This is a genomic window from Pseudonocardia sp. TRM90224 (assembly GCF_021245725.1).
GTDB lineage: Bacteria > Actinomycetota > Actinomycetes > Mycobacteriales > Pseudonocardiaceae > Pseudonocardia.
On the sequence record NZ_JAJGSX010000001.1, the window covers coordinates 571,368 to 799,192 of the forward strand.

Below are 227,825 nucleotides of genomic sequence, written 5' to 3' on the forward strand. Positions count from 1 at the left end.
GGCGGCCGGCCTCACGCTCACAATGGGCAGCATCGTCGGGCTGGTGCTGCGGCTGCTTCACGGCTGGCTCGCCGACCGCCGGACGGGCGGGCACGTCGCCGTCGTCGCCGCGAGCCTGGTGCTCGGGGCGGGCGGGCTGGCGCTGCTGGCGGTCCCGGGCACCCCGGCGCTGGTCGTGGGCACGATTCTCGCCTTCGGGCTGGGGTGGGCGTGGCCAGGCCTGCTGCAGTTCGCCGTCGTCCGCCTGAACCCCTCCGCCCCGGCGGCCGCGACCTCGATCGTCCAGGTCGGCGTGTACGCCGGCGGCTTCCTCGGCCCGGTCGGCTTCGGCTTCATCGCCGCGACGTGGTCGTTCCCGGCGGCCTGGCTCACCGGATCGGTGACGATGCTGGTCGCGGCGGCGTTGATGATCATCGGCCGCCAGATGCTCGTGGCACACCGGAACGCGGCGAGAACGGCGCTATCGCTGACCTGACCGCCCGGAACCAGCGACGACATCGTCCTCGACGCGTTCCATCAGCGCGATGGCGTCGTAGGGCGCGTGGACCTTCGCGTCGTTGTCGAAGTAGACGAAGACGTCGTGGTCCGCTCGCCAGCCGCGCACCCGCGCCGCCCACTCGTCGAGGGCCTCGGGCGTGTAGCCGCTGGTGTACAGCTCGCTGTCGCCGTGCAGCCGCGCGTAGCAGAAGTCGGTGGTCAGCTCGTCGAACCGCGGCCACGTCCCGGCCGAATCGGCGACGACGAGCGCGACGCCGTGCGCCCGCAGCAACTCGGCGAACGCCGGGTCGCGGAAGCTCTCGTGCCGCGGCTCCACGGCGTGGCGCAGCGGCCGGTCTGCGTCGGTCTCCAGGTGCGCCCGACCGTCGAGCCGCTCGTCGTGCCCGGCAGCGAGCTCGACCGCGGCGGCCGTCGTGCGGGGCAGCAGCGAGAGGAACTCCCCCACCCGTCCGGCGTCGAACCGCATCCGCGGCGGCAGCTGCCACAGCACCGGGCCGAGCTTCTGCCCGAGCGCCAGCACACCCGACGCGAAGAAGTTGGCCAGCGGCACCTGGACGTCCCGCAGCTGCTTGAGGTGCGTGATGAACCGGCCGCCCTTGACGGCGAAGACGAACCCGTCGGGCGTCTCCGCGGCCCACGACCGGTAGTTCTCCGGGCGCTGCAACGAGTAGAACGAGCCGTTGATCTCGATGCTGCTGACCCGGCGGGAGAGGTGCTCCAGCTCGCGGCGCTGCGCGAGACCCTTCGGGTAGAACGTGGCGCGCCACGGCGGGTAGCGCCACCCCGACGTACCCACGCGGACCTGTCCCACCCGGATGACGATCCCACGGAGCAGGCAGGATGGCCGCGTGGACGCAGTCATCGTTACCGGCGCCGCGGGCGCACTCGGGCACGCGGTCGTCGCGGAGTTCCTCGTCGCGGGCTGGCAGGTGGTGGCGCTCGACCGGCTCGGCGAGCGGCTCGACGCGCTCGGCAGCCAGGACGGCGTGCACCCCGTGCCCGCCGATCTCTCCACGCGCGCCTCGGTGCAGGAGGTGTTCGAGGCCATCGACGCGCTTCCCGTGCAGCCGGCGGCGCTGGTCGGGCTGGCCGGCGGGTTCGTCCCGGGCAAGCTCGCCGAGGTCGACGAAGCCCAGCTCGAGGCACTCTGGCAGTCGAATTTCGCCTCGACGCTGTGGGTGGCCCAGGCCGCCGCCCCGCGGCTCGCCGAGCGCGGAGGCGGCGCGATCGTGACCGTCGGGTCGAAGACGGCGGTCGAGGGCCCCGCCTCGGTGGCGCACGCGACGAGCAAGGCCGCGGTCGTGCGGCTCACGTCCGTGCTGGCCGACGAGCTGCGCGCGCAGCGGATCCGGGTCAACACCGTGCTGCCGTCGGTGATCGACACGCCCGCGAACCGCGAGTGGATGTCCGACGAGCTCGCGGCCCGCGCCGTCGCCCCGGAGGCCATCGCCAAGGTCATCCTGTTCCTCTGCAGTGCCGACGCCGCCCCGATCAGCGGCGCGGCCATCCCGGTGTACGGCGATGCCTGACCTCGCCGAAGCCGTCGCAACGGTCCGCGACTGGCCGGTCGGCAACGGCGCCGCAGCCGTCGTCACCGCCGACGGAACGGTCGCCGCGAGCGCGGGCGAGCTCGACCGCGTGTTCCGGCTGGCCTCGGTGACAAAGCCGCTCGCCGCCTACGCGCTGCTCGTCGCGGTGGAGGAGGGTGCGGTCGAGTGGGACCTCCCGGCCGGCCCCGCCGGCTCGACCGTCCGCCACCTCGCCGCGCACGTCTCGGGCCTCTCGTTCAGCGACGGTGTCGTGCAGGCGCGCCCCGGCTCGAAGCGCATCTACTCGAACGTGGGGTTCGACGTGATCGGCGAGACCGTCGCCACGGCGGCCGGCATGCCGTTCGCCGAGTACCTCCACCAGGCCGTGCTCGAACCGCTCGGCATGACCGCGACGAAGCTGGACGGCTCGCCCGCGGCCGATGCCGTCTCCACCGTGGCCGACATGGCCCGGTTCGCGGCGGAGCTGCAGGCCCCGACCCTCGTGCACCAGGACACGCTGGCGGAGGCGACGACGGTCGCGTTCCCCGGTGTCGAGGGCATCCTGCCGGGCTTCGGGCGCCAGAAACCGAACGACTGGGGCCTCGGGTTCGAGATCCGCGACGGCAAGTCGCCGCACTGGACGGGCGCCGACAGCTCGCCGCGCACGTTCGGGCACTTCGGCCAGTCGGGCACGTTCCTGTGGGTCGATCCGGAGGCACGCGCGGCCGCCGTTGCGCTCACCGACCGCAACTTCGACGACTGGGCGAAGGACGCCTGGCCGGCGTGGACCGACGGCGTGTTGGCGGCGCTGCAAAAGGCCTGAGGGGCCGGGAATCATTCCGAGGGGTCGTCCGTTGTTCAGGCTGTCCGAGCTGTGCGACCTGTGTCCCCGGGTCTCACATTTGAAAGGCCGCCGCGGAAGATCGTTCGGCTGAAGCCGCGGTGCGCCACTCGCCGCGAGGCGACCAGCGTGCAGTTCGGACACCTTGCCGGGCCGGGAATTCTTCCGGAACGGCAGGGGTTGTAAGAGACGTCCGAGTCGGGTGATCCGTGTCCCCGGGTCTCAACCTTCGCCGCCCTACGGGGTGTGCCACGCGCCGAGAGGCGACCGGCACCCGGCTCGGACGCTCAACCCTCCCCCGATCCCACAGAACTCACCGCGCCCTGCGATCCCACCGCAATGGGCGTGGTTGCGATGGGCGGCGTCGGCCCCCGACGACGCCGCCCCCTCAGCTTCTCCCTGGGAACAATCCGCAGGTCAGAGCCGTTATAGAGGGTACGAGCAGACTTCTACAGGACGGCGGCAGCCATGAAGGGCGACCGGGTGGAGATCGTGATCGACGCCGGCAGCGGCACCACACGCACCTACGAGATCATTGCGACCAGAGCGGGCCGGAAGGTCGCCATCACGCACTCCCGCGGTGTGGTCGAGGTCGCCGAGATCACCCGGGGCGGCAGTGCCGTCCGCACCGCCCGGTTCCTGGCCAACCGCGTGCTCGCGCTGGTGGAGCACCCGGCCGCCGATAATCCGCTCGCGGACGAGATCACACCCGCTCTACGCTCTGTCTGATCGATCGACAGGCAGACTGAATCCCACTATGTCCTCTTCCGCGGCGTCCTCTCCCGCGGCCCGCGTCACCGACTCGCGCCCTGCGCAGGTCGACCCGCCCGCCGGCCCCGCCCCGTCACGCGACGGTGCGGCCGAGCCGCGTGCGAGTGTCGCCCGCGGCGGTGGCAGCGATCGGGCGGGCCGCGGGAGTCCCGACCGCCCTGATCGGTCCGAACAGCCGCGGAAACCGCGCCGTCGCCGACCGCGCCGCCGGCCCACCGAGGGCACGACCGGGAACGAGAACGGTAGCGAGCCCGACGTACCGGCGCGCGGCTTCGCCGAGTCGGAGGTCGACGAGCTGGCCGCGCGACTGCCTGCGCTGTCGTTGCGCGACGAGCACCGGCTCGCCCGCCGCATCGAGACCGCGCGCCGCACCCGCGACAAGGCTGCCCGCGACCGCGCGCTCGCCGGGATCGCCGCGGCCGTCGCGACGGCCGAGCAGCGGATGGCCGCCCGCACCGCCGCTGTTCCCGCCGTCAGCTATCCCGCGACACTGCCGGTCAGCGCGCGCCGCGAGGACATCGCCGCCGCCATCCGCGACAACCAGGTCGTGATCGTCGCCGGTGAGACCGGCTCCGGGAAGACCACGCAGATCCCGAAGATCTGCCTCGAGCTCGGCCGCGGCGTGCGCGGCATGATCGGCCACACCCAGCCCCGCAGGCTCGCCGCACGCACCGTCGCGGCGCGCATCGCGGAGGAGCTGGGCGGCGAGCTGGGCGACGTCGTGGGCTGGAAGGTCCGCTTCACCGACCAGGTCGGCGAGAACACGCTGGTCAAGCTGATGACCGACGGCATCCTGCTCGCCGAGCTCACGGGCGACCGGATGCTGCGCCAGTACGACACGCTGATCATCGACGAGGCCCACGAGCGCAGCCTGAACATCGACTTCATCCTCGGCTACCTCGCGCAGCTGCTCCCCCGCCGCCCCGACCTCAAGGTCGTGATCACGTCGGCGACGATCGACGTCGAGCGGTTCGCGGGCCACTTCGCCGCGCCGGTCGTCGAGGTCTCGGGCCGCAGCTTCCCGGTCGAGGTCCGCTACCGCCCGATCGTCGATCCCGACGACCCGGAGGCCGACCCCGACCGCGACCAGCTGGAGGCGATCGGCGACGCCGTGGCCGAGCTGCAGCGCGAGGGCAGCGGCGACATCCTGGTGTTCCTGCCCGGTGAGCGCGAGATCCGCGAGACCGCCGAAGCGCTCGCCAAACGCAGCTTCCGGCAGACGGAGATCATCCCGCTCTACGCGCGGCTCTCGATCGCCGAGCAGCAACGGGTGTTCCAGCCGCACACCGGGCGCCGGGTCGTGCTCGCCACCAACGTCGCGGAGACATCGCTGACGGTGCCCGGCATCCACTACGTGATCGACCCCGGCACGGCGCGCATCTCGCGCTACTCGCGCCGACTCAAGGTGCAGCGGCTGCCGATCGAGAAGGTCTCGCAGGCCAGCGCCAACCAGCGGGCCGGGCGCTGCGGCCGCGTCGCCGACGGGATCTGCATCCGGCTCTACGCCGAGGACGACTTCGACGCCCGTCCCGAGTTCACCGACCCGGAGATCCTGCGCACCAACCTGGCGTCGGTGGTGCTGCAGATGATCTCGCTCGAGCTGGGTGACATCGCCGCGTTCCCGTTCGTCGACCCGCCCGACCCCCGGGCCGTCGGCGACGGCCTCGCGCTGCTGCACGAGCTGGGCGCGCTCGACGGCCGCAACGCGCTCACGCCCGTCGGGCGGGCGCTCTCGACGTTGCCGGTCGACCCGCGGCTGGGCCGCATGCTCGTCGAGGCCGACCGCAACGGCTGCCTGCGCGAGGTGCTGGTGATCGCTGCGGCACTCTCGGTGCAGGATCCGCGCGAGCGGCCCACCGAGCAGCGCCAGGCGGCCGACGAGAGGCACGCCCGGTTCACCGGCGCGTGGACGTCGAACGGCACCACCGTCGACGCCGGCGGCTCCGACTTCCTGGCGTTCGTGAACCTGTGGAACTACGTCGCCGAGCAGCGCACGTCGCTCTCGGGCAACAAGTTCCGCCGCACGCTGCGCGACGAGTTCCTGCACTACCTGCGCATCCGGGAGTGGCAGGACCTGCACAACCAGCTGCGGTCGGCCGCGCGCAACGCTGGCATGACGCTGAACGACCTCGACGCCGACCCCGACCGGATCCACATCTCGGTGCTCTCCGGGCTGCTCTCGCAGATCGGGCTCAAGGAGGCCGAGACCCGCGAGTACCTCGGCGCCCGCGGCGCCAAGTTCATGATCTTCCCGGGCTCGCCGCTGGCGCGGAAGCAGCCGCGGTGGGTGATGGCGGCCGAGCTGGTGGAGACGTCACGGCTGTTCGCGCGGACCGTCGCGCGCATCCAGCCGGAGTGGATCGAGCCGCTGGCCGGGCACCTGGTCAAGCGCAGCTACTCCGAGCCGCACTGGTCGCGCAAACGCGCCGCGGCCATCGCCGTCGAGCGGGTCACGCTGCACGGCGTGCCGGTCGTGGTCGACCGCAAGGTCGACTTCGGGCGGATCGACCCCGAGGTGTCGCGCGAGCTGTTCATCCGCCACGCGCTCGTCGAGGGCGATTGGGACACCCGCCACCGGTTCTTCCACGCCAACCGCGAGTTGCTGGAGGACGTCGAGGAGCTGGAGCACCGCGCGCGCCGACGCGACCTCGTGGTCGACGAAGAGACGCTCGTCGCGTTCTACGAGCAGCGCATCCCGGCCGACGTCGTCTCGGGGCGGCACTTCGACACGTGGTGGAAGAAGGCGTCGCGCCAGCAGCCGGAGCTGCTCGACTTCACCGAAGACATGCTGGTCACCGAGCAGGCCGAGCAGATCGACAGGGGTGCCTACCCCGACCACGTCGACGCCGGCGGGCTCACCCTCCCGCTCTCCTACGCGTTCGAGCCCGGCCACCACGACGACGGCGTCACCGTCGACGTCCCGGTGGCCGCGCTGCACCAGATCGACCCGACCCCGTTCACGTGGCAGGTGCCCGGGCTGCGGGAAGAGCTGGTCACGGCCCTGATCAAGACGCTGCCGAAGAACCTGCGGCGCCTGTTCGCCCCCGCGCCCGACCATGCGCGGGCCGTGCTCGCCAGGCTGCGAGCCGGCGACGAGCCGCTGCTCGACGGGCTCGAACGCGAGCTCGGCCGGATGCGCGACGTGGAGATCCCGCGCGAGGCGTGGGAGCTGGAACGGCTGCCGGAGCACCTGACCGTGACGTTCCGCGTGCTCGACGAGCGGGGCGAGGAGGTCGCCCGCGGCACCGATCTGGAGAAGCTGCGCCACGAGCTGGCACCGAAGGTCCGGCAGGAGATGGCGGCTGCGGGTGGCGAGCTGGAACGCACCGGGCTCACCACGTGGTCGATCGGCACGCTGCCGCGCGAACACGCGATCCGCCGGGGCACGCACGTCGTCACCGCGTACCCGGGGCTGATCGACCGCAGCGCCACCGTCGACGTCCGGATGTTCCCGACGGCCGCCGAGCGCGACCCTGCACACCACCGCGCGGTGCGGCGAATGCTGCTGATGGAGACGCCGTCCCCGGCGCGTCAGGTGCAGCGCGGGCTCGACAACGCCACCAAGCTGGCGCTCTCCCGCAACCCGCACGGCTCGGTGGCGGCGCTGGTGGACGACTGCATCACCGCCGCGGCCGACGCGTTGATCGATGCCGCCGGCGGGCCGGCCTGGGACGAGCGCGGCTACGCCCGGCTGCGTGCGCTGTTCCAGCAGCGGCTCGGCTCGACCACGTTGCAGGTGCTGCAGGCCGTGCGCGGCGTGCTGGTCGTGTGGCATCGGGTACAGGCCCAGCTCGGCGACCTGCGCGCGCCGCAGCTCAAGGCCGGCCTCGCCGACCTCACCGCGCAGCTCGACGCGCTGATCGGGCCGAACTTCGTCACCGCGGCCGGCGCCACACGGCTCGTCGACGTCGTCCGCTACCTGGAGGCCATGGAGCGGCGGATCGAGAAGCTGCGGGTCGACCCCGCCCGCGATGCTGAATGGACCGCCCAGGTCAGGGTCGTCGCCGACGAGTACGCGGCCGAGGTCGCCGCGCTGCCCTCGGGTGTGGAGCCGTCGACGGCGCTGCGCGAGGTCCGCTGGATGATCGAGGAGCTGCGGGTGAGCCTCTACGCGCACCCGATGCGCACGCGCTACCCGGTGTCGATCAAGCGCATCCAGAAGGCGATCGACGAACTACCCCGCACGTAACGACCCGAACTTCCCCACCGTTTTGGGCACATGCGCGCGTTTTTGGCGCGCATCCACCCAAAACGGTGGGGAAGTTGGGGCGCGGTCAGGCGAGGATGCCGGCTGCCAGGCGGGCCAGTGCCGTGGTGATCTCCGCCGGCGAGAGGCCGCGGACGTGCCGCTGGTGCTGGTAGACCTCGGGCGCGAGCGGGGCCAGCGCCACGTCCACCAGCGCGTCCGGCTCCTCGACGCCGCCGGCGACCAGCAGCGAGCGGACGTGCGCGCTCCAGAACTCGTAGGCGCCGACGCGCAACCGTCCGGCGCCGGCGTCGACGCCCAGCATGAGCGGCAGGTGCGTCTCCAGCAGCTCGACCATCGCCGCGTAGAAGGCGGCGAGCCGCTCCGCCGGTGGCGCGCCCGGGCCGAGCGGGGGCGCGCCACCCATCAGCCGCTCCTGGACGATCCGCTCGTGCTCGTCGAGCAGCGCCGCCGCGATCGACCCGACGTCGGGGTAGCGCCGGTAGAGCGTGGCCCGCCCGACCCCGGCCGACCGGGCGACGTCGTCCATGGTCACCGCGCGCGGGTCGCTGGTCCGGAAGAGTTCGTCGGCAGCCGCGAGCACACGCGCCCGGTTGCGTGCGGCGTCGGCCCGCTCCGACTGGGGTGCCATGTCTGGACCGTACCCAGGAGCGCCTGGCGGCGATCACGCCGCCGCGTGGGAGAGCACCACCCCGCCGACGATCAGCAGCACCGCCGCGAGTCGCGCCGGTGTGAGCGCGTCGCAATGCACGAGCAGCCCGAGCAGGACGGCGCCCGCCGCGCCGATGCCGGTGAACACGACGTAGGCGGTGCCGACGGGCACCGACTCGATGGCCTTCGCGAGCAGCCAGACGGCCGCGAGGCACAGCACGACGCACAGCACGCTCGGCCAGAACCGGGTGAACCCCTGCGTCGGCGGGATGCTCTGCGCCCACACGATCTCCACGGCGCCCGCGGCGAGCAGCCACGCCCAGCCCGTCATGCCGCACGCTCCCCCGTCGCGAGCCGCTCCACCTGCGCGAACGCTGCCGCGACCGACGCCTCGTGCGCATCGAGCTGGTCGGCGAGGTGCGGGTCGACAAGCGCGTTCGTCAGTTCCGCGGCGACGAGCTCGGGTTCGTCGATGCCGAAGTGCCCGCTCAGGAAGTCGCGGAGGTAGCGCTCCTGGTGGTCGAAGGGCGCTCTCGGCATGCCCGGCGCGTACGTGCCGCCCCGCGCGGAGACGACGACGAACCGCCGCGGCGCCAGCTTCATCCGCGGGAACGTCACCTGGTCGAGCCACGCCTTGAGCGCGGCCGGGACCGAGTAGTTGTACATCGGGGTGGCGATCAGGACGACGTCGGCGGCCAGCAGCTCGTCGAGCAGCGGCGCGAGCGTCGCCCAGGCCGCGGCCTGGTCCGGTGTCCGCACCACCTCGGCGTAGCGGGCCGGATCGGTGATGCCGCGCCGCAGCAGCTCGTCGCAGATCTCCGTCCAGGCCTCGTCGATGAACGGGACGGGCTCGGCGTGGAGATCACGGTGGACGTAGCCGCCGGGGTGCGTCGCACGCCATGCGGTGGCGAAGCGGTCGCCGAGACGGCGGGAGAACGACGCGCGACGCGCGCTGGCGTCGAGATGCAGCAGGTTGGGCACGACATACTCCTCAACACAAGTGGACAACACGTCCAGTTGTACCAGAAGTGGACACCGCGTCCATCTACGCACCCAACTTCCCCACCGTTTTGCCTACTTGCAGACCCCCCGGAGCGTGCAGGTTGGCAAAACGGTGGGGAACTTTCGGCTAGAACCGGTAGCGCAGGATCCAGCCGACGTCGCGGAAGCCGGGCAGGTGCGCCATCACCCACATCGCGGCCCGCCCCGACGGCCGCATCAGCGAGATCCCTGGCATGTCGACGCTGCGCAGCGCGTCGAGGCAGGTCAGGCCCGGATGCCAGGCCTCCAGCTCGCGCGGGTCGGCGACGCCCCAGTGCAGGGTGGAGCCGGAGTTGCGCACGGCCGGCACCAGCTTCTGCATGCGGATGCCCATCGGCCCGTATGCGTCGAAGAGCAGCCGGCCGCTCGGAAAGCGCTCGCAGATGCGTTGCACGAGCCGCTTACCGTCCTCTTGGCGCAGGTACATGGTCAGCCCCTCGAACACGGCGACGGTGGGCCGGTCGGCCGGCACCTCGTCGAGCCAGCCGTCCTCCAGGACCGACGCGCCGACCATGCGGTAGTCGCCACTCGGCGGGGTGAGCAGCCGCTCGCGCAGCTCGACGACCTCCGGATGGTCGACGTCGACCCACAGCACGGTCGGCGGCACGGCGAGCCGTTGCGCGCGGGTGTCGAGACCGCAGGCCAGGTGCAGCACCGTGGCCTCGGGGTTCGCCGTGACGAACTCAGCGGTCCAGCGGTCGAGCTGCCGCGCCCGCAGCGCGATGCCGGCCGCCGACATGGGAGTCATGCCGGTCTTGCGGAAGTCGTAGTCGATCAGCTCGAGCGCCTGCTCGGCAGCGCGGTCACGCAGGATGGGTTGCGCCGACCGGTTGTCGATCGCTCTGCCGTAGAGCGTGGCCAGCATGGTCTCCTGCGGCCCGCTGAGCGTGATCTTCTCCCGACCCATGGCGCTTGCCCTACCCCTCGATGCTCTTGATCGCTCCGGACGGGCAGACGTGCACCGCGTCGCGGACGGTCGAATCGTGTTCCGGCGACGGCTCGGCATCCAGGAGGACCACCCTGCCGTCGTCATCCGACTGGTCGAAGACCGCCGGGTCGGTCAGCGCGCACATCCCGGCACCGATGCAGCGGTCCCGATCGACGACGATCCTGGTCACGGGACGTCCCAGGTGACGGGCAGCCGGTGCACCCCGTAGATCGGCATCCCGTCGCGCATCGGGACGTCGTCGGGCGCGACGGCGAGCCGAAGCGTCGGGAAGCGCTTGACCAGCGCGGGGATGGCGACCTGCAGCTCGACCCTGGCCAGCTGCTGCCCGAGGCACTGGTGGATGCCGTGGCCGAACGCAACGTGTCCCGCGGTCTTGCGGCCGAGGTCGAGCTTGTCGGGATCGGGGTAGCGCAGCGGGTCGCGGTTGGCCGACTGGATCGAGAGAGCGACGGTGTCGCCCGCCTTGACCGTCTGTCCACCGAGCTCGACGTCCTCCAGCGCCATCCGGGCGCCCGTCGGTGTGATGGTCAGGTAGCGCAGCAGCTCCTCGACCGCGGGCTCGGCCAGCCCGGGCTCCGCGCGCAGCGCGGCGAGCTGCTCCGGGTGCTGGAGCAGCGCGAACGTGCCGAGGGCGATCATGTGCGCCGTCGTGTCCAGCCCCGCGCCCAGCAGCACGATGCCGACGTTGACGAGCTCCTCCTCGTCCAGGTCGGTCGTCGTGATCAGGTCGCTGATCAGGTCGTCGGCCGGGTTCGCCCGCTTGATCAGCACGAGGTCCGACATCACGGCACGCATGCCGAGGAACGCGACGCCCATCTCCTCGACCGTGGCGGCCGCACCGGTGAGCACGGCCGCGTGGTCCTGGAACTCGGCGCGCCGCTCGTAGGGGACGCCGAGCAGCTCGCAGATGAGCAGGCCCGGCACCGGGCGGGCGAACGCCTCGACGAGGTCGACGGCGGGACCCGTGCGCTCCATCTCGTCGAGCTGCTGCGCGGTGAACCGCTCGACCTGCTCGGTGAGCATCCGCATGCGTCGCACGGTGAAGTAGCCGGTGAGCGCGCGCCGGTAGCGCGTGTGGTGCGGCGGGTCCATGTCGGTAAGGACGCCGGGCGGCGCCGGCGGCGGGCGCTCGTCGTCCGGCCCGCCGAACGGATGGTGCATCAGGTCGGTCCTGGCGCTGAACCGCCGATCGGCGAGCACCGCCCTGACCATCTCGTGGCTGGTAGCCAGCCAGCCGATGTGGCCGTCAGGGAAGAGCATCCGGGTGAGCGGCCGCTCGGCGCGCAGGTCGGCCAGCTCCGGAGGCGGGTCGAAGGGGCATCCCGCGCGGCGGGCGTCGGGCAGCTGCACCGGCTCCGATGTCGTCGTCATGGCGACGACGCTAGGTTTGCTTTTTGCATCTCGTCAAATCTGAAGCGTCTCTCAGGATATGAAAGACCAGCTAGACTAGAGAAAATTGGTGCATCGACCTTGTCGCTTAATGCAACGATCTGCGCGAACTCGTTGCAACGAGCGTCGATCAATGCCACCCTGCGTCCATGCCCCGCACGAGGCTCGACCACGACGAGCGCAAGGTCATCTCCAGCGGGCTCGCCACCGGGCTCGGGTACGCCGAGATCGCGCGCCGGCTCTCCCGCCCCACCTCGACGATCAGCCGGGAGATCGCCAGGAACGGCGGCCCGCACGGCTACCGCGCCGACCACGCGCACCGGGCCACGGCACGTCGAGCGCACCGCTCCCGGACCGGACGGCCCGCGGCGCCCTCGGGCACCGACCGGGCGCCCGCCGTGGTCGGCGAGTTCGAGGACAGGTTCGCCGAACTGATCATCTTGAGGGGCCTCCCCCGGGTCGCCGCGAAGATCCTCGCCCACCTGTACGTGACGGACTCCGGCAGCCGGACGGCGGCGGAGCTGGCCGAGCACCTGCAGGTCAGTGCTGCGTCGATCTCCAAAGCTGTGCGCTACCTCGAATCGCAGGAGCTCGTCCAGCGCGACCGGGAGGACCGGCGGGACCGCTACACGGTCGGGGCCGAGGGGCTGATCCGCACCTGGAAAGAGGCCCTCCGCATGAACGCCATGTGGCGCGACGCCGCCCTCGACGGGGCGCGCCTGATGGGCGCCGACACCCCCGCGGGCGCCCGGCTCGACGAGCTCGGCAGGTTCTTCCGCTTCGTCGTCGACGTCATGGAGTCCGCCACGGACCGGTGGCCCGAGAGGCCGGGGACTAGACATCCCACGTGACCGGGAGCCGGTGCACGCCGTAGATCAGCATGTCGTCCTTGACCGTCACCTCCTCCGGGCGCACGGCCAGCCGGAGCGTCGGGAAGCGCGCGAACAGCGCGGGGAACGCCACCTGCATCTCCACCCGGGCCAGCTGCTGGCCGATGCACTGATGGACGCCGTGGCCGAACGCGAGGTGCCCACCTGTCGGGCGGTGCAGGTCGAGCTCGTCCGGGTGCGGGAAGCGTTCCGGGTCCCGGTTCGCGGCGGGGATGGAGACCATCACCGACTGCCCGGCCTCGATCACGACCCCGCCCAGCTCGACGTCCTCCAGCGCGGTGCGGATCGTCCCGGGGATGATGCTCAGGTAGCGCAGCAGCTCCTCGACGGCATGCTCGGTGCGCTCCGGTTCGCGCAGCATCGCCGCCAGCTGGTCGGGGTGTTGCAGCAGCGCGAACACACCGAGCCCGAGCATGTTCGCCGTCGTGTCGGTGCCGCCGCCGAGGAGCAGGAAGCCCATCGTCGTGAGCTCGTCGTCGTCGAGGTCGGTCGCGGTGAGCTCGCTGAGCATGTCGTCGCCGGGGTGGGTGCGCTTGGCGACCACCTGGTCGCGGACGGCGGTGTTGAGCGTGGTGAACGCGGCCAGCTTCTCCTCAGGTGTTGCGTCGAGCCGGCTCAGCGGCGCTGACGCGTGCAGGAGCTCGTCGTGCTGGTCGTGCGGGATCCCGAGCAGCTCGAAGATCACCTGGGCCGGGATGGGCTGCGCGAACATCTCGACAAGATCGACCGGCGGCCCGTGCCGCTCCATGAGGTCGAGGCGGCGCTTGGTCAGCTCGGTGATCCAGTCGGTCAGCAGCCGCATCCGCCGGACCGTGAACCGTCCGGTGACGAGGTGCCGATAGCGCGTGTGTTCCGGCGGGTCGTTGCGGATGAAGGCGCCGCGGGCTGCCGGACGGCCGTCGTTGCCGCCGACCCCGGGCAGCACCGGGTGCGCGAGCTCCGCGCGTGCGCTGAAGCGCTTGTCGGCGAGCACAGCCCTGACGAGCGCGTGGCTGGTGACCAGCCAGCCGACGTGGCCGTCGGCGAAGGTCATCGGGCTGAGCGGGTGTTCGGCGCGCAGCTTCGCCAGTTCGACGGGTGGGTCGAAGGGGCAGCCGGCCGCTCGTGTGGTGGGAAACGGCGATGCCATCTCGTGCGTCCTTTCGTTCACAACACCGCGAACGCTATTTTGCGTTTCCGACGTCGTCAAGGACGCAACCTGCTATTTCTTACGAGATTGCACTAGGCTGAACGCAAACGCATTTGCAATGAGCGGCGTCGAATGCACCGATAAGAGGTGGGCTGTGCCGGGCGGACGGCTGACCAGGCACGACCGCGAGGAGATCGCGGCGGGGCTGGCGCGCAACCTGACGTACACCGAGATCGCCGAGCGCATCGGGCGGCCGCCGTCGACCGTGAGCCGGGAGGTGCACCGCAACGGCGGCTACGCCAGGTACGAACCAGACCGGGCGCAGACGGCGACCGGTGAGCGTGCCCGCCGCCGTCGACCGACCCGGCCGCCTGCCGAACCGGCGGAGGCGCTGGCGTACGGCCGCGACACCACGGCCGTCATCGACTTCGAGGAGCAGCTCGCGGCGATGATGGCGCAGACCGGTCTGCCGCGGATGGCCGCGCGCGTACTGGTCGGCCTGCTCAGCAGCGACGCCGGCAGCCTCACGGCGGCCGAGCTCGTGGAGCGGCTGCGGATCAGTCCGGCGTCCATCTCGAAGGCCGTCGGTTACCTCGAGTCGCTCGAGCTGGTCAGGCGCGAGCGCGGGCCGGGACGGCGCGAGCGGTACGTCTTCGACGAGAGCATCTGGTACCACGCGAGCGAGACGCAGGCGCAGGTCTGTGCGCAGTGGTCGCAGGCCTCCCGCAGGGGTGCCGACGTGCTGGGCGTCGACACCCCGGCCGGTGCCCGGCTCGACCACATGAGCCGCTTCTTCGAGTTCGTCGGCCGCGACATCCTCGCGGCCGCCGAACGCTGGCGACGCGAGTTCCCCCAGTAGCCCGAACCTCCCCACCGTTTTGGGCACATGCGCGCCCGATTCAGCGCGCATCCACCCAAAACGATGGGGAGATCGTGGACACCGGACAGCAAGGTCCCCACCGTTTTGCCAACTTGCACAGGCAAAACGGCGTGCAGGTTGGCAAAACGGTGGGGAAGTTGCGTCAGGGGCGGACCTGGATCTTGCGGCCCACGCCCGAGCGGAACTGCTCCAGCGCGGCCGGGTACTCGTCGAGGGTCAGCCGGTGGCTGATCATCACGTCCGGGCGCAGCGCGCCGTCGGCGAACAGCTCGGCCGCCCGTTCGAAGCTGTGCAGAACGGCCATCGAGCCGACGATCCGGATCTCCTGGTTGTAGATCCGGAACGGTGAGAAGCGCGCGGTGGCGCCTTCGTTGGACACCCCGAACTGCTGGAACGTCCCGCCCTTCCCGACCCGCCCGAGCCCGTCCTCGATGGCGGCGACGACGCCGGTGCAGTCGATCACCACGTCCCAGCCGCGAGGCCGCTCCAGCTCGTCCGCGCTGGTCACCGTCGCGGAGCAGCCCAGCTCCTTCGCCGTCTCCAGCCGGGTCGGGTTGAGGTCGACCATGCTGACGCTCGCCGCCCCGGCCCGCTTGGCCAGCTCCATCATCATCAGGCCCATCGTGCCGGCGCCGTAGATGAGGTAGTGGTCGCCGAGCTGCGGCGCGAGCACGTCGAAGCCGCGCACCGCACAGGAGAGCGGCTCGATGAGCGCCGCGTCCGCGGAGGTGACGCTCTCGGGCAGCTTGACGCAGTTCGCCACCGGCGCGACGGCGAACTCGGCCGCGCCGCCCGCCGTCGTCACGCCGATCGCGGCCCAGCGCTCGCACAGGTTGCCGCGGCCGCGGCGGCAGTAGTAGCACTCGCCACAATGCAGCGACGGGTCGACGGCCACCTGGTCTCCGACGGCCAGCTCGGTGACGTCCTTGCCGAGCGCGACGACCTCACCTGCGAACTCGTGCCCCGGCACCACCGGGAGCGTCGGCGCGAACTCGCCCTCCGCGATGTGCAGGTCGGTGCCGCAAATGCCGCACCCGGCCACCTTGACCACAACCTGGCGGGGCCCTGGGGTGGGGTCCGGCACGGTCTCGACGGTGACCGAATCCGCCGCGATGACGGCTGCTTTCACTTGATGGCTCCCAACGAAAGTCCTTGAACGAGCTTGTCCTGCGCCGCGAACCCGGCGATGAGGACCGGGAGCGAGACGACGACCGCCGCCGCGCACACCTTGGCCAGGAACAGGCCCTGGCTGGTGACGAAGCTGGTGAGGAACACCGGAGCGGTCTGCGCCACCGTCGCGGTCAGCACCCGGGCGAACAGGAGCTCGTTCCAGCTGAAGATGAAGCAGATCAGCGAGGTGGCCGCGATGCCTGGCAGCACGATCGGCATGACGATCGTGCGCAGCGTCCGCGTCAGGTTGCAGCCGTCCATCGACGCGGCTTCCAGGATCTCCCCCGGCACCTCGGCGAGGAACGAGCGCATCATCCACACGGCGATCGGCAGGTTCATCGAGGTGTACAGCACGATGAGCAGCCAGATGTTGTCGAGCATCCCGATGCCCTGCGCGATCAGGTAGACCGGGAGCAGCCCGGCCACCACCGGCAGCATCTTCGTGGAGAGGAAGAAGAACAGGACGTCCGTCCACTTCTTCACCGGCTTGATCGAGAGCGCGTATGCCGCCGGCACGGCCAGCAGCAGCACCAGCGCGGTGGAGAGCACGCTCGCCGTGATCGAGTTGAGCAGCGGCGGCCACGGGCTCGCCCCCGTCGCGGCACCGAAGAAGTTCGCGTAGCCGTCGAGCGTGAGCGGCGCGAAGAACGACGGCGGGTTGGTCGCGGCGTCGTTCTCGCTGTGGAACGACGTCAGCAACATCCACACGACCGGCAGCACGAACAGGATGCCGACGATCCACGCAACGACGCCGAGCACGGCGCCCGAGCGCTTCCGCCGGGTCCGCGACGCGGTGTCCGCCGCTGCCGTCCGGGACGCCTCCGCTGTGGCGGTCATCGTGCCTCCTCCTTGAACAGCGACGACACCGTGCGCAGCGCGAACGTGGCGATCAGGATCGTCCCGATCACCACGACGACACCGGCCGCGGAGGCCCGGCCGTAGTCCTGCGCGTTGTAGAAGGTCTGGTAGATCGTGTACGGCAGGTTGGCGGTGCCGAGCCCGCCCGACGTGATGGTGAAGACGGCGTCGAAGTTCTGCACGATGTAGATCGACCCGAGCAGGCCGCCCAGCTCCAGGTACTGGCGCAGGTGCGGGAAGGTCATGTGCCGGAAGATCTGCCAGTTCGAGCAGCCGTCGATCTGCGCCGCCTCGATCACGTCGAGCGGCTTGCCCTGCAGGCCCGCCAGCAGGATCAGCATCATGAACGGTGTCCATTGCCAGACCAGCGCGATCACCACCGACGTCAGCGGCATGGTGGAGATCCAGTCGGGCTGGATCGCCCCGCCGCCGAAGATCCCGGTCAGCAGGCCGTTGAGCAGCCCGTACTCCGGGTTGTAGAGCGCGTGCTTCCAGACCAGCGCGGCCGCGACCGGGACCACCAGGAACGGCGTGATCATCAGCGTCCGGACGACCCCGCGGCCGAGGAAGGTCCGGTCCAGCAGGAGCGCGATGAGCATGCCGAGCAGCAGGCTGATCAGCACCACCGACGCCGTCAGCACGATCGTCGTGATGATCGAGTCGCGCGTGTTGACGTCTGTCAGCACGCGCACGAAGTTGTCGATGCCGGCGAACCCGCGCTCGTCGGGGTAGTAGGCGTTCCAGTTCATGAACGAGATCACCAGCGTGCCGACGAACGGCAGCTGCGTCACGATGATCATGAAGATGAGCGCGGGCAGCAGCGGCGCCCGCCGCGCCCAGTTGCCCGCTCTCCGCAGCGGGGTGCCGCCCGGGTCTGCCTCGATCGTGCTCGGCCGGGCCACCGTGGTCGTCATGATCCCTCCCGCGATCGGTACCGCTCGGCGACGTCGTCGGCCAGCTGCTGGCCGCGACTCAGCGCGTCCTGCACGCTCACCTGCCCCGCGATCGCGGAGCTGATCTGCTGCGACACCTGGGTGCCCAGGTCGGGGAACTCGGGGATCCCGACGAACTGGATCCCGAGCGCCGGCCGCGGCTGGACGCCGGGGTTGCGCGGGTCGGCGCTCTCGATCGCCGCCTTCGTCGGGCCGGCGAACGCCGACGACTCCGCGAGGTAGTCCTTGTTCTCGTAGGTGGAGGCGCGCTTCCCGGCGGGCACGTCCGACCAGCCGACCTGCTCGCCGACCAGCCGCTCGTAGTCCTTGCCCGATGCCCACGAGACGAACTTCCACGCGGCGTCCTTGCGCTCGCTCGCCGCCTGGATGCCCCACGACCAGGCGTACAGCCAGCCGGAGCTCGCCGTCTCGACGACGGGCGCCGGCGCGTAGCCGATCTTGCCGCGGACCTTGGAGTCGGCCGCTTCGAGCGATCCGGCCGCCGAGGTGGCGTCGTACCACATCGCGGCGTTGCCCTGGATCAGGTTGTTGAGGCACTCGGTGAACCCGGCCTGCGGAGCGCCCGTCTCGCCGTGCTCGCGCACGAGGTCGACGTAGAACTGCACGGCCTTGGTGAACTCGGGGCTGTCGACCCTCGCCTGCCAGTCCTCGGTGAACCACGTGCCGCCGAAGGTGTTGACCACCGTCGTCAGCGGCGCGAAGACCTGGCCCCACCCGGGCTGGCCGCGCAGGCAGATCCCGGCCATGCCGGGCTGGGCGCCGTCGACCTTCGCCGCGATGTCGGCGACCTCCTGCCACGTCGGCTTGGCCGGCATCGTGATGCCCGCGTCCTGCAGGACGTCCTTGCGGTACATCAGGAACGACGACTCGCCGTAGAACGGCTGGCCGTAGATCTTGCCGTCGTCGCCGGTGAGCGACGTCCGCATCGGGGCGAGGATGTCGGCCTGGTCGAAGCCGGGGTCGGCGGCGATGAAGTCGTCCATCGGCGCGATCCAGCGGCTGCGCGCGTAGATCGGGATCTCGAAGTTGGAGAGCGTCGCGACGTCGTACTGCCCGGCCTGGCTGGAGAACTCCTGGCTGATCTTGTCGCGGACGTCGTTCTCGGGGAGCACCGTGAAGTTGACGGTGATGCCCGTCTGCTTGGTGAAGTTGTCGGCCGTGAGCCGCTGCAGGTCCACCATCTGCGGGTTGTTGACCATGAGGACGTTGATCGAGTTCGGCCCGCCGCCGCCGACGCTTCCGCCCCACCCCGCACACGCGGTGCTCGCGAGCATCACAGCGAGGGCGAGCAACAGGGCTCGCACCCCCGTTCGCCTCATTGCGCCTCCCTGATCCGGGCCGCGCTCAGATGAGCGCACCACTGCACGGGTGAAAGCGTGTGGCATCAGTCACCGTGAGTCAATGACTCGTGCAAGAATGGGCACGATGGTGCTCATATGAGCGGGGGGTGTGCATGGCGACAACCAACACCGGCGCCGGCGGGCCGGCCCAACTGGTCCTGACGGCCTCGGTCGCGCGGCGCTACTACCTGGACGGACGTTCCAAGGTCGAGATCGCCGAGGAGTTCGCGCTGAGCCGGTTCAAGGTCGCCCGCCTGCTCGAGGACGCGCGCAGCAGCGGGCTCGTCCGGATCGAGATCGGACACCCCGGCACCGTCGACGTCGAGCTGTCGGCGCGGCTCATGGAGAAGCTCGGGCTCACCCACTGCGTCGTCACCGACACCCCGGACGACCATCCCGCCTCGCTGCGCGAACACCTCGGCGTCGCGGCCGCCGAGCTGCTCAGCGAGGTGATCACCCCGGACGACGTGCTCGGGCTCGCGTGGGCGCGATCGGTCAGCGCGATGGCGACGGCCTTGCAGCACATGGCGCCGGTGCCCGTCGTGCAGCTGACCGGCGCGCTCGCCCGTCCAGGCGCCGACGACAGCTCGATCGAGCTGGTGCGCGACGTCGCGCGGACGTCCGGCGGCCCGGCGTACTTCTTCTACGCGCCGATGGCGGTGCCGGACGCCGCCACGGCGCGTGCGCTGCGCCAGCAACCCGAGGTCGCGCGGGCGTTCTCGCTGATCGGCTCGGTCACGAAGGCGGTGGCCGGGGTGGGCGCGTGGGCGCCGGAGCAGTCGACGCTCTTCGACTCGACCAGCGAGGCCGAACGCGCCGAGCTGGCATCGCGCGGCGTATGCGCGGAGGTGTCCGGGGTGCTGATCGACATCGAGGGCAACACGGTGCCGGCCGGCCTCACCGAGCGCATGATCGGCATCACGGCCGCGCAGATGCGGGCCGTCCCCGAGGTGATCGGGATCGTCTACGGGACGGGCAAGACACTCGCCGTCCTCGCCGCGGTCCGCAGCGGGATGGTGAACAGCCTGGTCACACACTCGACGCTGGCGGAGGCGTTGATCGCGGAGGCCGAGCGGTGACCGTTGAGGTCCCCCTGCTCGGTGGCACCGCGAATCGCGGGCAGGTGCACCGCGTGGGCGAGACGGTGCGCCGCCCCATGCGCCCCACGAGCGCCGCCACCCACGCGCTCCTGCGCCACCTCGCCGACGTCGGGTTCAGCGGGGCGCCGCGGGTCCTCGGCGTGGACGACGCCGGCCGCGAGGTGCTCAGCTACGTGCACGGCGACGCCGTCACCGTCCCGCTGCCGGGGTGGGGGCTGGCCGATGCAGCGCTGGGCAGCATGGCCGAGCTGCTGCGGGCGTTCCACGACGCCACCACCGGTTTCGACCCCGCGCCCTACGACTGGTCGCACCCGGTGCCGCCGCCGTACGACGGCGGCGGGATCGCGCACAACGACCCGAACCTCGACAACGTCGTCTTCCGCGGCGGACGGGCCGTCGCCCTGATCGACTTCGACCTCGCCGCACCTGGCGCGCCCATCTGGGACGTCGCGGCCGCGGCCCGGCTCTGGGTGCCGCTGCGGTCCCCTGCCGACGTCGACGACGTCCGGCGCGGGCGCGCGACGGCTCGGGTGCGGTTGCTCGCCGACGCCTACGGGCTCGACGAGGAGGGGCGCGCCGGGCTCGTCGCGGCGGTGCGCGCGAGCCACGACTGGATGGTCGACATCGTGCGCAAGGGCGCGGCGGCGGGCGTACCCGGCTTCGCGGCGTACTGGGGGCCCGACGCCGCGGCCCGCGCCCGCCGCACCGACGCGTGGCTGGAGCGGAACGCGGAGTCGATCACCACCGCGCTCACGGGGTGACCGTCGACAACGACGAAATGGCTGTTGTGAGCGCTAACAAACAGCCAGAACGTCGTTGTCGACGGTTCACGCCGGGATGATGCGGCGCTTGCGCAGGTCGTCGATCAGGTCGAGCAGCATCCGTTCCGTCTCCACGTACCTGTGGAAGCCGAAGCGGCGCGACTTGGACGTGTCGGCGAACATGTCGTAGTCCCATGAGAAGACGAAGTCGCCGAACGCCCACGACGAGACGTCCCGGTACGGCGTCGCGACGAGCCCGTGCTTCGCGACCATGGCGTCCCAGACCTGTTCCTTGTCGGCCATCACGTCCTGCAGCGACATCGGTAGCGGTGGCGCTACCTCGAGGTCGAAGGCATTTGCGATCACCGGCCACATCCGGCTCCAGCGGAACAGGTCGCCGTTGGCGATGTTGAACGCCTCGTTGGCACAGCTCGGGTCGGTCGCCGCCCACACCGTGGCCTCGGCGAGCAGGCCGGCGTCGGTCAGCTCCAGCAGCGCGTCGAACGCGCCGGGCTTGCCGGGGAAGCGCAGCGGCACCCCGAGCTCCTTGCTGATCGACGCGTAGACGGCCAGCACGACGCCGAGGTTCATCGGGTTGCCCAGCCCGAAGCCGCTCACCACCGACGGGCGGATCGCCGACCACGCCCAGCCGTCGCGGGCGGCGCGCTCCTCGACGAGCTGCTGCTGATCGACGTTGAACTCCGGCGGCATGTGCGGCGGGTCGCTCTCGCGCGCGGGTGTCGCGAACGGGCCGAGGTGCGCACCGTAGACCTTGTAGCCCTGCATGAGGCTCACGTGCTGCAGCCCCGGCGCGGTCACGGCGAGCGCGTCGAGCACGTTGCGCAGCATGGTGACGTTCGGCTCGACCAGCTCCGACCAGCTCGGACGGTCCTGGTAGGCGGCATAGAAGAGGTGCGTGACGTCCGGGTGCGCGGCCAGTGCCGCCCGCAGGCCGGCCGGGTCGAACAGGTCGGCCGCAACGTGCGGCGACGGTCCCTCGCGGCGCGAGAGCCCGACAGCGTCCCAGTCCGGCAGTGTCGCGAGGTGCCCGGCGAGCGTGCCGCCGATGACGCCTGCCGCGCCGACGACGAGTGCCTTCTTCCGATCGGTCATGACGTGTCCTTTCAGACGGTGGCGAGAGCCGGCTTGCGGTCGAGTGCGACGGCGACGAGCGCGATGGCGAGCCCGCCTGCGGCCATGGCGGCGCCGACGAGGTTGGCCGACGCCAGCCCGAAGCCCGCGGCGATCACCACGCCGCCGAGCCACGCACCCACCGCGTTGCCGAGGTTGAAGGCGGCGATGTTGGCCGCCGACGCGAGCGTGCCGGCGCTGCCGGCCGCGTCCATCACCCTGCTCTGCAGGCCGGGCACGGTGGCGAAGCCGACGAACCCGACCGCGAAGAGCGTCACGACGGCGGCGACGGCGTTGCCGGCCGTCCACGTGAACACACCGAGCACCAGCGCGAGCAACGCGAGCAGCACCAGCAGCGTCGGCATCAGCGCGCGGTCGGCGGCTCGGGCTCCGACGACGTTGCCGACGACGAGCCCAGCACCGAAGACGAGCACCAGCCACGTGACCGCTCCCGCGGGGAAGCCGGCGACCTCCGTCATCATCGGAGCGATGTAGGTGAACGAGGCGAAAACGCCACCGAAACCCAAGGCGGTCATCCCCAGGGCCAACCACACCTGTGGACGGCGGAACGCGGCGAGCTCGGCGCGCAGGTTCGCGTCGGGGTCGGCTTGCTGTCTCGGGACGAGCGCGACGATGCCGGCCGCGCTCACGACGCCGAGCGCGGCGACGACCCAGAACGTCGTGCGCCATCCGAACGCCTGGCCGACGGCGGTGCCGAGCGGCACGCCGAGGACGTTGGCGAGCGTGAGGCCGGTGAACATCATCGCGATCGCGGCGGCCTTGCGCTGCGGCGCGACGAGTGAGGCGGCGACAACCGAGCCGACGCCGAAGAACGCGCCATGGCACAGCGCGGCGACGATGCGCCCCGACATCATCGACAGATAGTCGGGCGCGACGGCCGAGAGCACGTTGCCCGCGATGAACAGGCCCATCAGGCCGAGCAGCGTCGCCTTGCGCGGCAGCTTCGTCGCAACCGCTGCGAGGAACGGCGCGCCGACGACGACGCCGAGCGCGTAGCCGGTGACCAGCAGGCCGGCGGTCGGGATGTCCACGGCCAAATCCGTGGAGATGTCCGGGAGCAACCCCGTGACGATGAACTCGGTGGTGCCGATGGCGAAGGCGCTGATCGCCAACGCCAGCAGTGCGAGCGGCATGTCTGTGATTCCTCCAGAACGAGCGTGCGCCATTAAGCGGCGCACACAACAGTTGCACACGCGGCCTATCCGCGGCAACCGGGTAGGATCGCGGACACAGAGCCGGGAGGTGTCGGGTGGCCATCAGCGACGACGCGGTCGAGGTGCGCGCGCAGGGCTGGCGCACGCTCGCCGCGCTGCACGGCCGCATCGACGAAGCGCTGGAGAAGGCGCTGCAGTCGGGATTCGGCCTCTCGGTCGTCGAGTACACCGTCCTCGACACGCTCGACCGCCAGGACGGCTGGCACATGCGCATGCAGCAGCTCGCCCGCGCCGCCGCGCTCTCGCACAGCGCGACCACACGGCTCGTCACGCGCCTGGAGAACCGCGAGCTGCTGCGCCGCTACCTCTGCGACGACGACCGCCGCGGCATCTACAGCACCCTCACCGAGCAGGGCAAGGAGCTGCTCGAACGCGCCCGCCCCGTGCACGACGCGACGCTCAAGACCACCCTCGACGTCGCCGCGGAGACCCCGGAGCTGGCCCCGCTCGTCGAGGCCCTGCACACGCTGCCCCGCCTCACCTGACCCGAACTTCCCCACCGTTTTGTGCACTTGCGCGCTCTGCGAGCGCGCATCCACCCAAAACGGTGGGGATGTTGGACGGGTGGTCGGCGACCCGGGGCGAGCCGTGCCACGATCGCGCGATGGCTGAGTACGAGCACCTCGGCGAGGCGCTCGGCACCGACTTCTTCTCGGTGCGCGAGCAGTTCACCCCCGAGCAGTGGGCGCGGTTCGCGGAGGTGCGCTCGTTCGTCGACGACGAGGTGCTGCCCGACATCGGCGCGTACTGGGAGCGGGCGGAGCTGCCGTGGCCGCTGATCCGCCGGCTACCGGAGCTCAAGATCGTCGGCGAGACGATCGAAGGCTACGGCTGCGCGGGGATGAGCCCGATGGCATGCGGTCTCGTCCACATGGAGCTGCACCGCGGCGACGGCTCGCTGGGCACGTTCCTCGGTGTGCACGCCGGACTCGCCATGCAGTCGATCGCGATGTGCGGTTCCGAGGAGCAGAAGCAGCGCTGGCTGCCGTCGATGTCGACCATGGAGCGGATCGGCGCGTTCGCACTGACCGAGCCCGAGCACGGCTCCGACTCGATCGCGCTGGAGACGACGGCCCGCCGCGACGGCGACCACTGGATCGTCGACGGGACGAAGCGGTGGATCGGCAACGCCACCATCGCCGACCTCGTTGTCGTCTGGGCACGGGACACCGGCTCCGGCGAGGTGATCGGGCTGGTCGTCGAGACCCCCGCCGAGGGCTACTCGGCGACGGTGATCGCCGGCAAGGTGTCGCTGCGCTCGGTGTGGCAGGCCGACATCACGCTCGACGGCGTCCGCGTCCCCGACGCCAACCGGCTCGTCGAGGCGCGCACTTTCAAGGACACCGCCCGGGTGCTGGCCAACACCCGCGGGATCTGCGCGTGGATGGCGCTCGGCCATGCCACCGCCGGTTACGACGCCGCGCTGCGCTACGCGCTCGCCCGTCAGCAGTTCGGCAAGCCGCTCGCGTCGTTCCAGATCGTCCAGCAGCGGCTCGTGCACATGCTCGCCGACCTCACCGGCATGCAGCTCTACTGCATGCAGCTGGGCCGGCTCGCCGATGCAGGCCGGCTCTCCCCCACCGTCGCCGGGCTGGCCAAGATGAACAACACCCGCACGGCCCGCAAGATCCTCTCGGAGGCCCGCGACCTGCTCGGCGGCAACGGGATCCTGCTCGAGCACCACGTCGTGCGGCACTGGGCCGACATCGAGGCCATCCACACGTTCGAGGGCACCGAGACCATGCAGACGCTGATCGTCGGCCGCGACATCACCGGCATCAGCGCGTTCACCTGAGCGAACTTCCCCACCGTTTTGGGCACCTGCGCGCCAGCGGAGTGCGCATCCACCCAAAACGATGGGGAAGTTGGGCCACGTCGACCCCCGGCGGGGTACCGCAGAGCAGGCCCGGCCGTAGAAGTTCCCCACCGTTTTGCCAACTTGCACGCCCGCAACGCCGTGCAGGTTGGCAAAACGGTGGGGAAGTTGGGTACGCGGCCACGAACTTCCCCATCGTTTGGGCACTTGCGCGCTCGTGCGGCGCGCATCCACCCAAAACGGTTGGGAGGTTTCAGCCGAAGGTGCGCTTCCAGGCCTGGTAGCCGCCGTCGATGTCGGTGGCGTTGTGCAGCCCGATGTCCTGCAGCGACGCCGCGGCGAGGCTGGAGCTGTAGCCCTCCGAGCAGAAGAGGATCCAGCGGACGTCGTGGTCGACGGCCTGCGGGATCCGCGCGTCGGACGCCGGGTCGAGCCGCCACTCGATGTGGTTGCGCTCGATGATCAGCGCGCCCTCGATCTCACCCTCCTGGTCCCGCTGCCAGCCGGGTCGGGTGTCGACGAGGATCGCGCCCTGCTCGACCAGCTCGGCCGCCCGCTTCGGGTCGGGGCGGTCGAGCCGGGCGCGGGCCGTGGCAAGCAGGTCGTGCACAGTGCGGGGGGTCATCCCACTCCCTCCGAAGAACTGGATTCCACGAGCACCGTACGTGTCCGGCGCAGGCCGGCGGGCTCCGCGGCGTAGTACGACATCGCGGTGAGCGGCGGCGAGTAGGCGTGCACGCTGACGGCGGGCTCGACGGCCGGGTTGCCGACGTCGTGCACGTGCCCGAGCGGGAACCCCTCGCTCCGCCCGGCGCGCAGGGTGCGGCCCTCGAGGCCGCTGCCGGTCCAGCGGTGCTCGACGAGGTTCCCGGAGACGACAGTCAGCGCGCCGAGCGAGCCCGCGTGGTCGTGCAGCTCCGCGACCTGCTCGGTGGCCCAGCTGATCAGCCAGACGTCGACGTAGTGGTCGCTGCGCAGGAGCTGGTACCAGCGGCGTTCGGGGTCGATCTGCACGGTGTGCAGGCCGGTGAGCACCTCATCGGCCACCTGGCGGGTGAGCGAGGTCAGGTCGGCGAGGCTCAGCGGCGTAGGGGCGTGCAACAGCACGGACGGCTCCAGTGACTGACATGACGGACGAGCGGACGCGGGAGGTCAGCTCGGGCGACAGCACTGGTCGAAGTGGTCGGCACGACGGCAGCCCCAGATCTCTCCGAGGTATGCGGCCTGCGACATGCGTCCAGTTCAGCACAGCGTGGAGCCCGCGTGCCACCTCGTCCCACGGCACGGGAGATCGACGGCGGAGCGCCGGCAAATGTCCGACAGCGCTACCGGTGTGCGGCCAGCCACTCCCGCAGGTCCTTGAGCGGGACCTCGCGCTCCGGCTCGTTGTAGATCTCGTGCCAAAGCCCCTCGTACCAGCGCACGGTCTGGTCGGGGGAGCCGCTGGTGGCCTCGAGCGCGCGCATGCCGGCGGGGTCGACGATCGTGTCGTCGGTGCCGTGCTGCAGCAGTACCGGGATGTGCAGGTCGCGGGCGCGGCCCGGCAGCACGTCGAACTGGCCGACGAGCGCCGTCGAGAGGCCGAGCGTCGGGTTGCCGTCGAACACCAGCGGGTCGGCCTGGTACGCCGCGAACACCGCGGGGTCCTTGCTGATCTTCGAGGCGTCGATGCCCGCCGGCCGGAGGGTGGGCGCGATCTTCGCGAGCCCACGCAGCACCGGCAGCAAGGGCTTGGGCACGCTGTTGTTCGCGAGCGCGGGCGCGGAGAGCACGAGCCCGCGCAGGTCCTGCTGGTGCTCCAGCGCGTAGGCCAGCGCGATCTGCCCGCCCATGCTGTGGCCGAGCAGGATCACCGGCAGGCCGGGGTGCCGATCCACGACGGAACGGCGGAACGTGTCGTAGTCGTCGAGCCAGTCGGTGTAGCGGTCGAGGTGCGCGCGCCGGCCGCCGGAGCGGCCGTGGCCGCGGTGGTCGAGCCCGTACACCGCCCAACCGTCCGGAACCACGGCGTCGACGACGTTGCCGTACCGGCCGGAGTGCTCGCCGAGGCCGTGGCAGAGCAGCAGCACCCCGCTCGGGTCGCCCTCGGGCAACCAGCCCTGCCAGTACAGCTCGACGCCGCCGACTCCCGCGAGCTTGCCCTCGATGTGGTCCACTTCAGCGACGCCCGAGCATGACGTCGTCCGGGTCGCCGCCCGTGGGGACCGGCGGGACCCCGGCCGGTTCGAGATCGACGTTGTGCACGACGGCCGACTCGTCGGCGACCTCGACGGTCGCGGTGACGGTCTCGCAGTCGTGCGCCGCGACGCTCACCGAGTACTCGCCGGAGGCCAGGCCGGTGACCTGGTACGCGCCCTCCTGGTCGGTGTTGACGGCGTCGACGATCTCGCCGTCCTGCAGCAGCGTCACCCGCGCACCGACGATCTCGCCGTCCTCACCGAAAACGGTGCCCGAGAGCGACGCGGAGCGGGTCAGCAGGATCTCGGCCGACGTGTCCGGCTCCGCCACCGTGACCGCAACCGCGCCCGGCTCGTACCCGTCGGCCGTGGCCACGAGCACGTAGCTCCCCGGGTGCGGGGCGACGAGCTTCCCACCGCCGTCGGCCGCGGTCGACGACGTCGCCTTCTCCCGGCCGTGGTCGTCGAGCAGCGCGACGGCCGCGCCGGGAACGCCTGTGCGATCGCGACCGACCACGCGGAAGGCGAGCAGCAGCTTCTCCTCGCCGTCGCTGGCCTCGACGACCTGCGCGACCGCGGGCGGGTTCAGCGGGATGACGGGAGCGATCGCCTCTGCCGGCTCAACTGGTGCTGCTGTTTCTGCTGCCTCGGCGAAGCCGAACGTCCGCAGCAGCGACCGGTCGGCCGCCTCCTGCTCCGCTACGGCTTCCTCGTCGGTGAGGCGTGGGCGAACCATCGGGGACGTGCTCCGCTCGGTGCTGGGTTCGACGGTGCTGGGTTCGACTTCGGGAGACTCGACCGGCTGGGTTGGCTTGGTTGGCTGGGTTGGCTGGATGGCCTTGAGCACGGGTACTGCCGGCACCGGTTCCTCGGCCACCTGGAGGGCGGGCGAAGGCGTCTCGACGGCCGGTTCGGGGACGGCGGGCTCCTCCCACCTGTCCGTCCACCCGGCCATCTCGGTAGCCGACTCCTTGGACGACGGGTCGGCCCACAGCTGGCGGCCGCCCTCGGCGATCCGGGCCGCACGACCCCACGGGGTGTCGCTGTAGCCGGACTTCTCACCGCTGGCAGGTGGCGCCACGCTCGCGTGCGGAATGGCGGCGGCGGGGATCGCGGTGATCGGGAGCGGGGCGGCGGGGACGGCCGACGCGGGCAGGGACCGCGCGGCGACGGCCGGCTTGGGCGCGCTCTCCGCAACCGGCTGGGCCGGCTGGGACTGCTGGGCCGGCTGGGACTGCTGGGACTGCGGCGCCAGCGGACGAACGGCCTCCGGCGCAGCTTCGGCCACGGGCTCCGGCTGGTCCTGCGTCGATCGCATCTTGACCAGGTCGGCGACGGTGCGGGGCCGGCGCGCGGAGGCCGATCTGCGGCGCACGATCGTCACGACCTGCACAGCGGCCACGAGCAGGCCGAGCACGATGAGGACCACTCCGATCAGACCCAGCGTGCTCATGCGCTCTCCGCTCTGTCGCCCGTGCGCCTCGCCCCCTTGCGGCGTTGTTCCGACCGCGTACGGAGACCGCAGGGCGGATGGCCCACGGCAACGAACCTAGCACTCCCTCAGCCATCCCACCGTGACCTGGCCGCCGGTGTGTTCCCGCAGCTCACAGCTTGATCATCCGGTTGGGTGCACGTGAGCAGCCATTCGAAGGCATGCTGTCGCCCCATGGAGAAAGGACCGGGGTGGACAACGATCTGAGCGAGTTGGCGGCTGCGTACGGCGTGGCGACGACGTACCGCGACGGGCAACGCCGGCCGGTGACCGTGGACGAGGAGGTCGTCGTGCGGGTGCTCGGCCTGCTCGACGTCGACGCCTCGACACCCGTGGCCCGGCAGGCCGCGCTCGCTGCCCGCGCCGGGCACGTGCCAGGGACGATCGCGGCCCGTACCGATCGGCCGCGCCCGCTTCCCGCACCTGGGGTGCTGGTCGACGAGCAGGGCGGGCGCCGCGACGTCACGACGGAGCTGCCGGCCGGTCTGGAACCCGGCTGGTACACGTTGGAGACCGGCGAGCGGGTCGTGACCGTCGTCGTTGCGCCGCCCTCGCTGCCGGAGCCGCAGCGGACCTGGGGTTGGATGCTGCAGCTCTACGCCCTGCGCTCGGCGGGCTCGTGGGGCATCGGCGATCTGCGCGACCTGCGCGACCTCGTCGAGTGGACGGGACGGGAGCACCAGGCAGGTGCCGTGCTGCTCAACCCGCTGCACGCCATCACCCCGGTGCCACCGGTGCAGCCGTCCCCGTACACGCCGTCGAGCAGGCGGTTCACCACTCCGCTCGCGGTGCGCGTCACCGACCTCGCCGCGTACGCGCAGGTCGACGAGGCGACCCGGCGTGAGGTCGACGCCTTGCGGCCCGAGCTCGTCGGCGACCGGATCGAGCACGACAGGGTGTGGGCGGCCAAGCGTTCGGCGTTCGAGCTGCTCTGGCGGGCCTCCGGGAGCCCGGAACCCGCCGGCGCCGACCCCGCGCTATGGGAGTTCGCGACGTTCTGCGCGCTCGCGGAGCGGTACGGCGGCCGCTGGAGCCGCTGGCCGGCCGATCTCAGGCACCCGAAGGCCGCGGGCGTCGAGCGGGCGCGCGCCGAGCTGGCGCCGCGGGTGGCGTTCCACGCGTGGCTGCAGGCGGAGGCGGCGACGCAGCTCGCGGGCGTCCGCGAGACCGCCGACGGGCTCGGCGTGCGAGTGATCCACGACCTCGCCGTCGGCTGCGACCCCGAGGGTGCCGATGCGTGGGCCCTGCAGGACGTCCTCGCGCTCGACGCGCGGGTGGGCGCGCCGCCGGACGCGTTCAGCCAGCAGGGACAGGAGTGGGGCCTGCCGCCGTGGCGGCCCGACCGCCTCGACACCACCGGCTACCGCGCCTACGCCGACCTGCTCGCCGCGGTGCTCGGCAACGCCGACGGGCTGCGGATCGACCACGTCGCGGGGCTGTGGCGACTGTGGTGGGTGCCGCGCGGCGAGACCCCCGACCGCGGCACCTACGTGCACTACGACCCCGACGTGATGCTCGCCGTGCTGACGTTGCAGGCGCACCGGGCCGGCGCGATCGTCGTCGGGGAGGACCTCGGGACCGTCGAACCCGAGGTGACGGAAGGGCTCGCGGCACGCAAGATGCTCGGCTCGTCGGTGCTGTGGTTCACCCGCGACCTCGATGCGCCCGGCGAGCCGCTGCTGGAGCCGGCGCGCTGGTCGGAGGAGTCGGTCGCCACCGTCTCTACGCACGACCTCCCGACCGTCACGGGGTTCCTGCGCGGCGAGCACGTCCGGGCACGGGCGGAGCTCGGGCTGCTCGACGACGTCGACGCGGAGGAACGCAAGGCCCGCGCCGACCGCGCGGAGCTGGTCGAGCTCCTGCGGGCGGAAGGGCTGGTGGAGGGCGCCGAGCCGGACGAGCAGGAGCTGGTGCTGGCGATCCACACCCTGCTCGCCTCCACCCGGTCGCGGCTCGCGCTGATCTCGCCGTACGACGTGATCGGTGAGGTTCGGCAGCCGAACCTGCCCGGCACCGTCGACGAGTACCCGAACTGGCGGCTGCCGCTCCCGCTGCGGCTCGAGGAGCTGTTCACGGACGAGCGGGTGGCCGACGTGGTCCGCCGCATGCGCCGGTGACGTGAGGGAGGATGGGGAGATGATCGACGACGCCGCTGCCGCCGCTGCCGAATCCATCTGGACCGCATGGCGGACCGGCGAGCGGCTCGCCGAGCTGCCGTCGGAGATCCGACCGGCCGACAACATCGCGGGCATGGCCGCCCAGCTCGCGCTGCAGGACCACGCGGGCGCGTCGTACGGGTGGAAACTCGCCGCGACAACGCCGGCCGGTCAGGCGCACATCGGTGTCGACGGTCCGTTGCCGGGGCTTTTGTTCGAGCGGTTCCGGTACGAGCCGGGCGCCGTGCTGCCGTCCGACGACATGCACATGCGGGTCGCGGAGGCGGAGTTCGCGTTCCTGATGGGCGCCGACGTCGAGCCGGGGGCAACTGCGGAGGACGTGCTGGCGGCAGTCGAGACGATGCACCTGGCCGTCGAGGTGCCCGACTCGCGGTTCGACCGGTTCGAGCTGGTCGGGGCGGCGCAGCTGCTCGCCGACTGCGCCTGCGCAGGGCGGTTCGTGCTCGGGCCGGCGGTGCCGGGTTGGCGTGAGCTGGAGTTGTCCACATGGGCGACGGCCTTGTGGATGAACGGTGAGCAGGCGGCGACCGGCAGCGGTGGCGCCGTGCTGGGCGACCCGCGCACGGCGCTGACCTGGCTCGCCGCCGACCTCCCCCAGTACGGTCGCACGCTGCGGGCCGGTGAGCTCGTCACGACCGGGACGACCACGCCACCGCTCCCGATCGGCCCAGGCGACCGGATCAGGGCCGACTTCGGGGAGCTCGGGGAGGTCGCGTTGGAGATCGCGCGATGAGCTGTGCCGGTGTCATCATCGGGGAGTGGAGTCCGCACGGATCGATCGGTGGCTGTGGGCGGTACGGCTGGCCAAGACCCGCCCCGACGCTGCCGCCGCCTGCAGGGCCGGGCACGTCAAGATCAACGATCGGCCGGTGAAGCCGGCCGCGACAGTGGTGCCCGGCGATGAGATCAGGGCGCGCGTGAACGACCGCACGCGGATGGTCGAGGTGGTCAGGGTGATCCAGAAACGGGTCGGCGCCGCAGACGCGGCCACCTGCTTCATCGACAACACCCCGGCCCCGCCCCCGCTCGCCGCGATCCCCGTCGCACGCCGGGAGCGGGGCGCCGGGCGGCCGACGAAGCGCGAGCGTCGGGTGCTCGACCAGTTCCGCGCCGGGCAGTTCTGACGCCGAACGCGCGACTCGCCCACCGAAACGCGGGACTCGCGCGCCGAAACGCGGGACTCGCCCACCCGAACGCGGGACTCGCGCGCCGAAACGTGGGACTCGCGCGCTGGGGCGTGGGACTCGTGGTCAGGCGTGGACGACCGGGCGTTCCGAGCGTTCCCGCAGGCCCAGTGCCGTCACCGAGACCACGACCACGAGCAGGCCGAGCCACTGGGTGATGGTCAACGACGTGCCGAGCAGGCCCACGCCGATCAGGGCCGCGGTGGCGGGGAAGGCGAGCTCGGCCAGCGTCGCGCGCGACGCGGCGGTCGAGCGCAGCCCGATGTAGTAGAGGGTGAGACCGAGCAGCCCGGGGATCAGCGCGAGCAACGCGAGCGGTCCGAGCTGGGCGGGCGTCACCGCGACCGGGGCACCTTGCGCCGCGAGCACGATCGCACTGGCCGGCAGCCCGATCGCGAACCGCAGCACCGTCACGTCCCTGCTGGCCATGCCGGGTCCGCCGGCACGCCCCTCAGCGCCATGGTCGGCGCTCACCATCCGACCCAAGACCGTGCCCACCGCCCACAACACGGCCGCGGCGACGGCGAGCAGCGCGGCCGTAACGGCCCGAGGCGCGACGGAGAGCGGGTCGGCGAAGGCCATCAACCACGCCCCGACGAGCGCCGGAACCGCGAAGAACAGGTAGCCCGGCCGGACCCGCTCGCGGAGCAGCAGCGCGGCAGCCGCCACCGCGACAACGGGTTGCAGCTTCTGCAGCACGAGCGGCGTCACCGGGTCGCCGAGCCGGAAAGCCGCGGTGAACAGCGCCGTCGCGATCGCAGAGGCGCCGGCGCCGATCACCACCAGCGCGACCCGGTCGCGCACCGATGCAGCCTGGAAGGCGCGGAAGGCCGAGGGCAGGAACGGGATCAGCACCACCACGATCAGCAGGTGCTCCCAGAACACCACCGTCGCGGCGGGGAGCTGGCCGGCGAGCGGCTGCCTGAGCAGGCCGTCGGTGCCCCACATCGCCGCGGCGACGGCGATGAGCCAGGTCCGGTCGGGTGCGTGCGCGGGTCGGTCCACCTGGACCCCAACCCTCCGACCGCGACGATCCATTCCACGAGACGGATTGAGGGGCCGAGAGACGGGGTAAATCGCTGGTATCGACGCGATCAGGACGGCCGGGCTACTGGCGATGCGCCTCAGCGGAGCATCGCTGGCAGAAGAGCTCGCGAACGTCCGGCACCGGATCGCCGAGTGGGTCGCCGGCATGACGGCGAGTCCGGACGTGGTCGAGGACGTCGTGCTGGCTGCGAACGAAGCGCTGGCCAACGTGGCCGACCACGCCTACCCCGACGGCACGGGCGACGCGTGGGTGGAGCTGGAGCGTCGTTCGACCGATGAGCTGGTGGTCGTCGTGGCCGATCGTGGCCGATGGCGACCGCCACCTGCCGACCCCGGCTTCCGCGGCCACGGACTCACCCTGATCAAGGGGCTCGCCGACCGCGTCGCGATCCGCCACAGTCCGGCAGGGACGACCGTCGAGATGGCCTGGAGCCTGCGGCCCCTCAGCTCCTGAAACACCGGAACGGGGCGGGAGCTGCTGCTCCCGCCCCGTTCTGAGGGGTACTGCCGTGATCAGATGATGATCAGTGCGTGACCGGAACGGTCGCGCCGAGGACGGCCGTCGGCGCCGGGGCCACGGAGGCACCCTTCACCTGCGGGTCACGGCCCTCGCCGCCGCGGTCCTTGTTGCCGTCGTTGCCGTTGCCGTCGCCGTCACCGTCGTCGTCACCGTTGCCGTTGCCGTTGTCGCCGCCGTTGTTGCCGTTGCCGTCGTTGTCCTCGTCGGTGTTGCCGTCAGCGGCACCGTCGAAGCAGGTGGCAGAGCCGACCGTGATGGTCTGCGCGGTCTCGGTGCGCTCGAGAACGCCCGCGGGGAGCGCGCCCTGGAGCTTGCCGAGCAGCCCGGAAACGGTGCTCTCACCGGCCAGGTCGAGGTTCAGCAGGTCCGCAACCGCGGGGAGGGCGGCCTTCTCCTCCTCGGAGAGCTCCTCCTCGCCGGTGGCGCGGCCGGGCAGCAGCTCGGCCTTGATGCCGGTGACCGTGATCGAGTCGTCCGCGTTGCGGGTCTCCTCGCCGAGGCTGACGCGCAGGATCGGGGACAGGTCGATGACCTTGTCGTTGATCGTGGGGGTCTTCAGCTGCTTGCCCAGGAGCTCGGCGTTGACGAGCTCGAGGCCGCCCTTGCCGTGGTCGCACCAGGTCTTGACGAGCTCGGCCTTGAGCAGGTCCTTGATGTTGAGCTTCGCGACCGTGCTCTCGGAGTAGCCCGGCTTGGCCTCTGCGGTCAGAACGCCCGCGGAGATGCCGAAGTCCTCGGCCGCCGAGCCGAGACCGACGAGCTCCTTGGTGACCGGGGTGTCACCGTTCGCCTCGACGTACGAGATGGGCTCGATGTCCAGGATGCCGGACGCCGAGAGGGCGAAGGCGTGCTCGGCCTCAGGCGCTGCGACGGCGGTGGTCGCCCCCAGCAGCATCGCGGTAACCGCGAACGCTCCGATGGCCGCACTCGCTCCAGCGAGCTTCCTGCTGTTCACGTTGATGGTCCCCTCAGTTTTCATCGATCATCACGAGCGTGCCGAGCGGCACTTCGGTCAACTTCGCGAGAGCGTCGGCCGGAACGCGGATGCATCCGTCGCTGCTCGCCTTGCCGAGAACGTCGTCGCTCGGCCAGCCGTGGATCCCGACGGTGCCGGGGCCGCCCCCGAACGTGTCGAGCGTCGGGCTGTGCGTGCCGAGCGGGATGATCACCGGCGAGAAGGACTGCTTCGGGTCCTTGAACTGCCCGAGCAAGAAGGTCCGTCCAGTGGGAGTGGGGGCCTCGGGCTTGCCGATGCCGATGCTCCAGTTGCCGACCGACTTGCCCTTCTCGGTCAGCTCCATCTTCATGGACTTCAGGTGGACCTTGATCACGTGGTGCGTGATCACGTGCTCGGTGTCGGCCGCGCGGATCCAGCCGGTCGAGGCGTTCGGCTTCGACGGGAGCAGTACCTGCACCCAGTCGGGCTGCTGTCCGATGACGGGCAACCAGGTGGGGCCGAACTGCTGGGGCTCGATCTGCGCGATCGCCTTCCCGCCCGGTGACGCGTGCACAGGCGTCGTCCGGACCGGGTGGACCACGAGTCCTTCGGTGGTCGAGGTCGCCTCGGTGTCCAGAGGAGCGCCCTCGATGGTGGTGAACGTGTTGCTCAGTGGGAGAGCCCCGGTCGTGCCCGATCCGGAGTCTGCGGGAGGCGGGGTGCTCTGACCCCCGCCGAACATGAAGAAGCCGACGACCGCAACGAGGACGACGACCACCCCGATCGCGCCCCAAAGCATGAGGGGGCGACGGGGACGTGCGCCGGAGGACTCCGGCGCCTGGGGAGCGGTATGTAGTGCCATCTGACCCAAACGCGCGATGCGGACAGGACATGCACACCCGATCGGGTGTCCCCCGATTGCGGAGCGTGCATCCGGTGAACGAGGGAAGTTCGTCCGGGTTACTCCCGAAACCTGATCGTGATCTAGATCGTCTTCGCGCAGGTCAGATCACGACTCGCCATTGACAAGTCAAGCAGTGGGTTTTCAGGCCTCGAGACGCACTTCGGTCAGCTCGAACGTCTCGATGTCGACGACAAAGCCGCGAACGGAGGTACTCGGGAGTAGGAACGGGTCGCGGGCGAGCCGGGCGAGACAACGCCGCACGCTCGTCTCCGGACTCGTGAAGGCGTGGGTCCGCCACGGCGGGCGCATTCCCACGTCGACCGCCAGCTCCTCTGAGAACTCCTCGTCGGTGAACGTGGCGAGTCCACATCCCGTGTGCTGCACGACCAGCATGTCGCGGGTTTGCAACTTGCGCTGGCTGATCGTGAGCGAACGAATGACGTCGTCGGTCACCACACCACCGGCGTTGCGCAGCACGTGCACCTCGCCGAGCTCGAGCCCGAAGAGCGCGAAGACGTCGATGCGGGAATCCATGCACGTCAGCACAACGGTGTGCTGGCTCGGCACGACGGAACGCCCCTTGGCGTTCCGCGCAGCCACACTCGCCCCACCGGACTCGTAACGTCGCAGCAGCTCCTCGTTGCTCACGCGGATCACGGTAAGCGAATCGTCGCGTTGATCCGACCGGATGTGACGATTGACGTCGAAGTGTGGACTTCGGCTCCGAGGTGGGTACGACGGTCGCGTCCGCGGCCCGGACAGGGAGGTCCGAGATGAAATACATGCTGCTCGCCTACACGAACAAGGCCGACTGGGAGACCGCCGACTACACGAGCCCCGAGTTCGTCGCGACGTGCCGGTTCTACGAGGAGATCGGTGCGGAGCTCACGGCCACGGGCGAGTTCGTCTCGACGGAGGGCCTCGGCGATCCCTCGCTGACCAGCACCGTTCGGAAGCAGGACGGCACAGCGGTCGCAGTCGACGGCCCGTTCGCCGAGGCCAAGGAGGTGCTCGCGAGCTTCGCGATCGTCGACTGCGCGACGCACGAGCGGGCCATGGAGATCGCGGCCAGGATCGTCGAGGCGGTGGGCGACACCGTCGAGGTGCGGCCGATCGGGTCAGACCCGAATGCCGGATAGGTCGGCGGCGGACCGTCCCTTCGAGTACCTGCTGCGCGAGCTCGCGCCGCAGGTACTCGGCGCGCTCGTGCGGCGCTACGGCCATTTCGACGCCTGCGAGGACGCCGTGCAGGAGGCGCTGCTCGCCGCCGCGCTGAAGTGGCCGGACGCGGGTGTGCCGGACGACCCGCGCTCGTGGCTGATCCGCATCGGCTCGTACAAGCTGATCGACCAGCTGCGCAGCGACCGGTCGCGAAGGGAGCGCGAGGCCGCTGATGCCGTCGCGATCCCGCGCACGGGCGATGCGGGCGGTGCGCCCGTCGCCGGCGACGACTCGCTCGTGCTGCTCTTCCTCTCCTGTCACCCGGCGTTGACCCAGGCGTCGCAGGTGGCGCTGACCTTGCGCGCCGTCGGCGGGCTCACGACCGGCGAGATCGCGGCCGCGTTCCTGGTGCCGGAGCCGACGATGGGCCAGCGGATCACCCGCGCGAAGGCGAAGCTGCGTGGTGCCACCTTCCGCATGCCACCGGCCGACGAGCTGGACGAGCGGCTGGCGAGCGTGCTCCAGGTGCTGTACCTGATCTTCAACGAGGGCTACTCCAGCACCGGTCGTGACGAGCTGGTCCGGGTCGAACTCACCGCGGAGGCGATCCGGCTGGCGCGGATGGCGCACCGCCAGCTGCCTGAGCACGGCGAGGTCGCGGGCCTACTGGCGCTGATGCTGCTCACCGACGCGCGGCGGGCCGCCCGCACCGGGCCGGCCGGCGAGCTGATCCCGATGGCCGAGCAGGACCGGACCCGCTGGGACGCCGCAGCCATCGCGGAGGGCACCGAGCTCGTCACCGACGCGATGCGCCGGACGGCGCTCGGGCCGTACCAGCTGCAGGCGGCCATCGCGGCGCTGCACGCCGAGGCCGCGGACGCCGACGCGACCGACTGGATGCAGATCCTCGGCCTCTACACACTGCTGGAGCGGATGACCGACAACCCGGTGGTCACGCTGAACCGGGCCGTCGCGGCCGCGATGGTGCACGGCCCCGACGCCGGCCTGCGGCTGCTCGACCGGCTCGCCGCCGACCCGCGCTTCGGCGGGCACCACCGCGCCGATGCCGTGCGGGCGCACCTGCTGGAGATGAAGGGGGACCTCGTCGGTGCCGCCGCCGGCTTCCGCACCGCCGCCCGGCGTGCGACGAGCCATCCGGAGCAGCGCTACCTGCTGAAGAAGGCCGCCGAACTCGCCTGAGGTCGGCGTCGACAACGACGTTCTGACCGTTTGTTAGCGCTCACAACAGCCAGAACGTCGTTGTCGACGACTCCCGGGCGGGTCAGCCGAGCACGTCGGTGATCGTCCCCGCCCCGACCGTGCGCCCGCCCTCGCGGATGGCGAAGCCGAGACCCTGCTCCAGCGGCACCGGCTTGCCCAGCCGGACGGTGACCTCGACGGTCTCGCCCGGTTGCGCCGACGGGAGCTCGCCGAGGTCGACGACCCCGACCACGTCGGTCGTGCGCAGGTAGAACTGGGGCCGGTACCCGCTCGAGATCGGCGTGTGCCGGCCGCCCTCCTGCCCCGTGAGCAGTCGGACCCGCCCGCGGAACGCGGACTGCGCCGTCACGCTGCCGGTCGCGACGACGAGCTGCCCGCGGGTGACCTGCTCGCGCCGGACGCCCCGCAGCAGCAGCGCGGCGTTGTCGCCGGCCTCGCCCTGCTCCATCACCTTGCCGAACGTCTCCAGCCCGGTGACGACCGCGCTGACGTGCGCATCGAGCTCGCTGAGCCCGACGACGTCGACGGTGTCGCCGACGCGGACTGTCCCGCGCTCGATCGCGCCCGTGACGACCGTGCCGCGCCCGGTGATCGTCATGACGTTCTCGACCGGCATGAGGAACGGCGCGTCCAGGTGCCGCTGGGGCACGGGGAAGTGCTCGTCGACCGCGTCGAGCAGCGTGACGACCGACTCCACCCAACGCGGCTCACCGCTGAGCGCGGCCAGCCCCGACACCGGGACGACCGGCGTGGCGTCGCCGTCGAAACCGTGCTCGGAGAGCAGGTCCCTGACCTCCAGCTCGACCAGCTCGATCAGCTCGGGGTCGGCGGCGTCGGCCTTGTTGAGCGCGACGACGATCCGATCGACGCCGACCCGCTGCGCGAGCAGCACGTGCTCACGCGTCTGCGGCATGACACCGTCCTGCGCGGAGACGACGAGGATCGCGCCGTCGACCTGCGCCGCGCCGGTGATCATGTTCTTCACGTAGTCGGCGTGCCCGGGCATGTCGACGTGCGCGTAGTGGCGCGTCGCCGTCTCGTACTCGACGTGCGCGATGTTGATCGTGATCCCGCGCAGCGCCTCCTCGGGCGCCCGGTCGATCCGGTCGAACGGCACGTACCGGCCGCCGCCCCGCTCCGCGAGCACCTTCGTGATCGCGGCGGTCAGCGTGGTCTTGCCGTGGTCGACGTGACCCATCGTGCCGATGTTGAGGTGCGGCTTCGTCCGCACGTACTGCTGCTTGCCCATGACTGTTCCAAGATCGGGTGTGTTCCGGTGCGGGGATCCCGCGTCGAGCGACCCTCCCCGGGGAGATCCCCTGGACGGCCAGGGGAGGGTCAGCCTCGGGCGCCTTCGACCTGCGCAGCCCACAGCGCGTCGGCTGCCGTGGCAGCGGACGTCGCGAGGGCGTTCAGGAACACGCCACCAGTCTGATCACGGGATCGCCCGCCCCGCAACGAGGTTTCACGTCGACAACGACGTATTGGCTGTTTGTGAGCGCTAACAACAGCCATTACGTCGTTGTCGACGGTTACTCGGCGCGAAGCTTGACGGGGAGCTCGGCCAGGCGCCACGTGCCGCCGTCGGGGGCGCGGGTGGGTTCACCGGCGAGTGCGAGGTCGGGGAACCTGCGCAGCAACGCGTCGAGCGCCACCTCCGTCTGGACCCTCGCGATCGAGGCGCCCAGGCAGAAGTGCGGGCCGTGCCCGAACCCGATGTGCGCTGCGGGGCCGGCGCCGCGCCGGACGTCGAGCCGGTCGGGGTCGGTGAACGCGGCCGGGTCGCGGTTGGCCGCCGCGATCGCCGCGCTGACCGCGGAGCCCTGCTCGATCCGCACGCCGTCGACGTCGACGTCCTCCTGCGCGAACCGCGGCGTGGTCAGCAGCTGCGGCCCGCACCAGCGCATGAGCTCCTCGACGGCACCGGTCATCAGGTCGGGCTCGGCCCGCAACGTCGCGAGCTGCTCGGGATGGGTCAGCAGGGCCTCGACCGCGTTCCCGATCAGGAGGGTCGGAGTCTGCCCCGCGAGCACGAGGTGCCAGACCAGCGTGACCATCTCGACGTCGGTGAGCCGGTCGCCCTCGTCGTGCGCGCGGACGAGGTCGGCCAGCACGTCATCGCCCGGCGCCGCCCGGCTGCGCTCGACGGCAGCCTTGGCGCCCTCGACGATCCCCGGCACGGCCTCGGCGAACGCCGTCCCGATCCCGGCCGCGACCGCGGCGCCGTACTCGCGCCACCGCGGGCGGTCCGGCTCGGGGATGCCGACCAGCTCGCAGATCACGTCCATCGGGAGCGGTCGGGCGAAGTGCGCGATCAGGTCGACCGAGCCGTCCTGCTCGTTGCCGGGCAGGTCGTCGAGCAACTGCGCGACGACGGCCTCGATGCGCGGCCGGAACCGTCCGGAGCGGCGGGCGGTGAAGGCGGGAGCGACGAGCTTGCGCAGCCGCGTGTGCTCGGGCCCCTCCCTCTCCGACATCGTCCGCATGTAGGCGAGGCACTGCTCGGGGATGCCCGGCGGGGGCATGAAGCTGCCCGAGTTGACCTGGAAGCGGGGGTCGGCGAGCAGGGCCTTCGCGTGTTCGTGCCGGGTGAGCGCGAGGAACGGGACGGGGAAGCCGGGCACGCCGAGCCGCGCCACCGGCGACTCGGCCCGCGCGCGCTCGTACGCCGTGAAGGGGTCGTTCAGGACGGCGACGTCCATCAGGTCGATCTCCGGGACTTCTGCCACGGCCACTCCTCAGATGTTCAGGTCAGATGTTCATATCATCTGAATGGTGACGGTATCTTGCCATCGGGAACGGGGCAAGGAGGGCAATGGGTCGGCTGAGCCGGTTGGAGCTGCAAGGGCGCAACCGCGCGAAGGTGCTGGCCGCGGCGAAGGACGAGTTCGCCGAACGCGGGTTCCGCGAGGCGAAGATCGACGTCATCGCCGAGCGCGCCGAGCTGACCAGGGGCGCGGTGTACTCCAACTTCCCCGGGAAGCGCGCGCTCTACTTCGCGGTGCTCGCCGAGGAGGCCGAAGCCGACGCCGATGGACCGCGTTCCGAACCGGGGCTCGACCCGCAGGAAGCCCTGGGCGCCTTCGCGAGGGCGTGGCTCGCACGACTTCCGCTCGCCGTCGACGATTCCGGCTGGCTCGCCCGCGACCTCATGCCCGAAGTGCTGGCCGACGAGCGGACACGACGGCCGTTCGCGCAGCTCATGCGGATCGACGCGATCCTGCTGGGGCTCGCACTGGAGCGCCTGCGACCCGGCCGGCGCATGGTGCGCGTCGCGGAGACCGCACTCACCCTGCTGCAAGGCGCGAGCCAGATGGCCGCGGCCGCGCCGGGATTCACCGAGATCTTCAACGTCGTCCGCGCCTGCGAGCAGCTCGCCGTGCTCGACCTCGACGACCGGTGGCCGGCGCCGCCGATCGTGCCGCCGGCCAGGCACGGCGACGAGCCTTGGACGCCACCCGCCGCCGTCGACATCGTGCGCCGCGCGCCGGCTCAGCTCGACGGCGACGGGGTGGTCGCCGTGCTCGGCCTGCACAGGGCGTCGGCCGTCGAGGAGTCGGTGCGGGCGCTGCCGGCAGCCGCGAGTGTCACGGCCGTGCTGGTCAGCAGCGCGCCGGAGGAGCTCGCGCCGCTGGTCAGGCTCGCCGTCGCCGATCTGCGCACCTGCCTTCGCCAGGCGTTCCCCGCCTCGGCGCTGCCGCGCCTGCAGGTCGTGTGCGACACGGACGGGACCGTCGCGAAGGCCGCGGGTGTGCCGTCGGTCAGCGATGCCACCGAGACCGCCGTCCGGATCGCCGCGGGCCGGATCGTCACCCGTGCCGAAGGCTGGGGCGCGTGCCACGCGGCGGCGACCGCCTGAACGACCGACAGAACCACGCGATCAGGCCGCACCCAAGGCGCGCAGCTGGGCGTATCGCAGCTTGAGCGGGCGGTTCTTGTTGACCGTGTCGTGCGCCTCGTCCGGCTCGACGCTGTTCGCGATCGCGACGGTGTTCATCAGCCCGACGATCCGGACGAGGTGCATGAGCCGGGCCTCGTCACGGTCGATCGGGTACTGCTCGCCGCTGGCGAGGCCGAGGATCCGGTCGGACCACATCGCCTCGACGTGCATCCCCGCCTCCTGCAGCACCACCCTGACCTGCGCGGCGATGCGCCGGGTCTCGAGCTCGTACCAGCCGGCGATCGTCCGCGCGTCGACGGGGAAGAGGCGGTCGTGGTCGCGGAGGTAGATCAGTTCGAGGGCGTAGGCGTGGCCGTACGCGCAGTAGCGGCAGCCGTTGTAGAGCGAGATGACGATGCACGCCAGATGCGTGCGCACAGGGCCGATGGCGTACAGGACCCACAGGTAGCAGGGCATGTTGACCATGAACCAGAGCAGCCCGCGCGCTGTGCCTCGCCACGCAACGATGTAGGGGATCATCCGTGGCGGAAATCCCCACATCACCCGGCATATGCCACCGAGTGCAGCGACGACGAGCTGGCGACCGGTCATCCCGCTCCTGACACAGGGTAGTCAAGAGACTACTCCCGATGAGATGCAGAAGCGTTGATGGATCGGTGACGCGGTCGGGTACGTCGGTGGGCGGCGCTCCTAGGAGCGCACGAACTGGCGCTGCAGGGCTTCGAGACGGGCGTGGCAGCGGGCCCGCCGCATCGAACGGACGCCGAGGCGGTGGGGCGCGGCGTGGAAGCGGCGCGGGCGGCGCGATGCAGGCGCGAACCGCGCGATCACTTCCTTGAAAGCCGACCCGGCAGCAGTGGCAGCCATAGATCACCTCGATGTGAGCCCGACGTGACCGCTGTTAGCCACGTCACACAAGGAGGGTAACCCTGGCTACCGCCCCGACCAAGCCCCGCCGGACTTCCCCACCGTTTTGTGCACTGCGCGCTGTTTTGGCGCGCAAGTGCACAAAACGGTGGGGAAGTTGGGGCGGATTGCCGCCGGGTCGGCAGGCGGGCGCGCGTCCGGACGACGCGCGCGGCGATGGGCACTACTGTGGCCGCATGACCGCTGCCGCAGCTCAGCCGAGCGGCTCCGGGCGTTCGCCGTTCGCCGACGCTTCGCCCGCGCGCATCAGGGACGCGCTCACGCCGGAGGACGCTGCCGCGTTCGATCAGCAGTGGAGGGCCCAGCAGTGGAGGGCACTGATGCAGAGGGCGACGGAGCAGCTCGATCTTGCCGACGTCCACGAGGCGTTGGAGTCGTGGCGGCGTGTCGCGTGGGTGACGTCGGCCCACGGCCACGGCGTCTACCGCCGTACCCTCGCGTCGGCGCAGGAGCGGCTGGAGTCGGGGGAACGTGCGACGGGTGCGGTTTCCTGGCACCAGCTGAAGGCGGAGCTCGGGCTGCCGGAGCGGGCCGGCTGAGCGAAGTTCCCCACCGTTTTGTGCACCTGCGCGCCGTTTTGGCGCGCAAGTGCACAAAACGGTGGGGAAGTTGGGGCGCTAGCCGCTGATCAACGCTCGGACGACGGAGGCGGCGGCCGCCCGCAGCGCGCCGCCGGTCGCGGGGTCGGCGATGCGGACGTCGACGGGTGGGGTCATCGTCGCGAGCTCCGCGGCCACGGCTTCCCGCAGGTCCTCCCCGAGCCGCGCGTACACGCCGCCGAGCACGACGGTGCGCACGTCGAGCAACGAGACCGCCGCACCCAGCGCGATCCGCAGCGAGCCGGCCGCCACCGCGAGCGCGGGACCCGGGTGTGCCACCAGCGCCTCGACGTCGGACGCCCCCGCCGCGCGCAGCAACGCGTCGAGCCCGGCGACCCGTTCCAGACAGCCGGCGCCGCCGCAGCTGCATGCCGGCCCGCCCGGCTCGACGACGACGTGCCCCAGCTCGCCCGCACACCCGCCCGGCCCGCGGAAGAGCGCACCGCCGAGCACGATGCCGGCGCCGATCCCGACGTCGGCGGAGACGTGCACGAAGTCGGCCGGCACGTCCCCGAACCACAGCTCGGCGAGCGCGGCGAGGTCCGCCTCGTTCGCCGCCCGCACGGGTGTGGCGAGCAGCGCCGACAGTCGCTCCGGGGCGTCGACGTCGTCCCATCTCGGCAGGTTGGGTGCGCGGCGCAGCACACCGGCGGCGTCGACGAGCCCCGGCAGCGCGACGCACGCGCCAGCGACCGGGAGCCCCGCCCCCGCGACGACGTCCGCCGCGAGCCGGGCAGCGGCGCCCAGCCCGACGTCGGGCGGCTGGTCGCGGTGGTCCGAAGCGACCCGCCTGCTCACCCGTACCGTCCCGGAGAGGTCGACGACGCTCGCGCCGACGTGCTCGACCCCGATCTCCAGCCCGAGCCCCGCCGGGCCGGAGCGGTTGAGCTGCAGCGGGCTCGCCGGCCGGCCCGTAGCGCCGCGGACGGCCGAGAGCTCGGTCAGCATCCCGGCCGCGATCAGGTCATCGACCAGCGACGACACTGTGCCGCGGGTCAGCCCGGTGTGCTCCGCGACGCGGGCGCGCGACACCGGTTCCGCCTCCGCGACGTACCCGAGCACGAGCGCCCGGTTGTGCCTCCGGACGGTCTGCTGCCCCGCGGGAGCGGGGACGGCGACGAGGCCGCCGCTCATCCCCACCGCGGCGCAGTCAGCTCCCGGACGGCCGCGTACCGCTCGCGCACTGCGGGCCTCGGCTCCGCCTCGAACCGCTCGGCGTCGGCGACGGACCACTGCGGCGGCCGGTCGGCCCCGGAGAGCACCCACGCTGCCTGCCTGGCCGCTCCGTCGGCGACGTACTCACCGGGCGTCGGACGCAGCACCGGGTGCCCGAGCACGGCCGGCGCGATCGACGCGACGGCGTCCGAGCGCGCCGCGCCGCCGACGAGGAAGACCCGCCGCACCGGCACACCGGCCTCGACCAGCGCGTCGAGCGCGTCGGCCAGCCCGCAGAGCAGCCCTTCCGCAGCGGCCCGCGCCAGGTGCGCCGGCGTCGACGTCCCCAGCGTCAGCCCGTGCAGCGAGCCGGTCGCGTCGGGCTTGTTCGGCGTGCGCTCCCCCTCCAGGTACGGCACGAGCACCAACCCGCCGGCCCCGGCCGGCGCGGTCAGGGCGAGCCGCGCCAGCTCGGCGTGGTCGACCCCGAGCACGGTCGCGGTCGCGTCGAGCACACGGGCGGCGTTGAGCGTGCACACCAGCGGCAGGTGCTCGCCGGTCGCCGACGCGAAGCCGGCGATGATGCCCGTCTCGTCTGATGTCGGCGTGGCGCTCACCGCGGAGACGACGCCGGACGTGCCGAGCGAGATGACGACGTCACCTTCCGCAGCACCGAGCCCCAGAGCCGCGCCGGCGTTGTCCCCCGCTCCCGGTCCGAGCAGCACGCCGTCGGGCGTCCGACCGGCCTGCTCCGACGGGCCCAGCACCCGCGGGAGCACGACGTCGGAACGGCCAAGCGCGAGTTCCAGCAGCTCGGGTACGTAGGAGTTGGTGACGCCGGAGAAGTAGCCCGTCCCGGATGCATCGCTGCGATCGGTGATGAGATCGGCGAGGTCGCCGGTGCCGCGCAGCTTCCAGGTGAGCCAGTCGTGCGGGAGGCAGACGGCCGCCGTCCGGGCCGCGTTCTCCGGCTCGTTGGTGGCGAGCCAGCGCAGCTTCGTCACCGTGAAGGCCGCGAGCGGCAGGCTGCCGGTCGCCTCGGCCAGCGCCTTCGCGCCGTACTCCGCCGCGAGGTCGTCGGCCGCCGCCGCGGAGCGGGTGTCGTTCCACAGCAGCGCCGGCCGGACGACCTCACCGTCTGCATCGAGGCACACCATCCCGTGCTGCTGGCCGGCCACTGCGATCGCAGCGACGTCGGCCAGGCCGCCGGCCGCCGCGATGGCGTCCTGCAGCGCGTCCCACCAGGCAGCAGGGTCGACCTCGGTGCCGGCGGGGTGCTTCGCGCGCCCCTCGCGGACGAGCGCGCCGTTCGCCGCGTCCCTGATCACGATGCTGCAGCCCTGCGTCGACGAGTCGACGCCGGCGACCAGCCCAGCTGTCATCGCGCACCCAGGAGGTGCTCGACGGCGAGCTGGTTCAGCCGGACGAACCCGTAGCCGCGCTCGCCCGCCTTGTCGGCGTCGAAGTCCTCGAACGCGCTGCGGTCGGCGACCAGGTCGGCCAGCGACTCGCCGGCGTCGAGCGTCGGCTGCGCGAGCGCTCCGACCCCCGCGACGGACATCGCCTCGACGACCTCCGGGTCGGCACGGAACGCCGCTGCCCGCTCGCGGAGCAGCAGGTACGTGCGCATGTTCGCGGCGGCGGAAGCCCAGACGCCGTCGAGGTCCTCGGTGCGCAGCGGCTTGTAGTCGAAGTGCCGCGGGCCGTCGTAGCCGGGACCGCCGCCGACCGGGCCGTTCTCCAGCAGGTCGACCGTGGCGAACGCGCTCAGCAGGTCGCCGTGGCCGAAGACCAGGTCCTGGTCGTACTTGATGCCGCGCTGGCCGTTGAGGTCGATGTGGAAGAGCTTGCCGGCCCAGAGCGCCTGCGCGATGCCCGCGGTGTAGTTGAGGCCCGCCATCTGCTCGTGCCCGACCTCGGGGTTGATGCCGACGATGTCGCCGTGCTCCAGCTCCGCGATGAATGCCAGCGCGTGGCCGAGCGTGGGCAGCAGGATGTCGCCGCGCGGCTCGTTCGGCTTCGGCTCGATCGCGAACCGGATGCCGTAGCCCTGCTCCTTCACGTAGGCGCCGAGGGTGTCGATGGCCTCGCGGTAGCGGTCGAGCGCGGCGCCGATGTCCTTGCCGGAGTCCACCTCGGCGCCCTCGCGCCCGCCCCAGAAGACGTACGTCGAGGCGCCGAGCTCGGCGGCGAGGTCGAGGTTGCGCACGACCTTGCGCAGCGCGAACCGGCGCACCGACCGGTCGTTGCTGGTGAACGCGCCGTCCTTGAACACGGGGTGGGTGAACAGGTTCGTCGTCATCATCGGGACGACGAGGCCCGTCGACTCGAGCGCCGCCCGGAACCGGCTGATGATCGCGTCGCGCTCCGCGCCCTGCGTCCCGAACGGGATGAGGTCGTCGTCGTGGAACGTGACGCCCCACGCGCCGAGCTCCGCGAGGCGGTTCACCGACTCGACGGGGTCGATCGCGGGACGGGTCGCGTCGCCGAACGGGTCGCGGGCGGCCCAGCCGACCGTCCAGAGCCCGAAGCTGAAACGGTCCGCGGGGGTCGGCTGCACCATGGGAAGACTCCTTTGTTCAGGCATCGAACAAACACGTCGACGGTAGCGCGCAAAGACCCCGAACAACACCCCACAAGAGCCCGGGGGTTGCCAGGAAAGCCACTTTCCTGGCGTGAGGTGCCAGGAAAGCCACTTTCCTGGCAACCCCGGCGCGCCCCTACGGCCCTGTGAGTGCCGCTCGCGGCGACGGCCACGCTGCCAGTGCCGCACGGACGTCCGGGTGGGTCTCGGCCGCCAGCGCCTCGGCGTACGCCCGGTCCAGCACGTCGTCGATCAGCACCCGCTCGCCCGTCTCCGCCGAGCGCACCGCGGCCTCGACCATCACCAGGCTGAGGAGGTTCTCGTGCACCTCACCCATCGGTGTGGAGCCGCTCGCCAATGCGTCGACGAACACCTCCAACGCCCCGGCGATCCCGGAGTACGCCGCCAGTGGCCGGTCCGCGGGCGGGAACGGCGCGTGCAGCACGGGGTCGTGGTCGCCGTCCCAGCTCGCGCTCCCCTTCTCCCCGCTGACCCGCCAGACGCCGTTCCACGACGTCTCCGTGCCGGGGGCGCACCAGCTCCCCGTGTACGAGTAGCGCGCGCCGCCTTCCATCGTGAACACCGCCGACGCCGACGCGGCCCCGTCGAACCAGCTCCACGGCGGGTTGTAAGCCTCGCAGTAGGCGGCGACAGGCTCCGCGCCCAGCAGGTAGCGCGCAGAGTCGAACGCGTGGATCGCCATGTCGACGAGCAGTGGGTGCGCCATCCGCTCGCGGAACCCGCCGAACCGCGGCGCGCGGAAGAACTCGGTGGTGAGCGATCCGACCGCGCCGAGGTCCTCGACCATCGAGCGGAGCGCGAACAGCTGCGGGTTCCACCGCCGCGACTGGCTGACCATCAACATCCGCCCAGTGGCCTCGGCCGCGGCCGCCAGCGAGAGCGCCTTGGGCACGGTGTCCGCCACCGGCTTCTCGCCCAGCACGTCGAGGCCGGCGAACATGGCGGCGGTCGCCACCTCGTGGTGCGCCTCCGGCACCGTCACGTTGACGATCGCCGTGGCGCCGGTCGCGCGGGCGAGCTCCACCGCGTTGTCGCCGACAGGTATCGGGGTCGCGAGCCCCGCGGCGGCGTCGCGGGCCACCGCGAGGTCGAGATCGGCGATGCCGACCAGCTCGGCGTGCGGCGTGGCCTCGATCGTGTCGCGCCACGCCAGGCCCATGCTGCCGGCGCCGACGAGCACCACCTTCAGCGGAGTCATTCGATCGGCCCCGTGTAGGACTTGCCGTTGAAGAAGTCCTCGGTGTCGTACCGCAGCAGCACGGGCAGCTCGCGCCTGTCGCGTTCGGTCCGGGCCCACTGCACGCCGTTCGCGATGACCCTGCGGACGTCCTTGTGGTGGTAGGTCGGGTAGTCCTGGTCGCCAGGGCGGAAGTAGAAGATCCGCCCGTGCCCGCGGTGGAACGTGCAGCCGCTGCGGAACACCTCCCCGCCGGAGAACGAGCTGATGAAGATCAGCTCGTCGGGAGTGGGGATGTCGAAGAGCTCGCCGTACATCTCGTCCTCCTCGATGACGAGCGGGTGCGGCACCCCCTTCGCGATGGGGTGCGTCGGGTCGACGGTCCAGATGAGCTCGCGGTCGTGCTCGCTGCGCCAGCGCAGCGTGCAGCTGGTCCCCATGAGCTTCACGAAGATCTTCGACCAGTGCCCCGAGTGCAGCACGACGAGCCCCATGCCGGAGAGCACGTGCTGGTGCACCCGCTCGACGACCTCGTCGGCGACCTCGCCGTGCGCGGCGTGGCCCCACCAGACCAGCACGTCGGTCGCGGCGAGCGACTCCTCGGTGAGGCCGTGCTCCGGGTCGTCGAGCGTCACGGTGCGCACGTCGCACCCTTCGCCCAGGTTCTCGACGATGCCTTCGGCGATCGTCGTGTGCATGCCCTGCGGGTAGATCTTCGCGACATGCTCTTCGATCTGCTCGTGGCGGTTCTCGCCCCAAACGGTGACGCGGATGGGAGTCACTTCCGGGTTCTGCCTTTCGTTCGGTCGATCACTTGACGGCTCCGCTGGAGACGCCGGCGGCCACGTAGCGCTGCGCCACGACGAGCAGCACCACGGCGGGCAGGGACGCGAGCACGGCCGTGGCCATCACCGAGCTCCAGTCGCTCACGTAGGCCCCGATGTACTGGTAGATCCCGAGGGTCACCGGGCGGACGTCCTCCGTGGTCGTGAGCGTGAGCGCGAACAGGAAGTCGCTCCACGTGAAGAGGAACGTGAAGAGCGCGGCCGTGATGAGCGCGTTGCGGCTCATCGGGAGGACGATCGCGACGAACGTCCGGATCTGGCCCGCACCGTCGACCCGCGCCGCCTCCGTGACCTCGCTCGGGATGGCCCCGAGGAACGCCCGCATGATCAGGATCGCGAACGGGATCCCGTGCGTCGAGTCGGCGAGGATCAGCCCCGGTATCGAGTTCAGGAGCCCGAGGTCGTTGTACGCGCTGTACAGGGCGTTGGCGACGACGATGCCGGGGATCATCTGGCTGATCAGGATCCCGAAGAGCACGATCCCCGCGCCGCGCACCCGGAAGTGCGCCAGCGCGTACGCCGCGGGTGTCGCGACGAGCAGGCTGAACACCACGCTCCCCGCTCCGACGACGAGGCTCGTGAGCAGGTGCCCACCCTGCTCGCGCACGGCCGTGGCGTAGCCGTCGAAGGAGAGCTGCAGCGGGATCCACGGCGTCCCGACCGCCGAGCCGCTCGGCTGCAGCGAGACGTTGAGCATCCAGTAGAGCGGGAAGAGCATCACGGCGAGCAGCAGCACGCCGATCACGGTGTTGCTCCATTTCCTCGTCATCCGCGCACCGCCTTCCGGTTGGCGCGCAGGTAGAGCAGCGCGAACACCAGCGAGATCACGATGAGGACGTTCCCCAGCGCGGCTCCCTCGCCGAACCGGAACTCCCGGAAGGACAGGTGGTAGGACTGCGTCGCGATGGTCTGCGTCGCGTTGGCCGGGCCGCCGCCGGTGAGCCCGAGGATGATGTCCAGCACCTTGATCGTGTAGACGACGCCGAGCACCAGCACGACGTTCACCACCGGCCGCAGCAACGGCCACGTGACGTGCCGGAACGCCCGCCAGCCCGTCGCTCCGTCCAGTGCGGCGGCCTCGTACAGCTCCTCGGGCACGTCCTGCAGCCCGCCGTAGAGGATCGTCGTGTTGAACGGGATGCCGATCCAGATGTTCACCCCGATCACCGCGATCAGCGCCAACGACGTGCTCGTGAGCCAGCCGGGGTTCTCCCCCACCAGCCCGAGCCCGCCGAGGAAGCGGTTGAGCGCGCCGTTGTCCTGGTCGAGGATCCACCGCCACACGGCGCCGGAGACGATCAGCGGGATCAGCCACGGCAGGAGCAGCAACGAGCGCAGCAGCCCGCTGAGCGGGAACTTCCGTTGGAAGAACACCGCGATGGCCAGCCCGATGCAGAACTGCCCGGCGATCGACCCCACGGTGAACAGCACCGTGTTGAGCATCGCCTGGCCGAAGAGCGGCGACGCCAGGACGGTCGCGTAGTTGTCCAGGCCGACCCACGGCGCCTCACCGGTGTAGAAGGTGCGGGTCGTGTACTCCTGGAAGCCCATCACGACGTTCTGCACGACCGGGTAGCCGAAGAAGAGCGCCAGGTAGAGCACAGCCGGGACGAGGAAGGCGACCTGCAGCAGCCGTTCCCGGCGGCGGGGTGCCCACCACGGCTCCCGCAGCCGCGCCGGGAGCGCGGCGGCGGGCACCCTGCGGGTCGCCGTGGCGACCTCACCCATTCTGGGCCTGCTGCAGCGCCTGCTGCGGGCTCGCGCCACCGGTGATCGCCGTCTGCACCGCGGTGTAGATCTTGGTGGCGGTCGCCGGCCACTCGGCTCCGAGCTTGCCCGTGCGCGATCGGGCCGTCTGCACCTGCGCGGTGAACGCCGCCATTCTCGGCACCTCGCTCACGAAGCGTTCGCGCAGCGCCGTCTTGGTCGGGACGGTGTTGCGCTCGCTCGCCAGCGCCAGCTGGGTGTCGTCGGTGTTGAGGCACTTGACGATCTCGGCCGCCTTCGCCTGCCGCGCCGCGTTGCCGGTCTGCGGGAGCGTCCAGGTCTCCCCGCCGAGCGGCGCCACCGCCGTCGCGCCGGCCCGCGGTACGGGGATCGGCACGACGTCGTAGTTCAGGCCCTGCACCTTGTCCAGCGCCGGGAACTGCCACGGTCCGTTGACCATCATCGCGGCGTTGCCGGCCGCGAACTGGTCCTTGACGTCGGCCTGCCCCCAGTTCAGCACCGACCGGGAGGCCGAGCCGGAGTTGACGAGATCCACCCACAGCTGCAGCGCCTGTGCCGTCTCCGGCCCCGCGATGTTGGTCTCGTCGCCGCCGTTGGACCACATGAACGGCAGGAACTGCCACGCACCCTCGTAGTCCGCCACCGCGGAGAACGCGACGCCGTACCGCTCGCCCTTCGTGAGCGCGGCTGCCGCGGTCTTGAGCTCGTCCCAGGTGGTCGGGGGCGTGATGCCGGCCTCGGCCAGCAGGTCCTTGTTGTAGAAGAGTCCGATCGTGTTGGTCACCGGCTGGAGGCCGTAGACCTTGCCCTCGAACGTCGACGCGCTGACGACGCCCTCGGCGTACCCGTCGGTGGAGAGGCCGAAGTCGCTGATCGGGGCGAGCGCGCCGGTCGCCGCGATCTGCTGCACGTCCGGGTTGTCTAGCATCAGGACGTCCGGGAGCGTGCGTGACGACGCCTGCTGGAGCACCTTCGGGATGAGCGAAGCGCCCGGCACGACCTCCCGCTCGATCTTGACGCCCGCCTGCTGGCCGCAGGTGTCGAGCGTCTTGGCGTACACCGAGCGGTCGGGCTCGTTGTTGTAGTAGTCCAGCACCCGGATCGTGCTGGCGTCGCCGCCGCCGGGGCCGGCCGTCCCGCCTCCGCCGCACGCCGCCAGCGCCATCCCGGCCACCGCGACCAGTGCGGTGAGCTCCAGTACTGCTCCTCGTCGAGCCATGTCTGGTTTCCTCTCGCAGATGTCGATACGTATCGATACTGGGCGTGCGTCGGGCCGTTCCGATGCGCTCACGCGCTACGGGACGGCGAGGGTGGTTTCTCTACGGGTGAGCCGGGGGGTCACGAGCTCGACGAGCTCGGCAGCTGGGTCGTCGCGCCGGTCGAGCAGCCGGAACAGCGTGGACATGGCGCGCCGCGAGACGTCGCGCGGCTCCAGCGAGACGTTCGTGACCTGTGGGGTGCTGGTTTCGGCAACGGCGTCGGTGCACAAACCGACGAGCGAGACGTCGCGGCCGGGGACGAGGCCGTGGTCGAGGAGCGCCTGCAGCACGTGCGGCGTCTGCACTTCGGAGTTGGGCAGGATCAGGCCGGGCCGGCTGCCGGCGATCTCCAGTGCCTTCCGGACGGCGCCGCGGGCACCCTCGCGCCCCGTCGCGTCCGGCGCGACGACCTCGTGGCCGATGCCGTGCAGCACCGCCGCCGAAGCCGTGCCGCCGAGGAAGCGCTTGACGTAGTTGACGTTGCGCTCGATCACGGCGGGCGCGTAGCCGATGACCACGACCTTCTCGTGCCCGGCCGCGACCATCTCCTCGACGGCGAGCCGTCCGGCGCTGTCGAAGTCGACGTCGACGCAGTGCAGGCCGGCGCTGTCGTCCGGGACGCCGATGAGGATCACCGGAACGTCCAGCGACGCCGCCACCGGGATCCGCGCGTCCTCGGCGCCGATGTCCATCATGACGATCGCGTCGCACAGCCTGCGGCCGGCGAGCCGGGTGAGGCCGGCCGAGCCCTCGTCGGCGGTGACCAGGATGACGTCGTGGTCCTCGGCGCGCGCACAGCTCGCGATCGTCTCGATGAACGGGAGCAGCCCGCTCGGCTCGACACCCGGCGCGAACGGGATCACCAGCCCGATCACCTGGGTGCGCTGGCTCGCCAGCGCGCGAGCGCCGGCGTTGGGCTGGTAGGTGAGCTGCTCGATGGCCGCCTCGACACGGCGGCGCGTCTCCTCGGAGATCGAGCGGCGCCCGCTCATGACGTAGGAGACGGTGCTCTGCGAGACACCGGCGAGCCGGGCGACGTCGCGGCTGGTGACCATGCGCCGTCGCCCCCTTCGTCGGGTTGCCGTCGATACGCATCGACAGTGCCGCGGATGGTAGCCACGTGCCTTCTCGGCGCGCAACCCCCGGAATAGGCCGGAACCGCTCGACGGTTGCTCGCGACATGACCGCCTCGGAGTTCGACCCGCACGCCCTGCTCGCCGAGAGCAGCATCGGGGTCCTCGCGACGATCAAGTCGAACGGCTTGCCGCACCTGTCCCCTGTCACCCCGCACTACGACCGCGAGGCGGGAGTCGTCCTCGTCTCGATGCGCGAAGGCCTCGCCAAGACGAAGAACCTGCGCCGGGACCCGCGGGCCGCGCTGGAGGTGACCAGCAAGAACGGCTGGGAGTGGGCGACGGCGGAAGGCTCCGTGACGCTCACCGGCCCCGGCACCGACCCGAACGGCCCCGAGGTGGAAGCCCTCGTCGACTACTACCGCAGGGCGGGCGGCGAGCACCCCGACTGGGACGAGTACCGCGCGGTGATGGTCTCGGACAAGCGGGTCCTCATGCAGCTGAAGGTCGACAAGGTCTACGGGCAGCGGATCCGCTGACGGGCCTGACCCCAAGTTCCCCATCGTTTTGGGTGGATGCGCGCTGAAAAAGCGCGCAAGTACCCAAAACGATGGGGAAGTTCGGGGCCCCGCCACCCCCGAGGTGGGCTGCGCCTACGCGACCGTGGGGACCTGGAGTTCCGTCACCCACTCCGTGGGGTCCGCCGGGCGGGCGATGGAGACTTCACGGGAGTGCCGGGCCGTGAGGCGGCTGCCGTTCTCGTCGAGCCACCGGGCGAGCACCTGCACCGTCGGCAGGATGCCGTCCATCGGTCCGCAGTGCACGATCGTGGCCGCGCGCTCGACGCCGGCCAGCTCGACCATCCCGACGCCGTCGACCTCCGCGTCCTCCGCCACCGGCAGCCCGGCGTGCACGGCGACGCCGCCGGTGTGCTGGATGTCCTCGTAGCGGGTCACGCCGGGGCCGACGACGGCGACGCCCGCGGCGTCGAGGCGGGTGCGCAGGTCGTCGAACAGCGACGTCACGACCGGCCCGATCTCGCGCGGGTCGAAGCTGCCGGAGGTGGCGGTCAGCTCGGCCACCCGCAGCGGCGGGAGGCTCTTGATGACGACGGGTTCGGTGGACATCCGGCTCTCGCTCTCGATGGTCCGGAGCCTCGACTCGACCTCGGCCAGCCTGGCCCGGGCGTCGGACATCACCGCCTCCAGCTCGACCCGCCGCAGCCGCAGCATCCCGCGCAGCTCGTCGGCGGTCACGCGGTCCTGCAGGATCGTCTTGACCTGCTGGAGGCTGAAGCCCAGCTCCTTCAACGCGACGATGCGGTTGAGCTGTGCGAGCTGGCCTGCGCGGTAGTGGCGGTAGCCGGTGGTGGGGTCGACCCGGGCCGGTCGGAGCAGTCCGATGGCGTCGTAGTGGCGAAGCATCCGAACCGATACGCGGCCGAGCGAGGCGAAGTCTCCGATGGTGAACATGACGGCTCCGAGTAGACGGCCTCACACAGTGACAGGGTCAAGCGTGGGCCCGCGTCGAGAACGACGTTGTGGCTGAATGGCGAAGCTCCTATTCAGCCACAACGTCGTTGTCGACGGCTAGCTTTCTCTTGATTCACACCGCGGACCACCCGCCGTCGACGGTCAACGTCGCACCGTGGACGTTGGTGGAGTCGGCGCCGGCGAGGAACACGACGGCTTTCGCGACCTCCTCGGTCGTGCTGACCCGTCGGGCAGGGGCCCTGGCGATCAACGGCGCGATGTGGTCCGCGAACCGGACGCTGCGCGGGGTGCTCGTCGGGCCGGGCGCGACGGTGTTCACCCGGACGCCGTGCGGCCCGTACTCCGCCGCCCACGACTTCGTCAGCGAGTGGATCGCCGCCTTCGTCGTGCTGTAGAGCGCGGATCCGGCCATCCCGACGAGCCCGTTGATCGAGCCGATGTTGACGATCGCGCCGCGGCCGCGCTCCGCCATCCGGGGCGCGACCAGGCCGGTCAGCAGGAACGCGGCCTTGATGTTCACCGCCAAGGCACCGTCGATCAGCTCCTCGTCGACGTCCGCCGTCGGACCGGGCTTGATCAACATTGCGGCGTTGTTGACCAGGACGTCGAGCGGGCCGCCGGCCAGCTCGTGCGCCGCGGCGGCGAGCTCGCGGGCCGCCGGTGCGCCACGGCCGAGATCGGCCGCCACGAACGCCGCCCGCCCACCCGCCTCGACGATCTGCGCCACGACCTTCTCGCCGCGCTCCCGATCGCGCCCGCTCACCACGACCTGCGTGCCGCCGGCCGCGAGCGCAACCGCGATGGCTGCCCCGATGCCGTCGGTCGAGCCGGTGACCAGTGCGGTCGAGTGCTTCCGTGCTTCGGACATGATCTTCTCCGTCGGTCCGTGGTGTTGACGGAACCCACGCTGCCGACCATAAAATGGACCCGCAAGTCCAGATCTTGGAGGCGTCGTGCCCGGAACGCTCACCGCAAAAGGCGCCGCGACCCGGCAGCGGATCGTCGAAGGGGCCGCTGCCGAGATCAGGGACCGCGGCGTGCTCGCCACCACGCTCGACGACGTCCGCGCCCGCACCGCGACCAGCAAGAGCCAGCTCTTCCACTACTTCCCCGGCGGCAAGGAAGACCTCCTGCTGGCCGTCGCCGAGCTGGAAGCCGCCCGCGTCATCAGCGTCCAGCAACCGCACCTCGGCGACCTCACGTCGTGGCCGGCATGGGAGGCGTGGCGCGAGCGGGTGCTCGACCACTACCGCGAGCAGGGCCGCCGCTGCCCGCTCAACGTCGTGACGTCGCAGCTCGGGCGCAGCACGCCGGGTGCGCAAGCCGTCGTCACCGAGCTGATCGCGATCTGGCAGGGCGAGATCGCCACCGGCATCCGGCACATGCAGGCGAGTGGCGAGATCGCCACCGACGTCGACCCCAACCGGTCGGCGGCCGCGCTGGTCGCCGGGATCCAGGGCGGCGTCCTGATCATGCTCAGCACGGGCGGCCTCGGCCACCTCGAAGCCGCGTTGGGCGCGGGCATCGACGCCCTGCGTCGCAGTAGAAGGTCGCGGTAGAAATCAGTAGTGATCACCGAACCCGAGGTCGGCACGGCAGCCGGCACCGTCAGAGGCCGGAACGAGCACGGTCTCGCGGTGTTCCGCGGCATCCCGTACGCGCAGCCGCCCGTCGGCGCGCTGCGCTTCGCCGCGCCGGAGCCTGCCGCGAAGTGGGACGGCGTGCGAGATGCGGGGCGATTCGGCCCACGCCCGCCGCAGCCACCGGCGGTCGGGGCCACGCAGGACGTCGACGGCTCGGACGACTGGCTGACGCTCAACGTGTGGTCGCCCGACCTCGGCGCGCGGCTGCCGGTGATGGTCTACATCCACGGCGGCGCGTACCTGCACAACGGCTCGGACAACCCGCACAGCGACGGCGCCGTGCTCGCCGCCACAGGCGCGGTGGTGGTCAGCATGAACTACCGCCTCGGCTTCGAGGGCTTCGCGCACGTCGACGGCGCACCCGACAACCGCGGCATCCTCGACCAGGCCGCCGCGCTGCGCTGGGTGCAGGACAACATCGACGGGTTCGGCGGCGACCCGGGCAATGTCACGGTCTTCGGCCAGTCGGCAGGCGCGGGGTCCGTCGCGGCACTGCTCACGATGCCGACGGCCGCCGGGCTGTTCCGCCGCGCCATCGCGCTGAGCGTGCCGAGCACGTTCTTCACACCGGAGCTCGCCGCCGACGTCTCGGCGAGCATCACCGCCGAGCTGGGCCGTCCGGCCACGCTCGCGTCGCTCGTGGACGTCGCGCCGTCGGATCTTGTGCGCGCCACCCGCTCGGTCACCCTGTCGCTGCCGCAGCGGGAAGCGGAGTGGGGTCCGATCGCGCACACCCCGACGCCGTTCTCGCCGGTGGTCGACGGCGACGTCCTCGCGTCCGCGCCGTGGGAGGCGCTCGCGGGCGGCGCCGGCCGGGGCGTCGACCTGATCGCGGGCCACACCCGCGACGAGTTCAGCCTGCTCGCCTACCGGCAAATGGAAGCCGCGGACGTCACCGCCCTGATCGACGGGCTTGCACCGGGCGGGAGCGCCGCGTACGGCGCCGCCTTTCCGGAGGCCGACACGGCGACGCTGTACGGGACGGTCATGTCCGACTGGCTGATGCGCATGCCGAGCCTGCACCTGGCCGAGGCGCACGCCGCAGGCCGCGGCAACGCGTGGGTGTACGAGCTGGGCTGGTGGTTCGGCCCGGCGGGGGCGTCGCACAGCCTCGACGTCCTGCTGCTGCTCGGCACCCTCCACCACGGCGACCTGCTCGCGGCCGCCACCAGGCCCGACGCCGCAGCGGAGGCGGACCGGCTCGGCCGGCTGATGCGCGCCGAGTGGCTGAGCTTCGCGACGACCGGCGACCCCGGCTGGGCCCGGTACGCCGACGGCCGCGCCACCCGCGTCTACGACGCCGACACCCGCACCCTCCCTTACCCGGAGGAGGCCTCGCGCCGGATCTGGGCGGGGTACCGGTTCGGGACGCTCGACTTGAGAACGCAGTGAGCGTCACCGCCGCCCGCCGCGCGGAGTTCGAGCAGGTGGTGTCGATCGCTCAGCAGTGGGCCGAAACCGACGGCGGCATCGTCGCGCTCGGCCTCGCCGGCTCGTGGGCGCGCGGAGCGGAGCGCATGTCGTCCGACGTCGACGTCGTCGTCCTGACCGACGCCCCAGGGAGCTACGCGTCCTCGACGGAGTGGCTCGGCCCCTTCGGCGACCCGCCCGTGGTCAGGACGCAGCGGTGGGGCGTGCTCATCGAGCGGCGGGTGCGGCTCGAGTCCGGGTTCGAGATCGAGTTCGGGTTCGTGACGCCGGACTGGGCGTCGACCGATCCCGTCGACGCGGGAACGCACCGGGTCGTGAGCGACGGGATGCGCCCCCTCCACGACCCCGCCGGGCTGCTGGCGCGGGTGAACGCCGCGGTGCGCCCCGGGTCGGGGTATTGATCTCCAGCTGGACGGGCAGGGATCGAACCTACGTGGGCGAGATTCAGAGTCTCGCTGGCGAGCCAACACACCACCGTCCATCAGCCGGCCCGGCAGGAGTCGAACCTGCGACTACCCGGTTCGTAGCCGGGTGCTCTGTCCTCTGAGCTACGGGCCGCTGTCGGGGTGGTGGGACTCGAACCCACGTCGTCCTGCTCCCAAAGCAGGTGGCCTGGCCGCTGGCCCACACCCCGTACACCTCGCTCCCGGTGACGGGGCGAGGCGATCAGGGTCGCTGCTGCAGGCTCATGCCGAGAAGGTTAGCGAGCGACGGGGATCGGCGAAATCGAAATAACGCGCCCTCCCGTGTGTGATGCAGGACACATCAACGGACTGTCCCCCCGACGCCGATGGTTCGTCCCCCCGGTGAAACCCACCGAGGAGGACATCATGCACAAGGTCATCGTCGCCCAGTTCGTCTCGCTCGACGGCGTCATCGAGGACCCCGACGGTTCCGGCGGCACACCGTTCGGCGGCTGGGCGTTCCGGTACGGTCCCGGCCCGGTCGCCGGGGACAAGTTCCGGCTGGGCGAGGTCCTCGACACCGGCGTCAAGCTGCTCGGCCGCACGACCTGGGAGCTGTTCGCCGGCATTTTCGCCGCCCGCGACGACGACTTCTCCCGCCGCCTGACCGGCATGCAGAAGCTCGTCGCCTCGCGGTCGCTCCAGAACACCGACCGCTGGGCCAACTCCACCCTCCTGGAGGGCGACCTGATCAAGGCCGTGGCCGAGCGGCGCGAGCACCAGGACGTCCTGGTCACCGGCAGCGCCAGCATCGTCGACCAGCTGGTTGCGCACGACATGGTCGACGAGTTCCGGCTGATGGTCTTCCCGATCGTGCTCGGCAAGGGCCGCCGGCTCTTCGACGGCGCGAGCGCGCCCGTCGAGCTGGAGCTGGTGTCGAGCGAGGACGCCGGCGCCGGCGCGCTGCGCCAGATCTACACCCGCAAGTGACCCGGAACCCGACAAGAGGAACGGACGGACCAGCCATGACCGAGAACGACAACACCGAAGCCGTGCGAGACGTCCTGCGCCAGGCGTACAGCGCGTGGGCCGACAACGACGCCGACGCCTTCGCCGCCCTGTACACCGACGACGCCACCGTCGTGATGCCCGGCGTCTTCCACCCCGATCGCGCCACGATCCACGGCTACATGAGCGCCGGGTTCGCGGGGCCGCTCAAGGGCTCGCGCGCCGTCGACGAGGAGCGCAGCCTGCGCGTACTGGGCGATTCCGCCATCGTGATCAGCCGCTCGATCATCCTGATGGCCGGCGAGAGCGACGTCCCCGACGACGCCGACGCGCGTGCGGTCACGGCGACGTGGGTGCTCACCCGCACCGCGGACGGCTGGAAGATCGCCGCGTACTCGAACGCCCCGGAAGCGCGCTGATCGACCGGGATGCAGAATCGGCCGCACGAGCGACGACCGAAGGGCGGCCGATGCGGTACGCACTCCTGATCAACGAACGGCCCGGGGCCTACGACGGCTTCGACGCCGAGCGGCGAGAGTCGATCAGCGCCGAGTACACGGCCATCCGCAACGACGAGCGGGTGTACAACGGCGAGCGGCTCCAGCCGGCCGCGACCGCGACCACCGTCAGGGCGTCGGGCGAGGAGCTCCTGCTCACCGACGGCCCGTTCGCCGACACCAAAGAGGTGTTCGGCGGGTTCTTCCTCATCGAAGCCCCCGACCTGGACGGCGCGCTCGAACTCGCCGCGCGCATCCCCGCCGTCCGGCTCGGGGGATCGGTGGAGATCCGCCCCCTGCTCGACCACTGACGGCCCGTGCCCGAACCGAGTGACCTGGCCGAAGTCTTCCGCGCCGAGTGGGCGCGGGTCGTCGCCGCGCTCGTCGGCTTCTGCGGCGACCTGCACGTCGCGGAGGACGCCGCGCAGGAGGCGTTCGCGACCGCGGCCGTGCGGTGGCCGGTAGACGGCACCCCGGACGTTCCGCGGGCGTGGCTGCTCACCACCGCCCGCAACCGGGCCATCGATCGGCTCCGCCGCGACCAGCGGCTCACGCAGAAGCTGCGCCTCCTCGAGCAGCAAGAAGCAACGGATCAGGGAGCGGAGGCAGCTGTGGACGCATCGACGATCCCCGACGAACGCCTCGAGCTGATGTTCCTCTGCTGCCACCCGGCGCTCGCCGCAGAGGCCAGGGTCGCGCTCACGCTGCGCGCCGTCGGCGGCCTCGACACCGCCGAGATCGCCCGCGCGTTCCTCGTCTCCGAGGAGACGATGAAACGCCGCCTCACTCGCGCCCGCACGAAGATCCGGGACGCCGGCATCCCGTTCGGCGTGCCCGCCGCACACCTGCTGCCGGCCCGGCTCGACACCCTCCTCGCCGTCGTCTACCTGATCTTCAACCAGGGCTACGGCGACGGCCGGGCCGATCTCGCAGCCGAGGCCGTCCGGCTCGCGAGGGTGCTCGACGCCTTGCTGCCGGACCAGCCGCGGGTCACCGCGCTGCTGGCGCTGATGTTGCTGCACGACTCCCGTCGGGCCGCCCGCGTCCGCGACGGCGAGCTCGTGCCGATGGCCGACCAGGACCGTTCCCTCTGGGACACCGCCCAGATCGAGGAGGGACGCAAGCTGCTGGACAGCGCCGTTGCCCGGGGAGCGCGCGGCGCCTACCCGCTACAGGCGGCGATCGCCGAACTGCAGACGGAGGACCCGATCGACTGGCCGTCCGTCGCCCGGCTCTACGAGACGCTCGTCGACGAGACCGGCTCCGCGGTGGCCGCGCTCAACCGGGCCGTTGCCGTCGCCGAGATCGACGGTCCGGCCGCCGCGCTCGCGATCGTCGACGCGCTCGACCTCGACGACGACTACCGCTACCTGCACTCCACCCGCGCGGAGCTGCAGCGCCGACTCGGTGACGGCCAGGCGGCGCGCGCCGCCTACCGGCGTGCGTTGGACCTGACCACTACCGACGCCGAGCGCCGGTTCCTGCAGCGCCGTCTTGCGGAGCTCTGACCGCCGCGTCGACCCGCCGCCGTTCCAGGAACCGGCGCTCGGCGTCGGAGTGCACGAGCTCCAGCGCCCGGTCGTAGGCCGCGACGGCTTCGTCTGGACGGTCCAGCCGCAGCAGCAGCTCCGCGCGCGTCGCGTGCAGGTACTGGTACTGGTCGAGGTCGAGCCCGTCGGCCAGCGCCAGCCCGGCCTCGACGTCGCCGGCCTCGGCAAGCGCGACGGCCCGGTTCAGCTCGACGACCTGCGACGACGTGAGCACGGCGAGCTCGCCGTAGAGCTCGGCGATCCGCGCCCAGTCGGGCGGCTCGGCGAGGTGCAAGGCGGCGATCGCGGCCTGCAGGGTGTAGGGGCGGTGGCCGCCGAGCCGCAGCGCACGATCCAGCACCGCGCGCCCGTCGGCCAGCTCGTCCAAGTCCCACAACGACCGGTCCTGCTCGTCCAGGAGGACCAGCTCACCGTCGCGGAACCGGGCGTCCCGGCGGCTGTCGTTGAGCAGCATCAACGCGAGCAGGCCGTGCGTCTCGGCCTCGTCGGGCATCAGCTCGGCCAGCGCACGCCCGAGCCGCAGGGCCTCCGCCGCGAGCTCGCCCCGCCCCGCGTACCCCTCGTTGAAGATCAGGTAGACGACCGCGAGCACGGCGTCGAGCCGATCGGGCAGCAGGTACGGCTCGGGCACCCGGAACGGGATCCCGGCGGTCTTGATCTTCCGTTTCGCCCTGACCAGCCGTTTGGCCATCGTCGGTTCCGGGACGAGGAAGGCGCGCGCGATCTCCTCGGTGCGCAGCCCGCCCAGCGTCCGCAACGTCAACGCGACCTGCGCGTCGAGCGCGAGCGCCGGGTGGCAGCAGGTGAAGACGAGCTCCAGCCGCTCGTCGGGGATGGCGGTGTCGTCCATGGCCTCCTCCGCCGCGTCCCGTGCGGTCGTCACCTCGTCGAGCAGACCGATCTTCGTGGTGAGCATGCGGTCGCGACGGATCCGGTCGATCGCCCGGTTGCGGGCGGTCGTGACCAGCCAGGCGCGCGGACTCGTCGGCACGCCGTCGCGGGGCCAACGCTTCGCCGCGATTGCGAACGCCTCCTGAGCAGCCTCCTCGGCGAGGTCGAAGTCGCCGAGGAAGCTGATCAGGTTGGCGAGCACGCGACCCCACTCGTCGCGGAACACCTGGTCGAGAATGGTCACCCCTGCATGAACGGGCGGATCTCCACCGAGCCGCCCAGCCAGGTCGCCGGAATGCGCGCAGCGAGCTCGATCGCCGCGTCCAGGTCGTCGGCCTCGTAGGTCAGCCAGCCGCCCAAGGCCTCCTTGAGCGCGACGAACGGACCGTCGGTCGTCAGCGTCTTGCCGTCCTGCACCCGCACGGTGGTGGCGTTCTCGGCGCCTTCGAGCCGCTCACCGGGTGTCACGCCCGGCGTGTTGTTGATCGCGGCGTAGCCGGCGTAGATCTTCTTCTGCTCTTCCTGGGAGAGCGACTCGAATTCGGGTGCGTCACCGTGCTGGATCAGAAGCAGGTACTTCATTTCGAAACCTCCTCGTGGAGCTGGGTCACGGAAGGGACGAACGGCGGCCGCCGATGAGGACACCCCGGCCCGAGAAACTTACAGAACCTGCGAACGCACCCCCGGTAGCTTCACCCTCGTGGAGCTCGCCGCCGCCATCGCAGCGCACGTCGTCGGTGAACTCCGGTCCCGGCCGCGGATGACGATCGCGTTCGACGGCCCGGACGCAGCCGGCAAGACGACGCTGGCCGACGAGGTCGCGAAAGCCACGCCCGCGGCCGTCCGGGCGTCCATCGACGGGTTCCACCGCCCCGCGGCCGAACGTCGGCTGCGCGGCGAGCTCTCGCCGGAGGGGTACTACCACGACACGTTCGAGCTGGAGCGCGTCCACGACGCGATCGAGGACTTCCGGTCGGGCTCGCCGACGATCACGATCTCGACGTTGGACCTCGCGACCGACCGGCCGCAAATCGTGCGTCGAGCGGTCCCGGCCCCAGCGGCACTCCTGTTCGACGGGGTCTTCCTCCAGCGGCCCGAGCTCCGCCACCTCTGGGATGTCGTGGTCTACCTGTACGTCCCGGAAGAGGTGATCCTCCAGCGGGCGCTGTCGCGCGACATCGCACTGTTCGGCGACGCCGAGAACGTCGAGCGGCGCTACCGGGCGAAGTACCTGCCCGGCCAGACCCTCTACCGGCGGCACGTCGGGCCCCTGCTGCAGGCCGATCTCTCGGTCGACAACAGTGATCCCGACGCACCGGTCGTCGCCTTCGACCACCTCGGGATCACGCGCCGGGCCGACTTCCCGTAGCGGCGTCACACCACGTGGGGCAGGACCTCGCGGGCGGTCAGCTCGGCCACCTGCTCCGCGCGGTCGGTCGGGAAGAGCCACAGCCCGACCGAGTCGGCGCCGGCGTCGTAAAGCGCCCGGAGCCGGGCGCGGCAGTGGTCGGGGTCGCCCGCCACCGCCACCTCGTCGAGCCACGCGTCCGGAATCCGCTCGGCCAGCGCCGCGCTGTCGGCTAGCAGGTCGCTGAGCGGCTCGGCGAGGCCGGGCACGCGCACCAACGCGCTGGCCGCCTCTGCGGCCAGGAACATTGCGACCGTCTCGCGGACCGCGGCCCGCGCCTGGGCGCCGTCGGGATCGACCGCGTAGAGGGCGAACGCGGTCACCCGGTGGCGTGCCGGATCCCCGCCCGCGCGGGCCGCACCCTCGGCGATGCGTTCGCGGGCCCACCGCACGTACCGCGGGCCGGACAGCACCGACAGGATCGTGCCGTCCGCGATCTCGCCGGACAGGCGCAGCGCCCGCTCGTTCACGGCACCGATGTGAATAGGCAGCGGCGCCGGCGGCGGGAAGTCCAGCCGCACGCTCTTCAGGGAGTGCGCCACCCCGTCCGACGTGACCTCGTCGCCCTGCAGCAGCGCCCGGATCTGCCCGACCGACTCGCGCAGCACCGTCAACGGCCGACCGGAGCGCACCCCCATCTGCTCCAACCAGCCGACGACACCCAGCGCCACCCCCGGCACCACCCGTCCCGGGAAGCTGCGCGCGAGCCCGGCGAACTCCATCGCGGTGACCGCGGGATGGCGGGAGAGCACCGACACCGCCCCGGTCCCCACCGGGATGCGCGTGGTCGCGGCCAGCATTTGCGCAATCCCCGACATCCCACCGGAGAAGAAGCAGTCCTCCGAGAACCACAGCTCGCCGAACCCGAGCTCCTCCGCCCGCCGCGCCATCCGCCCGATCCCCTCCGGCGGCGTCACGCTGCCGAAGACCACACCCAACCGCCGCTCGTCCATGAGTCGATGGTCGGACTATGCGGACACAGTGTCCACATCACGTGACGGCCCTCACGCGCAGCCAGGACGCCGCGGGTCGTTCAGCTCGACCCAGTACCGCCGTGCGGGCCCGAGATCGGTTTCCCGAACGCCCTCCAGCACTCCACCGTTGCGCTCGATGACGCGCCCTGATGCCGCGTTCTCGGCTGCGCAGACGATCAAGACCAGATCGAGCCCGAGAGTCGTCGCCACGACCAGCACCTGCCCCAACGCCCAGGTCGCCAAGCCGCGTCCCCTGACCGAGGGGCGAACTCCGTAGCCAACCTGACCCACCTCGATCGCGCGGCCGTCCAGCCGATGCCGCAGCGCGGCGGCCCCCAGGACGTCATCGCCTTCGACGATCCATCGGTACGTGACGCCCGACTCTCGCTCAAGGCGCCGGATCCAGGCTTCGAACCCGTCCCGCGTATCTACGTCGTCCGTGATGAGCAGCCCGAACCCATCCTCATGGGTTCCGGGACCCCAGTCCTCGCGCGCCGCTCGCCAAGCCGCATACAGACGCGTCGTCGGCTCGACCAGGTCCGCCACCCCGAAGACGATAGTGATCGGGGAATCCGCATCAGCGCTGCCCAGGCAGCGTGGTCGCGCATCTCGACCGTGTACGGGTTGGAAGCTCTGCCCACCGACGGCGTCGGCGCGATAGGGGGCCGAAGCCGAGGCGCTCCGGGCGTTCCGCGCCGGCGATCCGCTCCCCGCAACGATCGGTCCGCACGCTGCCGTGGCTCGCGCGGGTGGCGCGGAGCAGCGTCATGGACGGGAAGCGGTGGGCTCGGACCCGCGTCGTTTCCGATCCGCTCACAGACTACGAACGATGGGAACTCGGCACGTACATCGAGGGACAGACGGTCAGTGAGCGGATTCGGATCGCGCTGAGACGTGACGTCGAGGAGGTCGGCCCCGACTTCCGGCTGTTCGACGCCGGGCAGGCCGACGCGGTTGCCGTGGTCATGGAATACGACGCCGAGCGGCGGTGGCTGGGCGCCGAGAAGGCCACCGCCCATGACGCCGTCGCCGAACTGCTCGCCCTCCGAGATCGCGTAGACGCCGCGACTGTCAGCTTGAACGAGTTCCTGGCAGGTCGCCGTGGCTGAGGCATCCCGACTGTGTCGACGCCTCGGCGCTGAGCTGCACGAGCCAGGCCGCCGGTTCGACCGGCTCCGGATGCGCCTGACCTGCGAGTTGAGTGGGCCCCCGGGGGATCGAACCCCGAACCCGCGGATTAAAAGTCCGCTGCTCTGCCGATTGAGCTAGAGGCCCGTGCGCGCGTCTACGGTTGCACGCCAAGCCTACGACCACCACGCATATCGGCCACGCGGGCCATCGGCCGACGCGGACGGTAGTTCTCCCGGGTACCCATGCCACCCGGCCGGACCAACGGCCGGGGCGGTCCTTGTGACCTTGTGTCAGCGAGCATCCTTGACGCATGCGCCGTCGCAGCCGTGCCGTCCTCGCCGGAGCCTTCGGCCTCCTCGCCCTTTCCGGGTGTGCGCAGGCGAGCACGCCGCCGCCCCCGGTCTCCGTGTCCGCGCAGGCGGCGGCCGACGCGCGCAGCGTCCAGACGAGCGCGACGTTCGGCACCGGCCTCGGTGATGCGATCACGTACGACACGGCGCTCGTCCCGGCCGGGGCGCACGGGGCGGTGAGTGCGACGAACGACGGCACGAACATGACCGTGACGCTGGCGCTGCGCGGGGTCCGGCCCAACTACCGCTACGGCGCGCACGCCCACACCCAGCCGTGCGGGGCGAAGGGTGATGACGCGGGGCCGCACTTCCAGTTCCAGGTCGATCCCGTCAAGCCCAGCGTCGATCCCGCCTACGCGAACCCGCAGAACGAGATCTGGCTCGACCTGTCCACCGACCCGACCGGCGCCGGCAGCTCCGAGACGAAGGTCGCGTGGGTCTTCCCGGTCGACCGCCGCGCCAAGTCCGTCATCGTGCACTCGATGCAGACGTCGACGGAGCCCGGCAAGGCCGGAACAGCGGGTGGTCGCGCGGCCTGCATCACGGTTGCGTTCTAAGGAGGGTCCTGAACAACGGGCGCCGCGCAGCAGGTCCCAGTTGTTCAGGACCCTCCTGGTTCAGGGACAATGGAGCACCGTGAGTGCTCCTGCCGCCGTCCGCGCACCCCTCCGCATCGGGCCGTACGTGTCCGATACGCCGGTGGTGCTCGCCCCCATGGCCGGGATCACCAACGCCGGGTTCCGCCGACTCTGCCGTGAGCAGGGTGCCGGGTTCTACGTCTGCGAGATGATCACTTCCCGCGGGCTGGTCGAACGCAACCCGCTGACGTTCCGCATGATCGCGATGGATCCGGACGAGAACCCGCGCTCGATGCAGCTGTACGGGGTCGACCCCGCCACCGTCGGCGCCGCGGTGCGCATGGTCGCCGAGCGCGACCTGGCCGACCACGTCGACCTGAACTTCGGCTGCCCCGTCCCCAAGGTCACCCGTCGCGGCGGCGGCGCCGCGCTGCCGTACAAGCGGCAGCTGTTCGAGCGGATCGTGCGGGCGGCCGTCGACAACGCCGGCCGTATCCCCGTCACCGTCAAGATGCGCATCGGCATCGACGACGAGCGCCACACCTACCTCGACGCGGGCAGGCGCGCGGCCGACGCCGGCGTCGCCGCTGTTGCGCTGCACGCCAGGACGGCCGCGCAGCGCTACTCCGGCACGGCCGACTGGTCGGCCATCGCCCGCCTGCGCGACGAGCTCCCGGCCGAGCTGCCCGTCCTCGGCAACGGCGACATCTTCAGCGCCGCCGACGCTCTCGCGATGGTCGACGCGACCGGGTGCGACGGCGTCGTCGTCGGGCGCGGGTGCCTCGGCCGCCCGTGGCTCTTCGGCGACCTCGAAGCCGCGTTCGCGGGCCGCCCGCTCCCGACGCCGCCCACGCTCGGGCAGGTAGCGGCGACCATGCGCCGCCACGCCGTGCTCCTGCAGGAACACATGGGCGTCGACAAGGGCATCCGCGACATGCGCAAGCACATCGCCTGGTACCTGAAGGGCTTCCCGGTCGGCTCCGACCTGCGGCGCAGGCTCGGGCTGGTCAGCAGCATCGACGAGCTCGACGAGCTGCTCGCGACCCTCGACCATGCCGAGCCCTTCCCCGCCGACGCCGACGGGCCGCGTGGCAGGCAGGGCAGCCCCGGCCGGGTCGTGCTGCCGGAGCACTGGCTCGACGACCCGGACGACCCGGCCGTTCCGTTCGGGGCAGAGCTGGAGCACTCCGGCGGCTGACGGATCTGCCTCAGCCGTCGCGCGTCGCATCGATGCGCAGCACCGCCGGCGCCGCATGACCGCGCGTGAGCCGTCGCGCCCACGACGACTCGACGGCGCGCGTCTCCACGGTGTCGAGCCACCGGGCGTCGGTGATCCGCCACCCCGCGGATGCATACGCGCAGGCCAGTGCGTTCGTGACAAGCTCCGGGCTCGGCCGTTCCAGCCCGCGCAGGGCGTGCGGCACGGGCTCGCGCCACGCGTCGGTCGCGATCAGCACCCGCAGCGCGGCGCCGGGCTTTGCCAGCGCGGCGAGGCCGTCGAGGGTCCGCCGCTCCGGCCGGACGAGGCCGGCCAGCAGCGATCCCCACGGCATGGTCGCGTGGATCTCGTCGACCACCCCGAGCAGCTCAGCAGGCGGCTCCTCCGCCGTGGCAGCGACGAACCACAGGTTCGGCGCACCACCGCGCTCCGGCCGCTGCCGCGCTCGACCGGCCACAGCGACCAGCTGCTGCCATGCCGGCTCGACACCGATGACCGTTGCGGCCGGATCGGCTCGCGCACGACGCAGCGCGGCCTTGCCGTCGCCGGCACCCATGTCGACAACAACACGGGAATCAGCAGATCAACATCAATGTCGCTCGCCGGCGACGAGGCGCTTTCCCTCGACAATCTTCATGACGCGACCCTCCCGCACGCAGCTGCGGCGGGGCCACCGAGTTTCCCGCGCACTGTCGGGTGGATCTTCTCAAGCGTCACTCCTTTCCCGTCGACCCCACCTATAACACAGGAGGTGGGAACGTGGTGATGGTGCGTGCGGCGGTCGCGGACGACGGCACCGCGAACCCCGCGACCGCGAGCGCGGTCGCCGAGCACACGTCGGCGGCCGAGGACCTCGCCGCGGACGGCCGCTGGGAGGACGCGTACCACCACCTCCGCGCCGCCGTCCGCATCCTGCACGGCCGGCCGGGTGCGGCCGACGAGCTCGACCGGCTGCGCCGCGAGCACGCCGAAGCTCGCGAGCAGAGCCGCCGCGACAGCCTCACCTCCACGTACAACCGGCGTTACCTCGACGAACGGCTCGTCGCGCTCCTCGACGATCCCGCGTGCCGCGGCACGGTTGGTGTCTGCGTCGCGCTCGTCGACGTGGACCACTTCAAGCAGGTGAACGACACCTACGGCCACCGGTTCGGTGACCGGGTGCTGCAGCGGATCGTCGGCGAGCTCGGCAGCGGACTCCCCGACGGTGCGTTCTGCGCCCGCTACGGCGGCGAGGAGTTCGCGCTCGTCATGCCCGGCTGCGATCTCACGGCCGCCGTGCGGACGTGCGAGGCCGCCCGCACGCGGATCGACCATCACCCTTGGCCGGAGCTGGACGAGCACTTGCGCGTGACGGTCAGCATCGGCGTCGCGCACAGCACCGCCCCGCGCACCGACGTGGAGCGGCTGGTCGGGGAGGCCGACAGCCTGCTCTACGCAGCCAAGAACTCCGGCCGCAACGCTGTGGCGTTCCGGGACGAGCGCGCCGGGCACGTCCGCCTGGCCGGCCCCGCCGGCCGCCGGCGCGCCATCGCCCAGCCGATGAAGACCGGTTGACCGTTGGGCGCATCTCCCCTCACGTGGCCAGTTTCACTCGAACGAGCGTTCGAGTGACGTGGTGGGTGCGTGTAGCGTGCAGCCGTCCGGTCGCGCGGGCCCACGGGACGGGGCCTGCGTGACCGTGACGCCCTCGACCCCCCGGAGCCCGAACTCGCTGAGGAGCCTGCCGTGACCGCGCTGCGCCAGCCGACCGATCCAGATTCGACCGCGCTCACGGCAACGGCCGAGGTGCTCCGCGAGGTCGCCGCGTACGACCAGCGGACGGACGACAGGCGGGCCGACGTCAGCTATGCGCAAGCGGACCTGCTCGAGGCGTGTGCCCGCAGGCTCTCCGATCTGCCCGACGACGTGACCCGCCACGCCATGCGGGTAGCCGCGGCCGTCGACAGGGCAACCGGGCAGCGCCGCTGAAGGCGAGACCTCCCGACGCCGGAGCCGGCAGGGGCGGAGCGATCTGGGTCATGGATCGAACATAGATTCGAGCACCGACAGTTTTCGGCTGCTCTCAGGCGTTCTCAGCACCCCCTGGACAACCTGCCTCCACACGACCGTAAGCTCGGGCTGTCAGTGGAGGGGCGGGCACAGGTCGTAGACCCGTGTCCGCCCCTCTCGCTTTTGGGACCCCGGGAGGTGGCGTGGAGGACGGTCGTGACCGTGCTCGGCGCCCGGCGGGTCGCGAGAACCGCAGGTCGGACGACCACAGCGGCGATTCGCTCGACGACATCCTCGCGCGCCACGGCCTGCTCGACGGCGAGGCGGACGACGAGGCGGACGACGAGCCTGCCCCGGCCGCCGCGGGTGGCAGGGCGGCGCGTCGCCGTGCCGCGGAGCTGCAGGAGCAGGGCCACCGTCCGCCGAGCGGGCGAAGACGAGCACCCGAACCCGAGGCGCCGTACCCCTCGAACGGCAGACGTGCCGCCGACAACGGGACGAACGGGTCGTACGTCAACGGCAGCTACTCCGATCCCGACGAGAGCCGCGCTTCACGCAGAGCGCGCCGGGAGGCCGAGGAACAGCAGTCCGGAGCCCGCCGGATCCCCGATCCGCCGAGCCCGCCGAGCCGGAGATCACGGCGCGCCGCCGAGCCGGACGACTGGGACGCCGGCGAGTCCCGCACCACCGTGTCCCGTGCGGCCGCGCCCCCGGAGGAGCGACGGGGTCACCGGGCCGCCGAGCTGCCTCCGTGGCGGACGGACGATCCCGATCCGCCGGCACGTGATCCGCTGCCACCACGCGGCGCCAACGGATCGCCGCCTGCCCGCCGGCCGTACGAACCGTCGAGCGGGGATGCCCGCTCGCGCCGCCGCCGCGCTGCCGACATCGCCGGGCCTGGAAGTTACCCCGAGGAAGCCTTCCTCCCCGTGCGCGACACGCCGCCACCTGTGCGGCGGGTCAGGGGCCCGGAGAGCGCACCCGACCCCATGACGCAGGCGCTGCCGACGAACGGGTCCGCCCGCAGGCGCGCCGCCGAACCACCACCCACCACCGGGGAGCGTCCGCGCTTGCGCCGCGGGGATCGCGAATCGGGCACCCATGCGATTCCCCCCGGCGAACGCTCGGCAGCTCGCGAAACACGCGCCCGCCGCACCGACGCCGAAGGCGGCACCCGGCCGGCACCCGCCGACGGCCGCGCACGGGAGCGCCGCGACCGCGACAGCGGAACGCACGCGATCCCGCCCGGCGAGCGGTCCGCGGCTCGCGCCCGCCGCAGCGAGCCCGAGCCGGAGGGCGCCACCAGGGCCATCCCGACCGGGGACCGGCTGCGCACGCGCCGCGGAGATGCGGACAGCGGCTCGCTCCCGGTGCCCCCGCGCTCTCGGCGCCGCGACGCCGAGAGCGGGGCACATCCCGTCCCGACGGGCGAGGGCCCACGGGTCCGCCGCGGCGAGCAGGACGACGACGGCTCCACCCGCGCCATCCCCACGAACGGGCGCCCGCGCAGCCGCCGCTCGGACCCCGAGAGCGGATCACACGCCGTGCCCCCGCGCAGCCGCCGGCGCGAGGCCGAAAGCGGGGCGCACGCCGTCCCACCACCGCGTCGCCGCGCCGAGGAGATGTCCGACGACGCCGGCACCACCCGGGCCATCCCGGCCGGCGAGCGACCCCGAAGCCGCCGTGGCGAGCGTGATGCGGAGAGCGGCGCGCACGTCGTGCCGCCCGGGGAGCGCTCCTCCCCACGCGTCCGCCGAACCGAGCCGTCCGCCGACGACAGCGGCGCGCGCCGGATCCCGGCAGGCGAACGATCCGGCTCGCGGACCAGGAAGGCGCCCCGCGACGCCCAGAAGCCAGACCAAAAGCCAGACCGGAAGCCCGTTCCGGACGGCGTTCGCGCGGCGGCGTTCGGCGCCGGCGCCGGTCCGCGGGCCGCCCGTGGCGACGTCGAGGCCGACAGCACGCAGGCGATCCCCCAGGGCGGGCGACCGCCGCTCCGCCCACCGCGCAAGGCACCGGCGCCGGTCCCCGACGACTTCGCCGACGATCCCGAGTTCGGCGCCGGTGTCACCCGCGCCCTGCCCACCGGTCCACCGCGCAGGCCACCGCGTGACGAGCGCGGACTCGACGAGTTCGCGCCGAGCGGACTGCCGGAGCGGCAGCGTCGTGGCGACCCGATCGACCCGCGGGCCGCGCGCATCGACGAGACGCTCACCCGCCTGACCGCGGCGCACGCCGGCATGGCGATCGCCCGCGACGACGATCCGGACGACACCGAGAAGAAGCCGACGAAACGGTCCCGCTTCACCCCCGGCCGCATCCTCGGGCTCGGGGTGGCCGCACTCGTCTTCGGCACCACGGCGCTCGGGTTCACGAGCAAGACGCTCCTCGATTCCGCCGTGCTCGACGTCGCGGCGCTCGACAAGAAGGCGGCATCGATCGTCGACGCGCCCGCGCAGGCAGGCGACGAGAACGTGCTGATCATGTCGACGTCGGGCAACGCGCAGCCCTCGGCCTCCGATCTCGCGGCCAGCTCGGTCGCGGTGGCGCACTTCCCGGCCGGCGGCGGTGAGGTCAGGGTGATCTCGCTGCCGTGGAACCTCGAGATCAACCGGCCGCCTTGCGAGCCGTTCAACCCGCAGACCGGCACCTACGGCGGCCAGCCCGTGCAGATCGAGGCCAACACGAACCTCGCCAGCGCCTACCAAAAGGGCGGGCCCAAGTGCTCGGCGCAGGTCGTGCAGGCACTCACCGGGCTGGCGATCACCTCGTTCGTGGGCATGGACCTGGAGAAGATGAAGGCCGCGGTCGACGCCGTCGGCGGCGTCGAGGTCTGCGTGACGCGCCCCATCCGCGACACCGCGCTGGGGCCGATCCTGCCCAACGCGGGTGATCAGAACATCGACAGCAAGCGGGCCGGCGACCTCATGCGTGCCGTCGACGTCGAGGGCGACCCCACCTCGGGGCGCGGGATCATCGAGCGGCAGCAGAAGGTGCTCGCCGGGGTCCTCGACAGCACCGTCTCCACGACCGGCCTCCTGAGCGTCCGGCGGGTGAGCGCGCTGCGCACCGCGCTCGGTGGCGCGCTGATGGCCGACGGCTCCGACATCGACCAGATGCTGGCGCTCTCGCGGACGCTGAGCAGGCTCGACGCCGACGGTGTCGCCTACCTGCCGGTCCCGACCACCACCCAGCCGAACCAGCGCGGCCACGTCGAGCTGCGGCAGACCGAGGCCGCGGCGATCTTCACCGCGATGCGCGGCGACACCCCGCTCCCCGAGGGCGCAGTCGGGGCGGGCTCGTCCGGGTCCGGGTTGGCACCGAAGGACCTCAGCATCCGGGTCTTCAACGCGTCCGACCGCTCCGGGCTGGCCGGGACCGTCGGCGAGACGCTCAAGGGCCTCGGGTTCGGCGTCAGCGAGGTCAAGAACGCCGACAAGCCGACGCAGAAGACCGTCATCAAGTTCTCGCCCGACAAGCAGGCCGCTGCCGAGCTGCTGGCTGCGACCGTCCCCTCCGCCGAGACGGTGCCCGACCCCGGCACCAACGGTGTGCTCGACCTCGTGCTCGGCCGCTCGTTCGACGACGCCGTGAAGCCACCGGTCGGGCCGAGCCCCGCGACGGAGGGCCCGGCCGCGCCCGCGGCCGGCGGCGCAGCTTGCAACTGAGCTTCCTGCATAGCCTGCACAGCAAGTTCGTGATCGTTCACCCGCGGTTCACCCTCGTGGGCGGCCCGATCCCGTATGTCCGACTACGCTCGCCCCATGCGTGACGTGTACCAGGAGCAGCTCGACGATCTCGCCGAGGGCCTGGCGGGGATGTGCGTGCAAGTCGCCGCGGCCATGGAGAAGGCAACGCGCTCATTGCTCGAGACCGATCTCCACCTCGCCGAAGAGGTGATCTCCGAGGACATCAGGATCGACGAGCTGCGTGCCTCGGCAGAGGAGAAGGCGTTCGCGCTGCTCGCGCTGCAGGCGCCGGTCGCGACCGACCTGCGCATCGTCGTCTCGGCGATCCACGGCGCAGGTGACATCGAGCGGATGGGCGACCTCGCGCTGCACGTCGCGCAAGCCGCCCGGCGCCGCCATCCGCAGCCCGTGCTGCCCACCGAGGTCGTGCCGTACTTCGCGGAGATGGGCAGCGTCGGTGTTGCGCTCGCGAAGAAGGCGGGCGAGGTCATCCGGTCGAGGGACCTGGCGATGGCCGCCCAGCTCGAGTCGGACGACGACGCCATGGACGACCTGCACCGGCACATGTTCAGCGTCCTGATGGACCCTGCGTGGACGCACGGCGTCGGACCGGCCGTCGACATCACGTTGCTGGCCCGGTTCTACGAACGCTATGCCGACCACGCCGTCGCCGTCGCGCGCCGCATCGTCTACGTCATCACCGGGCAGATGCCCGGCCCGCTGACTGTTTAGCCCTCTCCTACTCTCGCCGCATGCCTCCCGTACCCCTTCCGCAGCAGCTCGGAGAGCTCTCCGAGCTGCTGGGACAGATGTGCGCCCGGGTGGCGGAGGCGTTGAACAACGCGACCGTCGCGTTGATCGATGATCGCGAGCGGCTCGCCCATCTGGTCGTCGTCGGCGACGCGGACGTCGACGCCCTGCGCGTACGGATCGAGGAGATCGCGAGCGACGCGCTCCTCTTCCACTCCCCCGTTGCGGGGGACCTCCGGCAGGTCGTCTCGGCCATCCGCGCCGCGGGCGACATCGAGCGGATGGGCGACCTGGCGCTGCACGTCGCGCAGGTGGTCGAGCGAAAGCGCAGGCTCCCCGTCGAGGTGCGCGACGACTTCACCGAGATGGGCAAGGTGGCCGTCCAGCTCGCGCTGAAGGCCGCCGAGGTGGTGCGCACGCGCAACGTCGTGCTCGCGGTCGAGCTCGACACCGACGACGACGCGATGGACCGGCTGCACGAGCACATGATGAGCGTGCTGATGGACCCGGACTGGCCGCACGGCGTGCCGGCGGCCGTCGACATCACGCTGCTGGCGCGCTACTACGAGCGCTTCGCCGACCACGCGGTGGTGGTCGCGCGGGAGACCGTCTACGCGGTGACGGGCAAGGAGCCCGACGCGATCCCCATCTGAACGAAACTTCCCCACCGTTTTGCCTACTTGCAGGGCCGCAGGGCCGTGCAGGTTGGCAAAACGGTGGGGAAGTTCGGGGTGCTCAGCCGAAGCGGCCGGAGACGTAGTCCTCGGTCGCCTTCTCCTTCGGCTGGGAGAAGATCGTCTTGGTCTCGTCCATCTCGATCAGGTGCCCCGGCTTGCCGGTGCCCTCGATGTTGAAGAAGCCGGTGAAGTCGCTCACCCGCGCGGCCTGCTGCATGTTGTGGGTGACGATGACGATCGTGTACTCGGCCTTGAGCTCGTTGATCAGGTCCTCGATGGCGAGGGTCGAGATCGGGTCGAGCGCCGAGCACGGCTCGTCCATCAGCAGGACGTCTGGCTGCACGGCGATGGCGCGCGCGATGCACAGCCGCTGCTGCTGCCCACCGGAGAGGCCGGAGCCGGGCTTGTCGAGCCGGTCCTTCACCTCGTTCCAGAGGTTCGCGCCACGCAGCGAACGCTCGACGAGCTCGTCGGTCGCGTCCTTGCGCATCTTCTTGTTGTTGAGCCGCTGACCGGCCACGACGTTGTCGTAGATGGACATCGTCGGGAACGGGTTGGGCCGCTGGAAGACCATCCCGATCTGGCGGCGGACGCCGACGGGGTCGACGCCGGGCGCGTAGAGGTCCTTGCCGTCGAGCTCGAGCGAGCCCTCGACGCGCGCGCCGGGGATGACCTCGTGCATGCGGTTGATCGAGCGGAGGTAGGTCGACTTCCCGCAGCCGGACGGGCCGATGAGCGCGGTGACGGTCTTGGGCCGGATCGACATCGTCACGCCCTCGACCGCGAGGAACGAGCCGTAGTAGATGTTGAGGTTCCTGGCTTCGATCGCTTTGGCCACGGTGGTTCCTTATCGGGTCTTGGGTGCGAACAGGCGGGCGATCAGCCGTGCGACCAGGTTCAGCAGCAACACGATGATGATCAGCACGAGCGCTGCGGCCCATGCCCTGTCGATGTACGGGTCGCGCGGCACACCCGGCGCCGCGTACGAGGTGTAGGAGAAGACCGGCAGCGTCGCCATGCGCCCGTCGAACGGGTTGAGGTTCACGCTGGTCGTCAGGCCGGCGATGATCAGCAGCGGGGCGGTCTCACCGATCACGCGCGCGACCGCCAGCGTCACGCCGGACGCGATGCCGGCGATGGAGGTCGGAATGACGATCTTGACGATGGTCCGCCACTTCGGCGTGCCCAGCGCGTACGCGGCCTCGCGCAGCTCGTTGGGGACGATCTTCAGCATCTCCTCGGTCGCACGCACGACGACCGGGATCATCAGCACGCTGAGCGCGACCGCGCCCGCGAAGCCCATCCGGACACCGGGCCCGAAGAACAGCGCGAACAACGCGAACGCGAAGAGGCCCGCGACGATCGACGGGATGCCGGTCATGACGTCGACGAAGAACGTGATGGCCTTCGACAGCCGCGTCCGGCCGCCGTACTCCACCAGGTAGACGGCAGTGAGCAGGCCGATCGGGATCGACATCACCGCGGCGAGCCCGGTGATGATCAGGGTGCCCATGATCGCGTGGTAGGCGCCGCCGCCCTCACCGACGACACCGCGCATCGACGAGGAGAAGAACTCCGCGTCGAACCGCGCGATGCCGTTCCCGATGACGGTGACCAGCACGGAGATCAGCGGGATCAGCGCGACCGCGAAGGCCGACGTCACGACGATCGTCACGAGCCGGTCGGTGGCCTTGCGCCCGCCCTCGACGACCCGCGAGAGGGCGTAGGTCACGACGGCGTAGAGGACCACGGAGCCGACGACGAACAGGCCGATGCTGAAGCCGGTGATCGCGAGCAGTCCGCCGACGAGCACGAGCGAGCCGGCGAACACCGCCCACGGCGCCCATCTCGGGAGCTCGGCCCGCACGAGCGAGGTCGACTCCGCGCCGCTCCTGCTCTTGAGCCGCTCGCGCTGCACCGTTTCGGTGTCGATGGTCATCAGTTGGCCCCTGAGAACTCGCGGCGGCGGTTGACGATGAAGCGGGCGAGCGCGTTGACCAGCAGGGTGATCACGAAGAGCACCAGACCCGACGCGATCAGCGTGTTCACCGCGAGCCCGGTGGAGTCGGGGAACTGCAGCGCGATGTTGCCGGCGATCGTGGACGGGTTGTCCGAGCTGATCAGGTTGAACGTCACCGCGCCGGAGGCGGAGAGGATGATCGCGACGGCCATCGTCTCGCCGAGCGCCCGGCCGAGGCCGAGCATCGCGCCGCTGATGATCCCGGAGCGGCCGAACGGGAGCACCGCCATGCGGATCATCTCCCAGCGCGTGGCGCCGAGCGCCAGCGCGGCCTCCTCGTGCAGCTTCGGCGTCTGCAGGAACACCTCGCGCGAGACGGCCGTGATGATCGGCAGGATCATCACGGCCAGCGTGACGCCGACGACGAGCATCGTGCGCCCGGTCACCGAGACCGGCCCGGCGAAGAACGGCAGCCAGCCGAGGTAGGTGTGGAGCCACGTCATCAGCCCGAGGGCGGCGGGTGCGAGCGTGAAGGCGCCCCAGAGGCCGAACACGATGCTGGGCACCGCGGCGAGCAGGTCGACGACGTAGGCGAGGCCCTGCGCGATCCGGCGGGGGGCGTAGTGCGTGATGAACAGTGCCACCGCGATGGCCAGCGGCGTCGCGATGATCAGCGCGATCACGGCGGCGAGCACCGTGCCGAAGACGAGCGGGCCGATGTAGGCGGCGAGGCTGCGTTCACCCGGCAGCTCGGCCGGGGAGGCGACGACTGCGGGGAAGGCCTGGGCGACGAGGAAGGCCGCGACACCGGCGAGCACGACGAGGATCAGGATCCCGGCGCCCTTCGCCGAACCCGCGAAGATCCGGTCGCCGAGCTGCGTCACCGGCTTCGCCGGGGCAGGTGTGGTCGCGGTTTCAGTGGGTGCGGTCACGATGTCCCATCTGAGAGCGGGAGAAGAAGGGGAGACCTGCGATGAACGCGCCGGCAGGGCCGGGTGGTTGCCATGATGACAACCTCCCGGCCCCGCTGGCTAGGTGATGCTGTGTTGCTCACGTACCAGCCGCGATGGCGTTGATCGCGGGCGTGAGGTCCGTGCGGAGCTTGTCGCTGAGCGGAGCGGCACCGGCCTTCTCGGCGGCGACCTTCTGCCCGTCGGCGCTGACCACGTACGTCAGGTACGACTTCACCACGTCGGCCGTCGCGGCGTCCGGGTACTTCGAGCAGGCCAGCAGGTAGGACACGAGCACGACCGGATAGGTGCCCGACGCGGTGGTGTCGCGGGCCAGCTTGTACGCGAACGCGTACTGGCCCTGGCCGTCGACCTTCGTCGAGGCCTCGAGGACCTGCGCGGCCGCCTCGGGGGTCGGGCCGACGTACTCCGAGCCGACCTTGACCTTCACGTGCCCGAGGCTCTTGGCCTGGCTCTCGTCGGCATAGCCGATCGTGCCCTGGCCGTTGGTGACAGCTCCGACGACACCGGAGGTGCCCTGGGCGGCCTCACCGCCCGCGACCGGCCACTCGTCCTTCACGTCGTACGACCAGGCACCGCCGGAGGCGGCCTTGAGGTAGTCGGCGAAGTTCTGGGTGGTGCCGGACTTGTCGGACCGGTTGACCGGGGTGATGGCAAGGTCCGGCAGCGTCTTGCCGGGGTTGTCGGCCGCGATCGCCGGGTCGTTCCACTTGGCGATCTTGCGGTCGAAGATCTGCGCGATCGTCGCCGGCGCCAGCTGCAGGTCGGTCACGCCGGGAACGTTGTAGATGATCGCGATCGGCGAGACGTACGCCGGGATCTCGACCACGTCACCCGCGCAGCGGGTCTTCGCCTTCTCCAGCTCGTCGGCCTTCAGGTACGCGTCGCTGCCGGCGAACGCGACACCGCCGCCGAGGAACTGGGTGCGGCCCGCTCCGGAGCCGCTGGGGTCGTAGGAGATGTTCGCCTCGGGGTTCGACGCCGTGAAGCCCGCGATCCACGCTTCCTGGGCGGCCTGCTGAGCGCTGGAGCCTGCACCGGCGATGGTGCCGGAGACGGCGGCGCCCCCGGTCGCGCCGCCGCCGGCCGGAGGCGCGGACTCGTTCGACGCGCCACACCCCGCGATCAGCATGGCGCTGCTGGCGGCGATGCCCACCGCGGCAATTCGAGCACGGGAACCGTGCCGGACGGTCTTCACCTGTAATCCTCCGTCATGGCGTACGCGGCTCGGGGCGGCCGCACGCCCGGAACGGTAGGTAAGTCCGGTGCACGCACCCCCCCGATCAGGTAAACGGGAAATGAACACGTCCCTGGGGGTGAGCCATCACACGTCGGCGCCCGGCGCCCGTGACCAAGCCGTGACCAGCGGCAATGTGATCGGGGCCATCTGACGCATGATTGCGGCGGAGTAAACAGTCAGCGCCGCAGATAGGAAACGTCGGTGTCCCAATGGTCGAATCCGAGGCCTTCATACACCCGAATGGCCGCATTGTTGTCGGACTCGACATAGAGCATCACGTCACGAAGTCCGTGGTCTCGCAGATGCAGCAGACCGGCGGCGGTGAGCACCGAACCGAGTCGCATGCCGCGCGCCGACGGGTCCACCCCGAGCACGTAGACCTCACCCATCGGTGGGGCGTCGCCGACGGCCTCGTGGACCTTGGTCCAGTGGTAGCCGAGCACCGTGCCGTGCTCGTCGACCGCCAGCAGGAAGCCCTTGGGGTCGAACCACGGCTCCGCTTCGCGCTCCTCGACCTGGTCGATGTCCCACCCGCCCTGCTCGGGGTGCCAGTCGAAGGCCGCGTTGTTCACCCGGAGGAACTCCGCCTCGTCGACGCCGACGACGAACGGCCTGATCCGGACGCCGGCGGGGACGTCGGGCTGGATGATGGGCGGCTCGACGAGGCTGCGGCGCATCCGCCAGAGCGCTCGGGCCTCGACGAAGCCGAAGCGGCGCGCCAGCGCGACCGCTCCGAGGTGCGCGCCGTGCGCCCACGCGCGCAGCTCACGTCCCTCCGCACGCTCGACGATCGCCTGCACGAGTGCGGTACCGATGCCCTTGCGGCGATGGGCGGGGTGCACGGCCAGCTCGACGGCGATGGCGTCGACGGAGACGTCGAGCTGGGCGAACGCCACGAGCTCGCCGGCGTCGGTGGCCAACAGGTGGGTGACGTCGTCGCGACCGAGCCGGCGCAGGACACCCTCGTCGACGGGGCTGACGCCGGCGTCCTCCTCGGCAGCCGAAACGAGCGCGCGCACGGCCGCTGACTGCTTGTCATCGAGCGCGGTGTGCCACGCGAGGTCGCTCACGGCGCCGACAGTACCTCCGCGACCGGTCAGGCCATCCCGGCCATGCGATCGGCGCTCCGACCGGTGACCCGGTCGGGGGCCCGCATGGTGACCCGATCGGGGTCGTCGTCGGCATCGGCGGCGCCCTCGTCGTGCACCGCGGCGCTGTGGCCGATCGAACCCCGGCTGGGGCGCACGAACTTGTAGCCGACGTTGCGGACCGTCCCGATCATCTGCTCGTGCTCGGTGCCGAGCTTCGCGCGCAGCCGCCGCACGTGCACGTCGACGGTGCGGGTGCCGCCGAAGAAGTCGTATCCCCACACCTCCTGCAGCAGCTGGGCGCGGGTGAAGACCCGGCCGGCGTGCTGCGCGAGGTACTTCAGGAGCTCGAACTCCTTGTACGTGAGTTCGAGCAACCGCCCGCGCAGCCGCGCGGCGTACGTCGCCTCGTCGATGACGAGCTCGCCCAGCACGAGCGCGCCGTTGTCGCGACCGGCGTCGGCACCGGGGCGCGACTTCAGCAGCCGCAGGCGCGCGTCGACCTCCGCCGGCCCCGTCGTCGGCAGCAGGATCTCGTCGACGACCCACTCGCTCGACACGGCGACCAGCCCGCCCTCGGTGAGCACCGCGACGACCGGCGCGTCCATCCCGGTGCTGCCCAGCAGGCGGCAGAGGCTCCGGGCGGCGACGAGGTCGGTGCGGGCGTCCACGAGCACGGCGTCGTGCGGCCCGGCGTCGAGCAGCGCCGCGACCTCCGGGGCCGCGGTCCGGACACCGTGCGGGAGCAGGGCCAGCGCCGGCAGCACCGAACCCGGGTCCGCGTCAGCGGTCAGCAGGAGGAGTTCCACGTGGTGCCTCCTTTCCAGCTCCGATGACGGTGGGAATCGCTCAGCACCGTTGCCACGCCACGCAACCCGGTCGGAGCACCGATACGTGGATCGATGCAGGATAGCCGGGTACGGGCGGATCCGAGGAGCCGCGCGGCGCAGGTCACGCCTACCCGGTGAAAGCGCCGGAAGGCGCAGCTCTACGGTCGGGGGTTCACCGGCAGGTCGTCGGTAGGCAGGGTCGGAGGTCGGATGAGGCGCCTGATCATCGCGGTGCTCGTGCTCGCGGGGCTGCTGGTCGCGGCGGACTTCGGCGCGGCCGCACTCGCCGAATCGGCGGTGTCGCGCCAGATGCGCGAGCAGATCGGGCTCGACGACGACCCCTCCGTGCGCATCAACGGCTTCCCCTTCCTCACCCAGGCGATCTCCGGCCAGTACGGCAGCGTCGACGTGGTCGCCAACCGCATCAAGGTGGGCGAGCTGAAGTCGGTCGACGTCACCGCGCAGCTGCGCGAGGTCGACGCACCGCTGTCGATGCTGCTCGGGTCCGGCCCCAAGTCGCTCGTCGTCGGCGAGGCCGAGGGCACCATCCGGATCCCGGCGAAGGATCTCGAAACGATGATCCCGGGCATCGAGGACCTGCGGATCGAGACGATCGACCTCGCGGCGCTCGAGGCGGCCATGGAGGACGGCGGCGACGAGACGCTCTCCGTCATCGACACCGAGAAGGCGGCCCGCCTGGTCGGCACGACCACCCTGATGGGGAAGGAGGTCGAGGTCTCCGTCATCGCCGTGCTGCAGCTCGTCGACAAGAAGGCCCAGATCGTGCCCCGCGACATCCGGCTCGGCGGCACCGACGCCCCGCCGCTGCCGGCGACCATCCAGCGCACGCTGCAGAAGACGTTCACGGTGACCGTCGACCCCGGCTCGCTGCCGCTGAAGGTGGTCCCGATCGCCCTACGCGCCGACAACGGCGCACTGGTCGTCAGCGGGGTGGCGGAGAACCTCACGCTCGGGGCGGCGGCGACCACCAACCCGTAGACCGCGCGGGGCCTGCCGTGGTCGTCCCGCACGCGAGGGCAGGAATTGCTGCCGCCGGGTGGGGGTTGGTGCAGGGGTGAGCTGGACGGGGTTGTTGGTGCTGGTCGTGGCGTTGGCCCTCGCGACGGCCATCGGGTTCGTCCTGCGCGCACGCAACGGCAAGCTGCGCACCGGGGGCGCCGCGACGGGCGGGTGGGCGCTGACCGGCGCCGCACCGGCGCCCGACCAGCGAGTGCTGCTGCTCCAGCTCTCCTCCCCCGTCTGCACGCCGTGTCGGCAGACGGCCGCGTTGCTCACCGAGCTGGCAGGGCGCGAGCCGCGGATCGTCCACCGCGAGGTGGACGTCGCCGACCGCCCCGACGTCGCACGCGAGCTCGACGTGATGCGCACCCCGACCGTTGTCGCGTTCGACCGTGCGGGCGTCGAGCTGCTGCGGGTCTCCGGGGTCCCCCGAACGTCCGAACTGGAGACCGCGCTCGCCGGTCAGCTGGCCTCCCAGTGAGGCGTAGCACTCCACACGCTCCCGAAATCGCGAAGACTCGGTTACCCTCGGTCCCGTGTTCTGGCCGCTGACCCGACGACGCGCAGTCGATCTGTGCCGCGTCGGCAGCTGCCTGTGTCTGGCTTCCTGAGTGTCCCGTGCGCGCCCCATCGGGCCGCGCACTCCCGTTCACCCTCAGGAGCCCTCGTATGTCCACGTCTGGCACCTCTGGCACTTCCAAGACCGACCCACCCGTCGATCCGCGCGGGGTGCGCTTCGCCGCCGCGCTGACGACGGTCGTGCTCGCGCTGGTGCTGCTGTCCGGTAGCGGATGGCTGCTCGCCGCGCAGGGTGTCGTGTTCGCGCTCGGCGCCTTCGCGGGGATGCGGTTCTCGCCGTACTCCGTGCTCTTCCGCTCGCTCGTCGCGCGCCGGCTCGGGCCGCCGTCGGAGAGGGAGGACGCGGCGCCGGTCCGGTTCTCCCAGCTCGTCGGCTTCGTCTTCGCCGTCGCCGGCACGGTCGGCTTCTTCACCGGCCTGACCGTGCTCGGCATCATCGCGACGGCGTTCGCGCTGGTAGCCGCATTCCTCAACGCCGCATTCGGGTTCTGCCTCGGCTGCGAGATGTACGCACTGATCGTCCGCCTCCGTCAATCCGTCAACAAGCAAGGAGCCACCGCATGAGCCGCCAGGACGTCCTGGTCACCACCGAATGGGCCGAGAAGAACCTCGGCACGGAGGGCATCGTCTTCCTCGAGGTCGACGAGGACACCACCGCGTACGACGGCGGCCACCTCACCGGTGCCGTCAAGATCAACTGGACCACCGAGCTGCAGGACCCGGTGCGCCGCGACATCGTCACGAAGGAGCAGTTCGAGCAGCTGCTCTCCAGCAAGGGCGTCTCGGCCGACGACACCGTCGTGCTCTACGGCGGCAACAACAACTGGTTCGCCGCCTACGCCTACTGGCAGTTCAAGCTCTACGGCCACGCCGACGTGAAGCTGCTCGACGGCGGGCGCAAGAAGTGGGAGCTCGACGGCCGCCCGCTCACCACCGACGTGGCCGAGCGCACCGCCACCACCTACACCGCCAAGGACGCCGACGTCTCGATCCGCGCCTTCCGCGACGAGGTCGTCGACGCGATCGGCAACAAGAACCTCGTCGACGTCCGCTCGCCCGACGAGTTCTCCGGCAAGATCCTCGCGCCGGCGCACCTCCCGCAGGAGCAGTCGCAGCGCCCCGGCCACATCCCCACGGCGATCAACATCCCGTGGAGCAAGGCGGCCAACGAGGACGGCACGTTCCGCTCCGACGAGGAGCTCGCCAAGCTCTACGGCGACGAGGGCTTCGACGGCGGCAAGGCGACCATCGCGTACTGCCGCATCGGCGAGCGCAGCTCGCACACCTGGGTGGTGCTGCACGAGCTGCTCGGCCACGGCGACGTCAAGAACTACGACGGCAGCTGGACCGAGTACGGCTCGCTGATCGGCGTCCCGATCGAGCTGGGAGCGCGTGCCTGATGTGTGGAGCACCTGACCAGGCCGTGGCACTCCCGCCCGGCACCGACCTGACCAAGGAGACCGTGCTGACCGGGCGCGTCGTCGCCGACGGCCAGCCCGTCGGCGGAGCGTTCGTCCGGCTGCTCGACGACACCGGCGAGTTCACCGCCGAGGTCGTCTCGTCCGCGAGCGGCGACTTCCGCTTCTTCGCCGCGCCGGGCACGTGGACGGTGCGTGCTCTCTCGCGCAGCGGCAACGGCCAGACGGAGCTGACGGCCGACGCACCGGGCCTGCACCGGGCGGAGATCGCGGTCGCCTGAACCGCTATTGCCAACGGCCCTCGCGCGACTCGCGCGGGGGCCGTTCGCTGTGCACCGCGCCTACGCGGACTACGCTTCCCCGCCGTGCACTGGGTATTCACCGGCCTGCTGATCGCGGTCAGCGCCGGCATCGTCGTCTACACCGGCTACCTGCTCCGGCGGCTGTTCACCGCCGAACCGGCCGCCCCCGACGCACCTGTGGAGCCCACGCCATGACCGGCCCCGAATCCGAACTGCCCAGCACCATGCCCGGGCCGACGAACGCCGCTCCGGACTCACCGCGGCGCAACCGGCCGCGCTTCGACGACCTCCCCGTGCCGGACGACACCGCCAACCTGCGCGAAGGGCCCAGCCTGCACGACCAGTGCCTCGGCCTGCTGCCGCTCGTCGGCGTGTGGCGCGGGGCCGGGGAATCGGTCTACCCGACGATCGAGGGGCCGTACACGTTCGGCCAGCAGATCGTGTTCGCGCACGACGGGCGCCCGTTCCTCTCCTACGAGTCGCGCTCGTGGCTGCTCGGGCCGGACGGCGAGATCATCAGGGCCGCGGCGAGGGAGACCGGCTTCTGGCGGCCGCAGCCCGACGGCGAGCTGGAAGTGATCCTCACGCACGCATCCGGCATCACGGAGATCTTCTACGGCCGCGCGCGCAACCTCACGTCGTGGGAGATCGAGACCGACGCCGTGGTGCGCACGTCGAGCGCCAAGGACGTCACCGCGTCGCACCGGCTGTACGGGCTCGTCGAGGGCGGCGACCTCGCCTACGTCGACGAGCGCGCGATGATGGGCCAGCAGCTGCAGCCGCACCTCTCGGCCAGGCTGAGCCGCATCGCGGGCTAGGGTCACGCCGAGCGCTGGGTGTCCTGCCCGAGCAGCTCGACCACGTCGTCGAGCGGGAGCGCGGCCAGCTTGGCGAGCTGGTCGGGGCGCAGGCCCGTGCCGGCCAGCCGACGGAGCACGGCCCGCAGCACGGCACGCTCGTGGTTCACCGCGGCGGAGAGGCGGTCGAGCTGCGCCCGGCAGGCGTCGAGGTCGATGGTGGCGCCGACGGCACGTGCGGGGTCGTCGAGCAGCACGGCGAGCAGGCGGTCGCGAGCGTCACCGCGCAGGCCGGCGGCGCGCTCGCTCGTCGAGGGCTGCTGCGGGACACCGGTGGCGGCGGCCGCGGCAGTCGCGGCGGTCCGGACGGCCAGTGCCTTCGCGACAGCTGCGGCGACGGACATGTTCGACCCGGGCGGTACGGATGGGTCTGCCGGCTTCTCCGGCGCCCGCTCCGGTGCGGCAGCCGACTCCCGCGGTTCGGGCACCGCAGGGGGCGGGGTGGGCGGCGGCGCCTTCGACTCCGGCGGGCGCAACACACGCTCCAGCAGCAGGGGCGACGAGATCGGGGCGTCGATCCCCCGAGCCGCGGCCGGCGGCGGAGTGAGCGGCGGAGCGGGCGTTGTTGTGTTCAACGGCTCCACTTGCGGGCCGGCCGGGGCGCGGCGCCGTCGGCGCGCACGCACGACCAGTACGGCGAGCAGGACGAGCCCGAGCACCACCGCACCCGCGCCCGCATATAGCGGGATCAGCACGTCCGCCGTGAATGGCAGCTGCATAAGCGCGCACCGTACGCCACTTGGAGTAACGCTACGCGACCGGGCTCATCCGGAGCGTGACGAAGACGGCGATCGGTTCTTGCCGTAAGGGACGTTCGCGTTGGGCGCAGGGTGGGGGTTCGCGGCGCGCGGGTCGCGCTGGGGCGGACCGCCGCCGTTCGTGTGGCCGTTCGTGTGGCCGTTGGTGTGGCCGTTCGCATGACCATTGGGATGGCCGTTCGGCTGGCCGGTGACGTGGCCGTTCCCGTTCGGGTGGGCGGGCAGCGGGGGTGCGGCGAAGACGCCCGACCCCGACCCGTTGCGCACCGGGTTGACCTTCATCGTCGACTCGACGCCCTGCGACCGGTAGGCGGGCGTCGCGTCGCCGTCGGTGACGGGACCCGACGACCGGGCGCCCTGGATGGCCGCGGCGGCCGCATTCGGGCGGCGGGCCACGGCGGACGTCCGTGGCTCGATCTTCCCCTGCTCGCCCGTCGGCTGGAACAGGTCGGCCGCCACGGGTGTCGCCTCACCGCGGGGCCGCATCGACTGCGAGCTCTCGCCGGGCTGCGGGTGGCCGGGGAACGACGTCGGCACCGCAGCGGTCTCCGGGCTCTCGGGTGCCGCCGGGGCACCCCGAGGAGGTGCCGGTTCGGTGGTCGCGAGCATGGCCGTCGGCGTGCCGTTCTGCGCGTCGGGACGCTGCGCGGGGTTCGGCGAGGGGGTGGCGGGACTCGGCGCGCCTTGAGCCGGCTGGCCGGGGTTGCGCCCGGGCTGCTGGCCCTGCTGGTTCTGCTGGTTCTGTTGGCCCTGCTGCGGATGGCCCGGCCGGGCGGGCGACGGCGGCCGCGACCCACCGGGACCAGGAGCCGGCAGGCCCTGCTGACCGGTGTTCTGCTGGGCCGGGTTCTGCTGGGCCGGGTTCTGCTGGGCCGGCGGAGCCATGCCCGGGTGCGACTGGCTGGCCGTGCCCTTCTGATCCTGCTGGCCGGGAGCCTGCTGCCCACCTTGCGGCTTCGCACCTTGATGCGTGACGTTCTGCTGGTTCGGGCCCTGCTGACCCTGCGGCATCTGGCCCTGCTGGGTTGGCTGGCCCTTCGCGGCGGCGTGCGGCCCCTGCGGGTTCGGGTTCTGCGGGTTCGGGTTCTGCGGACCCTGCCCCTTGGCGCCCTGCGGCCCGTGCCCCTGCGGGTTCGGACCCTGCTGGTGCGGGCCTTGCGGCCCGTGCTGCTGCCCGTGCACCTGCGGACCTTGCTGGCCCGGACCCTGCTGGCCCGGACCTTGCTGGTTCTTGGGGCCCTGCAGGTTCTGCCCCTGCTGGGTGTGCCCCTGCTGCTGCGGGCCTTGCTGGCCGGGCGCCTGCTGGCTGGGGGCGGGCTGGCCCGCCTTGCCCTGGCCGGGCTGACCCGGCGCCTGGGCGCCCTGGCTCGGCTGAGCCTTTCCCGACTGGGCCTGTCCCGGCTGCCCCTGTCCGGGCTGGGCCTGACCCGGCTGCGGCTGACCCGCCTGCGCGGCGGCCGGCTGCTGTTGCGGGGCACCTTGTGCCGGCTTTCCGTATCCCTGCGGGCTTGCGCCGATCGGCGAGACCTTCACCGGCTTCGGCGCCACCGGCGCCGGGGACGCGATCGGCCGCGGCGCCGCGGGGGCCGGCTGCGAGGTCGGCTGCGGAACCGGGCGGGGCGAGGCCTGCTGCGGCGTCGGGCGTGGGCCGGCGGGCGGCTGAGCGCCGGCGGGCTGCGGCTTGGCGGACTGCGGCTTGGCGGACTGCGGCTGGGCCGGCTGGGCCTGGACGGGCTGGGCCTGCGTGGGCTGCCCCTGGGCGGATTGCGGCGGGCCGGATTGCTGCGGGGCGGATTGCTGCTGCCCGGGCCCGGGCTTACCCGACTGGGCAGCCTGGGCGGGCTGCTGCGGCTTGTTCGGCTGCTTCTGCGGCTGCTGAAGCTGCTGAGACTGGCCGTGGCCCTGCTGCTGAGACGGTTGGGGCAGCTTCTGCTGGCCCGCCTGCTGCGGCTGGCCCGGGCGGCGGGGGCCCATGTCGTGCGACGCCCGCTCCATCGTCGATGCCGCCAGCATCGGCTCCATCTGGCCGCGCATGCTGGCAAGATCGGCCTTGAGCTGGTCGCGCTGCCGCTTCAGCTCCGCGAGCTCGGCGCGTGCCTTGTCGGCCTCCGCCTTCGCGTTGCCGCGGATCATCGCGGCGTCCTTCTCTGCCTGCGCGACGAGCTCGGCCGCCTTGTTGCGGTCGGCGGCCGGGGTGACCACGGGCAGCGGCTGGCTGCGCGCCACGGCGAGGTCGGCCCGCATCTTGGAGAGGATGCGCTGGAGGCGTGCGACGTGCTCGTCGACCTGCCGGCGGTCGTATCCGCGGAGAACGACGTCGAACCGAGGGGGCCCTGAGCCGCCCACGTCATTCGTCATCGTTCCCCTCCCCGACCTTGCTCGCGACCGTGTACTTGCTGAGAGTAGGTACGCGCCGCCCTCTGCCACGGCCGTTCACCCTGACGGAGCATACCGATCCTGGGCCGATCTTCCTTGCCCGGTGTTTCGGACCACCCTCATCGGTCTCGGGGCACCACCCCATCGGACGGCCTACCATCGGTATGTGGACACCTCACTGCGGAGCACGCTGCACGAGCGCGGCCTCCGCATGACCCCGCAGCGCCAGCTCGTCCTCGACGCCGTGCGCGAGCTCGGTCATGCCACGCCGGAGCAGATCTGCACGCAGGTGCAACGCGCCGCGCCCGCCGTCAACATCACCACCGTCTATCGGACGCTCGACCTGCTGGAGCGGATCGGTCTGGTCCGCCACACCCACCTCGGCCACGGCGCGCCCACCTACTCCGAGCGGGAGCACCAGCACGTCCACCTCGTGTGCCACAGCTGCGGCGAGGTGAGCGAGACCCCCACCGAGCTGATGGACGCGCTCGCCGCGAGGTTGCGCCAGGAGTCGGGGTTCGAGCTCGACGTCACCCACGTGGCCTTGTCCGGCCAGTGCGGCGACTGCCGGGCGGCGAACGCCCGATGACGATCCCGGCAACCGACCCGGACGCCGCCGTCCCCGCGCACCGCGGCGACCCGCTCGCCGAGCAGCGTGCGATGGCGCGCGCCGCGGCCGTCGTCGACCGCAGCCACCGCGGCGTCATCGCCGTACCCGGCGAGGAACGGCTGAGCTGGCTGCACCTCCTGCTCACCCAGCACGTCTCCGAGCTGCCCGCAGATACCGGCACCGAGGCGCTGGTGCTCGACATCAACGGCAGGGTGCTGCACCACATGGGCGTCGCGAGCACCGGCGACACCGTCTACCTCGACACCGACGCCGTCGAGGTGCCCGAGCTGCTCGACTACCTCAAGAAGATGGTGTTCTGGGCGAAGGTCGAGCCGCGTGACGCCAGCGCGGAACTCGCCGTGCTCAGCGTCGTCGGCCCGGAAACGCCCGCGGTCCTCACCGCGGCCGGGCTGCCGGTTCCGCGGCAACAGCTCGACGTCGTCGCCGTCGATGGCGGCGGGTTCGTCCGGCGCATGCCGTGGCCGGGGGCCGACGCCGCCGATGTCGTCGTGCCGCGGGAGAGCATGTCCACGTGGTGGGAGCGGCTCTCGTCGGCAGGCGCCCGGCCCGCCGGGACCATGGCGTTCGAGGCGCTACGCGTCGAGGCTCTGCGGCCGCGCAACGGGCTCGACACCGACGACCGGACGATCCCGCACGAGGTCGGCTGGATCGGCTCGGCCGTGCACCTCACCAAGGGCTGCTACCGCGGGCAGGAGACCGTCGCGCGGGTGGCGAACCTCGGCAAGCCGCCGCGCCGCCTCGTGCTGCTGCACCTCGACTCCGGCGACGACCACCTCCCCGTCGCCGGCGACCCCGTCGTTCGCGAAGGCCGGACGGTCGGGCGGGTGGGCACCGTCGTCCAGCACCACGAGCTGGGACCGGTGGCACTCGCGCTGGTCAAACGGACGGTGCCGGTCGATGCCGAGCTCACCGCCGGCGCTGACGAGCGCAGCGCTCCGGCCGCGATCGACCCGGCGTCCGTCCCGCCGGAGGACACCGCACCGCAGCCCGGCCGGGCTGCCCAGATGCGCGGCGGCCTGCGCGGCTGATTCGCGTTACGCATGGCCGGTATTCGTCACTTGTTGCACGCGAAACCACTGGTCATTCCTTTCAGCTTCCTTCCAGGCTGACCGATACACAGTGGTAAGCGGCCGTACACATTTGTCTCCAATCACTGAATGCGCTTGCACCAGGACTCGCCGTCATCGCTCGATGCATCCGTCTACCTGCGAGATGATTGCAAACATGCGATCTTGATCGATGCTCTGACCAGATCTGGATTCGATCAAGGGAAGACCCGCTCGATAGAGCGGGAATTGCGAGTTAATGTCGCCGGCGTCACGTCGATCCAACACTGGAGGGGTCATGCAGAGCCTGGTCAAGAAGGTCGCCGACGAACTGCTGGAGCTGGTTGCACCCAAGACGACTGCCGAAGCGGTCGTCTGCTGGCGCGAGTCGTGTGGCGGCGGCAAGGAGAAGGTCTGCTGCGTCCACAACGGCAGCCCGGTCTCGTGCACCCCGTGCCGGTGACCTGATCGCAGGGACGAGGTGGGGACGCGCTCGCCCCCACCTCGTCCACCATCTGAGACAGATCTCTCGCTCTGCGGGATGCAGGCGTACCGTCCTGGCGGTGAGCATTGCTACCTACCGATGGGTTGTTCTAGCCGTCGGCACGCTCGCACAAGCCGCGACGGCCACCTACTTCCTCGGCCTCGCCGCCGTCACGCCGGCCCTCCGCGACCACTTCGGCCTCGATCTCGCCCAGGTCGGCGCGCTGATCGGGGTCATCTCGGTCGGGCTGGTCGGCACGCTCATCGCGTGGGGTGGCGCCGCCGACCGCTTCGGCGAACGCGGCGTGATGGCCGTCGGGCTGCTCGGCGCCGCGGTTGCGCTGGGGGCGGTCGCGTTCGTGCGGTCCCCGCTGGTCGCCGGGGCGCTCCTGCTGCTCGCCGGCGCGTCCGGCGCGTCGGTCAACGCCGCGAGCGGCCGTGCCGTGCTGACCTGGTTCCCCTCGACGCACCGCGGCATGGCGATGGCCATCCGCCAGACGTCGGTGCCCATCGGCGCGGCTCTGGCCGCTGTCGCGCTGCCGGCCGTCGCCGCCGGGGGCGGTGTCCCTGCCGTCTTCGGCGTGCTCGCGGGTTGCTGCCTGCTCGCGGCCGTCGCCGTCGTCATCTGGATCAGGGAGCCGCCCGGCGTCCGCACCCGCGACCGGGCGCCGGCAGCCGGGATGCGTGCGGTGCTCGCCGACACGCGGCTGCTCCGACTGAGCCTCGCCGGCTTCCTCCTCGTCGTCCCGCAGTTCCTCGGCTCCGTCTTCATGGTGGAGGTGCTGCATGATGGCGCCGGCATGTCGCTCGCGCTCGCCGGCAGCCTGCTTGCGCTGACCCAGGTGCTCGGTGCGGCAGGACGGCTCGGCAACGGGGTGTGGTCCGACCGCGCACGGGCCCGGATCGGGCCGCTGCGGATCGTCGCGCTCGCGGTGGCCCTCACGTGGGCGCTCTCGGCTGCATTGGAAGGCGGACCCGCGCCACTGCTCGCGGTCGTACTCGTGCCTGCTGCGGCGCTCGCCATCAGCTGGAACGGCCTCGTGTTCACGGCGGCGGGCGAGCTCGCACCGGAGGGCAGGGCAGCGACGGCGATGGCCGTCTCCAACACGGCGAACTACGTGGCAGCCGCCGTCACACCGGCGCTCGGCGGCCTCGTGGCACAGCTCACGGGCTGGCCGGCGATGCTCCTGATGGGTGCTATCGCGGCGGCCGCCGCCCTGTTGGCGCTGCGCGGTCTCGCCGAACCGGCCATGACCACCCGATCGAGCTAACGAGGAACCGGGCTGGTGGCCACCTATGTCGTCACACCGGTGGTGCCACGTCGCACACCGGGCGGTTCGCAAGGTACGGTGGGCACCAGGACATTGATGAGATGAATGGGGCCGCCGAACAATCCGGCCGCCCCTTCCCTGTTGTAAGGGGGACCAGCCATGGGGCGCGGACGAGCCAAGGCCAAGCAGACGAAGGTGGCCCGTGAGCTCAAGTACAGCTCCCCCACGATGGATCTCGACGCTCTGCAGCGTGAGATCGGCAGTGGGACGGCACTCCGCGACGGGGATGCGGAGGACGACTACAACGACCCGTATGCGCCCCCGGACGAGGACGACGACACGCGCGGCTACGGCCGGCGCTGAGTCCAACCTCGCGCGGATCCATCTCGACCCGCTGACCCGCTGACGTCGACTGTTCCGACGTCAGCGGGTTGACGTGGCGCATCGGCCAAGTGCGTGCGTGGAGTCCTCACGGGGGAGACGAGGGGGCTCGCAGTGCGCGTGTACGTGTCGGTCGACATGGAAGGCATCGCCGGTGTGGCGACCCTCGACCAGGTGATCCGTGGCGGCAGCGGCTACCTGCGCGCGCAGGAGCTGATGACGGCGGAGACCAACGCGGTGATCGCCGGTGCCTTCGACGCCGGAGCCGAAGAGGTGCTCGTCAACGACTCGCACGGGACGATGGACAACCTGCTGCACGAGTCGATGGACGAGCGTGCCCGGTTGATCTTCGGTACACCGAAAGCGCAATGCATGGCGCACGGGCTCAACGGCGACCACGACATCGCCATGCTCGTCGGCTATCACGCACCGGCCGGCGTGTCGGGTGTGCTTTCGCACACATTCTCGTCGTTCTTCACCGGCTTCCGGGTGAACGAGGCCTGCGCCTCCGAGGCCGATGTGACCGCTCTCGCGGCGGGCGCCCACCAGGTACCGGTCGGTCTCGTCACGGGCGACGACGTAATCTGCGCGCTCGCCGAGACGCAGCTGCCCGGCGCGGTCACGGTCGCGGTCAAGCGCGCCGAGGGCGGCACGGCGACCAACAGCCTCCACCCCGCGGCCGCACGCGCGCAGGTGCGGGAGGCTGCGGCCCGAGCGGTGGCAGCGGCTGATCGGCTCACGCCCGTCCGGATGCCGGACGAGCTGGTGCTGGAGGTCGACTTCCAGATCGCCACCGCGGCCGAGCTCGCCGCGCAGGTGCCGGGCGCCGAACGGGTCGGGCACCTCTCCGTGCGGCGTGAGCTGGCGGATCCCGACGAGCTGATGGGGCTCGTCAACGTCTGGTACCAGATCGCGGCCGGGGCCGCCCGTACCCAGCTCGGGCTGATGCAGCGGCTGTGAAGGCGGGCGGGCCAGCCGGGGCCGAGTGCGGGTGGGTGGCTGAGGGGGTGCGGCCGCGGTGGGATCGGTGAACGAACGGCACTTTCGTCCACACCTATTGGACGAAAGTGCCGTTCGTTCGAGCCTTCGGCCCGGCTGCTGCGGCAGGCGGGCAACGTGTGCCTCCCGCACCCATCCGGCGTGCACGCTGGCGCGATGGGCTGGCAGGGAAGGTCAGGAAAGTCCGCCATGACCCTCCGGGCCGCGACGAGGGATGTGAATCCGTGCTGGGCGCGGCCCGGCCCGCCGGGCGGTCGGGAGTGCCTTGCGCACGCATCCGCGGGGCCGTGCTGGGGCTGGGGTGTGTGCGTTGCGCACGCGAGGGCAGGAAAGCCACTTTCAGGCCCTGTGAGGGCAGGAAAGTGGCTTTCCTGCCCTCCACCTGCACCCCGGGGCAGGTGGCCGACCGCTCGTCGTGGGACCGGGTGGGGTCGACGTTGCATACCGTGGGTGTGCGTTGCACATGGCCGGCCACGTGCAAGGTGTGTCGACGGTGTGCAACGTCGACCCAGGGCTTGCGGCGATTCACCTGACAGCCACTTTGCTGACCCTGCCCGGCGCGGCGGCGGCCGGTTCGACGGTGCGCACCGTGGATCCGAAGGCTGCGGCGATTCACCTGACAGCACTTTCCTGTCCGGTGGTGCCAGGAACGTGGCTTTCCTGGCCACGTGTGCGTTGCGCACGCATCCTGCTCGCGAGTAGGTCGTGCTTTCGCTCCCTCCCCCAACCCCGGAGGGAGTGGACCACGGCTGTCCTTCCGAAGAAGGACAGCGGCATCCGCAGATGACATCCTCGACCGATGGGGGTGTCGGGATGATGTTCGACGATCTGCAGGGACGGCTCGATGCGGTGCTGGAGCGCAGCGGCGTGCCCGGTGCGGCGCTGGCCGTTGCCGTCGGCGACGAGCTGGTCGAGGTGGCCGGCGGGGTGCTGCACCTCGGTACCGGCGCCAAGGCCACGACCGACAGCTGGTTCCAGATCGGCTCGGTGACCAAGGTGCTCACCGGCACGCTGATCATGCAGCTGGTCGACCGCGGTGTGCTCGGGCTCGACGACCCGGTGCGCCGGCACATCCCGGAGTTCACGCTCTCCGACGAGCTCGCGGCCGAGGCGGTCACGATCCGGCAGCTGCTCACGCACACCGCCGGGTTCGACGGGGACGTCTTCGAGGAGCTCGGGACCGACGACGCCGTGCGCCGCTACGTCGAGGTCCTCGCCGATGCCGCGCAGCTGCACACGCCGGGCGCGATGTTCTCCTACTGCAACAGCGGGTTCACCGTGCTCGGCCGGATCCTGGAGCTGCACCACGGCGCGCCCTACGCGACCATTCTGCGCGAGCAGCTGCTGGAGCCGCTGGGCGTCGAGGGCGGCACCACCGCGGCCGAGGCGATCATGCGGCGCTCGGCCGTCGGGCACGTCGGCACGCCGCCCGTACCGGCTCCGCTGTGGTGCCTCCCGGTCTCGGCAACACCTGCCGGCGCCACCCCGATGCTCACGACGGCGGGGCTCGTCGCGTTCGGGCGGATGCACATCGCCGGCGGCGTTGCGGCCGACGGCACCCGGATCCTCAGCGAGAAGTCGGTGTTCGCGATGCGCGAACGCACGGTCGGGGTGCCGGGCGGGCTGCAGCTGGGCGCGATGGGGCTCACGTGGGGTCTCTACGAGCGCGGCGACGGCATCGTGCTCGGGCACAACGGCGGCACCATCGGGCAGTACGCCTTCCTGCGCGTGCATCCGGAGTCCGGCACGGTCATCGCGCTGCTCACCAACGGCCCGCACGCCGGTGTGGTGCTGCGTGAGCTGGTCGAGCCGCTGCTGGCCGAGTTGACCGGCCTTCCGACCCCGCCGCCACCCGACCTGCCCGCGGAGCCGTTCCCCGTCGATCCCGGTGTCGAGGGCATCTACCAGCACCGCGACATCACGATCACCGTTCGGCTCGATGGCGCCGGCATCCAGGTCACCGTCTCGACCCGGCCGGGTTCGATGGCCGCCACGCTCGACGACGACAGCAGGCCGACGTCCTGGCTGCCGGCCGACGGCGACGGCGACTCGGTGCGGTTCCTCACCGGGGAGGTCACCGATGGTGTTCGCGACGTGATGGTGTTCTTCGGCCGCATGCCCGACGGGCGTTTCGGGTTCTCGTACAGCGGCGGGCGGGTCAGCCCGCGCACGGATGCGGAGCCGTGGCCGGGACGGGAGACCCGATGACGAGCGTGGAGACGCTGCTGCCGCGGTTGCGTGCGGCGACCGGACGGATGGTGGACGATCTTGCAGCGCTGGTGGGCTGCGAGTCGCCCTCCGACGACCTCGCCGCCACCGCCGCGTGCGCCGACGTGCTGACGAAGCTGACCGCCGACCTCTTCCCGTCGGCACCCGAGGTGATCGAGCGCGGTGGGCGCAAGCACCTGTGCTGGCGTGGCGGCGGCCCGACCAAGGTGTTGATCGTCGGTCATCTCGACACCGTCTGGCCGCTCGGCACGCTCGCGCGGTGGCCGTTCACGGTCGACCGCGACCGCGCCACCGGGCCGGGGATCTTCGACATGAAGACCGGGCTGGTCCAGACGTTCCACGCGCTGAGCACTCTCGACGACCTCACCGGCGTGACGGTGCTGGTGACCTCCGACGAGGAGCTCGGCTCGCCGTCGTCGCGCTCGCTGATCGAGGAGGAGGCGGCCGGTGCGCGGGCCGCGTTCGTCACGGAGGCCAGCGCGGGCGGGGCGTTGAAGATCGTCCGCAAGGGCGTCTCGCTCTACCGGGTGGTCGTGCGTGGGCATGCGGCGCACGCGGGTCTCGAGCCGGAGCGCGGGATCAACGCCACGGTCGAGCTCGCGCACCAGATCCTCGCCGCGAGTGCGATCGCCGACCCGGAGCAGGGCACGACGGTGACCCCGACGGTGTGCCGCGGCGGGGTCACCACCAACACCGTGCCCGAACGGGCCGAGCTGACCTGCGACGTCAGAGCGGCGACGCCGGCCGAGCAGGCTCGCGTCGACGCCGCGTTCCACGCGCTGCGCCCCACCCAACCCGGCGCTCGCGTCGAGGTCGAGGGCGGGCCGAACCGGCCGCCGCTCGACGCGTCCTCGTCCGCCGCGCTCTTCGCGGCAGCTCAGCGGCTCGCGGACGGGATCGGGATCGGGCCCATCGACGGTGTTGCGGTGGGCGGGGCGTCCGACGGCAACTTCACCGCGGGCGTCGGGATCCCGACGCTCGACGGGCTGGGCGCGGTCGGCGACCTCGCCCATGCGGAGGGCGAGTGGGTGTCGATCGCGGCCATGCCGGAACGGGCGGCGTTGCTCGCGGCTCTGGTGGCGGCGGTGCAGGCGGGTGAGGCGTGAGCGGGTTCGCCGCCGACGCAGCCGCCGACGCCGAGCGCGCGGCGGCCGACGCCGGCGTCCGGATCGACCTTCTGGACTCACCGGCCGAGACATCGGCGGCCGCGGAGGTGCTGCACGCGGTCTGGCCCAACGAGGCCGGCAAGCCGATGCCGGCGGAGCTGATGCGGGCGATGGCGCACGCCGACAGCTACGTGGCCGGCGTGTACGTCGGCGACGAGCTCGTCGGGGCCGCCGCGGCGTTCCACGTCCGGCCGGCGTCACTGCACTCCCACATCACCGGCGTGCTCTCCACGGTGCGGGGCCGCTCGGTCGGCTACGCGTTGAAGATGCACCAGCGCGCGTGGGCGCTGGAGCGCGGCATCGGGCACATCCTCTGGACGTTCGACCCGCTGATCAGGCGCAACGCCCACTTCAACATCAACAAACTGGGCGCGACGGCGTACGAGTACCTCCCCGACTTCTACGGTCCGATGACCGACGCCGTCAACGCGGGCGATCAGACCGACCGCCTGCACATCCGCTGGGACCTCGCCGCCGAGCACGCCGGGCGGGGCTGGCTCCCCGAGCAGGACGGCGCGGTCGTCGTCGCGACCGCGGCGGACGGCGGCCCGGTCCTCACCCCGGCGCCGCCGGACGCCCCGCGGCTGCTCGTGGAGCTGCCGGCCGACGTCGAGGCGCTGCGCGAGCGGGACAAAGCGCTCGCACTTCGCTGGCGCACGGCCGTCCGCGAGGCGCTGCTCCCGGCGATGTCGGCCGGCTACACGATCACGGGCCTCGCCAGCCCGGGCACCTACGTGCTCGAACACCCCTGACTTCCCCACCGTTTTGGGCACATGCGCGCCATTTCGGCGCGCATCCACCCAAAACGGTGGGGAAGTTCGGGTCAGATGGTGAGGGTGAGCTCGAACGAGTAGCGGTCGGCGCGGTAGATGTGTGAGCCGTACTCGACGCCGCGCCCGGCCGCGTCCCACGCCGTGCGGGTCATCGTCAGCAGCGGGGCGCCGCGCGACTCGCCGAGCACCCGCGCCTCCCCCGCCGACGCGGTGCGGGCGCCGACCACCTGGTTCGCCATCCGCGGCACGCACCCGGCGGCGCGGAGCAGCTCGTACAGCCCGTTCGAGACGAGGTCGTCGCGGTCGATCGCGAGGACGGCGACGGGCACGGCGTTCTGCATGATCGCGAGCGGCTCGCCGCCGGCGTAGCGGAGCCGCTCGAACCAGGTGATCTCGGCGCCCTCCGGGATGCCGAGCGCCTCGGCGATGTGGTCGGGCGCCGGCCCCACCTCGAACGACCTGATCTCGGTCCGCGGCTGCTGCCCGGTCTTCGCGAGGTCGTCGTAGAGGCTCGACAGCTCGACGGGCCGGCGCACCTTGGGGTGCACGATCTCCGTGCCGACCCCGCGGCGGCGCACCAGCATCCCGCGCTCGACGAGGTACTGGATCGCGCGGCGCATCGTCGGGCGGGAGACGCCGAGCCGCTCCGCGAGGTCGATCTCGTTCTCCAGCTTCCCGCCGACCGGCAGCTCGCCGGCCTCGATGAGCTGCTGCAACCGCGTGGCGACCTGGAAGTAGAGGGGCACGGGGCTGGTGCGGTCGAGCGCGACGTCGGGAACGAACCCACCTCCCACCGTCCGTTCCGACATGAGTACCCCCGAAGGTCGTTTGTCAGGACAAAGTATTGACGTACAGGTTGGCCGAAGAGTACACCTGGTGCTGCCGCGGCGGGGTTGACGAAAGGGATCAGCGATGGCGCTCGAAGTGCTCACGATGGGGCGCATCGGCGTCGACATCTACCCGCTGCAGGTGGGGGTGTCCCTGCGCGAGGTCGAGACGTTCGGGAAGTACCTCGGCGGCAGCCCGTCCAACGTCGCCGTCGCCGCCGCGCGCTACGGCCGCCGCAGTGCCGTCATCACCCGCACCGGCCAGGACCCCTTCGGCGAGTTCATCCACGACGCGCTGCGCGGCTTCGGCGTCGACGACCGGTTCGTCACGCCGGTGCCGCACCTGCCGACGCCCGTGACGTTCTGCGAGATCTTCCCGCCCGACGACTTCCCGCTGTACTTCTACCGCTTCCCCAAGGCCCCCGACATGGAGATCCACGTCGGGGAGCTGGACCTCGACGCCGTCCGCGGCGCTGACGTCTTCTGGGTGACCGGCACCGGCCTGTCCGAGGAGCCCAGCCGCACCGCCACGCTCACCGCCTTGCGCGAGCGGCGCAAGGCCGGCATCACGGTGCTCGACCTGGACTACCGCCCGATGTTCTGGCCGTCGCGCGAGGAGGCCCGCCGCTGGGTGCAGGAGGCGTTGCCGCACGTCACGGTCGCCGTCGGGAACCTCGACGAGTGCGAGACCGCGGTCGGCACCCGCGATCCGCAGGCCGCCGCGGCGGCGCTGCACGAGGCCGGCGTCGAGCTGGCCGTCGTCAAGCAGGGACCGGCCGGCGTGCTCGCCTCGAACGGGAAGGAAGAGGTGACGGTGCCGCCCGCTCCCGTCGAAGTGGTGAACGGCCTCGGCGCAGGTGATGCCTTCGGTGGCGCGCTCTGCCACGCGCTGCTCAGCGGCTGGGACCTGGAACGGGCCATGCGGTTCTGCAACGCGGCCGGCGCGATCGTGGCGGGGCGGCTGGCCTGCGCCGACGCGATGCCGACCGCCGACGAGGTCGAGGCGAAGCTCGGGGAGGCGATCCGTGCGTGACGACCAGCTGCAGCACTTGATCGACTCCAGGGTGCACCGCCCCGGCGCAGTCGCGGCGGCGGCGGCGAGCCGCGTGCGGCCCGACTCGCTCGTCGGCGCCCACGGCAAGCTCATGATGATCGCCGCCGACCACCCCGCCCGCGGCGCTCTGCGCGCGGGCGACCGTCCCTTCGCGATGGCCGACCGCGCCGACCTGCTCGACCGGCTGGTGCTCGCGCTGTCCCGCCCCGGCGTCAACGGCGTGCTCGGCACCCCCGACGTGCTGGAGGACCTGCTGCTGCTCGGCGCGCTCGACGGCAAGGTCGTCGTCGGCTCGATGAACCGGGGCGGTCTCGCCGGCACCGTGTTCGAGATCGACGACAGGTTCACCGCCTACGACGCCGCGAGCATCGCGGCGAGCGGATTCGACGGCGGCAAGATGCTCGTCCGCATCGACCCCGAGGATCCCTCGACCGCACGCACGCTGGAGCACTGCGGCCGCGCGGTCGGCGAGCTGGCCGGCCACGGCCTGATGGCGATGGTCGAACCGTTCATCTCCCACCGCGTCGACGGGCGGATCCGCAACGAGCTCACCGCCGACGCGATGATCCGCGCGATGACGGTTGCCGCCGGGTTGGGCCGCACCTCGGCGCACACCTGGTTGAAGGTGCCGATCGTCGACGACATGGAGCGTGCGATGGCCGCGACCACGCTGCCGGCGCTGATCCTCGGCGGCGAGGTGTCCGCCGACCCCGACGCCGCCTTCGCCAGCTGGAGCAAGGCGCTCGCACTGCCGACGGTGCACGGGCTGGTCGTCGGCCGCTCGCTGCTCTACCCGCCGAACGACGACGTCGAGGCCGCGGTCGACGCGGCCGTCGGCCTGCTGTGACCCACCCTGCCGAACTTTTGGGAGACGCCGAGACATGAGCAAGCACGTCGTGCGCAAGGGCGAGACGGCCGACGGGCCGTTCTCGCTGGTCGTCACGCCGGAGTCGGCGGGGTGGGGCTACAGCTCCCTGCGGTTGCTGGAGCTGCCGGCCGGCGGGTCCGCCACGTTCGCCACCGGCGAGGACGAGACGGTGGTGCTCCCGCTCGCCGGCGCGTGCACCGTCGAGTGTGCCAGTGCCGGTGATCGGGAGCGGTTCGAGCTGGCCGGCCGTTCGAGCGTGTTCACGCGGGTCACCGACTTCGCCTACGTGCCACGCGACGCCGAGGTCACCGTCTCCTCGGTCGACGGCGGACGCTTCGCGCTGCCGGCCGCCCGCGCGACCCGGCGGCTCGCGCCGCGCTACGGCCCCGCCGAAGGCGTGCAGGTGGAGCTGCGCGGCGCCGGCCAGTCGAGCCGGCAGGTGAACAACTTCTGCACCCCGCAGACGTTCGAGGCGGAGAAGCTGATCGCCGTCGAGGTGCTCACCCCCAGCTCGAACTGGTCGTCCTACCCGCCGCACAAGCACGACGAGCAGCGCGAAGGGGAAGCCGAGCTGGAGGAGGTCTACTACTTCGAGGTCGAGAACGGCGGGCCCGGTTTCCAGCGCGTCTACACCTCCGGCGAGGGCAAGGAGATCGACGTCTGCACGGAGGTCCGCAGCGGCGACACCGTCCTCATCCCGCACGGCTGGCACGGCCCGTCGATGGCCACACCCGGCTACCACCTCTACTACCTCAACGTCATGGCCGGCCCGAGCCCCGACCGCGCCTGGCTGATCTGCGACGACCCCGAGCACGCCTGGGTCCGCGGCACGTGGGACGACCAGGAGATCGACCCGCGCCTCCCGCTCACCACCACGGAGGAGAAGTGAGACTCACCGTTGCACAGGCGCTCGTCCGGTTCCTCGCGAACCAGTACAGCGAGCGCGACGGCGTCGAGCAGCGCTTCGTCCCCGGCTGCCTCGGGATCTTCGGCCACGGCAACGTCGCCGGGGTCGGGCAGGCGCTGCTGGAGATGGCCGACGACATGCCGTACCACCTCGCCCGCAACGAGCAGGGCATGGTGCACACGGCCGTCGGCTACTCGCGCATGCGCAACCGGCTGCAGGCGATGGCGTGCACGGCGTCGATCGGGCCGGGTTCGACGAACATGCTGACGGGCGCTGCGCTCGCGACCACCAACCGCATCCCCGTCCTCCTGCTGCCCAGCGACGTGTTCGCCACCCGTGTCGCGAGCCCCGTCCTGCAGGAACTGGAGGACCCGCGCGGCTACGACGTCTCCGTGAACGACGCGTTCCGCCCGCTCTCCCGCTTCTACGACCGGGTGTGGCGGCCAGAGCAGCTGCCGTCGGCACTGCTGGGGGCGATGCGCGTGCTCACCGACCCGGTCGAGACCGGCGCCGTGACGATCGCATTGCCGCAGGACGTGCAGGCCGAGGCCTACGACTGGCCCGACGAACTGTTCGCGAAGCGCGTCTGGCACATCCCGCGCCCGGTACCCGAACCGGCCGCGCTGGCCCGGGCCGTGGAGATCATCCGCTCGGCGACGGCGCCGCTGGTCGTCGCCGGCGGCGGCGTGCACTACAGCGAGGCGACGGCCGCGCTGCGCGCGTTCGCAGAAGCCACCGGCATCCCCGTCGCCGACACGCAGGCCGGCAAGGGCGCGCTGCTCTGGGACCACCCGCAGGCCGTCGGCGGGGTCGGCGCCACCGGCTCGCCCGTCGCCAACGCGCTCGCCCGCGACGCCGACGTCGTGATCGGCATCGGCACCCGGTACAGCGACTTCACGACCGCATCGCGCAGCGCCTTCCAGAACCCCGACGTGCGGTTCGTCAACCTCAACGTGGCAGGGTTCGACGCCGCGAAGCACGCCGGCGAGATGCTCGTCGCCGACGCGCGCGCCGGGCTGGAGGCACTCACGGCGGCGCTGGCCGGCCACCGCGTGGAGCCGAGCTGGGACGTCACGGCGTGGAACGGGACCGTCGACGCCGCCTTCCACCTCGGCCACCAGCCGCTGCCCGCGCAGACCGAGGTGCTCGGGGCCTTGAACGAGGAGATGGCCGCGACCGACGTCGTCGTGCAGGCAGCCGGTTCGATGCCCGGCGACCTGCAGATGCTCTGGCGGGCGCGCGACGCGAAGCAGTACCACGTCGAGTACGCCTACAGCTGCATGGGCTACGAGATCGCCGGCGCGCTCGGGGTGAAGATGGCCGCGCCGGAGCGCGAGGTGTTCGCGCTGGTCGGCGACGGTTCCTACCTGATGATGGCCAGCGAGATCGTCACCGCCGTCTCGGAGGGCATCAAGCTCAACCTCGTGATCGTGCAGAACCACGGGTTCGCCTCGATCGGCGCGCTCTCGGAGTCGGTCGGCTCGCAGCGGTTCGGCACCCGCTACCGCTACCGCGGCGAGAGCGGCCGGCTCGACGGCGACCAGCTCCCCGTCGACCTCGCGGCCAACGCCGCGAGCCTGGGCGCCGAGGTCATCCGGGTCTCGACGATCGAGGAGTTCCGCGCGGCGATCGCGCGGTCCCGGGCGTCCGAGCACACCACCGCGATCCACATCGAGACCGACCCGCTCGCGCCCGTCCCATCGTCCGAGAGCTGGTGGGACGTGCCGGTCGCGGAGGTCGCGCAGCTCGACAGCACGCAGCAGGCGCGCAAGACCTACGAGACGAACAAAGCCAACCAGCGGCCGCTGATCGGGAGGAAGCCGTGAGGACCGTCACGCACTGGATCGGTGGCAAGCCCGCGACCGGGACGTCCACCCGCACGAGCCCGGTCTGGAACCCGGCGACCGGCCAGCAGCAGGCCGAGGTGCTGCTGGGCTCCGCCGCCGATGTCGACACCGCGGTGCAGGCCGCCGCGGCGGCGTTCGAGACGTGGTCGCAGTCGTCGCTCTCGCAGCGCACGAAGGTGCTCTTCGCGTTCCGCGAGCTGGTCAACGCCCGCACCCAGGAGCTGGCCGAGATCGTCTCGGACGAGCACGGCAAGGTCGTCTCCGACGCGCGCGGGGAGGTGCAGCGCGGCCTGGAGGTGATCGAGTTCGCCTGCGGCATCCCGCAGCTGCTCAAGGGCGAGTACTCCGACCAGGTCTCCTCCGGCGTCGACCTCTTCTCCTTCCGCGAGCCGCTGGGCGTCTGCGCGGGGATCACGCCGTTCAACTTCCCGGCGATGGTGCCGATGTGGATGCACCCGATGGCGATCGCATGCGGCAACACGTTCGTCCTCAAGCCGAGCGAGCGCGATCCGAGCACGTCCACGCTGGTCGCCGAGCTGTGGGCCGAGGCCGGGCTGCCCGACGGCGTGTTCAACGTGGTGCACGGCGACAAGGAGGCGGTCGACGCGCTGCTCGACCACCCGGACGTCGCCGCCGTGTCGTTCGTCGGCTCGACCCCGATCGCGAAGTACATCCACCAGCGCGGCACCGCGAACGGCAAGCGCGTGCAGGCGCTCGGCGGCGCCAAGAACCACGCGATCGTCCTGCCCGACGCCGGCATCGACTACGCGTCGGACCACCTGGTGGCCGCGGCGTTCGGCTCGGCGGGCGAGCGGTGCATGGCGATCTCCGCGGCCGTTGCCGTCGGAGGCGCGGCCGACGAGCTGGTCGCGGCGGTGAGCGAGAAGGCCCGCGGCGTGAAGGTCGGGCCCGGACGCGCACCGGAGAGCGAGATGGGACCGGTCATCACCGCGGCCGCGCGCGAGCGCATCCTCGGACTGATCGGATCCGGCGCCGAGCAGGGCGCCACGCTCGCCGTCGACGGCCGCGACCTCTCGGTGCCCGGCCACGAGGAGGGCTTCTTCGTCGGCCCGACCGTGATCGACGACGTCTCCCGGGACATGGACGTCTATCGCGAGGAGATCTTCGGGCCGGTCCTCTCCGTCGTGCGCGCGAGCACCGTCGAGGACGCGATCGCGCTGATCAACTCCAACCCGTACGGCAACGGAACCGCGATCTTCACCTCCAGCGGCGAGGCGGCACGGCAGTTCCAGCGCGGTGTGAAGGTCGGGATGATCGGAGTCAACGTCCCGATCCCGGTGCCGATGGCCTACTACTCGTTCGGCGGGTGGAAGGACTCGCTCTTCGGGCAGAGCCACATCTACGGCCCTGAGGGCATCGCGTTCTACAGCCGGGCCAAGGTCGTCACCTCCCGCTGGCCGCACGTCGAGCAGGCCACCGGCGCGAGCTACCACTTCCCGACGGCGACCTGATGGAACGCCTCCGGCTGGGCACCGCACCGGACTCGTGGGGGGTGTGGTTCGCCGACGAGCCGAACCAGGTGCCGTGGGAGCGCTTCCTCGACGAGGCCGCCGAGGCGGGTTACGAGTGGATCGAGCTGGGGCCCTACGGCTACCTGCCGACCCACCCCGGGCAGCTGCGCGACCAGCTGGGCCGGCGCGGGCTGCGGCTCTCCGGCGGCACGGTGTTCACCGGCCTGCACCGCGGCGCCGACGCGCTCGACCAGGCGGTCGAGGACTGCCGGCGGGAGGCCGAGCTGCTCGCCGCGCTCGGAGCGCGGCACCTCGTGCTGCTGCCGGAGGGCCACACCGACCTCGACGGCCGGACCACCCAGCCCGTCGAGCTCACCCCCGAGCAGTGGCGCGACCTGACCACCGGCATGTCGACGCTGGCCAGGACGCTGCATCAGGAGTTCGACGTCGAGCTGGTGTTCCACCCGCACGCCGACACCCATGTCGACACGCAGTCGCGGGTGGAGCGGTTCCTCCTCGACACCGACCCGGAGCAGGTCGCGCTGTGCCTCGACACCGGGCACATCGCGTACTGCGGCGGCGACAACATCGCGATCATCGAGGCGTTCCCGGAGCGCATCGGCTACGTGCACCTCAAGCAGGTGGACCCGGCCGTCGCCGCCCGTGCCCGCGATGAAGGGCTGGGGTTCGCGCAGGCCGTCGCGCTCGGGGCGATGGTGGAGCCGCCGACCGGGGTGCCGCAGATGCCGCCGCTGCTCGACGCGCTCGCCCGGCTCGACGTCGACCTGTTCGCGATCGTCGAGCAGGACCTCTACCCGTGCGAGAAGGACGTGCCGCTGCCGATCGCGACACGGACCGCCACTTATCTCAACGGCTGCGGGCTGGGACCCGTCCGCCGCTGAAGTCCCCCGATGGAGAGGAATGCTCAATGAGGAGTACCCGAAGAGTGGTGCGCGGGCTGGCGCTGGCCGCCGCGCTCGGTGTGGTCCTGGCCGCGTGCAGCAGCCAGGGCGGTCGGCAGGAGGAAGCCGCGGCGCCGGGGGGCGGCGGCGGGCAGACCGCAACCACACCACGGCTGACGATCGCGATGATCACCCACCAGGCACCTGGCGACACGTTCTGGGACAAGGTCCGCACCGGCGCCGAGGTCGCGGCGGCGAAGGACAACGTCGAGCTCAAGTACAACAACGACCCGGAGGCCGCCCGGCAGGCGACGCTGATCCAGAACGCCGTGGACAGCGGTGTCGACGGCATCGCGGTGACGATGTCGAAGCCGGAGCCGCTGGCGCCGGCGATCAAGGCGGCCGTCGACAAGGGCATCCCGGTCGTGGCGATCAACTCGGGCATCGACGCCTGGAAGCCGCTCGGGATCAAGATGTACTTCGGCTCCGACGAGACCGTCGCCGGTGAGAGCGTCGGCGAGCGGCTGACGAAGGAGGGCGCGGGCAAGGCGCTCTGCGTGATCCAGGAGCAGGGTTCGGTCTCGCTAGAGGCCCGCTGCGCCGGTGTGAAGAGCACGCACCCGACCACCGAGAACCTCGTCGTCAACGGCGTCGACCTGCCGTCGGTGCGCTCGACGATCGCGGCGAAGCTGCAGCAGGACCCGTCGCTCACGCACGTGGTGACGCTGGGCGCGCCGTTCGCGCTCGCGGCGCTGGAGTCGATCGCCGACGCCGGCAGCTCGGCGAAGGTCGCCACCTTCGACCTGAACTCCGACGCCGCGCAGGCGATCAAGGACGGGAAGATCGTGTTCTCGGTCGACCAGCAGCCGTACGTGCAGGGCTACGAGGCCGTCGACGCGCTCTGGCTGAACCTCACCAACGGCAATGACCTCGGTGGCGGGCGCGCGGTGCTGACCGGGCCGTCGTTCGTCGACAGCACGAACATCGACCAGATCATCACCTACGCGAAGAACAACACACGCTGATCCCCGCCCGGAAGGGGCCGGTTCCCGCCGGCCCCTTCCCCTGATCATCGGAGCTACAGCCATGAGCCAGACCGTGGCGACCGAGCCGGAGCCCCCGGCCAGCCCGCCGACACCGCCGTCGGCACCAGCGCAGCGTTCCGCGTTCTCCCGGCTGCTCGCCCGGCCGGAGCTGGGTGCGCTCGCCGCGGCGATCGCGATCTTCATCTTCTTCTTCGCCGTGGCCGAGCCCTTCCGCTCGCTCCCGGCGCTCTCGACGATCCTGTACGCCAGCTCGCAGATCGGGATCGTCGCGGTCGGCGTCGCCCTGCTCATGATCGGCGGCGAGTTCGACCTCTCCGCGGGCGTCTCGGTGATCACCGCGGCGCTGACCGCCTCGATGATCAGCTACCAGTTCAGCGCCAACATGTGGGTCGGCACGCTCGTCTCTCTGGTGCTGATGATGGCGATCGGATTCGTCAACGGGTACCTCGTCGTGCGCACCGGGATACCGAGCTTCCTGGTCACGCTCGGCACGTTCTTCATGCTCCAAGGCATCAACCTGGGCGTCACGAAGATCATCTCGGGCACGGTCTCGACGGAGAACGTCGCCGACATCGACGGGTTCGCCTCGCTGAAGGCGATCTTCGCGTCGGAGTTCGCCGTCGGCGGCGTGACGATCAGGGCGACTGTCCTGTGGTGGCTGCTGTTCGTCGCTGTCGCCACCTGGATCCTGCTCAGGACGCGGGTCGGGAACTGGATCTTCGCGGTGGGCGGCAACGCCGACAGCGCCCGTGCCGTCGGCGTCCCGGTGGACAAGGTCAAGATCGGGCTGTTCATGGCCGTCGCGTTCCTGGCGTGGTTCTACGGGCAGCACCGCCTCTACGCGTTCTCGACCGTGCAGTCGGGCGAGGGCGTGGGGAACGAGTTCCTCTACATCATCGCCGCGGTGGTCGGCGGCTGCCTGCTCACCGGCGGCTACGGCTCGGCGATCGGTGCCGCCATCGGCGCGTTCATCTTCGGCATGACGACGCAGGGCATCGTCTACGCGGGCTGGGACCAGGACTGGTTCCGCTTCTTCCTCGGCGCGATGCTCCTGCTCGCCACGATGCTCAACCTGTACGTCAAGAAGATCGCCCTCACCAGGAAGTGACGAGATCATGACGGACACGATCGCGGAGCACGCGGCGTCCGACCTGGAGGTCGGCAGCCCGCTCATCGAGATGGACGGCGTCGGGAAGTCGTACGGGGCGATCACCGCGCTGGAGGGCATCGACCTGCGGGTCGGCGCGGGCGAGGTGACCTGCGTGCTCGGCGACAACGGCGCGGGCAAGTCGACGCTCATCAAGATCATGTCGGGGCTGCACCCGCACACGTCGGGATCGCTGAAGGTCGACGGCGAGGAGACCCGGTTCGGGTCGCCGCGCGAGGCGCTCGACCGCGGCATCGCCACCGTCTACCAGGACCTCGCGGTGGTCTCGCTGATGGAGGTCTGGCGCAACTTCTTCCTCGGCTCGGAGATCCGCAAGGGCAACTTCCCGCTCGCCCCGATGGACATCGCGGGCATGCGCCGCATCGCCGACGCCGAGCTGCGGAAGATGGGCATCGCCGTCAAGGACATCAACCAGCCCATCGGCACGCTGTCGGGTGGCCAGCGGCAGTGCGTCGCGATCGCGCGCGCCGTCTACTTCGGCGCCCGCGTGCTGATCCTCGACGAGCCGACGGCCGCGCTGGGCGTCAAGCAGTCGGGGGTGGTGCTCAAGTACACGGCGGCCGCGCGCGACGCCGGGCTCGGCGTCGTGTTCATCACGCACAACCCGCACCACGCCTACCTGGTCGGCGACCACTTCATCATCTTGAAGCTGGGCAGGCGGGTGCTGGACCGGAAGCGCTCCGAGGTCACGCTCGAGGAGCTCACCGCCGAGATGGCCGGCGGGCAGGAGCTGGCGGAGCTGTCGCACGAGCTGAAGCGGTAGGGAGATCTCGTGACACTGAACGTCGGCGTCATCGGCGTTGGCATGATCGGACAGGACCACATCCGGCGCCTCACCCACGTCCTGTCGGGGGCGCGCGTCGCCGCGGTCACCGACGTGGACCTCGACCGGGCGCGGGCCGTGGCGGACGACCTGCCCGGCGCAAAGCTCCACCAGAACGGGCCGGCGCTGATCACCGACCCGGACGTCGACGCGGTGGTCGTCACGTCGTGGGGGCCGACGCACGAGGAGTACGTGCTCGCGTCGATCGCGGCGGGCAAGCAGGTGTTCTGCGAGAAGCCGCTCGCCACCACCCGCGAGGCGTGCGACCGGATCGTCGACGCCGAGGTCGCCGCGGGCCGGCGCATGGTGATGGTCGGGTTCATGCGCCGCTACGACGACCAGTACCGCGCGATGAAGGCCGCCGTGACCAGCGGCGACATCGGCGCGCCGCTGATCATGCATGCTGCGCACCGCAACCCGTCGGTGCCCGGCCACTACACCAGCGACATGATCATCAACGACTCGACGGTGCACGACATCGACGTCGCCCGCTGGATGTTCGACGACGAGATCGCCGCCGTCACCGTGCTGAAGCCACGGGTCAGCAGCAAGGCCCGCCCCGGCTTCAACGACCCGCTGCTGGTGCTGCTGGAGATGGCCAGCGGCGTGCTGGTCGACGTCGAGGCCATGGTCAACGCCGGGTTCGGCTACGACATCCGCGGCGAGGTGGTCTGCGAGGACGGCACCGTGGAGCTGTCCGAGAGCGAGGGCACGGTCGTCAAGCGCGCCGGCCGGTTCTCCGGGCGGGTGCCGGCGACCTGGCGCGAGCGGTTCATCCGCGCGTTCGACTTGGAGTTCCAGGCCTGGATCGACGCCGTCCGCGCGGGCGGGACCACCGGCCCCAGCGTGTGGGACGGGTACGCGGCGACCGTTGCATGCGAGACCGGGCTCGCAGCGCTGCGCAGCGGCGTGCGGGAGCCGATCACCCTGCGGGCGCGGCCCGACCTCTACAAGCAGGACGTCGCGTGACGGCCCGCCTGCCCGTCGCGCTCGCGGGCCTCGGTCGGATGGGGCGGATCCACGCGGCCAACCTCGCCCGCGGCAGCGCAGTTCGGCTCGCGGCCGTGCACGACGCCGATCCCGAGGTCGCACGCAGCGTCGGCGAGGAGCTCGACGTCCCGTGGGTCGCCACGTTCGACGACCTGATCGACGCGGCACCCGCCGTCGCGATCTCGACGCCGACCGGGACGCACGCCGAGCTGATCGTCGCCGCGGCCGAGGCCGGCAAGCACGTGTTCTGCGAGAAGCCGATCTCGCTCGACCGGGCCACCGCGGTGGCCGCCGTCGAGGCCGCCGAGAAGGCGGGCGTGGTGCTGCAGGTGGGTTTCCACCGGCGGTTCGACCCCGACTGGGTGGTCGCCGCCGAACGCATCCACGCCGGCGAGCTCGGCGAGGTGACGCTCTTCCGCACGACGCTGCGCGACATGAACCCGCCGAACCCGGCGTTCCTCGCCCACTCCGGCGGCTTCTTCGCCGACGTCACCGTGCACGACCTCGACGTCGCACGCTGGCTTGTCGGCGAGGTCGTCGAGGTGACGGCGCACGGCGCGGCGAGCGACCCGGCGTTCGCCGAGATCGGCGACATCGACACGGCCGTCGTCGTGCTGCGCTTCGCGAACGGCGCGCTCGGTGTGATCGACAACAGCCGCTCGGCCCGCTACGGCTACGAGTGCTCCACCGAGGTGATGGGCACGCTCGCTACCGCGCGGGTCGACGGCGCGCACCGCCACAACTACGAGTGGCGCACACCGGGCTGGGCGTCGCGCGATCTGCTGAGCAACTTCGGGGAGCGGCACCGGCTCGCGTACATCGCCGAGCTGGAGGCGTTCGCGCACAGCGTCGGCAGTGGCGAGCCCGCGAAGGTGGACGGTCGCGCCGCGCTCGCGGCGTTCGACCTGGCCGCGGCCGCGGAGCGCTCGTACCGCACGGGGCTCCCCGTGACCGTCGACGGAAGGAACGGATTGTCATGACCGCCCACAAAGAGGCGCAGAAGATCGCCGGGGCGCCGATCTCGTGGGGCGTCTGCGAGGTCCCGGGCTGGGGCTACCAGCTCTCCCCGGAGCGGGTGCTCGCCGAGATGCACGAGGTCGGGCTCGTGGCGACCGAGCTGGGCCCCGACGGCTTCCTGCCTGCGGAGCCCGCCGCGATGGCAGGCGTGCTGGCGCAGCACCACCTGCAGGCGATCGGCGGGTTCACGCCGCTGCTGCTGCACGTGCCGGGCCACGACCCGGCGCCCGAGGTCGAGAAGCTGCTGCAGACCTACGCCGCAACCGGCTCCGACGTGCTCGTCCTCTCGGCGATCACCGGGCTCGACGGCTACGACACCCGTCCCGAGCTCGACGAGCAGGGATGGCGCACGCTGCTCACGAACCTCGACCGCCTCGCCGCGATCGCCGGCGAGCACGACGTGCGCGCCGTGCTGCACCCGCACGTCGGGACGATGGTGGAGAACGGCGACGACGTGCGACGAGTGCTGGAGGGATCGTCGATCGCGCTGTGCCTCGACACCGGGCACCTGCTCATCGGCGGCACCGACCCCGCGGAGCTCACCCGCCAGGCGCCGCACCGGATCGCGCACACGCACATCAAGGACGTCGACGCGGCGCTGGCGAAGCAGGTGCAGTCGGGGCGGCGGACGTACACCGAGGCCGTGCGCGAGGGCATGTACCGGCCGGTCGGGCAGGGCGACGTCGACTTCGGGGCGATCCTCGGGCACCTCCAGGCCGACGGGTACGACGGTTGGTACGTCCTGGAGCAGGACACGATCCTCACCGAGGAGCCGGCGGGGATCGGGCCGGTCGCGGACGTGCATACGAGCGTCGAGCGGCTGCGCGCGATCATGGGGTCATGAGCTCCCCACTCCGCATCGGAATCCTCGGCGCAGCCCGGATCGCCGTCGGTGCGCTGATGCAGGCCGCGGCCGACACCGGCGACCGGGTCGTCGCGATCGCGGCCCGCGATCCGCAGCGGGCCGCGGCGTTCGCCGAGCAGCACGGCGTCGAGCGGACCGTCGCGACCTACGCCGACCTGGTCGCCGACCCCGAGGTCGACCTCATCTACAACCCGCTCCCGAACGGGTTGCACGGGCCGTGGAACCTCGCCGCGATCGAGGCGGGCAAGGACGTGCTGAGCGAGAAGCCGTTCGCCAGCAACGCCCCGGAGGCCCGGCTGGTGCGCGACGCCGCGGTGGCCGCGGGCGTGACGGTGGTCGAGGCGTTCCACTACGTCCACCACCCCGTGATGCGGCGTGTGCTGGAGGTCGTCGGGTCGGGCGAGATCGGCGCGCTGCGCAGCGTCGACGCAACGTTCGTCGTGCCGGCGCCGCCCGACGCCGACCCGCGGTGGTCGCTGCCGCTCGCCGGCGGCGCGTTGATGGATCTCGGCTGTTACTCGTTGCACGCGAACCGGATGCTCGGGCAGTTCGCGGGCGGCGCGCCGAGCGTCGTCTCCGCAACGGGGCAGGAGAAGCAGGGCAACCCCGGCGTCGACGAGATGATCGACGCGCAGCTGGCCTTCCCCGGCGGCGCCACCGGGCGGGCGATGTGCCGGATGGGCGGCACCGACTTCTCGGCACCGCTGCTGGTGACCGGCGAGACCGGGGCCGTGGCGGCCGCGAACTTCGTGCTGCCGCACCGCGACGACACCGTGAAGATCACGACAGCGGCCGGGACGCGCACCGAGAACCCCGGCACCCGTCCGAGCTATGCGTTCCAGTTGGAGGCCCTGCGGGCCCACCTTCGGGGCGGTCAGGCGTTTCCGATCGACCTCGACGACGCCGTTGCGACGGCCGAACTCATCGACGAGACATACCTTGCGGCCGGTTTTGAACCACGCCCAACCTTTGCAGGTTAGCTCGATGGAGGCGTTTTGCTCACCCGGTGTGCACGCCGGTGCGCAATGCGTCTCACGTGTTTCCGAAAGGTGACGTACGCCTCACGACGAGGTGACACACCGACGCCCACCCCGGCGATAGAGCCAGGAGAATCAATGGCCGACACTGGTCAAGAGAACCTCCGGGAGGCGAGCAGCATGGTCAACATCTCCGTGTCTTCACGATCGCTGGCTGCAGCGCGCTCGGTGGATCCGAACGTGTCCCCGGCCGCCGTGCACGCCGCTGTCGAGGCCGCGATCGCCGAGCAGCTGCGTCAGCTCGGGCACGGGCGCGGCGAGCCGCGCAAGCAGCCCGCACCGCAGGACTGATCCACCAGTAGGCCCGTGGCCGATTAGGCCATGGACCGACCTAATCGGTACCTACGCTTACCACATGAGCGATGAGATCCGACCTTTCCGCCTCGCCGTCCCGCAGAGCGAGCTCGACGACCTGCGTGCTCGGCTCGCGGCAACCCGGTGGCCGAAGCAGCTGCCGGGCGAGGCGTGGAGCAGGGGTGTCCCCGTCGAGTACCTGAAGGACCTCGTCGAGCACTGGCGCTCCGGCTACGACTGGCGGGCGCACGAGGCAGCGCTGAACGAGCTGCCGCAGTTCACCACCGAGATCGACGGCCAGGTCGTCCACTTCACGCATGCGCGCTCGACGAAGCCCGATGCGCTGCCGCTGATCATCACGCACAGCTGGCCGAACTCGGTCGCCGAGCACACCCGGATCCTCGGCCTGCTCGTGGAGCAGGGCTTCCACGTCGTCGCGCCGTCGCTGCCCGGGTTCGGGTTCTCGCCCTTCCCCGAGCCGGCCGACCCGAGGCCGTGGAGCGTCGAGCGGGTGGCGCGGACGTGGGCCGAGCTCATGCGCCGGCTCGGCTACGAGCGCTACGGGGCGCACGGCAACGACGCGGGCGCGCTGGTGTCGCCGCAGCTGGCGGTGACCGACCCCGAGCACGTCGTCGGCGTGCACATCACCGGCGGGCTCGGCGTCCCGACCGGCGACCCGGCCGAGCTGGAAGACCTCTCCGATGCGGAGCGGGCCGAGCTCGCGCAGATGGCGCAGTGGTGGGCCGGAGGCAGTGGGTACGCGGGCTACCTGTCGAAGCGCCCGCAGACGTTGGCGTACGGGTGGCACGACTCGCCCGTCGCGCAGCTGGCGTACCTGGTGGAGCGGTTCACCGAGTTCGACGGCTGGCCGGGCGCCGAGGGCAAGAAGGTGGAGCCCGTCGACCGGGAGGACGTGCTGACCAACGCGAGCCTCTACTGGCTGACCGGCACCGGCGCCAGCTCGTCGTGGACCTACTACGAGGGCGCGGCCGGCATGCCGATCAACCAGGCCGTCGTCCCGACCGGGGTGTCGCACGGCGGGCCGTCGGCGTTCCGGACGATCGCCTCGCGCACCAACAAGATCGTGCACTGGGGCGGGCGCGACGCCGGCAGCCACATGGTCGCGATGGCCGACCCCGACGGGCTCGTCGAGGACATCCACACGTTCTTCACCCAGCTCACCTGACCGAACTTCCCCACCGTTTTGCCAACCTGCACGCCGAAATGTCCGTGTAGGTAGGCAAAACGGTGGGGAAGTTCGTGGTTCAGCGGGCTGGGGGGCGGGAGGTGGTGCCTCTGACGACGAGGCGGGGCAGGATCACCTGCTCGGTCGGGTCGGTGCGACCCTCGTCGAGACGTTCGAGTGCGGCCGCCACCGAGCCACGGGCCTGCACGGCGGCCTCCTGGCTCACCGTCGTCAGCCGGACGTGGGCCAGCCGGGCCAGCTCGCCGTCGTCGTAGCCGACCACCGAGACGTCCTGCGGCACCCGCACGCCGGCCCTGAGCAGCACGTCCAGCACGCCGATCGCGCTGCGGTCGTTGGCGGTGACGACGGCGGTCGGCAGGTCGCCGGCGTCGAGCATCCGTCGCGCCGCCGCGGCGCCGGCCGCTTCCTCGTGGCCGCCGCGCAGCACCGTCGTCGCGATCCCGTGGCGCGCGGCAGCCGAGAGGAACCCGGCACGGCGGTCCGCCGCCATCTGGAGGTCACCGCCGTCGACGTGCGCGATCCTGCGGTGCCCGAGCGCAACGAGGTGGTCGACGGCCTGGCCGACCCCCTCGTCGTCGGCAGCGCGGACGACGTCGAATCCGGCAGGATCGACCCGGCGGCCCACCACGACCAGCGTCACCCGCTCGGCCAGCTCGGCCAGCGCCTGCGCCGGCAGCTCGGGCGAGAGCAGCAGCAGCGCCTCGCAGCGCAGGTCGAGCAGCGTCTCGACGACGCGGGCCTCGTCGTGCACGGGCGTGATCGCGCTCAGCGCCACCGTGTATCCACGGGCGTCCGCCGCGACCTGCACCTCCTCGGCCAGCTCCGACCGGAATGCGTCGCGCAGCACGACCGGGACGCCCAGCAGGTGGGTGCGGCGGCGGGCCAGCAGGCTCGCGGTGCGATCAGCCCGGTAGCCGAGCCTTGTGGCGGCTTCGAGCACCCGCTCGCGGGTCTCCGCGCTCGGCCCGGCGATCCCCCGTAGTACCAGCGACACCGACGCCGTCGAGACGCCCGCGTCGGCGGCGACGTCTTCCAGCCGAGGCCTGCGCACGCTTCCACCCCTTGACACGACATCCGGTCGAACCGGAGAGTACCCGTTGTTAAAGCGCTTTAAGAACCGGAGGTGGAACGTGCCGCTCACCCTCGACGGCTGCCGGGTCGACGACCTGATCGCGGTGCTCGCGCACCGAACAGATCCCGCCGACCACCCGCTGGCCAGCGCGATCGAGCAGGAGGTGCTGGTCTACGAGGCGGGACCGCTGCTCGCCGCGACGCGTCAGCAGGCGCAGGCCGAGCTGGTGCGCGCCTTCACCGACGGCCCCGGCGTCGTCGTGATCCGCGGCGCGTTCCCGGACACCGCCGTCGTCGACCGGGTCACCGCCGTGTTCGACGAGCTGATCGCCGAGCAGCGGGCGAGCGGAGCCGTCGCCGGCGACCACTTCGCGCCGCCCGGAGCCAACGACCGCCTGTGGAACGCGCTGGAGAAGCTCGCCGTGCGCGCGCCGAGAGAGTTCGTCGACTACTACGCGAACCCGGTGCTCGCGCTCGTCTCCCACGCGTGGCTCGGGCCGGGCTACCAGGTGACGTCGCAGGTCAACGTGGTCAACCCGGGCGGGCGCGCGCAGGTGGGGCACCGCGATTACCACCTCGGGTTCCTGCCCAGCACGTCGATCGAGCAGTTCCCGGCGCACGTGCACCGACTCTCGCCGGTGCTGACGCTGCAGGGCGCCGTCGCGCATTCCGACATGCCGGTCGAGAGCGGGCCGACGCTCTACCTCCCGCACTCGCAGAAGTACGAGGCCGGCTACCTGGCGACCGGACGGCCGGAGTTCCGCGAGCTGTTCGAGCAGCGGCACGTCCAGCTGCCGCTGGCGAAGGGCGACGCCGCGTTCTTCAACCCCGCCGTGATCCACGGCGCCGGGCACAACCGCTCGGCCGGGATCCGCCGGACGGCGAACCTGCTGCAGGTCTCGTCGGCGTTCGGGCGGGCGATGGAGAGCGTCGACCGCGAGCGGATCTGCGCGGCGATCTTCCCCGCGCTGCGTTCGCACCCCGCGCCGGATGCGGCGATCGCGGCTTCATCCGAGGGATACGCCTTCCCGACCAACCTCGACCGCGACCCGCCGGTCGACGGGCTCGCGCCGCCGACGCAGGCCGACCTCATCCGGCGCGCGCTGGCCGAGGGCTGGGACGACCCGAAGTTCCGCGCCGAGCTGGCGGCGCACACCGACCGGAGGAGGACGCACTGATGGGACTGCTGGACGACCAGGTCGTGCTGGTCAGCGGCGGAACACAAGGCGTGGGTGCCGGCGTGGCCCGCGCCGCGGCCCGCGAAGGCGCGCGGGTGGCCGTCACCGGGCGCCGAGCGGAGATCGGCGAGAAGCTCGCGGCCGACATCGGCGCGCTGTTCGTCCGTGCCGACGTCGCGGACGTCGAGCAGGCACAGGCGTCGGTCGCCACCGTCGTCGCCGAGCTGGGCAGGATCGACGCGCTGGTCAACTCCGCGGGCCTCACCGACCGCGGCACGTTGCTCGACACCACACCCGAGCTGTTCGAGCGACACATCGCGATCAACCTGCGGGCGCCGTTCTTCCTGATGCAGGCAGCGGTGCGGGACATGCTCGGGCGCGGCGCACCCGGCTCGATCGTCAACATCATCTCGTCGTCGGAGCTGGGCGGGCAGCCGTACCTGGCGCCGTACGTCGCGGCGAAGGCCGGCCTGGCCGGGCTCACCCGCAACGTCGCGCACGCGCACCGTTTCGATCGCATCCGGATCAACGGCCTCGACATCGGGTGGACCGAGACCGAGGGCGAGGACGCCACGCAGCGCCGCTTCCACGACGCCGACGACACCTGGCGCGACACCGCGGCGAGCAAGCTGCCGATGGGCAAGCTCGGGCAGGTCGACGAGATCGCCGACTTCGTCGTCTTCCTGCTCTCCGCGCGCAGCGGCGTGGTGACCGGCTCCGTCATCGACTGGGACCAGAACGTCTTCGGAGGGCTGGACTGATGCGCCTGGGACTGATCGGACTCGGCCGGATCGGCGCGTTCCACGCCCGCACCCTCGCCGACCTGGACGCCGTCGAATCGCTGGTCGTGCACGACGCCGACGCCGCCGTGACGGCCGCGGTGGCCGCGCAGGTCGGGGCCGAACCCGCCGACTCGGTGGCGGAGGTGCTCGGCTCCGGCGTCGACGGGCTGCTGGTGGCCGCGGCGACGGATGCGCACCCGACGCTGGTGCTGGCCGCCGTCGACGCCGGGCTCCCGGTGTTCTGCGAGAAGCCGCTCGCCCGCAACATCGGCGATGCCGTCGCGGTGGCCACGCGGGTCGCCGGCGCCGCGGTGCAGGTCGGCTACCCGCGCCGGTTCGACGTCGCGTTCAAGGCCGCGCGGGCCGCTGCGGCGAGCGGCGAGCTGGGCCGTCTGCACACCGTGCGCTCGACAACGCTCGACCCCGCTCCCCCGCCGGCCGCGTACATAGCGGGCTCCGGCGGGATCTTCCGCGACTGCGCGGTGCACGACTTCGACGCCGTGCGGTGGGCGACCGGACGGGAGGTCGTCGAGGTCTACGCAACCGGCTCGAACAACGGCGACCCGTTCTTCGCCGAGTACGGCGACGTCGACGCGGCTGCCGTGGTGCTGACCCTCGACGACGGCACCCTCGCGCTCGTCTCCAACAGCAGGTACAACGCACGCGGCTACGACGTGCGGCTCGAGCTGCACGGGTCGGACGACAGCGTGGCCGCCGGTCTCGACGACGGCCTGCCCCTCCGCTCGACGCAACCCGGCGTGGCGTTCCCGGCAGGCCCGCCGCACCAGTTCTTCATGGACCGTCTCGCCAACGCCTTCCGCGCGGAGCTCGCCGCCTTCACCGAGCTGGTCGCCGGCCGGATCCCGTCGCCGTGCACCGTCGAGGACGCGCTGGCCGTCGGCTGGATCGCGGAGGCGGCAACCCTGTCGCTGGAGGAGCACCGCCCGATCCGGATCGACGACATCATGACGTGACACCCCTACTTGTTATAGTATTCCTATAACAAACGGGAGGCGGGCGTGAAGGCTCGGGCGGTTCTCGGCGGTGCGCCGCACCTGGTCGCCGTCACACCGGCGATCGTCCTGCTCGCGACCGCGGGCGCCCGGCTGCCCGACCCGGTCGCCACCCACTTCGGGCCCGCCGGCCACGCCGACCAGTTCACCGACCGCTGGACACTCGCTCTGATCACGGCGGCGCTCGGCGTCGGGATGGCAGCGATCTTCGCCGTGGTGTCGCACCGCAGCGGCGCGCGCTGGACGGTCGCGGCATCCGGCGCCACGGCGGGTTGGCTCGGCGCGGTGCTGTTCGCGTGCGCTGCCGCGAACCTCGATCTGACCGACGCGTCAGCCGCGTCGCTGCCGGCCTGGACGTTCCCGCTCGCCGTCGTGGCCGCCGGGGCGGCGAGCCTGATCGGGTTCGCAGTGCCGAAAGCGGCTGCCGTTGCGGGGCCGCGATCAGTACCGACGATGGAGCTCGGCGCGACGGAACAGGTCAGCTGGTCGCGATCGGTCGGCGCCTGGTGGCTGGTGCTGCTCGGCGGCTCGCTCATCGCCGCAGGTGCGGCGCTCGGCGTGCTGGTGCGACCGGGGGTCGGGCTGGCCGTCGGCGTGGCGGGAGCACTGGCGGCGCTGCTCGCCACGGGCCGGGTCACCGTCGACCGGCGCGGCCTGACCGTCGCCTTCGGCCCGTTCGGATGGCCGCGCATCCGGGTCGCGGCCGCCGAGATCGCGGCCGCCGAGGTGGCGGACGTGAAGCCGACGCAGTTCGGCGGGTGGGGATACCGGATCGTGCCAGGCGGCCGCGGGGTGATCTTCCGTTCCGGCGAGGCGCTCGTCGTCACCCGCCGGTCGGGCTCGCAGCTCACCGTCACGGTCGACGACCCGGCCACGGCCGCAGCGCTGCTCGGCGCCATCAGCGATCGTCGGGAACGCTGATGCTGATCAGGGTCGATCCCGCGCGCAGCACACCGCTCGCCGACCAGATCGCGGCGAGCGTGCGCCGCGGCATCGCGGAGGGCTCGGCCGGGGCCGGGGAACGCCTCCCCGCCGCCCGGCAGCTCGCCGACTCGCTGGGGGTGAGCATCCACACCGTCCTCGCCGGCTACCAGCAGCTCCGGGACGAAGGGCTCATCGAGCTGCGCCGCGGGCGTGGCGCAATCGTCTGCGCGGGATCGCCCGCGGGCCGTGCGGCCGTCGTCGAGATCGCCCAGCAGCTCGTCGCCGCCGCCCGCCGGATCGACCTCGACGACGAGGAGATCATCACGATGGTCCGGGCGGCAGCAGCAACCCGTTGACAACGACGTTTTGGCTGTTGTTAGCGCTCACAAACAGCCAGAACGTCGTTGTCGACGGTTGGCCGGCTACCCGACCAGCCGCAGCCGCTGCTCGTCGAGGCCGATCGTCACCCGCTGGCCGCGGACGGCGGTGAGCCGGTCGGCCTCGCCGCCGTCGGAGAAGACGACGAGCGAGTCGGAGCCGACGGTCAGCTCCAGCCGCTCACCCTGTTCGAGCCGGCCGGCCACCAGCTCGGCACCGGTGGTCGGCGACGGCCACGCCTCCCGCACGAACCAGCAGAGTGCCTGCTCGGCGGGGTCGGGGAGGCGGGGAGGCGCCGCCACCCCGCGCACGAGCGACGCGCACCAGCCGGTCGCGCCGGTCCCGGTGCCGACCACGACGCCGGAGCTGCTCTGCGGCTCGCCGCGCCCGTCGGGCAGGCGCAGCAGGTAGCGCGCCGACTGGTGCCCCCGGTCGCCGACGAACACCTCGTTGAGCCCGCGCATGTGCTGCCCGTCGTCGAGCTCGGCGACCACCATCTGCCGGTCCTGCACCGCGGCCGTCCCCGCGACGACGGCCCGCAGCACGGCGGCGACGTCCTCGGGACGGTGCCGCGCCAGCACCGCAGGCTCCTGCGGGTCCACCCCGATCACCGGCTGGCCGTCGAGGTACTTCGCGACGTTCGCCACCAACCCGTCCGGGCCGACGGCGACCACGATGTCGCCATCGCCGAACGGGAACGCAGCCAGCTCCTCCCGGTCGGCGCGCCCGGTGCGCCAGCTGCGTGGCAACGCCGCTTGCACCGTGTCGAGCGCGGCCGCCCACGCGTCGTGACGGCTGCGCAGCACGTCGAGCTCGTCGGGATCGCGGTCGCGGAGGAAGAACGCGACGGCACCGGGAGTGCCGTGCCGGTCGAGCAGCTCGCGGTAGGCGCTGCGCCGCGTCACGACGACGACCCGCGGCTCCAGCGTGCTCACGTCGTGGTGCCGAGCCTGGTCACGAGGCCGGTCAGCACGTCAGGGGTGATCGTGAGCTGCCCGATCTCCGGCAAGTGACCGGCCAGCTCGCGCATTGCGAGCGCGGTGAGCACGCCGGGCGGCAGGTCGCGCACGACGTCCATCTTCGCCGCCTCCGCGGCCGCCTCGGCCAGCCCGACGATCCGCAGCGCCTCGGCCTGCGCCGCCGAGACGACGCGGTTGCGCGCCGCCTCCGCCTCGGCCGCCAGCTGGTCCCTCCGGATCCCGGCCTCCGCAGCCACGAGCGCGGCCGCGGCGTCGAGCTCCGCCTTGCGCCGCACGTTCTCACCGCGCTGCGCGACGAGCTGCTCCTCGCGCCTGGCCAGCTCGATCTTGCTCTGCAGCTCGTTCTCGGCGATCACCCGCTCGCGTTCGACGGCGTCGGCCCGACGCTGGTACGTCGCGCGGTCGGCACTCGCCTGCGCGGCCTCCCGGGTCGGGGTCTGCAGCGCGCGCTCCAGGTCGGGCGCGGCGCGCACCGCGAGCACCCGCACCCCGACGACGACCACCCCCAGGTCGGCCAGCCGCTCGTCGTCGGCCAGCCGCTCCTCGATGGCCCGCTGCACCGGATCGGGCCCGGCGGCCAGCGCGTCCTGCAGCGTCGATCCGGCCAGCAGGGCCAGCACGGGCTGCTGCGCGAGCTCGCCGAGCAGGGTGGCGAGCGTGTCGAGCGGCGCGCCGCGCCAGCGGCCGGTACGCGGGTCGATGCCGAAGTCGAGCCGGCTCGCCGCCCGGCCCGGTTCGGCGATGCGGTGGGTGATGCCGACCGGGACACTCAGCTCGGCGTGGTCGACCGTGCGGGCGTGGCAGACCAGCGACAGCTCACGGTCGTCGACGGGCACCTCGGAGAGGACGGCAACACCCGCGCGGAACCAGAACGTGAGCCCGACACCCTCCTTGCGCACCGCCCCGCTGGAGCCGTGCCGGATCCAGCTCGTCGGTCCGCTGCGCAGGTGGTGCCAGAAGATCGTGCGTGTGATGTCGGCCATCGGTGCCCCCCTCGACTATCGTCACTCTGACGATAACCTATTCGGGTCGGAGTGACGATAATGCGGGGCAACCTTTTTGCGGTCGCCGTCGACCTCGTCGTGCTCACCGTGCGGCAAGGGGTGTTCTCGACGCTGCTCGTCCGGCGCGGGATCCCACCCTTCGAGGGCGAGCTGGCACTGCCCGGCGGGTTCGTGCTCCCGCACGAGGACCTGCTCGACGCCGCGACCCGCGAGCTCAGCGAGGAGACCGGGCTGTCGCTGCGCGGCCACCACCTGGAACAGCTCGCGAGCTACGCGGCACCCGACCGCGACCCGCGCGGCCGCGTGCTGAGCGTCGGACACCTCGCGCTCGTACCGGATCTGCCCGAGCCGCAGGCGGGCTCCGACGCCGCCGGGAGCGCCTGGCACCCGATCGCCGAGCTCCCGGCGCTCGCCTTCGACCACACCCGGATACTCGCCGACGGCGTCGAGCGCGCGAGGGCGAAGCTGGAGTACACGACGCTCGCGGCGACGTTCTGCCCGCAGACGTTCACGGTCTCGCAGCTGCGCGAGGTCTACGAAGCCGTCTGGGGCACGACGCTCGACCCACGCAACTTCCAGCGCAAGGTCACCTCGACGCCCGGCTTCCTGCTCCCCACCGCCCGCACGACCAGCAGCGGACGCGGCCGACCCGCCCAGCTGTTCCGCCGCGGCAACGCGACCTCACTGCATCCGCCGATGCTGCGGGACTAGGCGCTGGTCGTACCCCAACCGCGCAGCTCACCCGGGGGCTGGGAGGGCAGGAAAGCCACTTTCCTGCCCCGTGAGGGCCGGAAAGTGGCTTTGCTGCCCTCGCGTGCGCAACGCACATCCCGTCCGGGCCGGCCGCCGCATGCACCGCTCAGAAGCGGGGGTGCTCGCCCTTCATGTGGACGCGCGAGCCGGGACCGGACGTCGCCGGCCCGTCGCCGGCCCGCCGCACCTCGCCGAGCACCCATGCCGGCAGGTGGCGGGCGGTCAGCACGGCGAGCGCCCGGTCGACGTCGTCGGCGGGCAGCACCGCGACCATCCCGACCCCCATGTTGAAGGTCTTCTCCATCTCGACCCGCTCGACCCGGCCACGCGTCTGGATGAGCTTGAACACCGGCGCCGGCGTCCAGGTGCCGCGCTCGACGACCGCTTCGAGCCCGGCGGGCAGCACCCGCTCCAGGTTGCGGGCCAGTCCCCCGCCCGTGATGTGGGAGAACGTGCGCACGCCGGTCTCGGCGGCGAGCGTGAGGCAGTCCTTGGCGTAGATGCGCGTCGGGACGAGCAGCTCCTCGCCGAGCGTGTGGCCGAACTCCTCGACGTGGCCCTCGAGCGGCATCCGACCGATCTCCAGCAGCACGTGCCTGGCCAGCGAGTAGCCGTTCGAGTGCAGGCCGGACGAGCCCATCGCGATCAGCACGTCGCCGGGGCGCACGAGCTCCGGACGCAGCATCGCGTCGGCCTCGACGATGCCAACGCCGGTCGCCGAGAGGTCGTAGCCACCGGCCTCCATCAGCCCGGGGTGCTCCGCCGTCTCCCCGCCGAGCAGCGCGCAGCCGGCCGCCTGGCAGCCCTCCGCGATGCCTTCGACGACGGCGGCGATCTGCTCGGGGATGACCTTGCCGACGGCGATGTAGTCCTGCAGGAAGAGCGGCTCGGCGCCGCAGACGACGAGGTCGTCGACAACCATCGCGACGAGGTCGAGCCCGATGGTGTCGTGCTTGTCCATCGCCTGCGCGAGCGCCACCTTCGTGCCGACTCCGTCGGTCGACGCCGCGAGCACCGGCTCCTTGTACTTGCCGAGCTTCAGCGCGAACAGCCCGGCGAACCCGCCGATCCCGCCCATGACCTCCGGCCGGGTGGCCTTCTCCGCAAAGGGTCGAAGGGCATCGACGGCTCGTTCACCGGCCTCGATGTCAACGCCTGCTGCGGCGTAGCTCGCGCCGGACCCCTCTGCGTTCGGGCTGGTCAACGACATGGTCGGTCTCGCTCCTGGGCGGGTGTACGGGCGGCGCTGTGGCACCGCTCAAGCGGGCATGCGCGGGTTGCGCGCGACAGGTGTGACGAACTCAGGGTCGACCGAGTGCGTCGCCGGCACCGTAACCGACCGAGAGGGGAACGGCAGCCTCGGCGGTGGCGGTGGTGGCCAGGTCCTCGAGCAGGTGCTTGCCGAGGTGCGCCTCTTCCGGCAGCGGGATGGGGTACTCGCCGTCGAAGCACGCCGCGCACAGGCGGCTGCGCGGCTGCTCGGTGGCGGCGACCAGACCGTCGAGCGAGATGTAGCCCAGCGAGTCGGAGCCGATCGCCCTGCGCACGCCCTCGGGGTCGACGCCGCTCGCGACCAGCTCGGCGCGCGTGGCGAAGTCGATGCCGTAGAAGCACGGCCACTTGACCGGCGGCGACGCGATCCGGACGTGCACCTCGAGCGCACCGGCCTCGCGCAGCATGCGGACGAGCGCACGTTGGGTGTTGCCACGGACGATCGAGTCGTCCACGACCACCAGCCGCTTGCCGCGGATGACGTCGCGCAGCGGGTTGAGCTTGAGCCGGATGCCCAGCTGGCGGATCGTCTGGCTCGGCTGGATGAACGTGCGCCCGACGTACTGGTTCTTGACCAGCCCCTGGCCGTAGGGGATGCCGGAGCCCTGCGCGTAGCCGATGGCGGCGGGGGTGCCCGACTCCGGCACGGGGATCACGAGGTCGGCCTCGACGGGGAACTCCTCCGCGAGCCTCCTGCCGATCTCGACGCGGGCCGCGTGGACGGAACGTCCGGAGATGGTCGTATCGGGCCGCGCGAGGTAGACGTACTCGAAGACGCAGCCCTTCGGCTCCTGCGGGGCGAACCGGGAGCTGCGCAGGCCGTTGGCATCGATCGCGAGCAGTTCGCCCGGCTCGACCTCACGCACCATCGACGCGCCGACGATGTCGAGCGCGGCCGTCTCGCTCGCGACGACCCAGCCGCGCTCCAGCCTGCCGAGCACCAGCGGGCGGACGCCGTAGGGATCGCGGGCGGCGTAGAGCGTCTGCTCGTCGGCGAAGACCAGCGAGTAGGCGCCGCGCACCCGCGGGAGCAGCCGCATCGCGGCCTCCTCCACGCCGATGTCGGCGGCGCTCGCCGCGAGCAGCTCGGTGATCAGGTCGGAGTCGGTGGACGCCTGGATTCGCGACCCGTTGCCGGCGGCCGGCGCGAGGGTCGCGGCGATCTCGTCGCGCAGCTCGGCGGTGTTGACGAGGTTGCCGTTGTGGCCGAGCGCGATGCCGCTGCCGGTCGCGGTGGTCCGGAACGTCGGCTGGGCGTTCTCCCAGATCGTCGAGCCGGTGGTGGAGTAGCGGCAGTGCCCGACGGCGATGTGGCCCTTCAGCGACGAGAGGACCTTCTCGTCGAACACCTGGCTGACCAGCCCGAGCTCCTTGAACACCACCATCCGGCGGCCGTCGGAGACGGCCATGCCGGCAGACTCCTGCCCGCGGTGCTGGAGGGCGTAGAGGCCGTAGTAGGTGAGGTTCGCGACGTCCTCGCCGGGCGCCCAAACGCCGAAGACCCCACATTCCTCGCGCGGGGCGGGGTCGGATTCCACGTCGTCGGAGTGATCGGTCGGGTGCTCGTTCCGGGCGGAACTCGGGCGCACAACACGCTCCTCGTCAGGCGGCGGCTCAGGCTCCGATGCTACGCCGAAAGAGCTCAGGGACCCACTCACCGGGACCAGCGTCACCGAACCAATGCCCCTGACCGACGTCACACCCGAGCTCGGCGAGCCGCTCCGACTGGACGATGGTCTCCACCCATTCGGCCGTGACCTCCAGCCCGAGCGCGTGCGCCATCTCGACGAGTGCGCGCACGATCGCGATGTCGACGGTGTCGGGCTCCGGCTTGCGCAGCCCCTCGATGAACGACCCGTCGATCTTCAGCGCGTGCACCGGGAGCCTGCGCAGCCACGCGAGGCTCGAGTACCCGGTGCCGAAGTCGTCGAGCGCGAGCCGCACGCCGGCGGCCCGCAGCGCGGTGAGTGCGTTGAGCGCGGTCTCGTCGTCGCCGAGCACGGCCTGCTCGGTGATCTCCAGCTGCAACCGGTGCGCCGGCAGCCCCGTCTCGGCCAGCACGTCCTCGACGATCGACACCCAGCCGGGCTCGTTGAGCTGCACCGGCGACACGTTGACGCTGACGTAGGGCGTCTCGGGGCCGAGCACCTGCCACCAGGACGCCGCCTGCCGGCAGGCGGTCTCCAGGATCCACCGCCCGAGCGGGATGATCGCGCCGCTCTGCTCGGCGAGCTCGATGAACTTGGCCGGCCCGATGAGGCCCTGCTCGGGGTGCTGCCACCGGACGAGCGCCTCGACACCGCGCAGCCTGCCGCCGTCGAGCCCGACGAGCGGCTGGTAGGCCAGCCGGAACTCACCGCGATCGATCGCCGGCCGCAGCCCTGAGACCAGCGCGAACCGGGCCGCCTCCGCGGTGTCGCGCTCGTGGTCGAACACCACCCGACGAGCGCCGCCCAGGGCCTTCGCCCACGACATCGCGATGTCGGCGGAGCGGACCAGCTCGGCCGCGCTGCCGCCGGCGGTCGCGGACTCCGCGACGCCGATGCTCGCCGTGATGCCGACGGTGTAGCCGCCGATGACGAACGGGGTGGCCAGCGCCGCCTGCAGGCGGTCGGCGATGTGGCAGACGTCCGTGACACTCGCCGGATCCCCGATCAGCACCGCGAACTCGTCGCACCCGGTGCGGCACACGAGGTGATCGCCCGCCGCGAGCTGCAGCCTCCCGACCACGCCGAGCAGCAGCCGGTCGCCGACGTCGTCGCCGTACTCGTCCACGACGGCGTCGAACCCGTCGAGGTCGAGCGCGCAGATGCCCACCCGCGCGACGGCGCCGTCGGCGAAGGCGTGGTGCAGCCACTGCTCGGTGAGCGCCTGGCTCGGCAGCCGCGTGAGCTGGTCCTGGCTCGTCGCCTGGCGCAGCCGCGCACGCAGCTGGTGGCGCTCGGAGATGTCGGCGACGAACGCGGTGATGTGCGACGGCGTGCCGTCGGCGCCGCGGATCGGCGACACCGAGACGTGCACCCAGACGATGTCGCCGTTCTGCCGGACGAGCCGCATGTCCAGCTGCAGCACGTCGGGATCGCCCTTGCCGACCCGACCGAAGCGTTCGAGCACGTCGGCGAGGTCGTCGGGATGCACGAAGTCGGAGAACGGGCGCGGCTGGTCGAGCTGCCCGGCGATGCCGAGCAGCCTGCGCAGCGCCGGGTTGAAGTCGAGCACCTGTCCGTCGAGGCCGATGATGCCGATCCCGACGCCGGACTGCTCGTAGCCCGCGCGGTAGTACCAGTGGTCGAGCACCAGCTCGTCGGCCGCGTCCTTGACCGCCTGCAAGGGCACGCGCACGACCCGCGCGGGCACCCTGCGGCCGCTCAGCGCCTTCGCGAAGCCCGCCGCCATCTCGTCGAGCACGCAGGCGAGCCGGCGCTCACCCTCCTCGTCGACGATCCCCAACGCCGAGGGCGCCTCCTTGCGCAGGAGCGCGAGCGTGCGCGGCAGGACGTCCTCGGCGTGCTGGACGGGGTCGCTCGGGTCGCCGCAGAGGCCCGAGGTCAGCAGCTCGGCACCGACGGCGCGCGCGGCGAGCGGCCAGAACGGCTCAGCGCGCAGCGTCGCGGCGAGCCGGCGCAGCGCGGTGGCGAGCCTGCTGATGACAACCGGGCTCCCGGGCGGGGCAAGAGTCGCCCACCGGACCGACAACCTCGCGATGCGATCGGCCTGCGCCGAACGCTCGTCGGTGATCCCGCTGACCGCACCCGGCGTTCGCCGTACTGCGGGCTCGGTAAGGCTGCGCGGAGCAACCACGCCGCCACCTCCCTGTTGCCCGTTCGGTCTTACTGGGACCTGAACGGACCAAGTTTCCGTGTAACGCTCTGTTTGCGCCACCCACGGGGTGGGCGGCGTCACCCGCGGGCGACAGCACTCGCACGCACGGTCATGAGAGCGGCAGCAGGTCGGCAACCTCACCCGTGCGCGATCCGGAGGCTGTCAACCGGCCGGACTGCACCGCATCGCCCCAGCTCAGACGCCCTGTTGCGAGCGCAAGCCAGGTGCGTGCGTCGGCCTCGACGACGTTGGGAGGGGTACCCCTTCCGTGCCGAGGACCAGAGACGCATTGAACGGCACCGAAGGGTGGAACGCGAACTTCCACGCTGCGCCCGGGAGCTGCCGCGGCAAGCGCCGCAAGGCTCTCCTTCACCGCCGCGCGAATGATCGCCCGGTCCGGGGAGGGGCCTCCTGCCAGCCAACGGAGCACCGACTCGAGATCGTCAACCGGCTCTGAATCGATCATCAAGACCCCCACGCGCAGGCTTGTACGACACTGACCCTTCGGGTAGGTCAGCCAGTCATCCAGCCGACTGATCGAAGAGTGCCGGCAATGTAGAAGCCCAGGAACCACGCAGTTCGTCCAGCGAGAGGTTCGATACTCCTCTGATGACCAGGTCTGTACCGCCGGTACGCCCGACGTCGACCAGTGGTACACCAGCGGCGGCGGCCGAGGCGGCGAACCGTTCGACATCAGCGGTGGCGACGGTCACCAGCACCCGGGCCGCCGATTCGGAGAACAGCGCGACGAACGGGTCGAGCCCGTCCGGCAGGGCGATCTCGCCACCCTGCCCGCCGACGAGGCACGCCTCGACGAGCGCCTGCGCGAGCCCACCGTCGGACAGGTCGTGCGACCCGGTGAGGACGCCCTCCGCGGCGCCCGCCGCGAGCAGCTGCGCCAGCCGCTGCTCCGCGGCGAGGTCCACGGCCGGGGGACGACCGCCGAGGTGGCCGTGCACGACGTGTGCCCATTCGCTCCCGCCGAACTCGTCGCGCGTCGTCCCGAGCAGCAGCACGGCATCACCCGCACGGGTGAATCCGGACGCCACCCGCTTGGCGACGTCGTCGATCACCCCGAGCACGCCGATCACGGGCGTGGGCAGGATCGCCTGCTCGCCGGTCTGGTTGTAGAAGCTGACGTTCCCGCCGGTCACCGGGATGCCGAGCTGGGCGCAGCCGTCCGCGATACCGCGAACCGCCTGCTGGAACTGCCACATGACGTGCGGGTCCTCCGGCGAACCGAAGTTCAGGCAGTCCGTGACCGCCGCCGGCACCGCGCCGGAGGTCGCCACGTTGCGGTAGGCCTCGGCGAGCGCGAGCTGCGCGCCGGAGTAGGGGTCGAGCGCGACGAATCGGGCGTTGCAGTCGGTCGCGACCGCGATGCCGCGGCCCGTCGACTCGTCGATCCGGACCATCCCTGCGTCGGCGGGCTGCGCGGACGTGGTGTTGCCGCGGACGTACCGGTCGTACTGGTCGGTGACCCACGCCCGGCTGCAGAGGTTGGGGCTCGCCACCATCCGCAGGATCTCGGCGCGCAGCTCGTCCGGCCCGCTCGGCCGCGGCAGCGCGTCGGGCACGTCGGCGACCAGGGCGTCCTGCTTGTCGGAACGCTGGACGGGCCGCCGGTAGACGGGCCCGTCGTGCGCGACCGTGCGCGGCGGCACGTCGACGACCGTCTCGCCCTGCCACGAGATGACGAGCCGGTCACCCTCGGTCACCTCACCGATGACCGAGGCAAGCACGTCCCACTTCTTGCAGACGGCCATGAAGGCCTCGACGTCCTCCGGCCGCACGACGGCGCACATGCGCTCCTGCGACTCGCTGGAGAGGATCTCGGCCGGCGTCATGCCGGTGGCGCGCAGCGGGACGGCGTCGAGGCTGATCGACATGCCGCCGTCGCCCGCGCTGGCCAGCTCCGATGTCGCGCAGGACAGCCCGGCGCCGCCGAGGTCCTGGATGCCGACCACGAGCCCGGCGTGGAACAGCTCGAGGCAGCACTCGATGAGCACCTTCTCGGTGAACGGATCGCCCACCTGGACGCTCGGCAACTTCTTGCGGCCGGAGCCCTGCTCGTCGCCGGAGAACGTCTCGCTCGCCAGCACCGAGACGCCGCCGATGCCGTCGAGCCCGGTGCGCGCGCCGAACAGGATGATCTGGTTGCCGGTGCCCGACGCGAACGCCAGGTGCAGGTCCTCGATCCGCAACGCACCCACGCAGAGCGCGTTGACCAGCGGGTTCCCCGCGTAACCGGCGTCGAAGACCACCTCGCCACCGATGTTGGGCAGGCCGAGCGAGTTGCCGTAGCCACCGACGCCCGCGACGACACCGGGCAGCACCCGCTTGGTGTCGGGCGCGTCGGCCGGGCCGAATCGCAGCGGGTCGGCCACGGCGATCGGGCGGGCACCCATCGCCATGATGTCGCGCACGATCCCACCGACGCCCGTCGCGGCGCCCTGGTACGGCTCGACGTAGGACGGGTGGTTGTGCGACTCGACCTTGAACGTCACCGCCCAGCCGTCGCCGACCTCGATCACGCCGGCGTTCTCACCGATCCCGGCGAGCATCTTGGCCCGCATCGCGTCGGTCGTGGTCTCCCCGAAGTACGCGAGGTGCACCTTGGACGACTTGTACGAGCAGTGCTCGCTCCACATGACCGCGTACATCGCCAGCTCGGCGTCGGTCGGGCGGCGACCGAGGATCTCCCTGATGCGGGCGTACTCGTCGTCCTTCAACCCCAGCTCACGGAAGGGCTGGGCGTGGTCGGGAGTCGCGATGGCGTTCTCGACGGAATCAACGGCGGTGGCGGCAGACGTCACGGCTGTTCAGCGTACGTCTCGGGGTGGACGGCGATCACCACAGGACCCTGTGGACGCCGTCGGGCTCGTCACACCTGCCGAGCCGCACACCGAGTCTCGAACGGGAGCACGGGTCCGCGGTCGCGGTCGGGCAGGTGGCTGGCTGGGGGGTGCCGGGAAAGTGGCTTTCCCGGCAACGCGTGCGGCCCCGCACCGATCGGCCCGCGCCCGGGCATGGTGGCCGGCCGGGATGTGCGCGTGAGTTGCGTGTGCAGAGGGCAGCGTGACAGCCGTCAGGCCGCCGCCGTCGCCTTCAGCACCGAGGTGAAGAGGGCGAGGCCGTCGACGGAGGGCCCCGTGAGGGTGTCGATCGCGTGTTCCGGGTGCGGCATCAGGCCGACGACCCGGCCGTTCTCGGAGGCGATGCCCGCGATGTCCGAGAGCGCGCCGTTGGGGTTGCCGCCCGCGTAGCGGAACACGACCCGACCCTCGCCCTCGAGGCGCTCCAGCGTGGGGGCATCGGCGACGAACCGGCCCTCCCCCGACTTCAGCGGTACCAGGATCTCCTGGCCTTCGGCGAGGTCGCCCGTCCACGCCGTCGCCGCGTTGTCGACGCGGAGCCGCTGGTCGCGGCACACGAAGTGGAGCCCTGCGTTGCGCACGAGCGCACCGGGCAGCAGGCCGGCCTCGCACAGGATCTGGAAGCCGTTGCAGATCCCCAGCACGGGCATGCCGCCGCGGGCCGCGGCCACGACCTCGGTCATGATCGGCGCGATGCTGGCGATGGCGCCGGCGCGCAGGTAGTCGCCGTAGGAGAACCCGCCGGGCACGACGACGGCGTCGACGCCGCGCAGATCGTGATCGGCGTGCCACAGCTCGACGGGATCGGCGCCCGAGTAGCGCACCGCGCGCAGCGCGTCGACGTCGTCGAGCGTGCCGGGGAAGGTGATGACGCCGATCTTCACGCGCGGGTCACCACCCAGTCCTCGATCACCGGGTTCGCGAGCAGCTGACCGGCGATGCGGTGCAGCGTCTCGTCGTCGACGGAGTCGTCGACCTCCAGCTCGAAGTGCTTGCCCTGGCGCACGTCGGCAACACCGTCGACACCGAGCCGCACCAGCGCTCCGGCGACGGCCTGACCCTGCGGGTCGAGGATCTCCGGCTTGGGCATCACGTCCACAACCACTCTGGCCACGGCGATGAGCCTACGGCGAACATCGTTGCCGTCCTGCTCCAGCGTCCGTGAGGCTGCTCGCATGGGACGTTGGTTGGTGCTCGGGGGAACCCGTTTCCTGTCCAGGACGGTCGCGGCGACGGCGCTCGCCCGCGGCCACGACGTGGTGTGCGTCGCGCGCGGCGAATCCGGCGACATCCCCGACGGCGCGAAGCTGGTGGTCGCCGACCGGGATGTGCCGGGCTCGCTCGACGTGCTGCGCGGCGAGCGTTTCGACGCGGTCGTCGACGTCGCAAGGATGTCCTACGCCTGGGTGCGCGACGCACTCGACGCGCTGGCGGGCGACGCGGCGCACTGGTCGTTCGTCTCGACGATCAGCGTCTACGCCGATTCCGCGACGCACGGCTCGGACAGCTCGGCGGAGCTGCTCGCACCTCTGGAGGCGATCGACGACGACCACCCCGCCGACGCGCCGGACACCTACGGCGCGCTCAAGGTCGCCGGTGAGAACGCCGTGCGTGCGACGTTCGGAGACGCCGGGCTCGTCGTCCGGGCGGGGCTGATCTGCGGGCCGGGCGACCTGAGCGACCGGTTCGGCTACTGGCCCGCGCGCTTCGTGACCGGCGGCCGGGCCGTCGTGCCCGACACACCGGGCCATCCGGCGCAGATCGTCGACGTGCGCGACCTCGCGACGTTCATCGTCGAGGGCGGCGAGCGGCGGATCGGCGGGACGTTCGACGGCAGCGGCCCGCGCACGACGCTCGGCGCGCTGCTCGACGAAGTTGCGGACGCCGTCGGCGCGCCCGACCTGGACCGGGTGGCGCTCTCGCCGGATGCGCTGGTCGCGGCCGGGGTCGAGCCGTGGTCGGGGCCGCGTTCGCTCCCGCTGTGGCTGTCCGCGGCGGACCAGGGCATGGTCGCCCGCGACACCAGTGCCGTCGCGGCCGCCGGACTGCGTGCCCGCTCGATCGGCGACACCGCGCGGGCCGCGTTGGAGCACGAGCGCAAGCTCGGCATCAACCGCGAACGCCGCGCCGGGCTGAACCCGTCCGATGAGCGCACGATCCTCGCTTCAGTGGCAGGCTGACGGTGTGCAGATCACTCACTTCGGCCACGCGTGTGTCCTCGTCGACACCGGCGCGGCCCGGCTGCTGATCGACCCGGGGACGTTCTCACGCGACTTCGAGCACATCACCGGCCTCGACGCCGTGCTCGTCACCCACCAGCACTTCGACCACCTCGACTCCGAGCGCATCGGCCCGCTCATGAAGGCCAACCCCGACGCGCGGCTGCTGGTCGATTCGGGCACCGCGGCCGGGCTCGCCGGCACCGATCACGAGGTCGTCGCGCCGGGTACGTCGTTCGAGGTTGCCGGCGCGCGCATCGAGGTGCTCGGCGGCGACCACGCCGTGATCCACCCGGACATCCCGATCGTGCCGAACAACGCCTACCTGATCGACGGCACCGCGTTGCACCCCGGCGACTCGTTCACCGAGCCCGCCGAGCCCGTCGAGCTGCTGTTCCTGCCGAGCGGGGCGCCGTGGCTCAAGCTGTCGGAAGCCGTCGACTACCTGCGCGCCGTCGCGCCGCGCACGGTGGTCCCGATCCACGAGGCCGTGCTCGCCATGCCGAAGATGGCCTACCACTGGTTCGGCGAGCTCGCGCCGGAGCGGACGACGATGCGTGTGCTCGACCAGGCCGAAGCGGTCGATCTCTGACGGCCGCCTATGCGGCTGCCACCAAGGGCAGCCGGTACGTGTCGGGGACGGCACCCAGCACCAGCGCGGCATCGATCGCCGCGAGCGCGGCGTCGACCCGCACCTGCCGGCGCAGGTCCTTCGCCCGCACGTTGATCCTGACGAGCCCGCCGCGCCGTGCCGTGCGGTTCACCTCGGCGAGCAGCACCCTGGCGCGCCACGACTCCGCGGCGCGACGGTCGTCCGCAACCGGCCGGCGCTCCCCGGACGCCCGGAACCCGAGCACCCTCGCGCGCACGACGGTCCCGGCGTGCGGCCCGCTCAGGTACCGCACCATGTTCTCGTCGGCGACCACGCCGAAGCCCTGCTCCACCAGCGCCTCGACGGTCCCGGCCGACGCGAGCCAGCGCGGCGGGACGAAGACGTCGGTGCGCAGCCCGACGGCCGAGAGCGCACGTCGGGCGGCCGTGAGGCGCAGCCCGGCCTCGTGCCGCGGCAGCGTGGCGAACTCGGCGCGGCGCCCCACCCGGGCCGGTGCGGGTGAGTGCCCGTTGCCGATCGGGTCGGTGGTGTGGTCGAAGCCGTGCAGCGCGATCGTGTCGCCGCCCGCGCGCCGACCGTGGATCCACTGCACGAGCGGAGACCCCTCCCGCAGCGGGCCGCCCGCCGTGCGTGGCCGCAGCAGGTGTGTCACCGGCACGCCGCGCATGCCGAGCGCCTCGACGAACCCGACGCCCGCAGCGAGCGATTCAGGCGCGTCGTCCGAGAGACCCGAGACCGAGACGACCAGGCGTGATGTCACGACTGTCATGAACGCACGCACCGATGAACGGCGCTTTACGTCCGTGTGGTCAGGCCGGGTCCATCACCAGGTGTTTCCGGTGATGCGCCGGTAGACGTCGATGTAGCGCTCCCGAGTGCCGGCCACGACCTCGGGCGGCAGCTCCGGGCCCGGCGCAGTGCGGTCCCAGCCGGTCGTCGCCGACCAGTCGCGGACGTACTGCTTGTCGTAGGAGAGCTGCGGCCCGCCCGGCTTCCACTCGTCGGCGGGCCAGAAGCGGGAGGAGTCGGGGGTGAGCACCTCGTCGGCGAGCACGATCTCGCCGGCCGCGTCGATGCCGAACTCCAGCTTCGTGTCGGCGACGATGATCCCGTTGGCGGCCGCGGTCTCGGCGCCACGCGTGTAGACGGCCAGGGTCAGCTCGCGCAGCCGCTCCGCGCGCTCGGCCCCGATCAGGTCGACGACCTCGCCGAACGTCATGAACTCGTCGTGCTCTCCTACCGCGGCCTTCGTGGTCGGCGTGAAGATCGGCTCCGGCAGCTTCGAGCCCTCGACGAGCCCGGGTGGCAGCGCGACCCCCGAGACGGTGCCCTGCTTCTCGTACTCCTTGAGGCCCAGACCCGCGAGGTAGCCGCGGGCAATGCACTCGACGGGGAGCATCTCCAGCTTCTTGCACCGCATCGCGCGGCCCGCGAACTCGGCCGGCACGTCGGTCGCCGAGACGACGTGGTGCGCGACGATGTCGGCGAGCCGCTCGAACCACCACAGCGAGAGCTGGGTGAGCACCGCCCCCTTGTCGGGGATGGTCGTCGGCAGCACGACGTCGTAGATCGAGAGTCGGTCCGACGCGACGAGCAGGAGGTCGTCGCCGTCGAGGTAGAGGTCGCGGACCTTGCCGCTGTGCACGAGCTTCACAGGATCGCTCCGGGGACGTAGCCGGCTGCGGACGGATGCGCGTCGACGACCTCGGCAACGCGGGCGACGACGCTCGCGACCTGCGACGTCGCGGCGCCGGTGAACCGCAGCGGCTCGCCGAGCAGCCCGTCGAGGGTTCCGGCAGGCAGGCCGAGCCGCTCGTCGCCGGCGAGCCGGGCCAGCAGGTCGTTCTCCGACTGCCCCTTCTCACGCATGGCGAGCGCGACGGCCACGGCGTGCTCCTTGATCACCTCGTGCGCCGTCTCCCGCCCCACGCCCGCACGCACGGCCGCCATCAGCACGGCCGTCGTCGCCAGGAACGGCAGGTAGCGGTCGAGCTCCTTCGCGATCACCGCGGGGTAGGCGCCGAACTCGTCGAGCACCGTGAGGGTGGTCTCGAAGAGGCCGTCGAGCGCGAAGAACGCGTCGGGCAGGACGACCCTGCGAACGACGGAGTCGGAGACGTCTCCCTCGTTCCACTGCGAACCGGCCAGCTCAGCGGCCATCCCCGCGTAGCCGCGCAGCAGCACCATGATCCCGTTGACACGCTCGGTCGAGCGGCTGTTCATCTTGTGCGGCATGGCCGACGAACCGACCTGCCCCGGCTGGAAACCCTCCGTGGCCAGCTCGATGCCCGCCATCAGCCGGATCGTCGTGGCCAGCGACGACGGCCCCGAAGCCAGCTGGACGAGCGCCGTCACGACGTCGAAGTCGAGCGAGCGCGGGTACACCTGCCCGACGCTGGTGAACCCTCTGGAGAACCCGAGGTGGTCGGCCACCCGGGTCTCCAGCGCCGCGAGCTTCTTCCGGTCGCCGCCGAGCAGGTCGAGCATGTCCTGCGACGTGCCCATCGGGCCCTTGATGCCGCGCAGCGGGTAGCGGGCGCGCAGGTCCTCCAGCCGCGCGTAGGCGACGAGCATCTCGTCGGCAGCCGAGGCGAACCGCTTGCCCAGCGTCGTGGCCTGCGCCGCGACGTTGTGGCTCCGGCCCGCCATCACCAGCTCCGAGTACTCGCCCGCCCGCCTGGCGAGCCGCGCGAGCACCGCGACCGAACGGTCGCGCACCAGCTCCAGCGAGCGGCGGATCTGCAGCTGCTCGACGTTCTCCGTGAGGTCTCTGCTGGTCAGACCCTTGTGGACGTGCTCGTGCCCGGCGAGCGCGTTGAACTCCTCGATGCGCGCCTTCACGTCGTGGCGGGTGACCCGCTCGCGCGCCGCGATCGAGTCGAGGTCGACCTGGTCGATCACCCGCTCGTAGTCGGTGATCGCCGCGGCAGGCACGTCGACACCGAGGTCGCGCTGCGCGTGGAGCACGGCGAGCCAGAGCTGCCGCTCCAGAACGATCTTGTACTCGGCCGACCACAGCTCGGCGAGCTGCGGACTGGCATAGCGGGCGGCCAGCACATTGGGGATCACGTCGGGGCAGTCTACGTTCTGCCCGTTCAGCTCCTGCGCAGCGCGGGCACCAGCACCGCGGCGACGACGAGGTGCAGCACGATCAGCGTGGTCATCGAACCCGGGTCGGCCGCGCTGGTGAGCGGGCCGGCCAGCGAGAGCAGCGTGACGACCAGCGCCACGGCCGTCCAGATCGTCCGCGCCCGCTGCGTGCGACGCTCCAGGATCGCCAGCAGCGCCCAGCCGAGCAGCGACGGGACGAGCGCGTTGAGGATCACGGCGACGACGCCGATCTGCATCGGCGCTCCCGCCATGGTCACCTGCGGATCGACGCCGACCAGCACGGCGATCCCCCACACCACGACGGCCGCGACGGTGGCGCCGGCGACGGCGAGCACCCGGTTGCGGAGACGGGTGGCTGGATCGGCAGCTGCGGAAACGGGCGTGCTCGTCATCTGGGTCCCCCTCGGGATAGGATTGGTTATGCGGCTAAACATTAGCCGCATAACTAAATCTCCCGCAACCCCGGAGCCGATCACGTGGACGAGCAGCAGGCCGAGGCGTTGAACCACGCCATCCGGACCATCGGCATGCGCCAGCGCGCGATCGGCGGCTGGCTGCTCGGCAAGCTCGGGCTGCACCCCGGCCAGGAGGTGTTCTTCCTCGAGATCGACGCCAACGGCCCGCGCACGCAGTCGCAGCTCGCCTCCGCCGCCGGCTGCGAGGCCCCGACGATCACCAACTCGGCGCGCAAGCTCGAAGCAGCGGGGTTGATCGTCCGCCGCCCGTCACCGGACGACCGCCGGGCCGTGATCGTCGACCTCACCGACAAGGGCCGGGCGCTCGTCCCCGATCTGAAGGCGGCACTGCACGAGCTCGCCGACCGGACGCTCGCCGGCCTCACCGCACAGGAGCAGGACGAGGTGCGCAGCTCGCTCGACAGGCTGGCCGCGCTCCTCTCCCGCGAACAGGGCTGCGGGCCGCACCCAGAGGTCGACCGCTAGATCGGAGGGCAGCCTTCGGTGCGTCGCGGGAAGGGCAGGAAAGCCACTTTCCTGCCCCGTGAGGGCCGGAAAGTGGCTTTGCTGCCCTCGTTGCAGAACGCACGGCACGCGCCCCCAGGCCCAGGTGCTGCGCCGTCACAGGTTGCGCAGCAGCACCTCGCGCGCCGCGGCCCGCGGGTCCGGGTCAGCCTCGATCAACGCGCTGATGACGGCCCCGTCCACGAGCGAGACGAGGTCACGCAGCTCGACGGGGTCGAGCGGGTGGCCGGAACGGTCGAGGATCGCCGTGAGCAGCGCGTCGAGCTCCGCGCGCAGGTCACGCATCAGCGGTGCGAGGTACGGACGCCGACCCGCGCCGACGAGCCGCTCGTAGCGCAGCAGCACGGCGTCGAGCCCGCCCTCGCGCGACTCGGCGCCGAGCAGCAGGTCCAGCACGAGCTCGGCCAGCTCCTGCGTGCCGGCGCGGCCTTCGACGAGCGTGTCGAGCTGCGCCCGTCCCTCCGCGAGCTCGTCGCGGCCGGTGCGTTCCGTCGCCGCCGTCACGAGATCGTCGAGCGAGCCGAAGTAGTACGTCGTCGAGGCGAGCGGCAGCCCGGCCCGCTCGGCGACCGCACGATGGCGCACGGCGTCGAACCCGCCGGTGAGCAGCAGCTCGGCGGCAGCGGTCACGAGCTCCTGCCGCCGCCGCTCACCCTTCGCCGTACCCATGGCCCGATTGTTCCCGCGGGGTCACAGCCGCGGAGCGAGGTACTCGGCAACCGCGTCGACGCGGTTGTCGAACGGTGCCCGAGCGCCTGGGCGACCTGGACGAACGCTCACGGTCACCGTCCCGCGGGACGTCGTCTCACGCCGTGCGACGACGCCGCCGTCGGGATCGTGTCCACCCGGGGCACCGGGCGGGAGGTAGACGACGCTGAGCACGCCCGTCGCGCCGGAATCGGCGACCTCGAGGTTCACGCCCCGTTCGCCGCGCGGCCGGCACTCCATCGTCGTCGCGGCCTCCGGAGCGCCTCGCACCTCCGGAAGGGCCTCCTCCACGATCGAGCGCAACGCGGGGTCCTGCCGGTCGGCGCATTCGCTGGTACCGGGCCCCAGCGGCTGCGCACCACCCGAGGCGATGCGCGGTTCGTCGGGAGCGGGTTGCCCGTCGGGCTGCTCCTCCGGAGCCTTGCTCTCGGGCTGCGCATCGTCGGACTGGCCGGACCCACCCGCGAGGGGCTCACCGGCCTGCCCCGCTTGGCCCTGGCCCGGTGCCGGGTCCTGGCCCGCTCCCGGCGCGGGGACGACGGGCGCCGCTTCGGCGGGGGCGCCGCCAGTGGCATCCCGCTCGGCAGGCGGCGGGCCGTACGCGTACGGCGAACCGTCCTGCGCCGAGCCGGGCGCACCCGCATCCCCCGCGTACGGCGCCGAGGCCGTCGTCGCGGAGTCCTGCGATGTGGCCATCGGGATCGCGATCCCGCCCCCGATGCCGACGAGGACGAGCACACCGAGCGCGCCGCGGACCATCATCGTGCGGCGTGCCGTGATCCGGTTGGACGCAACCACCACGTCGTCGTGCCCGAACGCAGGCGGTGGCGCGGTGTCGGCTGCCGCGGCGCGGAACAGCGCAGCGATGTTGTCGTCGTCGGTCATGTCCCCCACCTCCTCAGCCTGCTGGTCGTAGATCGTCGAGTGCGTCTCCGAGCGAGGCCCGCAATGCTGCGAGGCCGTGCGCGGTCTGGCTCTTCACCGTGCCTTCCGAACATCCGAGCGCGGCCGCCGTCGCGGCCACGTCGAGCCCTTCCAGGTACCGGAGCACCAGCACGGCACGCTGGCGCGGCGGCACCGTCTTCAGCCCGTCGACCAGCACGTGCCGGGTCGCGACGGCATCCGTCGCCGACGGCACGCTCACCTTGTCGGCGGGATCGGCCGTGAACCGCTCCCTCCGCCACGGTCGGCGCGACTCGTCGACCACTGCGCGGACCAGAGTGCGTCGCATCCACGCATCGAGTGCTGCCTTGTCCCGGATCTTGCGCCAATGCCGATGCAACGCCACGAACGCCGACTGTGCGTGGTCGTCAGCCCGGTGCCAGTCACCGCACAGCAGGTACGCGGTACGCCGCACGGCGTCCTGACGCGCGCGGAAGTACTCGGCGAACTCCCGCTCGCTGGCCTCGTCCACCCGGCCGTTCCCTCCTCCCTGCGCTGAGCGTCGACAAGCGCGAAGCGAGACCGCTCGCGCGAGAGACGCAGGGACCGTCGCACACGGTTGCACGGCTCAATCGGGTTCCCCCCAACGGTCCAACGTCGTAATCGTTCCGTGACTCTTGCGCGACCAGTTCGACGCCTCTGGTTGAATCAGATGTCGTGCGACCCACATCACGCGCCCGGCGGGCGGCCGGCGATGCCCCGATCGATCTCCGCTCCGACACCGTCACCCTCCCCACGAAGCAAATGCGCTCCGCGATGGCGGCCGCCGATGTCGGCGACGATGTGCTGGATCGCGATCCGACGATGCGCGAGCTGGAGCAGCGCACCGCGAGCCTGCTGGGCGCGTCGGACGCGCTCTGGACCCCGACCGGCACGATGGCGAACCTCATCGCCCTGATGAGCCACCTGCGCCGCGGCGACGCGTTCCTGGCCCCGATCGGCGCGCACGTGCTCGACTCCGAGCTCGGCTCGGCCGCGTGGCTCGCCGGCGGGATGCCGCGCCCGCTCGAGCACGACGCAGGGCCCGGCAAGGTCTCGCCTGCCGCGGTGCGACGGGCCGCCGGCAGCGCCGGACCCTACTTCGCGCTGCGCACGACGCTGCTGTGCCTCGAGAACACCCACAACGCCTCCGGCGGCACGGTCACGGCACCCGAGGAGCACGCCTCGGTCGCGGCCGCCGCCCGGGCGGCGAAGCTGCGGGTGCACCTCGACGGGGCGCGGATCTGGAACGCCTCGGTCGCGCTGGGCGTGCCGCCCGGAGCCCTCACGGTGGGCGCCGACACCGTCCAGGTGTGTCTGAGCAAGGGGCTCGGCGCCCCGCTGGGCTCGGTGGTCGCGGGGTCCGCCGAGTTCGTCGAGGAGGCGCGCCGGCTGCGCAAGATGCTCGGTGGTGGGGTCCGGCAGGGTGGTGTCGTCGCGGCGGCCGGGCTGGTGGCGCTGGACAACATCGACCGCCTCGCCGACGACCACACGCGGGCCAGGAAGCTCGCGGACGGTCTGGAGGAACGCGGCTGGCAGGTGAGCAAACCCGCCACAAACATCGTGCTGATCAGCACCGCCGACATCGACGGCGAGCTGCGCCGGTTCGAGGCGGTCGGGGTGCGCGCGGCGCCCATGTCCGGACAGATCCGACTGGTCACCCACGCGCAGATCTCCGACGCGGACATCACGACGGCGCTCGATCGGATCGGCCCCGCCGAGCCCGGCCGCGGCGAGCCGGCGCGCAACGGCGCGGGTCCGTCGGGCCGCTCGCTCAGGCGGGGCGGCTCGCGCGCTCCAGCGCGTCCAAGCGGGCGCTGATCGTCCGCAGCTCGGAGAGCACCGCGGCGAGCTGCGCCTCGGTGCGTCCGACGTCGGCGGAGACCTCCTGCAGCTCCTCCTCGACCTCACGAGCCGCCTCGGCCGTGCTGGAGCGCAGGTTCGCGACGAACCAGCTCGCGATCGATGCGGTCACCACGCCGAGCAACGCGATGCCGGCGACCATGAGCGAGGCCGCCACCACCCGGCCCTCGAACGTCACGGGGTATCGGTCGCCGTAGCCGACGGTCGAGATGGTCGTGAGCGTCCACCAGACGGCCTCGCCGAACGTCGTGATCGACGAGTCGGGCGCGTCGCGCTCCGCGTCGAGCACGGCGAGCGAGGCGACGAATCCCACGAGCACCACTGCGCCCACGACGTACACGACCACCCGACCGCGGACGTCGTCGCGCAGCTGGCGGTTCAGGACGCTGATCACCGTGATCACCCGCAACGCCCTGAGCTGCCGGAACATCGGCAGCAGCAGGATCAGCAGGTCGACGAGGTGGGTCAGGACATAGCGCACTTTGCGCTCGGCCAGCACGATCCGGACCACGTAGTCGAGACCGAACAGGACCCAGGTCCCGGTGAGGACGATCTCCAGCAGCGTCGCACCGGTCGGATCGATCGACGTGTCGAGCACCGACCACGCGTAGGCGGCGAGGAACACCACCGCCAGCCCGGCCAACGGCATGTCGACCTTGCGGTCCCAGGCTGCGATGCGTGGCTCGTCGGCGCTCGACATGCCCCGCAGGGTAGGCAAGCCACGCCCGGAACGGGACCAGCAGAACTACCGGGAAATCCAGCCCGACATGCGGCGCAACGCCTCCTCGACGTCCTCGGTGGCGCCGGCGCAGGAGAACCGGACCCAGCGGTGGCCGTCGACGGGGTCGAAGTCGATGCCGGGCGCGATCGCGAGCCCGACGTCCGCGAGGAGCCGGTAGACCAGGTCCATCGAGTCGCCGGTGAGGTGCGAGACGTCGGCGTAGATGTAGAACGCCCCGTCGGCCGGCGCGAGCCGGTTGATGCCCATCGCCGCCAGACCGTCCAGCAGCAGCCTGCGGTTCACCGCGTACCTGGCGACGTGCGAATCGGCCTCGGCGTAACCGGCCGGCTCGAACGCGCCCAGTGCCGCCCGCTGCGCGAGGGCGGGCGGGCAGACCGTGAAGTTGCCGGCGAGGCAGTCAGCGGCCCGCAGCAGCCGCGGCGGGAGCAGCAGCCAGCCCAGCCGCCACCCGGTCATCGAGAAGTACTTCGAGAACGAGTTCACGACGATCGCCTCGCGGGAGGTGCTCCACGCCGAGGACGTCGCAGGGGCGCCCTCGTACGAGATCCCGTGGTAGATCTCGTCGCTCACCAGCTGCACCCCGGTGCGCTCGCAGTACTCGGCGAGCGCCGCCAGTTCGGCCGGGTCGAGCACCGTGCCCGTCGGGTTGGCCGGGCTGGCGACGATCAGGCCCTTCACGGGCTCGTCGAGCGCCTCCAGCATCGCGACGGTCGGCTGGTACCGGGTCTCCGGCCCGCACGGCAGCTCGACGACCTCGCAGCCGAGCGCGGTGAGGATGTTGCGGTAGCAGGGGTAGCCGGGGCGCGCCATCGCGACGCGGTCGCCGGCGTCGAACGCGGCGAGGAAGGCGAGCAGGAAGCCGCCGGACGAGCCGGTGGTCACCACCACCTGCTCGGCGGGAACGTCGATCCCGTAGACGCGCTCGTAGTGGCCCGCGATCGCCGCACGCAACTCCGGAACGCCCAGCGCGACGGTGTACCCGAGCACGTCGCCCTCGATGGCGGCAGCGGCCGCCGCGCGCACCGGCTCCGGTGCCCGGGTCGACGGCTGCCCCGCGGAGAGGTTGACCAGATCGCCGTGGGTTCGTTGGCGCTCCCCCGCCGCCGCCCAGACGTCCATCACGTGGAACGGCGGGATCTGGGCGCGGGTGGCGACGGCCGGCATAGCTGCGGTGGGGTGAGCGCTCACGCCGACGAGCGTAAGGGCCTGAGCGGCGGCGGCCGCCCTCCCGTGGGAGGACGGCCGCCGGATCATGCCGCTTGCTGTGTACGAATCGCCTTAGAACAGGCCACCCAGGGTGCCGGAGACCAGGTCCGTCGCCGAGAAGCGGTCCGAACCGCCCGACCCGGAGTCGTTGGAGCCGGACTCGTCCGCATCCTCCGACTCGTCGTCGGCGTCGTCGGAGTCGGCGTCCTCGTCGTCCGCCTCGTCCGAGTCGGCATCCGCGACGTTCTGGCTGGCCCCGCCGCCGAGAACCCCGTCGAGCACGTTGACCGGCAGGTCGACCGGGAGGTCCACCGGGAGGTCGGGAAGCGCAACGAGGTCGGTGACACCGTCGAGGACGTCGAGACCCGGTGCATCCGGCAGCTCGGCCGGCAGCGACGGAACGACACCGACGGCCGGGATGGCCGAGAACAGGTCCGGGCCCGGAAGCGCGCCCAGGGCGTCGGTGCCGGGAAGCGCCGGCAGACCCGGAAGCGCACCCAGCGCGTCGGTGCCGGGAAGCGCCGGCAGACCCGGGAGCGCACCCAATGCGTCGGTGCCGGGAAGCGCGGGGAGCGCAACGGCGTCGGCGCCGGGGAGCGACGGCAGGGCCGGGAGGGCAACGGCGCCGGCGCCCGGGAGCGACGGCAGGCCCGGGAGGGCGAGCGCGTCCAAACCGGGAACCGACGGAAGGCCCGGAAGCGCCGGAAGCGCGTCCACGCCGGGGAGCCCGCCGCCCTTGAAGGACTGGACGTCCGCCCCACCGAGGTCCGGGGTGGACGGCAGACCGAGGTTGGTCAGGTCGGTGATGTTGACGGGGAGCCCACCACCGAGGAGGGAGTCGGCAACACCGGTGTCGACGGGCAGCGACGCGAGGTCGAAGCCCTTCGGCGCGTCGTTGACGGTGACAGCGCCGAACGCGTCATCGTCGGTGATCGCGCCGTCGACGTTGATCTCGGCGGCGCCGGCCTGTCCTGCGACGGCCAGCATGGCGAGCGGCGCGCCAACCACGCCGACCGCCGCACGACGCGCGATACGAGCAGTCTTGCTCGGCGCGGCGTGCCGTGCACGTGCGTTCTTTGTCATGCGCTTCCTCTTGTTCTCGGGGGAACGAACGGTCGACCCGGACCCAACTCCGGCCCTCGGCCGTCACGGGGAGCAACGACGGCATAGCCCGTCCGGGCAGGAAAACCATCCACTTCCACCCATTTGGACGCAAGTGCTGACCCCCTGTCAGACGGCACCCGATTGGCCTCCAAAAGGGGCCATATGCACGCACGATGCGTCACCGTGACGGCCACGAAACTCTTCTTCAACATCACCCGATCGGGTGGCAACCTAACTCGGTGTCGGTGCAGCGATCTCGCCGTTCACCGCGCGGAGCGCGATGTCGGTGCGATGGTGTGACCCTGCGATGTGCACGGCGTCGAGCCTGCGGTAGGCCTCGGTCCGCGCCTCGTCGAGGTCGGCACCCGTCCCCACGACCGAGACCACCCGGCCACCTGCGGTGACTACGGCACCATCGTCGCGACGACGGGTGCCGGCGTGCAGCACACCCTCCGCTTCGGAGCCCGTGATCACGTCACCCAGCCGTGGGGTGCCCGGGTACCCCTCCGCCGCTACGACGACGGTCACCGCCGCACCGTCGGACCACTGCAGCGACGGGAGGTCGGCCAGCTTGCCGGTCGCGGTGGCGCACAGCGCGGCCGCGAGCGGCGAGCGCAGTAGCGGGAGCACGACCTGCGTCTCCGGGTCGCCGAAGCGGCAGTTGAACTCGATCACGGCCGGGCCGGACGACGTCAGCGCCAGCCCGGCGTAGAGCAGACCGCTGAACGGCACGTCGCGACGCACCAGTTCGGCGGCGACGGGCGCCACGACGTCCCTGACGAGCGTTTCGGCCAGGTCGGGGTCCGCCCACGGCAGCGGTGCATACGCGCCCATGCCGCCGGTGTTGGGCCCCGACTCGCCGTCGCCGACCCGCTTGAAGTCCTGCGCCGGCAGCAACGGGACCACGGTCTCGCCGTCGACGAGGCAGAAGAGCGAGACCTCCGGCCCGTCGAGGTACGACTCGAGCAGCACCGGGTGCCCGCCGTCGAGCAACGTGCAGGCGTGCGCGCGGGCGACGTCGTAGTCGGTGGTGACGACAACACCCTTCCCTGCCGCGAGGCCGTCGTCCTTCACGACGTACGGCGGCTCGAACCGGCCCAGCGCGGCGTCGAGACGAGCGGGGTTGTCCACCGTCTCCGACGCGGCCGTGCGGACGCCGGCGGCTGCCATGACGTCCTTGGCGAAGGTCTTCGAGCCCTCGATGCGGGCGGCGGAGGAGGACGGGCCGAAGCAGGTGATCCCCTCGGCCCGCACGGCGTCGGCGACACCGACCACGAGCGGGCCCTCCGCCCCGATCACGACGAGGTCGGCGGACCAGCGCCGCGCCAGCGCCGCGACCGCAACGGGGTCGTTCGCGGCGACACCCAGCTGCTCCGAGACGGCGGCGGTGCCGGCGTTTCCGGGAGCGCACGCGATGGCCGTCACTTCGGGGTCCTGCGCCAATGCGAGGACGATGGCGTGCTCACGAGCACCGGATCCGACTACCAGGACGCGCACGTCGTGGAATCCTAGGGGCTGTCCTGTAGGCCGGGGGCCGCGGGCTTCGGGATCGAGGTTGCTCCTGGCAAGGCGCCGCCGCGATCCGTCATACCTGGCGTATCCGGTCGTGGCGGCAACGCCGCCAGGGGCGATCTCGGCGCGAAGAGCGTGGTCCGGGGCCTACAGGACAGCCCCTAGCCGGCAGCCGACGAGCAGCTTCAGACGATGCGGTGGTCGACGAAACACCACCGCCAACGCTCACCCGGTTCGAACGACCGCATCACCGGATGCCCGGTCTCCTTGTGGTGCTGGGTGGCGTGCCGGTGCGGGCTGGAATCGCAGCACGCGACGTGCCCGCAGGTCATGCACATCCGCAGATGCGCCCAGACGGTGTCACCGGCCGCGAGGCAGTCGTAGCAGCCGCCCCGGTCCTCTGGGACCGGTTCGGACCACGAGGGCGCCTCGAACGGGGTGGTGTGCTCGCAGCTCATCATGGGACATCCTGCTACCCGTGACGATCGAGGACACCAGGTACCCATGCACATCGAGGTGACGCTGCTCGCGTTGGTCGTCGGATCGCTCGCGTTGACGTGGGTGTGCCGGCGGTTCGACGTCTCCGCTCCGCTCGTGCTCGTGGTCGCGGGGATCGCCGCGTCCTTCCTGCCCGGCGTCGAGCTGGTCGAGTTCGACCCCAACATCGTGATGCTCCTCGTGCTGACCCCGTTGCTGTACTCAGCGGCGCTGGAGTCGTCCTACATGGGCATCAAGGCCAACAGGCGGCCCATCGGGCTGCTCGCCGTCGGGCTCGTGGCGTTCAGCACCTTCGGCGTGGGCCTGGTGGCCTGGTGGCTGGTGCCGGGGCTCTCGCTCGCGACCGCGCTGGTGCTCGGCGCGGTCGTGGCGCCACCGGACGCGGTCTCCGCGCTGGCGGTCGGCCGCAGGCTCGGCCTCCCCCGCCGGGTCATGACCATCCTGGGCGGGGAGAGCCTCGTCAACGACGCGACTGCGCTCACCCTGTTCAGGGTGTTCCTCGCCGCCGCGGCAGGGGCCGGCACGACCGTGCTCGGCGCGACCGGCATGTTCCTGCTCGCGGCGGTCGGCGGGACGGCGATCGGGTACGCGGTCGGCTGGCTCGTGCACCACGTCCGGCGCAGGTTGCACGACCCGACGATCGAGGCCGCGCTGGGTCTCGTCGTCCCGTTCGTCGTGTACGTGCTCGCCGAGCAGGCGCACACGTCCGGTGTGCTCGCGGTTGTCGTCGCCGGCCTCTACCTCGGCCACCACGCCCCGCAGAGCGGCTACGCGACCCGCCTGCAAGAGGCGGCCGTCTGGCGCGCGAGCGACTCGATCCTGGAGTCGATCGTGTTCGCGCTGATCGGCCTGCAGCTCACGTCGGTCGTAGCCGAGGTCGGCGAGATCGGGCCGTTGATCGTCAGCGGGATCGTGGTCACTGCGGCCGTCGTGCTCGCCCGCATCGTGTGGGTCTTCCCGGCGACGTACCTCCCGCGCGCGCTCTTCCGCGGCGTCCGCAAGCGCGACCCGATGCCGAGCTGGCACGTGCCCGCCGTGATCTCGTGGTCGGGGATGCGGGGTGTCGTCACGCTCGCCGCGGCGTTCGCGATCCCACCGGAGCTTCCGTACCGCGACGAGATCGTCTTCCTGGCGTTCTTCGTGACGGTGGCGACGCTGCTGCTGCACGGCCTGACGCTGCCGACGGTGATCCGCAAGCTCGGGGTGCGCGAGAACGGGTTCCAGGAGGACATGCTCGCCGAGGCCCAGACCCAGTACGACGCGGTGCAGGCCTCCATCGCGCGGCTGGACGAGCTGACCGCCGAGACCGGCAGCGCGACCGCGCACACCGCCGAGAAGCTGCGCCGGTTCGCGCAGCTCAACGCCAACGCCGTGTGGGAGCAGCTGGGCCGCTCCGACGAGGAGGCCGGGGAGAGCCCCGGCGCCGCGTACCGGCGGCTGCGCCGCGAGATGCTCACCGAGGAGCGTGAGCTGTTCGTCGACCGGCGCAACTCCGGCGCGATCGACGACGAGGTGCTGCGCCGGGTTCTGCGGCGGCTCGACTTCGAAGAGGCGATGCTGGCCAGGGACGAGGCCAACTAGGCCCGTCCCTCAGCCCAGGAAATCAGCTAGCACCGCGGTCGTCTCGGTCGGCCGTTCCTCGTGCGGGAAGTGCCCGACCTCCGGGAGGACGTGCACGGGCCGCGGGCGGCTGATCCACCGGTCCGACGCTGCCGCCGTCGCGGCCAGCACCCACGGGTCCGCGGCGCCGTGCACCTGCAGCACCGGGACGTCGACGGGAGTGGCCATGGCCGCGGCGTAACGGCGCCCGTCGGAGCGCAGCTGCGATCGCGCCGCCCACCGGAAGTACTCCAGGCTGCAGTGCGCGACCGGATGGATGCGGATGGCGCTGCGATACTGCTGGACGGCGACCTCGAAGTCGACGGATCCGGCCCACTGCCGGCCCGACCACGCCCGCATGATCCGCTCGGCGCCCGCGCCGTCGTGCAGTCGGAGGCTCCGTTCCGGCCATCTCGGGACCTGGAAGCCCAGCACGTGGCGAGCGGTGGCCCGGCCTTGGCCACGCGGTTCGTGCACCACCGCCGCACGCAGGGCCATGGGGTGCGGGGCGGCCAGCACCGCGAGCGAACGGACCCTGCGCGGGTGCAGCGTCGCAAGCGTCCAGCCGATGGCGCCGCCCCAGCCGTGCCCGACGACGTGCGCCGACGTCTCGCCCAGCGCGCCGATCAGGCCGCCGACGTCGCCCGCGAGCGTCCACAGGTCGTAGCCGCGCGGCGGTTTGTCGGAGGCGCCGTACCCCCGGAGGTCGGCCGCGACCACGCGGAATCCACGGGCCGAGAGACCGGTGAGCTGGTATCGCCACGCCCACCAGAACTCGGGGAAGCCGTGCAGGAGCACGACGAGCGGCCCGGTGCCGCACTCGGCGACGTGCAGGCGGATCCCGTTCGCCGAGATGTCGCGGTGGGTCCACGGTCCGGCGAGCCGGACCGACGACGGGTCGGGGCCTGTGGCGCCCCGCACGTCGTCAGCGGACGGTTGCGCTGTGCCGGCCGCCGAGCTCGTGCGGTGCGACCGCGCCGTTCTGGTCGCCGCGCCCGATCTGCGAGAACACCTGCGCCGACTCCTTGAGGCTCTCGATCGTGCGCTCCGGCTTGCGGATCTTGCGCACACGCAGGTAGCCGAGGAAGGCGAAGAGCCCGGCCGCCAGCAGCATCACGCCGAAGACGATGCCGAAGGCCGCGGAGCGCGGCAGCCAGATGGCGAGCACCTCACCGAGCGCGAAGAACAAGAAGAACAGGCTGAACAGCAGGATCACGAGCGCGACGATGAAGAAGATGCTGCCCTGGAGGCCCTTCTTGACCTCCTTCGTCACCTCCGCGCGGGCCAGTTCGACCTCGGCACGGACGAGCGTCGACACGTGGGAGGTGGCCTCACGCACGAGCGCGCCGATCGACTGCTCGCTCGGATCCTTGACGGGCTCCGGCGCAAGCGGGATCGACGGGAGAACGGGCGGAACCTCCGCGCCGTTGGAGCTGGTCGAGCTGGCCACCGTGGTCCTCCTGCACGTCCTGCTCGGGTGATCGATGATCGGACGACCCATCCTTCCACGGCGCCCGTGCGGGTGCCGTGTCAGGACTCGGGCGCGTCCGGGCGAGAGTGCGCGCGCCCTCTGCGCACGAGCAGGGCCGCGCCCAGCAGCGACGCGATGGCAGAGGCGAACAGCACCGCTGCCTTGGCCGACTCCAGCGCCTCCCCCTCCAACGACAGCTCACTGATCAACAGGCTGACGGTGAACCCGACACCGCCGAGCGTCGAGACGGCGGCCATGTCCCGCCAGCTCAGCCCGCGGGGCCGGCCCGCCGGCGTCAACGTGATCACCAGCCAGGCCGCGCCGAGGATGCCGACGAACTTGCCGACGAGCAGCGCCGTGAGCACGGCGAGCGGGAGCGGCTCGGTGAAGACCGTGCGCAGCGCCGCGGCTCCGACCGGCACCCCGGCCGCGAACAGGGCGAACACCGGGACGCACAGCCCGGCCGACCACGGCTGCAGCCGGTGCTCCAACCGCACCGCGGGCGCGTGCTCCTCGTCGTCGTCCGGCCGGACCCTCGTCAGCAGGCCGAGCACCACCCCGGCGATGGTCGCGTGCACCCCGGCCTCGTGCACGGCGGCCCACATGAGCACGGCGAGCGGGACGTACAGCCACCAGGCACGCACGCGCCGGCGCTGCAGCCACCAGTACGACGCGGCGACCGCCGCGGCGACGAGCAGCGCGAGCACGTTCAACCCGCTGCTGAACACGACGGCGATCACGACGATCGCCCCGAGGTCGTCGGCGACGGCGAGACCCAGCAGGAAGACACGCGCGGTGACGGGCAGCGCCGAGCCGGCGAGCGCAAGCACCCCGAGCGCGAACGCGATGTCCGTCGCGACGGGGATCGCCCACGCCTTCTCGATGCCCGGCGTGCCGTAGGCGAGCACGAGCGTGACGAGCGCCGGGACGACCATCCCGCCGAGCGCGGCCGCGACCGGGAGCAGCGCCTGACTCAGGGACGACAGCTCACCGACCACGAGCTCGCGCTTGAGCTCGAGCCCGACCACGAAGAAGAAGATCGCCAGCAGCCCGTCGGTGGCCCACTGCCCGATCGTCAGGTCGAGGTGCAGCGCGGCCGGCCCGACCCGTAGATCCCGCAGCGCCGTGTAGACGTCACCCCACGGCGAGTTCGCCCAGATCAACGCCACGGCCATCGCAGCGAGCAGCACGACGCCCCCGACGGTCTCCGTGCGCAGGTAGCGCGCGAACTCGTTGACGGGGGCGGTGACACGACGGGAGATGACACGACGGGGGATGACACGGCGGGGGATGCGGCGAGCGGTCACGGGCGGCTCCGATTCGGGTACGGCAAGGACATCGCCGACCAGACTTCCCGGCACACCGCGCTGGACCCTACCCCGGAGGAGGCTCAGCCGCTCATTCGTCGGGCCGCCCGCGGAGCCGTTTGAGCTGGCCACGGCGGGTCTTGGCATCGACCCGCCGGCGCTTGGCCGCCTTCGAGGGCTTGGTGGGGCGACGCTTCGCGGGCTCGGGCGCCGTCGCGGCGCGCAGCACGTCGGCGAGCCGCTCCCGAGCGGCGTCGCGGTTGCGCAGCTGGCTGCGGAACTCGGAGGCGGCGATCGTCAGCACACCGTCGACGAGCCGCGCCCCCAACCGGGCCAGCGCACGCTCGCGCAGGTGCTCCGGCACGGAGGGCGAACCCGCGAGGTCGAACGACAGCTCCACCCGCGAGTCGGTCGTGTTGACGCCCTGCCCGCCGGGCCCGGACGCGCGCGAGAACCGCCAGTGCAGCTCCCTCTCGGGCAGCACCAGCGGACCCCGCACAAGGAGATCGCCGTCGGACACCCGCACAGGATGCCCGAACGGCGGCCCGTCAGTCCTCCGACTTCCCGTCCTTGAGGCCCGAGGAGATCATGTCCATGACCGAGGAGTCCGCGAGCGTCGTCACATCGCCGACCTCACGGTTCTCCGCGACGTCCCGCAGCAGCCGGCGCATGATCTTGCCCGAGCGCGTCTTCGGCAGCTCGTCGACGACCATGATCTGCCGGGGCTTGGCGATCGGTCCGATCTCCTTCGAGACGTGGTCGCGCAGCGCCTTGATCGCGTCGGCGCCCTTCGCCTCGTCCTGCGCGACGTTTCCGCGCAGGATCACGAACGCCACGATGCCCTGGCCCGTGGTCTCGTCCGAGGCGCCGACGACCGCCGCCTCCGCCACCGTCGGGTGGCTGACCAGCGCCGACTCGACCTCTGTCGTCGAGATCCGGTGCCCGGAGACGTTCATCACGTCGTCGACGCGACCCAGCAGCCAGATCGCGCCGTCGTCGTCGTACTTCGCGCCGTCGCCCGCGAAGTAGTAGCCCTGGTCCGCGAAGCGCGACCAGTACGTCTCGCGGTAGCGCTCCTCGTCACCCCAGATGCCGCGCAGCATCGAGGGCCACGGCTGGTCGAGCACCAGGTAGCCGCCGCTGCCGTGCGGGACCGGCGTGCCGGACTCGTCGACGATCGTGGCGCCGATGCCCGGCAGCGGGCGCATCGCCGAACCGGGCTTGGCCGCGGTGACCCCCGGCAGCGGCGAGATCATGATCGCGCCCGTCTCGGTCTGCCACCATGTGTCGACGATCGGGCAGTTGTTGCGGCCGACGTGCTCCCGGTACCACATCCAGGCCTCGGGGTTGATCGGCTCACCGACGCTGCCGAGCACCCGCAGCGACGAGAGGTCGAACTTCGCGGGGATGTCGCTGCCCCACTTCATGAACGTGCGGATCAGGGTGGGCGCCGTGTAGTAGATCGACACCCCGTACTTCTGGATGATCTCCCAGTGCCGACCCTCGTGCGGGGTGTTCGGCGTGCCTTCGTACATCACCGAGGTCGCGCGGTTGGCGAGCGGCCCGTAGACGATGTAGCTGTGCCCGGTGACCCAGCCGATGTCGGCGGTGCACCAGTACACGCTCTCGCCGGGCTTGTGGTCGAAGACGACGTTGTGCGTGTACGCCGCCTGCGTCAGGTAGCCGCCGGAGGTGTGCAGGATGCCCTTGGGCTTACCGGTGGTGCCCGACGTGTAGAGGATGAAGAGCGGCTGCTCCGAGTCGAACGGCTGCGCCTCGTGCTCGTCGGACTGCTTCTCGACGAGCTCGTGCCACCACACGTCGCGGCCGTCGGTCCACGGCACGTCGGTCTCGGTGCGCTTGACGACGAGCACGTGCTCGATCGTCGGCGTGCCGGCGACAGCCTCGTCGGTGTTCTCCTTCATCGGGGCGGGCTTGCCACGCCGGTACTGCCCGTCGGACGTGATGAGCAGCTTCGCCTCGGCGTCCTCGATGCGCGACTTCAGCGCGCCGGGTGAGAACCCGCCGAAGACGACGCTGTGCGCGGCACCGAGGCGCGCGCAGGCCAGCATCGAGAACACGGCCTCCGGGATCATCGGCAGCTGGATCGCGACCCGGTCGCCCGCGGTGACACCCAGCTCGGTGAGCGCGTTCGCCGCCTTGCACACCTCGCGCTTGAGGTCGGCGTAGGTGATCGTGCGGGTGTCGCCGGGTTCACCCTCCCAGTGGAACGCCACCTGCTCGCCGTGACCGTCCGCGACATGGCGGTCGACGCAGTTGTAGGCGACGTTGAGCTCACCGCCGACGAACCACTTCGCGAACGGGGCCTCCCACTCGAGCACCTGGTCCCACTTGCGGTTCCAGTGCAGCCGGTCGGCCTGCTCGGCCCAGAACGCCTCGCGGTCGTCGTCGGCGCGGTCGTACCACTCCGCTGTCGCGTTCGCCTGCGCGGCGAACTCGTCGCTGGGCGCGAAGCTGCGGCTCTCGGTCGAGAGGTTGCTCAGCGTGGGTTCCTGGGCGGCCATCTTTGCCCTCCTGGTCTGGGCGTCTCGCTGATCTGGGCGTCTCGCCGGACGGTCACCGCCCGACTACGCGGTAGTGCTGCACGACGCTAGTGGGCCGATCCGCTGATCGCACCGTCGGTCCGGACAGACCCGGCACGGTCGGCATGCGGTCGTGAACGGTCGACAGGCGGTCGAGGAACGTGGGTCGCATCCCGCGATCGGCATCTGCGGGTGGCAGCATGCCCAAGGTGGCTCCGACCCGAACGAGCGACCCGCTTGCGCCCCTGCTCGAACTACCCGGCGTGACCGAGGCGGTCGAGAAGGCGCGCTCATCGCTCGTCGCCGTCCACAACCATCCGGTCAACCAGCGCGGCTGGCCGGCGACCGCCGCCGAAGCGGGCCTCCGCGCGGCCAGGGCGTCCGCCGCTCTCGACGGCGCGCCGCTCGACGCAGGCGACGGCACCGCCGTGAGCGATCCCGTGCTGGCCGGGGCGGTCCGGGTCGCCGAGGAGCTCGGCAGGCTCCTCGGGATCTGGCGGACGTCACCGCTGCAGGCGCTGGCCCGGCTCCACCTCGTCGCCGCGGCCGACCTCGTGCCTGCCGAGCGGCACAGCACCGAGCTGGGCCGCCCTACGACGTCGGCGCAGGTCTCCGCGCGGCTGTCGCTGCTCGCCGACCTCGTCACGGGCGCCACCGCCGTGCCCGCGCCCGTGCTGGTGGCCGTGGTGCACGGGGAGCTGCTCGCGCTGGAGCCGTTCCCCTCGGCGAACGGGGTGGTGGCCCGGGCGGCGGCGCGGCTGACGGCGGTCTCGGCCGGCCTCGACCCGAAGGGCCTCGCCGTTCCCGAGGTCGGTCACCTCCGCTCGGCGGCCGAGTACCGGGCGGCAGCCGGCGAATTTGCGGGCGGAAGCCGGGAAGGGCTCACGAGGTGGTTGCTGCACTGCTGTGCGCAGTGGGAGGCCGGCGCCAGCGAGGGCCTCTCCATCGCGAAGTCCCGGGAATAGGTGACGGGCGGCACCCCTTTGCAGGGATGCCGCCCGCCGACGCGAACTTCGGGGTCCAGGCGTGCACTACGTGTCGTGTTGTGGCCTCGGCGTCCAGCGTCCCGGTACGCAGGCCCACGACGACATGCCTCCCGCGGCGTGCTGTGCGTGGAGTGCCCGATTTCCGCGTACGGAGCCCTACCGGGGGAGACGGGTGCTTCTCCACCGCACCGCCCCTGGCCGTTAGGAGTCCGTGACCTCTTTGTAGTCGGTGATGGGGAACACATCAAGGCCTGAATTTCGTGCACCGGTTCAGGCACGGAGGGTGTCGTACCTCTTGCGAGCCGACGACCGATGACCCAACTGATCACGAACTGATCACGAACGACCGGCCGCGCGGCGCCTGCGCAGCCCGAACCACCCGATCCCGAGCAACGTCGCCGCCGCGCCCACACCGGCAGCCGCCACCAACGTCGACGTCGACGGCTGGAAGCGCGAACGCAGCGCCACCGGGTCCATGAACATCAGGATCGGCCAGCCGCGGTCGGAAGCGACCCTGCGCAGCGCGCGATCGGGGTTGACGACCGTCGGGTGGCCGACCGCCTCGAGCAGCGGCAGATCGGTGATCGAGTCGGTGTACGCGCGGCAGTCCTCCAGCCGGTACCCGCTCTCGGCGGCGATCGCCCTGGCCGCGTCGGCCTTCGCCTCGCCGTAGCAGTAGTACTCGACCTCGCCGGTGTACCGCCCGTCCACCACGCTCATCCGGGTGGCGAGGCACCTGTCGGCACCGACGAGCGCGGCGATCGGCTCCACCACCTCGGCACCCGAGGCGGAAAGCACGATGATCTCGTCGCCCTCCGCGCGGTGCTCGGCCATCAGCTCGGTCGCCTCGGCGTAGACGAGCGGCTCGACGATCTCGTGCAGCGTCTCCGCGACGATCTCGTGGATCTGCGCGACCTCCCAACCGGTGCACAGGGCCGTGAGCCGCCTGCGCAGGAGGTCCATCGTGTCCGCGTCCGCGCCGGAGAGCAGGAGCAGCAGCTGCGCGTACATGCTGCGCAGCGCCGCCCGCCTGCTGATCAGGCCCTGCCGCCGGAACGGGCGGCTGAACGCGAGCGCACTGGACCCGGCGATGATCGTCTTGTCGAGGTCGAAGAAGGCTGCCGCCTTCGCCTGTCGCTGCGGGAACTGGTTCGGGTGCTGCTGCAGACCGGACACGTCGAGCGAGCTTGCCAGACGACCGACCGTGGCATGAGCGGCGACTACCACTTACGAAGTCCCGCAGGCGGGGGAATAGCGGCGTGTCACACGAGATGCTCCGTCCAGGGGCGCGCATTGGAGCGATGTTGCGGCTACAGTTATGTGGTCCGGCATCGCCGGACACGGTTCAGCTCGACCCCCCGGAGCTGAACCACCGACGACCCCCGCCAATCCCCCCTGGCGGGGGTCGTCCCATATCCGGACCCCGGTTCGGCCTCGTCGCGGGCCGTCGCATGGCGACGGACGGTCCCCGCCACACCATGCCCCACGACACCGACATCCTCGGTTGCAAGTGGGCTGCGCCGGCGAAGTTGTCCACATCGGCCTCCGGTTGTCCACAGTTTCGAGATCGCCCGTTCCCGCCCCCCGCCGCACCGCAAGCTTGATCTCGCCGCTCCACCCCGGAGCGCACAGATCGAGGAGGCGACATGCAGGTCGGAACGGACGAGGATCGGCGCGGGCTCGTGATGGTGTCCGAGCCGCGGCTCCTCGAGGGCATCATGCGGCTCGCCGCGGCTGCGGGGTTCGAGCTGCAGCACGTCGTCGACACCACGCAGGCGCGGCGACGATGGCGCAGCGCCCCGATCGTCCTGCTCGACACCCCGGCCGCGCTGGAGTGCGCCCGGGCGGCGCTGCCACGACGCGACGGCGTGCTGGTCACGTACGGCGGCGATCAGCCGGTCGACGTGTGGCGCGGTGCCGCCGAGATCGGTGCCGAGCACGTGCTGGAGTTACCTACGGCCGAGTCGTGGCTGGTGACGGCACTGGCCGAGGCAGCGGAAGGGACCTTCGGCGGTGGCGCGGCGCTGTCGGTCGTCGGTGGGCGCGGCGGCGCCGGTGCGTCCGTCCTGGCGGCGGCGGTGGCGGTCACCGCCGTCCGCGACGGCACCAGATCCCTGCTCGTCGATTGCGATCCGCTCGGCGGCGGGCTCGACCTCGTGCTCGGCGCCGAGGACCTCGGCGGGCTGCGATGGCCCGACATCGACGTGCGCGGCGGGCGGGTACCGGCCACCGCGCTGCACGCGGCGTTGCCCGCGCCGCCGGTCAGGGGCAAGGCTTCCGGCGCAAGTCCCGATCGGGGCGAGGCATCGCTCGGCGTGCTCTCGTGCGCCCGCACCGATTTCGACCTGACCCCGGAAGCCCTTGCGAGCATCATCAGCTCCGGTCGGAGGGCGGGCGAGACGGTCGTCTGCGACCTCCCGCGCTACCCGACAGAGGCCGCGATCGCCGCGCTCGGTGCGTCCGACCTCACCGTGCTGCTGGTGCCGGCCGACGTCCGCTCGTGCGCGGCAGCGGCCCAGGTCGCATCGGTGCTGGTGGAGCTCAGTCCCAGGGTCGGGCTCGTCGTACGCGGACCGTCGCCGGGCGGGATCGACGCAGCGGAGGCGTCCCGCGCGATCGGCCTCCCGCTGCTGGCCGCGATGCGCCCGGAGCCGCGGATCGAGCAGGCGCTCGAGCGCGGCGAGACACCGATCCGGCCGCGAGGTCCGCTCGCCGTGGCGGCGCGGAAGATCCTCGACGTCCTGCCCGCTCCTCACGGATGGGCGGCCGCGTCATGAGCACCACGACGGCGCAGCTGCCCACGAGGGCCGCGGCCACCCCGAGAACGTCGAGCGGTGGCCTCGTCGAACGGGTCCGGTCCCGGCTGGTCGCCACGGGCGGGGCCACCAGCCCGGCCGCGGTCGCCGAGGCCGTCCGGGCGGAGTCCGGAGGCGTCGCGTCCGACACCGACGTGCTGGCAGCGCTGCGCGTGCTCCAGCAGGAGTTCGTCGGCGCCGGCCCGCTCGACGAGCTCCTGCGGGATCCGCGAACCACCGACGTGCTCGTATCCGGTCCCGAGGCGGTGTGGGTCGATCGCGGACGAGGGCTCGAACGCGCACCCGTCCGGTTCGCCGACGACGCCGCCGTCCGCAGGCTCGCGCAGCGCCTCGCGCTGGCCGCGGGGCGGCGGCTGGACGACGCCAGCCCGTACGTCGACGGGTGGCTGGGAGAGATCGGAGTCCGGTTGCACGCGGTGCTGCCGCCGATCGCGGCCGACGGCACCTGCCTGTCGCTCCGGGTGCTGCGCCAGTCGATGCACGACATCTCGACGCTGCGCGCGTCCGGCACGCTCGACGCGACGGGTGAGGCGCTGCTGCGGGCCGTGCTATCGGCTCGGCTCGCGTTCCTCGTATCGGGCGGCACCGGCACCGGCAAGACCACGATCCTCGGCGCACTGCTCAGCGCGGCCGAACCACGCGAGCGGATCGTCGTCGTCGAGGACGCAGAGGAGCTTCGGCCCCGCCACCCGCACGTCGTGCGGCTGGTGGCCCGGCCGGCGAACATCGAGGGTGCCGGCGGCGTCGCGATGCACGAGCTGGTGCGGCAGGCACTCCGGATGCGACCCGACCGGCTCGTGGTCGGGGAGGTGCGCGGCGGCGAGGTGTGCGACCTGCTGGCAGCGCTCAACACCGGCCACGACGGCGGTGCCGGCACCGTCCACGCCAACTCCGCACGCGAGGTACCAGCCCGGATGGAGGCTCTTGCCGCGCTCGGCGGCCTGTCGCGCGCGGCGCTGCACAGCCAGCTCATCGCCGCGATCAAGGTTGTCCTGCACATGCGGCGCACGGCCGCGGGCACCCGGGTGCTCGACGTCGTCGGGGTGCTTTCGCAAGAGCCGGGCGACAGTGCCGTCGTGCAGCCGGTGTGGAGCCGGACCACCGGCTGGTCCAGCCACCGGGCAGCGCTCGGCGAGGTGTTCGAGGAACGTGGGGTGCGGTCGCCATGGTGAGCGCCTTCGCCCCACTTGCGCTGGCAGCCGCTTTGCTGTGCCTGCAGGCCCCTGCCGGCCGCGCTCGGCTCGCCGCCTTGCGGCCGTCGAAGGGCACCACCGTCTCGCGGCGAGGCTGGCCGCTTGCGCCCGTCGTGATCGGAGGGCTCACCGGGCTGGCCGCTGCCGGCCCCGGCGGTGCGCTCGCCGGCGCGGTCGTAGCGGCCGTCGTGAGGCAGCGGCGGGTACGCCGTCGTGCGGCGAGCACGGCAGCGATCCGCGCCGGAGAGATCGCCGACACGATCGGCCGTCTCACCGAGGAGCTGCGGGCCGGCAGCCACCCGGCAGCCGCTCTCGCCGGCATCACTGCCGACGGACCGCACGCCAGGGAGGTGCTCGGGCCGGCGGCCGTCGCCGCGCAGCTGGGCGACGACGTTCCCGGCGCTCTGCGCGCCGCGGCGGCGAACCACCCGGCTGCGGCCACCGACCTGCACCGCATCGCCGCCGCGTGGGCGCTCTCCGACCGCCACGGCATCCAGCTCGCCACGCTGCTCGATGGCGTGCAGTCGGAGATCAGATGGCGCCTCCGCTTCGGCGAGGCGGTCCGCGCACACCTGGCCGGGCCGCGGGCGACGGCCGCTGTGCTCACCGTCCTGCCCGCGTTGGGGCTCGCGCTCGGCCAGCTGCTCGGCCTCGACCCGCTGGCCGTCCTCAAAGGCCGAGTGCTCGGACAGGCCCTGCTGGTGGTCGGGGTCGGGCTCGTGGCGGGCGGCGCGGCGTGGAGCGAGCGGATCGTCAGCTCGGCGATTCCGCGATGAGCACGCTGATGAGGACGCTGTCGACCCCACCGGCTGAGCTGCCGCCGCCGCTGCCCCCGGTGTTTCCGCATCTGCCGCCCGACCTGCCTCCCGGCCTGGCCGTGGCTGCCGCCGTCGTTGCCGGCGCAGTGCTGATGACGGGCCGTCCGTCGAGCCGCGCCCGGCTCGGCTCGCTGGCGATGCCGCCCTCGGAGGAGTCGGTGGCCGCCGAGCCGGTCGGCATCGTCGGGGTCGTGGTGGGTGCGCTGGCGAGCGCGCTCGTCGCGGGGCTCGTCGCGGGGGTCATCGCCGGTGCTCTGTGCGGCGGCGCGGCAGCCGCGGTGGGCGCCGTTGCCCTGCGCGGACGGAAGGCTCCGCCCGACGACGAGGCCGTGCTCGCAGAGCGGTGGGAGTTGCTCGCCGTCTGCCTCGAAGCGGGCCTTCCCGTCGCGGCAGCTGTTGCAGCAGCCGCCGAGCCGCTGAACGGGCCGGCCGGTGGCCGGCTACGCAGGGTAGCCGGCCTCCTGGAGCTCGGGGCCGATGCCGACGACGCATGGAGCACGGTCGAGGACGTCCCGGCGCTCAGCGCGTTCGCCAGGGCTGCGGGCCGGTCGGCCGGCACCGGCGCCGCGCTGGCCCAGGTCGCGTCGACGGAGGCCGCACGCCTGCGCTCCACGCTGGTCGACGCCGCCCACGCGCGTGCACAACGCGCCGCGGTGCTGATCGCCGGCCCGCTCGCGCTGTGCTTCCTGCCCGCATTCCTCGTACTCGGCGTCGCCCCGGTCGTCATCGGGCTGGCCGACCGCACCTTCGCGCAGTGGTGACCACTGCGATGACCAACAAGGAGAAAAGTCATGACCCGCACGAGCATCGTGGCGCGGATGCGCCACCTACGCACCGACGACACCGGGATGAGCACCGTCGAGTACGCAGTCGGGTTGCTCACCGCCGCCACGGTGGCCGCGATCCTCTACGCCGTGCTGAACAGCGGCACCGTCACCACCGCGCTGACGGCGCTGGTGGAGCGCGCGCTCACCGTGAACTTCTGACGGCACCGCCGGCCGACCACGGCGCCGTGACGATCGAGGCCGCCATCGCGCTCTGCGCGTTGATGCTCTTCCTGGTCGCCGCCGTCGGCGTCATGGGCGCGGTCGGATCCTCGATCCGGTGCGTCGACGCCGCGCGGGAGCTCGCGCGGCTCGCAGCGAGGGGCGAGCCCGAACGCGGCCGCACCATCGCCGCCGAGCTGGCGCCACAGGGCGCGACCATCTCGCTCGCCACCGAGGCCGAGCGGGTTGTCGCCGAGGTGTCCGCCCCGCCGTTCCCACCACTGTCCATCCAGGTCGGCGGGCGAGCCGTCGCCGCAATCGAGCCGGGGCAACCATGAACACCGCAGGAGCAACGATGCCGGTAACCGGACCGAACGACGATGGGGCCGCGACGCTGTGGGCGGCCGCCTGCGTGGCGGTGCTGTCGACCGCACTGGTGGCCGGCTTGCACCTCGGCGCCGCGATCGTCACCCGGCACCGCGCCGAGTCGGCTGCCGACCTCGCGGCGCTCGCCGCCGCGGGCTCCGCCGCTCTCGGTTCCGAACGCGCGTGCGCGGAGGCCACCGCCATCGCGAGCGCCGTCGGCGGCCGGATCGCCCGGTGCGACCTGCTCGGTTGGAACGCGCTCGTCGAGGTCGAGTTCCCGCTCGCGGTTCCCTTACCGGGCCACGACGTCGCCGTCGGGCGGGCGATGGCCGGTCCGGCGTCTCCAGCCGATCACGACGAGCGTGGCGACGAGCAGCAGGCACGAGCCGGCAGCAACGTGGTCCGGCTCGCCGAGGCGGTTCGCGAGATCCCACGAGGAGGGGCTCCAGAACGGCGCGACCTGGGCGAGTGCGACGAGGTACGCGAGAGCGCATGCCAGCAGGAACACAGCGCCGAGCCGCTCGCCCGGGGAGTAGACCACCGCCGCCGCGTAGAGCACGGCGAGCGCGGAGAAGGGGAGGGTCCATCCACTGGAGTAGTCGATCCACGACGCATCGGTGGACACCGTCCAGTTCGCCCATGCGAACCCGACGACGGCGAGAGCGAACGGAGCGAGAGGCCAGAGCCGTTCCGGATTTGCGGCCCGCCGCAGCCCCGCCACGACGATCCGCAGCGCGGCGTACACCGCCGCCGCTGCTGCGATCCAGGCGAGCAGGTCCGGCGGCGTCGGCTCGGGGCCGGCCTGCTGCGAGAGGACGGCTCCGGGGGCCAGTGCCGTCGCGGACCAGCCGGTCGGCGCGCGCCAACCCCGCACCACGAAGCTCTCGAGCCCCAGCGCGATCACGGTAAGCACCACGGCGACCACGACCACGAAGTCGACGCCGCGCTCGACGAGGGGCGACGCACCAGCCTGCACGTGCCCGGCGAGATAGCTGGCCGCACCCGCCTGCACGCCCAGCGCGGCGGAGCTCAGCCTGCGCAGCGCAACATGCACGATCGTCGAGGCCACCGCGGCGGCCCCGGCGAGCACCGGAGCGGTGAGGAAGACCGCGGGGCCGCCATCCTCGATGGTGCCGAACACGTGCGTCAGCAGCCAGATGCCCAACGCGGCCGAGACGATGACGCCACCGGCCGTCGGAAGGCGCGACCGGTCGCGAGCCGGCGCCGGCTCAGCCGGCTCAGAGGCAGGAAGAGACGGCTCGGGGGTCTCCTGCGACGCCTGCTCAGCCGCTTGGTGCCGCTTCGCTTCCGCCGCCTCCCGCCGCGCTTGCTCGGCCGCCGATCGTCGAGCCGAGTCCGCCGCCTTCTGCCGAGCTCGTTCGGCTGCCTCCTTCCGGGCGCTCTCCTCCACCTCCAGTCGAGCCTCGTCCGCCGCGGCGCGCCGAGCCCGTTCCGCGGCTTCCGCCGCTACCTGCTCGGCGGCGTCGGGGTCAGGATCAACACCCTCGCCCGACTCCGGCCGCAGCGACCGCATCGCCGTGCGCACAGCGGTCGTCACGCTTCGAATGTCGTCGTCGACCAGTCCTTCGAGCTCACGCCAAATGCGCTCGCGGACCAGGCCGTTCCCGGTGCGGTACATGCGGATGAGGCTGTCGACCGCCGTGAGCCGGTCGGCCGGCAGCGGGCTCTGCAGCGAGTTCCGGAGGAACGGCGGCAGCGCCCAGTTGACGTTGCGGGCGATCACGATCCGGCCCTCGACGTCGTCCTGCTTCTTCGGACGCTGCTGCGGGAGGTCGGCGGTCACCCGGTCGTGCACGTAGCTGTACAACTCGTCGACCGCCACGTCACCGTCGCCATCCAGATCGGCCAGCCCTGTGCGCAGGCCCTCGACCAGGTGCCGCGTGAACACCGACGCCGGGCCGCCGCCCGTGACGTGATCGCCCTCGAACGAGTACTGGGTCGCGTCCGAGGCGGTGAGCACCACCCGCCCGCGCCCGCCGAAGCGGTCCAAGGTGTGCAGATCGGTGTCGCCCTTGGGCACCCATCCGCTCGGGAACGCGCCGCCGTAGCAGCAGTCGAGGATCAGCACCTTCTGCCGCGAGAGGCAGCCGGTCATCGCGTCGTTCACCTGCTCGGCCCCGAGCGCGGTGAACAGCAGCTGGTCGCGGCGGGTGTTGGTCATGGCGAAGAACAGCCGACCCCGGTCGTCCTTCACGCCGTGTCCGGAGATGTAGAGCAGGGCGAGGTCGTCGCGGCGCAGGCCGTCGTAGAAGTCGCCCACCGCCTCGCCGACGATGTGGTGCGGCTGGTTCAGCAAGGTCACGACGTCGAACCCGGCGATCTCAGCGTCACCGAGCACAGCGGCCAGCGCTTCGACGTCGCGGCCCGGGGCGGCGAGCCGGGCCAGTCCTTCGTCTCGGTAGTCGAACGTCCCGACGAGAAGTGCCGCGCGGCGCCCCATCGTCAGGTCCCGGAATGCCTCTGGACGAACGCCTCGACCATCCGCTGCTGCTCCTCCGACGTAGCGCCCGTCAGCTCCAGGGTGTCGCCGTCGATCGTGACCTTCACCGTGTGCCCGGCCCGGTTGCGCCCGAGCCAGCCGAGCAACGTCGCAAGGATCGTGGTGAAGACCCCGCCGCCGGCGCTCAAGGTGATGAGCCACTCGCCCCACGTGAACGGGTCACCTTTGGCCCCGGCCGGGGCCCGACGGTCGCCGAGCGCGGTCAGCGAGTCGATGTCCAGCTCACGCAACTCCGCCCCGAGCTGGCGGGCGAGCCGCTCCCGCTCCTCGTCCTCCAGGTCGTCCTGTGGCTGCAGCCTCACCAGGATCTCCCCCGGTCGCTCTGCGTGGTCACCTGACACGGCACTCCCTTCGCAGCCCACCAGCGGGGAGTTCGTCGCGATCAGGCTCTCCGTTATCGCAACGGTCCGCTGTCCAGGCAATACGCTGCGCGACCGGCGACGCTCGCGCAGAGCGGCGGCCGTCGGGCGCAGCGTTCGGACCACCGGGCCCAAAACTGCCGCGCGCAGTGCCGTCACCCGATGGTGTGGCGCCGCTGCCATCGATCTCGGCAAGCGGTCGGGGCTGACTGTCGGGCGGGTGAAGGCACGATCGGTTCTTCTTTGGACGGTTCCCGACCGTTCACACCGCGGATCAGCGGCGATCCCGCGCGCTCGTCGTTGCAGCAACACCGATCGGCGACACCCGCTGGCGACACCGGCCCCGACGATGCCTACTGGAGACCGCTCACGCCGGACTTCCCGGCGCGACACCCACGATCACGCTCCCCAGACTGCGGTGGGGCCGGCGCGTCCCCCGACGCCCACCCCCGAACCGGTTCCACCGCGCCATGGCCGTCGTCGGCCGGTCCGACCCCCGATGGGGCCGGCCGGCGGCGGTCTACCCGACCGGCCCGCGCAGCGCGGCGAGCACGAGGTCGAGCACCACGACCGCCCCCGCCTTGTCCAGCGGCGCGTTCCCGTTGCCGCACTTCGGCGACTGCACGCACGAGGGGCATCCGGTCCTGCACTCGCAGTCCCGGATCGCGGCCATCGTCGCGGCCAACCACCGGCGCACGAGCGCGTGGCCGCGTTCGGCGAACCCGGCGCCGCCGGGATGCCCGTCGTGCACGAAGACGGTCGGACGGCCGGTGTACGGGTGCAGTGCTGTCGACATCCCACCGATGTCCCAGCGGTCGCATATCGCGAAGAGCGGCAGCAACCCGATCGCCGCGTGCTCAGCAGCGTGCAGGGCGCCCGGCACCCGGGCCGGTGTGATGCCGGCCATCGCCAGGGCGGCGTCGTCGATGTCGTACCAGACCCCTCGGGTGTGCAGAGTCTGCTCCGGCATGTCGAGCGGCACCGTCTCCAGCACGGTCCCCTCTGGCGCGCGGCGCTGGTACGCGACCACCTGCGAGGTCACGGTCACCTCGCCGAACGAGAGCCGGACGGCCCCGTAGCGCTCGGTCTGCACCACCCGCGCCACCTCGACGTCCGCCGTCGAGCGCGCATCGGTCCGCCATTCCGGCTCGGCCGGATGCACGAGCGCCACCCCGGCCTCCAGGTCGAGAGAGTCGACGAGGTAGCTCTCGCCGCGATGGATGTACACCGCGCCGGGATGGGCCGTCGCGGGTGCGGAACCGCCGTCGACGGTGCCCAGCATCCGCCCGGTGCCCGTCTCCACCATCGCGACCTGCCCGATGCCGGATCCTCTGATGTCGACGGAACCGGCCGGCTGCTCGCGGGTCGAAGGCCAGAACCAGCCGGTGGGCCGCTTGCGCAGCACTCCGTCACGCACGAGCTCGTCGAGGAGCTCCGCCGCCGGCCGCCCGCCGAAGACGTTGTCGACATCGTCGTTCGTCAACGGCAGCTCGGCGGCGGCGCACGCGAGGTGTGGGGCCAGCACGTACGGATTGGTCGGGTCGAGCACGCAGCCCTCGATCGGCGCGCCGAGCAGCGCCTCCGGGTGGTGCACGAGGTACGTGTCCATCGGGTCGTCCCGCGCAACGAGCACCACGAGCGCCTCGTCCTTGGCCCGCCCGGCCCGCCCGGCCTGCTGCCAGAACGACGCCCGCGTGCCGGGGAACCCGGCCACCACCACCGCGTCGAGCCCGGCGATGTCCATCCCGAGTTCCAGCGCGTTCGTGGTCGCCACCCCCAGCAGCTCCCCGCCGGCGAGCGCAGCCTCCAGCGCGCGACGTTCCTCGGGAAGGTAGCCACCGCGGTACGGCGAGACGCGCGGCACCAGCGCCGGCTCCACCGCGGCGACGATCCGCTGTGCGCCGAGCGCGGTGATCTCCGCACCACGCCGGGAGCGGACGAACGCGAGCGTCCGAGCGCCTTCGAGCACCAGGTCGGCGAGCATCCGTGCGGCTTCCGTACCCGCGGCCCTCCGCACCGGTGCGCCGTTCTCCCCGGTGATCTCGGCGAGCAGCGGCGGCTCCCACAAAGCGAGCGTCCGGCCCGCGTTCGGAGAGGCATCGGCGGTCACTGCGGCCACGGCCCGCCCGGTGAGCCGGGTCGCGAAGTCGGCGGGCTCGGCGACGGTCGCGGAGGCGAGCACGATCGTCGGGCGCGTGCCGTAGCGGGCGCAGACCCGCAGGAGACGACGGAGCAGCAGCGCGACGTGCGATCCGAACACCCCGCGGTAGGTGTGGCACTCGTCGATCACGATGTAGGTGAGCCGGCGCAGGAAGGCGGCCCAGCGACTGTGCCTCGGGAGCACCGAGCGGTGCAGCATGTCGGGGTTGCTGAAGAGCCACCGACCATGCCTGCGCGCCCAGTCACGACCCTCGGTCGGCGTGTCCCCGTCGAGCGTCGTCGCGCGGACGTCGGTGAGCCCGAGCTGCTCGACAGCGCGGAGCTGGTCGCCGGCGAGCGCCTTCGTCGGCGAGAGGTAGAGCGCGGTCGCGCGCGGATCCATCGCGAACGCCGAGAGCACGGGGAGCTGGTAGGCGAGCGACTTGCCGGAGGCGGTGCCGGTTGCGAGCACGACGTCGTGCCCGGCGTGCGCCAGCGCCGCCGCCTCGACCTGGTGCCGCCAGGGGCGCTCGACCCCGGCAGTCACGAACGCCGCCCGCACGTCGACCGGCACCCACTCGGGCCATGCGACGTGCTCCGCGGCGCGCGGTGGCATCCGGACGACGTGCCGCAAGGGGCGCTCCGGATCGGCATCCGGCTCGATCGAGGTGTCCAGGCCGGATCCCGCGAGGATCCTGCGCAGCAGCACCTCGCCGCGCCCGGGTGCGGCCACAGGCGAACCGCCCGCCCGCCTGTCCGCCGCACCCATGTCCCGAGGTTGGCACACAGGTCAGTCGGAGGTCTGCAGCGCCTGCCCGGTCGCGATGGCGATCCGGTCCAGCTCCTGCCGAGCGGCCTCCCAGCCCGGCCCGCGCGGTTGCCTGGTCAGCAGGGTCACGAGGAACCGGCTGTCGGAGCCGAGCGCGCCCGCGCTGTTGAGGTAGTACGTGCCGGAGATGCAGCACATCCAGCCCTGCTTCGCGATCGATCCCTGGTCGGCGGCGCCGGGCACGAGGAGGCCGTAGGCCTGGTCGAAGCCGTCCCTGGCCCGTGGAGGAGCCGAGCGCATCGCACCGAGCAGGATCTCCCGATCCGCCACCGGCATCCCGTCGAGGATGTGCGCCCAGATGCGGACCATGTCCACCGCCGGCACCGACATCTCGCCCCACTGCGACCGGTCGCGCGGCGGGCCGACCCCGCTGAGGTCGAGCCGTGCACCGATCCGCCCGGCCGCGCCCGGTCCGTCGAACAAACCCCACAACGCGCTCATCGCGGTGTCGTCGCTCGGCCCGAGCGCACGCTGGATCAGTCTGACGTCGGCGTCGGACACCATCAGGCCCTCCGTGCGCCTCCGGTCGAGCACATCGACGGCCAACACGATCTTCGAGAGCGACGCCGTCAGGAACGGCTCGGAACCACGATTCCCGACGGCCAGCTCGCCCGTGGCACGGTCCAGCACGGCCACCGCCAGCGTCGTCGACGGGCGGGCTGCGCCTTCGGCGGCCGCCACCCCCCGTTGTGCCGATCCGCGCTCAGGTTGCGGAACGGCAGTCGTGGTCGATGCCAGCAGACCGAACGGTGCCGGGTCGGCGGCTTCGTCGTCACCGGTGGCCGGCGGAGCCGTGCTCCCACCCGGTTCGGAGCCCTCGCCCACGCCGTTGCCGGCGGGTCTGGCCGCCAACACGACCGAAACGATCAAGAGGGCCGTGAGCGCGGCGAATGCGCAAAGCAACAACCGCCGCGCGCCCGTCACGTCCACCTCACAAGCGAAGGAAACCTCGAAGTTCAGAGAAGGGGAGCGTTCAATCATTTCGAGACGGAATCGTTATTGCCCGTCCACAGGGCACCTCCCGTCGGGGGAGCTCTGCGTCACACTCCTACACTGCGGTGGCTCGCATCGCGCCTACCTGCGGCGACGGGCGAATTGTCGTGACGCCAGGGACGCCGTCTGAGTGCCCTGGCCAAGTGATCCACTTGAACCAGGAGGACGGATGTCCCTGTCCACCACCCTCGCCGCTCAGGGCCTAGAGCTCGGCGCGACGGACCGCATCTTCGTCGGTGTGGTCGCGGTGGTCGCCCTCGTTGCACTTGTCATCGGTTTCGTCCTGCGCCGGGAGGTACTCGCCGCGAGCGAGGGCACCTCGAAGATGCAGGAGATCGGTCAAGCGGTGCAGGAGGGCGCCAAGGCGTACCTCAATCGTCAGTTCCGCACGCTCGGCATCTTCGTTGTCGTCGTCTTCTTCCTGCTGCTCGCATTGCCGGCCGAAGACATGGGCGAACGGATCGGGCGCTCCATCTTCTTCCTCGTCGGCGCCGCCTTCTCGGCTGCGATCGGCTACTCGGGGATGCGGCTGGCGACGTTCGCCAACATCCGCGTCGCTGCCGCAGCGCGTGAGGCGGGCGGCCGCGAGAAGGCGACCCGCATCGCGTTCCGCACCGGCGGTGTCGTCGGCATGTTCACGGTGGGTCTCGGCCTGCTCGGTGCGGCCGTCGTCGTGCTCGTCTACGCGGGCCAGGCACCGAAGGTGCTCGAAGGCTTCGGGTTCGGCGCCGCGCTGCTCGCGATGTTCATGCGTGTCGGCGGTGGCATCTTCACGAAGGCTGCCGACGTGGGCGCCGACCTCGTCGGCAAGGTCGAGCAAGGCATTCCGGAGGACGACCCGCGCAACGCGGCGACCATCGCCGACAACGTGGGCGACAACGTCGGCGACTGCGCCGGCATGGCGGCCGACCTCTTCGAGTCGTACGCGGTCACCCTCGTCGCGGCGCTCATCCTCGGCAGCGCGGCATTCGGTCAGCACGGCCTGCTCTTCCCGCTCATCGTGCCCGCCATCGGCGTGCTCACCGCGGTCATCGGCGTGTACATCACCCGCACCCGTGAGGGCGAGAGCAGTCTCAAGACGATCAACCGCAGCTTCTACATCTCCGCGGTCATCTCCGCGCTCCTGTGCGTGGCCGCGGCGTTCGCCTACCTGCCGAACACCTTCGGCGGCCTCGGCAACCCGACCGACACGACGGTCGTCGCCGACATGGGCGGTTCCAACCCGCAGGTCATCGCCTCCATCGCGGTGATCATCGGGATCGTGCTGGCCGGGATCATCCTGTGGCTCACCGGCTATTTCACCGGCACCGAGGACAAGCCCGTCCAGGACGTGGGGCGCTCCTCGCTGACCGGCCCGGCGACCGTCATCCTCGCCGGCATCTCGATCGGCTTCGAGTCGGCCGTCTACACGGCGCTGGTCATCAGCGCGGCGGTGTTCGGCGCGTTCGCGCTGGCCACCGGCTCGATCACGGTGGCGCTGTTCGCAGTTGCGCTCGCCGGCACCGGCCTGCTCACCACCGTCGGCGTGATCGTCGCGATGGACACGTTCGGCCCGGTGTCGGACAACGCGCAGGGCATCGCCGAGATGTCGGGCGACGTCGAGGGCGAGGGTGTCGCGATCCTCACCGAGCTCGACGCCGTCGGCAACACCACCAAGGCGATCACCAAGGGCATCGCGATCGCGACGGCCGTGCTGGCCGCCACCGCGCTGTTCGGCTCCTACCGTGACGCGATCACGCAGGCGCTGGCGAGCGCCGGTGTGCAACTGCAGGACGCCGGCACGGCGTTCGCCTACGAGGTGTTCGCGCCCAACACGCTGGTCGGCGTGATCATCGGCGCCTCTGTGGTGTTCATGTTCTCCGGCTTGGCGGTCAACGCGGTCACCCGCGCAGCCGGCGCGATCGTCTTCGAGGTGCGCCGCCAGTTCCGCGACCACCCGGGGATCATGGATTACTCGGAGCGGCCCGACTACAGCCGTGTCGTGGACATCTGCACCCGCGACTCGCTGCGCGAGCTGGCCACCCCCGGCCTGCTCGCGATCTTCGCCCCGATCGCGGTCGGCTTCGGCCTCGGTGTCGGCCCGCTGGCCGGATACCTCGCCGGCGCGATCGCCTGCGGCACCCTGATGGCGATCTTCCTCGCCAACTCCGGTGGCGCGTGGGACAACGCGAAGAAGCTCGTCGAGGACGGCAACCACGGCGGCAAGGGCTCCAGCGCTCATGAGGCCACGATCATCGGCGACACCGTCGGTGACCCGTTCAAGGACACCGCCGGCCCCGCCATCAACCCGCTGATCAAGGTCATGAACCTGGTCTCGGTGCTGATCGCTCCGGCCGTGGTGACCTTCTCGGTCGGCGAGTCGGCATCGGCTCCGCTGCGGATCGCGATCGCGCTCGTCGCGCTGGTGATCATCGTGGCTGCTGTTGTCGTCTCGAAGCGGCGCTCCACGTCGATCACCGACACCCCCGCGGAGAGCACGGTCAGCTGACCGTTCCCCCGCATCGACCGAAGGCCGCTCGTCCCGTTCGGGGCGGGCGGCCTTCGGCGTTCCAGCGGACGTTCTCGCCGTCACGCGTTGCTTATGAACCCGGCGCCCGTTGTTCCCTGAACGGCCGCACCCGTGGCCCACGACCTGGGTGACCGACACCACACTGCACACTGTCTGTCGACGTCAACACCCATCCGGGAGCCGGATCCATGTCCCGATTCACCCGTCCAGCCTCGCTCGCCGCCGCTGTGCTCGTCGTGGCGGCAGGTGCCGGCTGCACCAGCAGCGTCTCTGGCGCGGGCGCCGCGACCCCGGCCAGCGCGGCCCCGACCTCCGCCGCGGCTCCGGCCACACCGGTGGCATGGGTCGACAAGGTGTGCGGAGCGTTCCTCCCGCTCGCGGACGCCCAACGGACGGCTCCGAAGAAGGACCCGCAGGACACCACGCCCATCAAGGTCCAGAAGATCAGCGGCTACCTCGGCACGCTCGACACCGCGTTCGGCGCCACGATCACCGAGCTGCAGGCGGTGGGGCCGGCCCCGGTCGGCGGTGGCGACGAAGTCGTCGGGAAGCTCAAGGACGCCCTCACATCGATCAAGATGTCGTTCTCCGACGCCAAGACCAAGATCGACGCCGCCGACCCCAACGACGAGGCATCGCTCAAGGAAGCCGTCAAGCCGCTCGCCGCGCTCGCCACGCTGCCCGATCCGACCGCGGGCCTCGCTGCATCGCCGGAGCTCGACAAGGCCGCTGAGCAGGCACCGAAGTGCAAGGCCATCCCGCAGCCCGGCGGCTGACGGGCCCGCCCACACCCGTGCCCGTGGCCCCCGGGCACACTGGCCTGCGGTCAACGTCACCCGATCGGGAGCCCGCGCTCATGTCCCGCACCACTCGCATGACCCTTCTCATCAGCGCGTTGCTGGCGCTGGTCGTCGGGGGGTGCAGCGCCACGGTGCAGGGCGCCCCCGGCCCCGACCGCGCGCCGGCGCCCGCGGAGGGCCCTGGCAGCGACCCTGTCGCCTGGACCGGGCGGCTCTGCACAGCCGTGCTCGCGTTCGCGAATCCTGCGACGAAGAAGCCCGACTACAGCGCGAGCCCCGACCTGCCGACGGTCCAGAAGACGATGAGCGCCTACCTCGGCGCCGTCAGCTCCGGAATCAAGGAAGGCCGCAGCCAGCTCGACACCATCGGCCGCTCCCCCATCGACGGCGGCGGCGGTGTAGTCGACAAGGTCCAGAACTCCATGACGCTGCTGGAGCAGGACTTCACCGGCGCCAAGGCCGCCATCGACGGTGCCGACCCGGCCGACGGTGCGCGGTTCTCGGCGACGCTCGGCCAGGTCGAGGCGACGGTCGCGAGCATCAAGGCGCCGGACGCGCTCGGTGCGCTCACCAGCGTGCAGCGTTTGCAGAAGGCCGCCGAGCGGGCGCCGTCGTGCCAGCAACTGTCGACGCTCGCCTCAGCGGTGCCGCGGTAACCGCCTTGCACTCGCCGACCGTTCGGCGAGTCGCACTCCCGATTATCGAACGCGTGTTCTAATCTTCCGCTCGTGTCGCAGTTGTCGATGTTCGCCGCCGACGCCCGCCCCGCGCGGCTGAGCGATCTCGCCGGCCTGCTGTGCGGACCGGGCCAGATCGTCCGGTTCGGTGCCGGCGACCAGGCCAGGGTCTCGATCGTCCTGCACGACCCGAGCCGCGCCCCCGCGGTGATCGCCGCGGCCGCGGCCGTCGGCGTGCGGATGGATCAGGTGCCGACCGAGAACGGCGGCACCGCCCTGCGCAGCGCCTTTCGCTGCGACCTGGTCGGGATGGCCAAGGCGTGGACGCACGGCGCAGTAAAGAGCGTTCCCGGGGAATGGCAGCTCGACGGTGCGGCGTTGGCACTATGGGCGTTGTCCGCGGGATGGACGGACGAACGTGGCGGATACGTGTTCATGCTCGACCCGCACGCACCGCAGACCCACCTCCCGTTGATCGCGGCGACCACCCGACTCGGTATCCCACCGGCGCGGCTGAGCCGGATTCCCGCACTGCGGATCAGCGGCACGCGGCGCGTGCAGCGCCTCGTCGAGCTCGTCGGCCCGATCCCGCCGCGGGTGGCGTCGGACGCGTGGCCGAGGTACTGGGGCCGTTCGGCTTCTTGACAGCCACGGTTACGCTCTCGCGGCGCGGTAAGCGCGGATCGGGCTCATGCCTAGGGTGTGGCTCGACGTGACGAACGCGACACGGCGGGTGGGTGTGCGAACGTGGGGTTCTGGCACCAGCCGGACGGGGGACACGCATACTCGGAGTTCGGGCACCCACGCATCCGGCGCGGCGTACCGCAGAACGGTCGGGCCCATGCACGGCCGTAGACGATGGAGTAGGACCAGGTGGCAACCGGAACGACCAGCTCAAAGCCCGCAACGCAGGGGGCCTCGCGCGGCAATGGGGCAGGCGGCCGACGATCCGGCACGCCCAAGGCGGCCTCGTCCGCGGGTCCCACGCGCCGGCTGGTGATCGTCGAGTCGGGCACGAAGGCCAAGAAGATCCAGCAGTACCTCGGCAAGGACTACGTGGTCGAGGCGTCGGTCGGGCACATCCGTGACCTGCCGCGCGGTGCTGCCGACGTGCCGGCCAAGTACAAGGGCGAGGCGTGGGCGCGGCTCGGCGTCGACGTCGACAACCAGTTCACCCCGCTCTACATCGTCACGCCGGAGAAGAAGGGCAAGGTCGCCGAGCTCAAGGACGCCTTGAAGTCGGTCGACGAGGTCCTGCTCGCGACGGACCCCGACCGCGAGGGCGAGGCCATCGCCTGGCACCTCCTCGACACGCTCAAGCCGAAGATCCCGGTGCGCCGGATGGTCTTCCACGAGATCAGCGAGCCGGCGATCAGGGCCGCGGTGGAGAACCTCCGCGAGCTCGACCACGACCTCGTCGACGCGCAGGAGACCCGCCGGATCCTCGACCGGCTCTATGGCTACGAGGTCTCCCCCGTGTTGTGGAAGAAGGTCATGCCGCGGTTGTCGGCAGGCCGCGTCCAGTCGGTGGCGACCCGCGTCATCGTGCAGCGCGAGCGCGAGCGCATGGCGTTCGTGTCGGCGTCGTACTGGGACATCGCTGCGCAGCTCGACGCCGGCGCGCAGGCAAGCCCACGGCAGTTCCCCGCGCGGCTCGTTGCCGTCGACGACACGAAGGTCGCGACCGGTCGCGACTTCGGCCCCGACGGTCAGCTGAAGGGCAGCACGGTGCGCGCGCTCGACGAAGCCAGCGCCCGCCGCCTCGCGGAGGCGCTGCAGGGCCGCGACATGGCCGTCGAATCGGTCGAGTCGAAGCCGTACACGCGCAAGCCGTACCCGCCGTTCATGACCTCGACGCTGCAGCAGGAGGCGGGCCGCAAGCTGCGGTTCTCCGCCGACCGCACCATGCGCAGCGCGCAGCGGCTCTACGAGAACGGCTACATCACCTACCTGCGCACCGACTCGACGACGCTCTCGGAGTCGGCGATCGCGGCAGCGCGCGCTCAGGCCCGCGAGTTGTACGGCGATGCCTACGTCTCGCCGCAGCCCCGGCAATACACGCGCAAGGTGAAGAACGCCCAGGAGGCGCACGAGGCGATCCGCCCTGCGGGCGAGTCGTTCCGGACGCCCGGCGAGATCGCCCGCGAGGTCGACGGCGACGACTTCCGCCTCTACGAGCTGATCTGGCAGCGCACGGTCGCGTCACAGATGGCCGACGCGCGCGGCACCACGGTCAGCATCCGGATCACGGGGACCGCCGGAACGGGTGAGGACGTCACGTTCGCGGCGTCCGGCCGCACGATCACTTTCCCCGGTTTCCTCAAGGCCTACGTCGAGACGGTCGACGACCAGGCCGGTGGCGAGGCGGACGACGCCGAGTCGCGCCTGCCGGAGCTGGTGAAGGGCCAGCCGCTGGTCGCGGCTGCCGTCACCCCGGAGGGCCACTCGACGAACCCGCCCTCGCGCTACACCGAGCCGAGCCTGATCAAGGCGCTCGAGGACATGGGCATCGGTCGACCCTCCACGTACGCGTCGATCATCAAGACCATCCAGGACCGCGGCTACGTCTGGAAGAAGGGACAGGCGCTGGTCCCGTCGTGGATCGCGTTCGCCGTCGTCGGGCTGCTGGAGCACCACTTCGGCAGGCTGGTCGACTACGACTTCACCGCGGCGATGGAGGACGAGCTCGACGCGATCGCGGCGGGCAGCCAGGGCCGCACCGACTGGCTCTCCGGCTTCTACTTCGGCGGGGAGCAGGGCTCGGAGGGTTCGGTGGCCCGCGCGGGCGGACTGAAGAAGCTCGTCGGGGTCAACCTCGAGGAGATCGACGCCCGCGAGATCAACTCCGTGCCGGTCTTCGACGACGTCGTGGTGCGCGTCGGGCGCTACGGCCCGTACCTGGAGCGGGTGCGCGACGGCGAGTCGCAACGCGCGAACCTGCCGGACGACCTCCCGCCGGACGAGCTGACCCCGGAGGTCGCCGAGCAGCTGTTCTCGGTGCCGCAGGAGGGCCGCTCGCTCGGCGTCGACCCGGTCACCGGCCACGAGATCGTCGCGAAGGAGGGCCGCTACGGCCCGTACGTCACGGAGATCCTTCCGGAGCCGGCCGCGCCGGAGGCCACGACGAACGGCACGAGCAGCACGAACGGCGCGAAGAAGAAGGCGGCCGCGAAGCCGAAGCCGCGCTCGGGCTCGCTGTTCAAGGACATGACCACCGAGACCGTCACGCTCGAGCAGGCCCTGCGGCTGCTCTCGCTGCCGCGACTGGTGGGCAACGACCCGGAGAGCGGCGACGAGATCACCGCTCAGAACGGCCGCTACGGGCCCTACCTGAAGAAGGGCACCGACTCGCGCTCGCTGACCAGCGAGGAGCAGCTGTTCACGGTCACGCTCGAGGAAGCCCTGGAGATCTACAAGCAACCGAAGCAGCGGGGCCGGCGCACCGCCGCCGCCACCCCACCGCTTCGTGAGCTCGGCGTCGACTCGGCCACCAAGAAGCCGATGGTGATCAAGGACGGCCGGTTCGGGCCGTACGTCACCGATGGCGAGACCAACGCGTCGCTGCGCAAGGGCGACGCCGTCGAGACGATCACGGACGAGCGGGCTTCCGAGCTGCTGGCCGAGCGGCGGGCCCGCGGACCGGCACCGAAGAAGACTCCGGCAAAGCGGGCCCCCGCCAAGCGAAAGGCCCCCGCCAAGTAGGCGAGCGGATCGAGCAGGGCAGATCGGGCAGGTCAGACAGGTCAGACCAGCAGCGATTTGACCGCGGCCGCGATCCGGCGCCCTTCGGCGCGGGTCCCGACCGTGGCACTGACCTTCTTGATCACCACGCCCATCTGCCGCGGGCCGGGCCGCTCGCCGAGTTCGGACGTGGCCTCGTCGATGGCGGCGCGCGCGGTTTCGAGCAGCTCGTCGTCGGTCAGCGGGACGGGCAGGTAGCGGGAGAGGATGTCGCTCTCGGCGCGCTCGCGCGCTGCCAGCTCGTCGCGCCCGGCCGAGTCGAACGCCTCCGCGGAGTCGGCGCGCTTCTTCTTCTCGTAGGCGATGACGCCGAGCACCTCGTTGTCGCTGAGCTCGCGCGCCTTGGTGCCCGCGACCTCGGCGTTGCCGATCGCGGTCAGCGTCATCCGCAGGGTCGCCTTAACCAGCTCATCGCGGGCCTTCATGGCGGTGGTCAGGTCGGCGCGCAGCTGGTCTTTGAGAGCACTCACGTCACGAGACGCTAGCGCACCGTGATGTCGCTGACCTCGCAGTTAGCCGCTCCGCCGCCCGACGTACCGTGGAGGGGTGAACAACTGGGCTCGGCTCGCGCTCGGCGCGACCACCACGGGGGCGGCCACAGTTGCCTACGCGGCGGGGGTCGAACGCCGACGGTGGACGCTGCGGACAGCCACCATCCCGGTGCTGGCGAAGGGTTCGCGGCCGTTGAAGGTGCTGCACGTCTCCGATCTGCACCTGACGACCGGCCAGCGCAGCAAGCAGCGTTGGGTTGCCGCGCTCGACACCTTGCAGCCCGACCTCGTCGTCAACACCGGCGACAACCTGGCGCACCCGCGCGCCGTGCCGTCGGTCGTCGCCGCGCTCGGCGGCCTGCTCGACCGCCCCGGCGTGTTCGTCTTCGGCAGCAACGACTACTTCGGCCCCAAGCCGAAGAACCCCGCTCGTTATCTCGTCGGCAGCGCGCGCCGGTCGCACGGCGAGCCGCTGCCGTGGCACGACCTGCGCGCCGCGTTCGTCGAGCGCGGGTGGATCGACGCCACGCACACGCGCGCCACGCTGGACGTGAACGGCGTGACGATCGCCACAGCCGGCGTGGACGACCCGCACCTGGGCCTCGACCGCTACCACCGCGTCTCCGGCAAGCCGGAGGGCGCGCCGGGCCTGCGCCTCGGTCTCACCCACTCCCCGGAGCCCCGCGTGCTCGACTCGTTCGCCCGCGACTCCTACGACCTGGTGATGGCCGGCCACACCCACGGCGGCCAGCTGCGGGTTCCCGGCTACGGCGCACTGGTCACGAACTGCGGCTTGGACCGGTCCCGCGCCCGCGGCGCGTCGCGCTGGGGCGCGCACACCTGGCTGCACGTCTCGGCCGGCCTCGGGACGTCCCCGTTCGCCCCCGTGCGTTTCGCGTGCCCCCCGGAGGCCAGCCTGCTGACCCTCGTGCCGCGGCCCACCGGCACCGCCGCGGCACGCGTAACCCCCGAGCGGGCCGCCGCGGACGTCAGCTAGACTCATCACCGGCCCGCTGGTTCGAGGGGCCACCGGGGTGTGGCGCAGTTTGGTAGCGTGCTTCGTTCGGGACGAAGAGGTCGCAGGTTCAAATCCTGTCACCCCGACCACAAATCTCCAGCTCAGGGCCGGTACCGCGGATCAGCGGACCGGCCCTGAGTTGTCTCCTGGGCCGTTCTGGGAGAAATCTCGGAGACGATCTTGAGAAACGGCCCCCGATCCTGGCCCCTGATCCGCCCCTGCAGGAGTCGCACGACTTCATCGGCTCGCTGAGCGACAACCTTCGCACGCCGAGCTGCTGGAGCGCGGCGGGGCGTACGCCGAGCTCTGGCACTCGTGGGTCGGGACCGGTCAACAGCCCCCGACGTACCACGCGTTGTCAGCTTCCGGCCAATTCGCGAGGAACGCGTCTTCCCCCTCGAAAACACAATAGAACTGATTTGCGGCGTAACGCATGTCGACCTCGACCTTGACCTTGCTGTTGCCGCAATGCCAATAGCGCAGGTGCGAGTTCCCGGACTGGTTGTAGTAGTGGCGGTAGGCACCGCATTGCTTGCCCGTCGGCGCCTCGGCCACGCCTACTCCCGCTGGTCCGGACGCCGACACATCGGGAGAAGCGTGAGCGACGGGCGTTGCGATCGCGAGGCCGGCTACAGTGGCCACAGCGACACCAGCACGGAGCACTGATCCCGAAAAGCGCATACGTCGCCCACCTCTACAATTCTGACATATTTGGTACCAGCTCTGACCGATGGAGACTATCGGTTGACGGATGGGCGGGCAACCACTTCGGCACTCAGCGGCGGCTGAAGCTCATCACCCAGTTCAAGCGCCAGCTCTGCCCGCCGTCCCACGAGAACGACTGCTCCCAGCGCGGGTTCTCGGGATCGGCGTGCCATTCGAATCGCAGGTCGACCGGGTTGCCGCCGATCACGTCGGAGCCGTGGAACACGCCGTGGCGGCCGGTGAACCGGCCCGTCATCGGCGGGTCGAGCCGGCCGGGCGCGCGGGTGGAGCTCCACCAGATCCCCCACGTGCCCGTGGCGGGGTCGTAGAGCCGCAACGTGAGCCCCTCGAACGGTTCGCCGTCGGGCGGTGCGGGCGCGTCGAGGATGTGCACGTGGCCGAGCTCGCCCAACACCGGGAACGCCTTGCTGCCGCCCTCGAACTCCACCCACTCCGTGCAGGCCGGGTCGGTGTTGTCGCGCAGCTTCCGGTGGTGGACGTGGAACTGGCCGAAGATGAAGTCGAACTCGTGCGAACCGGTGTCCCCCATGACCACGATCGTGTCAGCGGGTACCGACATTCCTGACGGCCGAGAACCGCGGTCAGGCGCTGAATCCGAGCGCTCGCATGTATAGAGCGAACGGGGGCCTGGCCGGGACGACTCGCGCGGCTTCGAAATCGAGCACGTCCGAGGGGGTCACGCCGGTTCTGCGGGCGAGCTCGGCCGCGGAGACACCCTGCCTCTCCCGTGCCTCGCGGAGCACCAGGGCGAGGTCCTCCGCATCCTGCTGGTCGGTCGGCCCGACGTTCGGCGACATCAGTTCGCCTTCACGGCGTTCATCGTGGCCGTGACGAGGCCGGCGGCCCGCGGGTCGGGCGTCATGCCGTCGCCGAGCCGGTTCATGACGTAGCCGAACGCGATCCCGGTCTCGGGGTCGGCGAACCCGAGCGAGCCGCCGAGGCCCGAGAAGCCGAACATGCCCGGCGGCAGCCACGGCGACTGCGGGGTCGCCAGCGCGAACCCGGCGCTCCACCGGACGGGGATGCGCAGGATGCGGTCCTTCCCGGCGGCCTGTTCGGTGGTCGCCGGCGCGAGGGCGTCGGGCCCGAGGAGGCGGTGGCCGTCGACCTCACCTAGCAGCGCCGCGTAGAACCTGGCCAGCGCCTCCGCGGTGCACACGCCGTTCGTGGCGGGGATCTCGGCGGAGAGCACGTCCGGGCTGTTGTGGTCCATGCGCGGCTCGACGCAGGTGTAGGCGCGCGAGGTCAACGACGTCGGGTCGGTGAAGGCGCCGAGGATGTCCCGGAGCTCTTCGGGCAGGGCGTCGAGGTCCATCGCGGCGGACGCGTCCGGGTCGGGTCGTGGCTCGACGATCCGGCTGACCCGATGGTGCTCGGAAGCGGGCAGGCCGATCCAGAAGTCCAGCCCGAGCGGCTCGGCGATCTCCTTCCGGAAGAATGTGCCCAGGCTGCTGCCCGTCACCCGTCGCACGACCTCACCGACGAGCCAGCCATACGTGAGCGCGTGGTAGCCGTGCTCGGTCCCCGGCTCCCACGACGGCCGCTGCGCGGCGAGCGCCTCCGTCATCGGGTCCCAGGCCAGCGCGTCGGCGAGCGGAACGGGGCGGTCGAGCACCGGCAGGCCGGCCCGATGGCTGAGCAGCCACCTGACCGGGATGGCCCCCTTGCCCTGCTGGGCGAACTCCGGCCAGTAGTCGCTCACAGGAGCGTCGAGGTCGAGCTCACCCCGCTGGACGAGCAGCAGCGCGCAGGCGGAGGTCGCGCCCTTGGTCGTCGAGTAGACGGCCTGCAACGTGTTGCGCTGCCACGGCCGCGCGTGCTCAGGATCGGCGACGCCGCCCCACAGGTCGACGACCTTCTCCCCGTGCAGGTAGACGCTGAGCGCCGCGCCGATCTCGGCGCCACCGGCCAGGTTCGACTCGAACGCCTCGCGGACCGCGGCGAACGCCGGTGCGGTCGACCCCTCGACCTCGGGGACTGTCATGACTGCGCCTCCACTGCGTGCTCACACATCGCGACCAGCTCGCGCGTGTACCCGGCCAGATCCAGATCCGGCTTCTCCAACATGTGCTGCAGCGCCCCGGAGAGCAGCTGCCGGATGATCACCGCGACGGTCTGCGGCGGGAAGTCGCGGAACTCGCCGTCGCGCTGCCCACGGGCCAGCAGCTCCTCGATCCCGGCGAGCTCGGCGGCGTTGGGCGCGTCGAACCAGCGGAGACGGGCCTCCGGATGGCCGAGCAGGATCTGCACGAGTGCCCGCATGTGGTCGCGGTGCGTGTCGTAGAACGCGATGCTGCCCTCGATGTAGGCCCGGAGCGTCTCCGCGGCCGACGCGGCGTTCTCGCCGAACGGGCGGACGACCGCCCCGCCGGTCGCGTAGATGTCGGCGACGACCTGCCCGATCAGGTCGTCCTTCCCGGCGAAGTGGTACGAGATCAGCCCCGGGCTGCTCAGCCCCGCCCGCTTGGCGATCTGCGCGAACGACGCCCGCGCGTAGCCGAGCGCCGCGATGGTGCTGATCGCCGCCGTCACGATCTGCTTCCGCCGCGCGGCTTCGGTGAACGTCAGCTCACCCGACCCAGGGTTAGGTTGCACGACCAAAAATTAGCTCACCTGTCAACCGACGCGGAAACTGACGTCCCGGTGAGGCAGACTCGAAGGCGTGAGCGAAACAGTCACCCGCGGCGTCGACGACCTGAACAAGGCGCGTAGCGGCGACAACGCGGCGTTCGACCGGCTCGTCGAGCCGCTGCGCCGCGAGCTGCACGCGCACTGCTATCGCATGCTCGGCTCGTCGCACGACGCCGAGGACGCGCTGCAGGACGCCCTCGTGCGGGCCTGGCGCGGGCTGGCCGGATTCGAGGCCCGCAGTACTCTGCGCTCGTGGCTGTACACGGTGGCCACCCGGGCGTGCCTCGACTCGGCCGAGCGCCGCGGTCGGCGCGAGCTGCCCGTCGACCTCGGCCCGTCGAGCGACCGGCCGGTGCTGAACCGCGCGCCGCTGAACGACGTCGCGTGGCTCGGGCCGTACGCCGACGGCGGCCTCGCCGACGGCCCGGCCGCGCCCGAAGCGCATTACGAGCAGCGGGAGGCCGTCGAGGTCGCGTTCGTCGCGGCGCTGCAGCACCTCCCCGGGAACCAGCGCGCAGCGCTACTGCTGTTCGAGGTGCTCGGCTTCTCGGCGGCCGAGATCGCCGCGATCATGGACACCTCGACGACGTCGATCAACAGCGCCCTGCAACGAGCGCGGCGGCTCGTCGCGGAGCGGGTGCCGGCCCGCAGCCAGCAGCAGACCCTCCGCGAGATCGACGACACCCGGCTCCGCGAGATCGTCACCGGCTACGCGGCCGCGCTGCAGAACGGCGACGCCGACGCGCTGGTCCAGCTGCTGACGGAGGACGTCACCTGGTCGATGCCGCCGCTCGCCGACTGGTACGCCGGCCGGGAGGCGGTCGTCGGGTGGGCCCGTGCCGTCCCGATGGCCGATTGCGGCGACTGGCAGCACATCGAGGTCACGGCAAACGGCCAGCCCGCGCTGGCCTGCTACCTGCGCAAGGAGACGGGTGGCCCCTTCCTGCGGCACGGCATCGACGTGCTGACGATCCGGGACGACCGGATCGTCGAGGTCACGTCGTTCCTCGGCAGCGAGCACTTCGACGCGTTCGGGCTCCCCGAGACGCCCGACTGAGCGCCCCGGGGAGTTCCGCTACCGCCGCAACGCGGTGATCAGCAGCCGGCTGTCGCCGACCTCGAACGGCTTGTCGTCGGCGCCTCCGTGCAGGCCTTGCACGGTGAACCCGGCGGCCTCCAGGCCACGGACGACGTCGCCGCACGTCCTGACGTGGTAGACGGCCGTCCGGTCGACCTGATCCGCCCCGCGGGTGAACCGGTAGGTCGTGTTGATCCGGCTCCGCGCGGCGTCGTAGGTGTTGGTCGCCTCGACGGAGATGTCGCCGGTCTCCATCACGCGCCGCACGCCGTCGGCGTAGCCGGGCAGTATCGACTCGGCGACCACCCCGAAGTCGATCACCAGCCCGCCGCCGGGACGGACGGCGCCGGCCAGTGCCTCGACGAACGCGCGGGCGCCCGCGGCCTCGAAGTAGCCGAAGCTGTTGCCCATGCACAGCGCGGCGTCGAAGCTGCCGTCATGCGGCAACGTCCGCATGTCGCCGACGGTCAGGTTGATCTCCAATCCCTCGGCAGCCGCGGCGCGCCTCGTATGACCGAGGGCCTCGTCGGAGATGTCGACACCGGAAACGCGATGTCCGCGCCTGGCCAGCGCCAAGGTGTGCCGGCCGCTCCCGCACGGGACGTCGAGGAACCTCGAACCGGGCTCCGGTTCGAGATGGCGCTCGACGTACGCGATCTCGGCTTCGGTGGCTTCCGGAGGCACGGCTCGCCGCCAGAACTCGTTGGGCAGTTCGGTGAAGAAGTCCGTGAACCAATCGGACTCGACGTGCTCGATCAATGGAGTTGCTCCCAAGAAGGTGTTCACCAGAAACGGGTGTCACCGGGGCACCATGAACGCACCGCCCTCAGCGGGAACGGTGTGCGGTGGCCCGGTGCGGTGACCGGGCAGCCATGGCTTCCTCCATGTCGTCGCCGGACGACGTCCGGCGCAGCGGTTCGAGGTTAACGCGCCGGGATTGCCGCGGACAGGGATTAGCCGGCCCAGCGCGCGCTCGATGCGAACACCGCGGGCCGACCCGCCGCATCGCGCAGCTCGGCGCGGGCGGTCGCGAACCTGGAGCCGGCATGCAGGACCTCGGCGTGGGCGGTGATCGTCGTGCCGTCGGCCGGAACCGCGCGGACGTAGGTGAGGTCGAGGTCCGGCGGGGCGCCGGCGAGGCGCGGGCGCGCGGCGACGATCGCGCTCTCCAGGGCGGCCGCGACGATCGCCGCGAGCACCCCGCCCTGCACGAGCCCGACGGAGTTGCTCAAGGCCGGCGCCGCCACCGCCCGCACGCCGTCCGGACCGAGGTCGGCGAGCGCCATCGCGTCGAGCATGTCGCCGCCCGCTGCGCCGCCCGCTGCGCCGGCGGCACCCCGACGCCGCTCGCCGACCAGCGGCAACACCGCACACCTGCAGGTGAAGGTGCCAACGAGCTCGCCGTCGTCCGCGTGGACCTCGCACGTGCTGAGCGCGTTGTCGGCATCGATGTGCACGAGCCGGCCGGTCCCGGCGAGCGCCGTCGGCGCAGCGGGAACGGTGCCGCCGGCCCAGTGCGCGCGCATGGTCAGCGTGTGGATCTGCTGCTCGGCCGACAGGACCGTCGCCGCGGCCATGCTGAGCGTCATGTCGGCGAGCACGAGCGCGGCCGCGAAGTTCGCGGCGGGCCGCAGCACGGCGGTGCCGGTGGCGACCCGCCCGCGCTCGACCTCATGCAGCTGCGCCCCGAACGTGCCGCCGACCGGGGCGAACGGGGTGTCGCCTTGCGCCAAGGCACGCAGCCGTTCCAGTTGGGACGTCATGCGCCGACAGTACGGCGGGTGGCAGGATTCCGAGGCGTGTTCGATCACTTGCACCACACACAGCTGGCCATGCCCGGCGGTGCGGAAGCGGCCGCCCGCGCCTTCTACGTCGACGCGCTCGGGATGACCGAGATCGCCAAGCCGCCCGCGCTCGCCGCCCGCGGCGGGGTGTGGTTCCGGGCCGGCGGGGTGGAGCTGCACCTGGGCGTCGAGCCGGATTTCCGCCCTGCCCGCAAGGCACACCCGGGCATCCTGGTCACCGACATCGACGGCCTCGCCGCTCGGCTCACCGCCGCCGGCACGACCCCGCAGTGGGACGACGGATTCCCGGGACACCGCCGTTTCTACGCCGTCGACGCCTTCGGCAACCGGCTGGAGTTCCTGCAGCCGAGCTGATCGGACAGGGCCTAGGAATCCCGCGGGGGGCGCCCGATGCCCGACGCGTAGAGCACGGCCAGCACCGCGCCCGGCGCGATCAGGTACGCCGGCCACGGGTGCACGACGATGCCGGCGAGCGCGAGGATGCCCCAGATCGTCACGTTCGCGACGAGCAGGCTCGCCCAGATGATCGTGAGCACCCGCATCGCGACGCCGCCGCCGGTGTCGGAGAAGACGGGCCGACGCTCGCCCTTCTTCGGCTCGGGCGGCGGGAGCGGTAGGTCGGCGGTGGCCAGTTCGAGGTCACCGCGCGTCTTCGCCGCCCAGATCGCCTTCACCCGCTCGTCGAACTCCGTGAGGTCGAGCTGCCCCACGTCGTGGGCCCGGCGCAGCCGGTCCTGCACCCGCGTGCGTTCGATGTCGGAAACCCGCATGTCCTCTGGGCGGACCGGCTCGTTCACAGCCGCGATGATCGCACGCTCGGGTGATCGGCCGGGTAACGGATCGGACATTGATTGCATATATGCGCATGTCGCTATATGTTGCAGGCATGGGAGCCGGACACGGACACACCACCAGCGCATCAGGACGTCACACCCGAGGCCTCGCCGTCTCGCTCGGCGTGCTGGTGGTCTTCCTGGTGCTCGAGGTGGTCGTCGGGGTCGCGACGGGATCGCTGTCGCTGCTCTCCGACGCCGCGCACATGCTCACCGACGTGCTGGGCGTCGCCATGGCGCTGGCCGCGATCACCGCGGCCCGCCGCGCGCGCCGCACCGACCGCCGGACGTTCGGCCTCTACCGCACCGAGGTGCTGGCCGCGCTGGCGAACGCCGTGCTGCTCTTCGGGGTCGCCGGCTGGGTGCTGTACGAGGCGTTCCACCGACTGGCCGACCCCCCGGCGGTGCCCGGCCTCCCGCTGCTGCTCACGGCGGCCGCCGGGCTCGTCGCGAACCTCGTCGTCTTCGCGATCCTGCGCAGCGGCGCGAAGGAGAGCATCAACGTCCGCGGCGCCTACCTCGAGGTCGTCGCCGACACCGTCGGATCGGTCGGCGTGCTGCTCGGCGGTGTCGTGATCATGCTGACCGGCTGGCGCTACGTCGACATCGCCGTCGCCGTCGCGATCGGGCTGTTCGTGCTGCCGCGCACGTGGTCGCTGGCGCGGCAGGCGCTGCGGATCCTCGTGCAGGCGGCGCCCGACCACATCGACGTCGACGCCGTGCGCAGCGACCTCGCGGGGATCGGCGGGGTGCGGGACGTCCACGACGTGCACGTCTGGACGCTCACCTCGGGCATGGAGGTCGGGTCGGCGCACATCGCCGTCGACGAGGGCTGTGACCCCGCCGCCGTCCTCACCGCGGCGCGCGGGCTGGCCGACGCGCACGGGTTGCCGCACTTCACGGTGCAGGTGGAGCCGCCGGCGGCCCGCCCGGGGTGCGTCGCGCTCAGCTGGTGACGCGCGGCGCGTACATGATCACGGCGACTCCGACGAGGCACAGCGCCGTGCCGATGTAGTCGTAACGGTCGGGCCGGAAGCCGTCGACGACGACCCCCCACGCCAGCGAGCCCGCGACGAAGATGCCGCCGTACGCGGCGAGGATCCGGCCGAAGTTGGCGTCGGGCTGCAGCGTCGCGACGAACCCGTAGATCCCGAGCGCGACCACCCCGGCGCCGATCCAGAGCAGGCCGCGGTGTTCCCGGACGCCCTGCCACACGAGCCACGCACCGCCGATCTCGGCGAGCGCGGCCAGCACGAAGAGCAGCACCGAGCGCAGGACCGTCATGCGCCCAGTGTGCGCGATCAGAGCAGGCTGATGATCGCGACGACGCCGACGACCACGATCATGGCGCGCAGCAGCGTCGGGGAGAGCCGCTTGCCCACGCGGGCGCCGAGCAGCCCGCCGACCGTCGAGCCCGCGGCGAGCAGCAGCACGACCATCCAGTCGACCTGCCACGGAGCCACCACGACGAACACCACGGCCGCGACAGCGTTCACGCAGGTCGTGAGGCCGTTCTTCAGCGCGTTCAGGCGCTGTAGCGTCTCCGGCAGCACCAGCCCGAGCATGCCGACCAGCAGGATCCCCTGCGCTCCACCGAAGTAGCCGCCGTAGACGCCCGCGATCCCGGCGGCAGCCATGGACGCGCCGATGGCCGCCTTGCCGGGCTCCCGCTCGTCCGCTTCGAGGGGCGATGGGCCGCCCGCGTGCACGGCGGTGCGGCGGCGGGCGGCCAGCGTCCGCTGGATCACCGGCTGCGCCACCACCAGCACCAACGCGATCGCGATCAGCACCGGCACGACGGTGGCGAACGCCGATGCCGGCAGCGCGAGCAGCAGCAGCGCTCCGGAAGCGCCGCCGATCGCCGACATGATCGCCATCGTGACGAGCCTGCGCTTCTGGTCGCTGAGGTGGGAGCGGTAGCCCCAGGTCCCGGCCAGGCCGCCGGAGACGAGCCCGATGTTGTTGGAGATGTTCGCGACCACGGGCGGGTAGCCGAGCGCCAGCAGCGTCGGGAAGGTGATGAGGGAGCCCGAGCCGACAACGGCGTTGATCGTCCCGGCGGCCACGCCCACGACAGCGATCAGCACGGCGTCGACGACGGTCATCGGTCAACCATGCGCCTATCAGAGGAGTTCTGCAGGGTGACTGTGAGCGGGCACGCGTGAGTTCTGCGTCACGAGATCACCAGCAGGAACAGCCCCGCCATCGTGTACACAACCATCAGGAGCACCAGCGGCACCTGGTCGGCGAGCCTGCGGTGCTCCGGCAGCAGTGCGACGCTCCGGTCGTGCGCGGCGACCACCGCAACGATGTGCCCGGCGAGCACCGCACCTATCTGCACGCTCGCCACGAGCACCGGCGCCGGCACGGCTGTGATCGGCCCCAGCTCGCCGCCGACCAGCTGTGTGATCCCCCGCGGGCCCTCGACCAGCAACAACGTGAAGTAGTGCGCCAGTGTGTACCCGACGGCGATCGGCACGAGCGTCGTCGCGAGCGGCCCTGCCAGCTCCCGCGTCGCGGCGACGTAGAGGCCCGCGACGAGCGCGACCAGCAGTAGCAGGACGGCCGTGTCGAGCAGCGGGGTGCGGACGCTCGCCCACCCGACCCAACCGGTCAGCCCGTCGAACACGGTGGAGCCCCACCACACCGCGAGGAAGGCGACCAGCCCCGGCGCCGGCTCCACCGCGGCCAGCACGCGGAACGGGTTGCGGAAGCCGCCGGGCCCGAGCGGGGCGAGCGTGCCCGTCAACGTCGAGTACGCCTCGAACGAGTCGGCCCGGTCGAACCAGCGCTCGCCGAACACCGACGCCGCGACCGTGTGCGCGACGGCGTACCCGGTGACGAATCCGGCGACCACGGCCGGCCGCTCGCCCGCGGGCGCGACCAGCTCGAGCCAGACGAACGCCAGCATGCCTGCCGCGGCGGGCCAGTGGCCGAGACCGTCGGGTGACCGGCTCCCTTCGCGGGGCAGGCGCAACGCCGCGGCGAGCACGCGGTGCAGCAGCCGGAGGGGGTTCAGCGCCCGCCAGACCGGCCCGAACAGCAGCGACACCGGCACGATGCCGACCCAGAACAGCACGTACAACGCTCGCGGCGCCGGGTTGGCGTCCGGATCCTGCGGGCCCACGAAGCCGACGACGATCACGGCGGTGGTCACCACCAGCACGATCGCTCGCGGCACGGCGAACCAGCCGGGCTCGTTCCACGGCCGCGGCGTCACGGCGAAGCGCGGCTGCTTCCACAGCAGCGCGACGGCCACGAACGACACCAGCACTACGGCGCCGCCGGCCTGCAGCACCAGCTCACCGTCGAGCGGGAGACCGTCGACGCCCCCGATGCCGTGCGCGAGGACCATCAGCGGCGGCCCGCCTGGCGCAACGCCGCCATGCCGGCCACGACGGACCCGAGGCCGGCGCCGAGCGTCAGCACGACGAGCGCGCGGTCGAGGTCGGCACCCCACGAGAACGGGACCACGGCGTCGACCAGCGTGAACGCGTCCACGGGCGCGATCACGATCGCGAAGAGCGCGCCGGCGGCGACGCACAGGAGCGGCCCGGCCGGGTTGCGTCGGAGCGTGAGGACGGCGCCGGTGATCCCGAGCGGCCAGCCGAGCAGCGCGAACCCGGCGGCGCTCAGCACCATCACGAGGTAGGGCTGGTCGGCCGGCACCCCCGCGCTGCCCAGCACGTGCAGGAGGTGCGCCAGCACGACGACGAGGGTGGCCGCGGCGAGCAGCGCACGGCCCCACGGCCGCGAGCCGCCGGCGGCACCGGCCGCCCCGATCCCGATGACGAGCACGATCGCGATCCCGATCCAGAGCCATGCCGGTGGTGCGGGCGGCCAGAACTGCTCCCCGCGGACGAGCACCTGCCGACCGTCGACGTCCAGCGGGACCGTCCATTCCGCTCGACCGGCCGGCGGACGGTCGGCAGCGGCGGCAGCCACCCGCGGCTCGCTCCAGATCAGCTGCGCTCCCGGCGGGACGACCCGCTGGTCGACGGCAACCGGTGCCGCCGTCCCGTTGAGCAGGCGCAGCCGCGCACCGAACTCGACGGCCTCGACCGTCAGCCCCGGTACGGCGGGCTCCACCGCCAGCACCCGGGCCTCGCTCGCGGTCGACGAAAGGCCGCCGGCGTGCGCCCACGCAGGTGTTGCCCCGGCCGGCACGAGAAGCGCCACCAACGCCACCACGAACACCAAACTTCCCCACCGTTTTGGGTGGATGCGCGCCGTTTTGGCGCGCAAGTGCACAAAACGGTGGGGAAGTTCGGGGGTCACGAGACTTGCACCTGCGTCAGTGGGATCCGGCGCTGCTCCAGCTCGACGTCGAAGACGCCGGGCAGGTCGGCGACGAACCGCAGGGTCGTGGTGGCGCCGGCCGTGACGAAGCTGCTGCGGTCGTACCCGTGCAGGTGCACCTCGTCGGCGACATCGCTGCCCACCACCAGGTCGACGGTCGACCCGAGCGGCACCGCGTACCGCGTCACCCCGCCGGTCACCGCGCCCGCGCGGAAGGTCAGCTCGATGCGCTGCACCCCGCCGGGCGCGGTGGTCGCCGCCCGCGGTGCGGCCGGGCCGCCGCAGGCGCCGAGCACCACCGCCATGATCAGCAGGAGGACGAGCCGGGCGCGCATGACATGATCCTCCGCCACCGCCCTGCCCCGCGAATACGGCAGTATCGGATTCCGTGACCGATCACCCCCATCCGACCGCCCCGGTTCCCGAGCGGCTCTTCGACGACAGCGAGCGCGAGCAGCGGTGGCGGGCCCGTTTCACGGCCATCCGGATGTCCCGGCCCGGCTGGGCGAAGGACGCGCCGGACCGGTGCGCGTACACGTCCAACGCGAGCGGCACGACCGAGATCTACGTGTGGGACCGGGCCACGGACCTGCACCGGAAGGTCACCGAGCGCAAGAGCGGCACGCACTCGGTCGCGCTGCCGCCCGACGGCGAGACGCTCTGGTGGTTCGCCGACACCGACGGCGACGAGTTCGGGCATTGGGTCAGCGAGCCGTACGGCGGGCTCCCGGCCGGCACCGCCGCGGCCCCCGCGATCGAGGGCGTCGAGGACGGCTACCCGGCCGGGCTGGAGATCGGCCGCAGCATCGTCGCAGCCGGCACGTCGACCGACGCCGGCACCAAGATCTGGCTGCGCCGCGGCGACGGGCCCGCGGAGGTGATCTACGCGCACGCGGAGGACGCCGGCGTCGGGGCGCTCTCGGAGGACGAGACGCTGCTCGCGATCGGCCATTCCGAGCACGGCGACTCGCGCCACCCCGCGGTGCGGGTGCTGCGGGTCGCGGACGGCTCGACCGTCGCGGACAAGTCCGACGGCGAGGGCAAGGGCCTCACACCGCTGGCGTTCGCTCCCGTTGCCGGCGACGGACGCCTGCTGCTCCTGCACGAGCGGCGCGGGCGGGAGGAGCTGCTGATCTGGGACGTCCTCACCGACACCGAGACGGAGCTGACGCTCGACCTGCCGGGCGAGCTGGCCGCCGAGTTCTCGCCGGACGCCACGTTCCTGCTGGTTTGGCACACGTACGCGGCACGGACCCGGCTGTACCGCTATGAACTGGCGAGCGGCGAGCTGAGCGAGCTGCCCGTCGCGCCCGGCTGTGTCGGTTCGGCCGACGTGCGCCCGGACGGGACGGTCGAGTACACCTGCTCGTCGGCGGCCGAGCCGACGACGGTGCGCGCGCTGCACCCGGACGGCACCGACCGCGTGCTCCTGACACCGCCGGGCGAGCGCGCGCCGGGCTCGGTTCCCGTCGAGGACCTCTGGGTGGACGGGCCGGGCGGGCGGGTGCACGCGCTGGTCGCGCGGCCGCCGGACGTCCAGCTGCCGGCGCCGACGGTGGTCAGCCTGCACGGCGGGCCGCACCACGCCGACGAGGACCGCTTCAGCGCGATGCGCGCGGCGTGGGTGGACGCCGGGTTCGTCGTGGTCGAGATCAACTACCGTGGCTCGACGGGCTACGGCTCGGCGTGGCGCGACGCGATCGAGGGCCGGCCGGGCACCACCGAGCTGGAGGACGTCGCCGCGGTGCTCGACCGGTGCGTCGCGGACGGCATCGCCGACCCGGCCCGTTGTGTCGTCGAGGGCTGGTCGTGGGGCGGGTACCTCGCGCTGCTCGCAGTCGGGACCCAGCCGGAGCGGTGGGCCGCCGGGCTGGCCGGCGTGCCCGTCGCCGACTACCTCACCGCGTACGCCGACGAGATGGAGCAGCTGCGGGCGTTCGACCGTGCGCTCTTCGGCGGGTCGCCGGAGGAACGGCCGGAGGCCTACCGGACGGCGTCGCCGCTGACGTACGTCGGCGAGGTGCGCGCGCCCGTGCTGGTGCTGGCCGGGGAGAACGACCCACGCTGCCCGATCCAGCAGATCGACAACTACCTCGACGCGCTCGCCGCACGCGGCGACGTCCGGTACGAGGTGAGCCGCTTCGATGCGGGCCACGGCAGCCTGGTCGTCGAAGAGACGATCAAGCACGTGGCCACGGAGATCGACTTCGCCCGCCGCACCCTTGGATAAACCGACTTACCGAATATGCTTCGGGTTTCGCCCGCACGAATCCGAGGAGTGCCGCATGCGCAGGACCATGGCGAGGATCGCCGACGCCCTCGTCGACCGGATCGCCCCGAACACCTCCGCCGGAGCGGTCATCGGCTGGTGGGAGTTCTGCTACTGCGTCGACACCGTCAGGTACGACAGGTACTGCCGGAACGTGGACGCGAGGACGCTCTGCAACGGATGCGTCGTCAACACGACCCGCGTGTGCCGCAAGGGCGAACCCGTCTGACACCCGAACTTCCCCACCGTTTTGCCAACTTGCACGCCTTTTCGGGTGTGCAGGTTGGCAAAACGGTGGGGGGATTTGGGTCAGACGGTGACCTTGAGGTCCACGTCGATGTTGCCGCGGGTAGCCTTCGAGTAGGGGCAGACCTGGTGGGCGCCCTCGACGAGCTCCTGGGCCGTCGACTGGTCGAGGCCGGGCAGGTGCGCGGTCAGCACGGCGTTGACTGCGAAGCTGCTGCCGTCGGGGCCGATGCCGATCGCGGCCGTCACGGTCGTCTCGGCGGGCACCGCGACCTTCTTGGTCCGGGCGACCAGCCGGAGCGCGCTGTGGAAACAGGTCGCGTACGCGGCGGCGAACAGCTCCTCGGGGTTGGTGCCGCCGCCGGGTCCGCCGAGCGCGGGCGGCATCTTGACGTCCTGGTCGATGAGGCCGTCGGACGAGCGGACCTTGCCGTTGCGCCCGTCGCCGGACGAGGTGGCCTCTGCCGTGTAGACCGCGTTCACCATCGGAGCTGCTCTCCTTCACGTCGTTATGTTGTGTACAACATAACTCTACGACTCCCTACTGACACGTATCGGTAGCAGTGGCGAAACACACCATGGCGACCATGGGGCGGTGACCCTGTGGCGAATGCATGTCGAGCTCGAGGATCGGCCCGGCCGGCTCGGCGAGCTGGCGACCGCGGTCGGCACGGCGGGGTGCAACATCATCTCCCTGCACGTCGTCGGCGAGCCCGCCGACGACGGCTCCGTGACCGACGAGCTGCTGGTCAAGGTGCCAGCGGGGATCGAGGCCGGCACACTCGTCGACGCCGTGCGGCAGGCCGGCATCCCGTGCACGTTGCTCGTGCGCGCCGACGCCACCGAGCTGTCCGATCCCGCGACGACAGCCCTCGCACTCGCGCGCATGGTCGCGGCCGATCCCGGGAGCGCACCGCGAGCCGTTGCGACGATGTTGCGCGCCCGGCTCGTCGACCCCGAGGCATCCCCGGGAGGCACGACGGACGACGCCTACGTCACGCGGATCGGCGCGCACCAGCTCCAGATCGGCCGGGCGTGGCCATTCACCGCCACCGAGCTCTCCAGGGCCGCCGCGCTGCTGGAGCTGGCCGGTCAGCTGGAGCTGCGCGGCAACCACCGGCCGGGAGCGGACGACCGGGTGATGGTGTTGCGCGACGGCTCCGAGGTGCGGCTGCGCCACGTGGCGCCCGGCGACGGGCCGCTGGTCGCGGCCTTGCACGCCCGCTGCTCACCGGAGGTGCGACGGGCCCGCTTCCTCGCTCCGGCGCCGCAGCTCCCGGCTGCGGAGCTGGCCATGCTGCTCGGATCACCGCACGGGCACGCACTGCTGGCCGTCACCACCGACGGGGGCAGCGCCGTCGGGCTGGCCAACCTCGAGCCGCACACCCCGGGCGCCGCCCGGATCTGCGCGCTCGTGGAGGACGCGTGGCAGGGCAGGGGGCTGGGCACGGCACTGCTGCGCAGGCTCGTCGACATCGGCGCGGCGGAGGGTGTCACGCAGCTGGTCGGTGTCGCCCGTCCGGCCGACGTCGGGGTGACGCGCCTGCTCCGCAGGGCCGGGCTGCGCCCCTCGGCGGAGCTGGTCGGCGACGAGGTACACCTGAGGGCGCGCCACCACACACGGTAGTGACGCGCCCTCAGGGGTGAATCAGATCCAGATCGGATCAGGCGTCGATGCGCAGCCCGGTGTCACCCGCGAATAGGTGCAGGCCGCCGCTGCGCGGGGCGAGGTGCAGCACGGCGCCCTTGTCGGGCGGGGTGCGGCCGTCGACCCGCGCGATCACGGCCCGGCGCTCGCCGCCGACCTCGGTGCTGCCGTAGACGTAGGCGTCGGCGCCGAGCTCCTCGACGACCTCGACCTCGGTGGGCAGGCCCGCGCCGCTCTCGACGAGCTCCATGTCCTCGGGACGCACCCCGACCGTGACCGAGCGGGTGGCCCCGACCTTGTCGACCGCGGACCGCGGCACGCGCACCTCGGCGCCGCCGAAGTGCAGGATGTCGCCGTCGACGTCGACCGGCAGCAGGTTCATCGCGGGCGAGCCGATGAACCCGGCGACGAAGACGTTGGCCGGCTTGTCGTACATCGCGCGCGGCGTGTCGACCTGCTGGAGCAGCCCGTCCTTGAGCACCGCGACGCGGTCACCCATGGTCATGGCCTCGACCTGGTCGTGCGTGACGTAAACGGTGGTGATGCCCAGCCTGCGCTGCAGCGACGCGATCTGCGTGCGGGTGGAGACGCGGAGCTTGGCGTCGAGGTTGGACAGCGGCTCGTCCATGCAGAACACCTGCGGCTGGCGGACGATCGCGCGGCCCATCGCGACACGCTGCCGCTGGCCACCGGAGAGGGCCTTCGGACGGCGGTCGAGGTAGTCCTCGAGGTCAAGGATCTTCGCGGCTTCCTTGACCCGCTCCGCGATCTCCGACTTCGGCTTGCCGGCGATCTTGAGCGCGAAGCCCATGTTCTCGGCGACCGTCATGTGCGGGTAGAGCGCGTAGTTCTGGAAGACCATCGCGATGTCGCGGTCCTTCGGAGGGACCCGCGTGACGTCACGGCCGCCGATGAAGATCGAGCCCTTGTCGATGTCCTCGAGTCCCGCGAGCATCCGCAGGGAGGTGGACTTGCCGCAACCCGACGGGCCGACCAGAACGAGGAACTCCCCGTCGGCGATCTCCAGGTCGAGTGCGTCGACAGCGGGCTTCGTGGAGCCGGGGTAGATCCGGCTCGCGCCGTCATAAGTGACTGCAGCCATGACTGATTCCTTCCCACCGGCAGGAACGTGCCGGACGATCCGAGTGTGAGGGCGGTCGCAGCCTGTCACGTCCGTGCGGCGAGATCCAGCCCCACTACCGTCCGTGAGACCTGAGTTACTACTGGTCAGTGTTACGGCATCGTTACAGATTCCAGTTGCCTACTGCGATGCGTAAACGCTTACATTCCACCGGTCTAGTGACGCAGGGCACGCCCTGCCGTCCCATTTATGAAGCGGAGGGTGTGGATGTCTGGTTTGACACTGCGCAGGCCTTCGCGGACTACGACCCTGATGGCCGCCGCGATCGGCACGAGCCTCGTGCTCGCCGGCTGCGGTGGCTCCGGGGGCGGCGGCGGAACCGCCCCCTCGGCCCAGGGACCGGAGTGCGCGGCCTTTACGCAGTACGGCGACCTCAACGGCAAGACGATCACCGTGTACACCTCGATCGTCACGCCCGAGGACCAGCCGCACATCGACTCGTACAAGACCTTCGAGAGCTGCACCGGCGCGACGGTCAAGTACGAGGGTTCGAAGGAGTTCGAGGCGCAGCTGCCGGTGAAGGTGGCTGCCGGCACCCCGCCGGACATCGCCTACATCCCGCAGCCCGGCCTGCTCGCCTCGCTGGTCCGCGACAACAAGGCGATCAAGCCGGCCCCGGCCGCGGTCTCCGCCAACGTCGACAAGTACTACCCGGAGACCTTCAAGAGCGCCGGCAGCGTGGACGGCACGCTCTACGCCGCCCCGCTCGGCGCGAACGTGAAGTCGTTCGTCTGGTACTCGCCGACCAAGTTCAAGGAGAAGGGCTACGCCGTCCCGAAGACGTGGGACGAGATGATCACGCTCTCCAAGACGATCTCCGCAGCCGGCGAGAAGCCGTGGTGCGCCGGCATCGGGTCGGGTGACGCGACCGGTTGGCCGCTCACCGACTGGCTCGAGGACACGATGCTCCGCGAGAACGGTCCCGAGGTCTACGACCAGTGGGTGAAGCACGAGATCCCGTTCAACGACCCCAAGGTCGCAGCGGCGCTCGACCGGGTCGGCGGCATCCTCAAGGACCCGGCGTTCGTCAACGGCGGGCTCGGCGACGTGTCGTCGATCGCCACCACGACGTTCCAGGACGGCGGCCTGCCGATCCTCGAGGGCACCTGCTACATGCACCGCCAGGCCAACTTCTACGCGGCCAACTTCCCCGAGGGCACGGACATCTCGGAGAACGGTGCGATCTACGCGTTCGAGCTGCCGCCGGTCGACGCCAGCAAGCCCACCCCGATCCTCGTCGGCGGTGAGTTCGTGGCGGCCTTCACCGACCGTCCCGAGGTCCAGGCCTTCCAGGCCTTCCTCTCCTCGCCGGAGTGGTCGAACGCCAAGGCGAAGGCCGGTTCGGACATCGGGCAGAGCGGCTGGCTCAGCGCCAACACCGGGATGGACGCCGCCAACCTGAGCAACCCGATCGACAAGCTGTCGGTGCAGGTGCTCCAGGACTCAAACAACACCTTCCGGTTCGACGGTTCCGACCTGATGCCCAAGGCGATCGGTTCGGCTGCCGAGTGGAAGGGCATGACCGACTGGATCACCGGCAAGAGCACGGCCGACACGCTCACCTTCATCGAGCAGGCCTGGCCCAAGTCGTAGGTCGTTCGCCGGGGCGGGCGCGTGCCGCCCGCCCCGGCGATCCCCTCCTCGGCCCCTCGGAGGTGAGCCGCACATGACCCTGCTCGACAAGCTCGGCCAGCTGGTGGTCGCGATCGTCGTCTTCGCGGCGATCATCGGCCTCGTCCTGTTCGTCGCCGACAGAGCGCGCGGACGACGCGCGGAGCTCTGGCAGAGCATCCTGTTCCTCGCGCCATCGGCGCTGCTGCTGATCGTCGGCCTGATCTGGCCGGCACTGCGCACGATCTACCAGTCGTTCTTCGACCGGACGAGCACCAACTTCACCGGTGTCTCGAACTACCTCACGATCTTCACCCAGCCCGAGCTGCTGCTCGTGCTGCGCAACACCGCGCTGTGGGTGGTCATCACGCCGATCCTCGCCACGGCGATCGGGCTCGTCTACGCCGTGCTGGTGGACCGCACGCGCTTCGAGTCGTTCGCGAAGGCGCTGATCTTCCTGCCGATGGCGATCTCGTTCGTCGGCGCTTCGATCATCTGGAAGTTCGTCTACGAGTACCGCCCGAACCAGGGCAACATCCAGCAGATCGGGTTGATCAACCAGTTCCTCGTGTGGATCGGCCTCGAGCCGGTCAACCTGCTCCTGCAGCAGCCGTGGAACAACCTCCTCCTGATCATGGTGATGATCTGGATCCAGGCCGGGTTCGCCATGACGATCCTCTCCGCGGCGATCAAGGCCATCCCCGACGACATCACCGAGGCCGCACGGCTCGACGGCTGCGGCAACGTCCGGATGTTCTTCTCGATCACGCTGCCGAGCATCCGCCCCGCGCTCGTCGTCGTGCTGACGACGATCAGCATCGGCGTGCTGAAGGTCTTCGACATCGTCCGCACGATGACCGGCGGCCAGTTCAACACGAGCGTCATCGCGAACGAGTTCTACTCGCAGAGCTTCCGGATCAACGACTACGGGATCGGCGCCGCGCTCGCCGTGCTGCTGTTCGTGCTGGTGGTCCCGATCGTCGTCTACAACATCCGACAGATGCGGAAGGTGAACGCGCGATGACCGTCATCGAGGATGTCGCGGGAGCCAAGCCCGACCTCGCCGCAGCGGCGACCAGCCCGTCGGCAGCGGCGAAGAACCAGCTCAGCTCGCGCTGGGCATCGGCGGCCGCACTCGTGATCGCGGTGCTGTGGACGATCCCGACGTTCGGGCTGTTCCTCTCGTCGTTCCGCCCGGAGCGGGCGGTGAAGACCACCGGCTGGTGGACGTTCTTCGGCGACTGGAGCGTGACGTTCTCCAACTACACCGCGGTGCTGTTCCGCGGTGGCCAGCCGCTGATCAACTACTTCGTGAACTCCATCCTGATAACGCTGCCGGCGGTGGTCATCCCGATCGTGCTGGCCTCGGTCGCGGCCTACGCGTTCGCGTGGATGAAGTTCCCGTTCAAGGACACGCTCTTCGTCGCGGTGTTCGCGTTGCAGATCGTGCCCCTGCAGGTCGCGCTCATCCCGCTGCTGCAGATCTACGAGACCACCGGGCTCGGTGGGACGTTCTGGACGGTGTGGATCTCGCACTCGATCTTCGCGCTGCCGTTGGCGATCTTCCTGCTGCACAACTCGATGCACGAGATCCCCGCGGAGCTGATCGAGGCGGCACGGGTCGACGGCGCCGGCCACGTGCGGATCTTCCTGCAGGTCATGCTGCCGCTGATGAAGCCGGCGATCGCCGCCTTCGCGGTGTTCCAGTTCCTCTGGGTGTGGAACGACCTGCTGGTGGCGCTCGTGTTCGCGGGCGGTACGGCCGACGTCGCGCCGTTGACGGTGCGGATCGCGGAGCTCTCGGGCACCCGCGGCACCGACTGGCACCTGCTGTCGGCAGGCGCGTTCGTCTCCATCATCATCCCGTTGGTCGTGTTCCTGAGCCTCCAGCGCTTCTTCGTGCGCGGGTTGCTCGCGGGCAGCGTCAAGGGCTGAGGGCGGCCCGGTCGGGGGGACGGACGGGCTCATGACCGAGCATCAGCGACACCGGATCACCAGGTGCCGACGATGAGCACGATCAAGGATGTGGCCGAGGCGGCCGGCGTCTCGATCGCCACCGTCTCGCGTGCGTTGCACGGGTTGCCTCGGGTGTCCGAGGCAACCCGGCAACGGGTGCTCACCATCGCGGCCGACCTGCAGTACGTCGCATCGCCGAGCGCAGCCGGGCTGGCCAGCGGCCAGACGATGGCGGTCGGCGTCGTCGCGCCGTTCATCAACAGGTGGTTCTTCGCCGCCGTCGTGCACAGCGCGGAGGAACTGCTCCGGGCGGCGGGTTACGACCTGCTGCTCTACAGCCTCGGCACCGACGCCGACGAGCGCCGGCGGGCGTTCTCCGGCAACGTGCTGCGCAAGCGGGTCGACGCGGTGCTCGTGCTCGGCCTGCAGCCGACGCCCGAGGAGGTGGCCGCGCTGTCGTCGGCGGGCGGCCCGGTCGCGATCGTCGGGGTGGCCGTCCCGGGCTGGGCCAGCGTCCGGATCGACGACGAGGCCGCGGCCCGCACGGCTGTGCGGCACCTCGTCGACCTCGGACACCGGCGGATCGGCTACATCGGCGGTGAGCCGCACGACCCGCTGCACTCGGCCGCTCCCGCGGACCGGCTGCGCGGCTACCGGGAAGAGCTGCGGGCGGCCGGGATCGCGCCGGACCAGCAGCTCGAGGCGGTCGGCGGCTTCACCGTCCGCGGTGGGATGGACGCGATGGACGCGCTGCTCGCGCTCGCCGACCCGCCCACGGCGGTGTTCGCCGCCTCCGACGAGATGGCGATGGCCGCGATCCACGTCGCCAGGCGCACGGGCATGCAGGTGCCCGGCGACATCTCGGTGATCGGGATCGACAACCAGGAGATGTCCGAGCTGTTCGACCTGACCACCGTCGCGCAGCCGGTCGACGCGCAGGGTGTGCTGGCCGCCGAGCTGCTGCTCGGTGCATTGAGCGAGCCGAACCGGCCACGCCCTTCGGTCACGGTGCCGACGTCGCTGATCGTCCGCGGCTCCACCGCACCGCTCTGATCCTCCTCGTGGCTGTCGCCAACCGGACGGGCGATCACGGGACGGCAACGTTGCGGATCGCGCTGCACCTCACATGCAGCGTGGCTCTATCGTTCGACCGTCGAGGGGGGCACCTGTGACATCGCTCGATCACGGGCTGGGCACGCGGGTCGTCGTGCGCGTCATCGACCGCACGGGCGAGGTGGTCGGCGGTGGGTTCTTCGTCGGCCCCGACCTGATCGCGACCTGCGCCCACGTCGTCGCCACCGCCGTCGGAGCCGACCCGTACTCGCCGGAGGCGCCGACGACGAGCGTCGTGCAGCTCGACGCCCCGCTCTTCCGCGACCCCAGCACCGACCAGCCCGTCTCGATCACGGCGGAGGTCACGCGCTGGCTGCCGATCGGTGCGGACGGCTCCGGCGACATCGCGATCCTGCGCCTGCGCGGGCAGGCCCCCGACGGCGCCCGCATGCCTCCGCTGCGGCGGGTCGACCAGCTGTGGGACCGCCCGTTCCGGGTGCTCGGCTTCCCCTCCGGGATGACCGACGGGGTCTGGGCCACCGGCAGGTTCCGCGGGGAGCAGGCCACCCGCTGGTTCCAGCTGCAGGCCGCGGTCGGCGAGCAGGCCATCGTCGAGGGCTTCAGCGGCTGCCCGGTATGGGACGAGGAGAGCGGCGCGGTCGTCGGGATGACCGTCGCGACGGACCACAGCGGCACGACGACCACCGCGTACCTGCTGCCGATCGAGCAGGTGCTCGGCGTCGACCCGGAGCTGCTCCCCTGCCCCTACCGCGGACTCGAACCGTTCAGCGAAGAGCACGCTCCTTTCTTCTTCGGCCGGGACGCCGATATCGCCGAGCTGGTCGACGCCGTGGCGGAGCGGCCGGTCGTCGCGGTGACGGGTCCATCGGGTGCGGGCAAGTCGTCGCTGGTCAAAGCCGGTCTCGTGCCGCGGCTGCGAGCGGCCGGCGACACGATCCGGGAGCTGCGGCCCGTCCCGGGCGAGCCGCCGCTGCGCGCGTTGCGAGCGGCATTGCGTCCGGACGCCGTCCAGAACGCCGACGCCGCGCCGCCCTCGATCGCGGAGCTGGCCGACCACGCCGCGCGGGCCAGGACGGTGCTGGTCGTCGACCAGTTCGAGGAGCTCGCCGCGACGGATCCCGAGACCGCCCGCGAGCTGCTCGCGCTCTTCGGCGAGCTGGTGCGGGCGCTGCCGAAGGCCCACGACGGGCGGCTCCCGGTGCGGGTGGTGCTCACGCTCCGCTCGTCGACGCTCGACGAGGTCGTCGACCGCGACATCGCGGGGCTGCTGGGCGCCGGCACGGTGCTGCTGCCGCCGATGGACCGCAGCCAGCTGCGCGACGCGATCGTCGCGCCGGCCGAGCGGGCGCCGGGCCTCTCCTTCGAGCCCGGGCTCGTCGACCGGATCCTCGACGACGCCGCCGCTGAGCCGGGCCGGCTGCCGCTGGTGGAGTCGCTGCTCACCGAGCTGTGGGAGCGCCGGCAAGGCGGGTACCTCACCAGGGCTGCCTACGAGCGGGCCGGTGGGGTCGCCGGCGTCGTCGCGACGCACGCCGAGAACATCGTCCGGCCGTACGTCGGGACCGCGGACGAGCCGCGGCTGCGGCGCTTCTTCACCGCGCTCACCGGGCACGACCGGGACGGCCGCTTCGTGCGCCGGCCGACTCCGATCACCGACCTCCCCGCCGACCTGCAGGAGCTCGTGCACCCGTTCGCGGCCGGCCGCCTGGTGGTCGTCGAGCGGTCGCCGACGGGCGCGCAGCACGTCCTGCTCGCGCACCAGGCGCTGATCGAGCACTGGCCGCGCCTCACGGCGTGGCTCACCGAGGACCAGGACTTCCTTACCTGGCGCTCCCGCCTCGACCAGCAGCGGGAGGCGTGGGACTCGGCCGGCCGCGACGAAGGTGGGCTGCTGCGCGGCAACGCGCTTGCAGCTGCGCAGCAGTGGCTGCCGGCGCGGTCGGACGACGTGCCGGCGGCCGCGCGGGAGTACGTGCGGCAGAGCCAGGTGCGGCAGCGGCGCGAGGTGCAGCGCTGGCGGGTGGTGACCGCGGTGCTGGCCGTGCTCGTGCTGGCGGCCGGTGTGCTCGCCGCCGTCACCGTGGTGAACCGCAACCAGATCAACGGGCAGCTGGGGATCGCCAACGCCGAGCTGCTGGGGCAGGCCGCGCTCGCCAGGGCCAACGGCGATCCCGCCACGGCCATCGCGCTGGCGCTCGCCGGCTGGCAGGCGGACCCGTCGAACTCGGCGGTCCGCACTGCGCTCGGCCGGCTCGCCCTCGGCACCCGCTCGGTGGACGCCGTGTACCCGGCACTCGTCGGCGACCCCGTGCGCTCGTTCGGGCTGTCGAACGACGGCGGGACGATCGCGATCCGCGACGGCGACGGGCTGGCGGTGCTCACCGGCCTGCCGACGGGAGCCTTCGACCGCTGGCAGGTCCCCGGCGTGCCGATCAGGACGACCCGCAACTCCGTCAGCCCCGACGGCACCTGGCTCATCTCCGCCGCCGACGACGGCACCCTCTGGATGTGGAACGTCCGCGAGCGCAGCGGGCCGGCCCGGATCGCCGCGGACGCGGGGCCCGCCGAGTTCGGCACCGTCGAGTTCGCCCCCGACGGTTCCCGGATCGGCTGGCTCACCCGCCGTCCCGACGGCACCCGAGCGCTCGTGATCTGGGACTTCACCCGCGGTGTCGTCGTCCCGCACCGGCTCGGCCCGATCACTGATCCCACGGTCGCCGACGTCTACCTGACCGCCGACCCGAACATCGTGCTGCAGACCATCCAGAAGGTCCCTGGCAACGCGGTGGACATCGCTGCCCGCTCGATCGTCGACGGGTCGCAGCTGCACACCTTCCCCGCCGAGTCGGTCAGGTCCGGCCGGAGCCGGCTGGTGATCTCGTGCGCACCGGACGCGCCGAAGAGCGCTGTGATCGCCGACCCGGTGACGGGCAAGGAGCTGCGCCGGATCGGCCTGCTGACCGACACCTGCACCGGCCCGTACCTCGGCACCAGGGTCACGGCTGACGGGCTGCACCTGCTGGAGCCGCGAGCGTCGGGCCAGGAGCGCGACGCCGACGTCGCCCGCATCACCAGCCTCACCGACGGCAGCACGTACGACGTGACCATCCCGCCGAGCTCGATCGGGCGCCCCGGCGAGTCGCCCGAGTCGGCATGGATCGCCGTCCTGCCGGGCCCCGACCAGTTCCGCACGGTCCTGGTGCCGCGCGGGTCGGCGCTCTTCCGGGTGAAGGCCCGTCCGGACACCGGCGGCGTGCTGGCCGGCCTGCCGGAGGCCATCGCGCTGACCGACGACGGGCAGTTCGAGATCGCGGTGCTCCCCGAGGGCAGGTTCGCGACCCTCGACACGGCAACGGGTATCAAGCTGATCGAACACACCGACGCCCCGGTGCAGGGCAGGGCGCAACGGCGCTACGACCTCACCGGCGACCTGGCGATCAGCACCCGCACCGAGACCGAGCTCGTGCTCGAGATACTGGCCGCGCCGACGCTCGACAGCATCGGCCGGTACTCCATGCCCACGCAGGGCCCACCCGAGGCGCGCATCGCGTACGCGGCGAGCTTCAACGACGACCACGTCGCCGCGATGACCGGCGGTCTGCTGATGCTGTGGGACAGCAGGACCCGGCAGCTGATCGGCCAGCTGCAGCTGGGCACCACACCCGAGCGGGCCGAGAAGTTCCGCGAGCTCTTCGAGTTCACCGTGCGCCCAGGGCCGGTGCCGCAGGTCGCGGTGCTCGCCCCCAACAGCACGATCGAGCTGTGGAACCCGGTCACCGGGAAGCAGGAGGGCGCCCTGCAGACCTCGCTGACCAGGCCGCCCGTCAACCTGCTGTACGACGAGACCGGCAAGAGGCTCGTGACCTACAACGTGGGCAACACCATCGACGTCTGGGACGTCGAGGCAAAACAGCTCGCACATCCCCCGTTCCTCCTGCCGTCGCTGGGGCTGCTGAGCGGCTTCACCGTCGACGGCAACCTCATGATCATGCTCCCGACCGGTGACCAGGACGGTTGGCAGCTCACGACGTGGGACGTCACGACCGGCCGGCAGATCGCTTCGATCCGGCTGCCGACGGCGTACGACCCGAACCTGAGCGGGCGGCTGGTCGGTGGGGGCGCCAGGGTGTCGCTGATGGGCACGAACGGCGCGCTGCCGATCGAGTTCCCCCTGATCGCCGAGAAGTGGCACGAGCAGCTCTGCGCGATCACGAACCGCCCGTTCACCGATGGGGAACGGGCGCTGTTCCCCGCCGGCACCGACGTCGAGCGGCCCTGTACCGACTGACCGCGGGGGATTCCGATGACCGGACTGGATCACGCGTTGGGCACGCGGGTGGTGGTGCGTGTGCTCGACGCGGCCGGCGAGGTCGTCGGCGGCGGGTTCTTCGTGGGGCCCGACCTCGTGGCCACCTGCGCGCACGTCGTCGCGACCGCGATCGGGGCCGACCCCTACGCGGCGCAGGCGCCCGGCGGCAGGGTCCGCATCGACGTCCCGCTCTTCCGCGACCCGGCGACCGAGCAGCCGCCGTCGATCTCGGCCGAGATCACCCGCTGGGTGCCGATCGGCGACGACGGCACCGGCGACATCGCCGTCCTGCGCCTCGACGGACCTGCGCCGGAGGGCACCCGGATGCCGCCGCTGCGGCGGGTCGACCAGCTATGGGGGCACACGTTCCGGGTGCTCGGCTTCCCGGCTGGCATGACCGACGGCGTCTGGGCCACCGGCGCGTTCCGCGGGCAACAGGGCACCCGCTGGTTCCAACTGCAGGCCGCGGTCGGCGAGCAGCCCATCGTCGAGGGCTTCAGCGGCGCACCCGTGTGGGACGAAGGGAGCGGCGCGGTCGTCGGGATGACGGTCGCGACCGACCACAGCGGACAGACGACCACCGCCTACCTCATCCCGATCGACCAGGTGCTCGGCGTCGACCCGGACCTGCTGCCCTGCCCCTACCGCGGCCTCGAACCGTTCGGTGAGGAGCACGCCTCCTACTTCTTCGGCCGCGACGCGGCGATCGACCAGCTCGTCGAGACGGTGGCGAGCAAGCCGCTCGTAGCAGTCACCGGACCGTCTGGGGCAGGCAAGTCGTCGCTGGTCAGGGCCGGTCTCATGCCGCGGCTGCGCCGGCAGGGACACACGGTGGCCGAGCTGCTGCCGCGCATCGGCCAGAGCCCGGCCGACGTGCTGCAAGAGGTGCTGGCCACCGTCCCGGCAGAGCGGACCGCGCCGCTCGTGCTCGTCGTCGACCAGTTCGAGGAGCTGGCCGCAACCCAGCCGCAGGCCGCGCAGGAGCTGCTCGGCAGGCTCGGTGAGCTCGCGTCCGTCGATGCGGACGCCCCGGTCAGGGTCGTGTTGACGATGCGCTCGGCGACGCTCGACGAGATGCTCGTCCCGGGGATCGCCGAGCTGCTCAGCACGGGGACCGTGCTGCTCGCGCCGATGGAGCGCGGCCAGCTGCGCAGCGCCATCGTCGCGCCGGCCGAGCGCGCACCCGGCCTGTCGTTCGAACCGGGGCTCGTCGACCGCATCCTCGACGACGCCGCGGCGGAGCCGGGTCAGCTGCCCCTCGTCGAGTCGCTGCTCACCGAGCTGTGGGAGCGGCGGGCGGGCGGCAACCTCACGCTGGACGCCTACGAGCAGGCCGGCGGGGTGGCCGGTGTCGTCGCGACCCACGCCGAGCAGGTGGTGGCCCGCTTCACCGACCCCGCCGACGGACCGCGGCTGCGCAGGCTCTTCACGTCGTTGGCGCGGCCCGACCGCGAGGGCCGGTTCCTCCGCAGCCCGGTGCTGTTCAACGACCTCGCCGCCGACCTGCTGCCGCTGCTCTCGGAGCTGGTGGCCGGCCGGCTGCTCGTCGTCGAGAAGGCGGGCGGCGAGCGGACCGTCCAGCTCGCCCACCAGGCGCTCATCGCGCACTGGCCGCGCCTGCACGGTTGGCTGAGCGAGGACCGCGACTTCCTCGACTGGCGCGCCCAGCTCGACGTCCAGCGGGAACGGTGGGAGTCGAGCGCACGCGACGAGGGCGCACTGCTGCGCGGTACCGCGCTGGCCGCCGCGCAGGAATGGCTGCCGACGCGGGCCGACGACGTCGCACCGGCGAGCCGCGACTACGTCCGGCGCAGCCGCGCACGGCAGCGCCGCGAGGTGCGGCGGTGGCGGGTGGTCACGGCCGTGCTCGCCGTGCTGGTGCTTGCCGCGGGGGCGTTGTCGGTCGTCACCGTGGTGAGCCGCAACCAGATCGGCGAGCAGCTGCGGCTGGCGAACGCCGACCGCATGGCCCAGACGGCCCTCGCCAACGAGTACGGCGACCCCGCGACAGCCACCGCCCTCGCGCTCACCGCGTGGCACGCCGACCCCGAGAACGGTGCCGCGCGCACCGCCATGCTGCGCCAGAGCCTCGCCATGCGGTCGGTCGAGCAGGTGTTCCCCGCAGTGGCGAAGGGATCGCTGGTGACGATCTCCCCCTCGGCGGACGGCAACGTCGTGCTGGTGCGCGACGGTCCCGGGATGGTGGTCCACACCGGTGCCCGCGGTGCCGCGCTGCAGAGGTGGGAACCGCCGGGGCAGCCGCCCGACCTGGCCCGCACGTTCGTCGACCACGAGGGCAAACGGCTCATCGTTTCGACGCTCTCCGGTTCGGTGCTGACGTGGGACATCGGCTCGACCTCCGAGCCGAAACGGCTCGCAGCAGCCGGCGGCTGGATCGACTCCGCTTCCGTCTCGTTGAGCCCGGACGGCACGCGGCTCAGCTGGCTCGCCGGCCGGCCGGATCCGGGACGGCGCCTGGTGATCTGGGACATCGCCCGCGACGCCGAGATCCCGAACGAGGTGCCGCCGATCACCGACCCGGACATGGGCAACCTCGTGGAGAGCGGCGATCCGGGGGTCGTCATCCAGTTCGCCGCAGGTGGGACGCCGTCGGCCCCGGTCCGGCTTTCATCGAGCCGGTCGCTGCTCGACGGACGCACCCTTGCGACGTTCCCGCCGGGCGCGGAGACGGTCGAATTGGGCGGCAAGTTCGGCTTCATGGCGTGTGCTGCGGGAGCGCCGGCCCGGGCCGCCGTCTACGACGTCACCACCGGCGCCGAGGTGCGACAGATCCCGCTGCTCACGCAGACGTGCAGCACCGACTACCTAGCCCGGACGCTCACCAGCGACAACGGCTACCTCATGGAGCCGCGCACGTCCGACCGTGATCGCGACAGCGACGTCTACCGCCTCACCGCCATCGCCGACGGGCGGACCTACGACCTGACCACACCACCCAGCAGCAACGGACCTCCCACCGAACGGCCGCAGAGCAACGTGACCCAGGTCGTCGGCCGGGACCAGGACCGACCGGTCGTGCTGCTGCCGCGCGCCGCGGCAGTGCTGCGCTTGCGTGCGACCCCGGACAGCGGCGGCACCGTGGCGAGCACACCGCTCGCGATCGGGATGAGCGCCGACGGGCGCTACCAGGTGACCATCCACGACGACGAGTACGCGGTGCTGGAGACGGGCACCGCGAAGGTCGTCGGCCGGCTGAACCGCTCCCAGCTGCGCGACGCCGGCGGCTACTTCGCGACCGTCGGCACCAACACGTTGATCATCCGCGTGCAGTCGCAGACGCAGTGGTCGTTCAGCGAGTACGCGCTCCCGACGTTGAAACCGCTCGAATCCTTCGTGATACCGCATCGTCCGGGCCGCGGCGGGGAAACCCCGACCGACGTCGGCATCGACATCACCGACGAGCGCGTCGCCACGAGCGCCAACGGGCTGCTCACGGTTTGGGACCGGCGGACCGGCGTGCCGGTCGGCCCTCCCGTCCAACTGGGCACGACCCCGGACCGCGCCGACTTCTTCGCCACCGGCAGGCACATCGCGCTCCGAGACGAGCCGAACGGATCCGCCGTGGTGGCCGCACCCGACGGGACGATCGAGGTGTGGGACCCCGCAACCGGCGCGCAGGTGGACTCGTTCCGCCTGCCGTCGTCCACAGCGCCGACCGAGATGCTGATCGACGGCAACCGGCTCGTCGTCGAAGGGCTCGACTTCGGGGTGCAGGTCTGGGACCTGGACCGGAAGGCACCGGCGGGTGAGCCGTTCCTGCTCCCGTCGCTCGGGCTGCTGAAGGGGTTCACCGCGGACGGCAAGCTGGCCTTCCTGATGGAGAACGGCAACTCCGGGTACATGCTGACGCTGCGTGACCCCGTGACCGGGCGTGATGCCGGGACGCTGCCCGGCTCCGCGGCTCTCGACATCGGCAGCAGCTACCCGATCGACGGGAACCGGATCCCGTTCTACGGCATCGGCGGCGCGCTGCCGGTGATGCTCCCGCTCACCCCGCAGGCGTGGCGCGACCAGCTGTGCGGCATCAGCGACCGCCCCTTGACGCCCGCGGAGCGGGCGCTGATCCCGGAGGGCACGGACGCGGAACGCCCCTGCCCCTGACCGTCGACAACGACGTTCTGGCTGTTGTTAGCGCTCACAAACAGCCAGAACGTCGTTGTCAACGGCTACCTCGGCGGGATGGCGAAGCCCTCGTCGACCTGGGACGCGTCGGGCACCTGCGTCGAGACCGGCACGCCGAAGTCGAAGTACTCCATCCCGACGGTCATCGAGGTGCGCGTGTCGGCGAGCCGCGCGCGCAGCTCGGGGCTGTCGTAGCCGCCGGTCAGCGCAGTGATGTCGAGGTTGGCGCCCTTGAACAGCACGGTCATCGCGACCTTGCGGACCCGGCCGTCGTCGTCGACGAAGATGTCGGCCGGGATCGGCTCGGCGGAGCCGATCACCCTCTCCACGATGCTGCCCGGCACGACGACCGACTGTTCCGCGGCGAGCTTCTTCGGGTCGATCGTCACGGCGTAGTGCCGCACCTCGTCGCCGCGCAGCCGCTCGGTGCCGATCTCCCTGACGTCGTCGGAGATCCCGCTGAGCAGGGCGAGCTGCGCCGCGGGGTCCTGCGCGCCGACCGGTGTGTTGACGAGCTCGGAGGCGTCGAACTTCCGCCACTTGGTCTCGCCGGCCTGCTGGTCGTAGCTGACGTTGCGCTCGACGATGCTGCGGCCCGTCGTGCCGGGGACGCCACCACCGCTGCCCTCGGTCTCGAACTCGCCGATCTGCTTCTCGAAGTCGTAGACGCCGCTCGCGCGGACGTTGATGTCGAACGTCGACTTCATGACGACGTCGTACTCGACCCGCGCGGTGCCTGCCTTCAGCGTGACGGCCGGCGACTCCCGCGCGATGAGCGTCGGCGACTTGCCCTCGATCGAGTTGCCGCCGCCTCCCCCACCGCTCGCGGCACCGCCGCACCCGGCGAGCAGAGCGACCGTGGCCGCCAAGACGCCTGCCTGAACGAACCTCAACCGAGCCACGGTCGTCCCCCTCGCACTGTCGACACCTCGCACAACGGGAAGGACCGTGGCGCGCGACGACCGGTTGGTGTGACGTGACCCAGCTCACACCGAACTTCCCCACCGTTTTGTGCACATGCGCGCCGATTTGGCGCGCATCCACCCAAAACGGTGGGGAAGTCGGGGTCGGGCATGCGCAACTCCATGGCGTTTTGCCGGTCGACACGGTCACGATGGGGGCGTGGGAGCAGCACCGGCCGCTGAGGCGCCGACCAGCGGCATGGCCGCCTACCGGACCATCCTGCGGCTGCCGGGGGTCACGCCCCTGGTGATCGTCTCGATGGTCGGGCGGCTGCCCGCGTCGGGCGCGGCGATCACGCTCACGCTGCACGTCGTGCTCACGCTCGATCTCGGCTACGCCGCGGCCGGGCTGGTCGGGGCGGCCTCGACGGTCGGGATGGCCATCGGCGCCCCGCTGCTGGGCAAGGTCATCGACAAGCGCGGGCTGCGCACGATCGCCGTGCTGTCCGGGGTGTCCGCAACGGCGTACTGGACGGTCGCGCCGTGGCTGCCGTACCCGGTGCTGCTGGCCGCCGCGCTCGTCGCCGGCGTGCTCGGGCTGCCGCTCTTCTCCGTCGTCCGGCAGTCGCTGGCCGCGATCGTGCCCGTCGAGCGGCGGCGGCCGGCGTTCGCGATCGACGCGATGTCGGTCGAGCTGTCCTACATCGTCGGCCCCGCCCTGTTCACGGTGATCGCGTTGCAGGTCTCCAGCAGCGTCGCGATGTGGCTCGTGGGTGCCGGCTGGGTCACCGCCAGCGTCGCGCTCTGGTTCCTGAACCCGCCCACCCGCGCGCCCGAGCAGGAGCCGAGCGCCTCGACCGGCCGCGTCAGGGAGTGGCTCGACCTGCGGCTCGTCGCTGCACTGCTCTGCACCATGGCGGCGGTCCTGATGATCCACGGCACGGAGCTCTCGATGATCGCCGGGCTGCAGACGACCGGGCAGGCCGCCACGATCGCGATCGTCAACGCCGTGTGGTGCGTCGCCTCGCTGACCGGCGGGTTCCTCTACGGGGCGGCGCACCGCTCGGCACCGCTGTTCGGACTGGCGGCGCTACTGGGCGTCGTGACGCTCCCGGTTGCGCTCGGCGGTGCGTGGTGGAGCTATGCCCTGCTGCTCATCCCGGCCGGCCTGCTCATCGCGCCGTCGCTGGCCGCGAGCTCGGAGACCGTCAGCAAGCTGGCGCCGGAGAACGCCCGCGGCGTGGTCACCGGGCTGCACGCCTCGGCGATCACGATCGGCGCCGCGACGAGCACGCCGCTCGCCGGCCTGCTGATCGACATCGCGTCGCCGTCCGCGGCGATACTGACGGTCGGCTGCGCCGGCATCACGGTCGTCGGGGTCGCCGCGTTGCTCGCGCGACTGGGGCGGCGAGCACCACACGTCGACCGAACCTCCACGGGATCTCCACCCGTCGTCGGGTGATCCAGGGCAGAGTCGACGGGGATGAGCACCGACACCGACGAACTCCGCACCCGGCCCGGCCCGGCAGCGCTGCGCCGACGGAGGCCTCGCCACGTCATGCGCATCGCCGTCGCGGTTGTGGTGACGGTCGGCGCTGCCGTCGTGGCGCTGCCCGACCTGCTCGGGCTCGACCAGACCTCCCCGTTCGCGCAGGTCGTCGCTTTCCGGCACTGGGCGCTGCTGGGAGTGGCGGTGCTGGCCCTGCTCGTCGCGCTGCCGCGCAGTGGCCGCCCGCTCGCCGTCGGGCTGCTCGCCGTGGTGCTGGTCGGCACCACGATGGTGGCGCCGAGGCTCGTCGCGTCGGCGCCGCCCACCGAAGGCCGCCCGCTCACGGTGCTGACGGTCAACACCCACTTCGGCGAGGGCGACCCGGCCGCGGTCGCCGAGCTGATCAGCACCCACCGGCCCGACGCCGTCGCGATCGCGGAGGCGGGCGACACGTTCCTCGGCAAGCTGGCGCCGCTCGTCGCCGATCTCGGGTACGACGCGCACGTGTCGAACCCCGGCGCGGTCGACGTGCTGAGCAACGTGATGCTGCTCGCGGAAGGTCTCGGCGACGTGCGGGTCAGCACCGGCAGCGACACCACGCTGTTCCCGTACCTCGAGGCCACCGGCGGCGGGCTGGGCGAGCTGCGGTTCGTCGCCTTCCACGCGATCTCGCCGAGCAAGATCAAGCTCGAGAACTGGGTGACCGACCTGCAGCTGCTCTCCCGCTGGTGCGCGGGCCCGACACCGGCGATCGTCGCTGGCGACCTGAACGCGACGCTCGACCACTCCGCGCTCCGCGCCGGGATGGCGGGCTGCAGCGATGCGGGCGAGCAGCGCGGCTCCGGCCTCACCCCGACCTGGTCGCCCAACCCGGCGACACGGCCGTTCGGCCCGCAGATCGACCACGTGCTGGCCACGGAGGGCATCGGCGCCGAGACGTTCTCCGTGCACTTCGTCCCCGCCAGCGACCACAGCGCCGTCCTCACCCGCATGCGGATCCCGGGCTAGCCAACCGCACCGAGCCGCCCCGCGATCCCGCCACGAGGGCAGGAAAGCCACTTTCCTGCCCTCACAGGGCCTGAAAGTGGCTTTGCTGCCCTCCCCCGGGACACGCTGCCGGCGGCTTCTACGCCGCCGGTGCCCACTCCGGCGCGACGACCTCGGCGGCCCATTGCGCGAGGGTGCGGGCGGGGCGGCCGGTGATGCGCTCGACCGCGTCGGTCGGCGGGTAGGTCAGGCCGTCGTAGGCGCGCCAGTAGCCGATCAGCGCGTCGACGATGCGGTCCGGCATGAACGCGCTCATCTCGCGCCGCGCCTCCTCCTCGTCGACCGCCTCGACCGTGATGCTCCGCCCGAGCGCGGCCGCGATCGTCTCGGCCTCCTCACGGCGGCTGAGCGCCTGCGGCCCGGTCAACTCGGGGGCGGTGCCGTCGTGCCCGGCGCCGGGGCCGGCCAGCAGGATCGTGACGGCGACGTCGGCGATGTCGCGCTCGTCCATGGTCGCGCCGCCGGTGTCGGGGTACGCCATGCGCACGACGCCCTTCTCGATCCCCGGCAGCCACTGCCTGGTGTTGTCGGCGAACCCGCCGGGGCGCAGGAGCGTCGTCGCGAAGCCGGCAGCGCTGACCGTGTCCTCGACGACGCGGTGGTGCTCGCCGATGACGTTGCCGGGGTCCAGCGCCGCCGACGACGACAGCAGCACCACCTGCTCGACACCCGCGGCGCGCGCGGCGTCGACGAAGGCGCCGCCGCCGCTCCGGTCGGCGTACAGGAACACCTTGTCGACGCCGTCGAGGGCGGGGGCGAGCGTCGCCGCGTCGTCGAGCGCCGCCTGGACGACCTCGACGCCGTCGGGTGCGCGCACCGAGGCCGGTTCGCGGCTCGCGATCCGGACCGGCACACCCGCGGCGTGCAGGCCATGGGCGACGCCGGTCGCAACCGTGCCGCGACCACCGGTGACGAGAACAGTCATGCTTAGCCTCCATACATTGATGTAGTCGCTACAACATTAGGTGCGATTCCATCATTGCGCTAGCCTGTTCCCTGTGCCCGAGGCCACCGGACGACGCGAACGGAAGAAGCAGCAGACCCGCCAGTCGATCTCCGACATCGCAACGGCGCTCTTCGTCCAACGCGGCTTCGACGCCGTGACGATCGCCGAGATCGCGGCCGCCGCCGACGTCGCCGTGCAGACGGTCTTCAACCACTTCCCGGCCAAGGAGGACCTGTTCTTCGACGACCTCGGCTGGGTCGACGGGCCGAGCCGGACCGTGCGCGAGGCAGCACCGGGCACCCCGCTCGGCGAGGTGTTCGCCGCCGGGTTCCGCGCGCAGATGATGGAACTGGCCGAGACCGGGCACGTCCACGGCTTCGTCCAGTTCACGAAGGCACTGCAGGCAAGCGCAACGCTGCGGGCGCGCCGGGCCTGCTACCTCGAACAGCTGGAGGAACGGCTCGCCGAGGCGATCGCGGGCGGCCCGCCCGACCTGCACGCCCGGCTGGTGGCGGCGCGCTACTCCGCGACGCAGCGGGTGCTCTACGCGGAGCTGTGCCGGCGGCTCACCGAACGTCCCGGCGAGCACGAGAAGGTGCTGGCGGAGATCGTCGACCTCGCCGACGAGGCGCTCACCGAACTCGCGTAGCCCCCCGCACACGAACTTCCCCACCGTTTTGCCTACCTACACGGGCATTTTGGTGTGCAGGTTGGCAAAACGGTGGGGAAGTTGGGCTAGAGCGCGGCGGCGACCGTCTCCGCGATCTCGTAGGTGTTCAGCGCCGCCCCCTTGCGGAGGTTGTCGCCGCAGAGGAAGAGGTCGAGGGTGTTCGGGAAGTCGAACGCCTGGCGCACCCGGCCCACCCAGGTCGGGTCGCCGCCGACGGCGTCGGCGGGGGTCGGCCACTGCCCGGCGGCGGGGTCGTCGCGCAGGACGATCGACGGCTGCGCGTCGAGCACCTTGTGCGCCGCCTCGACCGTCACATCGCGGGAGAACGTGGCGTGCACCGCGAGCGAGTGGGTGGTTACCACCGGGACGCGGACGCAGGTGGCGGAGACCTTGAGGTCGGGGATGCCGAGGATCTTGCGGGACTCCGCGCGCACCTTCACCTCCTCCGACGCCCAGCCGTCGTCCTTCAGCGAGCCGGCCCACGGCACGACGTTGAACGCGAGCGGGGCGGGGAACGGCGACTCGGCTGGGTCGAGCCCGGCGGCGGCCAGCGCCTCCGCGACGTCGCCGCCACGAACGCCGACCTCCTTGCCCGCAAGCGCGGCCATCTCGGCGTAGAGCCGGTCGACACCGCCCTGACCAGCACCGGAAGCCGCCTGGTAGGACGCCACGACGAGGGCCTCCAGCCCGAACTCGCGGTGCAGCGCGCCCATCGCGGCCATCATCGACAGCGTGGTGCAGTTGGGGTTGGAGATGATCCCCTTCGGCCGCTCGGCCGCCTTCTCGGCGTTGACCTCCGGCACCACCAGCGGCACCTCGGGGTCCATCCGGAACGCGCCGGAGTTGTCGACGGCAACGGCGCCGCGGGCGGCCGCGATGGGCGCCCACTCGGCGCTGACCTCGTCGGGGACGTCGAACATGGCGACGTCGACCCCGTCGAACACCTCGGGGGCGAGCGCCTGCACGACGATGTCCTCGCCGCGCACGCGCAGCACCTTGCCGGCCGAGCGGGCCGACGCGATGAGCCGGATCTCCGACCACGGGACGGACGGGCGCCCGTCCAGAATTTCGATCATCGTGGTGCCGACCGCGCCGGTGGCTCCCACCAGCGCCAGCACGGGTCCGTTCGGGTTGCTCATCGTCCACTCCCTGCGTACACCACGGCCTCTTCGTCGCCACCGAGCTCGAACGCCTTGTGCAGCGCTTGCACGGCGTCGTCGAGCTGGTCGACCCGGCAGATCACCGAGATCCGGATCTCCGAGGTGTTCATCGTCTCGATGTTGATACCGGCATTCGACAGCGCTTCGCAGAACGTCGCCGTGACGCCGGGGTGGTTGCGCATCCCCGCCCCGACCAGCGAGACCTTGCCGACCTCGTCGTCGTGCAGCACCGCGGCGAACCCGATCTCGGGCTGTGCGGCGGTGAGTGCCGCGACGGCGCGGGCACCGTCGGTGCGCGGGAGCGTGAACGTGATGTCGGTGCGCCGTTCCGACGTGCGCGAGATGTTCTGCAGCACCATGTCGATGTTGATGTCGGCATCGGCGACCGTGCGGAAGATCCGGGCGGCCATCCCGGGGGTGTCCGGGACGTCCGTGACCGTGATCTTGGCCTCGGACCGGTCGTGCGCGACCCCGGTGATGATCGCGTTCTCCACGGGAATCTCCTCGATAGAGCCGGTGACGAGCGATCCCGGCTTGTCGTTGTACGAGCTGCGCACCCGCAGCGGGACGTTGTAGCGGCGGGCGTACTCGACGGCCCTCAGGTGCAGGACCTTCGCCCCGCACGCCGCCATCTCCAGCATCTCCTCGTAGGTGATCGACTCGACGAGCCGCGCGTCGGGCACGATGCGCGGGTCGGCCGAGAAGATGCCGTCGACGTCGGTGTAGATCTCGCACACGTCGGCGTTCAACGCGGCGGCCAGCGCGACCGCCGTCGTGTCGGAGCCGCCGCGGCCGAGCGTCGTGACGTCCTTGGAGTCCTGGCTGACCCCCTGGAACCCGGCCACCAGGACGATCGCGCCCTCGCCGAGCGCGTCCTGCAGCCGCTGCGGGTTGACCTGCACGATCCGCGCGTCGCCGTGCTTCGACGTGGTGATCATCCCGGCCTGCGAGCCGGTGAACGACCGCGCCTGCGCGCCCAGGGAGTGGATCGCCATGGCGACGAGCGCGTTGGAGATCCGCTCGCCGGCGGTGAGCAACATGTCCATCTCACGCGGCGGCGGGGCGGGCGACACCTGCTCCGCGAGGTCGAGCAGCTCGTCGGTCGTGTCGCCCATCGCGGACACCACGACGACGACGTCGTTGCCCTCTTTGTGCGTGCGGACGATCCGTTCGGCGACCTTCTTGATGCGATCCGCATCCTGGACCGAGGAACCGCCGTACTTCTGCACGACGAGGGCCACCGCCGACCTCCTGTACTGGCACACGCCGCGCGTGTTGCCGCCGGGCTCATCGCCGGCCGGTACTGGAGCGCCCGATGAGGTGAGCACTGCGCCGTCCGGCCAGCGCTGGTCGGGAGCCCACACTACCGGTGGGCGGCCGCACTGCCGACCGAGATGAGCCAGACCACACGGCGGGAGGACCCCGCCGCTCCGGATCAGCCGGCGCGGCGCACCAGTCGCACCACGACCGACGTGATCACAAACCAGATGATCGCGATGGCGCCGTAGTTCAGCGTGGTGTGCAGCTTGGCGTCGCCCTGCGGGAACAGGTTGGTGAGGCCGAGGCTGAAGAAGTTCGCGATGTCGCGGACGAGCGCCGGCAGCCAGTTCGACGCGTTCGCGTCGAGCAGCGTCAGCACGATGTGCAGGACGATCACCAGCACGATGAATAGCCCGATCACCCGCAGCACGGTGGCCAGCGCATCGACGCCGCGACGTGCCCTGATTGCCGCCATTCCGGCCCCCTTCGACGCTGGTCCAGACCGCCAATAGTGGCACGGGACCCGGCGTGCCCGTACTCGTGGGATTCGCCCGATCGGGTGACATAGAGCGACGGGGTGCTTGCGGCGGGCCGGGTCCTTCGGGCTACTGTCTTCCACGTGGTGCGCCTGCTCCTTCGCCGCCGCGGCGGGGTCTGACCGACCGGCCCTCCGTCGCGGGTTCTGGCGTGCGCCGGTCTACAGCTGATCGGCACACCCACAGGAGCACCCGCATGACCACCTCGCCCGACGCTTTCATCTCGTCCAGCGCCAGCAGGCTGCGCACCCCCTCGCGGCCCGCCCCGGAGGGCCAGCCGGCCTGGAACCCCCAGCTCGGCTCGCACCTGCCGGTGCACCGCTACCAGCCGTTCCACGAGATGGTGGAGCCGGTAGCGCTGCCCGACCGCACGTGGCCGGACAAGCGCATCACGAAGGCTCCGCTGTGGTGCGCCGTCGACCTGCGCGACGGCAACCAGGCGCTGATCGACCCGATGAGCCCGGCCCGCAAGCGGCGCATGTTCGACCTGCTGGTCCGCATGGGTTACAAGGAGATCGAGGTCGGCTTCCCGGCGGCCAGCCAGACCGACTTCGACTTCGTCCGCGAGATCATCGAGAAGGACCTGATCCCGGCGGACGTCACGATCCAGGTGCTGACACAGGCCCGGCCGGAGCTGATCGAGCGCACGTACGAGGCCTGCGAGGGCGCGCCGCGCGCGATCGTCCACCTGTACAACTCGACGTCGATCCTGCAGCGCCGGGTCGTCTTCCGGTCCGACCGCGCCGGTATCTCCAAGATCGCCACCGATGGCGCGGAGGAGGTGCTGCGCTTCTCCGAGAAGTACCCGCACACCGACTGGCGCTTCGAGTACTCGCCGGAGTCCTACACCGGCACCGAGCTCCAGTACGCCGTCGACGTGTGCAACGCCGTCAGCGAGATCTGGCAGCCGACGCCAGAGTCGCCGATGGTCGTCAACCTGCCCGCGACCGTCGAGATGGCCACCCCGAACGTCTACGCCGATTCGATCGAGTGGATGCACCGCAACCTTGCCCGTCGCGACGGCATCGTGCTGAGCCTGCACCCGCACAACGACCGCGGCACCGGCGTCGCCGCGGCCGAGCTGGGCTACCAGGCGGGCGCCGACCGCATCGAGGGCTGCCTGTTCGGCAACGGCGAGCGCACCGGCAACGTCGACCTGGTGACGCTCGGGATGAACCTGTTCACCCAGGGCATCGACCCGCAGATCGACTTCTCCGACATCGACGAGATCCGCCGCACGGTCGAGTACTGCAACCAACTGCCCGTCGCGGAGCGCCACCCGTGGGGCGGCGACCTGGTCTACACCGCGTTCTCCGGCAGCCACCAGGACGCGATCAACAAGGGCTTCGAGGCGATGCGGGTGGATGCCGCGAGCGCGGGCGTCGAGGTCGAGCAGTTCCGCTGGCAGGTGCCGTACCTGCCTGTCGACCCCAAGGACATCGGCCGCACGTACGAGGCCGTGATCAGGGTGAACTCGCAGTCCGGCAAGGGCGGCGTCGCCTACATCATGAAGGCCGAGCACCAGCTGGAGCTGCCCCGCAGGCTGCAGATGGAGTTCAGCCGGGCGATCCAGGAGGTCACCGACTCCGAGGGCGGCGAGGTCTCCCCCAAGGAGATGCGCGACGTCTTCGAGGGCGAGTACCTCGACCGCGTCACCCCGCTGAAGCTGATCAGGCACCGCCTCACCAGCGACGGCGAGGGCACCGACGAGATCGTCGCCACCGTGCGCGTCGAGAACGACCTGCACGAGATCACCGGCAGCGGCAACGGCCCGATCGCCGCGTTCGTCGACGCGCTCGCCGGGATCGGGTTCGACGTGCGGGTGCTCGACTACCACGAGCACGCGATGTCGGCCGGTGACGACGCCCGCGCGGCCGCCTACGTCGAGTGTGCCGTCGAGGACACCGTGCTCTGGGGCGTGGGGATCGACAGCTCGATCGTCAACGCTTCGCTCAAGGCCGTGGTCTCGGCGGTCAACCGCGCAATGCGGTAGCCCTCCCCAACCGATTGCCGGTTCTGTCGGTCGGAGTCAGTAGCTTTCTGCACGCTGACCGACGGACCGGGGGATTTCGCAGGTGGGAACCGCACGCACGCCGGTGTTCAAGCACGCGCTGCCGCACCGGGGGGACGGCAGCGCGCCCCACGTCCCGGCCGCGGACGCGCCGGCTCGGCTCGCCGCGCTGGTCGAGGCGCGCCGGGAGCGGCTGGCCCGCGTGGCCTGGTCGCCGAAGAGCGAACCAGAGCTGGTCGCGGCCGCCGAGGCGCATCTGGCGGGGATCGCGTCCCCGCTGGGTGCCGCCGTCGCGTTGCCGCTGGTCCGCCGGCTGCCCGGCGCTGGGGGGCCCACCGACTTCCGGTGCGCGGTGGACGCGTGGGCCGTCGAGCACGGGCTGGGCTTCGCTGTCGACGCCGTCATGGCGATGGCCGACATCAACGGCCTCGCCGACCGCTTCGACCGCCCCGAGCCGCGCCGGCTGCCGCCAGGGGCACCGCCGCGGCTGGGCGTGGATGCGGACAGCCCCGCCACCGCGCTGCGACGGCTACTGGTCGGCGTCGGCGACGAGGAGCACGCCGACGCGGTCGAGCGGATCGCCCGCGGCCGGACGAGCGTCACGAATCGCGCCGTCGCGGCGTTCCTCGTGCCCGACCGGTCCGAGTGGGTCGACGTGGCCTGTGCGGAGACGTTGCGCCACCACCGCTCCGCCTCCGCGATGCTGCTGTGCTCGATCGGTGGCCTCGACCAGCTCGAACTGGTGAAAGCGCTGGTCAACCCGGCGTACATGGTCGAGGTGCGCACTGCGATGGCCACACTCGCGCACCGGCTGGGGCCGGCGAGCGCGCCGCTGCTCGTGCAGTGGTCGAGGTGGACGAGCCCGGGAGGGAAGCGCGCCGTGCTCAACGTGCTCGCCCACCTCGACTCCGACGCCGCACTCGTCGGCCTGCTCGGCCACGCCGACTCGGCATCGGGCGCGAAGGCGCTCGCGTCGGCAGCGGAGCGTTTCCCCGAACGCGCGGTGCGGCTGTTCGCGATCAGGCTGGCCGATTGGCCGCGCAACGACTTCCTCGCGCGCCGGCTGCGTGATGTCGCGCAGGGGCATCCGGAGGCCGTCGACGCCGTCCTGCCGCGCCTCCCCGCGGACGCCCGGGCCGCGGTCGAGCGGCAGCGCCCGGCCGGTGCCGACGCCGGCGCTGACGGCAACGGCAACGGCAACGGCAACGTGCCGGACGCGCCGGCCGGCACGCTTCCGCCCGTTCTCGTCGACCCGCCGTGGCAGGGCAAGGCGCGGAAGAAGCTCGCTGCGGTCGGCGGGCTGGTCGCTCCGTTCGAGCGGCGGGTCATCTGGGCGGCGGGTGAGCGGGAGCGGTGGCTCCAGGAGCCGGGAGGGTTCGCCCGTGGCAGCGGCGCCGCCACCGACTGGGAGGTCTACCGCCACTACGAAGGCCGGACCTTCGCACCGAACTGGGCGTTCCAGCTGGCCGGTGCCGTGCCGGTCGAGCTGTTGCTCCCCGCGCTCCCGCAGTGGGAACTGGGCGCTGCGCCCGCAGCCCAAATCGAGGACATGCGGTACGCCGCCGCCCGGTTGGAGCTCGCCGTCCTCCCGCTCCTGCTGACCGCGGCCCGGCAGCAGCCCGGACTGTCCGGCGGGGCGCTCACGCCGTTCCTCGACACCGAGGTCGCCGAGCTCCTGGCCTCGTGGCTGGCCCGCCCGCGCACACCACAGGCGGACGCCGTCGAGTACTTCGAGCTGCACGGTGTCGACGCCGCCAGGCTGCTCGTGCCGGGGGCCGACGGTGTCGAATCGGATCTGCGGCGCCGGCTGAAGGGCACCACGGTGTCGGCCGGACGTCTGCTCGCACTCTCGCACCGGGGCTGGGTGCGCCGCTCGTCGATGGAGTTGGACAAACCGCTCGGCTCCGGGGGGCGCGTCTCGTTCGTGGTCGAGCCGGGCCTGCTGTGGGACGGCGTGGTGAGCGATTCCGAGCAGGAGGTGGTCCAGATCCACCTCGACGGCGAGCCCGACGCGCTGGAGGCGTCGGAGCTGCTTGCGGACCTGGCCTTCCTCACACGCTGACGATCTTCTGACCACTCACAAGTACGTTGCCGGCGCGATCAGCGCCATCTGGGGGGAACCGAGAATGCCAGTCGACAAGAACGTGCTGCCACGGCGTGGCGACGTGGGCTCGCCCTACGTCCCCGCTCCGGGCGCACCGGCGAAGCTGCACGCCGTCCTCCGCGCGAAGGAAAGCGAGATCCGGGCGATGTTGAGTTCGCCGAACTCCGACCCGGAGCTCTTGATCGCGGCCGAGGAGCACCTGGCCGGCCGGCCGAACCCGCTCGGTGCCGCAGCCGTCGTGCAAGCCACCGGGTACCGCGACGACTACGACGACATCGCCGCCGGCTGGATCGGCGAGCACGGCCTGGCCTTCACCGCCGCCGCCGCGATCGCGCTCTCCACGATCGTGTTCACGCACATCGGTGGCGTGGGGCTGCGGCGGCTTCCCGCGGACGGGTTGCCAAGCGTCTGGGGCCGGGCGCACCAGGTCCCGCCTGTGGTGCGCGAAGCGCTCGCGTTCACCGACGACTCCGGATATGCAGAGGCGGTCGCTGCGGTCGGCCCGCTGCGCACCACCCCGGCGAACCGCGCGATGGCCGCGTTCCTGTTCCCGACGGAGACCGGCTGGGTGGACGACGCCTGCGCCGACGCCGTGGCGCACGGCGAGGTCTCGGCCCACGCCCTGCTGCTGCTGTGCGCGATCGGCACCGCGGAGCAGCTGGAACACGTCTACCGCATCGTCGAACCCCACTGGATCGACTACAACCCGGCGATGCTCGCCACGCTGGCGCACCAGGTCGGGCCGGCGATCGTGCCGGCGATCGGCGAGTGGCTGCCGCGCTTCCGCGCCGACGGCGCTCGCCGAGCCCTCGACATCCTCGTCGGGCTGGACACCGACGACGCCTTCGCCGTGATCATCGACGCGGCGCGGACGCCGGCCGGGGTGCTCGCGCTCGGCCGGGCGGCGATGCGCTCCCCGCGCCGAGCCATCCGCATGCTCAGCGGTGCGGTCGCCGCCGATCCGCGGACGGAGCAGCTCTCGCTCCGGCTGCGCGGGTTGGTGCGTACGTTCCCCGCGATCGTCACAGACCTGCTGCCGGAGCTGCCGGAACAGTCCCGCGCCGTCGTCGAGGGCATTCGGGCGAGCGGGCCGCAGGTCCCGGACGCACCGGTCGGGTCGCTGCCCCGGGTGCTCGCCGACCCACCCTGGCTGCGCAAGGGTCGGACGAAGCCGATCGTCGTGGCCGATCTCTTCGCCCCCCGCGTGGAGCAGCTGCGCTGGGCGCCCGGCGAGGAGGACGAGTTCCGGAAGCCGCCGTACTGGTGGTGCGACCACCACCTGAACCACGACTGGGCGTTTGCGGTCGAGCAGGTCCGCCTCGGGGTGCCGACGGGCCACGAACCGTTCCGGATCCTGTCCGCGGCGCCCGTCGAGCTGCTCCGGCCCATCCTGCCGACCTGGCGGCCGGTGAGCAGCTGGAGAGCCCACGACAGCGAGACCCGGTTCGCCGCCGCGAAGCTGGGGCTCGACGTGCTGCCGATCCTGGTGGCGGAGGCCGCCAAGCACCCCAAGATCTCCGGCGCCACGCTGCTGCCGTTCCTGAGCAACGGGGTCGCTGAGCTGATGGCCGACTGGTTGGGCCGGCTGCGCACGGTGCGGTCCACCGCGACCGCCTACTTCGAGCGGCACGGCGTCGACGCCGCCCGGCTGGTGGTGCCGGCCGCGCTCGACAAGCCGGGACCGCAGCGGCACAGCGCGGAAGCCGCCCTGCGGGTGGTCGCGGCGCGGCACGGTGCCGATGCGGTGCTGGCGGTGGCGGCGGAGTACGGGAGCGCTGCGGCCGACGGGGTGTCCCGGGTGCTGGCCACCGACGCGATCGACGTCGTCCCCGCGAAGCCGCCGACCATCGGCGAGTGGCTCGACGTGGCAGCGCTCCCGCAGCTCCTGCTCACCGGACGCGAGACGGCCGTGCCTGCGGAGGCGATGCCGCACGTCGTCACCACATTGGCGCTCGGAAAGCCCGGCGCACCGTACGCCGGCGCGGAACAGCTGGGTGAGACGTGCGACCCGGCGTCGCTCGCCGAGGTCGGCCGCACTCTCTTCCAGCTCTGGAAGAACGCCGGCATGCCACCGAAGGACGGCTGGGCGCTCACCTCGCTCGGGACCACCGGCGACGACGCAACCGCTCGGATGTTGGCGCCGCTCATCGCGGTGTGGCCGGGCGAAGCCGGCCACAGCCGGGCGGTGACCGGCCTCGGCGTCCTGGCCGGCATCGGCACCGAGGGCGCGCTCATGCAGCTCGAAAAGATCGCTCGCAGATCGAAGTTCAGCGCGCTCAAGAAGCGGGCACAGGAGAAGATCACCGAGGTAGCCGGCCTGCTCGGGCTCACCGCCGAGCAGCTGGCCGACCGGCTCGTCCCCGACCTCGGCCTCGACCCGGACGGCACGATGACGCTCGACTACGGGCCCCGCTCGTTCACCGTCGGCTTCGACGAGCAGCTCAAGCCGTTCGTCACCGACAGCGCCGGCAAGCACCTGAAGGCCCTGCCCAAACCCGGCGCCAAGGACGACCCCACGCTCGCCCCGGAGGCCTACAAGCGCTTCGCGACGCTCAAGAAGGATGCCCGGGGCGTCGCCACGGATCAGGTCGGCCGGCTGGAGGCGGCCATGGTCGACGGTCGCAGGTGGAGCGGCCGCGAGCTCACTGATCTCTTCGCGCACCACCCCTTGGTCGCGCACCTGGCCCGCCGCTTGGTCTGGGCCAGGTTCGAGGACGGCGCCGTCGCCGCGACCTTCCGCATCGCGGAGGACGGCACGCTGGCCGACCCCGACGACAAGACGTTCGAGATCGCCGACGACGCCGAGATCGGCATCCCGCACCCGCTGCACATCGCCGGCGAGCTGGAATCCTGGTCGGAGACCTTCGCCGACTACGCGATCCTGCAACCCTTCCCGCAGCTCGGCCGTGCCGCATTCGTGATCGGGGCGGACGAGCTGGCAGCGGAGCTGCGCCGGTTCAAGGGCATCAAGGTCCCGACCGGCAAGGTGCACGCGCTCATCCGGGGAGGGTGGGAGCGGGGCGAGCCGCAGGACGGAGGCGTCGTCGTCGAGATCACCAAGCCGCTCGGCGCAGGCCGGAAGGCCACCTTGGACATCAGCGGGTTCGCGATAGGCGCAGCCGATGTGTTCCCGGAGCAGGAGATCCTCGGCGTCCAGGTGAAGGGTGCAGCCGAGCTGGACGCCATCACGCTGTCCGAGCTGCTCGCCGATCTCACCGCGCTGGCCGACTGACCGGATAGCTAGCGTTCCGAGGCATCGCACGACCGGGGGAATCGAAGCATGACCATCAACACGCACGTCCTGCCCCGCCGCGGTGACGCGGTCGAACCGCACGTCCCGGATCCGGGCGCGCTGGAGGCGCTGCGGAGGCTGCTGGAACTCCGGTCGGAGGACGTGCGGTCGGTCCTCGATTCACCGCACTCGGACCGCGAGCTCACGGAGGCGGCAACGGCGTACCTCGGCGGGGCGGCGAACCCGCTCGGCGCCGCGGTCGCGGTCTACGCCGCCACCTCAACCAGATCCGGCAACCGGGGCTTCGACAGCACCCTGCTCGCCGACGCGTGGATCGCCGAGCACGGCCTGGCATTCGCCGCCGCCGCGGTCGTCGAGCTCTCGACGATCCGGATCGCCGCGTCGGGTCCCGGCGAGGTGGGGGCACAGCGGTTCGGCATCGGTGGCTGGGATCCGACGCTCCAGGCGACAACCGTCCGCCGGGTGCTGGTCACCGCGAGCGACGCGGACTACGCGGCCGCGGTCGAGGCGCTGGCCGAGCGACGCACGACCAGCATGCACCGCGAGTTGGGCGCCTTCCTCGTGCCCACCAGGACCGAGTGGGTCGACGAGGTCTGCGCCGAAGCCGCCGGCCGCATGTTCCGCGGCTCCAGCACGTTCCGGCTGTACTGCGCGATCAGCACCCAGCAGCAGCTCGAGTTGCTGCTACCCACGACAAGCGCCTCGGACGTGGCCCGCGACCCGGTCGTGCTGGCCACGCTCGTCAAGGCGGTCGGCGCGGCCGCGGTGGCCGCGATCACGGCATGGCTGCCGCGGTTCGGCACCGACGACGTGCGACGTGCACTCGACGTGCTCGCCATCGTCGACTCCGACGAGTGCTTCACGTTCCTGCTCGAACAGGCCACGGCGGGGCTCGGGGACGCCGCGTTGACATCGGCCGGCCGGCTGTTCCCCGCTCGGGCAATGCGGCTCCTCGCGGACGCGGTGGCGCGCGGCTCCGGCGACGATCGGCTCGCGTTGCGACTGCGCGGGCTGGTGCTCGCCCATCCGGAGCTCGTCGCGGACGTGCTGCCGGAGCTGTCGCAACGCGCCGGCACTGTCGTCGAGGGCATGCGGAACCGCGGACCGCAACTGCCGGACGCGCCGGTCGAGGCGCTGCCCCGGGTTCTCGCCGACCCGCCATGGCTGCGCAGGAGGCGGGCGAACCCGGCAGTCGTGACCGGCCTCACCGCTCCCTACGTCGAGCAGCTGGTCTGGGCGCCCGGCGAGCAGGCCGAGTGGAGCGAGCCGCCGCGGTGGTTGCGCAACTCCCACCAGCACGACCACGACTGGGCGCCCGACATCGGCCGGCTACGCGATGGCGGAGCGTCCTACCAGGTGTTCCAAGTGCTCAGCGCGGCTCCGGTCGAGCTGCTGCGGCCGGTGGTGCCGGCGTGGCGGCCGGCGAAGGGATGGGCGGCCGGCATCGACGAGGTGCGGTTCGCCGCCTCACGGCTGGGGCTCGATGTGCTGCCGATCCTGCTGGCAGAGGCCCAGGAGTACCCGAAGGTCAGCGCCGGCGCGCTCCTGCCGTTCCTGAGCACCGACGTCGCGCTGCAGATGGCCGGGTGGCTCGGGCAGCTGCGGGCCGTGCGGCCGACGGCGAGCGCCTACTTCGCACGGCACGGTCTCGACGCCGCCCGCCTGGTGGTTCCGGCCGCGCTGGGGCCGACCGGACCGCTTCGGCGTGGGGCGGAGACGGCGCTGCGGATCGTTGCGACACGTCACGGCGCCGATGCCGTCCGAGCCGTGGCGGGCGAGTACGGCATTGCTGCCACCGACGGCGTCGACAAGATCCTCGCGACCGACCCGATCGACCTCCTCCCCTCGAAGGTGCCGGCATCACCGAGCTGGGTGGAGCCGGTCGTCCTGCCGCAGCTGCTGCTGGCCGGCCGCGAGACCGCCGTGCCGACCGACGTGATGCCGCACGTCATCACCGCGCTCGCGCTGTGCGCACCGGGGAACCCCTACGCCGGGGCCGAGCAGCTGCGCGAGACGTGCGACCCGGAATCGCTCGCCGCGGTCGGCCGCACCCTGTTCCAGCTGTGGAGGACCGTCGGCATGCCGTCGAAGGACGGTTGGGCGCTGGCTTCCCTAGGCCTCTCCGGCGACGACGCCACGGCCCGCATGCTCGCCCCGCTGATCGCCGCGTGGCCGGGCGAAGGTGGTCACATCCGCGCGGTCACCGGGGTCGACGTGCTGGCCGGCATCGGCACCGAGCCGGCGCTGATGCAGCTCGATCGGATCGCCCGCAAGGCGAAGTTCGCCGGGCTCAAGAAGCGGGCGCAGGAGAAGATCGTCGAGGTCGCGGAGGGGCTCGGGCTCACCGCCGAGCAGCTGGCCGACCGGCTCGTCCCCGACTTCGGCCTCGACACGGCCGGCACGATGACGCTCGACTACGGCCCCCGGTCGTTCACCGTCGGGTTCGACGAGCTGCTCAAGCCGTTCGTCACCGACAGCGCCGGCAAGCGCCTGAAGACCCTGCCCAAACCGGGCGCCAAGGACGACCCCGAGCTCGCTCCCGAGGCGCACAGGCGCTTCGCGACGCTGAAGAAGGACGTCCGCGCGATCGCGGCCGACCAGGTCGGCCGGCTCGAACTGGCCATGATCGGCGGCCGGCGGTGGACCGGCCGCGAGTTCACCGATCTCTTCGTGACGCACCCGCTGGTGGCGCACCTGGCCCGCCGGCTCGTCTGGGCCCGCTTCGAGAACGGTGCCGCGGTCACGACGTTCCGCGTGGCAGAGGACGGCACCCTCGCCGACATCGACGACAAGACCGCAACGATCCCGGACGACGCCGAGATCGGCATCGTGCACCCGGTGCACGTCCCGGACGAGCTGGCGACCTGGACGGAGACGTTCGCCGACTACGCGATCCTGCAACCGTTCCCGCAGCTCGGACGGGCCGCGTTCACCGTCGGGCCGGACGGCCTGGCCGCGGAGCTGAAACAGTTCGACGGGATCACGGTGCCGACCGGCCGCGTCCTCGCGCTGCTGCGCCGCGGGTGGGAGCGCGGCGCACCGCAGGACGCCGGGATGATCGGCGAGATCTCGAACGGCGCCACCACGATCGACCTCGACCCCGGGTTCATCACGGGCGATGTGAACTACTTCCCCGAACAGAAGATCAGCCGCATCACCGTCCCACCCGGGCTCGGCGACGTCGCCGTCTCCGAACTGCTCACCGACCTCACGGAGCTCCTTCGATGACCACCACCGAGCACCTGCAGCGCCCGCCGGCCGAGGTCCGGTTCGCCGACGAGCTGGCCAGGCTGCGGGCCGCCGACACCGCACCGCGCCCGCCCGGCTGGGCGCTGAGCCTCGACGCCGCGCGGCGGTTCGTCGTCGGCGACCCGGCCGCCGGGGTGAGCCGAAAGTTCGTCGGTGATCCCTCGCTCGTCGACCGCTCGCTCGTGACGCTGGCGACGAGCCGGGGGCTCATGCTCGTCGGCGAGCCGGGCACGGCGAAGTCGCTGCTCTCCGAGCTGATCACGGCCGCGGTGAGCGGCGATTCGACGCTGACGATCCAGGGTGGGGCGGCGACCAGCGAGGATCAGATCAAGTACTCGTGGAACTACGCGTTGCTGGTCTCGGAGGGCCCGTCGACCCGCTCGCTCGTGCCCGCGCCGATGCTGCGCGGGATGGCGGCGGGCGCGGTGGTGCGGTTCGAGGAGATCACCCGCTGCCCGCTGGAGGTGCAGGACTCCCTGCTCTCGCTGCTCTCCGAGCGCGTCGTCGCGATCCCGGAGCTGCCGGGGACCGACGGCATGGTGTTCGCGCGCGAGGGTTTCAACGTGATCGCCACGGCCAACACGCGCGACCGCGGCGTCAACGAGATGAGCACGGCGCTCAAGCGCCGGTTCAACTTCGAGACCGTCTTCCCGATCGCCGACCACGCGACCGAGCTGGCGCTGGTCGAGACGGAGGCCGGGCGGCTGCTGGAGCGCTCCGGCGTGAGCGTGCCGCAACGCCGGGACGTGCTGGAAGTGCTGGTGACGGCGTTCCGCGAGCTGCGGGAGGGGGTCGGCGGCGACCGGCTCTCCACGGTCATGAGCACCGCGGAGGCGGTCACCGTCGCGCACGCGGTCGGCCTGCGCGGCTGGTACCTGCGCGGCGAGCCGGGCACGGCGGCCGACGTCGTGGCCTGCCTCGCCGGCACCGCGGCCAAGGACAATGCGGAGGACCTCCAGCGGCTCCGGCGCTACCTGGAGCAACGCGCCGCACGCCGGCACGGGGAGCAGTGGGTGGAGCTGCACAACGCGCGCCACCTGCTGCCGGGGTGACGGCCACTGGCGGCGGCCGGCTGGAGATCATCGGCGTCCGCCACCACAGCCCCGCCTGCGCCCAGCTCGTCCGCGAGCGGATCACGGCGCTGCGACCGGCATTCGTGCTGGTGGAGGGGCCGTCCGACATCAACGGCCGGCTCGCCGAGCTCCGGCTGGGCCACACGCTGCCCGTCGCGGTGTTCAGCTACCTCCGCGTGGAGAACGGCACCCGCGCGTCGTGGACCCCGTTCTGCGACCACTCCCCGGAGTGGATCGCGCTGACCGAGGGGCACGCGGCCGGCGCGGACGTCCGGTTCATCGACCTGCCGGCGTGGCACCCCGCGTTCGCCGACCGGACGAACCGGTACGCCGACGCGGAGCAGCGCTACGCCGACGCCGTCGACCGGCTCTGCCAGGAGTTCGCGATCGACAACTCCGACGCGCTGTGGGACCACCTCGTCGAGACCGGGCCCGACGGTGACCTCGGCGAGCGCCTCGCGATCTACTTCGACGGCGTGCGCGGCGACGCGACGGCGGGCGCCTCCGACCAGGCCCGCGAGGCGTACATGGCCAGGTGGATCCGGGCTGCGCTGGCCGAGGCACCTCCCGGGGCCGGCCCGGTGCTCGTCGTCTGCGGCGGGTTCCACCGCCCGGCGCTGCTGGCTGCTGCCGAGCGGCCCGAGCCCGGCTGGCCGGAGGTGCCCGCCCCGCCCGAGGGCGCGGTCGGGGGCAGCTACCTCGTGCCGTACTCGCACCGGCGGCTCGACGCCTTCGAGGGCTACCAGTCCGGGCTCCCCTCCCCCGGCTTCTACCAGCGGCTTTGGGACGAGGGTGCGGAGTCGGCCGCGGCCTGGCTGATGGACTCGGTGGTCGCCCGGCTGCGACGCCGGAAGCAGCACGTCTCCACCGCGCACGTCATCGCCGCGACCACGCAGGCGCGCGCGCTCGCCGCCGTCCGCGGGCACCGGCACCCCGCCCGCACCGACGTGCTCGATGCGCTGGTGTCCACGCTCGTCGCGGAGGGCCTGGAGGAGCGGCTGCCGTGGACCGTCCGCAACCCGCAGCTCGCGGGCGCGCACCCGGTCGTGGCCGAGATGGTCGCGGCGCTGACCGGCGACCGCACCGGGCGGCTGGCGCCCGGCACCCCGCATCCGCCGCTGCCGGCCGCGGTCGATGCCGAGCTGGCCGCGCTCGGGCTCGACGGCCGCGGACCGCTCGCACTCGATCTCACCGCGGAGGACGGTCTGCTGCGCAGCCGCGTGCTGCACCGGCTGCGGGTCCTGCGGGTGCCAGGGTTCGAGCGGACGAGCGGTCCGCGCAGCGGACGTGATCCCGTCGCCCGCGAGGAGTGGCGGCTCACCCCGTCCGACCTGCGGCTCTCCGCGCTGATCGAGGCCGCGGCCTTCGGCGCGACGCTCGCCGACGCCGCCGAGCACGCGCTCGCCGAGCGGGTCGTCGAGGCACGCGGCGACGTCGCTGTGCTGGCGAGCGTGCTGTTCGACGCCGTGCTGTGCGGGACCGGCGCGCTCGCGGGTCGGGTCGGCCCGCTGATCGCCGCCGCGGTCGCCGACACCAGCGACGTCCCGGCGCTCGGTGCGGCGCTGGCCTCGGTACTCGGGCTGTGGCGGCACGACCGGCTGCTCGGCGCGGCCGGCGACCCCGGGCTCGCCGGGATCGTCGATGCGGCAGCTCGGCGCCTGGTCTGGCTGCTCGAGGGCATCCGCGGTGGACCGCAACCGGCCGATCCCGGACGGCTGGCCGCCGTCGTGGCGTTGCGCGACGCCGTGCGCCACGCGGCCGGGGTGCTGACCGTCGACCGGGCCGACGTGGTCGCGATGGCCGGCCGGATCGGCCCTGAGGTGCCGCCCGATCTGCGGGGGGCGGCCGCCGGCCTGCGCTGGTCGCTCGGCGAACCGGCCGAACCGGCCGAACTGGATGTCCCGTGGGCGCCGAAGATCGTCGGCGACTGGCTGGCCGGGCTGTTCGCGCTGGCCAGGGAGGAGGTGCTCACCACCCCGTCGCTGGTGGCGACCCTCGACGACCTCGTCGGCGAGCTGACGGACGCCGATTTCCTGGTCGCGCTGCCGGCACTGCGGCAGGCGTTCGAGTTCTTCCCGCCGCGCGAGCGCGCGCAGTTCGCCGAGCTGCTGCTGAACCGCCGTGGCCACCAGGGGGACGGGCGGGCGCTGCTGCGCACGACGGTCGACCCGCTGCTCCTGGCCGAGGCCGCGGCGTTGGAACACGCGGTCGACGAGATCCTCACGAGGGAAGGGTTGCTGCCGTGACCGACCCGACGCTGGAGCGGTGGCGGCTCGTGCTCGGTGAGCCGGGAGCGAGGTGCGCACCGGCCGGGCTCCCGGCCGACGCCGCGGCGCGTGATGCCGCGCTCGACTGGCTCTACGGGCGCGATCCCGAACTGGCCCGTCGTGGGGTCCGCACGGGCGGCGACGCCCCGTCGCTGGTCACGGCCGTCGACTGGCTCGACGACGTGCACCGGCTCTTCCCCAAGGAGACGATCGAGCGGCTGGAGCGCGACGCCGTCGAGCGCTACGGGATCGAGGAGATCGTCACGGATCCGGCCGTGCTGGAGCGGGTCGAGCCGAATTCCGCGCTGCTGCGTGCCGTGCTGCGCACGAAGCACCTGATGAACCCGGAGCTGCTGGACATGGCCCGGCGGATCATCGCCTCCGTGGTGCGGCAGCTGCTCGAACAGCTCGCCACGGAGGTGCGGACCAGCGTCGCGGGACCGCGGCTGCGGCGGCCGAGCCTGGTGCCGAACTCGCGGAACTTCGATTTCCACGCCACCCTGCGGGCCAACCTCCGCCGCTACGACCCCGAGCTGCGGCGCATCGCGATCGAGCGGCCGAAGTTCGTCTCCCGGTCCCGGCGGCACGTCGAGCGGTGGCAGCTCGTGCTGCTCGTCGACCAATCCGGTTCGATGGTCGGCTCGGTGATCCACGCGGCCGTCACGGCGGCCTGCCTGTGGTCGGTGCCGGGCCTGCGCACGCATCTCGTCGCGTTCGATACGGCGGTGGTCGATCTCACCGACGACGTCGCCGACCCGGTCGAGCTGCTGATGCGGGTGCAGCTG

Annotated in this window: 217 protein-coding genes, 5 tRNA genes and 2 pseudogenes (2 of these 224 cut by a window edge); 116 read left to right on the forward strand and 108 right to left on the reverse strand. The window is 71.7% G+C overall.

Annotated elements, in window-relative coordinates; genetic code table 11:
• On the forward strand, positions 1–475 hold the 3' end of the coding sequence (locus tag LL648_RS02445) for an MFS transporter (RefSeq protein WP_232660697.1). 701 nt of this gene lie to the left of the window's left edge; 475 of the gene's 1,176 nt are visible here — the last part of the coding sequence; its start codon lies beyond the left edge, outside the window; it ends in the stop codon at positions 473–475.
• Here the strand turns inward: LL648_RS02445 and LL648_RS02450 are convergent.
• Positions 461–1,360, reverse strand: a complete 900-nt coding sequence (locus LL648_RS02450; protein WP_232660698.1) for a DUF72 domain-containing protein — start codon at positions 1,358–1,360, stop codon at positions 461–463. The genes LL648_RS02445 and LL648_RS02450 overlap by 15 nt on opposite strands.
• Between LL648_RS02450 and LL648_RS02455 the strand changes: the two genes are divergently transcribed.
• The 4 genes from LL648_RS02455 (at position 1,347) to hrpA (ending at position 7,828) form a co-directional block, all read left to right on the forward strand.
• Entirely contained in the window at positions 1,347–2,027 is a 681-nt protein-coding gene (locus tag LL648_RS02455; protein ID WP_232660699.1) for an SDR family NAD(P)-dependent oxidoreductase, read from the forward strand. The two genes, LL648_RS02450 and LL648_RS02455, sit on opposite strands and share 14 nt — an antisense overlap.
• Positions 2,020–2,850, forward strand: a complete 831-nt coding sequence (locus LL648_RS02460) for a serine hydrolase domain-containing protein (protein WP_232660700.1) — start codon at positions 2,020–2,022, stop codon at positions 2,848–2,850. Before LL648_RS02455 ends, LL648_RS02460 begins: the two co-directional genes overlap by 8 nt.
• A 501-nt stretch (positions 2,851–3,351) precedes the next feature.
• Complete coding sequence (locus tag LL648_RS02465; protein ID WP_232660701.1) at positions 3,352–3,597, forward strand: hypothetical protein; 246 nt, start codon at positions 3,352–3,354, stop codon at positions 3,595–3,597.
• Between the two features lie 28 nt (positions 3,598–3,625).
• Positions 3,626–7,828, forward strand: a complete 4,203-nt coding sequence (hrpA, locus tag LL648_RS02470; RefSeq protein WP_232660702.1) for an ATP-dependent RNA helicase HrpA — start codon at positions 3,626–3,628, stop codon at positions 7,826–7,828.
• A gap of 85 nt (positions 7,829–7,913) precedes the next feature.
• On the opposite strand, the gene LL648_RS02475 is transcribed toward hrpA, so the two are convergent.
• From LL648_RS02475 to LL648_RS02500, 6 genes are all read right to left on the reverse strand, one after another.
• Entirely contained in the window at positions 7,914–8,477 is a 564-nt protein-coding gene (locus LL648_RS02475) for a TetR/AcrR family transcriptional regulator (RefSeq protein ID WP_232660703.1), read from the reverse strand.
• Positions 8,478–8,510: 33 nt separating this feature from the next.
• Complete coding sequence (locus LL648_RS02480) at positions 8,511–8,828, reverse strand: DMT family transporter (RefSeq protein WP_232660704.1); 318 nt, start codon at positions 8,826–8,828, stop codon at positions 8,511–8,513.
• Positions 8,825–9,478 (reverse strand): FMN-dependent NADH-azoreductase, encoded by a 654-nt coding sequence (locus LL648_RS02485; protein WP_232660705.1) that lies wholly within the window; start codon positions 9,476–9,478, stop codon positions 8,825–8,827. Before LL648_RS02485 ends, LL648_RS02480 begins: the two co-directional genes overlap by 4 nt.
• A gap of 148 nt (positions 9,479–9,626) precedes the next feature.
• Positions 9,627–10,445: a class I SAM-dependent methyltransferase gene (locus tag LL648_RS02490; protein WP_232660706.1), complete on the reverse strand. Its 819-nt coding sequence runs from the start codon at positions 10,443–10,445 to the stop codon at positions 9,627–9,629.
• A gap of 10 nt (positions 10,446–10,455) precedes the next feature.
• On the reverse strand, positions 10,456–10,656 hold the full coding sequence (locus tag LL648_RS02495; protein WP_308190226.1) for a ferredoxin: 201 nt from the start codon (positions 10,654–10,656) through the stop codon (positions 10,456–10,458).
• A complete protein-coding gene (locus tag LL648_RS02500) occupies positions 10,653–11,858 on the reverse strand; it encodes a cytochrome P450 (protein ID WP_232660707.1) in 1,206 nt (401 codons plus the stop codon). The genes LL648_RS02495 and LL648_RS02500 overlap by 4 nt, the downstream gene beginning before the upstream one ends.
• 167 nt (positions 11,859–12,025) lie before the next feature.
• Here LL648_RS02500 and LL648_RS02505 point away from each other — a divergent pair, with 167 nt between their 5' ends.
• Entirely contained in the window at positions 12,026–12,727 is a 702-nt protein-coding gene (locus LL648_RS02505; RefSeq protein ID WP_232660708.1) for a GbsR/MarR family transcriptional regulator, read from the forward strand.
• Here LL648_RS02505 and LL648_RS02510 read toward each other — a convergent pair.
• Positions 12,711–13,895, reverse strand: a complete 1,185-nt coding sequence (locus LL648_RS02510) for a cytochrome P450 (RefSeq protein ID WP_232660709.1) — start codon at positions 13,893–13,895, stop codon at positions 12,711–12,713. The genes LL648_RS02505 and LL648_RS02510 overlap by 17 nt on opposite strands.
• A gap of 154 nt (positions 13,896–14,049) precedes the next feature.
• Here LL648_RS02510 and LL648_RS02515 point away from each other — a divergent pair, with 154 nt between their 5' ends.
• On the forward strand, positions 14,050–14,754 hold the full coding sequence (locus LL648_RS02515; protein WP_232660710.1) for a GbsR/MarR family transcriptional regulator: 705 nt from the start codon (positions 14,050–14,052) through the stop codon (positions 14,752–14,754).
• Positions 14,755–14,917: 163 nt separating this feature from the next.
• Here the strand turns inward: LL648_RS02515 and LL648_RS02520 are convergent, their stop codons facing one another.
• The 4 genes from LL648_RS02520 to LL648_RS02535 are packed head-to-tail and all read right to left on the reverse strand — an operon-like array spanning position 14,918 to position 19,075.
• Positions 14,918–15,904, reverse strand: a complete 987-nt coding sequence (locus tag LL648_RS02520; RefSeq protein ID WP_232660711.1) for a zinc-dependent alcohol dehydrogenase family protein — start codon at positions 15,902–15,904, stop codon at positions 14,918–14,920.
• Positions 15,901–16,782, reverse strand: a complete 882-nt coding sequence (locus LL648_RS02525; protein ID WP_232660712.1) for a carbohydrate ABC transporter permease — start codon at positions 16,780–16,782, stop codon at positions 15,901–15,903. The genes LL648_RS02520 and LL648_RS02525 overlap by 4 nt, the downstream gene beginning before the upstream one ends.
• A complete protein-coding gene (locus tag LL648_RS02530) occupies positions 16,779–17,717 on the reverse strand; it encodes a carbohydrate ABC transporter permease (RefSeq protein WP_232660713.1) in 939 nt (312 codons plus the stop codon). The genes LL648_RS02525 and LL648_RS02530 overlap by 4 nt, the downstream gene beginning before the upstream one ends.
• Positions 17,714–19,075, reverse strand: a complete 1,362-nt coding sequence (locus tag LL648_RS02535; protein ID WP_232660714.1) for an ABC transporter substrate-binding protein — start codon at positions 19,073–19,075, stop codon at positions 17,714–17,716. Before LL648_RS02535 ends, LL648_RS02530 begins: the two co-directional genes overlap by 4 nt.
• A 134-nt stretch (positions 19,076–19,209) precedes the next feature.
• Between LL648_RS02535 and LL648_RS02540 the strand changes: the two genes are divergently transcribed.
• Positions 19,210–20,175, forward strand: a complete 966-nt coding sequence (locus LL648_RS02540; protein ID WP_232660715.1) for a sugar-binding transcriptional regulator — start codon at positions 19,210–19,212, stop codon at positions 20,173–20,175.
• Positions 20,172–20,957: a phosphotransferase gene (locus tag LL648_RS02545; protein WP_232660716.1), complete on the forward strand. Its 786-nt coding sequence runs from the start codon at positions 20,172–20,174 to the stop codon at positions 20,955–20,957. Before LL648_RS02540 ends, LL648_RS02545 begins: the two co-directional genes overlap by 4 nt.
• 66 nt (positions 20,958–21,023) lie before the next feature.
• On the opposite strand, the gene LL648_RS02550 is transcribed toward LL648_RS02545, so the two are convergent.
• Positions 21,024–22,070: an SDR family oxidoreductase gene (locus LL648_RS02550; protein WP_232660717.1), complete on the reverse strand. Its 1,047-nt coding sequence runs from the start codon at positions 22,068–22,070 to the stop codon at positions 21,024–21,026.
• A gap of 11 nt (positions 22,071–22,081) precedes the next feature.
• Positions 22,082–23,242 carry an MFS transporter gene (locus LL648_RS02555; RefSeq protein WP_232660718.1) on the reverse strand — a complete coding sequence of 387 codons (1,161 nt, stop codon included), beginning with the start codon at positions 23,240–23,242 and terminating at the stop codon, positions 22,082–22,084.
• Between the two features lie 116 nt (positions 23,243–23,358).
• Between LL648_RS02555 and LL648_RS02560 the strand changes: the two genes are divergently transcribed.
• Both LL648_RS02560 and LL648_RS02565 read left to right on the forward strand, forming a co-directional pair.
• The gene (locus LL648_RS02560) at positions 23,359–23,808 is read left to right on the forward strand and encodes a MarR family winged helix-turn-helix transcriptional regulator (protein WP_232660719.1); all 450 of its coding nucleotides are present in this window, start codon (positions 23,359–23,361) and stop codon (positions 23,806–23,808) included.
• A 119-nt stretch (positions 23,809–23,927) separates the two neighbouring features.
• Positions 23,928–25,118, forward strand: coding sequence for an acyl-CoA dehydrogenase family protein (locus tag LL648_RS02565; protein ID WP_232660720.1), 1,191 nt, complete (start codon positions 23,928–23,930; stop codon positions 25,116–25,118).
• Positions 25,119–25,392: 274 nt separating this feature from the next.
• Here LL648_RS02565 and LL648_RS02570 read toward each other — a convergent pair whose 3' ends face one another.
• From LL648_RS02570 to LL648_RS02585, 4 genes are all read right to left on the reverse strand, one after another.
• Positions 25,393–25,764, reverse strand: a complete 372-nt coding sequence (locus tag LL648_RS02570) for a rhodanese-like domain-containing protein (RefSeq protein ID WP_232660721.1) — start codon at positions 25,762–25,764, stop codon at positions 25,393–25,395.
• Positions 25,761–26,246: a cysteine dioxygenase gene (locus LL648_RS02575; RefSeq protein WP_232660722.1), complete on the reverse strand. Its 486-nt coding sequence runs from the start codon at positions 26,244–26,246 to the stop codon at positions 25,761–25,763. The genes LL648_RS02570 and LL648_RS02575 overlap by 4 nt, the downstream gene beginning before the upstream one ends.
• A gap of 218 nt (positions 26,247–26,464) precedes the next feature.
• Positions 26,465–27,295, reverse strand: coding sequence for an alpha/beta hydrolase (locus LL648_RS02580; protein WP_232660723.1), 831 nt, complete (start codon positions 27,293–27,295; stop codon positions 26,465–26,467).
• 1 nt (position 27,296) lies between these two features.
• On the reverse strand, positions 27,297–28,769 hold the full coding sequence (locus LL648_RS02585) for an MSCRAMM family protein (protein WP_232660724.1): 1,473 nt from the start codon (positions 28,767–28,769) through the stop codon (positions 27,297–27,299).
• A gap of 200 nt (positions 28,770–28,969) precedes the next feature.
• Between LL648_RS02585 and malQ the strand changes: the two genes are divergently transcribed.
• Genes malQ through LL648_RS02600 form a run of 3 tightly spaced genes read left to right on the forward strand, consistent with a single transcriptional unit; the run spans position 28,970 to position 32,109 of the window.
• Positions 28,970–30,925: a 4-alpha-glucanotransferase gene (malQ, locus tag LL648_RS02590; protein ID WP_232660725.1), complete on the forward strand. Its 1,956-nt coding sequence runs from the start codon at positions 28,970–28,972 to the stop codon at positions 30,923–30,925.
• A gap of 19 nt (positions 30,926–30,944) precedes the next feature.
• A complete protein-coding gene (locus LL648_RS02595; RefSeq protein ID WP_232660726.1) occupies positions 30,945–31,718 on the forward strand; it encodes a 2-keto-4-pentenoate hydratase in 774 nt (257 codons plus the stop codon).
• Between the two features lie 25 nt (positions 31,719–31,743).
• On the forward strand, positions 31,744–32,109 hold the full coding sequence (locus LL648_RS02600; RefSeq protein WP_232660727.1) for an RNA-binding S4 domain-containing protein: 366 nt from the start codon (positions 31,744–31,746) through the stop codon (positions 32,107–32,109).
• A gap of 126 nt (positions 32,110–32,235) precedes the next feature.
• Here the strand turns inward: LL648_RS02600 and LL648_RS02605 are convergent, their stop codons facing one another.
• Positions 32,236–33,174, reverse strand: a complete 939-nt coding sequence (locus LL648_RS02605; RefSeq protein ID WP_308190229.1) for a DMT family transporter — start codon at positions 33,172–33,174, stop codon at positions 32,236–32,238.
• Between the two features lie 112 nt (positions 33,175–33,286).
• On the opposite strand from LL648_RS02605, the gene LL648_RS02610 reads away from it, so the two are divergent.
• Entirely contained in the window at positions 33,287–33,670 is a 384-nt protein-coding gene (locus tag LL648_RS02610; protein WP_232660728.1) for an ATP-binding protein, read from the forward strand.
• Between the two features lie 70 nt (positions 33,671–33,740).
• Here LL648_RS02610 and LL648_RS02615 read toward each other — a convergent pair whose 3' ends face one another.
• From LL648_RS02615 to LL648_RS02625, 3 genes are all read right to left on the reverse strand, one after another.
• On the reverse strand, positions 33,741–34,691 hold the full coding sequence (locus LL648_RS02615; protein WP_232660729.1) for a hypothetical protein: 951 nt from the start codon (positions 34,689–34,691) through the stop codon (positions 33,741–33,743).
• A 13-nt stretch (positions 34,692–34,704) separates the two neighbouring features.
• Entirely contained in the window at positions 34,705–35,535 is an 831-nt protein-coding gene (locus tag LL648_RS02620; protein WP_232660951.1) for a L,D-transpeptidase, read from the reverse strand.
• Between the two features lie 183 nt (positions 35,536–35,718).
• Positions 35,719–36,225, reverse strand: a complete 507-nt coding sequence (locus tag LL648_RS02625; protein ID WP_232660730.1) for a beta-class carbonic anhydrase — start codon at positions 36,223–36,225, stop codon at positions 35,719–35,721.
• Positions 36,226–36,350: 125 nt separating this feature from the next.
• Between LL648_RS02625 and LL648_RS02630 the strand changes: the two genes are divergently transcribed.
• Positions 36,351–36,716, forward strand: coding sequence for a YciI family protein (locus LL648_RS02630; RefSeq protein ID WP_232660731.1), 366 nt, complete (start codon positions 36,351–36,353; stop codon positions 36,714–36,716).
• Positions 36,706–37,938, forward strand: a complete 1,233-nt coding sequence (locus LL648_RS02635) for an RNA polymerase sigma factor (RefSeq protein ID WP_232660732.1) — start codon at positions 36,706–36,708, stop codon at positions 37,936–37,938. The genes LL648_RS02630 and LL648_RS02635 overlap by 11 nt, the downstream gene beginning before the upstream one ends.
• Before the next feature lie 82 nt (positions 37,939–38,020).
• Here the strand turns inward: LL648_RS02635 and tuf are convergent, their stop codons facing one another.
• Both tuf and LL648_RS02645 read right to left on the reverse strand, forming a co-directional pair.
• Complete coding sequence (gene tuf, locus LL648_RS02640) at positions 38,021–39,208, reverse strand: elongation factor Tu (protein ID WP_232660733.1); 1,188 nt, start codon at positions 39,206–39,208, stop codon at positions 38,021–38,023.
• A 283-nt stretch (positions 39,209–39,491) separates the two neighbouring features.
• A complete protein-coding gene (locus tag LL648_RS02645; RefSeq protein ID WP_232660734.1) occupies positions 39,492–40,688 on the reverse strand; it encodes a cytochrome P450 family protein in 1,197 nt (398 codons plus the stop codon).
• Between the two features lie 86 nt (positions 40,689–40,774).
• Here LL648_RS02645 and LL648_RS02650 point away from each other — a divergent pair, with 86 nt between their 5' ends.
• Positions 40,775–41,818 carry a TetR/AcrR family transcriptional regulator gene (locus tag LL648_RS02650; protein WP_232660735.1) on the forward strand — a complete coding sequence of 348 codons (1,044 nt, stop codon included), beginning with the start codon at positions 40,775–40,777 and terminating at the stop codon, positions 41,816–41,818.
• A 21-nt stretch (positions 41,819–41,839) separates the two neighbouring features.
• Here the strand turns inward: LL648_RS02650 and LL648_RS02655 are convergent, their stop codons facing one another.
• Both LL648_RS02655 and LL648_RS02660 read right to left on the reverse strand, forming a co-directional pair.
• Entirely contained in the window at positions 41,840–42,379 is a 540-nt protein-coding gene (locus LL648_RS02655) for a hypothetical protein (RefSeq protein ID WP_232660736.1), read from the reverse strand.
• Positions 42,380–42,550: 171 nt separating this feature from the next.
• Positions 42,551–42,727 carry a hypothetical protein gene (locus LL648_RS02660; RefSeq protein WP_232660737.1) on the reverse strand — a complete coding sequence of 59 codons (177 nt, stop codon included), beginning with the start codon at positions 42,725–42,727 and terminating at the stop codon, positions 42,551–42,553.
• Positions 42,728–42,963: 236 nt separating this feature from the next.
• On the opposite strand from LL648_RS02660, the gene LL648_RS02665 reads away from it, so the two are divergent.
• Positions 42,964–43,326: a DUF6247 family protein gene (locus LL648_RS02665; RefSeq protein ID WP_232660738.1), complete on the forward strand. Its 363-nt coding sequence runs from the start codon at positions 42,964–42,966 to the stop codon at positions 43,324–43,326.
• Between the two features lie 78 nt (positions 43,327–43,404).
• On the opposite strand, the gene LL648_RS02670 is transcribed toward LL648_RS02665, so the two are convergent.
• From LL648_RS02670 to LL648_RS02710, 9 genes are all read right to left on the reverse strand, one after another.
• On the reverse strand, positions 43,405–44,520 hold the full coding sequence (locus LL648_RS02670) for an ROK family transcriptional regulator (protein ID WP_232660739.1): 1,116 nt from the start codon (positions 44,518–44,520) through the stop codon (positions 43,405–43,407).
• The gene (gene xylB / locus LL648_RS02675; protein WP_232660740.1) at positions 44,517–45,923 is read right to left on the reverse strand and encodes a xylulokinase; all 1,407 of its coding nucleotides are present in this window, start codon (positions 45,921–45,923) and stop codon (positions 44,517–44,519) included. Before xylB ends, LL648_RS02670 begins: the two co-directional genes overlap by 4 nt.
• The gene (gene xylA, locus LL648_RS02680) at positions 45,920–47,104 is read right to left on the reverse strand and encodes a xylose isomerase (RefSeq protein ID WP_232660741.1); all 1,185 of its coding nucleotides are present in this window, start codon (positions 47,102–47,104) and stop codon (positions 45,920–45,922) included. Before xylA ends, xylB begins: the two co-directional genes overlap by 4 nt.
• Before the next feature lie 157 nt (positions 47,105–47,261).
• Complete coding sequence (locus LL648_RS02685) at positions 47,262–48,344, reverse strand: Gfo/Idh/MocA family protein (RefSeq protein ID WP_232660742.1); 1,083 nt, start codon at positions 48,342–48,344, stop codon at positions 47,262–47,264.
• Positions 48,341–49,105: a ThuA domain-containing protein gene (locus LL648_RS02690; RefSeq protein WP_232660743.1), complete on the reverse strand. Its 765-nt coding sequence runs from the start codon at positions 49,103–49,105 to the stop codon at positions 48,341–48,343. Before LL648_RS02690 ends, LL648_RS02685 begins: the two co-directional genes overlap by 4 nt.
• 28 nt (positions 49,106–49,133) lie before the next feature.
• Entirely contained in the window at positions 49,134–49,937 is an 804-nt protein-coding gene (locus tag LL648_RS02695; protein WP_232660744.1) for a carbohydrate ABC transporter permease, read from the reverse strand.
• Positions 49,934–50,896: a carbohydrate ABC transporter permease gene (locus LL648_RS02700; RefSeq protein WP_232660745.1), complete on the reverse strand. Its 963-nt coding sequence runs from the start codon at positions 50,894–50,896 to the stop codon at positions 49,934–49,936. The genes LL648_RS02695 and LL648_RS02700 overlap by 4 nt, the downstream gene beginning before the upstream one ends.
• A complete protein-coding gene (locus tag LL648_RS02705; RefSeq protein ID WP_232660746.1) occupies positions 50,889–52,115 on the reverse strand; it encodes a sugar ABC transporter substrate-binding protein in 1,227 nt (408 codons plus the stop codon). The genes LL648_RS02700 and LL648_RS02705 overlap by 8 nt, the downstream gene beginning before the upstream one ends.
• A gap of 75 nt (positions 52,116–52,190) precedes the next feature.
• A complete protein-coding gene (locus LL648_RS02710) occupies positions 52,191–53,210 on the reverse strand; it encodes a LacI family DNA-binding transcriptional regulator (RefSeq protein WP_232660747.1) in 1,020 nt (339 codons plus the stop codon).
• A 125-nt stretch (positions 53,211–53,335) separates the two neighbouring features.
• Between LL648_RS02710 and LL648_RS02715 the strand changes: the two genes are divergently transcribed.
• The gene (locus LL648_RS02715; RefSeq protein ID WP_232660748.1) at positions 53,336–53,767 is read left to right on the forward strand and encodes a PPOX class F420-dependent oxidoreductase; all 432 of its coding nucleotides are present in this window, start codon (positions 53,336–53,338) and stop codon (positions 53,765–53,767) included.
• A gap of 114 nt (positions 53,768–53,881) precedes the next feature.
• Here LL648_RS02715 and LL648_RS02720 read toward each other — a convergent pair whose 3' ends face one another.
• Together LL648_RS02720 and LL648_RS02725 are read right to left on the reverse strand one after the other, a co-directional pair.
• Positions 53,882–54,700, reverse strand: a complete 819-nt coding sequence (locus tag LL648_RS02720) for a MerR family transcriptional regulator (protein ID WP_232660749.1) — start codon at positions 54,698–54,700, stop codon at positions 53,882–53,884.
• Between the two features lie 133 nt (positions 54,701–54,833).
• A complete protein-coding gene (locus tag LL648_RS02725) occupies positions 54,834–55,589 on the reverse strand; it encodes an SDR family NAD(P)-dependent oxidoreductase (protein ID WP_232660750.1) in 756 nt (251 codons plus the stop codon).
• 85 nt (positions 55,590–55,674) lie between these two features.
• Between LL648_RS02725 and LL648_RS02730 the strand changes: the two genes are divergently transcribed.
• The 3 genes from LL648_RS02730 to LL648_RS02740 are packed head-to-tail and all read left to right on the forward strand — an operon-like array spanning position 55,675 to position 58,196.
• A complete protein-coding gene (locus LL648_RS02730; protein WP_232660751.1) occupies positions 55,675–56,280 on the forward strand; it encodes a TetR/AcrR family transcriptional regulator in 606 nt (201 codons plus the stop codon).
• Between the two features lie 9 nt (positions 56,281–56,289).
• Positions 56,290–57,756 carry a carboxylesterase/lipase family protein gene (locus LL648_RS02735; protein WP_232660752.1) on the forward strand — a complete coding sequence of 489 codons (1,467 nt, stop codon included), beginning with the start codon at positions 56,290–56,292 and terminating at the stop codon, positions 57,754–57,756.
• Positions 57,753–58,196 (forward strand): nucleotidyltransferase domain-containing protein, encoded by a 444-nt coding sequence (locus LL648_RS02740; protein WP_232660753.1) that lies wholly within the window; start codon positions 57,753–57,755, stop codon positions 58,194–58,196. The genes LL648_RS02735 and LL648_RS02740 overlap by 4 nt, the downstream gene beginning before the upstream one ends.
• A gap of 7 nt (positions 58,197–58,203) precedes the next feature.
• On the opposite strand, the gene LL648_RS02745 is transcribed toward LL648_RS02740, so the two are convergent.
• The 3 genes from LL648_RS02745 to LL648_RS02755 form a co-directional block, all read right to left on the reverse strand.
• A tRNA-OTHER gene (locus tag LL648_RS02745) sits at positions 58,204–58,276 on the reverse strand.
• A gap of 4 nt (positions 58,277–58,280) precedes the next feature.
• A tRNA-Arg gene (locus tag LL648_RS02750) sits at positions 58,281–58,353 on the reverse strand.
• A gap of 3 nt (positions 58,354–58,356) precedes the next feature.
• Positions 58,357–58,429: transfer RNA gene (locus LL648_RS02755), tRNA-Pro, on the reverse strand.
• A 196-nt stretch (positions 58,430–58,625) separates the two neighbouring features.
• On the opposite strand from LL648_RS02755, the gene LL648_RS02760 reads away from it, so the two are divergent.
• The 4 genes from LL648_RS02760 to LL648_RS02775 are packed head-to-tail and all read left to right on the forward strand — an operon-like array spanning position 58,626 to position 61,212.
• Entirely contained in the window at positions 58,626–59,189 is a 564-nt protein-coding gene (locus tag LL648_RS02760; RefSeq protein WP_232660754.1) for a dihydrofolate reductase family protein, read from the forward strand.
• 35 nt (positions 59,190–59,224) lie between these two features.
• Complete coding sequence (locus LL648_RS02765) at positions 59,225–59,626, forward strand: SgcJ/EcaC family oxidoreductase (RefSeq protein WP_232660755.1); 402 nt, start codon at positions 59,225–59,227, stop codon at positions 59,624–59,626.
• 50 nt (positions 59,627–59,676) lie between these two features.
• The gene (locus tag LL648_RS02770) at positions 59,677–60,015 is read left to right on the forward strand and encodes a YciI family protein (RefSeq protein ID WP_232660756.1); all 339 of its coding nucleotides are present in this window, start codon (positions 59,677–59,679) and stop codon (positions 60,013–60,015) included.
• A 6-nt stretch (positions 60,016–60,021) separates the two neighbouring features.
• Positions 60,022–61,212: an RNA polymerase sigma factor gene (locus LL648_RS02775; RefSeq protein WP_232660757.1), complete on the forward strand. Its 1,191-nt coding sequence runs from the start codon at positions 60,022–60,024 to the stop codon at positions 61,210–61,212.
• Here LL648_RS02775 and LL648_RS02780 read toward each other — a convergent pair.
• Both LL648_RS02780 and LL648_RS02785 read right to left on the reverse strand, forming a co-directional pair.
• On the reverse strand, positions 61,163–62,389 hold the full coding sequence (locus LL648_RS02780) for an RNA polymerase sigma factor (RefSeq protein ID WP_232660758.1): 1,227 nt from the start codon (positions 62,387–62,389) through the stop codon (positions 61,163–61,165). The genes LL648_RS02775 and LL648_RS02780 overlap by 50 nt on opposite strands.
• On the reverse strand, positions 62,386–62,727 hold the full coding sequence (locus LL648_RS02785; RefSeq protein WP_232660759.1) for a YciI family protein: 342 nt from the start codon (positions 62,725–62,727) through the stop codon (positions 62,386–62,388). Before LL648_RS02785 ends, LL648_RS02780 begins: the two co-directional genes overlap by 4 nt.
• A gap of 118 nt (positions 62,728–62,845) precedes the next feature.
• Between LL648_RS02785 and LL648_RS02790 the strand changes: the two genes are divergently transcribed.
• Entirely contained in the window at positions 62,846–63,514 is a 669-nt protein-coding gene (locus tag LL648_RS02790; RefSeq protein WP_232660760.1) for a hypothetical protein, read from the forward strand.
• A 5-nt stretch (positions 63,515–63,519) separates the two neighbouring features.
• Here the strand turns inward: LL648_RS02790 and LL648_RS02795 are convergent, their stop codons facing one another.
• Together LL648_RS02795 and LL648_RS02800 are read right to left on the reverse strand one after the other, a co-directional pair.
• Positions 63,520–64,506 carry an LLM class flavin-dependent oxidoreductase gene (locus LL648_RS02795; protein ID WP_232660761.1) on the reverse strand — a complete coding sequence of 329 codons (987 nt, stop codon included), beginning with the start codon at positions 64,504–64,506 and terminating at the stop codon, positions 63,520–63,522.
• 51 nt (positions 64,507–64,557) lie between these two features.
• Positions 64,558–65,073, reverse strand: coding sequence for a GNAT family N-acetyltransferase (locus LL648_RS02800; RefSeq protein WP_232660762.1), 516 nt, complete (start codon positions 65,071–65,073; stop codon positions 64,558–64,560).
• Between the two features lie 50 nt (positions 65,074–65,123).
• Between LL648_RS02800 and LL648_RS02805 the strand changes: the two genes are divergently transcribed.
• Positions 65,124–65,636, forward strand: a complete 513-nt coding sequence (locus LL648_RS02805) for a DUF6879 family protein (protein WP_374111964.1) — start codon at positions 65,124–65,126, stop codon at positions 65,634–65,636.
• A 93-nt stretch (positions 65,637–65,729) separates the two neighbouring features.
• On the opposite strand, the gene LL648_RS02810 is transcribed toward LL648_RS02805, so the two are convergent.
• Positions 65,730–65,802 (reverse strand) — tRNA-Lys (locus tag LL648_RS02810).
• 166 nt (positions 65,803–65,968) lie between these two features.
• On the opposite strand from LL648_RS02810, the gene LL648_RS02815 reads away from it, so the two are divergent.
• Both LL648_RS02815 and dusB read left to right on the forward strand, forming a co-directional pair.
• The gene (locus tag LL648_RS02815) at positions 65,969–66,565 is read left to right on the forward strand and encodes a superoxide dismutase (protein WP_232660764.1); all 597 of its coding nucleotides are present in this window, start codon (positions 65,969–65,971) and stop codon (positions 66,563–66,565) included.
• Positions 66,566–66,722: 157 nt separating this feature from the next.
• Positions 66,723–67,784, forward strand: a complete 1,062-nt coding sequence (gene dusB, locus LL648_RS02820; RefSeq protein ID WP_232660952.1) for a tRNA dihydrouridine synthase DusB — start codon at positions 66,723–66,725, stop codon at positions 67,782–67,784.
• A 10-nt stretch (positions 67,785–67,794) separates the two neighbouring features.
• On the opposite strand, the pseudogene LL648_RS02825 reads toward dusB, so the two are convergent.
• A pseudogene (locus LL648_RS02825) lies at positions 67,795–68,367 on the reverse strand (hypothetical protein); the annotation flags it as partial.
• Between the two features lie 203 nt (positions 68,368–68,570).
• Between LL648_RS02825 and LL648_RS02830 the strand changes: the two are divergent.
• The 5 genes from LL648_RS02830 (at position 68,571) to phoU (LL648_RS02850) (ending at position 74,886) form a co-directional block, all read left to right on the forward strand.
• Entirely contained in the window at positions 68,571–69,359 is a 789-nt protein-coding gene (locus LL648_RS02830; RefSeq protein ID WP_232660953.1) for a GGDEF domain-containing protein, read from the forward strand.
• A gap of 171 nt (positions 69,360–69,530) precedes the next feature.
• Positions 69,531–69,773, forward strand: a complete 243-nt coding sequence (locus LL648_RS02835) for a hypothetical protein (RefSeq protein WP_232660766.1) — start codon at positions 69,531–69,533, stop codon at positions 69,771–69,773.
• Between the two features lie 224 nt (positions 69,774–69,997).
• Entirely contained in the window at positions 69,998–73,462 is a 3,465-nt protein-coding gene (locus LL648_RS44960) for an LCP family protein (protein WP_232660767.1), read from the forward strand.
• A 96-nt stretch (positions 73,463–73,558) separates the two neighbouring features.
• Complete coding sequence (gene phoU / locus LL648_RS02845; protein WP_232660768.1) at positions 73,559–74,215, forward strand: phosphate signaling complex protein PhoU; 657 nt, start codon at positions 73,559–73,561, stop codon at positions 74,213–74,215.
• A 20-nt stretch (positions 74,216–74,235) separates the two neighbouring features.
• A complete protein-coding gene (phoU, locus tag LL648_RS02850) occupies positions 74,236–74,886 on the forward strand; it encodes a phosphate signaling complex protein PhoU (RefSeq protein WP_232660769.1) in 651 nt (216 codons plus the stop codon).
• 82 nt (positions 74,887–74,968) lie between these two features.
• Here phoU (LL648_RS02850) and pstB read toward each other — a convergent pair whose 3' ends face one another.
• The 6 genes from pstB to LL648_RS02880 all read right to left on the reverse strand — a co-directional run bounded on the left by pstB (position 74,969) and on the right by LL648_RS02880 (position 80,978).
• Positions 74,969–75,748, reverse strand: a complete 780-nt coding sequence (gene pstB, locus LL648_RS02855) for a phosphate ABC transporter ATP-binding protein PstB (protein WP_232660770.1) — start codon at positions 75,746–75,748, stop codon at positions 74,969–74,971.
• Between the two features lie 9 nt (positions 75,749–75,757).
• Positions 75,758–76,849, reverse strand: a complete 1,092-nt coding sequence (gene pstA, locus LL648_RS02860; protein WP_232660771.1) for a phosphate ABC transporter permease PstA — start codon at positions 76,847–76,849, stop codon at positions 75,758–75,760.
• The gene (pstC, locus tag LL648_RS02865; protein WP_232660772.1) at positions 76,849–77,802 is read right to left on the reverse strand and encodes a phosphate ABC transporter permease subunit PstC; all 954 of its coding nucleotides are present in this window, start codon (positions 77,800–77,802) and stop codon (positions 76,849–76,851) included. Before pstC ends, pstA begins: the two co-directional genes overlap by 1 nt.
• Positions 77,803–77,920: 118 nt before the next feature.
• Positions 77,921–78,973, reverse strand: a complete 1,053-nt coding sequence (gene pstS / locus LL648_RS02870) for a phosphate ABC transporter substrate-binding protein PstS (RefSeq protein WP_255684433.1) — start codon at positions 78,971–78,973, stop codon at positions 77,921–77,923.
• A gap of 284 nt (positions 78,974–79,257) precedes the next feature.
• A complete protein-coding gene (mshD, locus tag LL648_RS02875) occupies positions 79,258–80,151 on the reverse strand; it encodes a mycothiol synthase (RefSeq protein ID WP_232660774.1) in 894 nt (297 codons plus the stop codon).
• Between the two features lie 26 nt (positions 80,152–80,177).
• Positions 80,178–80,978, reverse strand: a complete 801-nt coding sequence (locus LL648_RS02880) for a winged helix-turn-helix transcriptional regulator (protein ID WP_232660775.1) — start codon at positions 80,976–80,978, stop codon at positions 80,178–80,180.
• A 231-nt stretch (positions 80,979–81,209) separates the two neighbouring features.
• Between LL648_RS02880 and LL648_RS02885 the strand changes: the two genes are divergently transcribed.
• From LL648_RS02885 to LL648_RS02910, 8 genes are all read left to right on the forward strand, one after another.
• Complete coding sequence (locus LL648_RS02885) at positions 81,210–81,998, forward strand: LmeA family phospholipid-binding protein (RefSeq protein ID WP_232660776.1); 789 nt, start codon at positions 81,210–81,212, stop codon at positions 81,996–81,998.
• Positions 81,999–82,074: 76 nt separating this feature from the next.
• Entirely contained in the window at positions 82,075–82,500 is a 426-nt protein-coding gene (locus tag LL648_RS02890) for a thioredoxin family protein (RefSeq protein ID WP_232660777.1), read from the forward strand.
• A 55-nt stretch (positions 82,501–82,555) separates the two neighbouring features.
• Positions 82,556–82,630: a putative leader peptide gene (locus tag LL648_RS45690; RefSeq protein WP_374111976.1), complete on the forward strand. Its 75-nt coding sequence runs from the start codon at positions 82,556–82,558 to the stop codon at positions 82,628–82,630.
• Positions 82,631–82,688: 58 nt separating this feature from the next.
• Complete coding sequence (locus LL648_RS02895; RefSeq protein ID WP_232660778.1) at positions 82,689–83,162, forward strand: DUF4395 domain-containing protein; 474 nt, start codon at positions 82,689–82,691, stop codon at positions 83,160–83,162.
• Positions 83,159–83,998, forward strand: a complete 840-nt coding sequence (locus tag LL648_RS02900) for a sulfurtransferase (protein WP_232660779.1) — start codon at positions 83,159–83,161, stop codon at positions 83,996–83,998. The genes LL648_RS02895 and LL648_RS02900 overlap by 4 nt, the downstream gene beginning before the upstream one ends.
• Positions 83,998–84,297, forward strand: coding sequence for a DUF1416 domain-containing protein (locus LL648_RS02905; RefSeq protein ID WP_232660780.1), 300 nt, complete (start codon positions 83,998–84,000; stop codon positions 84,295–84,297). Before LL648_RS02900 ends, LL648_RS02905 begins: the two co-directional genes overlap by 1 nt.
• A gap of 84 nt (positions 84,298–84,381) precedes the next feature.
• On the forward strand, positions 84,382–84,513 hold the full coding sequence (locus LL648_RS43690; RefSeq protein WP_255684294.1) for a hypothetical protein: 132 nt from the start codon (positions 84,382–84,384) through the stop codon (positions 84,511–84,513).
• Between the two features lie 29 nt (positions 84,514–84,542).
• Positions 84,543–85,136, forward strand: coding sequence for an FABP family protein (locus tag LL648_RS02910; RefSeq protein ID WP_232660954.1), 594 nt, complete (start codon positions 84,543–84,545; stop codon positions 85,134–85,136).
• A 2-nt stretch (positions 85,137–85,138) separates the two neighbouring features.
• Here the strand turns inward: LL648_RS02910 and LL648_RS02915 are convergent, their stop codons facing one another.
• Positions 85,139–85,894 (reverse strand): hypothetical protein, encoded by a 756-nt coding sequence (locus LL648_RS02915; protein WP_232660781.1) that lies wholly within the window; start codon positions 85,892–85,894, stop codon positions 85,139–85,141.
• A gap of 45 nt (positions 85,895–85,939) precedes the next feature.
• A complete protein-coding gene (locus LL648_RS02920; protein WP_232660782.1) occupies positions 85,940–88,291 on the reverse strand; it encodes a DivIVA domain-containing protein in 2,352 nt (783 codons plus the stop codon).
• A gap of 184 nt (positions 88,292–88,475) precedes the next feature.
• Here LL648_RS02920 and LL648_RS02925 point away from each other — a divergent pair, with 184 nt between their 5' ends.
• From LL648_RS02925 to LL648_RS02965, 9 genes are all read left to right on the forward strand, one after another.
• Positions 88,476–88,898, forward strand: coding sequence for a Fur family transcriptional regulator (locus LL648_RS02925; RefSeq protein ID WP_308190232.1), 423 nt, complete (start codon positions 88,476–88,478; stop codon positions 88,896–88,898).
• Positions 88,895–89,968 carry a CAF17-like 4Fe-4S cluster assembly/insertion protein YgfZ gene (gene ygfZ, locus LL648_RS02930; RefSeq protein WP_232660783.1) on the forward strand — a complete coding sequence of 358 codons (1,074 nt, stop codon included), beginning with the start codon at positions 88,895–88,897 and terminating at the stop codon, positions 89,966–89,968. Before LL648_RS02925 ends, ygfZ begins: the two co-directional genes overlap by 4 nt.
• Before the next feature lie 316 nt (positions 89,969–90,284).
• Entirely contained in the window at positions 90,285–90,449 is a 165-nt protein-coding gene (locus LL648_RS02935; RefSeq protein WP_232660784.1) for a hypothetical protein, read from the forward strand.
• A 100-nt stretch (positions 90,450–90,549) separates the two neighbouring features.
• Positions 90,550–91,740 (forward strand): MFS transporter, encoded by a 1,191-nt coding sequence (locus tag LL648_RS02940; protein WP_232660785.1) that lies wholly within the window; start codon positions 90,550–90,552, stop codon positions 91,738–91,740.
• Positions 91,741–91,899: 159 nt separating this feature from the next.
• Complete coding sequence (locus LL648_RS02945) at positions 91,900–92,103, forward strand: DUF3073 domain-containing protein (RefSeq protein ID WP_232660786.1); 204 nt, start codon at positions 91,900–91,902, stop codon at positions 92,101–92,103.
• A 132-nt stretch (positions 92,104–92,235) separates the two neighbouring features.
• Positions 92,236–93,081, forward strand: coding sequence for a M55 family metallopeptidase (locus tag LL648_RS02950; RefSeq protein ID WP_232660787.1), 846 nt, complete (start codon positions 92,236–92,238; stop codon positions 93,079–93,081).
• A gap of 852 nt (positions 93,082–93,933) precedes the next feature.
• Complete coding sequence (locus LL648_RS02955; RefSeq protein WP_232660788.1) at positions 93,934–95,328, forward strand: serine hydrolase domain-containing protein; 1,395 nt, start codon at positions 93,934–93,936, stop codon at positions 95,326–95,328.
• Positions 95,325–96,455 (forward strand): M20/M25/M40 family metallo-hydrolase, encoded by a 1,131-nt coding sequence (locus LL648_RS02960; protein WP_232660789.1) that lies wholly within the window; start codon positions 95,325–95,327, stop codon positions 96,453–96,455. Before LL648_RS02955 ends, LL648_RS02960 begins: the two co-directional genes overlap by 4 nt.
• Positions 96,452–97,267 carry a GNAT family N-acetyltransferase gene (locus tag LL648_RS02965; RefSeq protein ID WP_232660790.1) on the forward strand — a complete coding sequence of 272 codons (816 nt, stop codon included), beginning with the start codon at positions 96,452–96,454 and terminating at the stop codon, positions 97,265–97,267. The genes LL648_RS02960 and LL648_RS02965 overlap by 4 nt, the downstream gene beginning before the upstream one ends.
• Before the next feature lie 71 nt (positions 97,268–97,338).
• On the opposite strand, the gene LL648_RS02970 is transcribed toward LL648_RS02965, so the two are convergent.
• Positions 97,339–98,097, reverse strand: a complete 759-nt coding sequence (locus LL648_RS02970; protein WP_232660791.1) for a GntR family transcriptional regulator — start codon at positions 98,095–98,097, stop codon at positions 97,339–97,341.
• A gap of 103 nt (positions 98,098–98,200) precedes the next feature.
• On the opposite strand from LL648_RS02970, the gene iolC reads away from it, so the two are divergent.
• The 15 genes from iolC (at position 98,201) to LL648_RS03045 (ending at position 113,591) form a co-directional block, all read left to right on the forward strand.
• On the forward strand, positions 98,201–99,148 hold the full coding sequence (gene iolC / locus LL648_RS02975; RefSeq protein WP_232660792.1) for a 5-dehydro-2-deoxygluconokinase: 948 nt from the start codon (positions 98,201–98,203) through the stop codon (positions 99,146–99,148).
• Entirely contained in the window at positions 99,141–100,016 is an 876-nt protein-coding gene (locus LL648_RS02980) for a Cgl0159 family (beta/alpha)8-fold protein (RefSeq protein WP_232660793.1), read from the forward strand. Before iolC ends, LL648_RS02980 begins: the two co-directional genes overlap by 8 nt.
• 34 nt (positions 100,017–100,050) lie before the next feature.
• Positions 100,051–100,926: a 5-deoxy-glucuronate isomerase gene (gene iolB / locus LL648_RS02985; RefSeq protein WP_232660794.1), complete on the forward strand. Its 876-nt coding sequence runs from the start codon at positions 100,051–100,053 to the stop codon at positions 100,924–100,926.
• Positions 100,923–102,770, forward strand: coding sequence for a 3D-(3,5/4)-trihydroxycyclohexane-1,2-dione acylhydrolase (decyclizing) (gene iolD / locus LL648_RS02990; protein ID WP_232660795.1), 1,848 nt, complete (start codon positions 100,923–100,925; stop codon positions 102,768–102,770). The genes iolB and iolD overlap by 4 nt, the downstream gene beginning before the upstream one ends.
• The gene (locus LL648_RS02995) at positions 102,767–104,263 is read left to right on the forward strand and encodes a CoA-acylating methylmalonate-semialdehyde dehydrogenase (RefSeq protein ID WP_232660796.1); all 1,497 of its coding nucleotides are present in this window, start codon (positions 102,767–102,769) and stop codon (positions 104,261–104,263) included. The genes iolD and LL648_RS02995 overlap by 4 nt, the downstream gene beginning before the upstream one ends.
• Positions 104,263–105,165, forward strand: a complete 903-nt coding sequence (locus LL648_RS03000) for a TIM barrel protein (RefSeq protein ID WP_232660797.1) — start codon at positions 104,263–104,265, stop codon at positions 105,163–105,165. Before LL648_RS02995 ends, LL648_RS03000 begins: the two co-directional genes overlap by 1 nt.
• A 26-nt stretch (positions 105,166–105,191) precedes the next feature.
• Positions 105,192–106,190, forward strand: a complete 999-nt coding sequence (locus LL648_RS03005) for a sugar ABC transporter substrate-binding protein (protein ID WP_232660798.1) — start codon at positions 105,192–105,194, stop codon at positions 106,188–106,190.
• Between the two features lie 61 nt (positions 106,191–106,251).
• Positions 106,252–107,319 carry an ABC transporter permease gene (locus LL648_RS03010; RefSeq protein ID WP_232660799.1) on the forward strand — a complete coding sequence of 356 codons (1,068 nt, stop codon included), beginning with the start codon at positions 106,252–106,254 and terminating at the stop codon, positions 107,317–107,319.
• 7 nt (positions 107,320–107,326) lie between these two features.
• On the forward strand, positions 107,327–108,142 hold the full coding sequence (locus LL648_RS03015; RefSeq protein WP_232660800.1) for an ATP-binding cassette domain-containing protein: 816 nt from the start codon (positions 107,327–107,329) through the stop codon (positions 108,140–108,142).
• Positions 108,143–108,151: 9 nt separating this feature from the next.
• The gene (locus LL648_RS03020) at positions 108,152–109,171 is read left to right on the forward strand and encodes a Gfo/Idh/MocA family oxidoreductase (RefSeq protein ID WP_232660801.1); all 1,020 of its coding nucleotides are present in this window, start codon (positions 108,152–108,154) and stop codon (positions 109,169–109,171) included.
• Positions 109,168–110,172: a Gfo/Idh/MocA family protein gene (locus tag LL648_RS03025; protein ID WP_232660802.1), complete on the forward strand. Its 1,005-nt coding sequence runs from the start codon at positions 109,168–109,170 to the stop codon at positions 110,170–110,172. The genes LL648_RS03020 and LL648_RS03025 overlap by 4 nt, the downstream gene beginning before the upstream one ends.
• Positions 110,169–111,053, forward strand: coding sequence for a sugar phosphate isomerase/epimerase family protein (locus LL648_RS03030; protein ID WP_232660803.1), 885 nt, complete (start codon positions 110,169–110,171; stop codon positions 111,051–111,053). The genes LL648_RS03025 and LL648_RS03030 overlap by 4 nt, the downstream gene beginning before the upstream one ends.
• Positions 111,050–112,054 carry a Gfo/Idh/MocA family protein gene (locus tag LL648_RS03035; RefSeq protein WP_232660804.1) on the forward strand — a complete coding sequence of 335 codons (1,005 nt, stop codon included), beginning with the start codon at positions 111,050–111,052 and terminating at the stop codon, positions 112,052–112,054. The genes LL648_RS03030 and LL648_RS03035 overlap by 4 nt, the downstream gene beginning before the upstream one ends.
• A 135-nt stretch (positions 112,055–112,189) precedes the next feature.
• Positions 112,190–112,402 carry a hypothetical protein gene (locus tag LL648_RS03040; protein ID WP_232660805.1) on the forward strand — a complete coding sequence of 71 codons (213 nt, stop codon included), beginning with the start codon at positions 112,190–112,192 and terminating at the stop codon, positions 112,400–112,402.
• Between the two features lie 64 nt (positions 112,403–112,466).
• On the forward strand, positions 112,467–113,591 hold the full coding sequence (locus tag LL648_RS03045; RefSeq protein ID WP_232660806.1) for an epoxide hydrolase family protein: 1,125 nt from the start codon (positions 112,467–112,469) through the stop codon (positions 113,589–113,591).
• A 79-nt stretch (positions 113,592–113,670) separates the two neighbouring features.
• Here LL648_RS03045 and LL648_RS03050 read toward each other — a convergent pair whose 3' ends face one another.
• Positions 113,671–114,663, reverse strand: a complete 993-nt coding sequence (locus LL648_RS03050; RefSeq protein ID WP_232660807.1) for a LacI family DNA-binding transcriptional regulator — start codon at positions 114,661–114,663, stop codon at positions 113,671–113,673.
• Between the two features lie 79 nt (positions 114,664–114,742).
• Between LL648_RS03050 and LL648_RS03055 the strand changes: the two genes are divergently transcribed.
• Genes LL648_RS03055 through LL648_RS03075 form a run of 5 tightly spaced genes read left to right on the forward strand, consistent with a single transcriptional unit; the run spans position 114,743 to position 118,936 of the window.
• On the forward strand, positions 114,743–115,861 hold the full coding sequence (locus tag LL648_RS03055; RefSeq protein WP_232660808.1) for a phytanoyl-CoA dioxygenase family protein: 1,119 nt from the start codon (positions 114,743–114,745) through the stop codon (positions 115,859–115,861).
• Complete coding sequence (locus tag LL648_RS03060; RefSeq protein ID WP_232660809.1) at positions 115,861–116,622, forward strand: SDR family oxidoreductase; 762 nt, start codon at positions 115,861–115,863, stop codon at positions 116,620–116,622. The genes LL648_RS03055 and LL648_RS03060 overlap by 1 nt, the downstream gene beginning before the upstream one ends.
• Complete coding sequence (locus tag LL648_RS03065) at positions 116,622–117,617, forward strand: Gfo/Idh/MocA family protein (RefSeq protein WP_232660810.1); 996 nt, start codon at positions 116,622–116,624, stop codon at positions 117,615–117,617. The genes LL648_RS03060 and LL648_RS03065 overlap by 1 nt, the downstream gene beginning before the upstream one ends.
• A 45-nt stretch (positions 117,618–117,662) precedes the next feature.
• Positions 117,663–118,577 (forward strand): DUF1648 domain-containing protein, encoded by a 915-nt coding sequence (locus LL648_RS03070; protein ID WP_232660811.1) that lies wholly within the window; start codon positions 117,663–117,665, stop codon positions 118,575–118,577.
• Positions 118,577–118,936: a GntR family transcriptional regulator gene (locus LL648_RS03075; RefSeq protein WP_232660812.1), complete on the forward strand. Its 360-nt coding sequence runs from the start codon at positions 118,577–118,579 to the stop codon at positions 118,934–118,936. The genes LL648_RS03070 and LL648_RS03075 overlap by 1 nt, the downstream gene beginning before the upstream one ends.
• Before the next feature lie 66 nt (positions 118,937–119,002).
• On the opposite strand, the gene LL648_RS03080 is transcribed toward LL648_RS03075, so the two are convergent.
• Together LL648_RS03080 and LL648_RS03085 are read right to left on the reverse strand one after the other, a co-directional pair.
• Positions 119,003–119,893 carry a hypothetical protein gene (locus tag LL648_RS03080; protein WP_232660813.1) on the reverse strand — a complete coding sequence of 297 codons (891 nt, stop codon included), beginning with the start codon at positions 119,891–119,893 and terminating at the stop codon, positions 119,003–119,005.
• Complete coding sequence (locus tag LL648_RS03085; RefSeq protein WP_232660814.1) at positions 119,890–120,921, reverse strand: SPFH domain-containing protein; 1,032 nt, start codon at positions 120,919–120,921, stop codon at positions 119,890–119,892. The genes LL648_RS03080 and LL648_RS03085 overlap by 4 nt, the downstream gene beginning before the upstream one ends.
• A gap of 60 nt (positions 120,922–120,981) precedes the next feature.
• Between LL648_RS03085 and LL648_RS03090 the strand changes: the two genes are divergently transcribed.
• Positions 120,982–121,653 carry an NUDIX hydrolase gene (locus LL648_RS03090; RefSeq protein WP_232660815.1) on the forward strand — a complete coding sequence of 224 codons (672 nt, stop codon included), beginning with the start codon at positions 120,982–120,984 and terminating at the stop codon, positions 121,651–121,653.
• Positions 121,654–121,801: 148 nt separating this feature from the next.
• Here the strand turns inward: LL648_RS03090 and purM are convergent, their stop codons facing one another.
• The 7 genes from purM to purS all read right to left on the reverse strand — a co-directional run bounded on the left by purM (position 121,802) and on the right by purS (position 130,779).
• Positions 121,802–122,905, reverse strand: coding sequence for a phosphoribosylformylglycinamidine cyclo-ligase (gene purM, locus LL648_RS03095; RefSeq protein WP_232660816.1), 1,104 nt, complete (start codon positions 122,903–122,905; stop codon positions 121,802–121,804).
• A gap of 91 nt (positions 122,906–122,996) precedes the next feature.
• Positions 122,997–124,556 (reverse strand): amidophosphoribosyltransferase, encoded by a 1,560-nt coding sequence (purF, locus tag LL648_RS03100; RefSeq protein ID WP_374111965.1) that lies wholly within the window; start codon positions 124,554–124,556, stop codon positions 122,997–122,999.
• A gap of 25 nt (positions 124,557–124,581) precedes the next feature.
• A complete protein-coding gene (locus LL648_RS03105) occupies positions 124,582–126,768 on the reverse strand; it encodes a putative bifunctional diguanylate cyclase/phosphodiesterase (protein WP_232660817.1) in 2,187 nt (728 codons plus the stop codon).
• A 130-nt stretch (positions 126,769–126,898) separates the two neighbouring features.
• Positions 126,899–127,255: a sterol carrier family protein gene (locus LL648_RS03110; protein WP_232660818.1), complete on the reverse strand. Its 357-nt coding sequence runs from the start codon at positions 127,253–127,255 to the stop codon at positions 126,899–126,901.
• Positions 127,256–127,310: 55 nt separating this feature from the next.
• A complete protein-coding gene (gene purL, locus LL648_RS03115) occupies positions 127,311–129,605 on the reverse strand; it encodes a phosphoribosylformylglycinamidine synthase subunit PurL (protein WP_232660819.1) in 2,295 nt (764 codons plus the stop codon).
• A 272-nt stretch (positions 129,606–129,877) separates the two neighbouring features.
• Positions 129,878–130,549, reverse strand: coding sequence for a phosphoribosylformylglycinamidine synthase subunit PurQ (gene purQ / locus LL648_RS03120; protein ID WP_232660820.1), 672 nt, complete (start codon positions 130,547–130,549; stop codon positions 129,878–129,880).
• Complete coding sequence (gene purS, locus LL648_RS03125; RefSeq protein WP_232660821.1) at positions 130,546–130,779, reverse strand: phosphoribosylformylglycinamidine synthase subunit PurS; 234 nt, start codon at positions 130,777–130,779, stop codon at positions 130,546–130,548. The genes purQ and purS overlap by 4 nt, the downstream gene beginning before the upstream one ends.
• Positions 130,780–130,840: 61 nt before the next feature.
• Between purS and LL648_RS03130 the strand changes: the two genes are divergently transcribed.
• Both LL648_RS03130 and LL648_RS03135 read left to right on the forward strand, forming a co-directional pair.
• The gene (locus LL648_RS03130; RefSeq protein ID WP_232660822.1) at positions 130,841–131,845 is read left to right on the forward strand and encodes an NAD-dependent epimerase/dehydratase family protein; all 1,005 of its coding nucleotides are present in this window, start codon (positions 130,841–130,843) and stop codon (positions 131,843–131,845) included.
• Between the two features lie 4 nt (positions 131,846–131,849).
• The gene (locus LL648_RS03135) at positions 131,850–132,476 is read left to right on the forward strand and encodes an MBL fold metallo-hydrolase (protein WP_232660823.1); all 627 of its coding nucleotides are present in this window, start codon (positions 131,850–131,852) and stop codon (positions 132,474–132,476) included.
• A 7-nt stretch (positions 132,477–132,483) separates the two neighbouring features.
• Here LL648_RS03135 and LL648_RS03140 read toward each other — a convergent pair whose 3' ends face one another.
• The 4 genes from LL648_RS03140 to LL648_RS03155 form a co-directional block, all read right to left on the reverse strand.
• On the reverse strand, positions 132,484–133,257 hold the full coding sequence (locus LL648_RS03140) for a DUF2334 domain-containing protein (RefSeq protein WP_232660824.1): 774 nt from the start codon (positions 133,255–133,257) through the stop codon (positions 132,484–132,486).
• Positions 133,258–133,320: 63 nt separating this feature from the next.
• Positions 133,321–134,151: a phosphoribosylaminoimidazolesuccinocarboxamide synthase gene (locus LL648_RS03145; RefSeq protein ID WP_232660825.1), complete on the reverse strand. Its 831-nt coding sequence runs from the start codon at positions 134,149–134,151 to the stop codon at positions 133,321–133,323.
• A complete protein-coding gene (purB, locus tag LL648_RS03150; protein ID WP_232660826.1) occupies positions 134,148–135,566 on the reverse strand; it encodes an adenylosuccinate lyase in 1,419 nt (472 codons plus the stop codon). The genes LL648_RS03145 and purB overlap by 4 nt, the downstream gene beginning before the upstream one ends.
• 26 nt (positions 135,567–135,592) lie before the next feature.
• On the reverse strand, positions 135,593–136,000 hold the full coding sequence (locus LL648_RS03155) for a DUF6069 family protein (RefSeq protein WP_232660827.1): 408 nt from the start codon (positions 135,998–136,000) through the stop codon (positions 135,593–135,595).
• A gap of 84 nt (positions 136,001–136,084) precedes the next feature.
• On the opposite strand from LL648_RS03155, the gene LL648_RS03160 reads away from it, so the two are divergent.
• On the forward strand, positions 136,085–136,549 hold the full coding sequence (locus tag LL648_RS03160) for a MarR family winged helix-turn-helix transcriptional regulator (RefSeq protein WP_232660828.1): 465 nt from the start codon (positions 136,085–136,087) through the stop codon (positions 136,547–136,549).
• Positions 136,550–136,684: 135 nt separating this feature from the next.
• Here the strand turns inward: LL648_RS03160 and LL648_RS03165 are convergent, their stop codons facing one another.
• From LL648_RS03165 to LL648_RS03175, 3 genes are read right to left on the reverse strand one after another with little or no spacing between them, the layout of a single operon-like run.
• Positions 136,685–137,257 carry a TetR/AcrR family transcriptional regulator gene (locus LL648_RS03165; RefSeq protein WP_232660829.1) on the reverse strand — a complete coding sequence of 191 codons (573 nt, stop codon included), beginning with the start codon at positions 137,255–137,257 and terminating at the stop codon, positions 136,685–136,687.
• Between the two features lie 21 nt (positions 137,258–137,278).
• Complete coding sequence (locus LL648_RS03170; RefSeq protein WP_232660830.1) at positions 137,279–138,181, reverse strand: hypothetical protein; 903 nt, start codon at positions 138,179–138,181, stop codon at positions 137,279–137,281.
• Positions 138,182–138,194: 13 nt separating this feature from the next.
• Positions 138,195–138,710, reverse strand: coding sequence for a SigE family RNA polymerase sigma factor (locus LL648_RS03175; RefSeq protein WP_232660831.1), 516 nt, complete (start codon positions 138,708–138,710; stop codon positions 138,195–138,197).
• 185 nt (positions 138,711–138,895) lie between these two features.
• Here LL648_RS03175 and LL648_RS03180 point away from each other — a divergent pair, with 185 nt between their 5' ends.
• Positions 138,896–140,038, forward strand: a complete 1,143-nt coding sequence (locus LL648_RS03180) for a threonine aldolase family protein (RefSeq protein ID WP_308190233.1) — start codon at positions 138,896–138,898, stop codon at positions 140,036–140,038.
• On the opposite strand, the gene LL648_RS03185 is transcribed toward LL648_RS03180, so the two are convergent.
• The 5 genes from LL648_RS03185 to LL648_RS03205 form a co-directional block, all read right to left on the reverse strand.
• Complete coding sequence (locus tag LL648_RS03185) at positions 139,992–140,780, reverse strand: potassium channel family protein (protein WP_232660832.1); 789 nt, start codon at positions 140,778–140,780, stop codon at positions 139,992–139,994. The genes LL648_RS03180 and LL648_RS03185 overlap by 47 nt on opposite strands.
• Positions 140,781–140,825: 45 nt before the next feature.
• Positions 140,826–141,986 carry a pyridoxal phosphate-dependent aminotransferase gene (locus tag LL648_RS03190; protein ID WP_232660958.1) on the reverse strand — a complete coding sequence of 387 codons (1,161 nt, stop codon included), beginning with the start codon at positions 141,984–141,986 and terminating at the stop codon, positions 140,826–140,828.
• A gap of 114 nt (positions 141,987–142,100) precedes the next feature.
• Positions 142,101–143,111 carry a hypothetical protein gene (locus LL648_RS03195; protein WP_232660833.1) on the reverse strand — a complete coding sequence of 337 codons (1,011 nt, stop codon included), beginning with the start codon at positions 143,109–143,111 and terminating at the stop codon, positions 142,101–142,103.
• Positions 143,112–143,363: 252 nt separating this feature from the next.
• Positions 143,364–144,629 (reverse strand): phosphoribosylamine--glycine ligase, encoded by a 1,266-nt coding sequence (gene purD, locus LL648_RS03200; RefSeq protein WP_232660834.1) that lies wholly within the window; start codon positions 144,627–144,629, stop codon positions 143,364–143,366.
• A 200-nt stretch (positions 144,630–144,829) separates the two neighbouring features.
• Entirely contained in the window at positions 144,830–145,105 is a 276-nt protein-coding gene (locus tag LL648_RS03205) for a UBP-type zinc finger domain-containing protein (protein WP_232660835.1), read from the reverse strand.
• A 43-nt stretch (positions 145,106–145,148) separates the two neighbouring features.
• Between LL648_RS03205 and LL648_RS03210 the strand changes: the two genes are divergently transcribed.
• Complete coding sequence (locus LL648_RS03210) at positions 145,149–146,723, forward strand: Na+/H+ antiporter (RefSeq protein ID WP_232660836.1); 1,575 nt, start codon at positions 145,149–145,151, stop codon at positions 146,721–146,723.
• 9 nt (positions 146,724–146,732) lie between these two features.
• Here LL648_RS03210 and LL648_RS03215 read toward each other — a convergent pair whose 3' ends face one another.
• The 5 genes from LL648_RS03215 to acs form a co-directional block, all read right to left on the reverse strand.
• Positions 146,733–147,662, reverse strand: coding sequence for an alpha/beta fold hydrolase (locus LL648_RS03215; RefSeq protein WP_232660837.1), 930 nt, complete (start codon positions 147,660–147,662; stop codon positions 146,733–146,735).
• A gap of 4 nt (positions 147,663–147,666) precedes the next feature.
• Entirely contained in the window at positions 147,667–148,191 is a 525-nt protein-coding gene (locus LL648_RS03220; RefSeq protein WP_232660838.1) for a phage holin family protein, read from the reverse strand.
• An 80-nt stretch (positions 148,192–148,271) separates the two neighbouring features.
• A complete protein-coding gene (gene nhaA / locus LL648_RS03225) occupies positions 148,272–149,474 on the reverse strand; it encodes a Na+/H+ antiporter NhaA (RefSeq protein WP_232660959.1) in 1,203 nt (400 codons plus the stop codon).
• A gap of 136 nt (positions 149,475–149,610) precedes the next feature.
• Positions 149,611–150,039: an alternative ribosome rescue aminoacyl-tRNA hydrolase ArfB gene (arfB, locus tag LL648_RS03230; RefSeq protein WP_232660839.1), complete on the reverse strand. Its 429-nt coding sequence runs from the start codon at positions 150,037–150,039 to the stop codon at positions 149,611–149,613.
• A 28-nt stretch (positions 150,040–150,067) separates the two neighbouring features.
• Positions 150,068–152,044, reverse strand: coding sequence for an acetate--CoA ligase (acs, locus tag LL648_RS03235; RefSeq protein ID WP_232660840.1), 1,977 nt, complete (start codon positions 152,042–152,044; stop codon positions 150,068–150,070).
• 227 nt (positions 152,045–152,271) lie between these two features.
• Here acs and LL648_RS03240 point away from each other — a divergent pair, with 227 nt between their 5' ends.
• Positions 152,272–153,027, forward strand: coding sequence for an oxidoreductase (locus LL648_RS03240; RefSeq protein ID WP_374111966.1), 756 nt, complete (start codon positions 152,272–152,274; stop codon positions 153,025–153,027).
• 357 nt (positions 153,028–153,384) lie between these two features.
• On the opposite strand, the gene LL648_RS03245 is transcribed toward LL648_RS03240, so the two are convergent.
• Positions 153,385–154,224, reverse strand: coding sequence for an HAD family hydrolase (locus LL648_RS03245; RefSeq protein ID WP_232660842.1), 840 nt, complete (start codon positions 154,222–154,224; stop codon positions 153,385–153,387).
• A 470-nt stretch (positions 154,225–154,694) separates the two neighbouring features.
• Between LL648_RS03245 and ssd the strand changes: the two genes are divergently transcribed.
• The 7 genes and pseudogenes from ssd to LL648_RS03280 all read left to right on the forward strand — a co-directional run.
• Positions 154,695–155,825 carry a septum site-determining protein Ssd gene (gene ssd / locus LL648_RS03250; protein WP_232660843.1) on the forward strand — a complete coding sequence of 377 codons (1,131 nt, stop codon included), beginning with the start codon at positions 154,695–154,697 and terminating at the stop codon, positions 155,823–155,825.
• Positions 155,822–157,036, forward strand: a complete 1,215-nt coding sequence (locus tag LL648_RS03255) for a TadA family conjugal transfer-associated ATPase (RefSeq protein ID WP_232660844.1) — start codon at positions 155,822–155,824, stop codon at positions 157,034–157,036. Before ssd ends, LL648_RS03255 begins: the two co-directional genes overlap by 4 nt.
• The gene (locus LL648_RS03260; RefSeq protein ID WP_232660845.1) at positions 157,030–157,833 is read left to right on the forward strand and encodes a type II secretion system F family protein; all 804 of its coding nucleotides are present in this window, start codon (positions 157,030–157,032) and stop codon (positions 157,831–157,833) included. The genes LL648_RS03255 and LL648_RS03260 overlap by 7 nt, the downstream gene beginning before the upstream one ends.
• A complete protein-coding gene (locus LL648_RS03265; protein ID WP_232660846.1) occupies positions 157,830–158,636 on the forward strand; it encodes a type II secretion system F family protein in 807 nt (268 codons plus the stop codon). The genes LL648_RS03260 and LL648_RS03265 overlap by 4 nt, the downstream gene beginning before the upstream one ends.
• A gap of 30 nt (positions 158,637–158,666) precedes the next feature.
• A complete protein-coding gene (locus tag LL648_RS03270; RefSeq protein WP_232660847.1) occupies positions 158,667–158,861 on the forward strand; it encodes a DUF4244 domain-containing protein in 195 nt (64 codons plus the stop codon).
• 26 nt (positions 158,862–158,887) lie between these two features.
• Positions 158,888–159,199, forward strand: a complete 312-nt coding sequence (locus tag LL648_RS03275; RefSeq protein WP_232660848.1) for a TadE family type IV pilus minor pilin — start codon at positions 158,888–158,890, stop codon at positions 159,197–159,199.
• 17 nt (positions 159,200–159,216) lie between these two features.
• Positions 159,217–159,504: pseudogene (locus tag LL648_RS03280) on the forward strand (Rv3654c family TadE-like protein); the annotation flags it as partial.
• A 15-nt stretch (positions 159,505–159,519) separates the two neighbouring features.
• On the opposite strand, the gene LL648_RS03285 reads toward LL648_RS03280, so the two are convergent.
• From LL648_RS03285 to LL648_RS03300, 4 genes are all read right to left on the reverse strand, one after another.
• Positions 159,520–161,688: a caspase family protein gene (locus LL648_RS03285; protein WP_232660849.1), complete on the reverse strand. Its 2,169-nt coding sequence runs from the start codon at positions 161,686–161,688 to the stop codon at positions 159,520–159,522.
• A 2-nt stretch (positions 161,689–161,690) separates the two neighbouring features.
• Positions 161,691–162,050 carry an effector-associated constant component EACC1 gene (locus LL648_RS03290; RefSeq protein ID WP_232660850.1) on the reverse strand — a complete coding sequence of 120 codons (360 nt, stop codon included), beginning with the start codon at positions 162,048–162,050 and terminating at the stop codon, positions 161,691–161,693.
• A gap of 577 nt (positions 162,051–162,627) precedes the next feature.
• Positions 162,628–165,015 (reverse strand): DEAD/DEAH box helicase, encoded by a 2,388-nt coding sequence (locus LL648_RS03295; RefSeq protein WP_232660851.1) that lies wholly within the window; start codon positions 165,013–165,015, stop codon positions 162,628–162,630.
• Positions 165,016–165,036: 21 nt separating this feature from the next.
• Positions 165,037–165,930, reverse strand: a complete 894-nt coding sequence (locus LL648_RS03300) for a hypothetical protein (protein ID WP_232660852.1) — start codon at positions 165,928–165,930, stop codon at positions 165,037–165,039.
• Between the two features lie 307 nt (positions 165,931–166,237).
• Here LL648_RS03300 and LL648_RS03305 point away from each other — a divergent pair, with 307 nt between their 5' ends.
• The 5 genes from LL648_RS03305 (at position 166,238) to topA (ending at position 173,756) form a co-directional block, all read left to right on the forward strand.
• Complete coding sequence (locus LL648_RS03305) at positions 166,238–168,556, forward strand: sodium-translocating pyrophosphatase (protein ID WP_232660853.1); 2,319 nt, start codon at positions 166,238–166,240, stop codon at positions 168,554–168,556.
• 209 nt (positions 168,557–168,765) lie between these two features.
• Entirely contained in the window at positions 168,766–169,353 is a 588-nt protein-coding gene (locus tag LL648_RS03310; protein WP_232660854.1) for a hypothetical protein, read from the forward strand.
• A gap of 98 nt (positions 169,354–169,451) precedes the next feature.
• The gene (locus LL648_RS03315) at positions 169,452–170,033 is read left to right on the forward strand and encodes a hypothetical protein (RefSeq protein WP_232660855.1); all 582 of its coding nucleotides are present in this window, start codon (positions 169,452–169,454) and stop codon (positions 170,031–170,033) included.
• A gap of 72 nt (positions 170,034–170,105) precedes the next feature.
• Complete coding sequence (locus tag LL648_RS03320; protein WP_232660856.1) at positions 170,106–170,699, forward strand: hypothetical protein; 594 nt, start codon at positions 170,106–170,108, stop codon at positions 170,697–170,699.
• A 351-nt stretch (positions 170,700–171,050) separates the two neighbouring features.
• On the forward strand, positions 171,051–173,756 hold the full coding sequence (gene topA / locus LL648_RS03325; protein WP_232660857.1) for a type I DNA topoisomerase: 2,706 nt from the start codon (positions 171,051–171,053) through the stop codon (positions 173,754–173,756).
• Between the two features lie 41 nt (positions 173,757–173,797).
• Here the strand turns inward: topA and LL648_RS03330 are convergent, their stop codons facing one another.
• On the reverse strand, positions 173,798–174,265 hold the full coding sequence (locus tag LL648_RS03330; protein ID WP_232660858.1) for a GatB/YqeY domain-containing protein: 468 nt from the start codon (positions 174,263–174,265) through the stop codon (positions 173,798–173,800).
• A gap of 76 nt (positions 174,266–174,341) precedes the next feature.
• On the opposite strand from LL648_RS03330, the gene LL648_RS03335 reads away from it, so the two are divergent.
• Both LL648_RS03335 and LL648_RS03340 read left to right on the forward strand, forming a co-directional pair.
• Positions 174,342–175,283 (forward strand): metallophosphoesterase, encoded by a 942-nt coding sequence (locus tag LL648_RS03335; protein ID WP_232660859.1) that lies wholly within the window; start codon positions 174,342–174,344, stop codon positions 175,281–175,283.
• A gap of 33 nt (positions 175,284–175,316) precedes the next feature.
• Positions 175,317–175,393 (forward strand) — tRNA-Pro (locus LL648_RS03340).
• Between the two features lie 241 nt (positions 175,394–175,634).
• On the opposite strand, the gene LL648_RS44965 is transcribed toward LL648_RS03340, so the two are convergent.
• From LL648_RS44965 to LL648_RS03365, 5 genes are all read right to left on the reverse strand, one after another.
• Positions 175,635–175,859, reverse strand: coding sequence for a DUF6355 family natural product biosynthesis protein (locus LL648_RS44965; RefSeq protein WP_232660860.1), 225 nt, complete (start codon positions 175,857–175,859; stop codon positions 175,635–175,637).
• A 220-nt stretch (positions 175,860–176,079) separates the two neighbouring features.
• A complete protein-coding gene (locus tag LL648_RS03350) occupies positions 176,080–176,559 on the reverse strand; it encodes a hypothetical protein (RefSeq protein WP_232660861.1) in 480 nt (159 codons plus the stop codon).
• A 52-nt stretch (positions 176,560–176,611) separates the two neighbouring features.
• Positions 176,612–176,827, reverse strand: a complete 216-nt coding sequence (locus LL648_RS03355) for a helix-turn-helix domain-containing protein (protein WP_232660862.1) — start codon at positions 176,825–176,827, stop codon at positions 176,612–176,614.
• Positions 176,827–178,014, reverse strand: a complete 1,188-nt coding sequence (locus LL648_RS03360) for a serine hydrolase domain-containing protein (protein WP_232660863.1) — start codon at positions 178,012–178,014, stop codon at positions 176,827–176,829. Before LL648_RS03360 ends, LL648_RS03355 begins: the two co-directional genes overlap by 1 nt.
• Positions 178,011–178,625, reverse strand: coding sequence for a TetR/AcrR family transcriptional regulator (locus LL648_RS03365; RefSeq protein WP_232660864.1), 615 nt, complete (start codon positions 178,623–178,625; stop codon positions 178,011–178,013). The genes LL648_RS03360 and LL648_RS03365 overlap by 4 nt, the downstream gene beginning before the upstream one ends.
• A 67-nt stretch (positions 178,626–178,692) precedes the next feature.
• Here LL648_RS03365 and LL648_RS03370 point away from each other — a divergent pair, with 67 nt between their 5' ends.
• Positions 178,693–179,718, forward strand: a complete 1,026-nt coding sequence (locus LL648_RS03370; protein ID WP_232660865.1) for a sigma-70 family RNA polymerase sigma factor — start codon at positions 178,693–178,695, stop codon at positions 179,716–179,718.
• An 18-nt stretch (positions 179,719–179,736) separates the two neighbouring features.
• Here the strand turns inward: LL648_RS03370 and LL648_RS03375 are convergent, their stop codons facing one another.
• On the reverse strand, positions 179,737–180,525 hold the full coding sequence (locus LL648_RS03375) for an SAM-dependent methyltransferase (RefSeq protein WP_232660866.1): 789 nt from the start codon (positions 180,523–180,525) through the stop codon (positions 179,737–179,739).
• Between the two features lie 167 nt (positions 180,526–180,692).
• Complete coding sequence (locus LL648_RS03380; RefSeq protein WP_232660867.1) at positions 180,693–181,502, reverse strand: PaaI family thioesterase; 810 nt, start codon at positions 181,500–181,502, stop codon at positions 180,693–180,695.
• A 36-nt stretch (positions 181,503–181,538) separates the two neighbouring features.
• Between LL648_RS03380 and LL648_RS03385 the strand changes: the two genes are divergently transcribed.
• On the forward strand, positions 181,539–181,898 hold the full coding sequence (locus tag LL648_RS03385) for a VOC family protein (protein ID WP_232660868.1): 360 nt from the start codon (positions 181,539–181,541) through the stop codon (positions 181,896–181,898).
• A gap of 11 nt (positions 181,899–181,909) precedes the next feature.
• Here the strand turns inward: LL648_RS03385 and LL648_RS03390 are convergent, their stop codons facing one another.
• Positions 181,910–182,341, reverse strand: a complete 432-nt coding sequence (locus LL648_RS03390; RefSeq protein ID WP_232660869.1) for a DUF1707 SHOCT-like domain-containing protein — start codon at positions 182,339–182,341, stop codon at positions 181,910–181,912.
• A gap of 89 nt (positions 182,342–182,430) precedes the next feature.
• On the opposite strand from LL648_RS03390, the gene LL648_RS03395 reads away from it, so the two are divergent.
• Positions 182,431–183,333 carry a cation diffusion facilitator family transporter gene (locus tag LL648_RS03395; protein ID WP_232660870.1) on the forward strand — a complete coding sequence of 301 codons (903 nt, stop codon included), beginning with the start codon at positions 182,431–182,433 and terminating at the stop codon, positions 183,331–183,333.
• Here the strand turns inward: LL648_RS03395 and LL648_RS03400 are convergent.
• From LL648_RS03400 to LL648_RS03420, 5 genes are all read right to left on the reverse strand, one after another.
• On the reverse strand, positions 183,323–183,661 hold the full coding sequence (locus tag LL648_RS03400; protein ID WP_232660871.1) for a YnfA family protein: 339 nt from the start codon (positions 183,659–183,661) through the stop codon (positions 183,323–183,325). The genes LL648_RS03395 and LL648_RS03400 overlap by 11 nt on opposite strands.
• A gap of 17 nt (positions 183,662–183,678) precedes the next feature.
• Positions 183,679–184,482 (reverse strand): sulfite exporter TauE/SafE family protein, encoded by an 804-nt coding sequence (locus LL648_RS03405; protein WP_232660872.1) that lies wholly within the window; start codon positions 184,480–184,482, stop codon positions 183,679–183,681.
• A 68-nt stretch (positions 184,483–184,550) separates the two neighbouring features.
• Complete coding sequence (locus LL648_RS03410) at positions 184,551–185,732, reverse strand: hypothetical protein (protein WP_232660873.1); 1,182 nt, start codon at positions 185,730–185,732, stop codon at positions 184,551–184,553.
• Positions 185,732–186,556, reverse strand: a complete 825-nt coding sequence (locus LL648_RS03415) for a hypothetical protein (protein WP_232660874.1) — start codon at positions 186,554–186,556, stop codon at positions 185,732–185,734. Before LL648_RS03415 ends, LL648_RS03410 begins: the two co-directional genes overlap by 1 nt.
• 95 nt (positions 186,557–186,651) lie before the next feature.
• The gene (locus tag LL648_RS03420; protein WP_232660875.1) at positions 186,652–187,011 is read right to left on the reverse strand and encodes a hypothetical protein; all 360 of its coding nucleotides are present in this window, start codon (positions 187,009–187,011) and stop codon (positions 186,652–186,654) included.
• A gap of 53 nt (positions 187,012–187,064) precedes the next feature.
• Here LL648_RS03420 and LL648_RS03425 point away from each other — a divergent pair, with 53 nt between their 5' ends.
• Positions 187,065–188,906: a S9 family peptidase gene (locus LL648_RS03425; protein ID WP_232660876.1), complete on the forward strand. Its 1,842-nt coding sequence runs from the start codon at positions 187,065–187,067 to the stop codon at positions 188,904–188,906.
• Positions 188,907–188,961: 55 nt separating this feature from the next.
• Positions 188,962–189,174, forward strand: a complete 213-nt coding sequence (locus tag LL648_RS03430; RefSeq protein WP_232660877.1) for a hypothetical protein — start codon at positions 188,962–188,964, stop codon at positions 189,172–189,174.
• Between the two features lie 80 nt (positions 189,175–189,254).
• Here the strand turns inward: LL648_RS03430 and LL648_RS03435 are convergent, their stop codons facing one another.
• Positions 189,255–189,677 (reverse strand): organic hydroperoxide resistance protein, encoded by a 423-nt coding sequence (locus tag LL648_RS03435; protein WP_232660878.1) that lies wholly within the window; start codon positions 189,675–189,677, stop codon positions 189,255–189,257.
• Positions 189,678–189,801: 124 nt separating this feature from the next.
• Between LL648_RS03435 and LL648_RS03440 the strand changes: the two genes are divergently transcribed.
• Positions 189,802–190,818, forward strand: coding sequence for a GNAT family N-acetyltransferase (locus tag LL648_RS03440; protein WP_232660879.1), 1,017 nt, complete (start codon positions 189,802–189,804; stop codon positions 190,816–190,818).
• Between the two features lie 37 nt (positions 190,819–190,855).
• Here the strand turns inward: LL648_RS03440 and LL648_RS03445 are convergent, their stop codons facing one another.
• Positions 190,856–191,941, reverse strand: coding sequence for an ABC transporter ATP-binding protein (locus LL648_RS03445; RefSeq protein ID WP_232660880.1), 1,086 nt, complete (start codon positions 191,939–191,941; stop codon positions 190,856–190,858).
• 246 nt (positions 191,942–192,187) lie between these two features.
• Here LL648_RS03445 and LL648_RS03450 point away from each other — a divergent pair, with 246 nt between their 5' ends.
• From LL648_RS03450 to LL648_RS03475, 6 genes are all read left to right on the forward strand, one after another.
• Positions 192,188–193,573: an ABC transporter substrate-binding protein gene (locus LL648_RS03450; RefSeq protein ID WP_232660881.1), complete on the forward strand. Its 1,386-nt coding sequence runs from the start codon at positions 192,188–192,190 to the stop codon at positions 193,571–193,573.
• A 73-nt stretch (positions 193,574–193,646) separates the two neighbouring features.
• Positions 193,647–194,615 carry a carbohydrate ABC transporter permease gene (locus tag LL648_RS03455; protein ID WP_232660882.1) on the forward strand — a complete coding sequence of 323 codons (969 nt, stop codon included), beginning with the start codon at positions 193,647–193,649 and terminating at the stop codon, positions 194,613–194,615.
• A complete protein-coding gene (locus tag LL648_RS03460) occupies positions 194,612–195,526 on the forward strand; it encodes a carbohydrate ABC transporter permease (RefSeq protein ID WP_232660883.1) in 915 nt (304 codons plus the stop codon). The genes LL648_RS03455 and LL648_RS03460 overlap by 4 nt, the downstream gene beginning before the upstream one ends.
• A 72-nt stretch (positions 195,527–195,598) precedes the next feature.
• The gene (locus tag LL648_RS03465; protein ID WP_232660884.1) at positions 195,599–196,600 is read left to right on the forward strand and encodes a LacI family DNA-binding transcriptional regulator; all 1,002 of its coding nucleotides are present in this window, start codon (positions 195,599–195,601) and stop codon (positions 196,598–196,600) included.
• A 115-nt stretch (positions 196,601–196,715) separates the two neighbouring features.
• Positions 196,716–200,909, forward strand: coding sequence for an nSTAND1 domain-containing NTPase (locus LL648_RS03470; RefSeq protein WP_232660885.1), 4,194 nt, complete (start codon positions 196,716–196,718; stop codon positions 200,907–200,909).
• A 15-nt stretch (positions 200,910–200,924) separates the two neighbouring features.
• Complete coding sequence (locus LL648_RS03475; RefSeq protein WP_232660886.1) at positions 200,925–205,052, forward strand: nSTAND1 domain-containing NTPase; 4,128 nt, start codon at positions 200,925–200,927, stop codon at positions 205,050–205,052.
• Between the two features lie 65 nt (positions 205,053–205,117).
• Here LL648_RS03475 and LL648_RS03480 read toward each other — a convergent pair whose 3' ends face one another.
• Complete coding sequence (locus tag LL648_RS03480) at positions 205,118–205,942, reverse strand: hypothetical protein (protein WP_232660887.1); 825 nt, start codon at positions 205,940–205,942, stop codon at positions 205,118–205,120.
• 253 nt (positions 205,943–206,195) lie between these two features.
• On the opposite strand from LL648_RS03480, the gene LL648_RS03485 reads away from it, so the two are divergent.
• Both LL648_RS03485 and LL648_RS03490 read left to right on the forward strand, forming a co-directional pair.
• Positions 206,196–207,437 carry an MFS transporter gene (locus LL648_RS03485; protein ID WP_232660888.1) on the forward strand — a complete coding sequence of 414 codons (1,242 nt, stop codon included), beginning with the start codon at positions 206,196–206,198 and terminating at the stop codon, positions 207,435–207,437.
• Positions 207,438–207,458: 21 nt separating this feature from the next.
• Positions 207,459–208,472: an endonuclease/exonuclease/phosphatase family protein gene (locus tag LL648_RS03490; RefSeq protein WP_232660889.1), complete on the forward strand. Its 1,014-nt coding sequence runs from the start codon at positions 207,459–207,461 to the stop codon at positions 208,470–208,472.
• Between the two features lie 118 nt (positions 208,473–208,590).
• Here the strand turns inward: LL648_RS03490 and LL648_RS03495 are convergent, their stop codons facing one another.
• Positions 208,591–209,436, reverse strand: coding sequence for an NAD(P)H-binding protein (locus tag LL648_RS03495; RefSeq protein WP_232660890.1), 846 nt, complete (start codon positions 209,434–209,436; stop codon positions 208,591–208,593).
• A gap of 73 nt (positions 209,437–209,509) precedes the next feature.
• Here LL648_RS03495 and LL648_RS03500 point away from each other — a divergent pair, with 73 nt between their 5' ends.
• Positions 209,510–210,106 carry a TetR family transcriptional regulator gene (locus tag LL648_RS03500; RefSeq protein WP_232660891.1) on the forward strand — a complete coding sequence of 199 codons (597 nt, stop codon included), beginning with the start codon at positions 209,510–209,512 and terminating at the stop codon, positions 210,104–210,106.
• A gap of 86 nt (positions 210,107–210,192) precedes the next feature.
• Here the strand turns inward: LL648_RS03500 and LL648_RS03505 are convergent, their stop codons facing one another.
• The 3 genes from LL648_RS03505 to LL648_RS03515 all read right to left on the reverse strand — a co-directional run bounded on the left by LL648_RS03505 (position 210,193) and on the right by LL648_RS03515 (position 213,022).
• Positions 210,193–211,266 carry an aspartate-semialdehyde dehydrogenase gene (locus LL648_RS03505; protein WP_232660892.1) on the reverse strand — a complete coding sequence of 358 codons (1,074 nt, stop codon included), beginning with the start codon at positions 211,264–211,266 and terminating at the stop codon, positions 210,193–210,195.
• Positions 211,263–212,528, reverse strand: a complete 1,266-nt coding sequence (locus LL648_RS03510) for an aspartate kinase (RefSeq protein WP_232660893.1) — start codon at positions 212,526–212,528, stop codon at positions 211,263–211,265. Before LL648_RS03510 ends, LL648_RS03505 begins: the two co-directional genes overlap by 4 nt.
• A gap of 194 nt (positions 212,529–212,722) precedes the next feature.
• Entirely contained in the window at positions 212,723–213,022 is a 300-nt protein-coding gene (locus tag LL648_RS03515; RefSeq protein WP_232660894.1) for a hypothetical protein, read from the reverse strand.
• 257 nt (positions 213,023–213,279) lie between these two features.
• On the opposite strand from LL648_RS03515, the gene leuA reads away from it, so the two are divergent.
• The 7 genes from leuA to LL648_RS03550 form a co-directional block, all read left to right on the forward strand.
• On the forward strand, positions 213,280–215,076 hold the full coding sequence (gene leuA, locus LL648_RS03520) for a 2-isopropylmalate synthase (RefSeq protein WP_232660895.1): 1,797 nt from the start codon (positions 213,280–213,282) through the stop codon (positions 215,074–215,076).
• Between the two features lie 82 nt (positions 215,077–215,158).
• A complete protein-coding gene (locus LL648_RS03525) occupies positions 215,159–217,156 on the forward strand; it encodes a hypothetical protein (RefSeq protein WP_232660896.1) in 1,998 nt (665 codons plus the stop codon).
• 64 nt (positions 217,157–217,220) lie between these two features.
• Positions 217,221–220,430, forward strand: a complete 3,210-nt coding sequence (locus LL648_RS44805) for a DUF4132 domain-containing protein (RefSeq protein ID WP_305080764.1) — start codon at positions 217,221–217,223, stop codon at positions 220,428–220,430.
• Between the two features lie 48 nt (positions 220,431–220,478).
• On the forward strand, positions 220,479–223,679 hold the full coding sequence (locus LL648_RS03535; protein ID WP_232660897.1) for a DUF4132 domain-containing protein: 3,201 nt from the start codon (positions 220,479–220,481) through the stop codon (positions 223,677–223,679).
• Complete coding sequence (locus tag LL648_RS03540) at positions 223,676–224,752, forward strand: AAA family ATPase (RefSeq protein WP_232660898.1); 1,077 nt, start codon at positions 223,676–223,678, stop codon at positions 224,750–224,752. Before LL648_RS03535 ends, LL648_RS03540 begins: the two co-directional genes overlap by 4 nt.
• On the forward strand, positions 224,749–227,019 hold the full coding sequence (locus LL648_RS03545) for a DUF5682 family protein (protein ID WP_232660899.1): 2,271 nt from the start codon (positions 224,749–224,751) through the stop codon (positions 227,017–227,019). The genes LL648_RS03540 and LL648_RS03545 overlap by 4 nt, the downstream gene beginning before the upstream one ends.
• A protein-coding gene (locus tag LL648_RS03550) for a VWA domain-containing protein (protein ID WP_232660900.1) crosses the window boundary here: on the forward strand, positions 227,016–227,825 show its 5' portion. The gene runs 309 nt beyond the window's last position; 810 of the gene's 1,119 nt are visible here — the first part of the coding sequence; the start codon lies at positions 227,016–227,018; the stop codon falls past the right edge of the window. The genes LL648_RS03545 and LL648_RS03550 overlap by 4 nt, the downstream gene beginning before the upstream one ends.

Excerpts from the sequence above, each read along its gene's own strand:
- LL648_RS02620 (WP_232660951.1), bottom strand. The coding sequence starts at position 35,535 with ATGGCACTACATACCGCTCCCCAGGCGCCGGAGTCCTCCGGCGCACGT.
- LL648_RS02540 (WP_232660715.1), top strand. The coding sequence starts at position 19,210 with ATGGCGACAACCAACACCGGCGCCGGCGGGCCGGCCCAACTGGTCCTG.
- LL648_RS03045 (WP_232660806.1), top strand. The coding sequence starts at position 112,467 with ATGAGCGATGAGATCCGACCTTTCCGCCTCGCCGTCCCGCAGAGCGAG.
- LL648_RS02760 (WP_232660754.1), top strand. The coding sequence starts at position 58,626 with ATGCACAAGGTCATCGTCGCCCAGTTCGTCTCGCTCGACGGCGTCATC.
- LL648_RS02650 (WP_232660735.1), top strand. The coding sequence starts at position 40,775 with ATGGGTCGGCTGAGCCGGTTGGAGCTGCAAGGGCGCAACCGCGCGAAG.
- LL648_RS03040 (WP_232660805.1), top strand. The coding sequence starts at position 112,190 with ATGGCCGACACTGGTCAAGAGAACCTCCGGGAGGCGAGCAGCATGGTC.
- LL648_RS03000 (WP_232660797.1), top strand. The coding sequence starts at position 104,263 with ATGGAACGCCTCCGGCTGGGCACCGCACCGGACTCGTGGGGGGTGTGG.
- LL648_RS02555 (WP_232660718.1), bottom strand. The coding sequence starts at position 23,242 with ATGCCGCTCGCACTGCTGGCGTTGGCGATCAGCGCCTTCGCCATCGGC.
- LL648_RS03310 (WP_232660854.1), top strand. The coding sequence starts at position 168,766 with ATGTCCCGATTCACCCGTCCAGCCTCGCTCGCCGCCGCTGTGCTCGTC.
- LL648_RS02725 (WP_232660750.1), bottom strand. The coding sequence starts at position 55,589 with ATGTCCGAAGCACGGAAGCACTCGACCGCACTGGTCACCGGCTCGACC.
- LL648_RS03195 (WP_232660833.1), bottom strand. The coding sequence starts at position 143,111 with ATGACAAAGAACGCACGTGCACGGCACGCCGCGCCGAGCAAGACTGCT.
- LL648_RS02480 (WP_232660704.1), bottom strand. The coding sequence starts at position 8,828 with ATGACGGGCTGGGCGTGGCTGCTCGCCGCGGGCGCCGTGGAGATCGTG.
- phoU (WP_232660769.1), top strand. The coding sequence starts at position 74,236 with ATGCCTCCCGTACCCCTTCCGCAGCAGCTCGGAGAGCTCTCCGAGCTG.
- LL648_RS03395 (WP_232660870.1), top strand. The coding sequence starts at position 182,431 with ATGGGAGCCGGACACGGACACACCACCAGCGCATCAGGACGTCACACC.
- LL648_RS02785 (WP_232660759.1), bottom strand. The coding sequence starts at position 62,727 with ATGAAGTACCTGCTTCTGATCCAGCACGGTGACGCACCCGAATTCGAG.
- LL648_RS02795 (WP_232660761.1), bottom strand. The coding sequence starts at position 64,506 with ATGGACGAGCGGCGGTTGGGTGTGGTCTTCGGCAGCGTGACGCCGCCG.
- LL648_RS02550 (WP_232660717.1), bottom strand. The coding sequence starts at position 22,070 with ATGACCGATCGGAAGAAGGCACTCGTCGTCGGCGCGGCAGGCGTCATC.
- LL648_RS03170 (WP_232660830.1), bottom strand. The coding sequence starts at position 138,181 with ATGACCGACGACGACAACATCGCTGCGCTGTTCCGCGCCGCGGCAGCC.
- LL648_RS03315 (WP_232660855.1), top strand. The coding sequence starts at position 169,452 with ATGACCCTTCTCATCAGCGCGTTGCTGGCGCTGGTCGTCGGGGGGTGC.
- LL648_RS02715 (WP_232660748.1), top strand. The coding sequence starts at position 53,336 with ATGACCGCCTCGGAGTTCGACCCGCACGCCCTGCTCGCCGAGAGCAGC.
- LL648_RS02920 (WP_232660782.1), bottom strand. The coding sequence starts at position 88,291 with ATGACGAATGACGTGGGCGGCTCAGGGCCCCCTCGGTTCGACGTCGTT.
- LL648_RS03155 (WP_232660827.1), bottom strand. The coding sequence starts at position 136,000 with ATGACGAGCACGCCCGTTTCCGCAGCTGCCGATCCAGCCACCCGTCTC.
- LL648_RS03075 (WP_232660812.1), top strand. The coding sequence starts at position 118,577 with ATGCTGATCAGGGTCGATCCCGCGCGCAGCACACCGCTCGCCGACCAG.
- LL648_RS03490 (WP_232660889.1), top strand. The coding sequence starts at position 207,459 with ATGAGCACCGACACCGACGAACTCCGCACCCGGCCCGGCCCGGCAGCG.
- LL648_RS02710 (WP_232660747.1), bottom strand. The coding sequence starts at position 53,210 with ATGGTCACCAGCCGCGACGTCGCCCGGCTCGCCGGTGTCTCGCAGAGC.
- LL648_RS03435 (WP_232660878.1), bottom strand. The coding sequence starts at position 189,677 with ATGGTGAACGCGGTCTACACGGCAGAGGCCACCTCGTCCGGCGACGGG.
- LL648_RS02955 (WP_232660788.1), top strand. The coding sequence starts at position 93,934 with ATGATGTTCGACGATCTGCAGGGACGGCTCGATGCGGTGCTGGAGCGC.
- LL648_RS03380 (WP_232660867.1), bottom strand. The coding sequence starts at position 181,502 with ATGACGTCCCAACTGGAACGGCTGCGTGCCTTGGCGCAAGGCGACACC.
- LL648_RS03445 (WP_232660880.1), bottom strand. The coding sequence starts at position 191,941 with ATGGCTGCAGTCACTTATGACGGCGCGAGCCGGATCTACCCCGGCTCC.
- LL648_RS02815 (WP_232660764.1), top strand. The coding sequence starts at position 65,969 with ATGCGCCGTCGCAGCCGTGCCGTCCTCGCCGGAGCCTTCGGCCTCCTC.
- acs (WP_232660840.1), bottom strand. The coding sequence starts at position 152,044 with ATGGCCGCCCAGGAACCCACGCTGAGCAACCTCTCGACCGAGAGCCGC.
- LL648_RS03455 (WP_232660882.1), top strand. The coding sequence starts at position 193,647 with ATGACCCTGCTCGACAAGCTCGGCCAGCTGGTGGTCGCGATCGTCGTC.
- LL648_RS02885 (WP_232660776.1), top strand. The coding sequence starts at position 81,210 with ATGAGGCGCCTGATCATCGCGGTGCTCGTGCTCGCGGGGCTGCTGGTC.
- LL648_RS44805 (WP_305080764.1), top strand. The coding sequence starts at position 217,221 with ATGCCAGTCGACAAGAACGTGCTGCCACGGCGTGGCGACGTGGGCTCG.
- LL648_RS03420 (WP_232660875.1), bottom strand. The coding sequence starts at position 187,011 with ATGCGCGCCCGGCTCGTCCTCCTGCTGATCATGGCGGTGGTGCTCGGC.
- LL648_RS03090 (WP_232660815.1), top strand. The coding sequence starts at position 120,982 with ATGCGGGGCAACCTTTTTGCGGTCGCCGTCGACCTCGTCGTGCTCACC.
- leuA (WP_232660895.1), top strand. The coding sequence starts at position 213,280 with ATGACCACCTCGCCCGACGCTTTCATCTCGTCCAGCGCCAGCAGGCTG.
- LL648_RS02765 (WP_232660755.1), top strand. The coding sequence starts at position 59,225 with ATGACCGAGAACGACAACACCGAAGCCGTGCGAGACGTCCTGCGCCAG.
- dusB (WP_232660952.1), top strand. The coding sequence starts at position 66,723 with ATGGCCGGGATCACCAACGCCGGGTTCCGCCGACTCTGCCGTGAGCAG.
- LL648_RS02695 (WP_232660744.1), bottom strand. The coding sequence starts at position 49,937 with ATGACGAGGAAATGGAGCAACACCGTGATCGGCGTGCTGCTGCTCGCC.
- LL648_RS03130 (WP_232660822.1), top strand. The coding sequence starts at position 130,841 with ATGGGACGTTGGTTGGTGCTCGGGGGAACCCGTTTCCTGTCCAGGACG.
- LL648_RS03495 (WP_232660890.1), bottom strand. The coding sequence starts at position 209,436 with ATGACTGTTCTCGTCACCGGTGGTCGCGGCACGGTTGCGACCGGCGTC.
- LL648_RS02525 (WP_232660712.1), bottom strand. The coding sequence starts at position 16,782 with ATGACCGCCACAGCGGAGGCGTCCCGGACGGCAGCGGCGGACACCGCG.
- LL648_RS02585 (WP_232660724.1), bottom strand. The coding sequence starts at position 28,769 with ATGAGCACGCTGGGTCTGATCGGAGTGGTCCTCATCGTGCTCGGCCTG.
- LL648_RS03085 (WP_232660814.1), bottom strand. The coding sequence starts at position 120,921 with ATGGCCGACATCACACGCACGATCTTCTGGCACCACCTGCGCAGCGGA.
- LL648_RS02490 (WP_232660706.1), bottom strand. The coding sequence starts at position 10,445 with ATGGGTCGGGAGAAGATCACGCTCAGCGGGCCGCAGGAGACCATGCTG.
- LL648_RS03360 (WP_232660863.1), bottom strand. The coding sequence starts at position 178,014 with ATGACAGTCCCCGAGGTCGAGGGGTCGACCGCACCGGCGTTCGCCGCG.
- LL648_RS03165 (WP_232660829.1), bottom strand. The coding sequence starts at position 137,257 with ATGGGTACGGCGAAGGGTGAGCGGCGGCGGCAGGAGCTCGTGACCGCT.
- LL648_RS03270 (WP_232660847.1), top strand. The coding sequence starts at position 158,667 with ATGACCCGCACGAGCATCGTGGCGCGGATGCGCCACCTACGCACCGAC.
- LL648_RS02530 (WP_232660713.1), bottom strand. The coding sequence starts at position 17,717 with ATGACGACCACGGTGGCCCGGCCGAGCACGATCGAGGCAGACCCGGGC.
- LL648_RS03265 (WP_232660846.1), top strand. The coding sequence starts at position 157,830 with ATGAGCACGCTGATGAGGACGCTGTCGACCCCACCGGCTGAGCTGCCG.
- LL648_RS03505 (WP_232660892.1), bottom strand. The coding sequence starts at position 211,266 with ATGAGCAACCCGAACGGACCCGTGCTGGCGCTGGTGGGAGCCACCGGC.
- LL648_RS03005 (WP_232660798.1), top strand. The coding sequence starts at position 105,192 with ATGAGGAGTACCCGAAGAGTGGTGCGCGGGCTGGCGCTGGCCGCCGCG.
- LL648_RS03295 (WP_232660851.1), bottom strand. The coding sequence starts at position 165,015 with ATGGGTGCGGCGGACAGGCGGGCGGGCGGTTCGCCTGTGGCCGCACCC.
- LL648_RS02705 (WP_232660746.1), bottom strand. The coding sequence starts at position 52,115 with ATGGCTCGACGAGGAGCAGTACTGGAGCTCACCGCACTGGTCGCGGTG.
- LL648_RS02665 (WP_232660738.1), top strand. The coding sequence starts at position 42,964 with ATGACCGCTGCCGCAGCTCAGCCGAGCGGCTCCGGGCGTTCGCCGTTC.
- pstA (WP_232660771.1), bottom strand. The coding sequence starts at position 76,849 with ATGACCATCGACACCGAAACGGTGCAGCGCGAGCGGCTCAAGAGCAGG.
- xylB (WP_232660740.1), bottom strand. The coding sequence starts at position 45,923 with ATGACAGCTGGGCTGGTCGCCGGCGTCGACTCGTCGACGCAGGGCTGC.
- LL648_RS03400 (WP_232660871.1), bottom strand. The coding sequence starts at position 183,661 with ATGACGGTCCTGCGCTCGGTGCTGCTCTTCGTGCTGGCCGCGCTCGCC.
- LL648_RS03535 (WP_232660897.1), top strand. The coding sequence starts at position 220,479 with ATGACCATCAACACGCACGTCCTGCCCCGCCGCGGTGACGCGGTCGAA.
- LL648_RS03350 (WP_232660861.1), bottom strand. The coding sequence starts at position 176,559 with ATGGGGGACACCGGTTCGCACGAGTTCGACTTCATCTTCGGCCAGTTC.
- LL648_RS02700 (WP_232660745.1), bottom strand. The coding sequence starts at position 50,896 with ATGGGTGAGGTCGCCACGGCGACCCGCAGGGTGCCCGCCGCCGCGCTC.
- LL648_RS03260 (WP_232660845.1), top strand. The coding sequence starts at position 157,030 with ATGGTGAGCGCCTTCGCCCCACTTGCGCTGGCAGCCGCTTTGCTGTGC.
- phoU (WP_232660768.1), top strand. The coding sequence starts at position 73,559 with ATGCGTGACGTGTACCAGGAGCAGCTCGACGATCTCGCCGAGGGCCTG.
- LL648_RS02685 (WP_232660742.1), bottom strand. The coding sequence starts at position 48,344 with ATGACTCCGCTGAAGGTGGTGCTCGTCGGCGCCGGCAGCATGGGCCTG.
- LL648_RS03410 (WP_232660873.1), bottom strand. The coding sequence starts at position 185,732 with ATGGTCCTCGCGCACGGCATCGGGGGCGTCGACGGTCTCCCGCTCGAC.
- LL648_RS02565 (WP_232660720.1), top strand. The coding sequence starts at position 23,928 with ATGGCTGAGTACGAGCACCTCGGCGAGGCGCTCGGCACCGACTTCTTC.
- LL648_RS03035 (WP_232660804.1), top strand. The coding sequence starts at position 111,050 with ATGAGCTCCCCACTCCGCATCGGAATCCTCGGCGCAGCCCGGATCGCC.
- LL648_RS02895 (WP_232660778.1), top strand. The coding sequence starts at position 82,689 with ATGTCCACGTCTGGCACCTCTGGCACTTCCAAGACCGACCCACCCGTC.
- LL648_RS02770 (WP_232660756.1), top strand. The coding sequence starts at position 59,677 with ATGCGGTACGCACTCCTGATCAACGAACGGCCCGGGGCCTACGACGGC.
- LL648_RS02610 (WP_232660728.1), top strand. The coding sequence starts at position 33,287 with ATGCGCCTCAGCGGAGCATCGCTGGCAGAAGAGCTCGCGAACGTCCGG.
- LL648_RS03450 (WP_232660881.1), top strand. The coding sequence starts at position 192,188 with ATGTCTGGTTTGACACTGCGCAGGCCTTCGCGGACTACGACCCTGATG.
- LL648_RS03185 (WP_232660832.1), bottom strand. The coding sequence starts at position 140,780 with ATGTCGAGCGCCGACGAGCCACGCATCGCAGCCTGGGACCGCAAGGTC.
- LL648_RS03110 (WP_232660818.1), bottom strand. The coding sequence starts at position 127,255 with ATGATCGATTCAGAGCCGGTTGACGATCTCGAGTCGGTGCTCCGTTGG.
- LL648_RS02905 (WP_232660780.1), top strand. The coding sequence starts at position 83,998 with ATGTGTGGAGCACCTGACCAGGCCGTGGCACTCCCGCCCGGCACCGAC.
- LL648_RS02655 (WP_232660736.1), bottom strand. The coding sequence starts at position 42,379 with ATGATCCCCTACATCGTTGCGTGGCGAGGCACAGCGCGCGGGCTGCTC.
- LL648_RS02510 (WP_232660709.1), bottom strand. The coding sequence starts at position 13,895 with ATGGCATCGCCGTTTCCCACCACACGAGCGGCCGGCTGCCCCTTCGAC.
- LL648_RS03540 (WP_232660898.1), top strand. The coding sequence starts at position 223,676 with ATGACCACCACCGAGCACCTGCAGCGCCCGCCGGCCGAGGTCCGGTTC.
- LL648_RS03460 (WP_232660883.1), top strand. The coding sequence starts at position 194,612 with ATGACCGTCATCGAGGATGTCGCGGGAGCCAAGCCCGACCTCGCCGCA.
- iolB (WP_232660794.1), top strand. The coding sequence starts at position 100,051 with ATGAGCAAGCACGTCGTGCGCAAGGGCGAGACGGCCGACGGGCCGTTC.
- LL648_RS03475 (WP_232660886.1), top strand. The coding sequence starts at position 200,925 with ATGACCGGACTGGATCACGCGTTGGGCACGCGGGTGGTGGTGCGTGTG.
- LL648_RS02935 (WP_232660784.1), top strand. The coding sequence starts at position 90,285 with ATGCAGAGCCTGGTCAAGAAGGTCGCCGACGAACTGCTGGAGCTGGTT.
- LL648_RS03210 (WP_232660836.1), top strand. The coding sequence starts at position 145,149 with ATGCACATCGAGGTGACGCTGCTCGCGTTGGTCGTCGGATCGCTCGCG.
- LL648_RS02670 (WP_232660739.1), bottom strand. The coding sequence starts at position 44,520 with ATGAGCGGCGGCCTCGTCGCCGTCCCCGCTCCCGCGGGGCAGCAGACC.
- LL648_RS02900 (WP_232660779.1), top strand. The coding sequence starts at position 83,159 with ATGAGCCGCCAGGACGTCCTGGTCACCACCGAATGGGCCGAGAAGAAC.
- hrpA (WP_232660702.1), top strand. The coding sequence starts at position 3,626 with ATGTCCTCTTCCGCGGCGTCCTCTCCCGCGGCCCGCGTCACCGACTCG.
- LL648_RS02450 (WP_232660698.1), bottom strand. The coding sequence starts at position 1,360 with ATGACTGCGTCCACGCGGCCATCCTGCCTGCTCCGTGGGATCGTCATC.
- LL648_RS02570 (WP_232660721.1), bottom strand. The coding sequence starts at position 25,764 with ATGACCCCCCGCACTGTGCACGACCTGCTTGCCACGGCCCGCGCCCGG.
- LL648_RS02505 (WP_232660708.1), top strand. The coding sequence starts at position 12,026 with ATGCCCCGCACGAGGCTCGACCACGACGAGCGCAAGGTCATCTCCAGC.
- ygfZ (WP_232660783.1), top strand. The coding sequence starts at position 88,895 with ATGACGATCCCGGCAACCGACCCGGACGCCGCCGTCCCCGCGCACCGC.
- tuf (WP_232660733.1), bottom strand. The coding sequence starts at position 39,208 with ATGGGCAAGCAGCAGTACGTGCGGACGAAGCCGCACCTCAACATCGGC.
- LL648_RS02915 (WP_232660781.1), bottom strand. The coding sequence starts at position 85,894 with ATGCAGCTGCCATTCACGGCGGACGTGCTGATCCCGCTATATGCGGGC.
- LL648_RS02635 (WP_232660732.1), top strand. The coding sequence starts at position 36,706 with ATGCCGGATAGGTCGGCGGCGGACCGTCCCTTCGAGTACCTGCTGCGC.
- LL648_RS03285 (WP_232660849.1), bottom strand. The coding sequence starts at position 161,688 with ATGGGGCGCCGCGCGGCACTTCTCGTCGGGACGTTCGACTACCGAGAC.
- LL648_RS03205 (WP_232660835.1), bottom strand. The coding sequence starts at position 145,105 with ATGATGAGCTGCGAGCACACCACCCCGTTCGAGGCGCCCTCGTGGTCC.
- LL648_RS03060 (WP_232660809.1), top strand. The coding sequence starts at position 115,861 with ATGGGACTGCTGGACGACCAGGTCGTGCTGGTCAGCGGCGGAACACAA.
- LL648_RS03515 (WP_232660894.1), bottom strand. The coding sequence starts at position 213,022 with ATGGCGGCAATCAGGGCACGTCGCGGCGTCGATGCGCTGGCCACCGTG.
- LL648_RS03305 (WP_232660853.1), top strand. The coding sequence starts at position 166,238 with ATGTCCCTGTCCACCACCCTCGCCGCTCAGGGCCTAGAGCTCGGCGCG.
- LL648_RS03440 (WP_232660879.1), top strand. The coding sequence starts at position 189,802 with ATGCATGTCGAGCTCGAGGATCGGCCCGGCCGGCTCGGCGAGCTGGCG.
- LL648_RS02945 (WP_232660786.1), top strand. The coding sequence starts at position 91,900 with ATGGGGCGCGGACGAGCCAAGGCCAAGCAGACGAAGGTGGCCCGTGAG.
- xylA (WP_232660741.1), bottom strand. The coding sequence starts at position 47,104 with ATGGTGCAGCCGACCCCCGCGGACCGTTTCAGCTTCGGGCTCTGGACG.
- LL648_RS02475 (WP_232660703.1), bottom strand. The coding sequence starts at position 8,477 with ATGGCACCCCAGTCGGAGCGGGCCGACGCCGCACGCAACCGGGCGCGT.
- LL648_RS03355 (WP_232660862.1), bottom strand. The coding sequence starts at position 176,827 with ATGTCGCCGAACGTCGGGCCGACCGACCAGCAGGATGCGGAGGACCTC.
- purM (WP_232660816.1), bottom strand. The coding sequence starts at position 122,905 with ATGTCGTTGACCAGCCCGAACGCAGAGGGGTCCGGCGCGAGCTACGCC.
- iolC (WP_232660792.1), top strand. The coding sequence starts at position 98,201 with ATGGCGCTCGAAGTGCTCACGATGGGGCGCATCGGCGTCGACATCTAC.
- LL648_RS03010 (WP_232660799.1), top strand. The coding sequence starts at position 106,252 with ATGAGCCAGACCGTGGCGACCGAGCCGGAGCCCCCGGCCAGCCCGCCG.
- LL648_RS02595 (WP_232660726.1), top strand. The coding sequence starts at position 30,945 with ATGATCGACGACGCCGCTGCCGCCGCTGCCGAATCCATCTGGACCGCA.
- malQ (WP_232660725.1), top strand. The coding sequence starts at position 28,970 with ATGCTGTCGCCCCATGGAGAAAGGACCGGGGTGGACAACGATCTGAGC.
- LL648_RS02970 (WP_232660791.1), bottom strand. The coding sequence starts at position 98,097 with ATGTCGGAACGGACGGTGGGAGGTGGGTTCGTTCCCGACGTCGCGCTC.
- ssd (WP_232660843.1), top strand. The coding sequence starts at position 154,695 with ATGCAGGTCGGAACGGACGAGGATCGGCGCGGGCTCGTGATGGTGTCC.
- LL648_RS02830 (WP_232660953.1), top strand. The coding sequence starts at position 68,571 with ATGGTGCGTGCGGCGGTCGCGGACGACGGCACCGCGAACCCCGCGACC.
- LL648_RS03065 (WP_232660810.1), top strand. The coding sequence starts at position 116,622 with ATGCGCCTGGGACTGATCGGACTCGGCCGGATCGGCGCGTTCCACGCC.
- LL648_RS03465 (WP_232660884.1), top strand. The coding sequence starts at position 195,599 with ATGAGCACGATCAAGGATGTGGCCGAGGCGGCCGGCGTCTCGATCGCC.
- LL648_RS02500 (WP_232660707.1), bottom strand. The coding sequence starts at position 11,858 with ATGACGACGACATCGGAGCCGGTGCAGCTGCCCGACGCCCGCCGCGCG.
- LL648_RS02660 (WP_232660737.1), bottom strand. The coding sequence starts at position 42,727 with ATGGCTGCCACTGCTGCCGGGTCGGCTTTCAAGGAAGTGATCGCGCGG.
- LL648_RS03255 (WP_232660844.1), top strand. The coding sequence starts at position 155,822 with ATGAGCACCACGACGGCGCAGCTGCCCACGAGGGCCGCGGCCACCCCG.
- LL648_RS02960 (WP_232660789.1), top strand. The coding sequence starts at position 95,325 with ATGACGAGCGTGGAGACGCTGCTGCCGCGGTTGCGTGCGGCGACCGGA.
- LL648_RS03015 (WP_232660800.1), top strand. The coding sequence starts at position 107,327 with ATGACGGACACGATCGCGGAGCACGCGGCGTCCGACCTGGAGGTCGGC.
- LL648_RS03030 (WP_232660803.1), top strand. The coding sequence starts at position 110,169 with ATGACCGCCCACAAAGAGGCGCAGAAGATCGCCGGGGCGCCGATCTCG.
- pstS (WP_255684433.1), bottom strand. The coding sequence starts at position 78,973 with ATGCTGATCGCGGGGTGTGGCGCGTCGAACGAGTCCGCGCCTCCGGCC.
- LL648_RS02910 (WP_232660954.1), top strand. The coding sequence starts at position 84,543 with ATGCCCGGGCCGACGAACGCCGCTCCGGACTCACCGCGGCGCAACCGG.
- LL648_RS03405 (WP_232660872.1), bottom strand. The coding sequence starts at position 184,482 with ATGACCGTCGTCGACGCCGTGCTGATCGCTGTCGTGGGCGTGGCCGCC.
- LL648_RS02720 (WP_232660749.1), bottom strand. The coding sequence starts at position 54,700 with ATGTTCACCATCGGAGACTTCGCCTCGCTCGGCCGCGTATCGGTTCGG.
- LL648_RS03190 (WP_232660958.1), bottom strand. The coding sequence starts at position 141,986 with ATGCCGGCCGTCGCCACCCGCGCCCAGATCCCGCCGTTCCACGTGATG.
- LL648_RS02535 (WP_232660714.1), bottom strand. The coding sequence starts at position 19,075 with ATGAGGCGAACGGGGGTGCGAGCCCTGTTGCTCGCCCTCGCTGTGATG.
- LL648_RS03430 (WP_232660877.1), top strand. The coding sequence starts at position 188,962 with ATGCGCAGGACCATGGCGAGGATCGCCGACGCCCTCGTCGACCGGATC.
- LL648_RS02630 (WP_232660731.1), top strand. The coding sequence starts at position 36,351 with ATGAAATACATGCTGCTCGCCTACACGAACAAGGCCGACTGGGAGACC.
- LL648_RS02460 (WP_232660700.1), top strand. The coding sequence starts at position 2,020 with ATGCCTGACCTCGCCGAAGCCGTCGCAACGGTCCGCGACTGGCCGGTC.